Annotated in this window: 251 protein-coding genes, 2 tRNA genes and 1 pseudogene (2 of these 254 cut by a window edge); 110 read left to right on the top strand and 144 right to left on the bottom strand. The window is 34.4% G+C overall.

Annotated elements, in window-relative coordinates:
* On the bottom strand, positions 1-1,063 hold the 5' portion of the coding sequence (locus D1867_RS10425) for an MFS transporter (protein WP_338078040.1). Its footprint begins 23 nt before the window's first position; only the first 1,063 of its 1,086 coding nucleotides appear in the window; it begins with the start codon at positions 1,061-1,063; its stop codon lies off the left edge, out of view.
* Between the two features lie 85 nt (positions 1,064-1,148).
* Between D1867_RS10425 and D1867_RS10420 the strand changes: the two genes are divergently transcribed.
* Together D1867_RS10420 and D1867_RS10415 are read left to right on the top strand one after the other, a co-directional pair.
* Complete coding sequence (locus tag D1867_RS10420; RefSeq protein WP_155864077.1) at positions 1,149-1,379, top strand: hypothetical protein; 231 nt, start codon at positions 1,149-1,151, stop codon at positions 1,377-1,379.
* Entirely contained in the window at positions 1,348-1,749 is a 402-nt protein-coding gene (locus D1867_RS10415; RefSeq protein WP_155864076.1) for a type II toxin-antitoxin system VapC family toxin, read from the top strand. Before D1867_RS10420 ends, D1867_RS10415 begins: the two co-directional genes overlap by 32 nt.
* On the opposite strand, the gene D1867_RS10410 is transcribed toward D1867_RS10415, so the two are convergent.
* The 7 genes from D1867_RS10410 to D1867_RS10380 all read right to left on the bottom strand — a co-directional run bounded on the left by D1867_RS10410 (position 1,739) and on the right by D1867_RS10380 (position 9,308).
* Positions 1,739-2,470, bottom strand: coding sequence for a hypothetical protein (locus D1867_RS10410; RefSeq protein WP_155864075.1), 732 nt, complete (start codon positions 2,468-2,470; stop codon positions 1,739-1,741). The two genes, D1867_RS10415 and D1867_RS10410, sit on opposite strands and share 11 nt — an antisense overlap.
* Before the next feature lie 6 nt (positions 2,471-2,476).
* Entirely contained in the window at positions 2,477-4,372 is a 1,896-nt protein-coding gene (locus tag D1867_RS10405) for a 4Fe-4S binding protein (RefSeq protein WP_155864074.1), read from the bottom strand.
* 377 nt (positions 4,373-4,749) lie between these two features.
* On the bottom strand, positions 4,750-6,123 hold the full coding sequence (locus D1867_RS10400) for an ABC transporter permease subunit (protein WP_155864073.1): 1,374 nt from the start codon (positions 6,121-6,123) through the stop codon (positions 4,750-4,752).
* Positions 6,120-7,019, bottom strand: coding sequence for an ABC transporter ATP-binding protein (locus D1867_RS10395; RefSeq protein WP_155864072.1), 900 nt, complete (start codon positions 7,017-7,019; stop codon positions 6,120-6,122). Before D1867_RS10395 ends, D1867_RS10400 begins: the two co-directional genes overlap by 4 nt.
* A gap of 79 nt (positions 7,020-7,098) precedes the next feature.
* Positions 7,099-8,214 carry a radical SAM protein gene (locus D1867_RS10390; RefSeq protein ID WP_155864071.1) on the bottom strand — a complete coding sequence of 372 codons (1,116 nt, stop codon included), beginning with the start codon at positions 8,212-8,214 and terminating at the stop codon, positions 7,099-7,101.
* Positions 8,215-8,242: 28 nt separating this feature from the next.
* Positions 8,243-8,944 (bottom strand): hypothetical protein, encoded by a 702-nt coding sequence (locus D1867_RS10385; RefSeq protein WP_155864070.1) that lies wholly within the window; start codon positions 8,942-8,944, stop codon positions 8,243-8,245.
* A gap of 43 nt (positions 8,945-8,987) precedes the next feature.
* Positions 8,988-9,308 carry a heavy metal-binding domain-containing protein gene (locus D1867_RS10380; RefSeq protein ID WP_155864069.1) on the bottom strand — a complete coding sequence of 107 codons (321 nt, stop codon included), beginning with the start codon at positions 9,306-9,308 and terminating at the stop codon, positions 8,988-8,990.
* An 81-nt stretch (positions 9,309-9,389) separates the two neighbouring features.
* Between D1867_RS10380 and D1867_RS10375 the strand changes: the two genes are divergently transcribed.
* Complete coding sequence (locus tag D1867_RS10375) at positions 9,390-10,487, top strand: S-methyl-5-thioribose-1-phosphate isomerase (RefSeq protein ID WP_155864068.1); 1,098 nt, start codon at positions 9,390-9,392, stop codon at positions 10,485-10,487.
* Positions 10,488-10,619: 132 nt separating this feature from the next.
* Here the strand turns inward: D1867_RS10375 and D1867_RS12495 are convergent, their stop codons facing one another.
* From D1867_RS12495 to D1867_RS12260, 3 genes are read right to left on the bottom strand one after another with little or no spacing between them, the layout of a single operon-like run.
* Complete coding sequence (locus D1867_RS12495; protein ID WP_240872230.1) at positions 10,620-11,243, bottom strand: hypothetical protein; 624 nt, start codon at positions 11,241-11,243, stop codon at positions 10,620-10,622.
* Between the two features lie 16 nt (positions 11,244-11,259).
* Positions 11,260-11,688: a hypothetical protein gene (locus D1867_RS12490; protein ID WP_240872229.1), complete on the bottom strand. Its 429-nt coding sequence runs from the start codon at positions 11,686-11,688 to the stop codon at positions 11,260-11,262.
* Between the two features lies 1 nt (position 11,689).
* Positions 11,690-13,186: a hypothetical protein gene (locus tag D1867_RS12260; protein WP_205737152.1), complete on the bottom strand. Its 1,497-nt coding sequence runs from the start codon at positions 13,184-13,186 to the stop codon at positions 11,690-11,692.
* A gap of 637 nt (positions 13,187-13,823) precedes the next feature.
* Here D1867_RS12260 and D1867_RS10360 point away from each other — a divergent pair.
* Positions 13,824-14,999 carry a purine-cytosine permease family protein gene (locus tag D1867_RS10360; RefSeq protein ID WP_155864067.1) on the top strand — a complete coding sequence of 392 codons (1,176 nt, stop codon included), beginning with the start codon at positions 13,824-13,826 and terminating at the stop codon, positions 14,997-14,999.
* A 50-nt stretch (positions 15,000-15,049) separates the two neighbouring features.
* On the opposite strand, the gene D1867_RS10355 is transcribed toward D1867_RS10360, so the two are convergent.
* Genes D1867_RS10355 through D1867_RS10345 form a run of 3 tightly spaced genes read right to left on the bottom strand, consistent with a single transcriptional unit; the run spans position 15,050 to position 17,417 of the window.
* Positions 15,050-15,925, bottom strand: a complete 876-nt coding sequence (locus D1867_RS10355; RefSeq protein WP_155864066.1) for a hypothetical protein — start codon at positions 15,923-15,925, stop codon at positions 15,050-15,052.
* Positions 15,910-16,608 (bottom strand): lycopene cyclase domain-containing protein, encoded by a 699-nt coding sequence (locus D1867_RS10350; protein ID WP_155864065.1) that lies wholly within the window; start codon positions 16,606-16,608, stop codon positions 15,910-15,912. Before D1867_RS10350 ends, D1867_RS10355 begins: the two co-directional genes overlap by 16 nt.
* Positions 16,578-17,417 carry a phytoene/squalene synthase family protein gene (locus D1867_RS10345; RefSeq protein WP_155864064.1) on the bottom strand — a complete coding sequence of 280 codons (840 nt, stop codon included), beginning with the start codon at positions 17,415-17,417 and terminating at the stop codon, positions 16,578-16,580. Before D1867_RS10345 ends, D1867_RS10350 begins: the two co-directional genes overlap by 31 nt.
* A 124-nt stretch (positions 17,418-17,541) precedes the next feature.
* Between D1867_RS10345 and D1867_RS10340 the strand changes: the two genes are divergently transcribed.
* Together D1867_RS10340 and D1867_RS10335 are read left to right on the top strand one after the other, a co-directional pair.
* Entirely contained in the window at positions 17,542-18,009 is a 468-nt protein-coding gene (locus tag D1867_RS10340; RefSeq protein ID WP_155864063.1) for a sterol desaturase family protein, read from the top strand.
* The gene (locus D1867_RS10335) at positions 18,006-19,415 is read left to right on the top strand and encodes a phytoene desaturase family protein (protein WP_155864062.1); all 1,410 of its coding nucleotides are present in this window, start codon (positions 18,006-18,008) and stop codon (positions 19,413-19,415) included. Before D1867_RS10340 ends, D1867_RS10335 begins: the two co-directional genes overlap by 4 nt.
* A 132-nt stretch (positions 19,416-19,547) precedes the next feature.
* On the opposite strand, the gene D1867_RS10330 is transcribed toward D1867_RS10335, so the two are convergent.
* The 3 genes from D1867_RS10330 to vapB form a co-directional block, all read right to left on the bottom strand.
* Positions 19,548-20,198, bottom strand: coding sequence for a hypothetical protein (locus D1867_RS10330; RefSeq protein WP_205737151.1), 651 nt, complete (start codon positions 20,196-20,198; stop codon positions 19,548-19,550).
* Positions 20,199-20,599: 401 nt separating this feature from the next.
* Positions 20,600-20,962 carry a type II toxin-antitoxin system VapC family toxin gene (locus D1867_RS10325; RefSeq protein WP_338078130.1) on the bottom strand — a complete coding sequence of 121 codons (363 nt, stop codon included), beginning with the start codon at positions 20,960-20,962 and terminating at the stop codon, positions 20,600-20,602.
* 22 nt (positions 20,963-20,984) lie between these two features.
* Positions 20,985-21,197, bottom strand: coding sequence for a type II toxin-antitoxin system VapB family antitoxin (gene vapB, locus D1867_RS10320; protein WP_155864059.1), 213 nt, complete (start codon positions 21,195-21,197; stop codon positions 20,985-20,987).
* Between the two features lie 186 nt (positions 21,198-21,383).
* Here vapB and D1867_RS10315 point away from each other — a divergent pair, with 186 nt between their 5' ends.
* Genes D1867_RS10315 through D1867_RS10305 form a run of 3 tightly spaced genes read left to right on the top strand, consistent with a single transcriptional unit; the run spans position 21,384 to position 24,030 of the window.
* Positions 21,384-22,373: an ABC transporter substrate-binding protein gene (locus D1867_RS10315; RefSeq protein WP_240872227.1), complete on the top strand. Its 990-nt coding sequence runs from the start codon at positions 21,384-21,386 to the stop codon at positions 22,371-22,373.
* On the top strand, positions 22,374-23,372 hold the full coding sequence (locus D1867_RS10310) for a FecCD family ABC transporter permease (RefSeq protein WP_155864057.1): 999 nt from the start codon (positions 22,374-22,376) through the stop codon (positions 23,370-23,372).
* Complete coding sequence (locus tag D1867_RS10305; RefSeq protein WP_338078039.1) at positions 23,353-24,030, top strand: ABC transporter ATP-binding protein; 678 nt, start codon at positions 23,353-23,355, stop codon at positions 24,028-24,030. The genes D1867_RS10310 and D1867_RS10305 overlap by 20 nt, the downstream gene beginning before the upstream one ends.
* A gap of 575 nt (positions 24,031-24,605) precedes the next feature.
* On the opposite strand, the pseudogene cobM reads toward D1867_RS10305, so the two are convergent.
* From cobM to fdhF, 10 genes and pseudogenes are all read right to left on the bottom strand, one after another.
* Positions 24,606-25,367, bottom strand: a pseudogene (gene cobM, locus D1867_RS10300) (precorrin-4 C(11)-methyltransferase); the annotation flags it as partial.
* Positions 25,357-26,019 carry a cobalt-factor II C(20)-methyltransferase gene (locus tag D1867_RS10295; RefSeq protein ID WP_155864055.1) on the bottom strand — a complete coding sequence of 221 codons (663 nt, stop codon included), beginning with the start codon at positions 26,017-26,019 and terminating at the stop codon, positions 25,357-25,359. The pseudogene cobM and the gene D1867_RS10295, both read right to left, overlap by 11 nt.
* The gene (cbiT, locus tag D1867_RS10290) at positions 26,016-26,588 is read right to left on the bottom strand and encodes a precorrin-6Y C5,15-methyltransferase (decarboxylating) subunit CbiT (protein ID WP_155864054.1); all 573 of its coding nucleotides are present in this window, start codon (positions 26,586-26,588) and stop codon (positions 26,016-26,018) included. Before cbiT ends, D1867_RS10295 begins: the two co-directional genes overlap by 4 nt.
* Positions 26,588-27,631: a cobalt-precorrin-5B (C(1))-methyltransferase CbiD gene (gene cbiD, locus D1867_RS10285; protein ID WP_155864053.1), complete on the bottom strand. Its 1,044-nt coding sequence runs from the start codon at positions 27,629-27,631 to the stop codon at positions 26,588-26,590. The genes cbiT and cbiD overlap by 1 nt, the downstream gene beginning before the upstream one ends.
* Positions 27,615-28,376, bottom strand: coding sequence for a precorrin-3B C(17)-methyltransferase (locus D1867_RS10280; protein ID WP_155864052.1), 762 nt, complete (start codon positions 28,374-28,376; stop codon positions 27,615-27,617). The genes cbiD and D1867_RS10280 overlap by 17 nt, the downstream gene beginning before the upstream one ends.
* Complete coding sequence (locus D1867_RS10275; RefSeq protein WP_476691487.1) at positions 28,369-29,376, bottom strand: precorrin-8X methylmutase; 1,008 nt, start codon at positions 29,374-29,376, stop codon at positions 28,369-28,371. Before D1867_RS10275 ends, D1867_RS10280 begins: the two co-directional genes overlap by 8 nt.
* A 202-nt stretch (positions 29,377-29,578) precedes the next feature.
* Complete coding sequence (locus D1867_RS10270) at positions 29,579-30,265, bottom strand: cobalt-precorrin-7 (C(5))-methyltransferase (protein ID WP_155864050.1); 687 nt, start codon at positions 30,263-30,265, stop codon at positions 29,579-29,581.
* A 3-nt stretch (positions 30,266-30,268) separates the two neighbouring features.
* Positions 30,269-31,243, bottom strand: coding sequence for a cobalt-precorrin 5A hydrolase (cbiG, locus tag D1867_RS10265; protein ID WP_155864049.1), 975 nt, complete (start codon positions 31,241-31,243; stop codon positions 30,269-30,271).
* A 69-nt stretch (positions 31,244-31,312) separates the two neighbouring features.
* Positions 31,313-32,227, bottom strand: a complete 915-nt coding sequence (locus D1867_RS10260; RefSeq protein ID WP_155864048.1) for a zinc ribbon domain-containing protein — start codon at positions 32,225-32,227, stop codon at positions 31,313-31,315.
* Between the two features lie 93 nt (positions 32,228-32,320).
* Positions 32,321-34,270: a formate dehydrogenase subunit alpha gene (gene fdhF / locus D1867_RS10255; RefSeq protein WP_155864047.1), complete on the bottom strand. Its 1,950-nt coding sequence runs from the start codon at positions 34,268-34,270 to the stop codon at positions 32,321-32,323.
* A 539-nt stretch (positions 34,271-34,809) separates the two neighbouring features.
* Between fdhF and D1867_RS10250 the strand changes: the two genes are divergently transcribed.
* Positions 34,810-35,343, top strand: coding sequence for a DUF3093 domain-containing protein (locus tag D1867_RS10250; RefSeq protein ID WP_240872226.1), 534 nt, complete (start codon positions 34,810-34,812; stop codon positions 35,341-35,343).
* A gap of 478 nt (positions 35,344-35,821) precedes the next feature.
* On the opposite strand, the gene D1867_RS10245 is transcribed toward D1867_RS10250, so the two are convergent.
* Entirely contained in the window at positions 35,822-36,031 is a 210-nt protein-coding gene (locus D1867_RS10245; protein WP_240872223.1) for a HEPN domain-containing protein, read from the bottom strand.
* Between the two features lie 10 nt (positions 36,032-36,041).
* Positions 36,042-36,806 carry a DUF973 family protein gene (locus D1867_RS10240; protein WP_155864046.1) on the bottom strand — a complete coding sequence of 255 codons (765 nt, stop codon included), beginning with the start codon at positions 36,804-36,806 and terminating at the stop codon, positions 36,042-36,044.
* A gap of 75 nt (positions 36,807-36,881) precedes the next feature.
* Here D1867_RS10240 and D1867_RS10235 point away from each other — a divergent pair, with 75 nt between their 5' ends.
* From D1867_RS10235 to D1867_RS12640, 3 genes are all read left to right on the top strand, one after another.
* Positions 36,882-37,097 carry a hypothetical protein gene (locus tag D1867_RS10235; protein WP_155864045.1) on the top strand — a complete coding sequence of 72 codons (216 nt, stop codon included), beginning with the start codon at positions 36,882-36,884 and terminating at the stop codon, positions 37,095-37,097.
* Positions 37,098-37,105: 8 nt separating this feature from the next.
* A complete protein-coding gene (locus D1867_RS10230; protein ID WP_155864044.1) occupies positions 37,106-37,237 on the top strand; it encodes a hypothetical protein in 132 nt (43 codons plus the stop codon).
* A gap of 288 nt (positions 37,238-37,525) precedes the next feature.
* On the top strand, positions 37,526-37,660 hold the full coding sequence (locus D1867_RS12640) for a hypothetical protein (RefSeq protein ID WP_276608437.1): 135 nt from the start codon (positions 37,526-37,528) through the stop codon (positions 37,658-37,660).
* A gap of 208 nt (positions 37,661-37,868) precedes the next feature.
* Here the strand turns inward: D1867_RS12640 and D1867_RS10225 are convergent, their stop codons facing one another.
* From D1867_RS10225 to D1867_RS10210, 4 genes are all read right to left on the bottom strand, one after another.
* Positions 37,869-39,056 (bottom strand): pyridoxal-phosphate-dependent aminotransferase family protein, encoded by a 1,188-nt coding sequence (locus tag D1867_RS10225; protein ID WP_155864043.1) that lies wholly within the window; start codon positions 39,054-39,056, stop codon positions 37,869-37,871.
* 108 nt (positions 39,057-39,164) lie between these two features.
* Complete coding sequence (locus D1867_RS10220; RefSeq protein WP_240872221.1) at positions 39,165-39,512, bottom strand: DsrE family protein; 348 nt, start codon at positions 39,510-39,512, stop codon at positions 39,165-39,167.
* 47 nt (positions 39,513-39,559) lie between these two features.
* The gene (locus D1867_RS10215) at positions 39,560-39,916 is read right to left on the bottom strand and encodes a NifB/NifX family molybdenum-iron cluster-binding protein (protein ID WP_155864041.1); all 357 of its coding nucleotides are present in this window, start codon (positions 39,914-39,916) and stop codon (positions 39,560-39,562) included.
* Positions 39,917-39,948: 32 nt separating this feature from the next.
* Positions 39,949-40,692: an exodeoxyribonuclease III gene (locus D1867_RS10210; RefSeq protein ID WP_155864040.1), complete on the bottom strand. Its 744-nt coding sequence runs from the start codon at positions 40,690-40,692 to the stop codon at positions 39,949-39,951.
* Positions 40,693-40,812: 120 nt separating this feature from the next.
* On the opposite strand from D1867_RS10210, the gene D1867_RS10205 reads away from it, so the two are divergent.
* Both D1867_RS10205 and D1867_RS10200 read left to right on the top strand, forming a co-directional pair.
* The gene (locus D1867_RS10205; RefSeq protein ID WP_155864039.1) at positions 40,813-44,745 is read left to right on the top strand and encodes a S53 family peptidase; all 3,933 of its coding nucleotides are present in this window, start codon (positions 40,813-40,815) and stop codon (positions 44,743-44,745) included.
* Positions 44,742-46,610: a peptide-N4-asparagine amidase gene (locus D1867_RS10200; RefSeq protein WP_155864038.1), complete on the top strand. Its 1,869-nt coding sequence runs from the start codon at positions 44,742-44,744 to the stop codon at positions 46,608-46,610. Before D1867_RS10205 ends, D1867_RS10200 begins: the two co-directional genes overlap by 4 nt.
* Before the next feature lie 50 nt (positions 46,611-46,660).
* On the opposite strand, the gene D1867_RS10195 is transcribed toward D1867_RS10200, so the two are convergent.
* The gene (locus D1867_RS10195; protein WP_155864037.1) at positions 46,661-46,996 is read right to left on the bottom strand and encodes a hypothetical protein; all 336 of its coding nucleotides are present in this window, start codon (positions 46,994-46,996) and stop codon (positions 46,661-46,663) included.
* 13 nt (positions 46,997-47,009) lie between these two features.
* Between D1867_RS10195 and D1867_RS10190 the strand changes: the two genes are divergently transcribed.
* From D1867_RS10190 to bluB, 4 genes are all read left to right on the top strand, one after another.
* Complete coding sequence (locus D1867_RS10190) at positions 47,010-47,390, top strand: GIY-YIG nuclease family protein (protein WP_155864036.1); 381 nt, start codon at positions 47,010-47,012, stop codon at positions 47,388-47,390.
* 18 nt (positions 47,391-47,408) lie between these two features.
* Positions 47,409-48,416 carry an AIR synthase family protein gene (locus D1867_RS10185; RefSeq protein ID WP_155864035.1) on the top strand — a complete coding sequence of 336 codons (1,008 nt, stop codon included), beginning with the start codon at positions 47,409-47,411 and terminating at the stop codon, positions 48,414-48,416.
* Between the two features lie 452 nt (positions 48,417-48,868).
* Positions 48,869-49,024 (top strand): hypothetical protein, encoded by a 156-nt coding sequence (locus D1867_RS10180; RefSeq protein ID WP_162309167.1) that lies wholly within the window; start codon positions 48,869-48,871, stop codon positions 49,022-49,024.
* Positions 49,025-49,150: 126 nt separating this feature from the next.
* A complete protein-coding gene (gene bluB, locus D1867_RS10175; protein WP_155864033.1) occupies positions 49,151-49,816 on the top strand; it encodes a 5,6-dimethylbenzimidazole synthase in 666 nt (221 codons plus the stop codon).
* Here the strand turns inward: bluB and D1867_RS10170 are convergent.
* From D1867_RS10170 to D1867_RS12225, 3 genes are read right to left on the bottom strand one after another with little or no spacing between them, the layout of a single operon-like run.
* Positions 49,813-50,298 carry a 3-isopropylmalate dehydratase small subunit gene (locus D1867_RS10170; RefSeq protein WP_155864032.1) on the bottom strand — a complete coding sequence of 162 codons (486 nt, stop codon included), beginning with the start codon at positions 50,296-50,298 and terminating at the stop codon, positions 49,813-49,815. The genes bluB and D1867_RS10170 overlap by 4 nt on opposite strands.
* Positions 50,295-51,542 carry a 3-isopropylmalate dehydratase large subunit gene (locus D1867_RS10165; protein WP_155864031.1) on the bottom strand — a complete coding sequence of 416 codons (1,248 nt, stop codon included), beginning with the start codon at positions 51,540-51,542 and terminating at the stop codon, positions 50,295-50,297. Before D1867_RS10165 ends, D1867_RS10170 begins: the two co-directional genes overlap by 4 nt.
* A 39-nt stretch (positions 51,543-51,581) precedes the next feature.
* Positions 51,582-51,758, bottom strand: coding sequence for a hypothetical protein (locus D1867_RS12225; protein WP_170283912.1), 177 nt, complete (start codon positions 51,756-51,758; stop codon positions 51,582-51,584).
* A 122-nt stretch (positions 51,759-51,880) separates the two neighbouring features.
* On the opposite strand from D1867_RS12225, the gene D1867_RS10160 reads away from it, so the two are divergent.
* Positions 51,881-52,648 (top strand): Lrp/AsnC family transcriptional regulator, encoded by a 768-nt coding sequence (locus D1867_RS10160; RefSeq protein WP_155864030.1) that lies wholly within the window; start codon positions 51,881-51,883, stop codon positions 52,646-52,648.
* On the opposite strand, the gene hjc is transcribed toward D1867_RS10160, so the two are convergent.
* The 6 genes from hjc to D1867_RS10130 are packed head-to-tail and all read right to left on the bottom strand — an operon-like array spanning position 52,590 to position 56,472.
* Positions 52,590-53,012, bottom strand: a complete 423-nt coding sequence (gene hjc / locus D1867_RS10155) for a Holliday junction resolvase Hjc (protein WP_338078037.1) — start codon at positions 53,010-53,012, stop codon at positions 52,590-52,592. The genes D1867_RS10160 and hjc overlap by 59 nt on opposite strands.
* 24 nt (positions 53,013-53,036) lie before the next feature.
* On the bottom strand, positions 53,037-54,158 hold the full coding sequence (locus tag D1867_RS10150) for an ATP-binding cassette domain-containing protein (RefSeq protein WP_420809297.1): 1,122 nt from the start codon (positions 54,156-54,158) through the stop codon (positions 53,037-53,039).
* Positions 54,159-54,207: 49 nt separating this feature from the next.
* Positions 54,208-54,786 carry a hypothetical protein gene (locus D1867_RS10145; protein ID WP_240872219.1) on the bottom strand — a complete coding sequence of 193 codons (579 nt, stop codon included), beginning with the start codon at positions 54,784-54,786 and terminating at the stop codon, positions 54,208-54,210.
* Positions 54,783-55,322, bottom strand: a complete 540-nt coding sequence (locus tag D1867_RS10140) for a hypothetical protein (protein WP_155864028.1) — start codon at positions 55,320-55,322, stop codon at positions 54,783-54,785. Before D1867_RS10140 ends, D1867_RS10145 begins: the two co-directional genes overlap by 4 nt.
* A 36-nt stretch (positions 55,323-55,358) precedes the next feature.
* Entirely contained in the window at positions 55,359-55,580 is a 222-nt protein-coding gene (locus D1867_RS10135; protein WP_240872217.1) for a hypothetical protein, read from the bottom strand.
* On the bottom strand, positions 55,567-56,472 hold the full coding sequence (locus tag D1867_RS10130) for an NAD-dependent epimerase/dehydratase family protein (RefSeq protein ID WP_155864026.1): 906 nt from the start codon (positions 56,470-56,472) through the stop codon (positions 55,567-55,569). Before D1867_RS10130 ends, D1867_RS10135 begins: the two co-directional genes overlap by 14 nt.
* Positions 56,473-56,646: 174 nt before the next feature.
* Here D1867_RS10130 and D1867_RS10125 point away from each other — a divergent pair, with 174 nt between their 5' ends.
* From D1867_RS10125 to D1867_RS10110, 4 genes are all read left to right on the top strand, one after another.
* Positions 56,647-58,212, top strand: coding sequence for a hypothetical protein (locus D1867_RS10125; RefSeq protein WP_155864025.1), 1,566 nt, complete (start codon positions 56,647-56,649; stop codon positions 58,210-58,212).
* A gap of 101 nt (positions 58,213-58,313) precedes the next feature.
* On the top strand, positions 58,314-59,393 hold the full coding sequence (locus D1867_RS10120) for a glucose 1-dehydrogenase (protein ID WP_155864024.1): 1,080 nt from the start codon (positions 58,314-58,316) through the stop codon (positions 59,391-59,393).
* A gap of 40 nt (positions 59,394-59,433) precedes the next feature.
* Positions 59,434-61,401 (top strand): acetate--CoA ligase, encoded by a 1,968-nt coding sequence (gene acs, locus D1867_RS10115; RefSeq protein ID WP_155864023.1) that lies wholly within the window; start codon positions 59,434-59,436, stop codon positions 61,399-61,401.
* 202 nt (positions 61,402-61,603) lie between these two features.
* Positions 61,604-63,493, top strand: coding sequence for an APC family permease (locus D1867_RS10110; RefSeq protein ID WP_155864022.1), 1,890 nt, complete (start codon positions 61,604-61,606; stop codon positions 63,491-63,493).
* Positions 63,494-63,547: 54 nt separating this feature from the next.
* On the opposite strand, the gene D1867_RS10105 is transcribed toward D1867_RS10110, so the two are convergent.
* The 3 genes from D1867_RS10105 to D1867_RS10095 are packed head-to-tail and all read right to left on the bottom strand — an operon-like array spanning position 63,548 to position 64,798.
* A complete protein-coding gene (locus D1867_RS10105; RefSeq protein ID WP_155864021.1) occupies positions 63,548-64,339 on the bottom strand; it encodes an MBL fold metallo-hydrolase in 792 nt (263 codons plus the stop codon).
* Positions 64,340-64,347: 8 nt separating this feature from the next.
* On the bottom strand, positions 64,348-64,497 hold the full coding sequence (locus D1867_RS10100; RefSeq protein ID WP_155864020.1) for a hypothetical protein: 150 nt from the start codon (positions 64,495-64,497) through the stop codon (positions 64,348-64,350).
* Positions 64,475-64,798 (bottom strand): ribbon-helix-helix domain-containing protein, encoded by a 324-nt coding sequence (locus D1867_RS10095; protein ID WP_155864019.1) that lies wholly within the window; start codon positions 64,796-64,798, stop codon positions 64,475-64,477. The genes D1867_RS10100 and D1867_RS10095 overlap by 23 nt, the downstream gene beginning before the upstream one ends.
* Positions 64,799-64,913: 115 nt before the next feature.
* Here D1867_RS10095 and D1867_RS10090 point away from each other — a divergent pair, with 115 nt between their 5' ends.
* Genes D1867_RS10090 through D1867_RS10080 form a run of 3 tightly spaced genes read left to right on the top strand, consistent with a single transcriptional unit; the run spans position 64,914 to position 67,634 of the window.
* On the top strand, positions 64,914-66,896 hold the full coding sequence (locus tag D1867_RS10090) for an acetate--CoA ligase family protein (protein ID WP_155864018.1): 1,983 nt from the start codon (positions 64,914-64,916) through the stop codon (positions 66,894-66,896).
* Between the two features lie 17 nt (positions 66,897-66,913).
* On the top strand, positions 66,914-67,177 hold the full coding sequence (locus D1867_RS10085; protein ID WP_205737150.1) for a hypothetical protein: 264 nt from the start codon (positions 66,914-66,916) through the stop codon (positions 67,175-67,177).
* Positions 67,164-67,634 carry a hypothetical protein gene (locus D1867_RS10080; protein WP_240872216.1) on the top strand — a complete coding sequence of 157 codons (471 nt, stop codon included), beginning with the start codon at positions 67,164-67,166 and terminating at the stop codon, positions 67,632-67,634. Before D1867_RS10085 ends, D1867_RS10080 begins: the two co-directional genes overlap by 14 nt.
* Before the next feature lie 190 nt (positions 67,635-67,824).
* On the opposite strand, the gene D1867_RS10075 is transcribed toward D1867_RS10080, so the two are convergent.
* The 3 genes from D1867_RS10075 to D1867_RS10065 form a co-directional block, all read right to left on the bottom strand.
* Positions 67,825-69,561, bottom strand: a complete 1,737-nt coding sequence (locus D1867_RS10075) for a chloride channel protein (RefSeq protein WP_155864017.1) — start codon at positions 69,559-69,561, stop codon at positions 67,825-67,827.
* A 231-nt stretch (positions 69,562-69,792) separates the two neighbouring features.
* Entirely contained in the window at positions 69,793-70,953 is a 1,161-nt protein-coding gene (locus D1867_RS10070; RefSeq protein WP_338078129.1) for an LUD domain-containing protein, read from the bottom strand.
* Positions 70,947-71,831: a heterodisulfide reductase-related iron-sulfur binding cluster gene (locus D1867_RS10065; protein WP_420809296.1), complete on the bottom strand. Its 885-nt coding sequence runs from the start codon at positions 71,829-71,831 to the stop codon at positions 70,947-70,949. Before D1867_RS10065 ends, D1867_RS10070 begins: the two co-directional genes overlap by 7 nt.
* Before the next feature lie 40 nt (positions 71,832-71,871).
* On the opposite strand from D1867_RS10065, the gene D1867_RS10060 reads away from it, so the two are divergent.
* Together D1867_RS10060 and D1867_RS10055 are read left to right on the top strand one after the other, a co-directional pair.
* Positions 71,872-72,831 (top strand): BadF/BadG/BcrA/BcrD ATPase family protein, encoded by a 960-nt coding sequence (locus D1867_RS10060; RefSeq protein WP_155864015.1) that lies wholly within the window; start codon positions 71,872-71,874, stop codon positions 72,829-72,831.
* 26 nt (positions 72,832-72,857) lie between these two features.
* Positions 72,858-75,182 (top strand): serine/threonine-protein kinase, encoded by a 2,325-nt coding sequence (locus tag D1867_RS10055; protein ID WP_155864014.1) that lies wholly within the window; start codon positions 72,858-72,860, stop codon positions 75,180-75,182.
* Here the strand turns inward: D1867_RS10055 and D1867_RS10050 are convergent.
* On the bottom strand, positions 75,179-75,994 hold the full coding sequence (locus D1867_RS10050; RefSeq protein ID WP_155864013.1) for a tetratricopeptide repeat protein: 816 nt from the start codon (positions 75,992-75,994) through the stop codon (positions 75,179-75,181). The two genes, D1867_RS10055 and D1867_RS10050, sit on opposite strands and share 4 nt — an antisense overlap.
* Positions 75,995-76,032: 38 nt before the next feature.
* Positions 76,033-76,620 carry a hypothetical protein gene (locus D1867_RS10045; protein WP_155864012.1) on the bottom strand — a complete coding sequence of 196 codons (588 nt, stop codon included), beginning with the start codon at positions 76,618-76,620 and terminating at the stop codon, positions 76,033-76,035.
* A gap of 36 nt (positions 76,621-76,656) precedes the next feature.
* On the opposite strand from D1867_RS10045, the gene D1867_RS10040 reads away from it, so the two are divergent.
* Positions 76,657-77,460, top strand: coding sequence for a DMT family transporter (locus D1867_RS10040; protein ID WP_155864011.1), 804 nt, complete (start codon positions 76,657-76,659; stop codon positions 77,458-77,460).
* A 44-nt stretch (positions 77,461-77,504) separates the two neighbouring features.
* Here the strand turns inward: D1867_RS10040 and D1867_RS10035 are convergent, their stop codons facing one another.
* On the bottom strand, positions 77,505-78,125 hold the full coding sequence (locus D1867_RS10035) for a trimeric intracellular cation channel family protein (RefSeq protein WP_155864010.1): 621 nt from the start codon (positions 78,123-78,125) through the stop codon (positions 77,505-77,507).
* Between the two features lie 614 nt (positions 78,126-78,739).
* On the opposite strand from D1867_RS10035, the gene D1867_RS10030 reads away from it, so the two are divergent.
* Positions 78,740-79,129, top strand: a complete 390-nt coding sequence (locus tag D1867_RS10030) for a hypothetical protein (RefSeq protein WP_155864009.1) — start codon at positions 78,740-78,742, stop codon at positions 79,127-79,129.
* A complete protein-coding gene (locus D1867_RS10025; RefSeq protein WP_155864008.1) occupies positions 79,126-79,644 on the top strand; it encodes a hypothetical protein in 519 nt (172 codons plus the stop codon). Before D1867_RS10030 ends, D1867_RS10025 begins: the two co-directional genes overlap by 4 nt.
* A 497-nt stretch (positions 79,645-80,141) precedes the next feature.
* Here D1867_RS10025 and D1867_RS10020 read toward each other — a convergent pair whose 3' ends face one another.
* The 4 genes from D1867_RS10020 to D1867_RS10005 all read right to left on the bottom strand — a co-directional run bounded on the left by D1867_RS10020 (position 80,142) and on the right by D1867_RS10005 (position 84,440).
* Positions 80,142-81,401 carry a phytoene desaturase family protein gene (locus tag D1867_RS10020; RefSeq protein ID WP_155864007.1) on the bottom strand — a complete coding sequence of 420 codons (1,260 nt, stop codon included), beginning with the start codon at positions 81,399-81,401 and terminating at the stop codon, positions 80,142-80,144.
* Between the two features lie 78 nt (positions 81,402-81,479).
* Positions 81,480-83,093 (bottom strand): cbb3-type cytochrome c oxidase subunit I, encoded by a 1,614-nt coding sequence (locus tag D1867_RS10015; protein ID WP_155864006.1) that lies wholly within the window; start codon positions 83,091-83,093, stop codon positions 81,480-81,482.
* Between the two features lie 209 nt (positions 83,094-83,302).
* Positions 83,303-83,725 carry a hypothetical protein gene (locus tag D1867_RS10010; RefSeq protein WP_155864005.1) on the bottom strand — a complete coding sequence of 141 codons (423 nt, stop codon included), beginning with the start codon at positions 83,723-83,725 and terminating at the stop codon, positions 83,303-83,305.
* Positions 83,726-83,759: 34 nt separating this feature from the next.
* Complete coding sequence (locus tag D1867_RS10005; protein WP_155864004.1) at positions 83,760-84,440, bottom strand: maleate cis-trans isomerase family protein; 681 nt, start codon at positions 84,438-84,440, stop codon at positions 83,760-83,762.
* Between the two features lie 37 nt (positions 84,441-84,477).
* Here D1867_RS10005 and D1867_RS10000 point away from each other — a divergent pair, with 37 nt between their 5' ends.
* On the top strand, positions 84,478-85,176 hold the full coding sequence (locus tag D1867_RS10000; RefSeq protein ID WP_240872215.1) for a hypothetical protein: 699 nt from the start codon (positions 84,478-84,480) through the stop codon (positions 85,174-85,176).
* Between the two features lie 392 nt (positions 85,177-85,568).
* Here D1867_RS10000 and D1867_RS09995 read toward each other — a convergent pair whose 3' ends face one another.
* From D1867_RS09995 to D1867_RS09975, 5 genes are all read right to left on the bottom strand, one after another.
* Positions 85,569-87,113 (bottom strand): 4-hydroxyphenylacetate 3-hydroxylase family protein, encoded by a 1,545-nt coding sequence (locus D1867_RS09995; protein ID WP_155864003.1) that lies wholly within the window; start codon positions 87,111-87,113, stop codon positions 85,569-85,571.
* Between the two features lie 481 nt (positions 87,114-87,594).
* A tRNA-Lys gene (locus D1867_RS09990) sits at positions 87,595-87,671 on the bottom strand.
* 56 nt (positions 87,672-87,727) lie between these two features.
* The gene (locus D1867_RS09985) at positions 87,728-88,627 is read right to left on the bottom strand and encodes an ABC transporter substrate-binding protein (RefSeq protein WP_155864002.1); all 900 of its coding nucleotides are present in this window, start codon (positions 88,625-88,627) and stop codon (positions 87,728-87,730) included.
* 30 nt (positions 88,628-88,657) lie between these two features.
* On the bottom strand, positions 88,658-89,647 hold the full coding sequence (locus D1867_RS09980) for a zinc ribbon domain-containing protein (RefSeq protein WP_162309166.1): 990 nt from the start codon (positions 89,645-89,647) through the stop codon (positions 88,658-88,660).
* A 79-nt stretch (positions 89,648-89,726) separates the two neighbouring features.
* The gene (locus D1867_RS09975) at positions 89,727-92,204 is read right to left on the bottom strand and encodes a thermopsin family protease (RefSeq protein ID WP_155864000.1); all 2,478 of its coding nucleotides are present in this window, start codon (positions 92,202-92,204) and stop codon (positions 89,727-89,729) included.
* A 154-nt stretch (positions 92,205-92,358) separates the two neighbouring features.
* On the opposite strand from D1867_RS09975, the gene D1867_RS09970 reads away from it, so the two are divergent.
* Positions 92,359-93,495: an OFA family MFS transporter gene (locus D1867_RS09970; RefSeq protein WP_338078035.1), complete on the top strand. Its 1,137-nt coding sequence runs from the start codon at positions 92,359-92,361 to the stop codon at positions 93,493-93,495.
* 30 nt (positions 93,496-93,525) lie between these two features.
* Here the strand turns inward: D1867_RS09970 and D1867_RS09965 are convergent, their stop codons facing one another.
* Positions 93,526-93,804: a hypothetical protein gene (locus D1867_RS09965; RefSeq protein ID WP_155863999.1), complete on the bottom strand. Its 279-nt coding sequence runs from the start codon at positions 93,802-93,804 to the stop codon at positions 93,526-93,528.
* A gap of 74 nt (positions 93,805-93,878) precedes the next feature.
* Here D1867_RS09965 and D1867_RS09960 point away from each other — a divergent pair, with 74 nt between their 5' ends.
* Positions 93,879-95,339: an ABC1 kinase family protein gene (locus tag D1867_RS09960; RefSeq protein WP_155863998.1), complete on the top strand. Its 1,461-nt coding sequence runs from the start codon at positions 93,879-93,881 to the stop codon at positions 95,337-95,339.
* Between the two features lie 23 nt (positions 95,340-95,362).
* Here D1867_RS09960 and hsp14 read toward each other — a convergent pair whose 3' ends face one another.
* From hsp14 to D1867_RS09940, 4 genes are all read right to left on the bottom strand, one after another.
* Positions 95,363-95,743: an archaeal heat shock protein Hsp14 gene (gene hsp14 / locus D1867_RS09955; protein WP_338078034.1), complete on the bottom strand. Its 381-nt coding sequence runs from the start codon at positions 95,741-95,743 to the stop codon at positions 95,363-95,365.
* A gap of 91 nt (positions 95,744-95,834) precedes the next feature.
* The gene (locus tag D1867_RS09950; protein ID WP_155863997.1) at positions 95,835-96,350 is read right to left on the bottom strand and encodes a hypothetical protein; all 516 of its coding nucleotides are present in this window, start codon (positions 96,348-96,350) and stop codon (positions 95,835-95,837) included.
* Positions 96,347-97,084, bottom strand: coding sequence for a hypothetical protein (locus tag D1867_RS09945; RefSeq protein WP_155863996.1), 738 nt, complete (start codon positions 97,082-97,084; stop codon positions 96,347-96,349). Before D1867_RS09945 ends, D1867_RS09950 begins: the two co-directional genes overlap by 4 nt.
* Positions 97,053-97,898: an ABC transporter ATP-binding protein gene (locus D1867_RS09940; RefSeq protein ID WP_155863995.1), complete on the bottom strand. Its 846-nt coding sequence runs from the start codon at positions 97,896-97,898 to the stop codon at positions 97,053-97,055. The genes D1867_RS09945 and D1867_RS09940 overlap by 32 nt, the downstream gene beginning before the upstream one ends.
* 91 nt (positions 97,899-97,989) lie before the next feature.
* Between D1867_RS09940 and D1867_RS09935 the strand changes: the two genes are divergently transcribed.
* Positions 97,990-98,406 carry a hypothetical protein gene (locus tag D1867_RS09935; protein WP_155863994.1) on the top strand — a complete coding sequence of 139 codons (417 nt, stop codon included), beginning with the start codon at positions 97,990-97,992 and terminating at the stop codon, positions 98,404-98,406.
* Positions 98,407-98,573: 167 nt separating this feature from the next.
* Here D1867_RS09935 and D1867_RS09930 read toward each other — a convergent pair whose 3' ends face one another.
* Positions 98,574-99,785: an MFS transporter gene (locus D1867_RS09930; protein ID WP_155863993.1), complete on the bottom strand. Its 1,212-nt coding sequence runs from the start codon at positions 99,783-99,785 to the stop codon at positions 98,574-98,576.
* 92 nt (positions 99,786-99,877) lie between these two features.
* Between D1867_RS09930 and D1867_RS09925 the strand changes: the two genes are divergently transcribed.
* Positions 99,878-100,408 (top strand): zinc ribbon domain-containing protein, encoded by a 531-nt coding sequence (locus tag D1867_RS09925; RefSeq protein ID WP_155863992.1) that lies wholly within the window; start codon positions 99,878-99,880, stop codon positions 100,406-100,408.
* Here the strand turns inward: D1867_RS09925 and D1867_RS09920 are convergent.
* Complete coding sequence (locus D1867_RS09920) at positions 100,405-101,559, bottom strand: hypothetical protein (protein WP_155863991.1); 1,155 nt, start codon at positions 101,557-101,559, stop codon at positions 100,405-100,407. The genes D1867_RS09925 and D1867_RS09920 overlap by 4 nt on opposite strands.
* 75 nt (positions 101,560-101,634) lie before the next feature.
* On the opposite strand from D1867_RS09920, the gene D1867_RS09915 reads away from it, so the two are divergent.
* The 3 genes from D1867_RS09915 (at position 101,635) to D1867_RS09905 (ending at position 105,105) form a co-directional block, all read left to right on the top strand.
* Positions 101,635-103,743, top strand: a complete 2,109-nt coding sequence (locus D1867_RS09915) for a hypothetical protein (RefSeq protein WP_155863990.1) — start codon at positions 101,635-101,637, stop codon at positions 103,741-103,743.
* Between the two features lie 199 nt (positions 103,744-103,942).
* Positions 103,943-104,494: a hypothetical protein gene (locus D1867_RS09910; protein ID WP_155863989.1), complete on the top strand. Its 552-nt coding sequence runs from the start codon at positions 103,943-103,945 to the stop codon at positions 104,492-104,494.
* A 17-nt stretch (positions 104,495-104,511) separates the two neighbouring features.
* Positions 104,512-105,105, top strand: a complete 594-nt coding sequence (locus D1867_RS09905) for a YkgJ family cysteine cluster protein (protein WP_155863988.1) — start codon at positions 104,512-104,514, stop codon at positions 105,103-105,105.
* A 425-nt stretch (positions 105,106-105,530) separates the two neighbouring features.
* Here the strand turns inward: D1867_RS09905 and nadC are convergent, their stop codons facing one another.
* The 6 genes from nadC to D1867_RS09875 all read right to left on the bottom strand — a co-directional run bounded on the left by nadC (position 105,531) and on the right by D1867_RS09875 (position 110,265).
* Positions 105,531-106,370: a carboxylating nicotinate-nucleotide diphosphorylase gene (nadC, locus tag D1867_RS09900; RefSeq protein ID WP_155863987.1), complete on the bottom strand. Its 840-nt coding sequence runs from the start codon at positions 106,368-106,370 to the stop codon at positions 105,531-105,533.
* Complete coding sequence (locus D1867_RS09895; protein WP_338078033.1) at positions 106,371-106,937, bottom strand: GMP synthase subunit A; 567 nt, start codon at positions 106,935-106,937, stop codon at positions 106,371-106,373.
* 24 nt (positions 106,938-106,961) lie between these two features.
* Positions 106,962-107,585, bottom strand: a complete 624-nt coding sequence (locus tag D1867_RS09890; RefSeq protein WP_155863986.1) for a DUF3834 domain-containing protein — start codon at positions 107,583-107,585, stop codon at positions 106,962-106,964.
* Positions 107,586-107,607: 22 nt separating this feature from the next.
* Positions 107,608-108,273 carry a thiaminase II gene (gene tenA, locus D1867_RS09885; protein ID WP_205737149.1) on the bottom strand — a complete coding sequence of 222 codons (666 nt, stop codon included), beginning with the start codon at positions 108,271-108,273 and terminating at the stop codon, positions 107,608-107,610.
* A 9-nt stretch (positions 108,274-108,282) separates the two neighbouring features.
* On the bottom strand, positions 108,283-108,819 hold the full coding sequence (gene crn1, locus D1867_RS09880) for a CRISPR-associated ring nuclease Crn1 (RefSeq protein WP_155863984.1): 537 nt from the start codon (positions 108,817-108,819) through the stop codon (positions 108,283-108,285).
* A gap of 666 nt (positions 108,820-109,485) precedes the next feature.
* Entirely contained in the window at positions 109,486-110,265 is a 780-nt protein-coding gene (locus tag D1867_RS09875; protein WP_155863983.1) for a KaiC domain-containing protein, read from the bottom strand.
* Between the two features lie 110 nt (positions 110,266-110,375).
* Between D1867_RS09875 and D1867_RS09870 the strand changes: the two genes are divergently transcribed.
* From D1867_RS09870 to D1867_RS09850, 5 genes are all read left to right on the top strand, one after another.
* Positions 110,376-110,849, top strand: a complete 474-nt coding sequence (locus tag D1867_RS09870) for a protein-tyrosine phosphatase family protein (protein WP_155863982.1) — start codon at positions 110,376-110,378, stop codon at positions 110,847-110,849.
* Positions 110,821-111,447 carry an endonuclease V gene (locus tag D1867_RS09865; RefSeq protein ID WP_155863981.1) on the top strand — a complete coding sequence of 209 codons (627 nt, stop codon included), beginning with the start codon at positions 110,821-110,823 and terminating at the stop codon, positions 111,445-111,447. Before D1867_RS09870 ends, D1867_RS09865 begins: the two co-directional genes overlap by 29 nt.
* The gene (locus D1867_RS09860) at positions 111,441-112,037 is read left to right on the top strand and encodes a cysteine hydrolase family protein (protein WP_155863980.1); all 597 of its coding nucleotides are present in this window, start codon (positions 111,441-111,443) and stop codon (positions 112,035-112,037) included. Before D1867_RS09865 ends, D1867_RS09860 begins: the two co-directional genes overlap by 7 nt.
* A 16-nt stretch (positions 112,038-112,053) precedes the next feature.
* Positions 112,054-113,031 carry a DHH family phosphoesterase gene (locus tag D1867_RS09855; RefSeq protein WP_155863979.1) on the top strand — a complete coding sequence of 326 codons (978 nt, stop codon included), beginning with the start codon at positions 112,054-112,056 and terminating at the stop codon, positions 113,029-113,031.
* Positions 113,032-113,111: 80 nt separating this feature from the next.
* Positions 113,112-113,759: a peroxiredoxin gene (locus D1867_RS09850; protein ID WP_155863978.1), complete on the top strand. Its 648-nt coding sequence runs from the start codon at positions 113,112-113,114 to the stop codon at positions 113,757-113,759.
* 30 nt (positions 113,760-113,789) lie between these two features.
* On the opposite strand, the gene D1867_RS09845 is transcribed toward D1867_RS09850, so the two are convergent.
* Complete coding sequence (locus D1867_RS09845; protein WP_155863977.1) at positions 113,790-114,434, bottom strand: metallophosphoesterase family protein; 645 nt, start codon at positions 114,432-114,434, stop codon at positions 113,790-113,792.
* Between the two features lie 35 nt (positions 114,435-114,469).
* On the opposite strand from D1867_RS09845, the gene D1867_RS09840 reads away from it, so the two are divergent.
* Genes D1867_RS09840 through D1867_RS09830 form a run of 3 tightly spaced genes read left to right on the top strand, consistent with a single transcriptional unit; the run spans position 114,470 to position 117,397 of the window.
* Positions 114,470-115,612, top strand: coding sequence for a DUF763 domain-containing protein (locus D1867_RS09840; protein WP_155863976.1), 1,143 nt, complete (start codon positions 114,470-114,472; stop codon positions 115,610-115,612).
* A complete protein-coding gene (locus D1867_RS09835; protein WP_155863975.1) occupies positions 115,590-116,705 on the top strand; it encodes a citrate synthase/methylcitrate synthase in 1,116 nt (371 codons plus the stop codon). The genes D1867_RS09840 and D1867_RS09835 overlap by 23 nt, the downstream gene beginning before the upstream one ends.
* Positions 116,706-116,737: 32 nt before the next feature.
* Positions 116,738-117,397 (top strand): DUF47 domain-containing protein, encoded by a 660-nt coding sequence (locus D1867_RS09830; protein WP_155863974.1) that lies wholly within the window; start codon positions 116,738-116,740, stop codon positions 117,395-117,397.
* On the opposite strand, the gene D1867_RS09825 is transcribed toward D1867_RS09830, so the two are convergent.
* Together D1867_RS09825 and D1867_RS09820 are read right to left on the bottom strand one after the other, a co-directional pair.
* The gene (locus D1867_RS09825) at positions 117,386-118,351 is read right to left on the bottom strand and encodes an inorganic phosphate transporter (RefSeq protein WP_155863973.1); all 966 of its coding nucleotides are present in this window, start codon (positions 118,349-118,351) and stop codon (positions 117,386-117,388) included. The two genes, D1867_RS09830 and D1867_RS09825, sit on opposite strands and share 12 nt — an antisense overlap.
* Positions 118,338-118,547, bottom strand: coding sequence for a ribbon-helix-helix domain-containing protein (locus D1867_RS09820; RefSeq protein ID WP_155863972.1), 210 nt, complete (start codon positions 118,545-118,547; stop codon positions 118,338-118,340). Before D1867_RS09820 ends, D1867_RS09825 begins: the two co-directional genes overlap by 14 nt.
* A 104-nt stretch (positions 118,548-118,651) precedes the next feature.
* Between D1867_RS09820 and hel308 the strand changes: the two genes are divergently transcribed.
* Together hel308 and D1867_RS09810 are read left to right on the top strand one after the other, a co-directional pair.
* Positions 118,652-120,766: an ATP-dependent DNA helicase Hel308 gene (hel308, locus tag D1867_RS09815; RefSeq protein WP_155863971.1), complete on the top strand. Its 2,115-nt coding sequence runs from the start codon at positions 118,652-118,654 to the stop codon at positions 120,764-120,766.
* Positions 120,726-120,902: a hypothetical protein gene (locus tag D1867_RS09810; RefSeq protein WP_155863970.1), complete on the top strand. Its 177-nt coding sequence runs from the start codon at positions 120,726-120,728 to the stop codon at positions 120,900-120,902. The genes hel308 and D1867_RS09810 overlap by 41 nt, the downstream gene beginning before the upstream one ends.
* Here D1867_RS09810 and D1867_RS09805 read toward each other — a convergent pair.
* From D1867_RS09805 to D1867_RS09785, 5 genes are all read right to left on the bottom strand, one after another.
* Complete coding sequence (locus D1867_RS09805; protein WP_155863969.1) at positions 120,899-122,467, bottom strand: acyl-CoA carboxylase subunit beta; 1,569 nt, start codon at positions 122,465-122,467, stop codon at positions 120,899-120,901. The genes D1867_RS09810 and D1867_RS09805 overlap by 4 nt on opposite strands.
* A gap of 41 nt (positions 122,468-122,508) precedes the next feature.
* Positions 122,509-123,012, bottom strand: a complete 504-nt coding sequence (locus tag D1867_RS09800) for a biotin/lipoyl-containing protein (RefSeq protein ID WP_155863968.1) — start codon at positions 123,010-123,012, stop codon at positions 122,509-122,511.
* Positions 123,012-124,544: an acetyl-CoA carboxylase biotin carboxylase subunit gene (locus D1867_RS09795; protein ID WP_155864466.1), complete on the bottom strand. Its 1,533-nt coding sequence runs from the start codon at positions 124,542-124,544 to the stop codon at positions 123,012-123,014. Before D1867_RS09795 ends, D1867_RS09800 begins: the two co-directional genes overlap by 1 nt.
* 196 nt (positions 124,545-124,740) lie before the next feature.
* Positions 124,741-126,375: an ABC transporter permease subunit gene (locus D1867_RS09790; protein WP_155863967.1), complete on the bottom strand. Its 1,635-nt coding sequence runs from the start codon at positions 126,373-126,375 to the stop codon at positions 124,741-124,743.
* Entirely contained in the window at positions 126,368-127,084 is a 717-nt protein-coding gene (locus D1867_RS09785; protein ID WP_338078128.1) for an ABC transporter ATP-binding protein, read from the bottom strand. The genes D1867_RS09790 and D1867_RS09785 overlap by 8 nt, the downstream gene beginning before the upstream one ends.
* A 138-nt stretch (positions 127,085-127,222) precedes the next feature.
* Between D1867_RS09785 and D1867_RS09780 the strand changes: the two genes are divergently transcribed.
* Positions 127,223-127,585: a thioesterase family protein gene (locus D1867_RS09780; RefSeq protein ID WP_155863965.1), complete on the top strand. Its 363-nt coding sequence runs from the start codon at positions 127,223-127,225 to the stop codon at positions 127,583-127,585.
* Here the strand turns inward: D1867_RS09780 and D1867_RS09775 are convergent.
* The 8 genes from D1867_RS09775 to D1867_RS09740 all read right to left on the bottom strand — a co-directional run bounded on the left by D1867_RS09775 (position 127,566) and on the right by D1867_RS09740 (position 137,010).
* Positions 127,566-129,542, bottom strand: coding sequence for a DEAD/DEAH box helicase (locus D1867_RS09775; RefSeq protein ID WP_338078032.1), 1,977 nt, complete (start codon positions 129,540-129,542; stop codon positions 127,566-127,568). The genes D1867_RS09780 and D1867_RS09775 overlap by 20 nt on opposite strands.
* A gap of 28 nt (positions 129,543-129,570) precedes the next feature.
* Positions 129,571-129,903: a DsrE family protein gene (locus D1867_RS09770; RefSeq protein ID WP_155863964.1), complete on the bottom strand. Its 333-nt coding sequence runs from the start codon at positions 129,901-129,903 to the stop codon at positions 129,571-129,573.
* Between the two features lie 23 nt (positions 129,904-129,926).
* Positions 129,927-130,766, bottom strand: coding sequence for an ABC transporter ATP-binding protein (locus tag D1867_RS09765; RefSeq protein ID WP_155863963.1), 840 nt, complete (start codon positions 130,764-130,766; stop codon positions 129,927-129,929).
* Positions 130,763-131,602, bottom strand: a complete 840-nt coding sequence (locus D1867_RS09760; RefSeq protein WP_155863962.1) for an ATP-binding cassette domain-containing protein — start codon at positions 131,600-131,602, stop codon at positions 130,763-130,765. Before D1867_RS09760 ends, D1867_RS09765 begins: the two co-directional genes overlap by 4 nt.
* A 5-nt stretch (positions 131,603-131,607) precedes the next feature.
* Complete coding sequence (locus D1867_RS09755) at positions 131,608-132,369, bottom strand: ABC transporter permease family protein (protein ID WP_155863961.1); 762 nt, start codon at positions 132,367-132,369, stop codon at positions 131,608-131,610.
* Positions 132,366-133,601, bottom strand: a complete 1,236-nt coding sequence (locus tag D1867_RS09750; RefSeq protein ID WP_155863960.1) for an ABC transporter permease subunit — start codon at positions 133,599-133,601, stop codon at positions 132,366-132,368. Before D1867_RS09750 ends, D1867_RS09755 begins: the two co-directional genes overlap by 4 nt.
* Before the next feature lie 62 nt (positions 133,602-133,663).
* Positions 133,664-136,048: a plasma-membrane proton-efflux P-type ATPase gene (locus tag D1867_RS09745; RefSeq protein ID WP_155863959.1), complete on the bottom strand. Its 2,385-nt coding sequence runs from the start codon at positions 136,046-136,048 to the stop codon at positions 133,664-133,666.
* Positions 136,049-136,110: 62 nt separating this feature from the next.
* Complete coding sequence (locus tag D1867_RS09740; protein WP_338078031.1) at positions 136,111-137,010, bottom strand: tetratricopeptide repeat protein; 900 nt, start codon at positions 137,008-137,010, stop codon at positions 136,111-136,113.
* Positions 137,011-137,041: 31 nt separating this feature from the next.
* On the opposite strand from D1867_RS09740, the gene dcd reads away from it, so the two are divergent.
* Genes dcd through D1867_RS09725 form a run of 3 tightly spaced genes read left to right on the top strand, consistent with a single transcriptional unit; the run spans position 137,042 to position 139,053 of the window.
* Positions 137,042-137,524 (top strand): dCTP deaminase, encoded by a 483-nt coding sequence (gene dcd, locus D1867_RS09735; protein WP_155863958.1) that lies wholly within the window; start codon positions 137,042-137,044, stop codon positions 137,522-137,524.
* The gene (locus tag D1867_RS09730; protein ID WP_155863957.1) at positions 137,521-138,084 is read left to right on the top strand and encodes a hypothetical protein; all 564 of its coding nucleotides are present in this window, start codon (positions 137,521-137,523) and stop codon (positions 138,082-138,084) included. The genes dcd and D1867_RS09730 overlap by 4 nt, the downstream gene beginning before the upstream one ends.
* A gap of 36 nt (positions 138,085-138,120) precedes the next feature.
* A complete protein-coding gene (locus tag D1867_RS09725) occupies positions 138,121-139,053 on the top strand; it encodes an alpha/beta hydrolase-fold protein (protein WP_155863956.1) in 933 nt (310 codons plus the stop codon).
* On the opposite strand, the gene D1867_RS09720 is transcribed toward D1867_RS09725, so the two are convergent.
* The 3 genes from D1867_RS09720 to D1867_RS09710 form a co-directional block, all read right to left on the bottom strand.
* A complete protein-coding gene (locus D1867_RS09720) occupies positions 139,040-139,438 on the bottom strand; it encodes a hypothetical protein (protein ID WP_155863955.1) in 399 nt (132 codons plus the stop codon). The genes D1867_RS09725 and D1867_RS09720 overlap by 14 nt on opposite strands.
* A gap of 45 nt (positions 139,439-139,483) precedes the next feature.
* Positions 139,484-139,642: a hypothetical protein gene (locus tag D1867_RS09715; protein WP_155863954.1), complete on the bottom strand. Its 159-nt coding sequence runs from the start codon at positions 139,640-139,642 to the stop codon at positions 139,484-139,486.
* A gap of 346 nt (positions 139,643-139,988) precedes the next feature.
* A tRNA-Leu gene (locus D1867_RS09710) sits at positions 139,989-140,073 on the bottom strand.
* A 132-nt stretch (positions 140,074-140,205) separates the two neighbouring features.
* Between D1867_RS09710 and prf1 the strand changes: the two genes are divergently transcribed.
* On the top strand, positions 140,206-141,270 hold the full coding sequence (gene prf1 / locus D1867_RS09705) for a peptide chain release factor aRF-1 (RefSeq protein ID WP_155863953.1): 1,065 nt from the start codon (positions 140,206-140,208) through the stop codon (positions 141,268-141,270).
* 50 nt (positions 141,271-141,320) lie between these two features.
* Here prf1 and D1867_RS09700 read toward each other — a convergent pair whose 3' ends face one another.
* On the bottom strand, positions 141,321-141,941 hold the full coding sequence (locus D1867_RS09700) for a phosphoribosyltransferase (RefSeq protein ID WP_155863952.1): 621 nt from the start codon (positions 141,939-141,941) through the stop codon (positions 141,321-141,323).
* Between the two features lie 82 nt (positions 141,942-142,023).
* Between D1867_RS09700 and D1867_RS09695 the strand changes: the two genes are divergently transcribed.
* The 4 genes from D1867_RS09695 to D1867_RS09680 are packed head-to-tail and all read left to right on the top strand — an operon-like array spanning position 142,024 to position 145,323.
* The gene (locus D1867_RS09695) at positions 142,024-142,833 is read left to right on the top strand and encodes an S-methyl-5'-thioadenosine phosphorylase (RefSeq protein WP_155863951.1); all 810 of its coding nucleotides are present in this window, start codon (positions 142,024-142,026) and stop codon (positions 142,831-142,833) included.
* Positions 142,803-143,561 carry a hypothetical protein gene (locus D1867_RS09690; RefSeq protein WP_155863950.1) on the top strand — a complete coding sequence of 253 codons (759 nt, stop codon included), beginning with the start codon at positions 142,803-142,805 and terminating at the stop codon, positions 143,559-143,561. The genes D1867_RS09695 and D1867_RS09690 overlap by 31 nt, the downstream gene beginning before the upstream one ends.
* Before the next feature lie 5 nt (positions 143,562-143,566).
* Positions 143,567-144,415, top strand: a complete 849-nt coding sequence (gdS-2, locus tag D1867_RS09685) for a hexaprenyl pyrophosphate synthase (protein WP_338078030.1) — start codon at positions 143,567-143,569, stop codon at positions 144,413-144,415.
* A 26-nt stretch (positions 144,416-144,441) separates the two neighbouring features.
* On the top strand, positions 144,442-145,323 hold the full coding sequence (locus D1867_RS09680; RefSeq protein WP_338078127.1) for a RimK family alpha-L-glutamate ligase: 882 nt from the start codon (positions 144,442-144,444) through the stop codon (positions 145,321-145,323).
* Positions 145,324-145,370: 47 nt separating this feature from the next.
* Here D1867_RS09680 and D1867_RS09675 read toward each other — a convergent pair whose 3' ends face one another.
* The 3 genes from D1867_RS09675 to D1867_RS09665 are packed head-to-tail and all read right to left on the bottom strand — an operon-like array spanning position 145,371 to position 147,402.
* Entirely contained in the window at positions 145,371-145,829 is a 459-nt protein-coding gene (locus D1867_RS09675; protein ID WP_155863948.1) for an Lrp/AsnC family transcriptional regulator, read from the bottom strand.
* Complete coding sequence (locus D1867_RS09670; protein WP_155863947.1) at positions 145,826-146,827, bottom strand: NAD(P)/FAD-dependent oxidoreductase; 1,002 nt, start codon at positions 146,825-146,827, stop codon at positions 145,826-145,828. Before D1867_RS09670 ends, D1867_RS09675 begins: the two co-directional genes overlap by 4 nt.
* Positions 146,828-146,832: 5 nt before the next feature.
* The gene (locus D1867_RS09665) at positions 146,833-147,402 is read right to left on the bottom strand and encodes a hypothetical protein (RefSeq protein ID WP_240872214.1); all 570 of its coding nucleotides are present in this window, start codon (positions 147,400-147,402) and stop codon (positions 146,833-146,835) included.
* Here D1867_RS09665 and D1867_RS09660 point away from each other — a divergent pair.
* Together D1867_RS09660 and D1867_RS09655 are read left to right on the top strand one after the other, a co-directional pair.
* Positions 147,391-148,206 carry an isoaspartyl peptidase/L-asparaginase gene (locus tag D1867_RS09660; RefSeq protein ID WP_338078029.1) on the top strand — a complete coding sequence of 272 codons (816 nt, stop codon included), beginning with the start codon at positions 147,391-147,393 and terminating at the stop codon, positions 148,204-148,206. The two genes, D1867_RS09665 and D1867_RS09660, sit on opposite strands and share 12 nt — an antisense overlap.
* Positions 148,206-148,745 (top strand): phosphoesterase, encoded by a 540-nt coding sequence (locus D1867_RS09655; protein ID WP_155863946.1) that lies wholly within the window; start codon positions 148,206-148,208, stop codon positions 148,743-148,745. The genes D1867_RS09660 and D1867_RS09655 overlap by 1 nt, the downstream gene beginning before the upstream one ends.
* On the opposite strand, the gene D1867_RS09650 is transcribed toward D1867_RS09655, so the two are convergent.
* Positions 148,739-148,981 (bottom strand): hypothetical protein, encoded by a 243-nt coding sequence (locus tag D1867_RS09650; protein WP_155863945.1) that lies wholly within the window; start codon positions 148,979-148,981, stop codon positions 148,739-148,741. The genes D1867_RS09655 and D1867_RS09650 overlap by 7 nt on opposite strands.
* Positions 148,982-149,085: 104 nt before the next feature.
* Between D1867_RS09650 and D1867_RS09645 the strand changes: the two genes are divergently transcribed.
* Both D1867_RS09645 and D1867_RS09640 read left to right on the top strand, forming a co-directional pair.
* Positions 149,086-149,463, top strand: coding sequence for a DUF5751 family protein (locus tag D1867_RS09645; protein ID WP_155863944.1), 378 nt, complete (start codon positions 149,086-149,088; stop codon positions 149,461-149,463).
* Between the two features lie 39 nt (positions 149,464-149,502).
* Positions 149,503-150,861: a digeranylgeranylglycerophospholipid reductase gene (locus D1867_RS09640; protein WP_155863943.1), complete on the top strand. Its 1,359-nt coding sequence runs from the start codon at positions 149,503-149,505 to the stop codon at positions 150,859-150,861.
* Here D1867_RS09640 and D1867_RS09635 read toward each other — a convergent pair.
* On the bottom strand, positions 150,832-152,415 hold the full coding sequence (locus tag D1867_RS09635; RefSeq protein WP_155863942.1) for a DUF2070 family protein: 1,584 nt from the start codon (positions 152,413-152,415) through the stop codon (positions 150,832-150,834). The two genes, D1867_RS09640 and D1867_RS09635, sit on opposite strands and share 30 nt — an antisense overlap.
* A 29-nt stretch (positions 152,416-152,444) precedes the next feature.
* Between D1867_RS09635 and D1867_RS09630 the strand changes: the two genes are divergently transcribed.
* Genes D1867_RS09630 through D1867_RS09605 form a run of 6 tightly spaced genes read left to right on the top strand, consistent with a single transcriptional unit; the run spans position 152,445 to position 157,417 of the window.
* Complete coding sequence (locus D1867_RS09630) at positions 152,445-152,720, top strand: hypothetical protein (RefSeq protein ID WP_155863941.1); 276 nt, start codon at positions 152,445-152,447, stop codon at positions 152,718-152,720.
* Positions 152,707-153,492: an HAD-IIA family hydrolase gene (locus D1867_RS09625; RefSeq protein WP_338078028.1), complete on the top strand. Its 786-nt coding sequence runs from the start codon at positions 152,707-152,709 to the stop codon at positions 153,490-153,492. Before D1867_RS09630 ends, D1867_RS09625 begins: the two co-directional genes overlap by 14 nt.
* A gap of 39 nt (positions 153,493-153,531) precedes the next feature.
* Positions 153,532-155,232: a succinate dehydrogenase flavoprotein subunit gene (locus tag D1867_RS09620; RefSeq protein ID WP_155863940.1), complete on the top strand. Its 1,701-nt coding sequence runs from the start codon at positions 153,532-153,534 to the stop codon at positions 155,230-155,232.
* A gap of 1 nt (position 155,233) precedes the next feature.
* On the top strand, positions 155,234-156,181 hold the full coding sequence (locus D1867_RS09615) for a succinate dehydrogenase/fumarate reductase iron-sulfur subunit (protein WP_155863939.1): 948 nt from the start codon (positions 155,234-155,236) through the stop codon (positions 156,179-156,181).
* 1 nt (position 156,182) lies between these two features.
* Complete coding sequence (locus D1867_RS09610) at positions 156,183-157,058, top strand: CoB--CoM heterodisulfide reductase iron-sulfur subunit B family protein (protein ID WP_155863938.1); 876 nt, start codon at positions 156,183-156,185, stop codon at positions 157,056-157,058.
* Entirely contained in the window at positions 157,055-157,417 is a 363-nt protein-coding gene (locus D1867_RS09605) for a succinate dehydrogenase (protein WP_155863937.1), read from the top strand. Before D1867_RS09610 ends, D1867_RS09605 begins: the two co-directional genes overlap by 4 nt.
* 1 nt (position 157,418) lies before the next feature.
* On the opposite strand, the gene D1867_RS09600 is transcribed toward D1867_RS09605, so the two are convergent.
* A complete protein-coding gene (locus D1867_RS09600; protein WP_155863936.1) occupies positions 157,419-158,777 on the bottom strand; it encodes a vWA domain-containing protein in 1,359 nt (452 codons plus the stop codon).
* Entirely contained in the window at positions 158,774-159,925 is a 1,152-nt protein-coding gene (locus D1867_RS09595; protein ID WP_420809278.1) for an AAA family ATPase, read from the bottom strand. The genes D1867_RS09600 and D1867_RS09595 overlap by 4 nt, the downstream gene beginning before the upstream one ends.
* Before the next feature lie 265 nt (positions 159,926-160,190).
* Here D1867_RS09595 and D1867_RS09590 point away from each other — a divergent pair, with 265 nt between their 5' ends.
* Genes D1867_RS09590 through D1867_RS09570 form a run of 5 tightly spaced genes read left to right on the top strand, consistent with a single transcriptional unit; the run spans position 160,191 to position 164,627 of the window.
* A complete protein-coding gene (locus tag D1867_RS09590) occupies positions 160,191-160,619 on the top strand; it encodes an OB-fold nucleic acid binding domain-containing protein (protein WP_155863934.1) in 429 nt (142 codons plus the stop codon).
* Positions 160,616-160,897, top strand: a complete 282-nt coding sequence (locus tag D1867_RS09585) for a PqqD family protein (protein ID WP_152942085.1) — start codon at positions 160,616-160,618, stop codon at positions 160,895-160,897. Before D1867_RS09590 ends, D1867_RS09585 begins: the two co-directional genes overlap by 4 nt.
* Positions 160,898-160,920: 23 nt before the next feature.
* Positions 160,921-162,537 (top strand): molybdopterin-binding protein, encoded by a 1,617-nt coding sequence (locus D1867_RS09580; RefSeq protein ID WP_155863933.1) that lies wholly within the window; start codon positions 160,921-160,923, stop codon positions 162,535-162,537.
* Between the two features lie 49 nt (positions 162,538-162,586).
* A complete protein-coding gene (locus D1867_RS09575) occupies positions 162,587-163,516 on the top strand; it encodes a homoserine kinase (protein WP_155863932.1) in 930 nt (309 codons plus the stop codon).
* Positions 163,500-164,627 (top strand): aminotransferase class I/II-fold pyridoxal phosphate-dependent enzyme, encoded by a 1,128-nt coding sequence (locus tag D1867_RS09570; RefSeq protein WP_338078027.1) that lies wholly within the window; start codon positions 163,500-163,502, stop codon positions 164,625-164,627. Before D1867_RS09575 ends, D1867_RS09570 begins: the two co-directional genes overlap by 17 nt.
* Here D1867_RS09570 and D1867_RS09565 read toward each other — a convergent pair.
* Both D1867_RS09565 and D1867_RS09560 read right to left on the bottom strand, forming a co-directional pair.
* On the bottom strand, positions 164,624-164,938 hold the full coding sequence (locus D1867_RS09565; protein ID WP_013776955.1) for a hypothetical protein: 315 nt from the start codon (positions 164,936-164,938) through the stop codon (positions 164,624-164,626). The genes D1867_RS09570 and D1867_RS09565 overlap by 4 nt on opposite strands.
* Positions 164,917-165,447 carry a hypothetical protein gene (locus D1867_RS09560; RefSeq protein WP_338078026.1) on the bottom strand — a complete coding sequence of 177 codons (531 nt, stop codon included), beginning with the start codon at positions 165,445-165,447 and terminating at the stop codon, positions 164,917-164,919. The genes D1867_RS09565 and D1867_RS09560 overlap by 22 nt, the downstream gene beginning before the upstream one ends.
* 131 nt (positions 165,448-165,578) lie before the next feature.
* Here D1867_RS09560 and D1867_RS09555 point away from each other — a divergent pair, with 131 nt between their 5' ends.
* Together D1867_RS09555 and D1867_RS09550 are read left to right on the top strand one after the other, a co-directional pair.
* The gene (locus D1867_RS09555) at positions 165,579-166,577 is read left to right on the top strand and encodes a DUF1152 domain-containing protein (RefSeq protein ID WP_155863930.1); all 999 of its coding nucleotides are present in this window, start codon (positions 165,579-165,581) and stop codon (positions 166,575-166,577) included.
* Positions 166,578-166,592: 15 nt separating this feature from the next.
* Positions 166,593-167,132 (top strand): hypothetical protein, encoded by a 540-nt coding sequence (locus D1867_RS09550; protein WP_338078025.1) that lies wholly within the window; start codon positions 166,593-166,595, stop codon positions 167,130-167,132.
* On the opposite strand, the gene D1867_RS09545 is transcribed toward D1867_RS09550, so the two are convergent.
* The 5 genes from D1867_RS09545 to D1867_RS09525 are packed head-to-tail and all read right to left on the bottom strand — an operon-like array spanning position 167,103 to position 171,234.
* Positions 167,103-167,636 carry a KH domain-containing protein gene (locus D1867_RS09545; protein WP_155863928.1) on the bottom strand — a complete coding sequence of 178 codons (534 nt, stop codon included), beginning with the start codon at positions 167,634-167,636 and terminating at the stop codon, positions 167,103-167,105. The two genes, D1867_RS09550 and D1867_RS09545, sit on opposite strands and share 30 nt — an antisense overlap.
* A gap of 6 nt (positions 167,637-167,642) precedes the next feature.
* Positions 167,643-168,392, bottom strand: coding sequence for a serine protein kinase RIO (locus D1867_RS09540; RefSeq protein ID WP_155863927.1), 750 nt, complete (start codon positions 168,390-168,392; stop codon positions 167,643-167,645).
* A 2-nt stretch (positions 168,393-168,394) separates the two neighbouring features.
* Positions 168,395-168,715, bottom strand: coding sequence for a translation initiation factor aIF-1A (locus D1867_RS09535; protein WP_155863926.1), 321 nt, complete (start codon positions 168,713-168,715; stop codon positions 168,395-168,397).
* A gap of 43 nt (positions 168,716-168,758) precedes the next feature.
* A complete protein-coding gene (locus D1867_RS09530) occupies positions 168,759-169,946 on the bottom strand; it encodes a thiolase family protein (RefSeq protein ID WP_155863925.1) in 1,188 nt (395 codons plus the stop codon).
* 34 nt (positions 169,947-169,980) lie between these two features.
* On the bottom strand, positions 169,981-171,234 hold the full coding sequence (locus tag D1867_RS09525) for a tRNA (N(6)-L-threonylcarbamoyladenosine(37)-C(2))-methylthiotransferase (RefSeq protein WP_155863924.1): 1,254 nt from the start codon (positions 171,232-171,234) through the stop codon (positions 169,981-169,983).
* A gap of 48 nt (positions 171,235-171,282) precedes the next feature.
* Here D1867_RS09525 and D1867_RS09520 point away from each other — a divergent pair, with 48 nt between their 5' ends.
* From D1867_RS09520 to D1867_RS09490, 7 genes are read left to right on the top strand one after another with little or no spacing between them, the layout of a single operon-like run.
* Positions 171,283-171,693, top strand: a complete 411-nt coding sequence (locus D1867_RS09520; RefSeq protein WP_155863923.1) for a translation initiation factor IF-2 subunit beta — start codon at positions 171,283-171,285, stop codon at positions 171,691-171,693.
* A 4-nt stretch (positions 171,694-171,697) separates the two neighbouring features.
* On the top strand, positions 171,698-171,994 hold the full coding sequence (locus D1867_RS09515) for a DUF424 domain-containing protein (RefSeq protein WP_152942062.1): 297 nt from the start codon (positions 171,698-171,700) through the stop codon (positions 171,992-171,994).
* A 6-nt stretch (positions 171,995-172,000) separates the two neighbouring features.
* Positions 172,001-172,705, top strand: coding sequence for a 60S ribosomal export protein NMD3 (locus D1867_RS09510; RefSeq protein ID WP_155863922.1), 705 nt, complete (start codon positions 172,001-172,003; stop codon positions 172,703-172,705).
* A gap of 8 nt (positions 172,706-172,713) precedes the next feature.
* Positions 172,714-173,343 carry a ribonuclease HII gene (gene rnhB, locus D1867_RS09505; protein ID WP_338078125.1) on the top strand — a complete coding sequence of 210 codons (630 nt, stop codon included), beginning with the start codon at positions 172,714-172,716 and terminating at the stop codon, positions 173,341-173,343.
* The gene (locus tag D1867_RS09500; RefSeq protein ID WP_155863920.1) at positions 173,333-174,397 is read left to right on the top strand and encodes a TGS domain-containing protein; all 1,065 of its coding nucleotides are present in this window, start codon (positions 173,333-173,335) and stop codon (positions 174,395-174,397) included. Before rnhB ends, D1867_RS09500 begins: the two co-directional genes overlap by 11 nt.
* Before the next feature lie 41 nt (positions 174,398-174,438).
* Positions 174,439-176,277, top strand: a complete 1,839-nt coding sequence (locus D1867_RS09495) for a type II secretion system F family protein (RefSeq protein WP_155863919.1) — start codon at positions 174,439-174,441, stop codon at positions 176,275-176,277.
* 35 nt (positions 176,278-176,312) lie between these two features.
* Positions 176,313-178,034, top strand: coding sequence for a type II/IV secretion system ATPase subunit (locus D1867_RS09490; protein WP_155863918.1), 1,722 nt, complete (start codon positions 176,313-176,315; stop codon positions 178,032-178,034).
* Here the strand turns inward: D1867_RS09490 and D1867_RS09485 are convergent.
* The 5 genes from D1867_RS09485 to D1867_RS09465 are packed head-to-tail and all read right to left on the bottom strand — an operon-like array spanning position 178,021 to position 182,425.
* Positions 178,021-179,319 (bottom strand): glycosyltransferase family 2 protein, encoded by a 1,299-nt coding sequence (locus D1867_RS09485; protein WP_155863917.1) that lies wholly within the window; start codon positions 179,317-179,319, stop codon positions 178,021-178,023. The two genes, D1867_RS09490 and D1867_RS09485, sit on opposite strands and share 14 nt — an antisense overlap.
* Positions 179,319-179,834 carry an inorganic diphosphatase gene (gene ppa, locus D1867_RS09480; protein WP_152942048.1) on the bottom strand — a complete coding sequence of 172 codons (516 nt, stop codon included), beginning with the start codon at positions 179,832-179,834 and terminating at the stop codon, positions 179,319-179,321. Before ppa ends, D1867_RS09485 begins: the two co-directional genes overlap by 1 nt.
* Before the next feature lie 15 nt (positions 179,835-179,849).
* The gene (locus D1867_RS09475) at positions 179,850-180,392 is read right to left on the bottom strand and encodes an HD domain-containing protein (RefSeq protein WP_155863916.1); all 543 of its coding nucleotides are present in this window, start codon (positions 180,390-180,392) and stop codon (positions 179,850-179,852) included.
* A gap of 1 nt (position 180,393) precedes the next feature.
* Positions 180,394-181,737 (bottom strand): bifunctional hydroxymethylpyrimidine kinase/phosphomethylpyrimidine kinase, encoded by a 1,344-nt coding sequence (gene thiD / locus D1867_RS09470; protein ID WP_155863915.1) that lies wholly within the window; start codon positions 181,735-181,737, stop codon positions 180,394-180,396.
* The gene (locus D1867_RS09465) at positions 181,730-182,425 is read right to left on the bottom strand and encodes a MoaD family protein (protein ID WP_338078124.1); all 696 of its coding nucleotides are present in this window, start codon (positions 182,423-182,425) and stop codon (positions 181,730-181,732) included. The genes thiD and D1867_RS09465 overlap by 8 nt, the downstream gene beginning before the upstream one ends.
* A gap of 39 nt (positions 182,426-182,464) precedes the next feature.
* Here D1867_RS09465 and D1867_RS09460 point away from each other — a divergent pair, with 39 nt between their 5' ends.
* Positions 182,465-182,947 (top strand): hypothetical protein, encoded by a 483-nt coding sequence (locus tag D1867_RS09460; RefSeq protein WP_155863913.1) that lies wholly within the window; start codon positions 182,465-182,467, stop codon positions 182,945-182,947.
* Here D1867_RS09460 and D1867_RS09455 read toward each other — a convergent pair.
* Positions 182,934-185,204, bottom strand: a complete 2,271-nt coding sequence (locus D1867_RS09455; RefSeq protein WP_338078024.1) for an FAD-binding protein — start codon at positions 185,202-185,204, stop codon at positions 182,934-182,936. The genes D1867_RS09460 and D1867_RS09455 overlap by 14 nt on opposite strands.
* A gap of 50 nt (positions 185,205-185,254) precedes the next feature.
* Here D1867_RS09455 and D1867_RS09450 point away from each other — a divergent pair, with 50 nt between their 5' ends.
* Positions 185,255-185,992 carry a pantoate kinase gene (locus D1867_RS09450; protein ID WP_155863911.1) on the top strand — a complete coding sequence of 246 codons (738 nt, stop codon included), beginning with the start codon at positions 185,255-185,257 and terminating at the stop codon, positions 185,990-185,992.
* Positions 185,947-186,750, top strand: a complete 804-nt coding sequence (locus D1867_RS09445; protein ID WP_155863910.1) for a 4-phosphopantoate--beta-alanine ligase — start codon at positions 185,947-185,949, stop codon at positions 186,748-186,750. The genes D1867_RS09450 and D1867_RS09445 overlap by 46 nt, the downstream gene beginning before the upstream one ends.
* On the opposite strand, the gene D1867_RS09440 is transcribed toward D1867_RS09445, so the two are convergent.
* The gene (locus D1867_RS09440) at positions 186,701-187,339 is read right to left on the bottom strand and encodes a hypothetical protein (protein WP_155863909.1); all 639 of its coding nucleotides are present in this window, start codon (positions 187,337-187,339) and stop codon (positions 186,701-186,703) included. The two genes, D1867_RS09445 and D1867_RS09440, sit on opposite strands and share 50 nt — an antisense overlap.
* A gap of 53 nt (positions 187,340-187,392) precedes the next feature.
* Between D1867_RS09440 and D1867_RS09435 the strand changes: the two genes are divergently transcribed.
* From D1867_RS09435 to D1867_RS09425, 3 genes are read left to right on the top strand one after another with little or no spacing between them, the layout of a single operon-like run.
* The gene (locus tag D1867_RS09435) at positions 187,393-188,124 is read left to right on the top strand and encodes an ABC transporter ATP-binding protein (RefSeq protein ID WP_155863908.1); all 732 of its coding nucleotides are present in this window, start codon (positions 187,393-187,395) and stop codon (positions 188,122-188,124) included.
* Positions 188,121-189,296 (top strand): ABC transporter permease, encoded by a 1,176-nt coding sequence (locus tag D1867_RS09430; protein WP_170283911.1) that lies wholly within the window; start codon positions 188,121-188,123, stop codon positions 189,294-189,296. The genes D1867_RS09435 and D1867_RS09430 overlap by 4 nt, the downstream gene beginning before the upstream one ends.
* A 32-nt stretch (positions 189,297-189,328) precedes the next feature.
* Positions 189,329-189,559 carry an Lrp/AsnC ligand binding domain-containing protein gene (locus D1867_RS09425; protein ID WP_013776983.1) on the top strand — a complete coding sequence of 77 codons (231 nt, stop codon included), beginning with the start codon at positions 189,329-189,331 and terminating at the stop codon, positions 189,557-189,559.
* 153 nt (positions 189,560-189,712) lie between these two features.
* On the opposite strand, the gene D1867_RS09420 is transcribed toward D1867_RS09425, so the two are convergent.
* Positions 189,713-190,018, bottom strand: a complete 306-nt coding sequence (locus D1867_RS09420; RefSeq protein ID WP_338078123.1) for a hypothetical protein — start codon at positions 190,016-190,018, stop codon at positions 189,713-189,715.
* A gap of 144 nt (positions 190,019-190,162) precedes the next feature.
* On the opposite strand from D1867_RS09420, the gene D1867_RS09415 reads away from it, so the two are divergent.
* Complete coding sequence (locus tag D1867_RS09415) at positions 190,163-190,339, top strand: aCcr1 family cell cycle regulator (RefSeq protein ID WP_013776985.1); 177 nt, start codon at positions 190,163-190,165, stop codon at positions 190,337-190,339.
* Here D1867_RS09415 and D1867_RS09410 read toward each other — a convergent pair.
* The 6 genes from D1867_RS09410 to D1867_RS09385 are packed head-to-tail and all read right to left on the bottom strand — an operon-like array spanning position 190,329 to position 193,785.
* Positions 190,329-190,949 carry an MBL fold metallo-hydrolase gene (locus D1867_RS09410; protein WP_155863906.1) on the bottom strand — a complete coding sequence of 207 codons (621 nt, stop codon included), beginning with the start codon at positions 190,947-190,949 and terminating at the stop codon, positions 190,329-190,331. The genes D1867_RS09415 and D1867_RS09410 overlap by 11 nt on opposite strands.
* A 14-nt stretch (positions 190,950-190,963) precedes the next feature.
* Positions 190,964-192,073 (bottom strand): isopropylmalate synthase, encoded by a 1,110-nt coding sequence (locus D1867_RS09405; RefSeq protein ID WP_420809295.1) that lies wholly within the window; start codon positions 192,071-192,073, stop codon positions 190,964-190,966.
* A 57-nt stretch (positions 192,074-192,130) separates the two neighbouring features.
* A complete protein-coding gene (locus D1867_RS09400; protein WP_373468895.1) occupies positions 192,131-192,754 on the bottom strand; it encodes a 6-hydroxymethylpterin diphosphokinase MptE-like protein in 624 nt (207 codons plus the stop codon).
* Between the two features lie 5 nt (positions 192,755-192,759).
* Positions 192,760-192,957 carry a hypothetical protein gene (locus tag D1867_RS09395; protein WP_155863904.1) on the bottom strand — a complete coding sequence of 66 codons (198 nt, stop codon included), beginning with the start codon at positions 192,955-192,957 and terminating at the stop codon, positions 192,760-192,762.
* Entirely contained in the window at positions 192,941-193,357 is a 417-nt protein-coding gene (locus D1867_RS09390) for a hypothetical protein (RefSeq protein WP_155863903.1), read from the bottom strand. The genes D1867_RS09395 and D1867_RS09390 overlap by 17 nt, the downstream gene beginning before the upstream one ends.
* On the bottom strand, positions 193,354-193,785 hold the full coding sequence (locus D1867_RS09385; RefSeq protein ID WP_155863902.1) for a hypothetical protein: 432 nt from the start codon (positions 193,783-193,785) through the stop codon (positions 193,354-193,356). The genes D1867_RS09390 and D1867_RS09385 overlap by 4 nt, the downstream gene beginning before the upstream one ends.
* A 34-nt stretch (positions 193,786-193,819) precedes the next feature.
* Between D1867_RS09385 and D1867_RS09380 the strand changes: the two genes are divergently transcribed.
* Together D1867_RS09380 and D1867_RS09375 are read left to right on the top strand one after the other, a co-directional pair.
* Complete coding sequence (locus D1867_RS09380; RefSeq protein ID WP_240872213.1) at positions 193,820-194,317, top strand: hypothetical protein; 498 nt, start codon at positions 193,820-193,822, stop codon at positions 194,315-194,317.
* A complete protein-coding gene (locus tag D1867_RS09375; RefSeq protein ID WP_013776993.1) occupies positions 194,307-194,717 on the top strand; it encodes a 6-pyruvoyl trahydropterin synthase family protein in 411 nt (136 codons plus the stop codon). Before D1867_RS09380 ends, D1867_RS09375 begins: the two co-directional genes overlap by 11 nt.
* On the opposite strand, the gene D1867_RS09370 is transcribed toward D1867_RS09375, so the two are convergent.
* Complete coding sequence (locus tag D1867_RS09370) at positions 194,714-195,115, bottom strand: hypothetical protein (protein ID WP_155863901.1); 402 nt, start codon at positions 195,113-195,115, stop codon at positions 194,714-194,716. The two genes, D1867_RS09375 and D1867_RS09370, sit on opposite strands and share 4 nt — an antisense overlap.
* Positions 195,115-196,593: a dihydropteroate synthase-like protein gene (locus tag D1867_RS09365; RefSeq protein WP_420809294.1), complete on the bottom strand. Its 1,479-nt coding sequence runs from the start codon at positions 196,591-196,593 to the stop codon at positions 195,115-195,117. The genes D1867_RS09370 and D1867_RS09365 overlap by 1 nt, the downstream gene beginning before the upstream one ends.
* A gap of 51 nt (positions 196,594-196,644) precedes the next feature.
* Between D1867_RS09365 and trxB the strand changes: the two genes are divergently transcribed.
* Positions 196,645-197,616, top strand: coding sequence for a thioredoxin-disulfide reductase (gene trxB, locus D1867_RS09360; protein WP_155863899.1), 972 nt, complete (start codon positions 196,645-196,647; stop codon positions 197,614-197,616).
* 1 nt (position 197,617) lies between these two features.
* Positions 197,618-198,400, top strand: a complete 783-nt coding sequence (locus tag D1867_RS09355; protein WP_155863898.1) for an inositol monophosphatase family protein — start codon at positions 197,618-197,620, stop codon at positions 198,398-198,400.
* Here the strand turns inward: D1867_RS09355 and D1867_RS09350 are convergent.
* On the bottom strand, positions 198,354-200,171 hold the full coding sequence (locus D1867_RS09350; protein WP_155863897.1) for an AAA family ATPase: 1,818 nt from the start codon (positions 200,169-200,171) through the stop codon (positions 198,354-198,356). The genes D1867_RS09355 and D1867_RS09350 overlap by 47 nt on opposite strands.
* Before the next feature lie 56 nt (positions 200,172-200,227).
* Entirely contained in the window at positions 200,228-201,778 is a 1,551-nt protein-coding gene (locus D1867_RS09345; RefSeq protein WP_155863896.1) for a phytoene desaturase family protein, read from the bottom strand.
* A gap of 140 nt (positions 201,779-201,918) precedes the next feature.
* Here D1867_RS09345 and D1867_RS09340 point away from each other — a divergent pair, with 140 nt between their 5' ends.
* The gene (locus tag D1867_RS09340) at positions 201,919-203,019 is read left to right on the top strand and encodes an alkaline phosphatase family protein (protein WP_155863895.1); all 1,101 of its coding nucleotides are present in this window, start codon (positions 201,919-201,921) and stop codon (positions 203,017-203,019) included.
* Entirely contained in the window at positions 203,012-203,533 is a 522-nt protein-coding gene (locus D1867_RS09335) for a phosphoribosyltransferase (protein ID WP_155863894.1), read from the top strand. Before D1867_RS09340 ends, D1867_RS09335 begins: the two co-directional genes overlap by 8 nt.
* Here D1867_RS09335 and D1867_RS09330 read toward each other — a convergent pair.
* Positions 203,523-205,178 (bottom strand): acyl-CoA mutase large subunit family protein, encoded by a 1,656-nt coding sequence (locus tag D1867_RS09330; protein WP_155863893.1) that lies wholly within the window; start codon positions 205,176-205,178, stop codon positions 203,523-203,525. The genes D1867_RS09335 and D1867_RS09330 overlap by 11 nt on opposite strands.
* An 86-nt stretch (positions 205,179-205,264) precedes the next feature.
* Between D1867_RS09330 and mce the strand changes: the two genes are divergently transcribed.
* Both mce and hsp20 read left to right on the top strand, forming a co-directional pair.
* Entirely contained in the window at positions 205,265-205,687 is a 423-nt protein-coding gene (gene mce / locus D1867_RS09325; protein WP_155863892.1) for a methylmalonyl-CoA epimerase, read from the top strand.
* Positions 205,688-205,799: 112 nt separating this feature from the next.
* Complete coding sequence (gene hsp20 / locus D1867_RS09320; RefSeq protein WP_155863891.1) at positions 205,800-206,312, top strand: archaeal heat shock protein Hsp20; 513 nt, start codon at positions 205,800-205,802, stop codon at positions 206,310-206,312.
* Here hsp20 and D1867_RS09315 read toward each other — a convergent pair.
* Positions 206,275-206,793, bottom strand: a complete 519-nt coding sequence (locus D1867_RS09315) for a ZPR1 zinc finger domain-containing protein (protein ID WP_155863890.1) — start codon at positions 206,791-206,793, stop codon at positions 206,275-206,277. The two genes, hsp20 and D1867_RS09315, sit on opposite strands and share 38 nt — an antisense overlap.
* 60 nt (positions 206,794-206,853) lie before the next feature.
* Here D1867_RS09315 and D1867_RS09310 point away from each other — a divergent pair, with 60 nt between their 5' ends.
* Positions 206,854-208,425: a GTPBP1 family GTP-binding protein gene (locus tag D1867_RS09310; protein WP_155863889.1), complete on the top strand. Its 1,572-nt coding sequence runs from the start codon at positions 206,854-206,856 to the stop codon at positions 208,423-208,425.
* Here the strand turns inward: D1867_RS09310 and D1867_RS09305 are convergent.
* Together D1867_RS09305 and D1867_RS09300 are read right to left on the bottom strand one after the other, a co-directional pair.
* Complete coding sequence (locus tag D1867_RS09305; protein WP_155863888.1) at positions 208,396-208,815, bottom strand: SRPBCC domain-containing protein; 420 nt, start codon at positions 208,813-208,815, stop codon at positions 208,396-208,398. The genes D1867_RS09310 and D1867_RS09305 overlap by 30 nt on opposite strands.
* Positions 208,812-209,231: an SRPBCC domain-containing protein gene (locus D1867_RS09300; RefSeq protein ID WP_155863887.1), complete on the bottom strand. Its 420-nt coding sequence runs from the start codon at positions 209,229-209,231 to the stop codon at positions 208,812-208,814. Before D1867_RS09300 ends, D1867_RS09305 begins: the two co-directional genes overlap by 4 nt.
* Before the next feature lie 35 nt (positions 209,232-209,266).
* Between D1867_RS09300 and D1867_RS09295 the strand changes: the two genes are divergently transcribed.
* Positions 209,267-209,824 (top strand): nucleotidyltransferase family protein, encoded by a 558-nt coding sequence (locus D1867_RS09295; RefSeq protein WP_155863886.1) that lies wholly within the window; start codon positions 209,267-209,269, stop codon positions 209,822-209,824.
* Here the strand turns inward: D1867_RS09295 and cutC are convergent.
* The 7 genes from cutC to D1867_RS09260 are packed head-to-tail and all read right to left on the bottom strand — an operon-like array spanning position 209,790 to position 213,695.
* Entirely contained in the window at positions 209,790-210,281 is a 492-nt protein-coding gene (cutC, locus tag D1867_RS09290) for a glyceraldehyde dehydrogenase subunit gamma (RefSeq protein WP_155863885.1), read from the bottom strand. The two genes, D1867_RS09295 and cutC, sit on opposite strands and share 35 nt — an antisense overlap.
* Positions 210,282-210,286: 5 nt before the next feature.
* On the bottom strand, positions 210,287-211,123 hold the full coding sequence (gene cutB, locus D1867_RS09285; protein WP_155863884.1) for a glyceraldehyde dehydrogenase subunit beta: 837 nt from the start codon (positions 211,121-211,123) through the stop codon (positions 210,287-210,289).
* 31 nt (positions 211,124-211,154) lie between these two features.
* Complete coding sequence (locus D1867_RS09280; protein WP_152941985.1) at positions 211,155-211,295, bottom strand: YHS domain-containing protein; 141 nt, start codon at positions 211,293-211,295, stop codon at positions 211,155-211,157.
* A 7-nt stretch (positions 211,296-211,302) separates the two neighbouring features.
* Positions 211,303-212,028 (bottom strand): uroporphyrinogen-III C-methyltransferase, encoded by a 726-nt coding sequence (cobA, locus tag D1867_RS09275; RefSeq protein ID WP_155863883.1) that lies wholly within the window; start codon positions 212,026-212,028, stop codon positions 211,303-211,305.
* Positions 212,029-212,050: 22 nt separating this feature from the next.
* A complete protein-coding gene (locus tag D1867_RS09270) occupies positions 212,051-212,638 on the bottom strand; it encodes a DUF1404 family protein (protein WP_155863882.1) in 588 nt (195 codons plus the stop codon).
* 3 nt (positions 212,639-212,641) lie between these two features.
* Entirely contained in the window at positions 212,642-212,881 is a 240-nt protein-coding gene (locus tag D1867_RS09265) for a hypothetical protein (RefSeq protein ID WP_013777015.1), read from the bottom strand.
* Position 212,882: 1 nt separating this feature from the next.
* Positions 212,883-213,695, bottom strand: a complete 813-nt coding sequence (locus tag D1867_RS09260) for an SIS domain-containing protein (RefSeq protein ID WP_155863881.1) — start codon at positions 213,693-213,695, stop codon at positions 212,883-212,885.
* Between the two features lie 56 nt (positions 213,696-213,751).
* On the opposite strand from D1867_RS09260, the gene D1867_RS09255 reads away from it, so the two are divergent.
* The 5 genes from D1867_RS09255 to D1867_RS09235 are packed head-to-tail and all read left to right on the top strand — an operon-like array spanning position 213,752 to position 218,182.
* The gene (locus D1867_RS09255) at positions 213,752-214,876 is read left to right on the top strand and encodes an amidohydrolase family protein (RefSeq protein ID WP_155863880.1); all 1,125 of its coding nucleotides are present in this window, start codon (positions 213,752-213,754) and stop codon (positions 214,874-214,876) included.
* Positions 214,854-215,600, top strand: coding sequence for a tRNA 4-demethylwyosine(37)-methyltransferase Taw21 (taw21, locus tag D1867_RS09250; protein WP_155863879.1), 747 nt, complete (start codon positions 214,854-214,856; stop codon positions 215,598-215,600). The genes D1867_RS09255 and taw21 overlap by 23 nt, the downstream gene beginning before the upstream one ends.
* A gap of 27 nt (positions 215,601-215,627) precedes the next feature.
* Positions 215,628-215,852, top strand: coding sequence for a hypothetical protein (locus D1867_RS09245; RefSeq protein ID WP_155863878.1), 225 nt, complete (start codon positions 215,628-215,630; stop codon positions 215,850-215,852).
* 39 nt (positions 215,853-215,891) lie between these two features.
* The gene (locus D1867_RS09240; RefSeq protein WP_155863877.1) at positions 215,892-217,178 is read left to right on the top strand and encodes a glutamine synthetase family protein; all 1,287 of its coding nucleotides are present in this window, start codon (positions 215,892-215,894) and stop codon (positions 217,176-217,178) included.
* A complete protein-coding gene (locus tag D1867_RS09235) occupies positions 217,178-218,182 on the top strand; it encodes an alcohol dehydrogenase catalytic domain-containing protein (protein WP_155863876.1) in 1,005 nt (334 codons plus the stop codon). Before D1867_RS09240 ends, D1867_RS09235 begins: the two co-directional genes overlap by 1 nt.
* On the opposite strand, the gene rtcA is transcribed toward D1867_RS09235, so the two are convergent.
* Positions 218,169-219,176 carry an RNA 3'-terminal phosphate cyclase gene (gene rtcA, locus D1867_RS09230; protein WP_155863875.1) on the bottom strand — a complete coding sequence of 336 codons (1,008 nt, stop codon included), beginning with the start codon at positions 219,174-219,176 and terminating at the stop codon, positions 218,169-218,171. The genes D1867_RS09235 and rtcA overlap by 14 nt on opposite strands.
* Before the next feature lie 13 nt (positions 219,177-219,189).
* Here rtcA and D1867_RS09225 point away from each other — a divergent pair, with 13 nt between their 5' ends.
* The gene (locus tag D1867_RS09225; RefSeq protein ID WP_155863874.1) at positions 219,190-219,630 is read left to right on the top strand and encodes a hypothetical protein; all 441 of its coding nucleotides are present in this window, start codon (positions 219,190-219,192) and stop codon (positions 219,628-219,630) included.
* On the opposite strand, the gene D1867_RS09220 is transcribed toward D1867_RS09225, so the two are convergent.
* Together D1867_RS09220 and D1867_RS09215 are read right to left on the bottom strand one after the other, a co-directional pair.
* Positions 219,604-220,668: a Y-family DNA polymerase gene (locus D1867_RS09220; protein WP_155863873.1), complete on the bottom strand. Its 1,065-nt coding sequence runs from the start codon at positions 220,666-220,668 to the stop codon at positions 219,604-219,606. The two genes, D1867_RS09225 and D1867_RS09220, sit on opposite strands and share 27 nt — an antisense overlap.
* Entirely contained in the window at positions 220,665-221,513 is an 849-nt protein-coding gene (locus D1867_RS09215) for a carbohydrate kinase family protein (protein WP_155863872.1), read from the bottom strand. Before D1867_RS09215 ends, D1867_RS09220 begins: the two co-directional genes overlap by 4 nt.
* A 169-nt stretch (positions 221,514-221,682) precedes the next feature.
* Between D1867_RS09215 and D1867_RS09210 the strand changes: the two genes are divergently transcribed.
* Positions 221,683-223,032 carry a RuvB-like helicase gene (locus tag D1867_RS09210; RefSeq protein ID WP_155863871.1) on the top strand — a complete coding sequence of 450 codons (1,350 nt, stop codon included), beginning with the start codon at positions 221,683-221,685 and terminating at the stop codon, positions 223,030-223,032.
* On the opposite strand, the gene D1867_RS09205 is transcribed toward D1867_RS09210, so the two are convergent.
* Positions 223,024-223,497 carry an NUDIX hydrolase gene (locus D1867_RS09205; RefSeq protein ID WP_155863870.1) on the bottom strand — a complete coding sequence of 158 codons (474 nt, stop codon included), beginning with the start codon at positions 223,495-223,497 and terminating at the stop codon, positions 223,024-223,026. The genes D1867_RS09210 and D1867_RS09205 overlap by 9 nt on opposite strands.
* A gap of 6 nt (positions 223,498-223,503) precedes the next feature.
* Complete coding sequence (nadB, locus tag D1867_RS09200) at positions 223,504-224,937, bottom strand: L-aspartate oxidase (protein WP_155863869.1); 1,434 nt, start codon at positions 224,935-224,937, stop codon at positions 223,504-223,506.
* An 86-nt stretch (positions 224,938-225,023) separates the two neighbouring features.
* Between nadB and D1867_RS09195 the strand changes: the two genes are divergently transcribed.
* The gene (locus D1867_RS09195) at positions 225,024-225,758 is read left to right on the top strand and encodes a molybdate ABC transporter substrate-binding protein (protein WP_155863868.1); all 735 of its coding nucleotides are present in this window, start codon (positions 225,024-225,026) and stop codon (positions 225,756-225,758) included.
* Here the strand turns inward: D1867_RS09195 and D1867_RS09190 are convergent.
* Complete coding sequence (locus D1867_RS09190; RefSeq protein WP_155863867.1) at positions 225,751-226,389, bottom strand: DUF3834 domain-containing protein; 639 nt, start codon at positions 226,387-226,389, stop codon at positions 225,751-225,753. The genes D1867_RS09195 and D1867_RS09190 overlap by 8 nt on opposite strands.
* A gap of 90 nt (positions 226,390-226,479) precedes the next feature.
* On the opposite strand from D1867_RS09190, the gene D1867_RS09185 reads away from it, so the two are divergent.
* Positions 226,480-227,685, top strand: a complete 1,206-nt coding sequence (locus D1867_RS09185) for an MFS transporter (RefSeq protein WP_240872212.1) — start codon at positions 226,480-226,482, stop codon at positions 227,683-227,685.
* On the opposite strand, the gene D1867_RS09180 is transcribed toward D1867_RS09185, so the two are convergent.
* Entirely contained in the window at positions 227,632-228,222 is a 591-nt protein-coding gene (locus tag D1867_RS09180; RefSeq protein WP_155863866.1) for a hypothetical protein, read from the bottom strand. The two genes, D1867_RS09185 and D1867_RS09180, sit on opposite strands and share 54 nt — an antisense overlap.
* Positions 228,223-228,334: 112 nt before the next feature.
* Here D1867_RS09180 and D1867_RS09175 point away from each other — a divergent pair, with 112 nt between their 5' ends.
* Positions 228,335-228,893: the 5' portion of a mechanosensitive ion channel domain-containing protein gene (locus D1867_RS09175; protein WP_155863865.1), read on the top strand. The gene runs 344 nt beyond the window's last position; the window shows 559 of its 903 coding nt (coding positions 1-559); its start codon is at positions 228,335-228,337; its stop codon lies beyond the right edge, outside the window.

The following is a 228,893-nucleotide window of genomic DNA, read 5'->3' as shown; positions in this document are numbered from 1 at the left end:
ACCAAATAAAGAAAAGTATTGTAGCGAAGGAGTAAAGGAAACCCGTAATGAAGAATGGTAGAATTAAATTTCCCTCATTAAAGAAGTAACCTCCTATGCTTGGACCTATAGCTCTTGGTATGGATTCCATAAAGTTCACTATTCCATTTGCTCTTCCCCTTTCTTCCTCAGGAATTAACCTTAAGAGGAAACTTTCAAATACTGGAGAAGTCATATTCATTAATACATTTCTACTAACGAATATTAACGAAGCTATTAAAAAATCTGGCGACAAGGGTAGTAGAAAGAGGAGAACTATGGCCAAGGAATGAGTATAAACTATTGTTTTAACTCTTCCAAGCCTTTCGGCTAATAAAACAGAGCCGTAACTACTGAAGGCTAAAGTTAACTCTGATATCGCGAAAACTGGGCTCATTTCTGCTCCCGTTACTCCGAACTTTAAATAAAACCAGAGGGACATTAATGGGATTACCAACCCTGCTCCCAAACCTATTATTGCCTCTGTTGAGAACTTTGATACAACTTTAACGCTACTTATCTTTAACTTTTTACTACCCTTGAACTTTTCCCTTACTGGAAGAACTAGGAGTAAGGCTATTAGGTTTATTAAAACATCTAAGAGAAGTATTCCTTTATATTCTATAAATATTGGAAACAAACTACCTATAACTGAAAATAAGATGGTAAGGCTTTGTCTAAGGCCAAGCGATTTATCTAAATTCTCTGATTTTTCTGCTAATAGGGAGAATAGAAGTCCGCCCGCACCCCAGGTTAATGAGAATATGTATGCAATAGGAATACCTAGAAAAAGAAAGAAGAAGGATACTGTACTTGCCAACCTAGAAATTATGACAAATTTCTTCCTCCCATAAAGGTCGCCAAGAAATGATAAAATGAGAGAAATAAAAGAACCTACTAAAACTCCCAAGGAAAGTAATTCTCCAATTTCTAATGCAGATAAACCCAAAGAGAGAAGATAAAGTGAAATAATTATAGAATTACTACCCATTATCAATCCTGACAATGAAGATGAGAGTATAAGCAGGAATTCTTCCTTTCTCACGCGTATCTATTTAGCTAGACCTTTTTATTGTTAATCTTTCCAGTTTCTACTAATGCTTAAATATCTGGTGGAAAAAGTAGAAAATATGGAAAGCATAAAAGTAAAGCCAGAAACTAAGAAGAAGCTTACAGAAATTGCAGGAATGCTCGAAAAAAAGACCGGTAAGAGAGTATCCTACGACGACGTTATAAACTATTTAATTGAGAAGAAGTTTAAGGATAGGAAAACTGCTGAAAAATTATTTGGAATAGCTAAAGGAGCGAATTTATACGAGGAACTCTTAAATGGACGTAAAGAAGACGAAAATAGTTCTTGATTCTGGAGTTATATTATCGTTTCTTGAAGGGGAATTTAGAGATTATTATGAAAAGATATTGAATCAAGAGATTATACCTTATATCAACACTGTTAATCTCACAGAAGTATATTACGTTCTTTGTAGGAAAATCGGGAAAGAAAAAGCGGAAGAGATTATTAAGAGTATAATAAAATCTGGGTATTATGAAATAGTAGGTGTCAAACCTAAAATTTTAAAATATGCTGCAGAATGCAAATGTATACATTCAATTTCATTAGCAGATTGTTTTAGTATAGCTACTGCAAAATTCCTCAAAACTAGGGCATTATTTAGGAGAGAAGAAGAGCTTGCGAAGAAAAGCATAGAAGAGGTAGAATTTATTGACTGAGTAGTGAGAAATAATAAGTTATCATCGACACAGTAATTGCAACGTCGTAGATTATGTAAACCTTGAATAATAGTAATAATAAAGATAAAATTAATATTACATATATCCATCTTATAAAGCCTTTACTATTTATTACTCCTAATCCGCTTAAAGCCAAGGAAATAGCCAAGGACGAATAAAACCACTTAATGTTGTCTATAAGCGTGGGTGGGAAAGAGGTTATACCTATTAAAGGAAATAAATCTTTCCTAAACTCACCCTCGATGTAGTGAATTAAATAAATTGAAAGCATTTCGACCATCATAGGATAAAAGAACCAACCACCATTGAACGTAAAGTAAAATAAATTGTTCACCTCACAAGCAATATTAAAAGTTAGGCTCATCAAAATCTCATTTGCAACTGCGAGAAGAGATATACTTAATGAACTTATAGAGTTCATCTCAAATTTTACCTTAAACTTCTTAATGAAAGGGAATACCAAAAGAATGTAGGCAACCATCGTAAAATTATTTATTAATATTGCCTCAGCAAGAGACAGTTTACTAGGAAACAGCAAGTAAAAGCTCGCACCTAAAAACATGGTAATCATCATTACGAAGCCAAAAATAACTAGAGAAAAGCCTAACTTACTCTTTACTCTCTCAGCCTCGTGAAGTAAAAATACGATAATCGCAACCATTACTCCAGCAATTATTGAAAGTAAGAAAAAGTCTCCCATGTTCAACTACTTACTTTTACCAAATTTTTCCCTTAACCAATGTCTAACGTCGTAGAACATGATATTATCATAAGGACAAGCGTTTACACATTCTCCTATGCCTATGCATTTCATTGACTTGAACTCTCCATTCTTTATGAAGTAAGCCCTCATGTCAGTAAGCCCAACTGGGCAAGCATTTGCACAGTCCACAGTCTTACAATTTAAGCACTGTTGAGGGTCTTTCACTTTTAGCCTAAATAATCCTATTCTGCTTACTGCTTGATTAAATACTCCCCAGTAGCAATAGCCAGTAGTTACACAAGCGAAAGTTCCTAGGAAAGGAATAGATATGAAGAGAATATACCACATTATGTCAAACCAGATAAAGTATATAAGTAAGGTAATATCTACACCATATACCGTAAAATGTATGACTCCCTCGCTGTTTAGGTAAGATATAACTGCAGAAGCCAATACGAAAATCGAAACCCCTAAGGCTATTGCTTTATACCAAGGAGAAAGCTTAGAAGTTAAGGTCTTCTTTCCAAGCCTTGAAGTTCTATTATACACTTTTAACGCGTCATAAAAGTTTCCTTGATACATTAAAGGCGCAGTACAAGTGACTGCACATAAATTCCTACTACCGAACAAGAAAGAGAGTATTGCATATACCACGTAAGTACCTATTAGACCGACGAGGACGGAATTACTTACCGGAGCAATAGTTCCTATTCCCATAGACCATAAATAAGGAACGTATTGCGAAATAGAAGATATTGGAGAGAAGGTAGGTATATAAATTGAGTAAATAGCATAAGCTATTATCATTAACATCATCCTTACTCTAACTTCCCTGACGTGCATTTCCATCATTTTCTTAAAAGCTAAGAATCCCATTTCTATCCCCATCATTATTAAAAACCATACACTACCTAGCACGCTTCCAACTATATCTATGAAATCCCATATTGCACCTTGTACATTATTTAACGGCAACCAAGGTAACGATAAACTTGAAATGAAACCGCTTATTCCGGGAGAAAATACCCCTTCAACGAAATCCAGTGTCCCTCCCATAAAGAATTCCATGACGAAGGTTAGGAATATTATTCCAAAAGCTAATTTAGAATTCCTTAAATAGTTTCCTTTTATCGAATTTGGACCCGCTAGAGACCTAAAGATAAACCAAGACATGGCTATCATCATTGAAACGTCGAATACTACAAGAGTTGAATAAATAAAGTACAAGAACTCTCCTAGCATCATTAACATATATATTGCCATTAACTCCATTGTTGTAAAGGTCTCTTGATTTGCCCTTAGCCTTTGATTATAAAGCGTTTCATATATCATTATGGTTGCTCCTATCATTATTATTGCTGAAGCCCAGAAAGGTATAACAACGTTGGGGAAGAGTGCAGGGAACCAAGGCATTAATAAAAGTAGTGAAAGAAGATAGTTTCTAGTAATTTTATCTAATTTTCTGAAGGATAAATAGAAAGTAAAGGACATTTCTGCAAGCATTACGCTCACAAACCAAACGTTCTCTACGGAAGAATCTATCGTAACTGGCTTCCCTGTTTGCAGAACTACGAATAGTGAACCCATGAAGAACTCTGAAATAACCATAAATAGAGAAAAGATCGCGTAAATAACTCCTCTTCTCCTTATACTTTTAATTGAAAGGATGGAATATAAACCAAGGAATGCATAAGCCCCGTTAATTATTAGAAAATAGAATAGACAATGGTAAGCGATATAAAGGTAAGCACCAATGTTCATTGTTAACATCATTCCTTCAATGTATAAAGCTGTAAGTACTCTTCTTTCGCTCTTCCATTTCTCTACTTCATAAATTACGTAAATCATTACGACAAGCATTGAGAACGCTATTCCGAAGAGGAGAAGGAAATTGTTCATGATAAAAAATGCGTACCTATGTTTATAAATTTTTCTTACTAAATCTATATAACTTTTTTATGATTATTTCCTTTATATTTAGATTTAATTCTTATTTAGTTATTGTACAACATAATCAAGAATTAGTGAGTATATAATATTTCTTCCTCATCATCCAGAGACGATATAAGAGGAAGAGAGATAGGAATTTACGGAATGTTATCTGCATTAAGCAGAGTACTGGGTTCTTCTTATGCAGGTTTTTAATGAATGATTATCTTTAATAGCTAATCTTATTAGGATTCTTTTCAGCTTTACTTTATTATCCTTTAATAAAAAGAGACAAAATTACTAAAACTGCAACTAAGGCAAAGAAAAGCCTTTATCTTTAAGAGAAGTCAGAGATCCATCCTTCTGAACTTTAAGTACCCCAGTAATGATAGACCTATAAGCCAAGCTAACTGTGCAGCTATAGATATTCCTAAATTAAACGGTGCTCCTGCTAAAGTTAAATGAGTTGATAAGTACATTGCAACAGAGCAAATGGATGTGGGATTTACGTAATAACCTACTATATTTACTACGTTAGTCGGTAAAAATATTGGCAATAGCCCTTCAACTATTCTGATAATGAAAAATAATGCTATTGAAATACCAAGGGTTGCTGACGCAGATTTAATGAAATTGCTTAACATGAAAGAAAGTATGTAATAGAAACTGAGAATTGAAACTAATTCTATTATCATCATACTAACTACAAAGCTTGGAAAATAATGTACTAAAGCTGAAAAGGTATCACCTACTATCAAGCTAAATATAATACTAGTCACTACTCCAGTTAATAATCCGCTGGTAAGCCTGGTTAGATAAAAGTCTGCCCTAGTTAACGGTCTCGATATTATAAACTCTACTGCTCCGCCATCTATAAGCTTGGAATAAAGTACGTAAGCTAGGTATATCATTATTATTGGGAAGAATAGTTGGAATAAGGAAGAGGTTGAAATAACGCCTTGGTTAATTGCGTATTCTATATACGGTATAGGATAGTATTCAAGCATAGTTCTAAATCCAAATGCCGGGGCATTTCCACCTTCTATGGAAATAAATTGTGTTCCGGGTTTGATTTTTAATTTAGTAATAGTTATATAAGAGGAATAGTTAATAGTACAAGATCCTATGGTTTTTAATCTCTCGTTATAGAAGGTTAAATTAAGTATGCCCCTTTTAAAAATGCTGACAAGAATTAATTTTCCCACGCAACCCTTAACTCCAGTAATTATTACTAGAATATTACCACTATTCGATTTATAATTGTAAAATTCTGTTATATTATAAATTATATGAAATGGTTGTTGAGGTGTAATACTTATGGTCTTGTATGCCTCAGATGAACTTATATTAGCCTTTTCTTGATAAGTTGAATATTTAACAGCTATACAGCTTGCATTACTACCTTGAATAACGAAAAATCCTGAGGAGTTACTTTGCGTTATAGATATGACTTTGCCAGTATGACTTAACAACTCTACCGTAGCTACTAACGGGTTACCTTGATTATCGAACACGTATCCGCAAATTATAACTGTTCCATTATAATTAAAAGTTACTCCGACAAAATTCAAATCATAATATGAAGATCGAGGTAAATTTGCTATTGACGCATTATAAACTAAATAACCTATTCCTATGCCTAATACGGCAAATACTACTAAAAAGATGAGAACAGATAATCTAAAGAAGGACCTTTTAAAATCATAAATGATGGGATTCATTGATTGCCACCAATTATTTGGAAGAACAAGCTTTCAAGATCCTGCCTTACATAACCAATATCAAGTATTCCGTAAGGTTTTAACGCTCTTACAACGTCCTCTAGATCTCCCTTAAAGTTCTGTATTATTATTACTCCGTTATTTAATGTAGGCTCTCCAAAATCCTTACAAGCCTTTAGTGCTTCCTCTGACGGAGAATTGAGAATTACCCTTAAAGCGTTTGTGGAAACTAGTTTCCTTAAATCTTCCATTCTTTCTTCCTTAACTATTTTGCCTTTATGCAAAAACACTACTCTATCTGCTAAAGATTCTACTTCTGAAAGTATGTGAGAGGAAAATAGTATAGCCTTCCCTTCTTTCTTCAGCCTTAATGCTAAATTTCTAAAAAACTGTATGCCTTCCGGATCTAATCCGTTAAGTACCTCATCAAATAGGAAATTCTTTGGGTTAGAAATTAAAGAAACTGCTAAGGCAAACCTCTTCTTCATTCCTTGAGAATAGTTCTTTAATTTATCATTTTCTCTTCCTGAAAGACCTACTTCCTCAAACAGCCTTTTCCCCATGCTTCTAGCTTCGTTTGTAGGAATTTTGTAATATCCTGCAATATAAACAAAATAATCTAAAGCTTTTACGTCCTGCTCAAAAATTGGAAGTTCTGGAACCCAACCTACATTTTCTGAGGCCTTTTTCTTATCCTTAGTTATGCTATATCCGTCTATAACTACGTCACCAGAAGTAGGATAAAGAACACCAGTTGCAATCTTAATGGTCGTAGTTTTGCCTGCGCCGTTTAAACCAACAAAGCCTACTATTTCGCCATCGTTAACTGTAAAACTTTCCCCCTTCAAAGCTTGAAAATTCCCATAAAACTTAACTAGGTTTTCTACTCTTATCATAAAATCATTTTCATAAGCATAATTTAAAAGTTTACCGTATTATGATATGATTTTTAAGAATATTACAAAACTTCATTCATTAACTCTTGAGCAATAAACTGAATAACTGTAAGAGAAAAATAGGACTTCTTACGTTTAATTTTCTCAAAAATTCGCCTTTTGTCTCTTTATTCTTTAAAATGATCTTATCTACTAATGAAATTATTATTCTATTTTTAATAATTTTTCTGCTTATATTCCAAGATTTATATAATGCCTCATAATATTCATCTCTCTCATTGGGTAAAGGTATAACTAAAGCTTTGTAGCCCTCAAGCGAGGAAATAGAATCTGAAGGAATAAAAATCATTGGATAAATAAAATTATTATTTAATTCCTTAATCTCGTCTCCTTCTACTTTAACGTTACAGACTCCAGGCTCTTTGCTAAGTACTGGAGTTCTATAATTCTTCTCATTAAGATTTAATATTCTACTCACTTGCCTTAAGTCTACCTTACTAATTCCTTTCAAGCTTATTTGATTAAAGAATACCTTACCGAATTTAGACGACATTTTCAATAAGGAAATTATTTCCTCCTCATCGCCGTAGGAGAAAAGGTCAGGAGAAATCAAATTTACTTTACCTTGGATAGACTGAATTTTCATCTCACTCAGTATTACTTCCCTGGGAATTTTCCTATTTCCTCTCATAACTTCAACTTCAGCCATTGCTGATGGAGCTTTAATTGGGTAAAATTTTTCAGCAGGAGTTCCTATAATTATACCATCCTCTGCTATAGCCTTGTGAATAACGTTTTCTGCCTCGCCAACTACTATAGTATCAATCCAATCTTCCTTCTTTTCCACTAATTCCCATGCCCCTGGACCTCCAACGATCACTTTAAATTTAAATCTTGATTTAAGTTCTCTTATTTTTGCAGAAAATTTTTGGAAAGAATAATAGAACCTCGGATTTTCGCCGAAAGCCTCTTTTATTGCTAAGGAAGGCTGAGTTAACGCTAACGGGTCATTAACATAAATCCCGAGAATATCTGGTTTTCTAATTTTTGACGGTGGTAGTATTATAGAATTTGTAATCGCCTCTATTTTTCTCAAACCGTAGGGAGGATATCTATTCTTTCTTGCAATTGGTAGAATTCTTTCTGGTAATGGCGAGAGAGAATAAAATGTTGCTTCATCTGCTGTAAGTATCATATGCATTTTCTTTTTCTTAAACGCATTATTATGTGTTAACAGTAGAGTACATGGTATTACATAGAGCCTTATAACATAAGGTAATTGATGCACAGACTAACTTACATATTAACGTACAATATCTATAAATTTTGCCCGGATTCAACCAATTATATATATTTATATTATAGTCTTTGTATACATACTTTGTCACGGTCTTATTTCCTTCTTTTACATATTCTTCACAAATTATATGAACATACAGTTTTAATAAATATATTGGAACATTACCGCAATTTGTTACAATGTATTTCAAAATCGAATCGCAATTTAGTATCTCTCCCTTAAGTTTTATTATCGCATTTTCTATTCTAGGCTTTACACACTTGAATTCTGAATAATTGCCTATCAATATTTTTAAATACGTTACATTAGCTATTCCGGGAATTCTCTTGAAACATCGTAAACAGCCGTAAACTAACTTACATATTTTAACAATTTCTTTAAAACCACAATTTAAAATTCCTTCAACGTATACTAATTTACTAGCATTTATAGAGTAGCAGAGAAATACTGAGCCGTTATATAAGAATTCTGTGGCATTATACTTAACATATTTATATGTAAACTCATTAAATTGAATTATTTTAGCATAACATAACGAGGAATATAAGCTGGAAAGAGTAAAGTAAATTACTCCTAAGCCTATTAGTGTTATGAGTACTGATGATACAAGTATTCTACCTATCATTACGAGTTCTATTCATTTATAAAGGAAAGTGGAACCCGAAAGTTTAATGTATATTTTTAATAACCTTAACTGCAGTACCATAAGCTATTATTTCATCATACTCATCGTTAATTCTATGGGAATCGAATCTAACTGAAATTATAGCATTAGAATTAAACTCCTTCGCTTTTTTTATCATTTCGTTCATAGCTACAATTCTAGCCTTCTCAGATAATTCTAAGAACTTCTTAGCTTCTTCTTCTTTATTTAAATCAAATTTTTTATAAAGTAGAGAAGTTCCGACAACTATTCCCAATATTTGTATAACCATATATCCAGGAATTTCATCAGCTGTCGTGGCAAAAATTTCTTGTTGCTGAGACATATAATTTATTTTACATTGATAGATTATAAAAATTACGTTTATCTACGCTAAAAATTTAATCCCACGTTAAATAGTATATTCATGAAAGTCTCATTAAAGGAACTAAAAGAGAACTTTAACCCTAAACTAAAGCCAATTATATGGAATGATGATAAGAATACTTTAACCCTCCTAGACCAATCTGCCTTACCTTTTGAAACTACTTATATAGAATTAAAAGATCCAGAAGGAATTTCTTCTGCAATAAAACTCATGAAAGTTAGAGGAGCTCCTGCAATAGGAATTACTGCAGCATACGGAATGGTGACAGCATTAACTTCAGATACTCCTTCAACGTTAGAAGAAGCAATAGAAAAATTAACTAAAGCTAAAAAAGTTCTGGATCAAGCAAGGCCTACAGCAGTCAATTTAACGTGGGCTACTTCAAATATGCTAAACAACGCAAATAGGTACATAGAACAAGGAGAAGCTAAGAGCGTTAATGAGCTAATATTACTCCTAAAAAGAGATGCTAAAAAGGTCTTCGATGACGAACTGGAGGCAGAATTACAGATGGGAATATATGGCTTAGAAAAAATAAACGACGGAGATACGATACTTACGCAATGTAATGCTGGAGGCTTAGCTACTGGAACTGGATTAGGAACTGCTTTAGCGCCAGTTAAGGTTGCACACATGCTCGGAATTAAGGTTTCGGTAATTGCACCAGAAACAAGACCTTGGCTACAAGGAAGCAGACTTACAGTCTATGAATTAATGACTGACGGCATTCCAGTAACATTAATTGCCGACACTGCTGTAGGACTTGTTATGTATAAAGGAATGGTGAATAGCGTTATGGTAGGGGCAGATAGGATATTATCTGATGGTCATGTTTTTAATAAAATAGGCACTTTCAAAGAGGCAGTAATTGCTCATGAGCTGGGAATTCCGTTCTATGCTTTAGCACCTATCTCTACTTTTGACTTAAAGAGCAGGGTTGATGACGTTAAAATAGAAGAAAGAGATCCTGACGAAGTTAGGACAATTAGAGGTATACCTATTGCTCCTGAAGGAGTTAAGGTTTATAATCCAGTCTTTGATGTAACTCCACCAAAGTATGTTACTGCAATAATAACTGAGAAAGGAATAATATATCCTCCATTTGATAAAAATATAAGAAAAATTGTTGAAAAATAAAATTTGTATTTCTATTATATTTTTAAAATTAAAGTTTTAAATTATATACTTATTGTAGCTTTATGCATTCATGATTGGAGAATATAACAAAATATAATAATATTGTAACTTGTTCTATAGTAATATAGCTAATTAATACAGATTAGAATTAAGTTTCTTAAATTTCTCCCTTCTATACTCAACTTCCTCTATTTCCTCCCATTTTATCTTTCTCTTATTTCTTACATCTTCATAAAGAACAATCATCTTTGGAAAATCGTTTATTTCATTAACCTTAACTTCCGCTAAGCCAGTTAACACTTTTAATACGTTTACCAACTCAGGAGACTTAAAAGGAATTTTCCTTCTTAAAAATTCCTTAACCACTCTGTAAAACTCCTCATAATAGTCCCCTGGAGATAAAACATACCTGCCGCCTTCTGGAGGATATAAATGAATTCCATAAGTAATTAATCCGCCTCTAACAACTTCAAAAGGATGACCTCCACAAGAGGATTCACTGCTTAACCATTTCTTAAACGCTATTACATCATCTAGAGGTAATTCCATCATTCCACAGTCCCTTCCATCAGCGTAACGCCTATATAGGTCTTTCAATTCACCTCTGATATCAAAACCTAGTACCTCATAAATAACTTTTACTGTTCTGAGGTAATCTCCTAGACTTATATCTCTTTCAATTCTCCTGCTTAAATTATCCTTATATTCCTTCAGCAATTTCTTGGCTTCTTCAATAGTTATTGTAGGATCTTTCACGTACTTTAGCTTGACTTTACCTTTCTATATAATCAGTCGTTATTATTAATCCCCTATTAATTTGAAACTTAGAAAAAGATATCGCTCTTAATAATAAATTCTTAATAAATTTATCAGCTTCTTTATTTCCTCTTTTTATCTCTATTTTACCCCTAGTATTTATGAATATTTCGTAAGTATCGTATTTTTTAAGATAAGCTAAACCTATAGGTATAAATCTTATTATAGAGTTCTTTAACTTGACGGGACAGAAGAAGTTATAGTAAATTTTTGCATAGTCGTTTTCTCTAGTGGGATAAGCTAAATCTTCTAACTCCTTTGCTAAATTATAAAGCTCGTCGCTTTCATAAGTAGGAGGATTAATATAGTTTGCATCTATTTTATATATAACTAACGGATAAGATTTTATTATCCCTAAAATTTCCTTTACGTCTTCATCAAGCATATTACAAAATCTGGCTTAAAATTGGGGACGTAATTGAAACTATCTTAAGAACTAGTACAGAGATTACGGCTTCAGTTACTAAAATTATGCATAGATTGAGCTTACCTTTAAGAAGAATGAAAAATCCAGAAATAAAGGACAGAGGAAATGATGCAAAATATAAAGCTAAAATTTCTGAAATATTTAGATTACGTCTAAATAACAATATTAAAACTGCAGATACTAGGCTGAAGGCAATATAAATATAATTCCTCAGCAGGACATCATCTAGAGTTAATAATAATGCAAATATAACGAATACTATGTTTCTCCCTATGTTAAAATCTCTTACACTAAAAACCATTCCTAGAAAAGCTCCAATAATATAAAATATTACAGAGTATACAGAATAATGCATCTCAATATAAAAGAAAAGAGGTATAAATACAAATAATGAAGAAAGCTTTTGTACTGCAGAAAGACCAACGAAAGGATTAACTAACGACATTATTGAAGCAAAAAACGGATATATACTAGTCTTCAATTTAGGTAAAGATATTATAATTGATGATAAAACGATTATTAAGAAAATTTCTAAATTAAATAGGAAGAATTTGTATGCAATGAAATCCAGCGCTAGGGAGATAATAAACTGTGAATATTTATCAATAAATGAAATTATCAACTTATAATATCCACGTAATATATTTAGAATAAAAAGGAAAATTATTGAAATAGAGATTATTTCTTCTTGAATATATTCGCCTTTCATAATAAAATATATCGATGAGAATAAAGGTAAAAGAATGTAAAGGAAAATCTCTCTCTTCATAATAGCATCGTATAACGAAGAAAATGAAAGAAAAGGATTAATAAAGGATAAAGCTGAAGGTACATAATTTAGGAACTTTAGTCTTCTGAATTTACTCACATATTTTATTGATATAATAGCAAAATATGGATAAAAAGGAGAAAATAATAATGAGACTAAAGGAGAGAAAGAAACTATGGCAGGTATAAAGAATGATAATTTAAAGTAAAAAGCCAATGCTGACAAGTAAATTACTGCAGAAGTCCTCAAGGAAATCTTGCCTTCAATTATTGCAGAAATTACTCCCGCTATTAAGAGGAAATATGCAATGTTACTATATCCCTCATTCATCGTTAATGCGCCTAATATCAAGAACATAATCCCGGAAATTATCAGTCCTCTTTTTTCCAATGCTCCAGCTAGAAATAATATAAGATAATTTTGGGTTAAAAGGGAAAATAAAGTAGCTAAGGAAAAAGAGATTGAGAATTTTCTATCTATATAGAGAAGAGGAAATGCGAGCAAAGTTATTAGAGCATGAAATGGAGAAAAAAGTAGCAAAACTGAGGAAACGAAAGGCGGGAAATACTTTAATCTTAGAAGAATTCCGAATGAAATTATTGTAAGCAAATATAAACAATAATGAGGAAAGAAAGATGATATAAATAATAACGCACTTAGAATAATTTCCAATCTTAGCTTGTCCACATAAAAATAATGTTAGTAAGTATTTAAAAACTATCGACAGGTTTCCAACCCATCATGAGGCATTTCAAGTACGAAGCACAGAAGAGAGTTCTTAGTCTATGCTTCAATGTGAAGAATAAAGGTACTTAGAACACATTTTATTATTCTTTTATTAAGATTTTAATTGATATACAATAATATTACTTCTTTACTTACAATTTAAACCATTATTGCATTAAATATTCCTCGTCTCTAACTTCCTTTTTCTTAAACTTCCCTACGACTTATATCTCTAGCAGCCGCTCCCCCACCTCATTGGATTGACTCGCGTGTTGGTGCTCTACTCCTTGCATATTCAAGGAGATGATGGGGAGGGAAGAGTTTAGACTATTGCTCATTCTCTTGTTCTCAAGTGACATATTCACAGAGAATTTTCCATCTGGTAGAAACGCTTATTTACACTAAGGAGGTGATTTTGGGTCTACCGTTTAGGGCGTGCAGGAGGTCAGATATATTCCGCTTTGCATAAAAACTTCCTTGATTAAAAATAAGAAAGAACTGAAAGTAACATTACTTCCTCATTATTATTTATACATATAGGCTATAAATCAATTTTAGCCTAGAATAATTTTAATATATATGTGGAACACATGTTCGTATGTCTGTAAAACCACGTTCGATCTTAACGCTTTGGTTCTCATCCAATACTGCAGTAGCAAAGTATGCAATTGGTTTAATACCGGCAGTATTAGGCCTTTCACCTCTTTTAACAATAATTTCACTCTTGTTAGGAAACCTCTCAGCTTCTATAGTCTTAGGAATAGCAACTTCTATGGGGCCTAAATTCAATAAAGAACAAATAAGGATATCTGAGGACGTGTTTAACAAGGGTTGGAAGACGTTCTCATTTCTTAACTTCCTCAATACTTTAGGCTGGTTTATAGTCAACGTAACCTTAGGAGGATTCGCTCTTTCAGTACTTACAAATAATATAGTATTAGGAGGTATAATAATAGTAATAACTGATATATTTGTAGTAATTTTTGGATCTTCATTCATTCATAAATTTGAGAGTTACGCTAGCGTTCTGTTAATTCTTTTAGGAATTTTCGTAACACTTGATGTTACAGCAAAGAGTATACATACTCCTACAGGAAGCTCAATTTCATCTTTTTGGTTAGTTTTCCTAACTTCCTTCGGTGCAATATTAAGCTGGTCACCTTATGCAAGTGATTATAGTAAAGGAATCAACTTAAATCTAAAGAAATCTTTACTTTACACATCCTTTGGAGTAACTATTCCGAGCGTTTGGTTAAGTTATATTGGTTATCTTAGCGCATTAGCAATAGGAAAGGCTTCGCCAATTGCTGACGTTTTAGGAGTTTTAGGTAAATATTCCATTGCAGGAGTAGCAATAATGATTTTAGGAATTGTATCAGCAGATGCGTTAAACCTCTATACAAATACAGTAGCATTAACGTCTATAGTTAAGACGAATAAGAGGATAGCAACTTTAATAGCAGGAGTTTTAGGGTTCGTGATTTTTTACTTCATTTATCAAGATTTTCTAAACTTTCTGATAAATTTCCTCAGTAGTCTAGGTTATTGGATTTCTCCTTGGATAGGCATATTAATAGCATACACAATGAAGAAAAAAGATTGGAAAATAGCATGGTTATCTTTTGCCACTGCTATAATTTTAGGTTTACCTTTCATGAACCTTAAACAGTATGGAATACCTTATGAAGGGCCAATATCAAGTATTTTAGGAGGAATAGATGTTTCTCAAATAATTATGCTCATAGTCTCAATTATAATGTATATAATTCTCTGAGAATGTGGAAGATATTGCAAAATAAAATTCTTAAATTATCCATCATTATACTATCCCCAAAGGAGATAGTTAAGATATATTTCGTTAACGAAGGATCTATAAAATCTCAACTTACCGAAACCTAGGCTAGCTCCCCTTTCCTCGTCTATTCTAAAGTTCACGATTTCCATATCATTTCTCATCTTCATTGAAAGGTAAACGTCTTCATAACCATTTATGAAGGTTTCATCGAAAACTTTACCGTTTATCACCCTTCTATTTAAAACCATGAAGCTTCCTGCGTTAATGAATGAATCTTTCACTTCTCCAGCAAAGTTCTTCATTAATCCTATCATTGAATCTATTATAGTAAGGGTTTTGACTCCCAGCTTCGCACCGTATTTCATTTGAAGGTAGCCGTAAACTTCTGCAGGGGGTATTCTCATAAACTTTCCAATAAAGTACATTCCCTTCAAGAAGTATGGTTTCACCTCAATCAAAGAAACCTTATAAGAATGGTATCTAGAAGGTTTAGCTAAAACCATTCCCTTGTTTGACGTTGAAAGTTCGTCCTTCAATTTCTTAAAGCTGTCTATACCGTGAACATCATCGTTAGATATCACGACCCAACGAGGTGAGCTCTCTAAAGCTACCGACACCCCTTTGTTAACGCTCCTAGCGTAGTTAAAGAAATTCCCTTTACTTTCAACCATTACAATCTTAGCTCCGGAGAATATTCTCATTGATTCCTTAGCGCGTTGACTTTCAACGTCAGCCGTAGGTATCACTACAGCTACATCATCATTACCCGTTTGAAACACTTTCATCTGTGCTGTTTCTCTTTTTCTCATCCATTCTATTATAGAATTCCTATCTAGGGAATATATTTTCTCCACAACTGAAGGATCTTCGCTTGAAAACATGTTCTCGATCATGCGGAATTCCAAAGCTTTACACCCCTTCTATAAAATAGAGTATAGAAATTTATCATCGAAAATGAGTATATTGCATCCTCAATTGGGATTGTGAATATTCTTATCCCTAAAATTGAATGAGGACCGTAAATGACCACCGGTAGTGAAGTCAAGAAATAGTCGAAGATTAAGAAAGGAATATATGTTAATCCAAGGAATATCCAATAGTTCCTGGATCTGAACATTTCAGGATCAAGGAATTCAACAAGCAGAATTGACAATGACGCATAAATCAATACTATGAAAGTATATGAGAAGCGTGTCAAAAATAAGTCTATTACGAGAAGAAGCGAAGCTATTAATATCATCAATTTTCTTGTAATCCAATTAAGTTCCCTGTCGCTTACCTTAGCCATTACAAAATCGTATATTAAAAGGGTAGCAAATGGCGTAACAATGAAGAAAAGGACCTCCTCTATGGGGAGATCAATAATTCGAATACCTAAGATCCACTTAGGATTGAAACTCCAAGAGCCCTTAAGAGTAGCTAAGAAGTCCCATACTATGTAAAGAGGGGCAACTATCCCTATAGAGAATGCCAATGATTTATAGTATCTTTTGACCTTGAAAAGGATTGATATTAGCAAGGCAGGGAAAAATATCATTGAATCAATTTCAACATATGCTAAATGCGGTAGAAATATGTTAATTTCCAAATTGGCACACCTATAAAATTAAACAAACCCCTAATTAGAACTCTTCTCCTTTTGGGTTTTACCTTTATTCTATTTACCACGCAAGGGTCTGCCATTATTTTCATTCCAGTCCACTTATACATATCCGCGGCGGTCTTAATTGGAATCAAATATCTAACGGGTATCATTTGGTATCCTATTTCAGCTTCCTTTTGAAAGGAGAAATACCTCTTTAAGTTAAATCTAATGAATTCCTTGAATGCTTCGTTGCACTCCCCTAGACTTGAAACCTTAAATTCCTTCATTTCATTAACAGGTAAGTATTGCCTTCCCATTTCCATGTCCTCTTTCACGTCTCTAATGAAGTTTAGATATTGCATTGCTCTACCTAACATTCTAGCATAGTATGCAGCTTCGTCCCTTAAGTTAAGTATTTTCATCATCATAAGGCCCACTACCTCCGCAGAGCCATACATGTAACTTAACGTCTCGTCTATCGTATAGTATACTTTCTTCTTCAAGTCACTCTCCATAGAGTTTAAGAATGCCTCAACCCATTCCTCTTTAAATCCTTTTCTCCTCATTAACTCAACGAAGTTTGATATTACTACATTTGCACCAGAGCCTTTATCAAGTTCCTTATAATATAACTCTCTTAATGCGTAAAATTCTTCTACCTTCTGTGGAACAGAGTCGACTAGATCATCAAAAACCCGGACGAAGGCATAAAGTTTTGTAACATCGCTCCTAATCTCTCGAGGGAATAGGAGCGTGCTATTGTAGTAAGTTGTGCTGGACTTCTTGAAAATGGTGTTAAGTATATTCTCCATGGCTATATTTATCTAAATATCCAGATTAAGTAATAGCGTAAAGAAATTTCTTACGGTTGTTTAAAAGGGAGAATTAAAATTCAACTAATAAATCCTTTTATACTATCTTTCTCCTCTTTAATATATGTTAGAAACGTTAGAGCTCACTTTGATTGGAGTCCTCTCCTTCTTAGGAATGGAATTCTTAGCTAGGCTCCTTCATAAGTACGTAATGCACGGAGCTCTTTGGTTCCTACACGAGGATCATCATAGGGAGAAACAAGCTGAACTTGAAAAGAACGATGCATTTGGAATAATTTTCGCTGGTATTGCAATACTCTTGTTTGTTGAGTGGTTGAGAACTGGAAATCCGCTTCCTTTTGCAGTTGCTTTAGGAATGACAGCTTACGGTGCAGCTTACGTTTTCGTGCATGACATGATAATACATGATAGACATCTACATCTACGTTCTTGGGGTTTAAAACATCAACCTTTTAGGGAGTTAATACTTGTTCACGACGTACATCATCGCGAAGGTAGAGGAAATTGGGGTTTCCTTCTGGTAATAAGAGGAATAGATAAGATACCGGAAGAAGCGAGGCAGAAAGCATGAAAGTAGTAATAGTAGGAGCTGGAATAGGAGGACTTTCAACTGCACTTTATTTGAGCAAGAAGGGAGAGGAAGTAACTGTAATAGAAAAGTTAGATCAGCCTGGCGGAAGGGCTAGAAGTTTCTCATATGAGGAATTCTCATTTGACATGGGACCTTCATGGTATCTAATGCCTGAAGTCTTCGAAAAATTCTTCCATGAGGTAGGAGAGGAACCTCCTCAAATAATGAAACTTAACCCTTTATTTTCTTTATATACAGGGAAGTTGAATGTTCTAGAGAGAAAAGAGGAATTTTATGATGACCTTTCTCAGTTTAAGGACTTTGAAAGTTACTTGGAAGACACTCAATTCATGTATAATCTAGCCATGGAGAAATTTCTATTTAAGGAGGTAAAATTTTCAGATTTCCTTGATCCAACAATAATAAAAAACTTAAAGAGGTTCCCAATATTTACCAGCTTGGATTCGTTTAACAGGAAATATTTCTCCGACGATTTCTTATTGAAGGCTTTAGATTTCTCCTCAGTTTTTCTTGGCGGATCTCCATTTAATATTCCAGCATTTTATGCAATGGTAAATTACGCAATATACGGAAAGGGAGTTTACTATCCTAAAGGAGGATTTGCAGGATACGTAAAGAAGCTATTTGAAGCTTGTAAGAGATCCGGAGTTCAATTCAAGTTCAATCGCGAGGTTAATAAGATAGACGTGGACAACGATAAGGTAATTTCTGTTAGGTCAGGAGAATACGTGGAAAGAGGGGATGTGTTCATATTTAATATGGATTATCATTACGCTGATACCCTGCTCCCTATAGAATACACAATGAGAGGAGAGTCCTACTGGGAGAGAAGAAAACTCTCTCCGTCTGCGATCTTAGCTTATGTTGGAGTTGAAGGAGAAATTAATGCTACACATCACGGAATCTTTATCAACGGAGATTGGAAACTACACTTTGATTCAATTTCCAAGGGAAAAGAACTTGACCCTGAAAATATGTCTTATTATGTAAGTTATAGGAAGGCCACCGACAGCTCTTTGAAGGGAAAGGACTTAGTATTTCTTATACCAACTCCCGCCGGGCTTTCACTTCCAAATTATCAAGTCTATGTCAGGAAAGTAATTGATGACTTCAAGGCAAAGACTAGAAGCAACTTCCAAATAAAATACGAAAAAATATATACAGCTGTGAATTTCGAAGAGGACTATAACGCGTATAAGGGATCTGCCTTCGGATTAGCTCACACTTTAGATCAGACAGGTCCGTTTAGGCTTCCCATGAAAAACAGAAAACTAAAGAATCTTTTCTATGTTGGTCAATATACACAGCCCGGAATAGGAGTTCCGATGGTAACTATATCTGCCATGATCGTGGGAGATAAAGTATTAAACTGGTCTAAAAAATAGAACGCTCATACACTATAGATTTATTTTCATGGAGATGATTTTGGGTCTACCGTAAGGGGCGAGGCTTTCCGCCCCATCTCTATAGGAAGCTTGTTTTAAGTTGATTCTTTTTCCTTCCTTCTCAATTTTTAGTTATATCAAATTGATTATTTCTTCCACGTCATTTATTTCAAAGGCCTCTGGAGTAAAACTTCCTTGAGTTATCGGAACGTATTCTATCGAATCCCTAGTCTTTACTTCCACGTCCTTAAGTTTAAAAAGTAACTGAGGATCTTCTAAATCCTCCTTCCAAAAGTGGATATGAAAACCCCTTTTAGTAGTTATAACAAGCCTAGGCTTTAATCCCTTCATCTGCTCTAACACTTTAGGGTCTTTAGAGTCCACGTCTATCATGAAAATCTTAAAATCTATGTGCCTAGGAAGCTCAGAGTATAATATCATGGAAATATCAGGCTTTCTTTCGCACTCATGCATATACCTTATTACTGTCTCCTTTGATACTTTAGAAATATTGACAGGATTAAGTACATGCATTATTTTTATCCATTCTTTCCTTATTTTTATTCCCCTAACTTCAAACTCAACGTTATCCCTTATTGCTGATAATATTTTGACAGCTTTTAAGGGCTCGACACCCCATAACCTGTAAAGCACTTTATCTATCTTTAGCCCCTGTTCTTTAGCCTCCCTACACCTAGAAATTAAATAAAAGAGATAAGTCTCCTTCTCGTTTGGCTTTGGTAAGTATGAGTTAAAATACTCCTCAACTGTTAGTTTCCTCATCAAAAGAAAGTAAATTAAACCCGGTAAAATTCTCAACTACGTGCATGAGATTAATAATAAGCAATATATTTTTCAATTAAAAGGTATTTATATAAGTACCAAAACAAATGGAAGATCTCCTTAAAAAAGATGAGGGGGTATTACTCATTCCCTATGTCTCTGCCCTGAAGTTAAAGTAAATCTATATAAAGAGAAATAAACAGAACTACTAGGAGAGAAATATCTTGAAAAGAAAGATTCAAGCGTCGGAAAAAGTAATTTGTGCCTCAAGGCTTATACTGAAAAGAGGTTTAGAGTACTATATCTGATAATGAGCAATGTAATATTCGCATAAGGTTAAGGCTCCAGCGCAAGCTAGAGGAAGTTGAAAGGTTCGTAAAAACGTGATGAAGGTACTATGGTTATTTGATGTTAATTACTTCTATTCCCATTTTCCCTGCTACTTTGGCTTGCTTTACGTCTAAGGTTGCAAGACTCAAATTTAAGTCCTCGGCTAAGGCTAAGTATAATGCGGAGTAAGTATTTATTCCGTATTTTATAGCTAGCTTAAAGGCTTTCTCGAGATAATATTTACTCTCGTAAATCTTCATTGAGTTTGCAAATTCATTTAATGCTTCAAAAAGCTTATTTGCCACTTCCTCGTCTATTACTTTCCTCTTCCTAGCATTAGTTATTGCGTTTAACGTTTCCATGACTGCAATATCTAGGGTTGAAGAATTAGGAATTAATTCTGCAAGTTTCTCCCAATCGCTTTGTTTTAATATAACAGCAGAAAGGAGGGTCCCATCAATTACTATTCCTATTTTTCACCACCTCTTTAGCTCCTTCATAAGAGAAATTTAACGACTTGAGTATTTCCATGGCTTTCCTTGCGTGCTCTTGTCTTTCTAACTCCTCTATTTTCTCGGAAACGAATTCCCTTATGATGGAATTCCAATTAACATTATACTTAACCATTTTTTCCTTAAGATCTTTTGGTAGCTTTATCAGTTGACTCATACAAGAAATTGTGACGTACAATTTTTAAGGGTTATAGGTTTCAATAAAAGTATTATCTTCTATGAATTTTAAGTAAATAATACGTTAGGTTAAACTTCATTAAAGATAAATTTCCAGTGAAAGTTGATTAAACAAGGTTTTATTTTTAGTTAACTTTATAATATGGATAGGCTATACAAGTATCTCATGAATCTAAAAATTGTTGGTTTGGCAATCGTAATCCTTGTAGTAATTGGGGGAATTGCGGTTTACGAAGTAATGAAGAAGACAACAACTGCTAATGAAACATACCCCACCACTAGTGGAACCTCCTCAGTAAAACTTAGAATAGTATCATTAACCCCTAGCGATACACAAGATCTAATAGCCTTAGGTTTAGGGAAGTACATTGTAGGACTTGATCGGTATTCATACACAATACTACAATTGGTGAATAAGACCTCTTGCATACCTAGTAATGTTACTGTATTTCCGCAAATTTATCCAGTAAACATTTCCGGACTCATTGAGCTTAATCCTACAGTAATTGTAGGAGAAAAAGATTTACTTTATGAGTGCATAAACTCTTTGCAAAAGGCCGGCTTAAAAACATACTTGACAAACGCAGACTACGCATCTAACTTCTATCAAATTGAAAGTTGCATATGCTCCTTAGGTAAATACTTTAATGAGACTAACGCTTCAAAAGAGCTCGTAAACTGGATGAACTCTAAGTTACAAGAATTCTCGTCCTCTGGTAATAAAACTGTAGCTTACATTGACTGGATTTGTCCTAATTATTATTTCTGGACTGCAGGAGGTAACGTTTTCATAAATTCCCTAATACAATTAGGAGGAGGAATTAACGCCTTTGGAGAATGTGTAAATTACGAAGAACTTTGCCCAGGGAAACTTATCGAAGCAAACCCAGATATTCTAGTAGTAAATGTCGTATACAATATTTCATATACTAAGTACTTATTATCTCACATTCCAGGGATTCAAAACGTAACAGCATATAAGGATGGAAACATATACTTCCTTTGTTGCTACTCTTCCTACTTAACAAACGAACCTGGACCTCTGGCTGTTTACGCAGTACTCTTGTTCCACGATATAATTAACGGCACTGCCCCTCACCAAATTACTTGGTCTTGGATATACAACTGCATTAAACCAGAATTGCCGGTGTTTTAAATGAGAAAGAATTACTTCACTCTCTTTTTTATAATAATAACGATTTTTTCATTTCCAATATCGTTCATTCTATCATTAATTTACGGGCAAATTTATATTCCGTTCAAAGAGATTATTTCTCCTCACGGATTTTATTACACTATTCTCTTTAAAATAAGGTTGCCTACTGTTATTGCATCAGCCCTAATAGGGGCTTCCTTGTCCATTGCTGGAGCAATAATGCAACTCCTGCTTAGGAACCCATTAATGGACCCATACGTAAGCGGGACAGCCTCTGGCGGAGCGTTTGGTGCAGTCTTAGCTTACTTTCTCTTAGCTTTTAATCTTCCCTTTAGTTGGTTGGTTTATATTTCTCCTTTGATTGCTTTCTTTTTCTCTCTTTTGGCCACCTTGATTACTTTAGCCATAGGAAAGAAAACCGGAGTATATGGAATAATAATTGGAGGAGTAGTAGTTTCTTATTTGTTCTCATCAATGCTTACAATGTTATTGGAGGCAATAGAATACAAATATCCGCAAGTTCCTCCTCCACTATTCTGGCTATTAGGAGAAATACAAATTGTTGGCTACGAGTTCGATGAGGTTTTAGGCGCTCTGGTTTTCTTATTAATTATCTTGTCAATAATTGAAAGCAGAAAATTAGATTTAGTACACATAAGTGATGAGCTTTCCTTTGCAAAGAAAGTAAATCCTAGTAGATATAGAATGTTGTGGATAATATTCCTAAGTATAATAGTAGGTTTAATAGTGTCTCAAGTTGGAATAATAGGTTTCATAGGAATCATTGTACCTCACATAGTTAGAAGAACTATTGGTGGAAATTCATCAACTCTAATTCCTTTTTCTGCAATTTTAGGTTCATCAATTATGATGTTAAGTAATATAATAGCCAGTGGTGCCTTAGGATTCGTAATCCCAGTAACTGCAATAACCTCAGTTTTGGCATCTCCCATCATTATTTACATCTTGGTGAAGGGTCGTGTTAGTGAAGGGTATTAAAGTAAAGCTAGAAGATAAGGAGATCCTACACGGAATATCTTTTTCAACTGAGGGTGGAATAAACGTTATACTTGGCCCTAACGGCTCTGGAAAGACTACTTTATTGAGAACTTTAATAGGAATGATAAAACCTACTGAGGGTGAAATTCAAATTAATAAGAGAATATCTTACGTGCCGTCTGAGTTCTTCCCTGCACAGATGAGAGTTAAAGACGTGTTGCTTTCTGGGGAAAAGAGAAGAAAAATTGATGATTACATCGAAAATGCTAAGATTTTAGGTGTTGAAGATTTCCTAGATAGAGAATTTTATTCTTTAAGTAGTGGGGAAAAGAGACTAGTTTTAATCTGCAAAGCTTTAACCGAGGGAGACCTAGTAATAATGGACGAACCATTATCTAACCTTGATCTTGCAAACAAAACTAGGATAATGAATATAATGAAGGAAGTTAGCAAAACGAAGGAATTCTTAATAACTTCTCACGAGCTAGACGTCATTAATATTTCCAATAAGGTTATTATAATAAAGAACGGAGAAGTTGTATACCAAGGTAAACCTTCCGATGTAACTGAAGAAGTATTAAGCGAAGTTTATGGAGTAAGGATAAAGAAGTACGAGATAGACGGAAATATAATTTTCGTAGTAAAGAGTTCTTTCTAGGTAGAATTCATTTTAATCTCTATAAATAGACGTTACGGATAGACGTAAAACAAATCTAAATTTTTATCATTTCTAATTAAGAGAAAGTTGAATAATATTTATAAAAAGCGAATTATAGATTACATTAATGTAAAGAGATTAAGGAGATTATAATGAAAAGAATGTTCCATTTCTCCTTAGTACTTATCATTAGTATTTAACAAAATCAATGTTAATAATATTTATAAACTTCTTTCTTCACAACATTTATTCAGACCATAAATGGCAAAGAAAGGAAAGAAATCAAAGGGACAGTCACAGGGCGGAGAAAGCAAACAATAATAACCTAAGGTAATTCTTTCTTATTGTTAAGCTAATCCTCTTTTCTTTTCCGCTATTATTTCCTCAGCTTCTAACCTTAGTTTAGGATTGATCTTACCTTCGGATAATACTTTCTCCATTTTACTTATTAGCTCTTTTTCATTTCCTCTACCTTCTTTTACGGCGTTGATTAATTCCTTTAAGTACTCCTCTGCAAATATTTTATCTACGGAATACCTAGCCTCAAAATACTTTAGTTTATCCTGATTAGCTACCCTAAAGCCGGTATAATGATTTTCATCATATGCACTTGATTTGAACTCAAACTTCTCCGGAGTTAATATCTTTCCTACTATTATTATTGCATCCCTAGTAATTTTCTCCTTTTTAACTTTCTCTGCAATATCCTTTAATGTGCCTTTTATGATCTTTTCTTCTCCTTTCCAAGTAGCCTTATAAACTACTGCTATAGGAGAATCCTCAGAAAGTCCTCCTTCCTTCAGTTCTTTAACAACCTTATCGATTATGTGAACTCCAGTATAAATCACCATTGATGCGCCTTTATTTAAGAATGGGGCATAATCTTTTATCGAACCTTCCATGGGAACCGAGGCTGATGCTCTGGTAATAATTAAAGTCTGAGAAACTCTCGGGAGAGTAAGTTCTATACCTAAAGAGCTTGCTGCAGCAATTGCAGCAGTTATTCCAGGGATTAATTCATAATCAATTCCCTCTTTCTTTATCGCTTGTAACTCTTCGTTTAATGCTCCATAAATTGAAAAGTCTCCAGATTTTAACCTTGCAACTAATTTGCCTTCTTTAGCTTTCTTTATCATTATATTAACAATTTCCTCATGCGTTAGTTCTGCAGTATTTATTATCTCAGCGTCCCTCTTAGCCCAATTTAATATTTCAGGATTTACTAAAGATCCAGCGTAAAGTATTACGTCTGCTTCCTCTATATATTTCTTTGCTTTTACAGTAATTAACTCTGGATCTCCTGGGCCTGAACCTATAAAAGCTACCTTACCTTTCATTTTCTTTCACCTTACATATTAATGTTGAGAAATAATCTTTGTCTTCGTCACCTTTTAACTCATGAATATCCTCTCCTTCCATGTAACATCTCTTAGCATAAATTATATTATAATAAGGAGATAGTAATTCCTTAATTTCCTCAAGGTTCTCATTGGCTTTCATTACCAGTATTGTCTCGAATTTTCCTTTTGCTAACTTAATTAAGTCTAATCTATCTGCAGGAATGATAGCTATAGCCTCGTTTTTTAACGCAAGCGGAATTTTAACTTTTGATGGACAAGCAGTAATAGAACTTATTCCTGGAATTATTTCAATTTTCTGACAGTTAAGGAAGTTAAATAATCTGAAAAACGTACTATAAAGAGTTGCATCTCCTAAAGTTACGAAAGCCGAGACTTTTCTTCCATTTGATTTTTCGCAAATAATTTTTGCTATTTCTTTCAACTCTTCATCTTTAACATCTTTCTTCATTGGAAAACCTAACATGACTATCTCGCCTTTAGTAAATTTCTCAACTATTCTTAAGGCCAAACTTCTATTGGTTCCAGTAGAGTAAGGAACGAATATTACTTCAGCCTCTGATAATATTCTTTGAGCTTTCACGGTAATCAATTCAGGATCTCCTGGGCCTAAACCTATAACGTAAATCAAGGCTTCTCACCGTAAACAATGAAAATAGGATTTCTAGACAACATTGCATATCCCTTCGACGTTTTCATTCCTTTAGCAATAATTACTTCAATTATCTGAGGATTATAATTCATTGAATTAAGAACCTCCATGGCTTTGACTGCAGTCTCTAGAAGTATTGCATCAATGACTATTCTACCTTTCTTCTTCAGAATTTCATTAGAAGCAACCAGACTGTCCTCAAGTCTCTCAGATCCGCCCACAAATATTGCATCAACTTCTTCCCTTATTTCTTTTAATACATCAGGAGATTCTCCTTGTATAATAGTCACATTATGTAAATCAAATTTTTCTACATTTTTCCTAGTTAATTCTACAGCGTTAGGATCTTTCTCTATGGCGTAAACTTTACCTTTGCTTCCAACATATAATCCTGCCTCAACTGTAACACTCCCTGTTCCGCTGCCAATGTCTACAAATTTTGCACCGTGGAAAAGCTTAGCTTTCGATAAAGCTAATACCCTAATTTCCTCCTTAGTCATAGGAATTTTTTCATTTCTTATAAACATTTCATCCGGAATTCCTAACATTATAACTCACCTTCCTTAGCTAAAACTTCACCACTATCTGAAAGTATTATAACGCCAAGCTTAATTCCAAATTTAGATAAGCGGGAAAGGACTCTTTTAGCAACAATCTGCATTACTCTTCTTCTCTCCTCCAGAGTCAAGAATTCTAAGGCTTCTGATATAGTTAAAGACTCTGCAATCCTCTTTAGCTTTTCTAAAGGAACTCCTGCTACTAACGCAGAATAGACTATGCTCTCTATTCTAGCATCACCGAACTTGCTATGAGTATTTAAAAGACCTGCTGAAACTTTAGTAATTTTTCCTGGCAGACTAACTATTACCACATGAGAGAAACCTTCGTCTTTCGCTAATTTTATACTATCTCCAATTCTATCACCTACTTTTACAACAATGTCGCCGTAGATCTTCTTGGCATATTCAAAACTTGTATTACCCGGAGCAAGAACTATCTTATTATTTCCAGTAGCTTTTATTACACACATTTCAGCTTTTATATGCTCTAAATAATCCTCATCACTTACTGGGTATTCGATCCCGGTAGTACCTAATATAGATATTCCGTCCTTAATTCCAACGTCTGGATTCATTGTGTTCTTAGCCAACTCCTCGCCCTTAGGTACTATAATCGTAATTTTTATACCATTAGTAATTACTTCACTTACGGCATCAATTATCATTTGCTTAGCAATAGGACTTATTGACTTCTCACCTATTTCTAACTTTAACCCTGGTCTAGTCACTACTCCTATCCCTTTTCCTCCTAGAATTTGTATTCCAGAAGAAGAAAATTCACTACAAGAAATTATTTCTAGGCCATCAAGAATATCTGGATTATCGCCAGAAAATTTCTTCACTTCAGCACACTTCTTACCTTCTTCCTCAAGATACTTTTCAACTGGAATTTCGATCCTTATTCCTATTGGAGTAGGAACTACTACACTATCCGGTTTTTCTCCTCTTACAAGGTAAATTACTGAAGCCTTTGATGCAGCCGCTGCGGCTGCTCCAGTGGTTATTCCAAATCGTTTAAGAGTTTGAATCAATGACGTGCAGATCGTACCTCCTTTCGTATCCTCTTGGTGTTATTATTTTATTATTGCAAATATAAGACTTTGAATTTCCTACAATAATTGTTGTAATCATGTTTATTTTATTCAAAAACTTTTCCCAAGTAGATAAAGTTGCTATCATAATTTCCTCATCTTCCCTATAAGCTGATTTTACTATACCTACTGGAACATCGGTTCCTTTAACTTCCTTTATAATTCTCATCGCTTCCAATAATAACGGCTTATTTATAGGATTGTACAAGACTATAACAAAGTCCCCTTCTGCAGCCTTCCTCACTCTATTAAGGATTTCCTCTGAAGGAATTAGCAAGTCACTTAGACTAATCACCGCAAAATCCATTGATAATGGCGAGCCCAATTTAGCTGCAACAGCGTTTGCTGCAGTTATTCCAGGAATTATCTGAATCTCTACATTAATATTATTTTTACAAGCCATATCAAAGATTAAACCGGCCATGCCGTAAACTTGTGGGTCCCCGCTAGATACTACCGCAACAGTGTGACCTTGTAAAGCCTTTTCTATTGCAACTTTTGCCCTAAATACTTCTTCCTTCATTTTTGCAGTTATTACTTCCTTACCGTCAGTCAAGTCTTGAATTAACCTAGCGTAAGTAGTATAAGCAACTATAACGTCGCTTTCCTTTATAGCCTTTAGCATTTCTAACGTCCTTGTTTCCTTTCCTCCTGGACCTATACCTACAACGTAAATTTTACCCATTTTTACCACGCGCATAACGAATTATTTCATTCATTATTGATACTGCAATATTACTTCCTCCGTAATTGCCTCTAAGTACTATACAAGGAATATCAGTAGAGATTAACCTCTCCTTTGCCTCAACGGCATTAGTAAATCCAGGGGGAGTCGCAACTATTAAAGGAATTTCAACTCCTTCTTCCTCATGCATTTTTATTGCCTCAACTAATGCGGTTGGAGAATTACCTATAACTACTATCTTAGGTTCCTTTGAAAGTCCTATCCTTATTCCTGCAGCAGTTCTAGTTATCTTTAATTTTTTAGCAAGCTCTACTGCATCGTCTAAATAATTTTCAGCGTTCCACCTCAATCCTGCCTTAACCATCTTAACGTCAGTTAATATTCCTATACCGGACTTTAATGCTGAAACTCCCATCTCTATTGCGTCTTTGCTTATGTAAATATGCCTAGCAATCTCCAAGTTTCCACTTGCATAAACAGCTCTACTTATTATTTCTAGCTCTTCCCCATCCTTTCCAGTTATTTCCCTTACTTTCTGCCTTGATAATTCCATTGAATTCTCTTCTATTTCCTCAGGGTCTTCCAAAAAATTGAAGGAGTTGTCTTTTCTTAATGCTGAAGATATTCTGTAAAGTAACGACAACTTAACTAACGGAGAATCTGCCAAAGGTCTTGTGAAATAAACTTTAAGTTTCTTACCTTCATACTGGGCTTCCACCCATTTGTAAAATTCGTTAACTCCAAAGGAACCCATTATGTCTTTAGCGACGTGATTCCCTCTACCTAAAAAAGCTAGAGCGAATATGAAGTTGTTAATTCCTTTTTCCAGTAAAGATGAAACTAAATTCCTCCAATTTGGTTCAGTAAATTCGTTATGAGATAAATAAACTGGAATTCGTAGCTTGTCTTCAATATATTTTGTTACTCCTTCCATATCTTCAACAAATGTATTCCTTCTTGAGCCGTGAGTTATGATTATAATTGCTGTATCCACATTAATGGATAGCTTATCCAGAATATAAATATGTCTTTTATAAATATTATTCTTTGAACGACTGACTTCCTCCTGAAGGGTTCCCTCCCAAGCGGTTCATCGATTCGGGTAGCTCAGAGCATTAGAAGAGTGAGGACTTTCATTCACCTAGTCCCTTATTGTTAGTTGCTCATACTTGAGCTGGGGAGGAGCGCATTAACGTCTTGGGCTATCCATCCCCTTTCATCCCCTTAACCCCCATCTCTGTAACTGAAGGAACATAAACTATAGTTAAATCCCCAAATTTAATATCCCCTTTTATTATTTCACTACACTTAAATTTCCAGACCTTCTCGTCAGGATATGTTAATTTCTCCATAATTGTTAAAGTTGGGTCTTCTTTCTCAAACTGAAGGGCTATTCTCTTGACGCCATCGGGATAAGGTTCTGGAATAATTAGTAAATCCCTTCCTGTTTTTATCAAGTCCTTAAGCTTTGAATAATTAATTTCTCCCCTTACATGTAACGTTACCACTATAACTTGCGTTAAGTCCCTTTCAACTATTTGTAAAGCTCTAATTATTGATGAAACACCTGGAATTATTTCAAGACTAACCCCATATTCTTTAGCTAACTTTTTCAATTTATCCAAAAGTTGATAGTCAGAAACTGCTGGATCCCCATGATTTAAAAATGCAACCTCTTTATCCTTAGCTAAATTCATAACTTCGCCAAGTAGTTTAGACTCTTCCTTATAATTTAATGGAATCACTTTTTTGCCTTCAGTGTATTTTGAGAACCTTTCTATTACACTTCCCCAACCAGTTACTACTTCAGCATTCTTTATTTTCTCAATGCCCTTTAGGGTTATTAGCTCTGGATCTCCCGGACCTACGCCTATAACGTAAAGAGTCATCTTCTACTCACCAATTGACGCAATAGAAACTGTTACTTCTCCTTTATAAGGGATTTTCCTCAAAATTAACTTGGCGTTCTTACCAGCAGAAATTAACGCACAAGCCTCAGCCACGTTCTTTATGCCTAGCTCCTTCAACTTTTGGCTTTGAGGGGAGAGGCACTCGTCGTTAAAGGAGTTGACTTCCTCCAGCGAAATTAACCTAAATTTAACACCTAGCCTTTCTGCGACTTTCCCCACTTTTTCTCTAACTGAAGAAATCACCTCCACTTGGGATATATCCGCGTTTATCTTATTCAACGCAAACAGAATTGCCTCTTCTATTGTCTTCTCGTCCGCCTCGATCTTACTTCCTACCCCTATGGAGAGTTTTAACGGTTTTAAGTAGACCACATTGTCTGCCTCTTCTCTATCCTCTTCCCCCACCACGATGAAGTACTTACAGTTGTCGCCAATTTTGTATTTGCCCTTAACGTTGGGTAACTTCTTTAGACCTTTTACGCATACCTCTTCTCCCCTTAAAAGGGCTGAAGTCACTTTAACCACGTTCTCCACGTTAAGTATTTTACAGTTGACTAGCCTAGCGAATTCCTCCACGCTTGTAACGTTAGATAGTTCGCTCGCAGTAGTAATTACTGGAATTGATCCCAATAACTTAGCGATTTCCTCTGCGTACTCGTTAGCCCCCCAGTGTGCCCCCAATATTGGTATGACGAACTTCCCTTCATCGTCTATCGCTAGGACTGGTGGGTCTTTATCTTTACTTTGTGCGTACTTGCATATTGTCCTAACTGCCCCGCTTAGCGCCATGGCGAATATTATCCCGTCGTAACACTTCCAAATATTTTTAAAGTTTGCCTCTTTGTAGGAGAAGAGTGAGCAGGGGGTTTCCCTCTTCTTTATTTCCTCGCAAAGCCTCTCCGCAATTTCTTTTTTGCTTGCGTAAATAATGGCGAAACCTCTCCAAGCTCTTTCCATTACTATAGATTTTCAATCAAGGATAAATAAAATGTAGTGAGAAAAGAGACGAATTAAAAAAGAGTTCCTTTATAAACAACCTTCAACTTGGCTTGCTAGTGGTATCATTTGAGACTCGCTAGGAGCCATGTTAATAACAATTACACCAATTTCTTCGTTAGCATTTAATTCTTCCAAAACTCCTAGAGCAGTAACAGAAGTTAAGTTTAGCTGTGAAGCTAAAGTTGAATCCGGATTTTGTGATATCAGAGACCTGGCGAAAGTAGAGTTGGATGTAGACATATAAAGATAAACCATGCCATTATGAATCGACACATTGACGCATATTCCCTCAGCTTTGAAAAACGCTTTTGCAGATAAAATTAGACCGCTATTATTGGATAACTCTGATTTTATTTGATTGTAAGAGTCGTAGATTGGGTTTGGTGTGGTGTTCCAATAAGCTCCTATAACAAGTATGTAAGCCTTATTACCATTAATTGTACCATTAATTAGGGCAAAAACTGCCTTAGAAAAAGTAACATTGCAAGTGGCAGTTAAAGAACTAGTACTTGAGAAAGAATTCGAAATGAAGGGTATATTAGAAATATTTTTAACAGTAATTGTTGTTCCATTTAAGTAACTTACTTTGTATTCTCCGTTTCCCACATATGTTACTGTGCCAGATTGGCATCTGGCAGTAACCCAACTACCGCCAAAGTTGCTCTGTGCAGTAGAAGCTAATGTGGAGATCCCATGAGGTGAAGTTAAAGGTAACACCACTATGAAAACTGCTAGCACAACTATTACAGCTACTACTAAACCTATGATAGCCTTCAGTGGTAATTCTTTTTTTGGTCGTTCCGGAGGAGTTGTAGGAATAGAGGGCGGTTGAGAGTTTGGGCTTGGTTGTTGAAGTATTGTAGGAAGTTGATATCCACACTTCATGCAGAACTTAGCGTCATCAGGGTTTGGATAGCCACACTTTGGACAGTATTTTACCATATAACATGTTACTTATTTGTGCATTTATAAATATTCCGTTGTAAATAGTTACTTAGAATTATGTATAACTGAATAAAGAAAATGAAAGGATATTTATTTCCTTATGTTAATCACAATATACTTGAACTTTGGAGTTTTTGACTCTTCATCTAGATCATTACATACTACATAATTTATTTCAGTGTTATGCATATATGCGAAAGCCACACCTCTCATTATGTCTCTCGATAGCCTAACTCTTGCCTTTGCAGAACCACATTTCGAAGAGATCTCGACTTCATCTCCTTCCTTTATTCCCAGTCTAGTAGCATCTTCTGGGTTAATAAAAACCTCTAACGGAATTTCTGGAAATCCGGATCTAACTATTAGTTCGTCAGTATTATAGTGAGTAACTTCCCTTCCAGTGATTAGTATCATGCCTTTAGAAAGCTTTGGTTGCTCAACTGGGCGGAAGTGAGCTTTACCATCTTCAGTTAGGAATTTTTCTCTATAAAGTACTTCGTCGTTTTGCGGGTACCTCGACGGTAAGGAGTAGTCAGTCATTTCTCCAAAGTTGAGATTAGAGTATATTGATACCTCTTTTAGCTCATTAAACACTTCCTTAGGATCTGATGAGAAATTAAAACCAAATTTCCTTGCCAAATCCGCTATTATTTCTAGCTCTGGCCTAGCTTCTCCTGGAGGGTTAACAGCTTTAAACCTCCACTTTACTAACCTGTCCAAACTCGTCACAGAACCTTCTTTTTCAGCCCACATTGCTGCAGGCAATATATAATGAGCAAACTTTGCGGTCTCAGTCATAAAGGAGTCTATTACGACTAACAAGTCTAGAGATGATAAGAATTTTTCAACAACTTTCCTATTAGGAAAACTCTTAGCAGGATTAAAGTTCATTAAAAAGATTGCTTTTAAATTAGAGCCATACAAGGCTTCGGTAACTGTTTTACCCGGCTGAATAGGCGGTTTAAATCCCCAAACTTCCTTTAATTGTAAAGCATGTAACTCGTCCATTTTACCATTAGGAAATACATTAGGCTTTACTAAATCTCCAGAACCTTGAACGTTAGCCTGGCCACGATATACTATTAACCCTCCCCCTTCTATTCCAACGTTCCCTGTCAGCAACGCTAAATTAACTAAAGCTCTTACTCCGTTAACTCCAGAAGACTGAGTTAATCCTAAGCCCCAAGAGAAAATAACAGGTTTCTGTGAAATTAGCTTAGCAAACTCAATTATTTTTTCTCTAGGAATTCCAGTAATTTTCTCCGCATCTTCAATGGAATACTTACTTACAACTCTCTTATAGTCTTCAAAGCCTTCCGTCCTTTGTTTAATAAAATTCTCATCAATTAATCCATTAGAAATTAAATAATTTGCAACTGCATTAAATAAGTATATATCAGTAGAAGGAGAAATCTGCAAATAAAGATCGGCAATTTTGGCAATTCCCGTTAATCTAGGATCTATAACTATTAGTTTACCTCCTTTTCTTTTGAGCTCTACAATGTATTGGGATATTACTGGATGGCTTTCTGTTATCGATTCTCCTGCTATGACCAAGACTTTAGCTTTAGGAATTTGAACAACCGAAGTCGAGGAAGCTCCTACTCCTAACATTTCCTTTAATGCTATAGCTGAAGGGTCGTGACATACTCTAGCACAAGAATCTACATTGTTAGTCCCCAACGCCCTAGCCAGTTTCATGAAAGAGTAAACTTCTTCCAAAGTGTTCTGACAACCGCCGTAAAAGCCTACGGAGAATGGGCCATATTTTTTAATAATATCGTTTAATTTGATATAAATTTCCTCAATGGCTTCTTTCCACGAAATCCTTACGAATTTCTCGCCCTCTCTCTTTAAAGGATATAAAACCCTATCTTCTGCGTAAAGAGATTTGAAAGCAACACTGCCTTTACCACATAAGTGCCCTTTACTCACGACGTGGGTTTTATCAGGCAAGACCCTTACTATCTTACCCCCTTCAACTTCTAGGTCTATTCCGCAGCCTACTCCACAAAATGGACAAATGCTCTTAACAATCATACATGATTATTTACTTTTCGAAATTTTAAGAATAATATTTCCAATTAAATATATTTCTTTTTATAACTGATGTACTAAATTTCCTTGTATACGTCTATGAATTTCTTATACTAACTCTCTTAAGTCTTCATAGTGACTACGTGAAACTCTAATAATGTTGTCTCCAATATAATTCACAAGTTCAGTGTATTTACGAGGACTGTCGTTTATTTGTCACTGTCTGGCCTAAAGTTTCCCTAACGAAACTGCCTAGCTTCTGGAGCATTTTCTATAACAGCCTCCTTAATCTCTTTCCAATACTTGTAAATATTGTCAAGCATTTCTTTCCTCAAATATTATTCCTTAAACTTACCTTTTTCTACAGCTTGAACCATCTAAATCTTAACTTAGACGTAACCCCAAGAGTCCTCAATAGAAGAATAGATACACATATGGACTACAGCTTGGTAAGGACGATTAAATACGAAAAGCATGATCTAAGGCTTAGAATAGCTGTAGAGTTAAGAAGCTTCGACTATAAAAAGTAGGGAACTGAGGTGATGATAAATAAGAGACATAGAAGGAACTTCATAACTTATATCCTCAGCATGAAGGCTGCTAATAAATCTAGAATTAAGAAAAGGGATCCTCTATATACTGTAGTTATAGTTTTATTTATGTTTTCAAAATTTTATCTCGTGAAAGCCCCACTTGCAGTGAGAGTACACACTAAGAAAGGGGATAAGTTGTTCCTCTACGGACAAGTTATCATTTGGCTCATATATGTTTTAATTAATGTTGGGCTGTTCATAAATAAATTACTCTTATTTGGTACAATAACGTTAGCTTTAGGCATAATTTTAATTACTCTAGTTATAAAGTCATACTCCTATTTAAACGTTAGAATAACACCAGAACGAGTTGAGATAGGTAAGTGGAAGATATCCCTAGACCAAGTAAGGGAGATAAAAGTATTAAGGCAGAATGGACCTACAGCTGACTTGATTATAGTTTATGAAGGAGGAGAGAGAACCATCGAGGAAGTAAAGAACTGGAAAGAAGTCTTAGAGACATTCCAAAGATATATAGTCTGAAGCACAAGGGATTGTTGAAATATTAACAGTTTGTCCCTACACTTTTATTAATCATGATAAAGTGTATCCAAGGTAGGTCATGGGAGTTCAACGGCACGGGGCTCGCATCTCTGTAATCCCTCCATCTAACCTTTCTCTCACCCTCGTAAGCAGTCATCGATTGGGAGATCATTAATAAAAATACTATATAATAAATAAATATAACTAATCAAAAATAATTTAGAATAATTAGTAGTTACGTAAAAGCATTACAGTCTGGAGATTATTAAGTAGCATTTAGTAATAGTCTTGTGAGAGGAAAAAGTTAATTCCAGAATTTGTATCTTAGTGATAACACTTTCACTACGTGAGAGAGACTTGAGTAAGCTTATCTTCTAAATATAAAAGTTTTAAAAACCTTAATGAAAAAGATGCTTTATGCCAACTAGACATTCTAAGCTTATATTAATACCTATTCTATCTCATAAAAATCATGGCATCATCTATCTTCAATAATTATGCTTAATAGTTTCCTTATTTCGCGGGTTCTAGGAACTTCTATTCCTAAATGTGTCTTTATTGCAAGTTGTGCAGAAACTCCACTAGCTAATGATGAAACATTATATGACGAATTTGAAAATAATAATCTTGAAGCATTAAGATATTCCTTTGCTTTATTTAAGTACTCTAATGCAACATCGAATGACATTGTAGTACCCTTAAGGCATATATTCGACTACTGCAGTGAACGTCTCTCCGTTACTGAATGTTATTGTTATATTATAGAGATTTCCAGCAATCATTTTTAAGGGATCAATTTGAACTCTACTTTTTACCATGTTTTTCCCTACCTTTACTGGAATTTCTGTATTAATCGTCTTATCCTCAAATTTTATGCTAAGTATTTTATCTTCTCTAGGAGAATAAAAGGAAAACTCAAAATCTCCATTGCTTGTCATCTTACCTATTCTTATTTGATAAGGAACAGGAGATGGCTTAATTTCTTCCATTTCTTTCTTTTTTTCTTCCTCTTTCTCAACTTCTTCTGGAGATTTATAATACGCATAACAAAGCGAAAATCCTATAAATGAAACAAAGGGAACTGATGCCACCCAACCTGCATTTTCTAATTTTTTATTTTTTTCTAATCTACCGATATCTCTATAAGTTATTCCTAAGAAAAAATTTCCCAGAAAGATTAAGAAAGGAATTGGTATAAATTCAAAGAGAATTATACCAGTTACATACATTAGGTAACCTATATTAAAATTTGTATTTCTTAGTCCTCTAGTCAAAAAACCTATTGGAAGTAAAGTTACTAACGATACTCCTATTGTTCCTGGAAAAATCATTTCAATGAAAAAATTATTCTTAAGAACATAAATAAAATAGAAAATTAAGGCATAAGAAATATAAAATACTCCAGTAGATATCGCAAGCAAAATTGCAACTATCTTTAGTCGACTTTCAGGCGATTTCTCCATTTATGAAACTATTTACTCTTAAGTAAAAAACGTTTAGTGTGATTTAATAATGTCTGTCAAACCAATACTACTAAAATGATGTATCCAGATTACTCAAGGAACAACCTATATAACGTAGCATGTAGTATAGAGGACGCGTTAGTTGGCGACAAGGAGTATTGTTCTAATATTACCTTATCAGATAAAATATTCCTTGTATTAATTGATGGAATGGGATATAACATTTTGAAATCTGCTGTAGAAGGAATAAAATTTACACTGTATTTCCATCAACTACGGCAACAGCTTTAACTACGCTCATGACCGCTACGAAGCCTGAAGAGCACAAAATTTTAGGTTACACCACTTATGTGGATAAGGTAGGAGTAATAAACGCTTTGAAGTATACTATGCCAGAAACGTCAGAAGTTGATTTACTTAAAAAGCTTTAGAAAAATCAATGGAGGAAGTTTTTAACGTGAAAAACATAGGCAAAAAAGCCAGGGAAAAAGTAAGAAGAGTATCTCAATCTTACCTAAATGCATTGCCGGAAGCGAATTTACTAAGATGCTCTATACTAATGTCATAGAACTCTGTGGGACGGAATATATAAAGCTAAAATTTTTGGAGAAAAAGGAGTAAATTTCATTACACTTTATATTCCTGACATAAATTTAACTGCTCACAGATATTTGCCTTACGCTGAACTAACTTTGCGTGCAGTAAAAGATGTTATTTTAATGATGTTAAGGGATATTCCTAAAGGATACGACACAATAATAACTGCGGATCACGGATTTATACAAACAGAGAATGCAATAATGCTCGATGAAGATAAGGACTTTGTTTCATCTACCGCCTTTTGGAGACGCTAGAGCAATATTTATGAAGAGACGAAAGGATTTAAAATACCTAGAAGAGAAATTCTCCAAACTTTAAGGTATTCACGATAGACAAAGTCAAAGAACTTAGATTATTAGCAGAAAAAGGAGAGAAAATTGATATCCATGCAGATTATTTAGGTATCTATAGGAAAGTTTACGTCTATAGATTTAAAAACGACTATGCTGGACATAAAGGTCATCATGGCGCAATGTTGGAAGAGGAGATGGAAATACCATTAATTAGATATTCTTGAACGGCCTTAACGCCTTCTCCAAAGTTTATTGGCTCTCCTAATTTGCTAAGTACTCTTTCAATTACTGCTATTGCTGATATTACGTCGTTAATGTTAACCCATCCCATGTGTCCTATTCTAAAATATTTTCCTGCCAAATCTGGGTGAACGCCGGGGGCGAATTCTATTCCTTCAGCTAAGGACATTGAAAGTAAATCATTAGGATTAGCTTTTTTCAGCATTACCCCGGTTACAGTATTGCTATAAGCTTCTGGAGTTTTTGCCACTATTTCTAAACCTAAAGCTTCTATCCCTTTTCTTACTGCAGAAGAGACAATTTCATGCCTTCTTATTCTATTTTCAATACCTTCAGTCTCTATTAGTTCGAATGCTTTCTTTATCATTAAAATTAAATGAACTGGTAGTGTTGAGAAATAGGAAGCCTTACCTTTCTCCATTGACTGCATGACTCCTAGCCAGTTCTTCAAGTTAAGATAATAACCCGCAACGCTATCCTCACCTAATCTTTTTGTAGCGTTCTCTGAAACTACGAGCAAGCCTGCTCCAGGCGGAGTGCCTATTGCTTTCTGGCTGGCTGTTAGAAACACGTCAACTTTCCAGTCTTCTGCTCTAACTTCTTCTCCTCCCACGCTTGCAACTCCGTCTACTACTATGAGATCTACGTAATCCCTTATTCTTTTAGTAACTTCAGCAATAGGCTCTCTAACTCCAGTACTAGTCTCTACGTGAGTCATTGTGACCATTGTATAATTATCTTTCTTAACTTCCTCTTCAATTTCCTCTGGTTTAACATAGTATCCGGCTTTTGCCTTTAACGCCTTTACATTAACCGGATATCTAGAAAAAATGTCTATCCAACGATTGCCGAAAACTCCGTTAGATACTACTAAGACCTTATCCCCTTTTCTGAGTAAAGAGGTTACACTTTCCATTGCAGAAGTTCCGCCACCTGGAATTATGAATGGCTGATAACTTTCGCTTACTCCCATTAGTTTCCTTAAGAACTTTAGGGAAAACGACATTGCATCAACGAATTCCTTAGATGTAAATCCTACATCTCCTTTAACTCCTCCTAAAAGCACGTCGTAATCTATTGTTTCAGGGCCTACATGCATTAAGATTTTTCTTGTCATGAGAGAATTATATCTAAAGGAGATTATAAATTAATAATAAGATAAGGAGGAAAAAATTAATCAGTTATTTAGCTTTCTTCATCTCTTCTGAGTGAGCTGAGCTCTTCATCAGAAGCTTACTACAGCATAACCTTCGTCAATTCTTTTTGCAGTTTCTACACCGCCCATTACTTCCCTTATTCCGTCGAATATTAAATCCTTGTTTAAACCTAAGTTTTTCAACGAAATACCGCAATAACTCACGTCAATTCCTGCATTAATCATTTCTTCTATCATCTTCTTCATTTGTGGTGCGTTTGCAGCTTCTCTTAATAAAGTTTCTACTCCTCTTCCGAGGAACATAAATGCAACTGTAGCTCCTGCATTTTTCCTCGCTCCTAGTGCAAAATTTATTGCCATCGTTGCTCTATTAATATCATCTTTTCCTGCGGTTGAAATAACGAAGATCTTTGCCATAAGATAAAACATTTTTTGAGTAAAAAAAGTTTAACGTATAAAAATTTTTAAAACCCGTGATGGTGCTCGTCGTGTGTTGGTTTATCAGTTTCTTGTAGTTCTCCTTTCTTTAGCTTCTCTAAAGCTTCTTCGACAGTTAATCCTTCTGCCAGGAAGATCTTTGCTTTACCTTTAAGTAATCTAACTCCAGGTGGGCCTATTTCAGCAACTATCACCGCGTCAACTCCTTTATCCAGTGCTGACTTTAACATATGAGCTCCTCTCGCAGCGGTAGCCTTTAGTGCGGGATTCTCATATTTTTCAACAAGTTTTACTTCATCTCCGTCAATTTCGTAGATTAGCACTTCCTCTCCTTCACCGGGACCGTCAACTCTCCCTTTAGTTACTGGGATTGCTACTCTCATTAATTATCGATTTCGATATCGGATATAAAAAGTTATTGTATTTCCAATAATATTGGAGCGTGATCAGATCCCATTACCTTTTCAAGTATGTCCGCTTTAATTACTCTGTCCTTGAGGGATTGAGAAACTACGCAGTAATCTATCCTCCAACCTATGTTCTTTTCTCTAGCATGAAATCTATAGGACCACCAGCTATAATGGCCACCTTCTTTGACAAACATTCTATAGGTATCTACGTAACCCAAAGATAAGAAATGAGAAAACCATTCTCTTTCTTGAGGCGTGAACCCTGCGTGATTTATGTTATCTTTAGGTCTGGCAATATCTATTTCTTGATGAGCTACATTAAAATCTCCGCAGATAATACAAGGTTTTTTAAGAGATGTCACAAATTTTTCAAAGTCTCTATTGAAAGATAGCTTAAAATCTAATCTCTTTAATCCTTCTCCAGCGTTAGGGAAATAAGTGTTAATTACATAATACGCTGGGTACTCTAGGATTATAACTCTTCCTTCGCTGTCATATTCTTCCTTTCCTAGCCCATAAGAAACTGAAATTGGATGAATTCTGGTCATAGACATTGTTCCGCTATATCCCTTTCTTTTGGCTGGAAAAACATAGATTTCGTATCCTAGTGATTGAAGATCTAAGGGAATTACGTCAGTTTTTATCTCTTGAAACATTAGAATATCAGCGTTAAAACTTTTTACTGTATCTATGAATCCTTTGCTCATAATAGCCTTTAATCCGTTAACGTTCCAAGATATTAACCTCATGCTGAAAGCCTTCTATTCTTAATATTAAATACCTTTTACCTTCTTTCTTTTACTTTAATTTAATGATTTATATAGAATACAAACATAATGTTTAAAAAGTTATGGTAATTTATTATTCGTATGAAAAGTGCATTAGTCTTTCTGTTAGTCTTTATAATATTTTTAAGTAGTGTAACAGGAGGTATCGAAATAGTTTATTCCCAAACCGCCAAGAATTGCTATATTGCTCCAGAAATTAATGGCACCCCTCTAGGTAAGCTTCCTTCAAATACTCCTATTTATATAAATATATTCCTACCACCAAAGAATATGAATGAATTATTACTTTTAATGCAAGAAGAATATCACGGTCAGGTACATTTAAGTAGACAACAGATAATAAATGAATTTGGAGATCAAGAAAAAATTAACGAAATTTCATCCTATTTGAAATCTAATGGATTTAACGTAGTATTTACTACGCCATTCTCCTTAATGGCAGAAGCACCAGCATTTAAGGTTAATGCGTTATTTGAAACTCAGCTTTACTTATATAAAAATGGACAAGAAATATTTTACAAACCGTATAGTAAACCTAATATTCCTCCTGCCCTCCAGAATGTTTTAATAGGTGGTTTAACTAATTATACTGCCGTAAAAACTCAGTATTTAGTCTTAGGAAAATTAGTCGACGGAGTCTTAAAGCCTACTAATTCATCTAAACAAGTTCCATTAGGCTTAAATTTTGCTTATACTATGTATTCTCCACAAGATCTTGAAGGAGCTTATAATGTTACCGGTCCAGAAGGTAAGAACGTTACTGTAGCAATCATTGATGCTTGGGGAGACCCACTAATCTGTCAAGATATTCAAGAATTTGATCAAGAATTTCACCTGCCTCCGGCTAATTTAACTATAGTTCCTATAGGTCCATATAAACCAATATTTGGATTATTTACTGGTTGGTATATAGAAACAGCATTAGATGTAGAAGCTGTTCACACAATGGCTCCGTATGCTCATATAGAACTCGTTTTATCTCATGGATGTCTCTTCTGCGATATTCTTCAAGCTATAATATACATAGTTTCCGCGGATAATGCACAAGTAGTAGACATGAGCTTTGGAGCTCCAGAGAACGAATTTACGGCTAGCGGAATGTACGCATATTATGAAGGATTTCCTATTGTCAATTATCCTTTAGTAAACTATTACTTTGAACTGGGTAGTGCAGAAGGGATAACCTTTATAGGAGCCTCTGGTGATCAAGGTGCATACGAAGGAACTTACACAACTTTTGGAGGAGTAGTATTTCCATCTTCGTCGCCTTTTGTATTATCAGTTGGTGGTACTTCATTATATCCGCAAATAACTTCTGGTTACATTGCTTCAATGAACTCTACTGCAGTTTATGGCTATGAAAACGCTTGGAGTGTATTACCGCAGTATTTAGGTGTAGGCACTTCAACTGTAGCTTCTGGCGGGGGTTATAGCACTTTCTTCCCAGCTCCTTACTGGCAGGCTTCTATTACTAAGTCAGATACTAGGGCGACTCCAGATGTATCCGCAGATGCCAATCCTTATACTGGGTTTATAACTATAGTACTGGGTAATAAAGAGGTAATTGGGGGTACTAGCTTATCTACCCAGCTATGGGGTGGCGTAATAGCGGATATTGACTCTTACATAGGGCGGCCATTAGGCCTAGTTGCCCCAATTCTTTATTCTATATATGAGAATTCTACACTTTATCAAGAGGCATTCCACGAGGTCACTCAAGGATTTAATGGGAAATATTTAGCTCATGCAGGCTATAACTTAGTTACTGGATTAGGTACGCCTAATGTAGGCGTTCTAGAAGAAGTAATAAAGGATTACCTAAGTTCTCACCCAGAATTGGAAATTTCACTAAGCACCTGCGAACCAGGCTTTACCATGCCATGGTATTGTTATTGTACTACTTTCCGTATAGTAGCTGAGATAAGTTATCCGAACGGAACAATAGTAACTAGTGGAAATTTCAATGCTTACATTTACACTCTTAAAGGCTTCTTGGCTAGTGTACCTTTAAAGTATAACGGAACGTATTGGGTAGGCAATTTCACAATAAGTAAAGGAGACCCTGCAAATTGTTGGACTATAGTAGTTAATGGGACTGCAGGAGGATTATCTGGAATATCGCAAGTAGATATAGATGTTGGATATTCTTTCAATATAATATCTCCTCCAGAGGGTATAATACCTCCAAACGCTCCTGTGAGATTTTGTGTATGTATTTATAATCCAGAAGGTCAACCTGTAATAAATACTACGGTTACTATGACAATGTTATATCATGGTAAGGTAGTTTCAGTCACTCCTTTAGTCCATACTAGGCATTACGGCGATTATCGTGGAACGTTAATATTGTTATATCCTCAACCTGAAGGGACTTACATTATTGAAGCTAATAATACTTGCGGTTTTGCCTATGAATGGGAGTATTTTGGGCTAGTTGTTTACGGTGCTGTAATACCTCCAATAAATGATGGAATGACTTCTGCTTACCCAGGAGAAAATATTACTGTAATAGGCTTCATTTTCAATCCTTGTTTTCAAGGGATATTTAATGCAACGGCTTATGCAGAATTAATTTCACTTAATGGAAAAATAATAGCAAAAGTTCCTATGACATTAGCCCCAGATAAAACAATTCTAGGAGTTTATAATCTATTTGAGTTTCATATAGCAAATATTACGATTCCTAATAATGTAACTCCAGGTTACTATAAGGTAGTAATAACTTCCTACTTACATAGCATATTTGGACCATGCTATGGTAACTTCACCACGTTCATTTATATTAGCAATTCTAGCTTATCATATCAAGTTAAGAGCGTTTCAGAGGTTTATGAAGGCCAATGCATTAAGGTATTTGCTAATATAACTTATTCTAATGGCACTGAAGTAAAGTACGGAGAATTTACAGCTGGATTTATTCCAGCAGAATTAAACTTCGAACAGCTATTGGTGGAATTTTATGCAGGAGTTCCAATGCAATATAATTCGACTTTAGGTGAATGGGAAGCAGTTTACCAAATTCCTTCTATATTAAATGAACAATGTACAATTTATAAAGGCGATCCAATTCAGAGTTTATCTGGTTTCTGGGATGTGGTAATAGAGGGAACATCAGCTAGTGGTGAGAATATAATAACTGGTTATTCATATTTTGATGTGCTACCATATACATATATAGGTAGTAAGATAATTACTCCACAAAATGTTAGTAAGGTTCCACTGCTAATATTTAATGGCACTAACTATATTTTACAAGGAATATATAGCCCTAGTATAACGATAGAATGCTTACATGGTCTCGTGGTTAAATGTTCTGAAATTGGTTTTGTGGATTCAATTAACTCTACATTAATAGTTGAGAGATCAGAGTTAGCATCCATTCATGCTATATCCTCTTCCTTATGTTTAATACAAGACACAATAGGACATGTAATTAATGCGTCTGCATTAAATTTGGTGAAGTCTAACGCGACTTTAGTTTCCACTGTGATTGAAGATTCTAAGTATGCATTTAATATTACATGCAGTAAGGTTAACCTTGAGGGAGTGTATTATAAGAACGTTATGGAAGTAACAAACTTGCCTACTCCAACAATAGTAGCCTATTCTCCAATTAATGTAACTACTTCATCATCGACAATACAATTCAATATATCTGGAAAGAATTTGAAAGTTATAGGGGCTTATATAGATGGAAAATTAGTCAGTTTTACTTCAGAAGCTACATCCAATGGTGTACTAGTTACTGTTCCGTTTAATGCTAGTATAGAACCATCTGGAGCTTATTACATTACAATAGAAGTATGCGATGGGCTCGAGTACAATTTATCAGCTGTGATATTTAATTCATATCATGAAGTAGTAGACGCTCAAATTTCGTCATCTTTATCTCATGACGTCTCTTCATTGCGTTCATCCTTAACTACTGGGGAAATATTAGGATCAATAGGTATAGTCCTTGGTATAATAGCTATATTTTTATTTATATTTAAAGGAAGAGGTGAGAAAAAATGAATAAGAAGAAAATAATTCCAATCTTATCTTCTTTATTATTTTTTGTCCTTATATTTTCAATAGTAGTCCCAAGTACAGCAGAAACTGCTCCAGAGATTTATAAGCCAGTATTTCCATTAAATATAACAATATCTAAGTCTGCAATACCATTTACACAAGATCCAGCATTTTACTCATTTGAGGCATATCATATAATTCCACCAAACGTAACTCCTATAGTAGTAACTATAGCCAAAAACCTAATATTTAACGATACAGGGCTTAAACCTTATTATGAAAGAGTTTACATACCACCGGGTAATTACAGCCTGGAAATACTTAATGTTACAATAAGAGAATTTAATGGTGCGCAGTATGATAGATGCGCTTATGTTTACGCTGACGGCATACCAATATTCTGGGGCTCAACTCAGGAAATTAATAACTCCACAGCGGAGGCCGACGTGACCTTATTCGAGAATCTGTTACAAGGGAATGTAACTTTTGAACTCGTAATCCAAAATTATTACGATGCTAAGATAGGAATTACTGGATTATATGAAATGAACGTTACGTTATACTTATATCCTGGGCAGAAACCTCAAGGCTTACCTAACGGATTCATACCAATATTTGTCAACGCTACATGCGAACATATCTGCTATAATTATTCTTACGTTATACTCTATCCAGGGATGCCTGCAAAAACCCAAGAAATTCAAATACCTAACGGTACTTACAGAATGATGGCACTAATTTATGAAAAAGGAGGAGGTAACGACGAATTCTGGTATGCTTGTGAACCTGCAACCAGGCCAATTCTAGTATACTATGATAACTTGCTTGCTGGAGTAGTTAATCCGTATGAGACAATATATACTGGTGGAATAGATTTATTCTATTGGAAGCCTTTGACCTCTATAAATACTCTGTCCTTCCATTCACCATATATAATAGATTTAACACCATTCTTAGCCCTTGGTAACAAGGCAAACATTACTGTATGTGTTTATAATTTAATTACAGCGTACGAAATAACTCAATCTATGGCCCATGATTGGGACATTGCTGGAGTAATCTTATTATGGGTAAATGAAAGCAATCCGATGATTTGCGGTAAATTAAATGTTGCAAAGCACGAATTTATTGACTCGGGCCCAATGTTCTTCCCAGTATTCTTTGGAGAATGTTACTTAGAGGATGGACATTACTATTTAGACTATTCTGCAGAACTGAAATTTGAACATGGAACGGAGAATTCTCAAGTAATTCAAAAAGGATTTTACTGTGCAAGGCAAAAGCTCAGTTTCGTTTATGAATATGCTTTCTTAGATGAGAAGTTTATGGAGAAAGCTGTTGAAAGTGGCATGTACAATGCTACGCTCTGCTATGACGTAAATTATCCTATTACTCTTAACTTTGACGCTGTGGAAGTTCCTATAACTAATCCTCACGTCATTCCATTCAATTTAACTTATGAGCAAAACGGTACAATATCATTAGGGTTAGATTATTATATGAAATGGACATTTGGAGACTATTGCCACGAAGTTAATACTATAGAAAGCCTATACAGCATAGGAGGGTTTGGAGGAATTATAGAAATAATAAATAGTTATGGAGGAGCAGTGCTCGTTAAACTGACTTCAAACTATGCTATGACAGTAAAGAACTTGACTTCAAATTGGCTCGTTAACGGTGAAGGGTTCAAAGAGACTTTCTCAGCCGAGGGACTACAGAATAGTACTGTAAACCTTAACGGTTATTATGTATACGTGAAGGAGTCCTTCAGTAGTATAGGTTCTTCAGATCCGCCCTTACAATACAACATAGCTAACGAAATAATTCAAATTATTAACTACAGGCTACTTGAGTTAGAAATTTAAAGCAAATTTCTCCCTTCTTCTTTCTTTTTTAATTTATTCTTCTCTTCTTTTTATTCTTCCTCGTTCATTAAATCTGAGAAATCTTCTTCAACTTCAGACTTTTTGCTTCCTTTCTTTTCCTCATAATTCTTTTTGCTTTTCTCTTCCATTTCTATGTACTCCTTTGAAGCCTCGTTTAATGCATAACCAAGCCTATGATAAAGTAATGAAGCCTCAGCAGTAGTTAACTGAAAGCCCACCCTATTATTTCCATCGTCAATTACTAGTAAAAATTTTGCTTCCTGTGCGAATCCTTTATCATTAATCGATGCTGAATCGACAAGTAACTCCAGAGTCTTTGGTTTACCGTCTTTTGTAAACCTAGGAATCCTTAAAATTCTTTTCATAAATTGAGATTGTATGATAAGGTATAAAGGTTATGTGGCCTTCTTTTACTGTGATAAGGACGTAAATATAATTGTGAATAGAAAGAATGAGTTTGAATTAAAGAAAGGTTACTACGCATACGTCGGATCTTGCGGCCTTCACTGCGATAAGAGAATATCGAGGCATATATCCGGAGAGGAAAAAATGAAGAAACATTGGCACGTAGATTATATTTCGTCAATTTGTATTCCTTTAGGAGTTATTGTATTACCACTTTCGGAAAAAGAAATAGTTAGTAGGTTATCATCCTTGCCTGGCATAAAAGGATTTGGAAACACTGATGACAAAACTTCACTAACTCACCTTTTCCGTTCGTCAATAGAGGAGGTTATGGAAAGAATATTTTTATCTTAATTATTCACTTTTCTTCTTATGTTAGGAAAAATAGATAGGAAAACGTTTGAGGAAGTAATTTATCCTCACCTTGGAGAAATTCACGAGGAAGTAATTATCCCACCCATGAATGGTGTTGACACTGGTGCTATAGAAATAGACGAGAAGAGGGTAATGGTTGTTAAAACCGATCCAGTATTTATTGTGCCTCAATTTGGATTTAAAAAAGCGGCATGGTTTGCAGTTCACATATTAGCAAGCGATGTAATGACCTCTGGAATTCCGCCGAGATATGCAATGATAGATCTTAACTTGCCTCCTTCAATGACAGATGAGCAATTCAAGGAAATGTGGATAGGTATGCATGAGGCTATGAAAGAAATAGGAGTTATGGTTACAGCTGGCCATACGGGGAGATATGAGGGAGTCGATTACCCAATGTTAGGCGGTTTCTCAATGATAGGCATAGGGGAGAAAGAAAAACTAGGCTCTCCTAAAAAAGTGAAGGAAGGCGATGTTGTAATAGTAACTAAAGGTCCGGCAATTGAAGCCACTGCTCTGCTAGTTAATTTATATCCTCAGTATTTTAAGGAGAGGTTGCCCTCAGAGGTTTTTAAAGAAGCTTATGACATGTATTGGAAGATGAGCTGTTGGAAGGACGGATTAATTGCAAGTAAAATAGGAATTCATTTAATGCACTATGCAACCGAGGGAGGATTATGGAATGCACTAGTTGAAGTTTCAGAAGTGACGAAGAAGAGAATAAGGATTTTTGAGGACAAGTTATTTATAAATAAGGCTGTAAAGGAAGTAACGTCTTTAGTTAATATTGATCCTTGGATATCCATAAGCGAAGGTACAATGATTATAATAACTGATAAGGCGGAAGTTAAGGACGCGCTCTTAAAGGAAGGAATTGAGGCAGAAATAATTGGGAGAGTGGAAGAAGGAGAAGAAGGAGTTTACTTAGGTAATAAAAGGATAGAAAAACCTACTGAAGACCCATTCTGGAGGGCATTCTTCGATTTGCAGAAAAAGGCTTCTTAAGATTCTTATCTAGAATTTATAAATTGAATTTTCAATATATTTAGAAATAGTGGAGTGAGAAATATAAGTAGGAAATATGATACTCTCTTAGATTAAGATGTTTAGAAAGAAGTTTATATGTTATTTGTGATGAGATATTAAGTTGAAACTGAATACGACGATATTGCATCAAATACAGTTTATCGTGAAATTCAGGGAGTCAGATAAGCCAATCTTCCTCGAAACTGCAGCTCTTATCGAATCATCTGTCCCCTAGCCATTGTTGAAGGAAAAAAGATTTTAAACTTTCTTGGGCTATCCATACTCTTTCCGCCCCCCAACCCCCATTTTGTAATATCTAGAAAGTTATGAGACTATGTTGCTAATAACACTAAAGCTCTCGGATGCAACATTTAACAATGAAATTGAAGAGGAGAGCCTTCTGAGCAAATTCTTTGATTTGTCTCTTAAGCTTGAAAAATAAATGTAATGCTAAAACTCTTGTAGATGCATATTTAAAAGAAGCTAATTTATCTAGTGGAGATTTTGTTCAAACTTGTGAGAAGCATTATAAGGCAGAGGAGGATTTCATAAAATATTTATCTAAAGGCGAATATACTAAGATGTGATTCAAAGCAATATTCGAAGCCGTGTGTTATGGAGATCTGCTTGTACTACATTGTTTTAATCTTAAACGCTAGAAAATTGGGGATATTATCAGATAACTTTTTTACCTTTTTGGATAAGCTATCCAAATGGATCTCTACGATGCAATTAAAGGTAGGAGAGATATAAGGAGTTATTATAAACCAGATCCTATTCCTGATGAAGTTCTGGCAAAGATTTTATTAGCTGCTCACTTAGCTCCATCAGTGGGTTATTCTCAGCCATGGAATTTTATTATAATTAAAGATGAGAATATAAAAAGGAAAGTTAAGGAAGAAGTTGAAAGGCAGAGGCTAAGATATAGGGAGTTACTTGACGAAGGCAGGAGAAAATTATTCGATACTATTAAAATAGAAGGAATTATGGAGGCGCCGATAAATATTGCAGTGACGTGCGACCCTTCTAGATTCGGCCCTCACGTATTGGGAAGAATAACGATGCCGGAAACCTGCAATTATAGTACAGTCTTAGCAATAGAAAATCTTTGGTTAGCAGCAAGGGCAGAAAATTTAGGAATGGGTTGGGTTAGTTTTCTGGATAAAAATAGAATAAAGGAGATTCTTGGCATTCCTTCAAATGTGGAATTTATAGCGTATCTAACGTTAGGCTATGTTATAAAATTTCCTGAAAGACCGGAGTTAGAAGAAAAAGGTTGGAATTATAGATTGCCTTTATCAGAGGTAGTATTTGAGGATAGATGGGGCAATAAACCTAACGAAAAACTCTTGGAAAAATTGAATTCTGCTAAGATTTAGAATTTTTCAGACTTTAAATATTCCATTATTCCTCCAGACTTCAGAATCTCTAGCGCCATTCCGCTTATTCCTTTTCCTTGATATTTTCTTCCATTAACTTCAATTTCTCCAGTTTCAACGTTGATTCTTACAATTTCTCCTTCGTCTATTAACTTTGTAGCGTCATTTAGTGTGATTACTGGCAATCCATTATTTATTGCATTCCTATAGAATATCCTTGCAAAGCTCTCTGCAATTATTGCCCTAACTCCTGCAGCCTTTAGTGCTATTGCCGCCTGTTCCCTAGATGAGCCCATTCCGAAAACTTTTCCTGCTACAATTACTACTCCTGAGGAAGCTTTCTTGTAAAATTCTGGATCTAGAGGCTCCATTGCGTGTTGCGCTAAGTATTGCGGGTCAGTAAACTTTAAGTATCTAGCAGGTATTATAACGTCAGTGTCTATTTTGTCTCCAAACTTCATAACTTTTCCTTCTATTATCATGCTATCGACCTCGGATCAGTTATTTTCCCTTCTAATGCAGAAGCCGCTGCAACTGCAGGATTAGCTAAGTAGACTTTAGAGTCGTTACTTCCCATTCTACCTCTAAAATTCCTATTGCTGGTTGAAACTATAGTTTCTCCTGGCCCTGCTACTCCGAAGTGACCACCTAAGCAAGGACCACATGTTCCGTAAGTTACAATACAGCCTGCATTGACCAATGTTTCTATGTAACCTAAGTCCATTGCCCTCCTGAACATTTCGTAAGATGCAGGAATAGCTATGCACCTAGTCTTTACTTTTTTATCCTTAAGTATTTTTGCAGCAATTTCTATATCGCTTAACCTACCGTTTGTGCAAGAGCCTATGAAAACTTGATCCACTTCTTTACCTTCAACCTCATTAACGGTTTTTACGTTGTCTACGCTATAAGGTACGGCAACTAATGGTTCTAATTTACTTAATTCTATCGTGTATTCGTCAGCATATTTTGCTCCGGGATCAGGAGTAACTAACGCGGGTTCGTATCCTCTCATTGTCTTTATATAATTTTTAGTCTCTTCATCAGGAATAAACATTAATGCATCTGCGTTCATTTCTATTCCCATGTTTGATACTGTTGCTCTATAATCCATTGGGAATGTAGAGGGGTTTTCTACGTAAACTTCTATCGACATTCCGTTAAAGTAATCAGCCTTGAATTCTTGTAGCAACTTCAGTGCTACGTCCTTCCCGGTAATCCATTTCCCTGGTGAACCTTTTAATTCTACTTTAAAGGGAGTAGGAACGACTAGCCACGTTTTCCCAGTAATTACTGCTGCCGCAATGTCTGAGGCTCCCATTCCTTGAGCAAAAGCTCCTACAGCACCGGATGTCGTGGTGTGACTATCTGCGGCTACTATTACTTGACCGGGCAAGGCATATTTTTCCAGCAAAACTTCGTGCATTATTCCGAAATTAATATCGTGAAAGTTAGGTAATCCCATCTTTTTTACAAATTTCCTTATCATTACTTGTATTTCTGCACTCCTTACGTCAGGAGGTGGTGCTAAATGATCAAACGCAATTACTATTTTACTTTTGTCGAATACTTTCTCAATTCCCGCTTTTTCCATGACTTCTATTACGTGATATCCTGTTAAGTCGTGAAATGCTACTATGTCAGTTTTTGCTTCTATTACGTCACCTGGCGAGACTTCTTTTCCAGAAGCTCTGCTGAGAATTTTCTCTGTAAGAGTCTGGGGCATAGTTTCCAATTAAGTGAAGGGGAAAATAAATCTTAATTATTAAACAGTTCGAGTTTCGGACAATTTTACGTTATTAAGTACTAAAACTCCCTTACCCTTCTGATAGGATATAAAAACATATCCACACTCTGGACAGACTTTTGATATTATATCTCCATCTTTTATAACCTTCTCCTCTACAACCTTTTTACATACTGGACACATTTTTCTAGCCATGATTTAAGGCTTTATCTTTTTCATTAAAAGAGTTTTTACTAAGTATTACCGAGAAAAATTGAGGAATTTTTATAAAAAATCTTCTAATGAAAGCGTATATTTAATGAGTACTATATTAAAGTATGGATCAAATAAATAAGAAAATCTTGTTCTACCTATTAAAGGACTATAGAACATCACAAAGGTCAATAGCAAAAATGATAGGAATATCTTCTCCAGCAGTGAATTATAGGATAGATAAGTTAATCCAAGATAAGGTAATTAAGAAGGTGTCACTTTACGTTAATCCAAACTTTTATGGAAAATATCATGCGTATGTTGCTTTTAAGAATATAAAGGACTGGGAAGGAGAGTACGTATTTAAGGTAAATTGTCTAGAAGAGACAAATATTTACGAAATTGAAGGTAATACCCTAGATGATTTAAAGAAGAAAATTGATATTATGAGCGAGAGTTTAGGTTACCCAAGGATGATATATATTCCTAAACAACAGCCCTATAATCCTTCTAATTTCGACCTTAAGCTTGTCTCAATAATGAAAGAAGAACCTACTTTGGATACAATGTATTTAGCAGATAAGATGAAGGTATCTACTAAGACAATTAGGAGGCATATAAGGTACCTTTATTCCAGGAATTTCATTAGGCTAATTCCGGAAATTGACTTAACTAAGGCAGGATTAGTTATGTACGCTGTATTTACGCATAACGTAGAGATCGGTAGAAAATTCTTTTCAAGGCAAATGTTCAGGGAAATAAGTGATAATACTGCTGGAATATTTGTGAATATTGGAGATTCTTTAGAGGAAGTAAAAGAGGAGTTCTTTAAATTTAGAGAATTTGATAAGGACGCTGATTTAATGATTGCAATAGATTACTCTGTAAGTTAAGCAAATAATCCTCTAATGAAATAGAGTTTTCTTCATTAACTTCCTCTTCCTTAGCTACTTCAACTTCCTTCACTCTCCATCCAATTCCTCCTTTAAATTTTACAACAATCAATGCTTTACCTTCCATTGGAAACATTTTCAGAAAGTCTAAAATTTTTCTAATTTGATTTTCTTCAACCTTAACTTTCTTTTGCCAAGTGCTTTTAACTTCTATAGAAAGTAAAATATTACCCTTAGTAGCAAATACGTCTGGTAAAGGATTAGGAGAAGAGTTTGACGTCGGAATTCTCACTGCGTTAAAACCGTAATGCATAAGAAGCTTAACTAATTCCCTTTCCGCATTTCTACCTATTGTTTTATTCACGCAAGGAGAATTGTACAAAATGTATTAAAAGCTCTTGTCCAAGTTAATTATGCTGTCGCACATGCTTATTATATCCTCGTCGTGAGTAGCTATAATTATTCCTCTCTTTTCCTCTTTTAATAGCTTAATCATTTCATAAAATGAGAGCAGAGAATTTCCATCCATTCCTACACTTGGTTCATCTAACGCAATTACCTTCCTACCGGAGGCATAAGCTGAGGCAATTAGAACCCTCATTTTTTCTCCATAACTTAAAGTGTAAGGGCTCCTATCTTCTTTATCCTTTAGATTAAAGAGCGATAATACGTCTTCTCTTCCTTTAACTTCTTCCTTTACTGTAGTGCAAAAGAATTGTAAATCAGGATTTTGAAAAATTACGTAAACTTTTCCCACTAATTGCTTTAAGGTAGTTGTCTTACCTGCTCCATTCCTTCCAATTAAACAAAGTACTTCACTTTCTCTAACTTTTATTCTAGCCTTAGTAGTTTGTACGTCAAGGATTTCTTTTCCCAGTTCACTTTCAATTTTAGAGAGTTTAAATCCCCTTAATCCGTGGGATTTTAAGAAATTTTCGTCGTAAAGCTTTTCCTTGTCAATCTCTTCTATTTTATCTTCCAGTAAGTAAACTCTATCTAGCATATCTCTTATTTCTTTAACTCTATGTTCTGCTATTAAAGTGCCCTTAGGAATTATTTCCTTTACTTCAACAGTAGAGTACTTATCTAAATTTGCGAAAGGTTCATCAAGTAGAACGTATTCTGGCATTGAAGCTAAGGTTGTTGAAATTACGAATCTCCTTTTATAACCGTCAGAGAGCTCTAGGAACTTTTTATCGTAATATTCGCCCATAATATTCTTAACGATTTTCTCGTTTACTCTGTGATACCTAGATAAAAGCTCTACTTCCTCCTTTGCCGTTTCTGCTAGAATCTGGGAGTAAGGTTCTTGTAATACGAGAGAAACTTTACTATAATCTTTTTCTTTACAAAAGTCTTTGCCATCAAGTATAACTTGGTTCTGAGAGTTGCAAAGAACGGACTTTAGCAACGTTGTTTTCCCGCTTCCGTTTCTTCCTAGTAGTCCAACAATTTCTCGTTTATCTACTTCTACACTACCTTTACTGGTTATAATTGTAAGCACGAGTATTCTTTGGCTACAAAACATTTATTAATAATGGTAATAAGTTGTACAATTTCTATAAAGGGAACATAACTGATAATGTAAATATAGCCACTCCTATAGTAAGAAGAATTAAGTCGGAAGTTCTAGGTTTTAAATTCCTTTTTCCAGAATAATTTCCAAAAAGTTTTACAGTATAAGCTACATAAAGGTTCTCAGCAACTCTGATCATTTCTACTAAAAGAGGCCTAGAGATTTTAATAGGATTGAAGCCTATCCCTCTTGCCTTTGCGTAAAATGATACCTCTGAGGAGAGTTGAAAGAAATATGGATAATAAGCCAAGGCAATGATTATTGGCACTCCTTTCTCTCCTAATGCATCAAGAACTGTTGACTTATCAACAAGCTCTGAAATTGCAAAATATAGGTTTATGTAAGTTATTGCCCTTACGGTAAATACGTAAAGGTAAGATTTACCAAAATATGATAGTACGAAATAGGAAAATACGGCTATGAGAATTTCTGTTATGAAAATTCCTTTCCTTCTGAATAACATTGCAATAGTAATAGCCATTGCATAAATGCCTAGAGATACATAAGTTGATAAAAATATTAGAACAGAAAAAATTACTGAATATAAAAAAGATGTTTTCAATGTAATACCCCGGATTTTATTAGGAAATTACCTAAGTAGTAAGAGACTACACCCATTATTGCTGACTCTACAAAATATATTCCTGTAAAGGCTAACATAAGATCTAAAGCGAATTGTGACGCTGTTGAAGGTACAAATAGTACTCCGAATACTACGCTGAAGACTCCTACTAGACCACCAGCTAATGTAGTATTTATCATTACAGCCTTAAATGATCTATATCCCACAATTCTTGACACACCTTCCACTACAAGTCCTGCTATTACGAAGGTTGGAACTAGAAATATTAAACCAGATATAGCATAAAGTATTGCGCTAATTATTAAGATGAGGAGCGGTCCGTTCTTTGCGTTTATTGCTTGAATTCCTATTGCTACTATTATTAAGGGAACAGTAAGCGTTACAACTGGATCAGTGAATATGCTAAGAGCATAAGCCGCAGTTCCTAAAGCTAATCCTGCAGCCACTGCGTATGAAGCTACTGAAAACACTATTGCGTAAATTAACTTTCTCTTATCATCTTTAGAGAGTGGCATGTGTAAAAATTTATTCTTAAGTTTAAGAAATTTTCCCTATTTTTCTTGAGCATGGAAAATCATAATATATCCTACGTATGCTAGATAAATGAAAACTAGGAAGATTATTGTAAAATTTATTATTTTTATTATTATTGGAGAAATATCTAATCCTCCAAGTTTTATTCGTAAATTTAAGAAGAAAATTGAAAAAGACACGTATATTACTAAGGCAGAAAGCAAAATTAATCCTATTCCCATTAGCTTATACTTTATCAAGGGCATCCCTCACTGCAAGTCTTACTGCCTGAGCTGAAGAATATTTTGGTAACCAACCAAAAGATTTTATCTTCGATGTGTCAAGTAACATAAACCTAACATCACCTTTCCAACCTCTACCTTCTCCAGCATCAACATAAACATGCTTTGGGGATAATCCCATTTCCTCTTCAACTATTCTAGCTATTTCGTCCACGGTCACCCAATCGTCGTTCCCTATATTAAATGTATCATATAATCCTTTAAAGTACTTAACTATAACGTCAACAGCTGAAAGTAAATCGGTAATGTAAAGGTAGCTTTTACTCTGCTTTCCATTGCCTAAGATTTCTAGTACTTCCTTATTTTTCCTTAATTTTTTTATGAAATCTATAACTACTCCATGAGAAATTCTACCTCCAGTAATATTTGCTAGCCTTAAAGATATACCTCTTATTCCATAATTTCTAGTATAAAACTTCAATATCTCTTCTCCTAGAACTTTAAACAGACCATAATTAGAAATAGGTTTAATTTCATCAAATTCAGTAGTAGGTATTTTTCCCTCACCGTAAACAGTTGAAGAAGAAAAGAATATCACCATTTTAGCGTCATATTTTCTAGCCATTTCCATTACATTCAATGTTACTTTAACGTCGCGTTCGAAGTGTTCATAAATATTTTCCATTGACGTCTTAACGTCTGGATTTGCAGCTAAATGATAGATTATTGCTTCTTTAGGGATTGTAGGGTATGCTATCCTTAAATCCAATTTTATATTCTGAGCTTTTTCGTTAACATAACTTCCAGAAGAGTAATCGTCTATGCTGATTACGTCTTCTCCGTTCTCTATTAGATGGTCAACAAGGTGTCCTCCTATGTATCCTGCCCCTCCTGTAACTACAGATGTCATAACAGAAATTATGTGTATAAATTAAAGAGATTGACTATTTTATGACATAAATGTCCGTCTACATAAATATAATCTTATTAATGGAAAAAATTTATAGTGAAATTATTTCGTTTCAATCATTTTATCCTACTGCGGAAAGCTTATTTTTAATAGTGGAATGTAGGAGTTTGACTCATGAGATTAATTCCAATAGGAATAATAGCATTATTAATTGTCCCAATATTTTTTATGTCAGTAGTGAATTCATCTGCATCAAGTAATAATACCTACTATACTTTAGAGTATAGTAAGTACTCCAGTTGCTTATATATTAGTAAGGGAATTTTATCTATAGAAATATATAAAGTTAGCAATTCTACATATTATGGGAATTTAAGCTGTAATGACAAAGATATATACGTTAATCGTTATACTACAATTTACACTTTAGTAACCGGAAGTGCTGAAACAATAAATGGAAAAATATGTGTTAATTCCTCTGCAAGTGGTAACTTATATGTTAGAACTACTATACCTCAATTAGCTAGAATAATAGTCATTTCTGCTGGTATGGAGGAAATAGTGTGGGCAGGATTTAACGAGACTTATGTTCACACTTATTCCTATATAAATGGATCTGGCGAAGTAGTCTTACAATTCATTAACGGTACTTCAATCTCTAACATCTCAATAGGAATTAAACAAAACTCCTCAGTAATTCAATATATAAATCTCACATTAACTAAGGTTGCTATTTCGAGCGAATCTGAATATAGCTCGTCTTTTATATTACACGTCCAAATGCCAAGAAAATACTCGCCATTAATTGAATGCTTCCTTGTTAATGGCTCTAGTTTCTCGTCTGGTGCTGAAGGCTATACTGTTACCACCGCATACTTCTGTGGTAAATTAATGCCAGCTATAGAATGGAAAGGATTAGGAATAGGAAACTTAAATTTAGGATTGCATGCCCCAATGAGCGGTAGAGTTAACTTCACTACTTTAGAATTTTACGGAATTAATGGAACTACAGTTGGTTATGTTCATTCAGCTTATATAAATGCAGAATATCATGGAATTTTTGATTCCTCCTTTATAGCAGGAGAACTACTCATAGTTCATATAACTAATGCACCTGCGTTGGTAAAGCCTTCTTTAATTTCTGTAATTTATCATCAAGGAGTACCAGTAATTCTAGGCGTATGCGAGAATAACACTGTAGAAACTACAGCTAACGTTATTATACAACACGAGGTTTACATAAACCACGCTAAAGGTCTACTTTTAATGCTGTCCTTAAACTCTTCAGTGTTTTATGTAGGCGTTGTGCATTCTATTATCGTTAATGTAACTATTGTAAAGCCTACTGCAGTGGTAGTAAGTAATGTTACTATACAAGGTAAAAGTTACTTAGCACAGATTGTGAATATTTCCGCCAGCGGATATGTTACTTTTAACGTTAGTAAAGTAAGTAATGAGAACTTCGTAATATTCGAACAAGAGAGCAATGGCTCTTTAGTAGAGTTGAATTCTTGTAACTATTTTGTAGTAAACAACACTATCGTAGTGTTCACTGATCCTGCAAGTACTTACTTAATAGTTTATGGATATACTTCAACTATCTCAACTTCGTCAACAAGTAGCTCTTCATCAACAATAACCTCACCTTCATTTAGCAATACTGAAATTTTAGGAATAGCGATAGTAGTAGTCATTATACTAATTATAGCTGTAATTATGGTAATTGCAAGAAAGAAATAAGGAATTTCTTTACTTTCCTTTTTTATTATTCAAAAGAGATTTTTTGTTCTATATGGTATTTTAGAATTTTCCTTTATTACCCTCCTTTATGAGTATATATTATGAAAGCAATAGTAGTTAAACCTCACCAGGCTGGAATGGAAGTAAAAGATGTAAATATAGAAGAAAAAGTAGGCAAAGGTCAAGTGCTAGTTAAAACTCTCTATACTGGAGTCTGCGGTACTGATAGAGGTATTGTAGGAAACAAATTATCATTCACAAGACCTCAGGAAGGTTGGAGCGAATTAATTCTAGGTCATGAGGCGTTTGGGCAAGTTGAGGAAGTGGGAGAAGGAGTGAAAGAATTGAAAAAAGGGGATTATGTAGTTCCAGTTGTTAGAAGAGGTTGCGGAGTTTGCCTAAATTGTAAAATAGGTAAACAAGACTTTTGTGAGACTGGAAATTTTGTTGAGGCAGGAATAAGAGGTAAAAACGGGTTTATGAGAGAAGAATTTGTTGATGACGAAGTTTATCTAGTAAAAGTTCCTGAAGCAATAAAAGATATAGCTGTACTAACTGAGCCATTATCAAACGTAGTTAAAGCAATAGAGGAAGTGATGTATATACAACAAAGAATGATATGGAATTGTGAAGACGGTGCTTACGATTGCAGGAATGCTTATGTAGTTGGGACTGGTCCGATAGGGACTTTCTTCTCTTTACTTTTAAGAACATACGGCTTTAATGTTTACATGTTAAATAAGAGGGATCCTTCGCCTGCAGAAGAATACGTTTCTACCAGAATTGAGGCAGAATTCGTTAATACTACTAAGGGAGTTGATCATCTTCCTAAGGCAGATATTATTGTCGATACAAGCGGTTTTCCTTCAGCTTTTGTTCCTTTAATGCATAAAATGAACAAGAATTCTATCTTGGTTTTATTTGGTACTCAAACTGGGGATAAAGTGCAAATTGATGCTGATCTTGTAACTTTCATGGTTGAGAATAATATAGCTGTTGTAGGCAGTGTTAACGCAAATAAGTGGCACTTCAAATCTGCGGTGAATTATCTTACCATGTGGAAGGAAAAATACGGAGATTTACTTAATAGGATGATAACTACTGTAGTTCCACCGGAAGATGCGAAGGAAATTCTGGAAAATAAACCTAAAGGTGAGATAAAGTCAGTCATAAAATGGTAATGTTTTTTAAGAAAGTATAAGTATATTTATACGATATAATATGGTTGAAACACAAGAGATTAGCGAACAAAAACTTGAGGAAAAAGCAGATTATAACATGAGATATTATTATTATTTGTTTAAGCTTAGTAAAGAGAATCCTGCAAAATTCTGGGGCGATTTGGCTCAAGAATTAATAACTTGGTTCGAACCTTGGAAGGAAACAATGAAGCAGGAAGATCCTTTAACAAGGTGGTTTATAGGAGGAAAGCTTAATGCGTCTTATAATGCCGTAGATAGACATTTAAATTCACCGAGGAAATTCAAGGCCGCAATAATATGGGAAAGTGAAAGAGGAGAGAGGAGAATAGTAACTTACCAAGACCTCTTTTATGAAGTAAATAGATGGGCTAACGCACTTAGAGAACTAGGAGTAAAGAAAGGAGACAGAGTAACAATCTACATGCCATTAACTCCTGAAGGAATATTTGCGAAGCTAGCTTGTGCAAGGCTTGGTGCAATACATAGCGTAGTTTTTGCAGGCTTCGGTTCTCAAGCTCTTGCTGATAGAATTGATGATGCAAAGTCAAAGGTAGTAATAACTGCAGATGCGTATTATAGGACTGGAAAACTAGTAGAATTAAAGAAGATAGTCGACGAGGCATTAGATAGGTTAGGAGATAAATCTCCAGTATCTAAGGTTCTAGTTTATAGAAGAACTGGAGTAGAAATTCCATTTAAGGAAGGAAGAGACGTGTACTTTGATGAGGTGGGCAAGTATAAGTATATAGAGCCAGAACGTATGGACTCTAACGATCCCCTCTTTATCTTATATACCTCAGGAACTACTGGAAAGCCTAAAGGAATAGTTCACTCCACTGGAGGGTATCTAGTAGGAACTGCAACAATGCTTTTATGGAGTTACGGTCTAAGTCAAGAGAACGATGTATTATTTAATACCTCAGATATAGGTTGGATTGTAGGCCATTCTTACATAACTTATGCCCCGTTAGTTATGGGAAGGACAGTAGTAATATACGAAAGTGCTCCTTACTATCCCTATCCTGATAAGTGGGCAGAGATTATAGAAAGATATAAGGCAACAACATTTGGGACTTCAGCTACAGCTTTGAGAGCTTTCATGAAGTATGGAGATGACTACGTTAAAGCTCACGATCTCTCTTCTTTAAGGATAATAGTAACTAATGGTGAAGTATTGAATTATTCTCCATGGAAGTGGGGATTAGAAGTTGTAGGAGGAGGCAAAGTCTTTATGTCTCACCAATGGTGGCAGACGGAAACTGGAGCACCAAACTTAGGTTATTTGCCTGGTTTAGTTTACATGCCAATGAAATCTGGTCCGGCTTCCGGCTATCCATTACCTGGTAACTTTATAGAAGTTTTAGACGACCAAGGAAATCCGACTAAGCCTAGGGAAAGAGGTTATTTAGTAATGAAACCTCCGTTCCCACCATATATGATGATGGGTATGTGGAATGATCCAGGGAATGAAAGACTTAAGAAAACTTACTTCTCCAAATTCCCTGGAATTTATTACCCAGGAGATTATGCAATGATTGACGAAGATGGCTATGTCTGGGTATTGGGTAGGGCTGATGAGACAATAAAGGTTGCAGCACATAGAATAGGTGCAGGAGAAGTAGAATCCGCAATAACTTCTCATCAAGCAGTAGCAGAGGCTGCAGTTATAGGCCTTCCAGACCCAGTAAAAGGAGAAGAGGTTCATGCATTCATAGTCCTTAAGGAAGGATATACCCCTTCGGATGAGTTGGCTAAAAATATTCAAAATCACGTTAGGGAAGTTATGGGACCTATAGTTACTCCTAAGATTCACTTTGTAGATAAATTACCTAAGACTAGGTCAGGTAAAGTAATGAGGAGGGTGATCAAGGCCGTAATGATGGGATCTCCAATAGGAGATATTTCGACTATGGAAGACGAGGCGTCAATGGAAGAAATAAGGAAAGCTGCAGAGGAATTTAAGAAGGAAATTTCGAAACAGCAATGAGCTTTTTCTTCTTTCATTTTATAAAAGGTTGATAATGTTAACTTAGTTTAAAAATTGTTTATTTTAAGTCTGTCATTTTCGCCATCAATCTATATTTTTAATAAAATATGAATAAAAGTAACTCTTATTTGCATTAACACTGAATATATCTATGTGCGAAATATAGATAAATTTTTAAGAAAGTTCATTTTGAAAGTTTAATATGTCTAGTAGTAAAGTAGGTGGAGCGAAAGATTATGGAACGACTTCAGATAAGCTCTTAAGGAGGAGCTTAAATAAATGGGAATTACTATTTTTATCAGTAGGAGGAGTAATAGGTTCTGGATGGTTATTTGGTGCATTGTATACTGCAGCTTATGCAGGTGGTGCAGGAATACTCTCATGGATAATTGCGGGAGTTTTAGTAATGTTTGTTGGATTAGCGTATGGCGAATTAGGTGCAGCAATACCAAAATCTGGAGGAATTGTAAGATATCCGCACTATACTCATGGTGGAGTTACAGGATATATAATAACATGGGCATACTTCTTATCTGCATCTTCCGTCCCTGCAATAGAAGCGACAGCAACAATTACTTATTTATCTGCACTTGTTCCAGGCTTAATATATCCAAATGGAGTATTAACTCCTCTAGGAATTTTATCCGCGTACATAATATTAATATTATTCTTCCTCCTTCAGTACGCAGGAGTTGGAATACTTGGTAAAGTTACTCATGGAGTAGGCTGGTGGAAATTAATTGTTCCAGTACTTACAGTCATATTTTTAATGGCATTTTATTTCCATCCTGCTAACTTTACAATGGGTGGAGGCTTTTTCCCTAGCGCGTCAATGAACGCCTCAGGGTTTTCTGGCTTTGCACCAGTACTTTATGCAATACCTACTACTGGAGTTATATTCTCGTACCTAGGATTTAGGCAAGCAATAGAATATGGTGGTGAAGGAAAGAATCCTCAGAAAGACATCCCATTTGCTGTAATTGGAGCTTTAGTAATAGGACTAATAATTTATACCTTACTTCAAGTAGCATTTACGGGGGCAATAGATTGGTCTTCTGTAACTGTTCAAGCAGGTAATAAAACAGAACCAGTAACTCCAGGCAATTGGACTGCATTAACGCATTCTAACTTAGTTAGTGGCCCGTATTATGCAATATTTACTACTGCAAATGTTTTTGGTCCTATAGCAACACTATTTGCAGTATGGAGCTATATTCTATTAATCGATGCAGTACTCTCTCCAAGCGGAACTGGTTGGATTTATATAGGAACTGCTGGAAGGACAGTTTACGGCTTTGCTACTAATGGGTATTTACCCGGGCTCTTCTTAAAGATTGGCAGAACGAAGGTTCCAGTTATAGCTTTAATTACTGCAACAATAATTGCAGCTATATTCATGTTACCATTCCCATCTTGGGAATCCTTAGTAGGCTTCATCTCTTCTGCAACAGTCTTTACTTATATAATGGGTGGAATTGGACTAGAGACTTTAAGAAAAACAGCCCCAGACTTAAAGAGGAATTTTAAATTACCTGCGGCGAAAGTAATTGCTCCAATAGCTACATTAGCTTCTGGACTAATAGTATATTGGTCAGGGTTTGCAACACTATTTTATGTAGTAACCGCAATATTCTTAGGTTTTCCTTTATTCTTCGGATATTATGCTGTAAGGTTAGGAGTCCCCAAGAAATTAGCTTATTCATTAGGAATTATAGACTTGGCGGTAATTTTACTAACAGCTTATGACTTTGATTTGGCAACTTCTGGACTTTCTGCGGGTAATACTATTGCTTTAATACTTTATACTCTCATAATGATAGGAGTTTCATTATCGAATGTTGTAGTACTATGGAGCTTCAGCAATGATGATGTAAAGAAAGAGATTAAAGCGAGCTATTGGATTTTCGCATTTATATTTGCAATATTCTTATTATCTTATTTCGGAGCACTAGGATTAGATCCAATAATACCCTTCCCGACTGATGTTATAATAGCTGCTATAGTAGTTTTAATATTCCATTATATAGCAGTAAAATCTGGATTTAGAACGGAAGCTATAGATGAGATACTTGAAGAGACTAGAGAACCATAAAACTTTTTTTCCTCAAATTAAAATTTTTCTTTAGCCGCGGGGCTAGAGTGCCTATTAAGGCTTCTGTGAAAGCCCTTTGTTCCCTACGGCTTTTAACCTAGCTTCTTCTAATCCCTTATAATTAATCTCCAAATGTCTTCTTAGAATTTCTCCTTGAGTACCTCCAAGGTTTATATCTACATGTTGGTTATTCTTTATTTGCTCTAAATGCTCTAAGAGGTGAGATGACGAAGTAAACCCTCCATGAGATAAGCCAATTAATCTAGGTTTCAGTGAAATTTGGAACTCTAGGCTAGAAATATACTTCTCTAAATCTAAGGGCGGAGGAGTAGTAGGGAAAGGAATTCCGTTATATCTTCCTCCTGCAGAATCTCCGGTATAAAGCATATCTCCAATCATTACTGAAATATGATGTCTAGCGTGACCGGGAGTGTAAAATATCTTCATCGTGTTTTTCCCTATCTTTATCTCTTCTCCTCCTTTAACTTCTAGTATATCTCCATTAATCGGTTTAACTTCTCCGTAAATGTCCACCAGTTCTCCTAAAACTTGCCTTGCTGTCTTATTTATCTTATCTGGATTCTCAAGGTATTTCTTGTAACCTTCATAAACTAGTATTTTAGGCTTATAGGTTGAAACTATATCCGGAATTAAACCTATATGATCAATGTGAAGGTGTGTGATTACTAGATAATCAAGTTTATCGAGAAAACTAACGTCCATTATGCTATTTGCAACTCCTCCGTCTATCATTACTACCTTCTCGTCGCATACAATAAAAGAGTAGACTAGCTCTGGAAATTCTATAGGCCCAGAGGGTACTGCATGAATTCCTGTACATGGCATTTGCATCACTATCCTATTTTCCTAATTTTAACGTTACCTTTCTCGTCTTGATGAACGTAAAACTTTACGTTCTTCATCTTCCTATAGCTCCATGAAGGTATAATCTTACCTTCACAAGGCTTTAGCTCTTCAGAATTAACTTCTAATATTATTTCCACCTTCCACAGCTTTATTTTCAACTTCCAATACCTCATAAAGTCTAATTTTATTATCAGAAGTCACTTGGATTGCGTACTTTTCACCCTCATAATCTACAAGGTATAACTTATCCTTCTCTAAGTCTTTCAGATTAAATTGGATCTCGTCATCCCTTACAGTAATTTTGTGTCTCGATATGTATTCCTTTATGGATTCCTCAACTACCTTACTTAACTTACCCTTCTTATAACCGCCAAGGGCAACGAAAGTCCTAAGTTCCCTCTCCACTTCATCTGAGATCTCGATTGTAAGTTTTCCCATATTTACTTATATACTCTTTTACATATTTAAGTATTATTGGCTTTTAACAAGGTTAATTAGAAATCTATAAATGAATATACATAGGAAATTTTAATCTCGGTTCCAAAAGTAATGTATGTCATTAGACCCTCTTTTTAGACCAAAATCGATAGCGGTAGTAGGAGCTTCAAGAAATAGAGAAAAGATAGGTAACATAATTTTAAGGAACTTGCTATCAACTTACAGAGGGAAAATTTATCCAGTAAATAATAAGGCTGAAGAAATAGAAGGAATGAAATCTTATAAAACATTGAAGGAAATTCCCGGAGACGTGGATTTAGCCATCATTTCGGTACCAAGGCAGTTTGCTGTAGAGGTTATGGAAGACGCCGTTGAGAAAGGAGTAAAAGCCTCAATCGTTATAACTTCTGGCTTCAGAGAAGTAGGAGAAGAAGGAGCTAAGCTTGAGGAGGAATTAATTTCTACAGCCAGAAAGGGCGGAATAAGAGTTTTAGGACCAAATACAATGGGTTTAATTTCTCCAGACTTTAACGGTACCTTTGCTTATGCTAATGTTCAAAGGGGAGAAATAGCTTTAGTTGTTCAAAGCGGTGGAATAGGAGCTTACATGCTGGATTGGGCTCAAAGGACAAGAACCGGAATAAGCTTCCTAGTTAGCATGGGCAATCAGGCAGACGTAAAAGAATATGAAGTAATTGATTACTTATCCAGAGATCCAGAAACTAGAGCGATATTTGTTTACCTTGAAGGGGTTTCAGACGGTGAGAAGTTCCTAGACGTAGTACCTGACGCGGCCTCAAGAAAGCCTGTAGTTTTTATAAAAGGAGGGGCTACAGCAAAAGGTGCTGAAGCAGTTAAAACTCACACTGGTAGTTTAGCAGGCTCATATGAAGTATTTAAGGCCGCAATAAAGACTGTCGGAGGAATATTTGTAGAAGACTTAAGTGACTTCCTTAATCTAACAAGGTTTGTAACTTCTCCTGAGCCAATAAAAGGAGATATTCTAGTAGTAACGAACAGCGGGGGTCACGGAGTATTAACTTCTGATGCGATTTCAAGGAGCGGGTTAAATATGGTTGATATACCGGATAGAATAAAGGACGAACTTAGGAAAATACTACCTGTAACTAGTTTGCCAAAGAATCCTTTGGATTTATCAGGTGATGCAGGAAGAGATAGATATGCAGAGGCAATGAAAATAGTGCAAGATCTCGATTGTACAAAACTTGTAATTGTTCAATCTTTACCAGTAGTAAGCTGTAGTGAAGTTGCCAAGGTTTTGTTGAATTATAAAGGTAAAGGAGTAGTAGGAGTAATGATGGGTGTTGATGAGGATTCTGCATTAAGAATCCTAGAGTCTGCATCAATTCCGGCTTTTAATTTTCCAGAGGCCGCAGTTAGAGCAATAAGGTATTTAACCTCAAAGCCTAATCCTAGAAAGAAAATAAGGATTGCACAGCCAATTTCCTCTGCAGTAGAACTTACTAAAGGTAAAGAGTATTTAGCAGACTATGAGGCACTGAAGTTAATGGAAATATACGGAATAAAAACTCCTAAATGGGGTATTGCACAGTCGGAAGAAGAGGCGCAAAGAGTTGCTGACAGTATTGGTTATCCTGTTGTAATGAAGATTTCCGCAGATAAGCCCTTGCATAAGACTGAAATGAAAGGCGTTGTAATGAACGTTGAGAAGGATATGGTAAAGAGCGTGTATAAACAACTTTCACAAATAACTAAGAGGGTTATGATTCAAGAGCAATTAACAGGGTTGGAAGTGTTTGTAGGAGGTTTAAAGGATCCAGTATTTGGTCATACAGTTCTTGTAGGTAGTGGAGGAATTTACGTTGAGGTTTTAAAGAACGTTAGTTACGGAATTTCTCCGGTCTATGAGGACGAGGCTTTAGAAATGCTTAAGGAAAGTAAGGTTCATGATATGTTAACTGCAAGGAAAAGAGGATATGATGAAGGTTCGTTAATAAGGACAATAGTTACTGTATCTAGAATGATAGTAGACCTCAATATCAAGGAAATGGATATTAACCCATTAATTGTTAACGAGAAAGGGGCCTTTGCAGTTGATGTAAGAATTTTATTTTAATAATCTCTCTTTTTATATTGATGTACTCATTAAATTTTACGAGAGAGTGGGATTCTGCCCTTTTCGAGTTTACAAAATCTTTGAAAGAAAGGTTAGGAAATAACCTCGTTATGATCATTGGTTTAGATGAGAACGAGAAAGTTTACGATAGTAATGTTCTTGTTGTTGTTAAGAATAAGACTGACGACGTTATTATGAGTATTGCCGACGTAGCTTTAGATGTTAATTCTAAGTACAACTGTTCAATAAACTTTTACGTAATCCAGAATGGACAAAGTTGATATACTATTAAAGGAAGCAGAAATAGATATAAAAAACGGGTGTTATAATAAAGCCGTTTCAGCTTCATATTTTGCAGTGAGGATGGAAATTGAGAAATTAGCTAGAAAGCTTAGAACAACTATTCCTAAAAGAGATGATAAATTAATTAACATTTTAAAGCATATGGGTAAAGACGAATTAGCAAGGGAATGCTTATATTTATATGAGAGAAGAAAGGACGCAGATTATGGTTATGAAAGCTTAAAAGAAGATCTCGCAATAAAATGCTTAGAACTTTCTAAATATTTAGTTCAGGAAATTACTGACTTCCTCCCCGCCCTGGAAGAGCGAGGGTTCCCTCCCAAGGGGTTCATAGTTCCCACCATTGATTCGGGATTACATCTCTCATCTGGTGGGCAGTCGGGTGGCTCAGAGAACCACCCCCATTGGAAGAGTGAGGGACTTTCATTCATCTAGTCCCTTAGAGAGGAATTCTGGTTGCCCCTCTCACAGTCCCATTGAGCCCTCAGTCGAGCTGGGGAGGAGCGTCATTAACGTCACTAAAAGAAAAAATAGTTTGACAGTTTTAAAAACTTTCTATAAGGGGGCTATCCATCCCCGCCTGCGAGGCTTTCCGCCCCCTTAACCCCCAGTTTTGTAAATTAACTCAATCTTTATGAACCTTCTTAAGCTCTTTTTCATATACATTAAACAGATCTTCCAAAGTTACTACTCCTATTAGTTTACCTTTTTCTACAACTGCAACCCACCTAGATTTTGTTCTCGTTATTATTTCCCATGCATTTTCAATATTAGAGTTTGGAGTAACATAAGGTATTCCTCTTATAGTGTATTCGATAACTTTCCCCTTCTTATTAGCAACGTCTTTATAAAATACTGCTCCTACAAAGTTCCCTTCATTATCAACTACTGGAAGAGAAAAATAACCCTCTTCCTCCATTAGCTTTCTTGCGCTCATTACGTCTTCATTTTCATTTATCCTTAGCTCAGTAAACGGTACTTCACTAATTTTTATGTTCTCCAATATCGGAACCTCGTACTCGCTCCTATGAGCTGGAGACTCTCTCCTAGTCGGGTATTGCGCAGGATATAAAGTATACTTCCCAGAAATTACGTAAGCTAATGCAACAGCTATCATTTCTCCAGGCAATAATTGGAGAGATGAAGTCATTTCAGTTATTATTATCATTACAGATAGTGGAGCCTTTGCGGAAGCGCCGAACATTGTAAGCATTCCTATTACTACAAATGGAGCTATTACTGGGACAACTTTGGGAAACAGATCATGTAATATTAAACCGTAAGATGCACCTATGAATGCGCCTATTTCAAAAGCGGGAGCCTCTATTCCCCCTGAACCACCGCTACCTATAGTAAGCGAGGATGCAAGCATTTTAACTAAACCTACTAAAAGGAGGAAAATACAAGGCAAAGAAGAGAAAGGTATAACGCCGAATTCAAGTAGGTTATCCCATCCATATCCCGTGCCCATTACTTCTGGGAAGATCAGAATTAGTAAGCCTGCTAGAACTCCACCTATTGCGGGCTTTATTTCATCTCTTATTTTCATTTTCTTAAATGCCAACGTAATCGTAGAATAAATTTTTACAAATAATATTGAAAATAACCCTATTATGACTCCTAATAAAGCATAAAATGGCAAACGAAGGGGTGAAAATTGGAAAGGATAAAGTCCAAATATAGGTTGAAAGCCCACATATGAACCGTAAATCGAATAAGCAATTGCTGAGGAAATCATTGAAGGCAAGATAACCTCCGGCTCTAGGTCTCGTCTGTAGAGTATCTCGGCAGATAATAATGCTCCTCCTATAGGTGCTTTGAATATTGCTCCTACTCCAGAGCCTATTCCTACAGCTACTGCTCTTCTCATATCCTCGGGAGTTAGGTCAAAAAGTTGGGCAATAGTTGAGGCCAAAGATCCACCTATTAGCCCCATAGGGCCTAAATCTCCTGCGCTACCTCCAGAGCCTAAAATAATTGTTGACGTAAAAAGCTCTACAAGGGCTACTCTTTTTCTCATTTTACCTTGTAATTTATGATAAACAGTTATTGCAAAATCGACTCCGCCACCTGCGGTCTCTGGAGAGATTCTGTATATGATAATGCCAGCTATCAAGCCTCCGAGTCCAAGTATTGCAGGAATTAGAAAGTTAGGATGAAAAGGAGGTATTCTTAAATTTCCCCCTTCTCCTAGAGGTTTAGGGTAACTTACGTGTAAAATAATATGAATAAAGAGTAATTGAAAAAAATCTAGGAGAATTGTAAAGGCTATAGAAAATAACCCTACAGCAATACCTATTAAAGTTCCTAAGATTATCCATTTCTCGAAATAAGGTAATTTGCCGACGCTAAATTTAACCATACGTTAAATCATTTAATTTAAGTCTAAAAAGTTCACACAAGGTGTGCCATGTTCAATTCTCTCATTCACGTAATTGTAATATTACTATTGATCATATATTCAACATATCTAATATATCTTAGCGTGCTAGAATGACTTCTTCGGTATTCTATTATTAGTGGAATGTATTGTCTAATATTTTAAGTGAAATATTATTAACATGATTGTTATAAAGCATAAGATTGGAAAATATTATTTATAATCTAATTTATCTTTGCCTTGTGAATGTAAACCTAAATTCTTAATATGTTCTAATACTCTTGGAATGTTTATCCGCATAGGACAAACTTCCTTACAGTTGCCCGAATGAGCACAATACATTGCAGGCTTTGTATCGCCCTTGACTATATAAGACCACATTGCACCCATTGGCCCACTATAAGGTGGATCTCCCCAAATATTTCCAATGGCTCTATATATTGGACAATGAAAGTGACATCTTCCACATCTAATGCAAAGTAAAGCTTCTCTTAACACGTTATCTTTATTAGCCTTCACCCTCCCGTTATCCACCAATATTAAGTGAAATTCTTTAGGGCCGTGAGCAGGCCTTACTCTATTGTGTTCTATATCTGCTGTAGAACTAGGCCCAGAAGTTAAATTAACGTATGTTGGCGGATAAAGTCCTGCATAAGCTGACTGAACTAAAGGTTCTATCATTGCATCAGCCAAAGTAGGTAGAATTTTTTCGACACCGGCTATTGCTATATGAATCTGAGGAGCTACAGTTGTGAACCTTATGTTCCCCTCATTTTCAACCAGCAATACTGAGCCAGTATCTGCAGCTATTGCGTTTGCCCCAGTTATTCCTACATCTGCTTTAACAAATTTATCTCTCAAGAATTTCCTCACAACTGCTACCATGTCCTCAACTTTAGAATTCTCATCTACTCCTCCTAGTTTCTCCTTTAAGAGCTTACCTACACTTTCCTTAGTCATGTGAATTGCCGGAGCTATTATATGGGAAGGCGGTTCGTTAGCTTGTTGTATTAAGAATTCTCCTAAGTCAGTTTCCCAAACTTCATTTCCCAAACTTTCCAAGTACTTCCTTATTCCTAATTCATAAGCAACCATTGATTTGCCCATTACAACAATCTTGCCTTTTCCTACAATTTTCCCAACAATTTCTTGAGCTTCTTTCTCGTCGTGAACGTAGTAAGCATTTCCGCCATTGTTCTTAACTGATTGTAAAGTCTCTTCCACATATTTCTCCAGATTGTTTAGAACTTCAAGCTTAGCTTCTCTAAGCCTCTTAGCTAATTCCTCAATGTAAGGATGCTCCCTTAAAACCTTATATACCTTTGGGACAGCGTTATTTATAGCTCTATTTACTGCAATGTCCCAGCTCAAAATATCACCTCAGCAATGTCCATTATTTCTCCTTTAAAGTGAGGCGATAAAGTGACGTAGCATATTGGACAAACTACTAGAAGTCTTTTACTTAGTTTCTCCAAATCCTTAGCCCTATTTTCAGCGATTTTCTCACTGACTTTCAGATCAACGGGTCCTAATGGACCGCCGCAACAAGAGGAAGTATCCTTTCCTGTTATCATCTCATCTTCCACTAGCTTTATTCCTGATTTTTCTATTAGCCCTCTGTATTTTTCCCTTAAACCTAGGAACCTAGAATAAAGGCACGAGTCGTGAATTGTAAATTCTCCTTCAACTTTTTTGGTATAATTTACTAGCTCTAGATAATTTACTATCTCTAAGTCGTGTTTAACAAACTCTTGATACCTAGTCAGAGCGTTGTGAGTGTGAGGATCAACGGTTATTATCTTTTTAACTCCCTTCTCTCTAAAGAGAGATACAATCTTCTTTGCGTATTCTCCAAACTCCTCTAGAAAGCCCATTTCAAGTAATATTGCTCCGCTATAAGGTTCTTCCTCATAAAGGTAGCCAGGTTTTATTCCCGATTTTTCCAAAGCTTCCACGATGTTATTTAAGATTTTGTAAGCTCTATCCAGCTGAGACTTTGAAGGCTTAACTAATCTTGCAAGTGGCATTAGTACTTTAAATGACGAAATTGAGGGAAGAAATTTAAGGAACATTCCTACTGCCGGTTCTATTTGGTACATGCATGAGGTGTAAATAATTGTATCCCCTCCTCTATGTAAATCCTTTGCCCAACCGCTACAAACTTTTTTATCTACTGGAAAAGGCATATAATATCTATTTAGGTTATCTACTAGGATTTTCCCTATTTCAGAAAGGTTATTCACATGATAGATTATGGAAACTCATTAATAACTTAGTATCCAAACAAAGAATGTGATATTGGCAGTAGACGGCGGTGCAACTAAGACAGTAGCTTTACTTTTTGATGAGAACAAATTTAAAATTAAAGGAATAGGACTAGCAGGATCTTCTAATTTTACAATAATAGGAGCAAGTAAAGCGGAAGAAAACTTAAGAAAAGCAATAAAGGAGGCGGAAGGAGATAAGGCAGATAAGGCAGTTTTTTGTTTAGCAGGAATAGGAGACTCTGCTGAAGATACTAAAAGAGGAGAAGAAATGGTAAGAAGAATTTTCCCTAATGCTCAAGTCTATAATGATGGCGTAGGAGCTTATAGGGCTACCAATTTATTTGAAGATGGCGGAGTTTTTGCTCCGGGTACAGGAAGTGTAGCTTTCTATCAAAAGAACGGTGTATTGCATAGAGTTGGTGGTTGGAGCTGGATTTTTGGTGACGAAGGTTCTGCCTCTTGGATAGCTAAGACCGCTATAACTTATGCAACAAGGGTAGTTGACGGAATTGAGGAAAAAAGTGAACTTCCTCATGCAGTGGAGGAATATTTTAAATTACCTTTTAGGGAGGCAGTAATAAAGCTTTCAAAGGAGCAGGATAAGAGGCTTATTGCTAGTTTTGCAGTAATAGTTGATGAACTTGCTCAGAGAGGAGATCCTTTAGCTTTAAGAGTAATGAAGGAGGCAAGCGAATATATCGTGAGGATGATTAATAGATTAAAGAAAGAAGGCGGAAGAGTTTCGGTGATAGGCGGTGTAATGAACTCTAGAATTATTAGGGACGAAATTTCTTCTTTAGGCGTAAGTATTTTTTATAGTTATCAAGCAGTAATTGGAGGATTGATATTGGCTGGAGTAAAGATGAGTTTTGAGGAGAGAGATATGTTAGCTAAAGAGCTTACGCAAAAGATTTACAATTTACCAGAAGAAGAATTAAAAAACTATTTATTTATAAATATCAAATCAAAATATAGTGAAACTTAAATTATGCTAAGCCTATTTATCTCCAAATGAGAATTAACGAAAAAATCGTCAATACTATTAGACTTTCATTTATAGCATCTTCAATACTCGTGGGCTTCATAATTTTATATCCAATGATTAATGATATTTCCCTATTCTCATCAAATTCAATTATATTTATTGTTACTGAAAGCTTAATAATATATGCTCTAGCGATGTCAATAAAGCCTTGCCTTAAGTCGATAGGAATAGCGCTTGTTTTATCAAATTTATTAATACCGTCATTACTACAGCAGACTTTTAGTTCTATGCTATCTAACATTTCAATTTCTATATTTTTCTATATAACTTTCATAATCTTAACCTTAATAATGCTATTAATTGCATTATTATTTGGAGGAACTAAATTGCAAATAATATATTTAATTATTACAGCATTTATACTATTGCCTATTTTACAGTATTCTATCTTTAATATAAGATGCTACTCATGTATTTTCAAATGTTTGCCTTACTCAATATTATTTTATAATCATATGTTTCTGTTCTATACAGTTTCAGGAATACTAGGATTTGTATTATCAGCTAGCAAAAAAGCAGAAAGATTAGTATTTGACGCAGTAAATAATGTTGCATTGCCTTATTTTCTTTCAGCGCTATTACCATTGATATTTTTACTTTTAATATTAAATAATGTTTCTACACTAAAGGAAATAATATATTATTATATTGTAAATCATTTTGCAACATATTTGATTCTAGTAATGATAGCAGTTTCTGTATTTGGAAGTATAATTTTCAGAGGACAAAGAGATACGGAGTTCGCAATAGTAATATCCTTGGCATCATTGGGCCTAGCTTGGTTCTCCTTTATTTATTCACCTTATTATACATTAGTTTTCTTAATTCTTGGTGCTTCAGTAATTCCGATTAGTTTACCTAATCCTCAGCTCATAGAGAATAAACTATTTAGTGCAATAAATTCAAATTCATATAATAAGGCGGAAAAGTATTTGGATACTTTACTAAAGTTAAATTATACATATACTAAGATCTTCTGTGATGCTGCAGGTAAATTTGAATGTAATTCAATGTCCTGGATTTACTCGAAATTTGCGGGAAAAATAATCTACAATAACTGTAATAATCTTTCAAATGTGGTAAATTGTATAATATCTAAGAATATTATTCCATCAGATGCTAATGTTTTACTTGATGTATTAGTGTTGAAAGATAAGGATTCTGCAGAGAAATTTGCAAGTTATTTGCTCACAAAAAACTTGCCACAACCTATTAAGGAAAAAGCAAAATTAACCCTAGCCTCAATTATGGGTATAGCATCAACTACAAATCCTAAACAACTCCCTCCCTTAGAATCTTGGGATCCCAATATTTGGATAGGTAGCAATTTATACGGCTATAAAATTACTAAGGTTTTAGGGAGTGGAGGAAGTTCATATGTATTAGTTGGAGAAAGAAATAGTCAACAATACGCAATAAAAGTTGCTAAAATTTCCAAATCAAATGTTAATGATATACTTAATGTATTTGGAAACATATCAAAAGAGTCATCTAACTTACAGAGTATTTCTGAGAAGTCACCTAATATTGTTAGAATATTTGGATTTTTTGCGGATTTAAATAGTATAATGGATATAGTAAATGGAAAGTCAGAAGTATATTATTTTACGCCTCCTGCAATAGTTATGGAACTAATGGAAGGGGGTACAGTGGAAGATTTACTAAAAAATAAAGCAATAGTACTCTCAAACTATTGGAAGAAAGTTGTAGCTTTAATCTCGCTTAATATTGCTAACGCTTTAAAAATAGTCCACCAAGAAGGATATGTTCATCTTGATGTAAAGCCTTCTAACATATTCTTTAACAAATATCCAGGGAAAACGGCTGAGGAAATTTACGAGAACATAAGAAATGGAGTAATTTCAGTTAAATTAGGAGATTTAGGTTCTGCAAGAAAGATAGGAGAAAGAGTGCTAGAGTATACTCCACAATACTGTTCAATAGATCAAGTAGAAGCTATGCTCACTAATAAAGGTGCTGACGTAAGAATGGATGTATACGCTTTAGGAGCAACAATTTATAAAATGCTTACTCAAACGCAATTTAATCCTCCTAAGGTGTCAGAACTCATGGACAAGGCTGTTCAAGCCTATGTAAAGAATCAGCCTTATGCTATTTATTTGGAAGAAGCCAGGAAAGAATTAGAGATATTTCACCAAAGGTTTTCTTTACCTGCAGAGTATGCTGAATTTGATCCATTAATAAAAACAATGACTTCTCCAGATATCTTAAAAAGACCTAACATAGATTATGTTATTATGGAATTAAATAAGCTAAATATAACAAGTTAACCATCATTTTCCTTATCGATGTCTATTCTCGCTATATTCTCCTTCTTTTCTTTTAATTCTTTAACAACTTTAATGTCTTCAAACGCTTCTTTCTCCATTCCGCTCTTCATGTAAGATTTAGCTCTTCTTACGTATGCCTCTACATATTCTGGATTAATTTCTATTGATTTGGAATAATAGGCAATTGCTTCTTCATATTTTCCTTTCTTTTCCTTAAGTAAGCCTTTACTGAAGTAAGCCTCGGCATAATAAGGGTTCAAGTTTATTGCAGTATTTATATCACTTTCCGCTTCTTTATCTTCATTTAATGAAATTTTCACTAGTGCTCTATAATAATAGAGTTCGGAATCTAATGGATAAAGCTCGATGCCTCTAGTTAAATCCCTAAGTGCATCGTAATAATTTCCTAAATAGTACTCGGCTATTCCTTTTATTTTATAGTAAAGGGGATTAGAAGAAAGCTCGTCATTTATTTCGTTTAACTCTTCAATAACTTTCTTGTAATCCTCTTTCCTCAAATATATAGTAGCCTTAATTATCTTAGCTTCAGTAGAATTAACGTCTTTTAATTCGTCCAAGGCATCAGAATACATTCCTCTAGATAGTAGTATTCTTGCTTTCTCTACCTTATTTCCAGCCTTCTCAAAATATTCTAATGCTTCATCATCTTTTCCCATTTCAAGGAGGATTTTTGCCATTAGCTCGTAAGCTTCTTTTGTGGGATTTTTACTAACTAATTCTTCCAATTTTCTTAATGCTAAATTCAAGTTACCGCTATTATATTGTTTGATAATATCATCTATCTGTGACATTAATTATTATTGGATAAGAAGAAATTAAAAACCTTTGACTATGAAATTATGCCATATTTCTTTAAGATGTCATTATACGATAAGGAAACTCCAGTTGAAAATCCTAATAATTTAATATAAAGCTCTAAGTGAGTTAAGTAAGAATTTTTAATATTTTCTAGGTATTTTATATCTATAGCCCAGAATGAATTCAAAACTTCCTTAAAGTCTTCCCTTATTTTCTCGTTAGTTAGCTGGTTATAAATGGCTGAATAGTAATGAGTAAGCGATGATAGAAATTTTGTTATTCCTTTTTCTTTCATTTTAATCGAAAAATAAAGAGGAACAAAAGATATTGAAGATATTGCCTGAATATCGCTTTCAACAATAGGTTTCTCTTCTCTAAATAAGGAAAGGTAGGCCAAAGCCCTAAGTTTATCTGCCCCTCTAGAGTAAATTCTAGGAAAATTATTTACAATTACAAATCCAGGCTTTCCTTCTATCTGTACTCCGTTGCAATGGAAGTGAATTATGCAGTTTTTCTCGTAAAAGTTCGAGATATAAATGAATATTGAAAAGAAATTCTGAATTTCTTTTCTAGTTTTTTCGTCCTCTATATCGATTTTTACATCTTCAAACTCCAACATTAATTAAATAATGTAATACACTTTTATTAGTATCAAATGAGAACAAGCGGTCACATAGATTTAACTCTAGCAGCTTTCTTCTGGGGCACAATTGGGATAGTAGTTAATTACTTTTACTTACTTGGCGGGAACCAGTTTGCGATGGTAATAATAAGGAGTGTAGTCTCCGCAGTCGTTTCCCTGTTTATTGTGAAAAAAATAGTAGTAAATAAATATGCTATAGGTATGGGTTTTGTTTCTTCGCTCTTTTATTTAACATATATTTATACAATTCCAGTTGACGGTCCCTCACTTTCTGCAGTATTACTTTACACTGCTCCCCTCTGGGTTTCAATATTTTCCTACTTTCTGGTTAAAGAGAAGACTACTTTAGGAAAGATTATCTCGTCAATAATGATTTTAGCCGGTTTATATATCATGTACTTAGGAGTTCCTACTCTCCAGCAGTTCCTTTTGGGCTTAGCTTCGGGCTTAACTTACGCAGGTTTAATATCCTTTTCTCGACTCCTACAAAAAAAAGGTATGAACGATTGGGAAATAATATTTTCACAGTCCCTCTGGTCAATACCTTTCTCTTTACCTTTTGTTAGAGTCCTAAATTTACCTTCAGTTTACGCCGGTATTTATCTTGCAATTTTTGCCACCGTAATTCCTTATTTCTTCTTTTACAGGGGAATGAAGAAGACCGACTCAATAACCGCATCAATAATTACCGCATTAGAGCCTGTATTTACAATAATACTTTCAATGATTATTTTTAAAGAGTTCCTTAACATTTATGAGACAATAGGGACAATAATCATTTTATCAGCAATATTCCTTAGCGTTAAGATACATTAGGATTTGGGCTTAATTAGTTTTACAGAAAATAAATTATATGAACTTCACGATTTATCGAAAACTGCTGATGAAGGCAACTTCCACTTCATCCTAATAGCAAGAAGTCTTAGAGTAAACGTTAAAAGTAGAACTAAAGTAGTAAGGAATCCAGTCTGCACGCCTAACTCCGCTAAACCGTAATATATTGTAGAACCTATAATTGACGCTGAGGCATAGAACTCCTTAGTTAAAACTAGGGGTATCTCATTAGCCAATATATCCCTAAGTACTCCTCCGCCTACAGCGGTTATAGTTCCTACCATTATAACCAGCAGGGGATCTGGTCTTAAACTAAATGCCAAAGAAGCTCCAGAAGCAGTAAATGCTCCTAGACCTAGAGCATCTGCATATATTAAAGGCTTACTTACGTGAGTAAATTTCTTGTAGAACGCAAAAGTAACTATGCTAGTAATAAAGGATGCTGTGGGGTAAGGTATGTAAATTAAGTTTGTGGGTGGAGTAATTCCTAGCAGTAAGTCAGCTAAGATTCCTCCAGCCAATGAAGTTGAAAAACCTAGTGTTATAACACCAAGTAAATCCATTTTCTTTTCAATAGCCTTCATAGAACCTGATATTGAAAATGCAATAATTCCTATGTAATTAGTTATTAAAAGTATTAAACTCATCAACCTAGGCTAGAAGCTGGAGTAAAAATGTTTTTCCACAATCAATTTCTCTCTATCTTAACGTTCCTCCCTAGATAAGACGAAGTGAGGCTTAGGATATCCATTACAGAGATGGGGGTTAAGGGATGAAAGGGGATGAATATCCCAAGACGTTAATGGCGCTCCTCCCCAGCTCAAGTATGAGCAACCAGCAATAGTGGACTAGGTGAATGAAAGTCCCTCACTCTTCCAATGCTCTGAGCCACCCGAATCGATGAACCACTTGGGAGGGAACCCTTTAGGAGGAAGTCAGCTAATTTATCTAGATACTAATGCACTGATAACGGTCTTCCATTTGTGCTGAATTCCTTCCTTAAGCATCTCAAGGGCAATTCTTAATTCAACCAAAGTAACAAAGGAAATGGAAGGAGATAAGAGAGGTAAACTATAGAAGGAGAATCTAAAAATTATCTTTAAGTAATACCATAAATTACTGTTATTTAAGTTGAAGGGCACTTGTAGGGAATATGCAGATATAATAAACATAACGATAAAATTTGTTAACTGTTAGCATATTCTTGAATCAGTAGTTCTAACTGCAAAAAGTTTTTTACTAGAGAGGTTAAGAGGATGATGTGAAAACTGTAGGACTTATAGCATTTATTGCAGTTCTTTCAATTGAATTAATTTTTATGAACGCCTTGAACTCATTAAATCAAGGGGTCTCACAACTCTCTAACATCAATATTTTCAGCCAACCAAAGATGTCTTTCTTTGCAGAAGGTAATAAATTAGAAGTGTGCATAAATAATCCTGAGAATTTCCCTGTAATAGTTTGCAGTATAAATGGAAAAGAAATAAGTTTACCTAGTTCAGCAGTTATTCCAGCACAGACGGCAGAGAATATTACGTTACATGTTAATAATTATCATGAATTTTACAATAATATCAAAAATGATAATTGCATCATTTTTATTAAATTACATTTTCTTAATGTTACTGTTTGTACAAGTGAGAGAATATGATAAAATATCCATTATCTACATTGGCTTTAATACTAAACGTTATTGTAGCACTCTTACCTTATTGTTGGTGGACATATTCTGTAGGAGGAATTGTTAGGATTAATGATTCCTTATTTCTATTGAATATCTACTTTGAAGGCCAGTATTTGTATATTTCCAATTTTATTAATATGATACTTTTTGCATTTAGATTTTATGTCATAGCAGTTTCCTTGTATTTTCTTTATCTTATGCTTAGAAAAGGTGAGAAAAGAAGTTACTTGCTAGTAGCATGGGCTTCACTATTCTATATCCTAGATCCAGTGATAATTTACATAATATTTAATTATGTAATTTCACACTTCGTTCAAGGCGTTACTTATCCATTTTTCATTATAGGACAGGAAAGCGTAGAATTCGTAGACTCAGGATATCAAATAACAATGCTTATACAAAGTTATCCGACGTTTACGTACTGGTTTTCATTAGCTGTAGGAATAATAAACTTGATTTCTAGATTTCTCAAGAAATATTAAAAGACTTTAATAATCTACGATGATTCTTACTCCTTTGCAAGGAGGAACTTACGGATAGCACTACAAAAGCTAATATGCCATAAAATATGCTTATAATTTATAAATAAACCTTATTATTAAAGGAATTATTATAAACATCGCATAGTGAAAAGGTATGTTTAACGAATTAGCTAAGTTCTTATCTTTCTCATCTTTAGTTATAACTAAATTGGACTAAGTCAATAATAATCCGTTCGGAAATACCAAAAAGTAGAAAGAGCTATTCACAATCAACAAAAATAGAGCCTAAATCACGGCACTAGAAATTCTCATTTTCTTCTAACGCAATAAGAACGGGACTTTCATCTATAAATTCTGGTTACCTCTCCTACAGTCGAGCTGGGGAGAAGCGTCATTAACGCCACTATGATAGTACTGACGGGGAAAGCATTTTAATAAAAGAAGGCTATCCATTCGTCCCTTAATCCCTCATTCATAAAATCGTGTTGACTAAGAAATTAAATATCTTCTATTTCCTTTCCCAGCTTTTCCTTAACTATTAGTCTCGCTGAATTGTAACCTGGAATGCCGGAGACCTGACCTCCAGGGTAAGTTCCTGCTCCTCCTAAGTATAAGTCCTTTATGGGAGTTTTATACCCCCAACCTTTCTCTGGCCTTCCATCAAATAAGTACGGTTCCTTCATAGGTAAATGGTTTAAATTACCCGCAGGCAAATTATATATCTCTTCCGCAATTCTGGCATCTAATTTATCAACGTAAACTATTTCGCCTTTAAACCTTTCAATTACTTCTTCATAATTACCCATGAATTCCATTATTATTCCTCCCCTGTCGTCAACTGTTGAAGGAATTACAACTTCTCCGCCTTCGAAGTCTATTATTGAATTGACGAAATTCTTTATCCTCTCATTTACCTTAGGAAATTCCTTTAATATTACATTATATTTAACCCACCTATTTTTACCTAGAGTAAACTTATGCTCATATTCGGCCAATTTCATAGTTTCTGCAGGACTTGCGGTAGACAAAATAACATCTGCCTTGTAAACCTTATCCCCAACCTTAACTCCTACTGCCCTATCATGTTCAACAAGAATTTTATCCACCTTTTCTCTCACGAAATTAACTCCTAGCTTATTGGCCTTCTCAAAGATCTTCTCGGCAACTGTTCCCATACCGCCTTTTACGAAAGACCAATCGTCGTAAAAGTAAGCCACTAGGTAAGCAGGAGAATCTTCCATTCCTGGATAAATGAAGAAATCGTGCAGATCTCTCGAAAGGTACTTTGACAGGAACTCTTTTGAAGGTCTCATAACTTCTTCTATTCCGGCATTTTTAGCTTCTTCTATAACCTCTTTTTCTGAAGGCGGAGTGATTACGAAAGTAAACTTTTCCTCTAAAAGTTTCTTAAATTTGAATATCTTCTCTTCAAATTCCGGAAACTTATCTTCTCCTGCCTTTATTAATTCCTTTATTCTCTTTTCCCTATTCCTCCAGAATGGGATTATCCTATCTTCTAACCATATTGTTTGTATTGGGTCTTGTTCAATTACTGGTATTTCAAATTCATCTATGAATTTTTTGGGCATTAAACCTAGGACGTAGGACGCTCTACTTACTTTAACTCCTTTTATTACCGTAGTATCAGTCATTCCTCCGAATTTATTATCAAAAATTAACACTTCAAAACCTGCCTTTCTTAAATAGTAAGATGCGATAAGTCCGTTATGTCCAGCACCGATTATTATTGCTCTCATGCAGTATATAATTAATTTAAGGAAAAAAGAAGCTTTCATAATAAGAAAGAAGAGAAAAAATTATGAAATATTGAGGCGTTATTTCTTTTCAAATGCTCTTATTAATGCCGACTTTAAGCTCTGTAAAGGTACTTCTATCTTATCTAATCTTGGCGCTTCTAACGTTGAAGCTATGAATGATACTGCGTTATCCAAGCTTACTCCTTCAAAGTTTTGAGTCTTTCCTTTTAATAGTGTTAATACTAGGTTTCCTAGCCATATTAATGTTGCAAAGTCTGCTATCATTGCTCCTACGCTGGCTACAACTTCTGGAGTAACGTAAGCAGGAATCAATGGATAAATTTCAGCCTTTCTTACCAAACCTGATAGTCCTAATGCGTCAAATCCTACTATTATCATTGCTGTTCCTATCATGTAGCCTACCATGTGAATCCAGCCTAGCTTAGTTGAGTACCACATTCTACCGGTCAACATTGGTATCATATAATAAAGGGTTGCAAATCCCGCTGGAACAATTGACCAGAATATCATTGCGTGGAAGTGCCCAACTACCCACATGCTATCATGAATTATTGCGTCAAAGCTTATATCACCGTTAGCAATTCCAGTTACTCCAGCTGCAATTGCTCCTGCAAAGCTAATTGATATCCATGCTGTGATCAAGTTCATCTTTACTTGTGCTCCTTTAACTGTAGCCCATAAGTTGAAGAACGTCATCATTGATGGTACAACAACACCGTATGTTAATACTTCTTGTAAGATTTTCAAGTATACTGGTAAGTCTACCATGTATAAGTGGTGTATTGGTACGTTGTTGGAGAAGACAAGGTAAAGAAGTGCTGCAATTCTTCCCATTTTATCGCTGTATAATGGTTTTCCTGCTAAGAGCGGTATTAAGTAGTACATTGCTCCAACAGCGGGCATCCAGACTATGTATACAATAGAGTGCCATAATATTCCGAAGGCAATTTGGTTAGATATTACGTTTAGTCCTACAAGTCCGTAGTAGTTTAATATATCCCAGGTATTAGCCGCAACTTCTCCGCTCCAACCTATTGCTATCATTAGTGAAGTCATTAATGCAAAGACTCCAAATATTGGTAGTTTTTCTTTATACGTCTTAGTTGCAAGGTAGTAATGGTAAATTAGCCATATAACATATATGTAAACACCTATATCCATTAATTCCCAGCCAAAAAACCATAGCGGAGATACTACATCTTGTGAATATGCAGGTAATCCATAAGGTGACAAGTAATACCAGCTTTCAGCTGGGAAGTAATTATCGTTGAACGTTGGATACGCAACTATTGGTCCTTCAAGTAACATGAATGCTATGTTGAATAGTATGAATCCAATGTTAAGGAACCACTTTGCCCTTGGTTGGAAGTTCAAGATCTTATAAGATAAAAATACAAAGATAGCAATTTCCAACTGTACTGCAAAGCCGAATAAGTCTCTCATTGCGTGTAATCCTATTCCTGCATAGTACTCTTGTGAAGTAAAAACTAAGGTTTGAGAGACTCCCCAGCTTAGTTCTTGAATTCTCACCATTAACGCATCAATAATTCCTAGGATTCCCCAAATTAGACTCATTACTATCATTGCCATTGATATTCTGCTTACCCAGTCCTTATCCAATTGGAATACAGCATTAACTAGGTTAATTAAACCTTTTGAAACTGAACTCATAGGTGTTAATGAACTTTTAGGGAATATATTTTTTACATTGTCTGAAGTATATACGTTTTCTAACTTTTTAATAAATCTTTTTAGAGATCTATCTAAATTAAGTTTACATTGTTAACATTGTCCGTAATGAATAAATAAAATCTAGAATAAATGTATTTTTAATGAAGTAAGTATAATAAACCAAAATACAGAGTGATTAAAGTAAGTAATTATTTTCTTCCTTTTCTTATTTCAACTAGAACTACTCCTGCTCCTATTATGAACAAGAGAACAGAGAAAAGGAATTCATAGAATTTACTATCGCATAAGGCCTCTACAGTGTACTTTATTATACTTATGCTTTGATTATCGTTATTCAAAAATACCAGCAAGCTGCCTTTCCCATTATTTTTAACCAAAGCAATGTACTTACCGTCTGCTCCATAAGTATTTATTATAGATCCATTAACAATTCTTAGGCTAACATTTCCTCCGCATATTTTGTAATAAATGAAGGTTATTGGCGAATTAATTCTCATTGTGTATCCATCATTTGGGTTCAATCTTATCTCTTTATAATGATCTTGTGAATAAAATACTAATGCCGAAATGGATATCAGCATCAGCAGTATTCCTATTATTATTCTATTCACAGACATAACTACATTCTATCATTATAAAAGTTTTCTATCTTAATTCAAACCCTGGCGTAATGCCCTTAACTTTAATCTTTTGCAAAGCCTTCCACATCGCTGCAACGTTTTCTGTTACAATAGGCATTCCCAAATCCTCGTGCAGGTATTGCGATGCCTCAAAAGTTGATAATGCGGTACAAGCAATGTAAACAGCATCTGCCTTAAGTACGTCTTCCAAATTCCTTTTTACTAATCTATAGATTGTAAAAACCGGAGTGTTAGAAATATCAACACCCTTAATCTTACCTAGACCATCAAAGCCTGTTACCTCAAATCCTTGAGACCGTATCCAAGATACTTCCTCCAAAGTTCTCTCCTTTATATAAGGAGTACCGACCCAAACCTTCTTAACTCCTAACTTTCTTAGTATTTCAACTACAGCTTCTTCTGGTATTACGACATCCTTAATTATTTCCTTAATAATGTTACCGTGCTTATGAGTCCCATAAGTTCTACCGTAAATTATTACGTCAGAAACTTCGTGGAGTAAGTAGTAAGTTTCCTTAATTTCCTGTCTAAAAGCCTCAACGTCAGTAGGCTCACAACCCTTTGTAGGCTTCATTCTGGTAACGTGTATTGTAACCCCTTCTGGAGCCATTTTCCACAAGTCATATTCCATTGCTGCGTTATTTGCTGGGATAATTACTCCTATTCTACCTCTTCCTCCAGGCATGGATAAGATTATAATGCCAATTTAGATAAAACTATTTGTGTTAAAGAAAAAAATTATCAGAGCAATTGACGATTTCTTCCAGTATAAGAAATCTGGAGATGACGAAATCCTTAATGAAGTTTTAGATAAAATTGAATATAAGAATAAGTATGTAATAATAGATGGAGAAGAGAGGATAAAAGTTGAGAAAAAGAAGGACGTGGTAGGAGTATTTTTAGCAAATATTCCTTATATAATTCTAGGTCCAGGAGAAATACATGACGATCTACCGGAAAAGGTTAGAAAAATACAATCTGGAGCAATCAAACTCTTAGAAATAGGGGGATTTAACGAAATAGCTACTTTAGAAATTTACCTAGTTATGGAAATGTCTTTGAGGGCCTTGTATAGTGAATGGTTAAAGAAGGCTGAATACATAAAATATGGTAAAACTAAGGTTAAGGTAAAGAATCTGGATTATCGCAGGCTCAAATTACTCTTAAAAAGGAAGGGCTGGAGTAAATATAAGGTAAAAGTTAACGGGGAAGTATTTCCTTATTCCCAGGGTTCTCTCTTAGCATGGGCTGAGAGGTTCATGGATGATAAGACTAGCTTAGCTTTTAGGCTAGCAATTAACGTAAGGAATTTATTAGCTCATGGAGAATTTGAATGGAACCTTTATCCTACAATGAAGTCGTTAGAGTCTGCCTCACAAGCCTCCTGGTTGTTGTTCGAGAAATTAAGGAGAGCTAGTTAAATAGAAAAGCGTTAAACTTGCTCCGGAATTTTTCTTTTTAGAAAAGGAAATAGCGTATTGGAGATGCCATAATAAGCCGATAATTTTCATAACGAAGACATTGAATATAAGTTGCGATGAAGTGAGGTAATTAACTCGTGGAAAGAAGAAACCAAGGATTTTATATTCTCCCTTGAGGAACAAGATCTAGGGTTCTTTAATCCAGATATTACTGGATTATTAAAGTCCTCAGACCTAAGTTTTGAGTATGCAAGAAAAATACTCTCAAACAAGTTCGTAATTAATTACATAGTGCTAAATAGAGAAAGAAAACATGACAGGTACATGGATTGTATAAGATATCACGTAAAGATATTACTTCAAGGAAAATTCTGATGTTTTTATAACCCCTTTTATTTTCCACCACTAGCAGTTACTGTATTCTTCTCAGCTTCTTTAGCTAATTTTTCAGTTTCAGATTCTTTCCAAGGTTCAACCTTCTTTGTAAACTTGACGTTTGATTTCATCCCTGCCAATCTCTTAGCAACTTCCTCTGCATAGCTTAAATTATACAACCTGCTGAACATTATACGTTGAGCTGCTGGACTCCCAGCACCGTGAACTGACTCTATCTGGAAAGCAACTCCTAAAGCTACGTTTTCCAGTAGTCTAACCATCCTTATCCTATCTTCTGCGGTATATCCATCAACTCCTTGTAAGTACTTTGCTAATAATTCCTTAATCTTAGGATTCTTCAAATCCCATTCACTCGGCGCAGTTCCTAATATTCCTCCGGCAATATCAATTGCTAATTGAGCTATCTGTGAAGGGAATCTAGTAACTAAATGCTTTGTAACGTTAGCCTGCATCGGGTTAACCCACCAACAGCCTGGACAAACCTCAATCCCGTTTAAGCTTGCTGCAATTCCCGCAGCATACATAGTCTCAGTTAGGAAGATTTCCTCATTAATCTTGTCTTGAACGTGGGGAGCTTTCTCGACTCCTATTTGCTTAGCTAAATTGTAAGTAGCACCAATTATTACGTCTCCTAACCCTGCTTTACATCCTCCGTATCCTTGCCTATGATAGGCTGAGAATATTTCAACTAATTGGCTTGTGTATTGCCAATCCTTCATTAGAAACACTCTTTCCATGGGTACGAACACATTATCAAATATAACTAATCCCTCGTGGTTGTAAAAATAGGGCAATGCATCTATTTCTCCGCCTTCAAGCCTTCTTGCATCGTTTAATTGCCTTCCAACTATTATTTTTATTCCTTCAGTATCGGTAGGAATTGAGAAAGCAACTGCATAATCTTGATCTTCAGGTCCCATTGCCCTTGTAGGCAAAACTACAATCTCTTCGCTAGCGGCAACTCCGGTAATGTTTGCCTTTGCTCCTGAAACGTAAATACCGTCTTTCGTAACTTCAGTAATCCTTACGTAAGCGTTCTTATTGGGCTGTTCGTGAGGTTTCAGAGTCCTTACTCCTTTTGCGTCAGTCATTGCTCCTGCTAAAGCTAAATCCTTCTTTTGTACGGTCTTTAAGTATTCTATGAACTTCTCTTTGGGTTCAGTTTTTCCGTGCTGTGCCATTAATTCCGTTATTATATAAAGAGTGTTTAAAGCGTCGTATCCTACACATCTTTGGAAACACGCTCCAACCTTGTGGCTTATTTTTCTCAGAAGTTTTACTTTTGCCGCTAGATCCTCTGGTGATCTATGAATGTGGTTAAACCTATTAACTTCCTCGTTAATGAAAGGGCTCCAAACTCTAGCCAAGTCCTTTGTATCTTCGTCCCAGGCTGAATCAAATGTTGCCTTAAAAGCTAAAACTGAGGGCTTTAGGAAGGGATTAGTTGTTACGTCTTTAACTTCCTTACCCATTACGTAAATTTCTACCTTATTTCTTACCTTAATTGAATCTAAATATTCCTGTCCTGTTCTAATTCCCATGAGCTATATTGGGATTTAAAGTTTTTAAACTTTAGTATAAGCTTTTCTTAAATGAAAAAAACTTATGTTTCTGACCTCCTCCCCGCCCTGAAGGGCGAGGTTTGTCGTTCATTTTATCATCTTTAGAAAACCTTATTTACAGAAAACGGAGTTAAGGGGCGGAAAGCTTTACTGACGGATAGCCCAGAAAGTTTAAAAACTTATCCATTTAGTGATGGTAACAACACTATTCTCCACTGTGGGAGGGGCAACCAGCATTCATAGATGAAAGTCCCCCACTCTTCCAATGCTCTGAGCTACCGAATCGATGAGTCCCTTGGGAGGTAACCCTTCCAGGAAGAAGTCAGAAGAGCTTCTGCTGATGGTAACTTTAATATCGTTACAAACTTAATTCAATAAAGTTCATAGTGGACTTGAGTAAATGTATAAGGGTAATAAAAACAAAGACTAGGCATAAACTTTACCAACTCACGAATAGGTGTGGCGGGCCCGCCGGGATTCGAACCCGGGACCTACGGGTTAAAAGCCCGCCGCTCTACCTAGCTGAGCTACGGGCCCAGCTAAAAAATTCTGTTCACGCATTGCTTAAAAAATTTCCGTAATTATTTTAAAGATTAAAGTCTTATCCCATATTTTCTTTCAACTTCTCCTGTAGTATATATTTCCTTTAAGGCATTTAGGAATTCTAGCGTCCTTTGAGATGCCCTAGCATAAAGAGGTTCTAAAACGTAAACGTGGCCTTCCTTTACAGCATTTAAATCGCTGTAACCGGGTAAAGTAGTAATCTTTTCAATTTCCATTAAAGACCTGCTGACGGAGAAACTGCAGGGCGATATTATAAGGTAATCTGGATTGAACTCTCTTATTATTTCCCAATCGAACGTTCCTCCTTGTCCTCCTGGTCTTGCTAATGGTTTAGAACCCATTAAACTCACCATGTCGGAAACCCATTTGCCTATTAAGTGGATTGGTTTTATCCATTCAATTACAACGGTCTTAGTACCCTTTGCAATTCCCTTAGTTTCTTCAATACTTTTCTCAAATTGTTCTTTAAGTTCTTCAGCCTTTCTTTCTCTACCAATAGCCTTTGCAATCTTCATAGTTTCTTTTGGTATATCCATGAACGTGTAAGGATTGTAGACTTCCATTCGCGAAATCCTGAAGTTTTTAGGCGTAGAAAACTTTACCCTTCCTCCCAAAGTTGTTATTGAAGGTAGGGCGCAAACTTCACAAATTCCCTGACCTACTATTAAATCTGGCTGCAACTCGTAAATCTCGTCCCATAAAGCCTCGTGTAAGGGTTTCCTTTCTTTGATGTGTCTCCTTACTATTTCATCAATTACTTCTGACGGTAAGGAGTTATCGATGTTCACGAGCTTTCTAGTTACCTTTACTTTATGTTTAACTTCCTCTGGATAATCTGCATCTTCTGGGACTCCCACAATCCTAGATGTTCCGTCTAGAAATGACACTATTTCCGTAGTTGCTGGGTCGAGTGTTACAATTCTTTTCATATGAATAGAGTATCCATACGTGTTAAAAAATTACATTGGTGGGGATGACTTCATTGTTATTGCGTAGATTAACATAAATATAGAGTCAAGAATTCCAAGCGCTCCTGCTAATATCCCTAAAACTCCAGCTGTAAGATATGTACCGTACATTGCATGCAGTAATGCTGAAGAATAAGATGATGGTGCTCCTGCAGATACTTGTGAAATACCCGTAATTAATGTCCCTATTGTAAATATTAGTATGCCTATACTATAACCTATCGATACAATCATTTTTGCGTATTCTCCTTTATAGAAATATGGAATTAAGTTGAATATGATTACTATGCTAACCGCTACCCCCCAAAGGAACGATTCAAAGTTGAAGTTATTGTAATACGTATATGCATAGATTAGAATTATTCCTACAACTTGGATTATAGAGTTCACTAGTTGCCCTAAGTCCATGAAAATGCTTAGTATTATAAATATGACGCCTATTAAGATAATTATTCCAGCAGTAATGTTATCACATAATGGAACTCCGTAAATTGTTAATCCTCTCACTACAATTGATGATGAACTTGTTTCTTTTGCTATGAGTATATATGAAATTGCTAGCAACAAAAATGCAAATATTCCCAATATTATAGTCAATTTCTTAACTTCTAATCCCTTAACTGGAAATGAAAAGATGGGAGCTATTAGGTAAAATATTGCCGAGATCATTAAAAGCGAATCTATTGCTATTGTTGTTGCACTGCCGGAATATTTAGCTGAGGATGTAAGCGCATCCACCGTAAATAATATAGTTGTTAGTCCTTCAAATATAATAGCCAAGATTACCAATAATTTACCATACTTTGTTAGAGTCGGTATATATCTAGATACTCTTGTAGCGGTATCGATTAATGGTTGAATTTGCGGTTGAGTTGGCTGTTGTGATGGTTGCTGTAGTGTGGAAAAATCAAATCCGCATTTAGGACAGAACCTTGCATCATCTGGTACCTGGGTTCCGCATCTTGGACAGTATTTAACCATAGTATCATTTATATTATTCATACTTATAAATTTTGTTAGATAATAAACAATTAAATATTGTTACAATATTAAAATAGAATCACTTGGATTTATGTCTAATTACATTAGTAATAGCAAGTGCTATTATAGTTATTATACCGGCTATACCAAGGTATTCAAATAATGGGTTTATCAGTATTTCTGCTTTAAGGTCTAACGGTCCATTAATGGTTATTATCTCTCCGTTAGTTACTTTTATAGATCCTACCCATTTTACTATAAAGAACGGTGTAGTTACTATTTTAATAAGTAACTTAGTCCCCTCATTGTACCAATAGGATACACCATTAATTTTAACTAAATATTGTTTAATATATACTGGTTTTACCAGTGTTGGAGAATGTATTATAATGAATTGTGTGGAATTTAATACATATCTTTCACAATTTGATATGTAAATATATTGTGGAAAAGTTATTACGCATCCGTCTTTTACCCATTTTTCTATAGTTTCGTTTGGTAATATAATTTTAACATAATACTGTAAAATATACATTGGCTTTATTATAATTGGGCTATCTATTATAAACAAGTTTGTAGTTGAATTCAAATAGTATCTTGTTGTTGAGTTTATGTATATTACCTTTGGAATCTGTATTATAGTTCCATTATTTACCCATTCTTCAATTTTCGTACCATTAAGAAGGTACTTTGTCACTAGATATTGTAGTTCATATTTTAAGGAAATATTCATAGGCTTTAAGACTACTATTTTATTTGTAGTTGAATTCAAATAGTATCTTGTTGTTGAGTTTATGTATATTACCTTTGGAATCTGTATTATAGTTCCATTATTTACCCATTCTTCAATTTTCGTACCATTGTTAACATAATTAATATTAACTAGATATTGTAGTTCATATTTTGGACTAATTACCTGCGGCTCTGTTATTATAATGGTCGTATTTTGTTCTGGGAGTAAGAGATATCTAGCTAGGTCACATAACTGAATTATTCTGGGTAAACATATTTTTGAGCCTTGTAAAATCCAAGCGCAAAGAGTTCCATTGGGGTACAAGATCTTTACGAAGTAATAAGTATTATAAAATGCAGATATATTGATCGTATTAAAATAACATTTAGGATATATTATATAACCATTCTCTATTGGCTGTCTAAATCCATTAATACATATACAGATTTTGCAAAGGCATTCTTTTGTATATTTACATATATAAATTGTTTTAGGAAAACTTATATTCAACGGTTTCTGAATATAAATTGCTTTACCATTATAATCAACGAAAGTAAATGGGACGCTGACATGGGGCATATCAATAATTAAGTTGTTAGAGCATTGTAAGTTAGTTGAAACAAATATTTCACATTTGCCTGCCTTAAAATCTAAGTTACAAGCACTTTCCAAGCTATTCACGCAATAAGATAAAAAGGAGGGTACTGGTTTCCATCCTTGATTACAATAAAGTAACGCTAGTGTAGAATTTAAATTGTTAAACTCGACTGTAGAAAGTTGCTCATATGATCCGAAAACTAAACCTGCAGAAAACGCGTTTAAGCTCTTAGTAAAGGCAGGCTTTATTACAATGCATGCTGAATTAACGTTAGGGCAACTTATGAATACTTTATCGTAGTAAGTAAATACGGGTGGGAGTATTTTTTGCCCATTTTGAATGTTAGAAAAACCGAACGTTACATATACTCCTTTTCCTTGAACTGTAGTCACGTTAATTATTAAGTAGCCAGCAAGGGGTAAGCTATATTTAATATCATAAAGGCATGGCGGAGAATAACAATAGTATTTTCTATCACAATAACTGTTTATTATACCTTTTCCTTCTACGTGATAGATGTTTGCTCTGTACGAACTGAAATTCCATATATTATCTTCTAAGTAAAACCAGTGGAAGCAGTTCTCAAATTTAATAATATTTTGAAGGAAGTATTCATAGTCATTACTACCATTAATTAAAAGAACTGCATTTAATTGTAAACTTGCCAAGCATCCTTTAGGCTCAAAACAAGAAATATTAAAATAACCCAAAATTGACTTAGTTCTTATACAATAATTCTGTAATTCTCCAGCATAATCATAAATCCCATAAGAAACAATACCTTTAGGAGAAGCTAATCTATTAGACATTATATAGGAGCAAAAAGATCTAGCTTCAACATTTACATTAATGTTACTATCCTTACCTAAGAAATGGTTTATTACTACAACGTAATTGCCTTTATTTAATGGAATAACGTATGTGCCTTTAGTTATTTGAGTTGAAAAAATTGCATTTTCAGAATGACCTAAACTCCATAAGCAATATGTTTGAGGAGTGAAAACATATAAACAATAAATGCCAGGACAATTGTCTTGAACAACAATCTCTTGACAACAATTATTTAAGGACACATATTTTTCAAAAATAGGATAAGCTACAGCGTAAGTTTTTATTACAGGTGGAGGTTCTCCCGGCATTCGCTGGAGCACATGAAAATTGCAGATGCTCAAGGGTGTAATAACTGTAAGAATAATAAGTGCCAAAAAGAAGATCTCTCTTGACATACAGAGATTTATATAAAAATGATATTTAAGTCTTGTATCTAAAAATGTAATAAACTATGTTAAATATAAAGTAGAAAGTAAAATTGAGAAATTTATATTGTATATTCATGAATAAAGAGTAAAAGCATTTATATTATTGACTTAAATTATTCCTGTGAGAAAGGAGAAATTTATTATAATAGGTTTCATAATAATGTCTTTTAATTCATTATACCAATACTCGTGGAATGCTTTAGAGCCTTTATTACGGGAAGGATTTAACGTCAGTATAGTTGAAATTTCCCTTGGGTTCTCCTTATTTACAATATTTTCTTCCGGCTTTCAACCATTAGGAGGAAATTTTGCAGATAAAATCGGACCTAGAAAAGTTGCGTTGCTTTCATCAATACTCTCTGCTTTAGGATTCTTAGGAACTTCTTTCTCTCCAAGCGTTTACATTTTTTTCATATTTTGGTCTTTAGGTAGTATAGGCGAAGGAATACTTTATGGGATAGCTTCAAATCTGGCAGTGAAATGGTTTAAAAAGAGAATGGCTTTTGCTACCGGTTTAGTCTCTTTAGGTTTTGGATTAGGTTCGGCTTTCGCCAATCCTTTTATACTGATGTCTGGAAATTTTAGATTAGTAACTCTTATTATAGGATTAACAGAATTGATAATTCTCCCAATACTTTCCTTGCTTATTGAATATCCCAAATTAGAGAGCGGAAAATCACCTAAAGAGGCAGTATTAAGCAGAACTTTTTGGTTTATTTATTTATCCTTTGTTACTGCAACTATTCCTTTACTCGTTATTTCTTCTTCATTATCAATAATTGGTAAAGCCTTGCCTTTTCAAGAACTGTCAATATTGATTTCAATTTTTCCGATATTAAGCGGCTCAGGAAGGCCAATATTTGGTCATATTGCTGATAAATTAGGAGTAATAAAAACTACTGTAATCGTGGATACAATCATCATATTGGGAGGAGCTTCTCTTTTATTTAGTCAAATAATTCCTGCAGTTGTAATAATAGGCTTAGCCGGAGGTGCCGTAATAACTTTGTATTTTAATGTGTCTGGAATAGTTTTTGGGACTAGATATTCTACTGTAAATAATGGAATATTATATACTGGAAAAGCTGTAGCAGGCTTTCTAGGTAGCGTAATATTTAACTACATATTTCTGTTAAGCCCATTCTTAGCTTATTTATTCATAATCATTTCTTCAACAGTGGGCGCAGTGACTTTATATGGAATATTTCATCACGCTCAGCCCGCTGAAGGTTCGTCACAGATCAGACGGGGCCTCTAAACAAGAAGTGTATTGAAAATAATTAAAATTTTATTGAAGGGAAAGAGAAGAGGAAGCTTGCCTCTTAACTTCATCAACTATTTCCCTAGGCATTGAGAATTTTTCTATTATCTCTTCCTCAGTATTTTTCTTTTCTTTAAAAACTTTTATTAGGAATTGTGAGATAAATTCATGAATAATATTTTCTGGTATATTGTATTTTTTACTTAGTTCCTTTATTTTCTCTGAATTTGCTATATCATCTACTAGACAAGAGTAATCTTTTTTATTGTCGACTTCGAGTTTTTTACTTGTTATTTTCCACTCCATAATACAATTTTACTTTAGCGGTTAATAAAAGAAGGAGAGTGCATATTTAATATCTTTTGGGAATAATAAAATTCATGTTTAGAACGCTTTACGTAGGTTTTAAGCTGTTTCCACGGGTACTAATGCTTAGGCACTATAGGAGATTAACTTTAGAAAATAAAAAAGTTAATGAAAAAGATATTGAAAAAGAAGCAGAAAAAATGCTAAATACTTTAGTTTCTCTTGGTCCTGCATTCATTAAACTCGGACAGATTTTATCAGTTCATTCTGACTTACTTCCAGAGGCTTACTTAAAGGTCTTATCTAGACTGCAAGATAACGTACCTCCTGCACCCTGGGAGGAAGTTTATGAAGAGATTAAGGAAGATTTAGGAGATGAATTTCTAAAGAGGTTAAATATTAATCCAAATCCAATAGCTTCAGCTAGCATTGCTCAAGTTTACTTAGCAGACCTTGACGGTAAAAAGGTAGTATTAAAGGTTAATAGACCTAATATAAGGAAGGAAGTTGAGGAAGACATAAAGGCAATGAAAACTTTAGTACCTTTTCTTAAGTACATTTTTGATGAATCCTTCTACGAGAGTGCTAAGGCAATAATTGATGATTTTTCATCCAGAATTTTTGATGAAATGGACTTTACTAAGGAGGAATTCTACATGAGGAAAATAAAAGAGGAATTAAATTTTCCTGACGTTAAAATTCCTCAACCTATTTACGCAACAAAAAGAGTTTTAATAATGGAGTATGTTAAATCATATAAGGTAACTTCTGAAGAGGCAAAGAAAATCATACCGCCAGAGACTTTATCTTATAAGGTATTTAGGACATTTATGGTAATGTTACTTGAAAAGGAGTATTTTCACGCTGATCCTCACCCTGGAAATATAGGAGTTGATGATGAAGGCAATTTAGTTCTTTACGATTTCGGAATGGTAGGTAAAATGGATAAAGATACTAGAAATAAATTAATTAGGGCTTACGTGGCTTTAACTAGGCTGGACGGAATAGAACTAGTCAAGGTTTTAGATGAACTTGGTGCAATTCAGCCAGAGGCAAATAGAGAGCTACTAGCTAAGGGTATAGAACTTTTCCTTAAAACGTTTCAAGGAGTTACGCCAGAAACGTTAAAAGTTGAAGATTTTATAAGTGCTGCAAACGAGGTGTTTTACAGATTTCCACTCAGATTACCCCAAAAGCTTGTACTTTATATTAGGACTACTTCAACACTAGGTGGTACATGCATTACTATTTACCCAGAATTCAATTTCTTTTCAAATCTAGTTAAGTTAATAGAAGATGAAGATCTAGTAATACCAGCCTTAATTGACCAGGTTAAAGATACGCTATCTTCTTTAGCTAGGAAGTTTAGAACTTCGTTGCTTGAGAGACCAGTGATAGAGAGAAAGAATAATACTGGAGGCGAATATTATTTAAGTTTAGGAATTGCGATACTATCTATATTATCCTACATTTTTACAAAGAATATTACTTTAGCCTTACTATTGATAATATTTGCGTTAATAATAAAAAGATAGGAAAATAAAAGTAATAAAAAGATTTATTCTATCTTTATAGTAGTAGTTCCTTCTACCGGAATTGATATATGAAGAACTCCGTTCTCATATTTTGCAGTAACTTGCGTGTCTTTTTTTACCGCAACTGGTAATCTAATAACCCTAGATATCCTTTTAGGTCTTTGAGTTAAGTATTTTACACCACCTTCTGGAAGTTCTCTTTCTGCTTCAATTATCATTTCATTAGATGAGGTTAACCTTAAGTGAATTTTATCCTTTTGAAAACCAGGTAAATCAACGTCAATGTTTAAATATCCTCCCTCTTCGTAGATGTCAACAGGAGGTAGAACGTTCTCATAAAAGCTTCTACTTAACTCCTCTATCTTTTTAGATATTTCTTTTTTAACGTAACTTGTTAGACTCACTTCTTTCCACCTCTTCTAATGAAGAATGCCAAGATTTTATAAATTAAATACCATCTAAGTAGTCTCATATGATTAAAAATTCCATTCATGGTTATAAACGTTTTCTTAAATACAAAAAGACGCTCGAAATGATCATAATTATACCTAGTATTTCAGAGAGCTCCTGAAATTTTAGTATTTTCATACATTTAATACATAGCCTAACATAAATAGGATACGTTGCATTATTTGTTGTCACTATATTTGTACAATTTACTGTTTTCTGTATAATAATGGTTATATTCTTCTCTATTATTGTTTCGTTTATACTTCGGTAGGAAATTTTTGGGTAAGTTTCGTTGTAAACTTCGAATATCCATTTTCCATGAGTTAACATGATAGTACAAGGTGGTCTAATTATTTTAGTAAAATTGTCATGAATTACCTTAACGTAAACAGTTACGTTAGTTGAATTCTCGTATATTGATGCAATAACTTTTGCTGTTGAAGGAATCGATATGCAATATGGTTTAGTTACTACTATCGTATTAGATATTGGTGATGTTATAGAAAGCAGTGACAAGGAAATTAAAGTAATTCCAATAGATAATAATATTCCTCTTATCATATTTCTAACCTCTTAAATTTATTTAATGAAAAGAAGAATGTAAATGTAGCAATTATGAGCTCTATTGTTATCCCTTCATATATACAAGGCAAAGTCTTTCTGTTTACAGCCTCGTATAGGAGGAGGACATAAGGATTTAGTGAGGAAGTTATTCCTAACACGTTAGAGCCTTGAATTAGCTCATAATAATTTAACATTCCTCCAAATATGAAGAGCAAGCCTATTATAAAGCTGGAAAGCAATGTAGCAATGCCTGCACTTTTGAACGTTAAAGCTATACTCAGTATTATGTTTTCGGTAAAGAAATATCCTATAGTATAAATTAATATTAGAAATTGAGGGACAGGAATTCCAGACAGTAATATATATGCTTCAGTTGTAGATAACCATATTATATAAGGAGTTATTACATCTGAAAAATACATCATGAGAAAAAGACTGGTTCTCTTTATAGGAAAGGTTAAAAATGAAATTATTGAACCCCTATAAATATGATCTCCGGTTACGAATATTATATTACGTAAAGCTAAGGCAAAGGCTATGGTTTCTGAAACGCTAATTAAAGGAATAAAAGCTAATATTATACCATAAATTGTAAAATTTCCTCTTTCATAGAATGCATTAATAAATACATTAGAGGAGAACATTAGCGGTATTGTGAATTCTAAAGTAGGCTCCCTAAATCTTTCTTTAAAAATTACGCTAAATATTTGATAATTTCTTGAACGCATCATCTAAGGACGACCTTCTTAAGCTTATTATTTCAATCCCTGCGTCATCTAATCTATCAACTATATCTCTAACTTTTCCTTTAACCTTTATATAAGAGCCTTCAATTTTTCCTCCTATTATTTTTATTGCCTTTTCAGGATCGTTGACTACCAGCAGTATCTCTTCTTCTTCAGCTTCCTTCAGAGCTTTCTCGATTTTACCTTGGAAGGTGATTTTACCTTCGTTTATGAACACTACGTCAGTAATTATTTTCTCCAATTCTGACAAGATGTGGGATGAAATAAAGAACGTAACTCCTCGTTTATTTAGCTTCTTGACTTCTTCATAGAATTCTATCCTAGCAGGTGGATCTAGATTTGCAGTAGGTTCATCAGCAATGATTAACTCAGGGTTTTTTATAAGTGAAGCAACTAGTTGAACTCTCTGAGCCAAGCCGGAAGATAGTTGCGAAAGCTTTTTCTTAAGATGATCCTTAAGTTTGAATTCGTCAACAAAGTCAGTAATATCAGCACCGTAAATCCTACATATGTCTTTTAAATATTCTTCCACGGTATTTTCTTGAGGATAAACTAGGTTAGTGAAGATCACCGACATCTTCTCATGAACTTTTGGGTTATCCCAAGGGTCTTCTCCTAAAACCTCAACTTTTCCTCCAGATTTTCTTATTAATCCTGCAATGATCTTTATTGTAGTAGTTTTTCCGGCACCGTTTGGACCTATAAAGCCAGTTATAGAACCCTTCTTTACTTCAAAGGAAACCCCTTTAAGAACTTCTTTCCCATCAAAAGTTTTCATCAAATTTTCTATAAATATCATACCATTAATAACGTGAGAAGGATTATTAATTTATTCAAAGCAAGTAAAATGGATCTCAACATTTTTAAGCTTATTTAACAAAAGTATTTTAATGACTGTTAACAGTAGAAGCATTCTTAAAGATGAAAAGGAAAGGGTTATTAACATAGCCTTCTTTCTTAAGAAATTTATGACTGGAAAGGAAAAATTCTCGTCATTAGACGACTTAGTCAAGTTCATAGACTCTCTAGCTAAAAAATTTGAATTCTTGTCAACTGTTAAAAATTGGGAAAAGTGGAAATTAGAATTACTTCTTAAAAAAGTCAACTTTGTGGCAAGGTCTATAAGAAAAGAGAAGAAACTAAAGGTAAGTTTAGAGAGGAAATTCAAAGGAATAAAAATTCAGAAAGTTGAGGAATACGATGCAGACAAGTTTACTGTATTTTATGTGTATGAGGGAAAAAGCAAAGCAGTTTCCGGTAGTGCGAGGGAGATAAAACAGAAACTTTTGAAAGAGATAAAGAAATAACATTTCCCCTTTTATCATGACGAATTACAAAAAGCAGGGATTAAGGTGGCGGAAAGGGGATGGATAGCCCCTTAACTCCCCATTATCTATCCAGATGAAATAACAGCTTTTATAGATATTTTATATTTAATAAGGAAAATTATGAAATTATAGATAAAATGTGAGAATTATTGAACAGTTTTTGTTTCAGCGTCAATTGACCTTTCTTCCACATCTTTTCTGAATAATTTTAAGTATATTATTCCGCTTATTGCTTGAAGTAGTCCTCCTATTTCCAAAGGTAATGGAAGATTTATTTCCATTAAATATCCTCCAATACTTGAACTCATTTGTGAAAACCTTGTAGCTAGTCCTTGAAGACTTGAGGCTGTTCCGTAATCTTCTGGAGAAATTCCTTTTATATTCACTGCAGTCCTATTAGGTGCACCAAAGCCTGCATTTAATCCTCTAAGGATGTACATTAGTCCTGCAAGAAATAGGTAAGGTGATAACGCCATAACAATTAAGAATACTCCATTCATTATTCTGGTAAGTGACGCAAGCCTAAGGATGTTTCCCTTTATCCTGGTAGCTAAAAATGAACCTAGAGACATAAATACATAATTCAATGTAAAAATCTCTCCTATTTCAGAATCTGTAGCATGATAGAATAATGAAAACCATAGAGAAAGTAAAGGAATGCTCATTCCTATACCTACTGCTCCAATAGAATTCGATAATATGACTTTAGAAACGTATTTTAGACTACTCTTTTTCATTATTTTTTCTTTCTTTATTCTTCTCTTTTCCCTATTTTCCTTAACAAATAAAAGAAAAGTAAATGATAAAATTAGAGATATAAAAGATATAAAGAATAGAAATTTGTAATTTCCTATTTTACCAAAAGGTAAATAATCCATGAAAGTTAACATTAAACTTCCTCCTATTGACGATAAAGATGCTACAGAAGACAGAAGGCCTATCTTTCTTACCCTTTCGAAATCCTCTTTCCAGTTAGTTGCAACCAATGCGGTTAAACCTGGAGAGAAAAGCCCCCTCATTCCAGTAGCGCTTCCAGTTATTCCAGCTAACATTAACGACAAGGCAAGTAACGTGAAAGACGATGTAGGAGTTATTACTAATAAGAGAACTCCTAGAGTAGATATTCCTTCAGCTATCATTAGAGATTTCTTATAACCTTTCCTATCTCCTAAAAACCCTAGGGAAAGCGAAAGAATTGCGGTAAATCCTACAACTGCTGAAAAAACTAAACCTATGAGGAGTGGAGAATATCCTAAAGCCTTTAAGTACAGAGGAGAAGATATGGTAACGAAAATTAATCCTATACTTCTAAATATTCTAGAAATAAGTAAATATTTGAAACCAAAGTCATCTGGCATAATAAAACATGATTTGTTCGGAATCTAACTTTTTAAGCTTATTCTAAATACTTTATGAAAAAGTTTTTAATCTTATTTTAAGTTCTCGATTTATGAATAAGACCTTTCAAGGAGTATATGTAAACCCTTACCAGTTAGGAATGCAGTTAGAAGCTTGGCTAGCAGGAAAAGGATATAAGACTCAAATTTTACAAACAGGCAATTACGTAGTTGTTCAAGCTAAAAAGGAAGGAGTATTAAGGACAATTTTTGGTGCAGATAGGGCTTTTACTGTAAGGCTTTATGGGGGTCAAGGATTTTTACAAGTTGACGTAGGAATGTCTAATTGGTTAAAGGCAGGAGAAATTACAGAAGACGTTGTAGCAGCAATGGTTTTTATGCCCTTAGCTGCAGTAGAAGGTGTTGAGGAAATTTATAACGTAAAGATAGAACATGATATAATGAAGGAGATAGAAAGGCTAGTTAATCAATCTACCTTTCAGCCTACATTTAATCAACCTATGTTTCAGCCAATTATACAACAACCAGTAATGCTTCCAATGCAAGAGAAAATTTGTAAGGCATGCGGATATAGAAATCCTCTAAACGCTAGGTTCTGTATGAATTGTGGAAATCCTCTCTAACGCGAAATTTTCTTCATCCTTATTCCATCCTTTGATATAAATTTTATAGGATTAAGTTTGTTCTCTTTTTTAAATCCAAGCGTTGTATAAATTAATACTTTACCTCTTCCTGATGGCAGGATTTCAGAGGCTATAATATCAAAATTTTTTGCATCTATATTTTTCACGTTTTCATTTAGTTTGAAAAAAGTAGGTTTTCCATCTTTTAATTTTATAGTAAATCCGTAATCATAACTATAAATGTTAAGGTTGCCATATACGAAATATCCTTTGCCTAGATTTGATACATCTTTTAAAAGATTTAAATCGTCTACGGAATAATCAAACTGGGTATGAGGAATTTGGACTTGCGAAGTAGTTATTTCATGGCCTTTAAACCAGCTAAAGGAATGCTTTGAAATTTCTGCTGAAAATTCTCCCGCTATTTTCCTTAGCTCTTCTATATCACTTTCTTTTCCGTCTATATAGAATTTCTTTAATACGATTCCGTCTATTAATGTTGTACCGTAATCTTTAGTAAAATGGAAAATTTTTCCTTTGTATTTCTTTATAGTTTCTATATCCTCTTTTTTTAGCATTCTTTCTATGATTACTGAAAAGTTGTCAAAGAAATATTCCTTATATCCTTTTCTACTTTTAACCATTAATAAATTTCCGAGCTCGGAAATCTTAAATCCTCTATCATAGCTATTAAACATGATTTCTACTTTTAACGCATTAATTTTCTTAGCAATTTCATAATATTTTTCCTTAACTATTATGCTTTTATTTCCCATTATTTCATAAATTTTGTCCTTTACCTTAAACTTTCTCTTTCTTCCATTAATTCTTCCTTCTTCATCAAATTCAGATAATACTATATCATCTGCGGAAAAGAAGTCTATTGAATTAAATAAGTTAGGATACCTTCTTAAGATGAGAAGGACCTTGTCCAGCTCTTCACTACTTATTCTGCTCAGTTTAGTAAAAGGGCTTTTATCCACGGCCTCTATAATCTCGTCCATTCTTTCTTTCATTGAGTAAGGAATATAAAGCCTAGAAATTCTAGATGAGTCAAAGGTATAACTAAGTCTCTCGTCAGTTCTCCTTATTATCCTTACTTTAGCTTCATCTTTACTTCCTATTTCCTTTTCTATTAAGTAAGTGACCATCTAGATAACATTGAACAGAGAAAAAATAAACAATCTTCAACAAGGTTATTTATACCCATCTACTAGATTTATTTAATGTACAAGATTTCTAATGTTACTGGAGATGGTAACATAATAAATTTAACATTGCCTACTTCACTTAGAGGACATAACGAACCTTTATCAGTAGAAGTTAACTTGGAACTGTTTAATCCTTTAAAGGATGAAGGAAAATATATACTACTAGTTAGAGACGTAACTTCGAACGTAATTCATCTTGCAATAGTTTTTAGTCAAAAGGATAAGAAGGTAATTTCTATATCTTCCTCAGATTTTATCCTAGGTAAACTATATAAAAGGAGAGAAGTCGAATTTATAATACCTTGGGTGGAAGAGCTAATTGCTCAAGAAGGTAGAAGCTTTAATTTCTCTATAGATATATATTCAGCATCTAGAGAAGTGGAATTATCTAAACTCTCTGAGATAGTTAGGAAAGCTATTGTAAACTCGGAAGATTTACAAAATTTGAGATTTACTTTATGTAGAAAGATTAATTTCACCCTTTCTTGGGATAAGATAGGTAAAAGGAAACTCCTTTCTTATCCTTTACCACCAATTTTTAACGATTTCAGTAAGGTCGAAATAACTTCCTTTGCTAATGTTGCAGGAGAAGTTGAGATGTATGAGTGCGAAAGGAATAAAGTGATTTTTACGTGTAGAAAGATCAAAAATAGGATTAATTCACTTAATGTGCCCAAAGAAATTTCTTCATTAAAGTTAGAGGAAGGAAAGCTTTACGCTTTCTTCTCCTTAAATACCCCTAAGATAGTAGAGACTAAGGGTTACGACTACTTTACGTCCATTTCTTTTCCAATAAATTTTTATAACGTGCCCATCCTAATTATAGGCTTAAATGGACTTAATAAGAGTGAGAAAGAAGGTGCTTTCGCCAACGTAATCTATCCGATGCCCAAAAAGCAGAATGTGATTTTACCTAAATTTTTAAGGAATAATTCTTGGGTCTCTTCTTTGCCTAAGTACATTGGAGAAGAGAAAGGAGATGAAGAAATAAGTGATTTAACTCCTAACTTCAATAGGAAAAGGATCCTGGAAAGAATACTGAACAAATTCTATTCTTCTACAATTACTCCGGTTAACGGAATTAAGGAAATGGAATTAAACGAAGGAAAGGCATTTTCAGGAGATTTTAATTTCAAAATAATTCCTGCTAACGATAAAATCTTAAGGAGAGAGTTTAGAAAATTTATTAATGGATTAGGTAAAATACTTTACTTGTCGGCCTCTTCTGGTAGATTTTCAGAGAATCCTAGAAAACCTTCTTTTACATTAAAGTATTCCGTAATTGAAAGACTCTCAAAGAAGTATAATTTTGAGGTAAATAACGGTATAATGAGCGGAAATATTCCTCATATGCTAGTTCCGCTTTTAATAAAGCTTTACGCTGGAGCAGAAGTTAAGGATGAATTTCACGATAGCTTTAAAGGTTATGCTGGAAAAATAAAGGAGAGAGTTGATTTAATTTTACAAGAGATTTCTTCATTATCCTCTTTACATTCTACAAATTTGGAAACTATAATAAAGTATTATTCTGAAAGCGATGAATTATATGAGGAAATTAAGAGAGTTTTAGAATCCTCAAATAGTATGACGCAGGTATATTATAATCTTCTAGCTTCCTTGCTCTTCTTAACATCAAGAATAAAAGACGATAGAAAAAGAAAGAAAGTAGAAAGTGACGAAATAACTAATTTAATGGGTTCGAATCATGTACTGAGGTTATCTAACGTTGAGGCTTATCTAATTAATTCATTTTCGCCTTATAGCAGAGTTTATATTCCAGTATTGAATTCAAGTTTCGTCAGGGTTAGAATAAATACTATGAATAGTAAATTTGCTTTTTTAATAGACTCTGCAGTTGAAAAACTCTTTTCAGTCGTAACATATAATTTAAAATTACTATTAACTCCAAAAGGTGAAAATTCTGAAGTAATAATAGACCATCCAGAGCATACAACCTTCAGGATAAGAGTTGAAAAGCCCATTATCTTATCCATAGAACCTAAACCAATAGTTCAAGTTATTAATACTGATGCAATATTCTTTGATTTTGACGTTTCAAAGGTTTTCTTCGTAAGCCAATACTTATGGGAAAGGCACATAAGCAGGGATTTTGAGGTACTTTAACAAAATCTTTTTTAATGTTAACTCTACAATATAATTATGCAAACGCAGTTAGAAAAGGAAGAGGTACAAGTAAAGTTAGCTTCAAAATTGTTTAATAGATTCACCGCTGAAAAACAACCAATTCTATATAAGGAAATTTTAATGGATTAGGGAGATCTTTTTACTGAAAAGATATTAAGTTTTATCCATACTAATTTTTATGATACTAATACTTGCAGAGAATGAAATTCCTGAAGCAGAATATGTAACGTACTTTTCTAAAGATGATATATCATTTATCTTCCTCCATTATAAGGAGGGATTCTATAGATACATAGGATTATATAAGAAAAATAAGGGAGTTATAAGTAGAGTAAGGAATATACCATTCTATTTACCATTTAAGTACGTGAAGAAACTTCACGATAATTACTTACTTCTCTATTTAAAAGACGATAAAGAAAAACAAGTTATTATTCCTGCAGTAAAGGCAGAGGCTTATGAATATTTATATTCACAACTGGCATATACGATAGAATATATGATGGATAAATTAAAAATTGAAGTTTCTCCAGAACAAGGTAAGGAAATAATTGATATTCTTAAGAGGAGCGATTCTATAGGCGAAGAGAAGGGAGAAGCAATTTACTCTCTTAAGGTCTATAGATTACCTGAGACCGTACAAAACAGTATGGAGGTTTTTTCAGATTATCCTTTATATCCTCCTCTTGAAGTTTTCAAAGAAGGTTTTGAAGATAATAATTTATTTTAATATAAAAATAAGTAAGTATGAACGCTGATGAAGTAAATATTCTTACAAAGAGAGCCTTAAGAGCTGACATTGAGAGTTTAAGAAAAGTTGTGAATTTTCTTAGTCAGTACGACGCACCTATAGCTAAGTTTGCGATTTATTCAATAATTTACCAATTTGCTATGAACAACGTAATAGATCTAGGAAAGGAGTGTGAGACATGCGGTGGAAAATGTTGTAAAGCAGGTTATCCGGTTCCAGTTTACGATTTTGACTTTAAGGAAATGAAGAGAAAGATAAAGGACTTGCGTTTAGAAAAGAAGGACGGTTTCTATTTGCTACCTAGACCTTGCCAGTTTCAGAAAGGCTGGATTTGCACTATAAATTCTTTTAAACCTTATGCGTGCTTATCTTACCCCTTTGCCACAGAGGACGAACAGGAAGAATTGCTAAAGAGTTATGATGGTAATGGTATTCCAGACTTTAAAGTTCCAGAATTTTGTATTGCAGGTAAAAAAGTAAAGGAATTTATGAACAAACTCGTGGAAGAACTGAGAAAGGAAAAAGGTAGAGAACCTACACCAACAGAACTCCTAGAAAGGGTTATAAGCCTTTATGAGAGGCGACGCTAACTGGAGCAGGCTAGGTTCTCGATGGAGAGTTTCTATAATCTAGTTGTTAAACAGAGCATCCAACTCAATCTTCCTTCTCTGCTCTTTCACTGGAGATTTTCCCCAAACTCATAAGATCTCAGAACTTTTTAAATACTCCTTAATTTAACTACTTCCTCTCTGCCTTAATTAGTAGATCAAAAAATCTTTTTGAAAAAATAATTCTGACTGGTAATATAACATTCATAGAAAATGTATGGAATTTATAGCTGTGTTACGAATTCAATCAAATAACAATAAAATAGTAAAAACATTTATTTCGTCTTGTTAAGGATATTTTATATCCATTATCTAGGTAATACTAATTCTTAAAGTCTACATTGAATGTTATAGAGGATAATTAAAATTGAAATCTTATTAGTAGATATTGGCATTTTTATAAAACGTTATTGTGGAGAAGTTACCTCAACGTCCATTGAAAAATCTAAAGATCTAGATGAATGAGTAATATAACCGCTCGAAATTATATCAACTCCAGTTTTAGCATAACTTTTAACGTTTTCCGGAGTTATTCTGCCAGAAGCCTCTAGGATTACTTTTCCTTTAAGCTCAGAAACCACTTCCTCAATCTCATTAACGCTCATATTATCCAACAATATTGCGTCAACTCCTGCTCTATACGCCTTTATCGCATCTTCATAGCTTGATACTTCAATTTCTATCTTTTTAGTAAAACTAGCTATTTGTCTTGCCATTTTTACTGCCTTCTCAATATTACCTATAATTGCAAGGTGATTGTCTTTAATCAATACAGCATCTGATAAATTAAACCTATGAGGGTCTCCTCCACCAACCTCTATTGCATACTTCTCAAAAACTCTTAAACCCGGAGTAGTTTTCCTAGTGCCTGCAATCCTGACAGTCGGGTTAACTTCTCTAGCGAGTTTAACCATTGTATAAGTTGCAGTGGCTATTCCTGACAACTTGCCTAAAAGGTTAAGTACGAGTCTTTCTACAGATAAAGACTTGTCAGCATCCCCTTCAAACACTAGTAAATTATCTCCTTTTTTAACTTCAACACCGTCAACCATTGATGATTTAACGTGGAAACCTAAATAATTAAGGAAAGGAATTATGAACTTATTACCTGCAAGAATTCCTTCATCCTTAGATCTTACATAGGATCTTATTTTATATCCTTCAACTATCCTGCTGGTTAGATCTTCAGGATAATAGTCTTCCTCCAAGAACTGCATTAGCTTTGAAATGAAGATTTGCTCTATCATTTACTTTTTACATACGGTTAAGAAGTTCTTAAATATCTCTATTCCGTCCTCTGTATGCTTAACTTCAGGGTGGAACTGAACTCCAAAGATCGACGAATCTTTATTAACCATTGCCTCAACTTTAGTATTCTCACTATGTGCAATAGCAAAAAAGCCAGGAGGAACTTCTTTGACTTCGTCATTATGGCTCTCCCACGCATTGAATTCCTTCTTTAAACCTTGTAGAATTGTGTCGTGATCGTCAATAGTTATCCTAGCAAGTCCAAATTCTGGATTATTAGCCTTGCCAACTTTGCCTCCTAAAACATAAGCTAAAAGTTGATGTCCTAAGCAAATGCCTAATTTTGGTACACTAAGTTCCTTAACAAATAAAGGAGAATTACCCATCTTATTAATCTCCTGTTCCACGGAATAAGGGCCACCGCTAAATATCATACAATCAAATTTCTTAGTATATTCCAAATCAGCGTTAATATTAACCACTTCTACCTCTACTCCTAAGTATTTTAAATTCTTCAGTATGAGGTGATTGTATTGACCACCGTAATAAACTAGTCCTACTTTCACGTGCTATTTTAAAATTTCCCATAATTAAGCTTTTCTAAATACATAAGGTTTATCCAATCTTCTGAGGTTATACTCGGAGTTTTTGAATATACTTTCAATGAATGTTGAAGGCCTATAGATAGGTAAGTTATCTGCTACATATTCTGACGTGCCTTCTGGGTCTTCCTTAAACAGATCTATGCCCTCTAGATAAGCAGTTTCAAAATCCTCATTTAAACCTTCTGCACCACAAATCCCTGGTAAATAAAAGCCTTTTGCTGAAAGTAAATCTTCAAAGTAAAGCCCATCTTTAGTTACCGCAGTTGTCACCACAGCAGAGTCGGCTTTACCTTCTTTATAAAGCTTGTACACTTCTGCAGGATCGTCTGTAAAAACGACTTCTGCATTATGGCTATAAAGCTTAAGAACAGTATCCAGTAGAATATGATTTGCACTTCCTTTTTTCCAGACAGCAATTTTCTTACCTAATCCTGGAGTTATTACAAGCATTCTAGCGACTAAAACGTAATTTACCTCGTTAAGTAGAGGTATCGCATTAAGTTTTACTTCAGCATTTCCTTCAAAAACTACCTTAACGTCTCTCCTCTTCATAGTTGAGGCAATTATTGGGTAAGCAACTGGGCCGGGAGGAGTTAAAACGGTTACCATTATTTAATTTAAAAAAGAAAGTTTAAAAATTAAATGGAAACTTTTCCAGTTTATAAGCTGAGTCCCAAAACATGTATTCCATAATGGAGGCTATCCTAAAAGTTCTTACAGCCCTAGCCTCTTCTTCTTGAGTTAATTTGAAAGAATTAACGACGTCCAAAACTGCTCTAACTCCTTTCTCGTATTCCTCCCCTCCATAAGTTTTGATCCACCTATCGTAAAGAGGATTAGGAGAACCCTTCTTTAATAATTCCTTTCCTACCTCCATGTAAATCCAATAGCAAGGCAAAACAGCACTTACTGCCTCAAAGTACGGTTTATAAAGTACTGTTGATAAAAGGAATGAAGTATAGAGAAGATTAGTAGGAGACGGAATTAGCTTAGCCTTTTCCTCTTCGGTTATATTCCAAGCGTTCATGAAGAAGTTATGTAACTCGTTTTCAACTCTCATTATACTCTGTAGGTGAGAAGAGAAAAGCATTGCTTCATTCTGCTTTTCAGCCTTTGCCGAAATAATTGCTAAAGCCTTAGAAAATTCCCTTAAATATAGGTAATCTTGAAGAATATAATACTTGAATTTCTCTTCTGCTAAAGAGCCTTCAACTAACCCTTTAATAAAAGGATGAGAAAGGATAGCGTTATAGATGTCCTGTATGGCGTTCCACATTTTTTCGGTTAGCATTAGCAATTCCTCCACTCATGCTAATAATATAGTTCTTGCTTCTTTAGATATCAGTTCGCAGAATTTTCCCTTATTGTCGCATTTACCTTTTCCTGCTTCCTCTATTTCTTCTTCATTAAATTGTTTTATTAAATTCTGTATTCTATTGTATTCACTTTGAGAAATAATAGTTGTAACAACATAGGCGGAATTTCTTATTGCAGTTATTGCAGCGGCAACGCTCATAGCTTTCCTTCCTCCAGTGAAATCAACATAGTCACCTTTTGATATTTTACCTTGCAACCCTTTTCTGAAAATCTCGTAATCCTCCTTTGTTGTAATATCGTTTATAGGAAGAGGAATATCAACAATTTCAACTTCATTACCACCACAACAAACGAATATTGCCTTGACTAATTTCCAAGCTAGTTCGACGGCCTTATCTGAAGTTCTTATTATATAAACTTCCTTTATGTTTACTGGCTCACCACCGTAATTTCCTGACTTTAAATTCATGTAAGTTTCAAAAACTCCTCCAGGGGAAGTTCCCAATGTTGCTACTAACTTTACCATAGGATAGAATGATGAGAAGAGCAATAAAAATTATAGTAGTATAGTGGTAGGGATAGTGAGAAGACTTAATAGTGGAGTAAAGAGAGCTGACAATAAGGGTAGGGTTCTTATATCTAGTTTTAAAGGAAAAAACGTCTTTTAGATTTAGGTTCTGGATATTTTATAACAGCAAAGAAGTTGCTGTATCCAGACATGCTTCTAAAGCTTTCAGTGACGAGTTTCTAAAACTGGCGGAAGAACTTCTGAAGAAGTTGAGGAGATCGTAGAAAAGGAGGTCGTAAACAAGGTTGAGTAGCGAGAAAGAAAAAGAGGATAAGAATGAGAAAATATCTCTTATCGATACTGATATTCTATTTTATAAGAAATATTTAAATTCAGAAAAAAGAACTATAGAATAACATGATGTATAACTTTATTATATGAATTTATAGTAGTTAAGAAATAAATATATGGAAACGATGAAGAAGGGCTACAAAGATGGAGCTAAAGATTAACTAAATTTTCTAAAACTATCAAAGAATAAAATAAGAAATTATGTTAATAAGAAATGGTACTTTGAAAGCTATTGACATAATATTTGAGAAAGAAATTAATATAAGAGATGTGATAAATGTTGTAATTACTAGAAAAATGAATGCTGTAAATGACAAGATCTAGTATAAGACCTTAGCTTTGAAACTCGTCCTTGTTTGCTTCTTTTATCTTCTCCATAACCTTCTTCGGTAATGCATAGTCTTCTTTTCTCTCTTGGACTTTTCCTAGTAAAACTATTCCTTTTCCGGGGACTATATCTATTTCCCAGACGTACTTATCGTGATTAGTTTGTCTCATTTTCTCAATCAAAACATAACGGTGAAGCATACCGTCTTTTACTACCCTTCTAAACCTTATTATCCCGTCAGCTACGTGTTCAACTCCGAAACCAAAGGCTTGTGAGGTAGTTATTGCATATTGTGAAGTAGCTATTATTGTAAACTTCCACTTGTAAAGTACTCTCTTTAAATAGTAACTTATCTTCCTAGCCATCGCAGGTTTATCTAAGAAGAATGCGGAAACTGAGTCTATTACTAGCCTCGCCCTACCATAACCTAGCTTTTGCTTAGCTGCAATAACTTTTTTCACCATTTCTTCCGGTGTAACTTCTTCCAAAGACCACTCGTCTTCCTTTTCTTTCATTAAGGCGTCAATAATTATTAATTTCTTATCTAGGTAACTTTCTAAATCCCAATTAAACTGCTTTGCCTGCCTTAGTATGGAATCCCTACTTTCCTCGGTAGTTACATATATGCCTATATCTCCTTCTTTCAGTCCCTCATTGATAAAACTCAATGAAAAGATAGTTTTGCCAGTTCCAGGCTCTCCAGTTGCTGCTACAAAGAAGCCTTGAGGTATTCCTCCTTCTATCAATTTGTCAAAATCTGGTATTCCCGTTGATAATCTTGCCATAAGTTAAATTTGATTTTTGAAAATAAAACTTTAGAAGACCGCGAGCGTTTTATATTAGAAAATCAATTTCATTTTTAGATGAAGAACAGCGGATCTTCTGAGTGGTATAAATGTATTGGGTGAGGAAAGGCATCATAGGCGGATCTTGCTTGCCTTATACTGTAGACGAGATAAAGAAGTGGAAAGCTAGCGGAGTAAAGAAAGTCGTAGTTTTACCAGAAGAATGGGAAATAGAAGAGGCTTGGGGAAGTGCAGATTATTATTTTTCTGTACTTGAAGAGAATGGACTAAAGTTTATTCACGTACCTATCCCTGACGGTTATCCTCCAACTTTAAGTCAATTCGAGGAAATTATGGATTGGCTAGAAGGTAGAGGTAACTTAGTTCATTGTGTAGGAGGGATCGGAAGAACCGGCACTGTTCTTGCAGGATATTTAATGGTAACTGAAGGTCTAAGCGCTAATGAAGCCGTAGAGGAAGTAAGGAAATATAGAAGTGGCGCAGTTCAAACCTTGCAACAATTTGAATTTTTACTTTCTTTAGAAGGTAAGAATAATGTGGGAAAAAGAAGATTATCTACTTAACTTTCTCATACTCTTCCAGAGGTTAATAGCTAAAAACGTGAAATTAACACATTTAGGTTTAGAAAATGTAAAGACATTGTGTGCAGTAGATGTTGCTTACGACAAGGAAGAAGGTTATGCTGTTGCAGTTAAGCAAGAAGGTAATAAAATCGAATACAAAGTGACTAGAGGAAAAGTAACTTTCCCTTATATTCCAGGTTTTTTATTCATGAGGGAAGCTCCAATAATGATCAAGGCTATAGAAGGGTATCAATGTGATTTATTATTAGTTGATGGTCACGGATTGGCTCATCCCAGAAAGAGTGGTATAGCTACAGTAATTGGAGTTTTACTGGATATTCCTACTATGGGCATTGCAAAATCAAAGCTCGCTGGTGAAGTGGTAGAAGAAAATGGAATCCTCTACGTGGTTATTAACGGAGAGAAGGTAGGAGTAAAAGCTGGGAAGTACTTCTACAGCCCCGGGAATAAAACTGACCTACAAGATGTCATAGAAATGTCTAAAAGAGGATATCCTGAGATTCTTAAAATTGCTGATAAACTCTCTAAGCAGGCAAAAAAGGATAAAAACATGAGTTCGGATTATAAAATATGGTAGAAGTACCTAAAATTCCAGAAGAAAAAGAAATTGAACTTAACCCTCGCGATACTGCACTCATTATAGTTGATATGCAAAACGATTTTGTTAGGAAAGAAGGAAAGCTTCCAGTTCCTACAGCTGAGAGTACAATAAAGCCGATAAAGGATCTGCTCAAGAAAGCTAGGGATTCCTCTGCTCTAGTTATCTATACTCAAGATTGGCACATGAAGGATGATCCGGAATTTAAAATATGGGGGGAGCACGCACTAGCAGGTACTTGGGGCGCAGAAATAATAGACGAATTAAAGCCAGAAAAAGACGATTTCATCATTAAAAAATATAGATATGATGCGTTCTTTGAGACTCCCTTAGATTATATTCTAAGGGTAAAAGGCATAAAGAACTTAATAATAACTGGGACTGTGGCAAATATTTGCGTTTTACACACTGCAGGAAGTGCTGCACTGAGATGGTATAATGTAATAATGCCAAAGGATGGGATTTCTGCTATAACAGATTTTGACTATTATGCAACTCTTAGGCAAGTGGATTTTCTCTATAAAGGAAAAATAACAACTTCTGCCGGAATAAAGTTTAATACTAAATAAAAGTAATTTTAAGCAAATGGATTACTATGCAATAGTTCATAACGACTTCGATGGTACAGCGTCAGTAGCAGTTTATGCAAGGGCAGTAAAATCTTTACCAAAAAACGTTTGGTTTACTGAACCTACAAAAGTTCATAATATATTGAGCAAATTAGAGCCAAGAGGAGTATATAACGTAATGATAGCCGACTTAGGTTTAAATGAGAGTACTTTTGATAAAATAGTTGAGAGCTGTAAAAAATTGATAGACCAAGGTGTAAAGATACAGTGGTTTGACCATCATGTTTGGAAAGAAGAATGGAAATCAAAGCTTTCTGAAATAGGAGTTGAAGTACATCACGATACTTCGACTTGCGGTGCAGGAGTTGTACATAAAGTAATGAATCCAGACGATGAATTCTCGTCGAAACTTGCCTCGGCTGATTGTTCAGTAGATATTTGGTTACATAACGACCCAATGGGCGAAAAATTAAGGAGAATCGTTGAAAGCAACAAAGATTATGGATGGAAGAAGAAATTAATAGAAACATTTTACAATGGAATTCTTTGGAACGAAGAATTCCAAAAAATTTTGGAAGATCAAGTAGACCAAGAGTTGAAAGGTTATCAAAAACTTCCTAAGTACTACCGAGTAATAGAAATAAACGGTGTAAAAGTTGTAGTTGCAATAAGATGGAAAGGCCCTCCAGACATAAGTTACGCAGCTCAATATTTAATGACGAGGACTGGAGCAAAAGTATTTGTATCTGCAAATGGTAAGGCTATCTCTTTCAGAAGTTCTACAATAAATGTAAGGTTATTTGCGGCAAAATTGGGTGGAGGAGGACATCCGTTAGCTGCAGGAGCTTCTTTAAAGATTCCATTAATCTATAGAATCTTAAGGAGAATTGGAATAATTTCTCCAGCAAATAAGTGGGTTTGTAATGTTGTTACTAAGGTAATAAGCGATGTTGGATTTAAAGAATACCAACAAAAGGATATTACTCAACACTGAAGTTAAAAAATCTTTATACTCAAATCTGAAAAAGAAGTGTTTTAAAATAGTTATAACTACTATTTTATAGTGAATCTAAAATGGTAAAGGTTTACCAAAAGTTCCCAGATACTCAAGTATTAACTACAAAAGGACCGATAGACTTCTATAAGGACATATTTGGCAAAGGAAAGTGGTTATTCCTATATGCACATCCAGCAGACTTCACACCGGTATGCACAACAGAGTTTGTAGCATTTGCGCAAGCACAACCAGAATTTGAAAAACTAGGAGTACAATTGATGGGACTAAGCGTTGATAGTGTATACTCTCACATAGCTTGGTTAAATGATATTGAGCAAAGATACGGAGTTAAAATAAACTTCCCAGTAATAGCTGACCCAGATAAGAAATTATCAAGAATGTTAGACTTAGTTGAAGAGAATTCTGGAGTAACAGTTAGAGGAGTTTTCATTGTAGATCCAGAAGGCACAATAAGGTTCATGGCTCAGTATCCAATAGAGGCAGGAAGAAAGATTGACGAGATGTTAAGAATAACTAAAGCAATAATAGTAGCGTATAAGGCAAAAGTTGCAACACCTGCAAACTGGGAGCCAGGTCAAGACGTAGTATTAGGAGCACCTACAACCTTAGACGAAGCAGAATTAAGGATGAAGATGCCAAATGCAAAGGCATGGTACCTAGTGTTCAAGAAGTACAATGAATTACCTGCAAATCAAAAAGTATAAACTTTTTTGATTGATTCTTTCATTTTCATCTTATATTTCTATAATTACAAATTTTTTATTTGCTGGTAACGCTACATTATATACTTTAGTATCATCTATCTTAGCAAAAGTTACCTTAGCGTAGTGGGCATGGCCATGAACTGCTAAATTAGGCTTACACTGAAGTTCTTCTATTAATTCATCTCCAAGCCCTGGATACGCTGAAGGTCTTTCTCCGTAGACTGTTTTATAAGTAGGGGCATAATGAGTAAGCAAAATTTTGAAGCCAGAGGAGGAGCAAAGCATTTCTTCAATTTTCTTCTTTCTTTCCGTATAGAATTTCTCGTCTATTCCTTTCATTTTTTGCCAAATTGTAGGCTTCTTTATCACCCCTTCACTACCTATGATTGTTACGTCACCGAGTTGCTTCTTCTCATCATCTAGCCATATTACATCTGGGAATTTTTCCTTATATTTTTCCCTTTCCTCTCTGAAATCCTCGTTACCAAAAACTGCTACTATTTGAAACCTTCTCAATGCGTTATAAACTGGATCAAAATGCATGAATTTTCCTCTATCTGTAAGATCTCCTGCTAACAGCACTAGGTCAACGTGTTGTGGAAGATATCTTAAGGCTATAAAGAAGTCGTTAAGATACCTAGGGGAATGAATGTCTGAAGTAGCAGCTATGAGCATGTTTAAATAATTGACTTTAACAATTTTAATAATATATGGAAATAGAAGGCATAGCAGACTTACCTTTACATACCGGACACGTACCACCTTGGTTAATTCCTATAATGAGAAGGCTTTCTAGGGCAATCTTAGATATAATGCTAATAGAGTGGGGACCACAAAAGGTAGTAGAGAGACTTTCAAACCCACTTTGGTTTCAAGCTTTTAATAATGTAATTGGCATGGACTGGGACTCTTCGGGATCAACAACAGTTACTTTAGGAATATTAAAGGAGGTCGTTAATCCTAAGGAGGATGGACTTGCCGTTTTAGGAGGAAAAGGCAAAAACGCTCTAAAAGTTCCGGAAGAACTTCATTCTTTAAACTTTGATATTGATGCTGATAAGCTGGCTAACATAAGCAGACTAGTCGCAAAAGTTGATACAACATTAGTTCAAGATGGACACCAACTTTATCATCATTCTATGTTAGTAACAGAGAAAGGATATTGGGGAATAATACAACAAGGAATGAATGAAGAAACTAAGTTTGCAAGAAGATATCACTGGAAAAACACTGAAAATTTCACTGTAGATCCTCACGAGGCAATAGCAGGAAAGAAAGGAATTGCAGTAAATATAATAGAAAAACAGAAGGAAAACACTAGAAAGCTAGTTTTAGATTTACTTAGGCAAGATCCTAGAAAGATTATAAATGAATTGCAGCAAGCTAAGGCAATTTTAAAAGGTCAAGCTACAATAGAGAGCTGGATTAATGGAGCCTCATTTGTTGGAATATCAAAAGAAGCTAAGATTATCTACATGAGACCTTTGGATGAAAGGAAAATAAAACCTATTTTAGAAAAATTATATGAATCAAATCCTGAAAATCTAGAGGGGGCATTACTTGAGGGTTTAGGACCTTCTACAGCTAGGGCATTATATTTAATCTCTGACTTAATTTACAGAGAGCCACCTTCTTACAATGATCCAGTGAATATGCCTTATGATCCTTTCAAGTACGCATATGCTATTGGAGGAAAAGACGGTATTCCTTATCCAGTAAATAGAAGAGTGGCTGAGGAGGTAATTATTACACTTGAGGATATAATACAGAAAGCTAAATTAGAGAGTAATGAAAAGAAATTCTCATTAAATAAACTAAGGGGTTTGAGCATTGGAATTAAGGAAGGGTCTTGAAGATATTGCTATAAAAGAAACTGAAATAACTTATATTGATGGAGTTCTAGGCAGATTATATTACAGAGGGTATTCAATTTATGATTTAGCAGAATTCTCAAATTTTGAAGAAACTGCATACTTAATATGGTTTGGGAAATTGCCAAATAAAAAGGAACTTCAAGAGATAAAGGAAACTTTAGCTGAGGAGAGAGAAATCCCTGAATATATTACTGAATTTATAAAAAATGTGAGAAAAGATGCAAATCCAATGGACGTATTAAGAACTGCAGTAAGTATGTTAGGAATTGAGGATAAAAGTAACGAAGAACTTTGGAAGAAAGCTGTGAAATTAACTGCAAAAATTCCTACAATTATTTCATATTTTGACAGAGTTAGAAAAGGATTAGACATAGTTCATCCAGATCCTTCGTTGTCTCACGCGGAGAATTTCCTTTATATGATGCGAGGAGAAAAGCCAAACCCTATTGATTCTAGGACTATGGATGTAGCAATGATCTTACATATGGACCACGAAATGAACGCTTCAACTTTCGCTTGTTTAGTAGTTGCATCTACTTTATCTGACCTTTATTCGGCAATAACTGCTGGAATATCTGCATTAAAAGGTCCTTTACACGGAGGCGCTAACGCAGAAGCCTTAAAGCAATTCATGGAAATAGGAAGTAAGGATAAGGTTGAGGAATATATTCTCAAAAAATTAGAGACTGGGCAAAGAATCATGGGCTTTGGACATAGAATCTACAAGACCTATGACCCTAGGGCTAAGATACTAAAGGAATATGCAAGGAACTTAGCAAAAGAAAAGGGAAAAATGGAACTATTTGAGATTGCAGAAAAAGTAGATGAAATAGGCTGTAAAATCCTTGGAAAGAAGAATATTTATCCGAATGTAGATTTCTATGCGGGATTAGTGTTCTACTTCCTAGGTTTCGATCCTGATCTCTTTCCCACAGTTTTTGCTTCAGCTAGAATAGTTGGCTGGACAGCTCATGTAATGGAGTACTTGAAGGATAATAAATTAATTAGACCAAAGGCGATCTATAAAGGAGAAATAGGCAGAAAATACATTAATGTTGAGAACAGAGAATAGCCTTTTTAACTTATTTTAACAGATTTTATGAGATGCTTAAATTCAGTATAAATAAAGAGGAATTACTCTTCTCAAAACTTCTAGAAATAGCAGAAAATATAAAAGATTCTACTTCTCTTCTTAACTCTCTCTATCTAGATATCTTTAATACAAATTATCAAAATGCGACAGCAAAAATGGTAAAAATCAAAGGAATATATGAAAGAATAGCCTTAATAAGGGAAGATATAATTTCAATGCTTTACGGAGAGGCGTTCTTACCTGATTTTAAGGAATCAATGCTTACATTAACTCAATCATTATACGAAATAATGAAATCAATAAAGGATGCAGGAAGAGCTATAACTTCGAGAAAACCTGATGAAAAGCTCTGTGCCACTTTACAATCTAACTTCGTCTCGTATTTATCATTAATACAAGACGGAGCAGAAAAGCTTGTTTTAATGATTTCTTTACTTAAAAAAGATATAAAAGAGGCAATAAGAATAGGTAAGGAAATTCAGCTCATTGAGAGAAATGGGGATGAAATAAAAGATTTAATGATACAAAGGCTTTATGAGAATGAAAAAGAGTCGGACATTATTAGTATACTACAGTTAAAGGACGTAATAACATTTCTTGACGATATTTTGGACGGAATGGAAGACTCAACACTGAGCGTTGAAACTTTATATGCAACTCTAAAATCCTAAGACACTTTTTATTACTCCAAATGCTGCAAGTGAAGAAATTATTGCTACCAATGGAGAAATTCCCCAGCCCCTAGCTACTTGGGAAAGTTGCTTCTTTACGTCGTAACCAAAGCTCCTAAAGCTTAGACCTATTATGCCTCCCATTGTAGTTTGAGTTATAGAAATAGGAACTCCAAGCAACGTGAATATTTCAGATATAATGTCACTCCCTACAAGAGCAGAGGTTGCACTTATATATCCAAGTCTAGTAACTCTAAAGCCTACAACTATTGAGGCTTTCTTAGAACTTAAGTATATTCCTAGAGCTGAAGCTATTCCATATGCGGGGGCAACTAAGTAGAAAGGCGCAGATAATAATCCTGCGGAGACAATTATTCCTATAGCATTGGCTCCAGTTACAAATGTAGTAAAGGCTGAGGAAAAGACTATAAGAAATTTATAAATCTTCATTTGAGAAAATAGATCATTTCTCTTTAGCGCTAATCTTCTAATTACCAAATAAAGAGTTATGGAAGAGACAATAGCCAAAAGTGGAGAAAACCCCCAAGAACTTACTGTAAACCAAAACTTTACCCAATCAAATCCAAGGTTTCCCCTAGAAATTAAAACTAGAACGGCCATTGAAGGGTAAAGCATTTGGCTTAAAGATGAAGGAATGCCAAGTTTGTTTAAATAGTAAAAGGCGATAATTGATGCAAAAAGCACAGAAAATACTGCTGATTCTAACATGTCTAAATTCCTAGAATACATTGTACCATAGATGCTACTTTGCATAGAATAACTTCCTAAGGAGACTCCAACAAATATTGTCAGTGCGCTTAATAAGTAGGAGTACTTTCTCTTTAACGCTTTAGTGGAAATTAATATTCCTAATGAGGTTGCAGAATTATTGCCGCCCACAATAAAAGAAGAGATTAATCCTAAAAGAAATATACTATATTCAAGAATTTCCATTCTTTTTACCTTCCAAATAAGAAATATATTCCAGTATTGCGTCCCTTATTAGTTCACTCCTATTAGCATAACCTAAACTTTTTACTGCCTCATCTACTTGTTTTAAAAATTCTTCCTCCAATTTAAACGATATTGTTAACGTTTCATTCATTTCTACTTCATACACACCATCGCCAACTTTTTTAACTTGTTCCATCGGCATTACCAAAATTAATTAGTATGATAATTGATAAAGCTTTCTTATTCGTCTTTTCTAGTCCTAATTCTTTTAAACCTTAAAATGTAAGTTACATAAGATTCATGGAATTCACACCGATAGACAAGCTTAACGTAGATGAGAGGATAATAAAGATTCTAAAGAAGAAAGGAATAGAAAAGTTAAATCCCGTACAGACGGATGCAGTTAATAGCGGGTTACTAGAAGGAAAAAGGCTCTTAGTTACTTCACCTACTGGATCTGGAAAAACTTTGATAGCAGAACTTGGGATAATATCTCATCTACTTTCCAAAGGAGGAAAAGCAGTTTATATTACACCATTAAAAGCGTTGACTGCTGAAAAATATAACGAGCTAAAAGATTGGGAAGAATTAGGATTTAAAGTAGGGATGACGTCAGGAGACTACGACAGTGACGACGCTTGGTTAGAAAATTATGATATAATAGTCTCGACGTACGAGAAAATTGATTCATTATGGAGACATAACCCATCTTGGCTAAGCGAAGTAGATTACTTTGTCTTAGATGAATTTCACTATTTAAATGATGAAGAAAGAGGACCAGTAGTTGAAAGCGTTGCAATAAGGGCAAAAAGGAAAAATTTGTTAGCGTTAAGTGCTACAATAAGTAACTATGAAAAGATAGCCAACTGGCTGAATGCTATACCGGTAACAACAAACTGGAGACCAGTTCCTTTAAGAGAAGGAGTTATTGTTGAAGGAAAAAAGAGTTACCAGCTAATTTTTCCTGACGAGACAATAGAAATTAAAGGAAACGACCCAATAATTGCTTATACACTTTACGTATTAGAGCACGGAGGACAAGTTTTAGTATTTAGAAATTCTAGAAAAATGGCAGAAAGTACTGCAAAAAAGATTTCCTCATCAATGGGGTTATTATCCTTACCAGATAAGGAATTACTTAAGGTCGGTGAAGAAATAAAGAACGTAGAAGATGCTGGTAGTGACGAAAAGGAGGAGCTTTACGAACTAGTAGTTAGAGGAGTTGCTTTCCATCACGCTGGACTTTCTAAAGGACTTAGAGAAATAATAGAAAGAGCTTTTAGAGAAAGGAAAATTAAGGTCATAGTTGCAACGCCAACTTTAGCTGCAGGAGTTAATTTACCTGCAAGGGCAGTAATAATTGGGGACTTTCATAGATACAATAGGAAAATACTTGGATATCAAGAGGAAATCCCAATAATGGAATATAAACAAATGGCGGGAAGAGCCGGAAGGCCAGGCTTTGACAAGGAAGGAGAAGCAGTAATTGTAGTAAGGAATAAAAAAGAGGCAGAAAAAGTGTTTAAAAAATATATTTTATCTCCACCTGAGCCCATAGAGTCAAGACTTGGCAATGAATCTGCATTTTATTCTTTCTTACTAGGAATAATTTCTTCAGAGAAGAAAATTTCTGAGGACGATTTAGAAGATTACGCAATGGATACATTGCTTGATAAAGACGTTGCAGAAAAGTATGTAAAGAGAGGTATAACTTGGTTAAGAGATAATGAATTCATTGCAGGCGATGATGAGTTAGTATTAACAAAATTCGGCAAAAGAGTTGCAGATCTTTATATCAATCCTTTCACGGCCAAGGTCTTTAAAGACTATTTGACAAAGAGTGATAAAAGTTGTAACATTGCTTATTTGCATTTAGTTGCTTACACTCCAGACGGACCTACAGTTTCGGTAACAAGAAGTGAACTTGAAGAACTTGTTGACGAAGCTCCTTGCCCGTTATTTGTAGAAGAACCGGAAGACGAAGACGAATTTTACAATTACGTTTCTGCCCTTAAAGTTGCAATGATAATTAACGATTGGATAGAAGAAGTAGATGAAGACGTAATTTTAAGCAGATACGGAATAGGTTCTGGTGACCTCAGAAGTATTATTGACACAATGGATTGGCTAACTTACAGTGGTTATAATGTAGCAAAAGTTCTTGACCTTAAGGAGCACTATGAATCCCTCTATACGCTTAATCTGAGGGTAAAGGATGGAGTCAAGGAAGAATTACTTGACCTAGTTAAGATTCAAGGCGTTGGAAGGAAGAGGGCAAGGATTCTTTATAATCACGGAATAAAGAAGCCAGAGGACGTGGTAATGAATGTAGAGAAAGTCAAATCACTATTGGGCCAGAAAATAGGTGAGAAAATTGCAAAAGAAGCTGCAAGAATTATTGCTGGAAATGCTTAACGCAGAAGACGGAAAAGAAATTGAAGTTACTGGAGATGAAGATCTTTTAAAGAAATTTAAACTCTTACTTTTATCTCTAAATCAAGAAATTGTAGTGGAAGAGAAAAATAGAATAGTATATAGAAAAAGAGCTTAGAGCGGTATATTACCATGCTTCTTTGGATATCTATATTCCCTCTTATTTCTTAACATCTCTAATGCCGAAGCTATTATCCTCCTAGTATCCTTGGGTTCTATAACGTCGTCTATTAATCCCTTCTCTGCAGCCCAGTAAGGATTAGCAAATAATTTCCTATATTCCGCGATCTTTTGCTTTATGAACTCATCTGGGTTGCTCGACGCCTGGATTTCCTTCCTATATAATATCCTTACAGCACCTTCGGGACCAGTTACGGCAATTTCAGCTGTAGGCCAAGCATAAACTAGATCTGCTCCTAAACTCTTTATGCTCATTGCAATATGTGCCCCTCCGTAGGATTTCCTTATTATAACTGTTATCTTAGGTACTGTAGCCTCTGCAAACGCATAAAGCATTTTTGCACCGTGCCTTATTATTCCCTTATATTCTTGGTCTGTACCAGGAATATATCCTGGAGTATCTACAAGGCTTATTAAAGGAATGTTAAATGCATCACAGAACCTTATGAATCTTGCTGCTTTATCTGCAGCATCGATGTCTATAGCTGCTCCTAAGTACTGAGAGTTATTTGCAACTATTCCTACAACGTTTCCCGCAATTCTTGCAAATCCTACTACAATATTCTGTGCCCAATGCTTATGAACCTCTAGGAATTCTCCGTTATCTACTATCCTATATATGATTTCCTTCATATCAAAAGGTTTTGCAGAATCTGTAGGAACTATTTGCTCAACGTCTTTAACATCTCTATCGGCAGGATCTCCTGTGTCCATAAACGGTGGCTCTTCCATATTATTTGAAGGCAAATAGGAAAGTAATCTCTTGGCAATGTTAATTGCGTCTTGTTCATTCTCTGCTAGGAAATGAACTACTCCAGACTTTGTAGCATGAATAACTGCTCCTCCTAAGTCTTGGAAGCTTACCTCTTCTCCTAACACTACTTTAGTTATTTCGGGACCGGTGACGAACATGTAATAAGCGTCGCCTTTAATCATAATAATGAAATCTGTTAAAGCTGGAGAATATACTGCTCCACCTGCTGCGGGCCCTGCCATTATAGTAATTTGCGGAATTACTCCGGAAGCCATCACGTTCATCTTGAATACTTGACCATAACCTTCAAGCGCTACTGCACCTTCTTGAATTCTCGCTCCTCCAGAGTCATTTATTCCTACAACTGGTGCTCCGACTTTCAATGCAAGCTCGTAAATTCTTGCTATTTTATTTGCATGCATTTCCCCTAAAGTTCCGCCTAACTCAGTAAAGTCTTGGGAGTATGCAAAAACAGTCCTGCCATCTACCTTGCCCCAGCCTGTTACTACACCGTCGCCGTACATTTTCATTTTATCTAATCCAAATTCTGTAGCCCTAGTAGTAGCAAAACTCATTATTTCGTTAAAAGTTCCTTCATCGAAAAGTAGAGCTAACCTTTCTCTGGCAGTTAACTTGCCTTTGCTATGTTGAGCTTTTATCTTATCTTCTCCTCCGCCTTGATATGCCTTTTCTTTCATATTTTTTAATTCCTGTATTAATTTATCCATAGTTTTTTCTTCTTTGGACATACATATATCACCTTACATATGTAATTGAAGAAAGAAAACCTTCACTTAATGATAACAAGCGTATCTCCCTTCTTTACTCCTTGACCTTGCTTAACTAGGATTTTCTCTACAACTCCTGCAACTGGAGCCGAAATTATAGTTTCAGATTTCATTGCCTCAATAGACAACAAAGGTTGACCTTTGTTCACGGCATCGCCTTCTTTAACTCTTATGCTAACAACCCTTCCTTGTAATGGTGAAATAACCTCTCCTTCTCTTCCTTTAATCATTTCCTCAACCGATTCGCCTTCCTTAGTAGGCAACTCTATGGCTCTCTCTAACTTAAATACGCTAGCGTTGTCAACAAAGACATATCCATTATCTACAAATACATGATGGATTTCGCCATTGACCTTAAACAAGTACTCGTTCTCTCTAGTACCTTTTCCTAAATACTCTATCTCAAATTCGTTAGCTTCAGTTTTTATCTTATCAACGTTACCTTTACTTTCAACCGCCATTAAGTAAGTATCCCCAGTCTCGGAATAGACTCTATATAATTTCATTACCACATCACCCTCGAAGAGGCTTGAGATACCAAACCGTAAGTCTTCCATGCAGATTTAGGTTGCCTTTGCGAAGTTGTAACTGAAGTTGCCCCTTGCCTATTTAATCCCCTACTCTGGATTTCTAATGCTAATGCAGCCTTCAACTCCTCTTGTTGTCTCAAATACTTTGTAAATTGTTCAGTTTTTTGTGAAATATATGATGTAGAGAACCTTCCTTCTTGAAAGTCAGGATCCATCATAATCCATTTGTAAAGCTCAATGGTTGTCTTTACGCCGCCTATCTTATAATCATTCAAAGCTCTTATTCCAGTTTGAATAGCGTAAGCTCTATTTTCGCCGTATACTATTAATTTAGATATAAGGGAATCATAAAAGGGCGGAACCCAGCTTCCTGCTTCAACTCCGCTATCTACTCTAACTCCCGGACCAGTAGGTTCCTTGTAATAAGTAATATAACCAGAGCTACCTGTGAAATTATTTAAAGGATCTTCTGCATTTATTCTATATTCTATTGCCGCACCTCTTGCTCTCTTATTAAGTTCCTCTTGTGTAAAAGGTAAATGTTCTCCTGCAGCAAGGAGTATTTGAAGCTTAACTAAATCTATTCTAAAAATTAACTCAGTGGTAGGATGCTCTACTTGCAATCTCTTGTTTAACTCTAAGAAATAGAACTCCCTAGTAACGTCAGAAAATGCTGTTTCAAATGTACCCAATGTAAAGTAGTGAATTATTTGACCGAACTTTATTATTGGTTCAAACATTTTTTCCCTTTCTTCCATTTTTAATGCAGGAGAAGGTGCCTCCTCTATCAATTTCTGGTTTCTCCTCTGGATCGTACATTCTCTCTCCCAAGCTACTACATAATCACCATATTTATCTCCTATTAACTGAAATTCTATATGTCTTGGATTAACTGCATATTTTTCTATATAAAGATCTGCTTTTCCAAAAGCTTGAAAAGCCAATCTTTTGTTTCTTTCCCACACTTCAACTAGTTGGTCAGGATTATCTACTCTAGTTATTCCGACTCCTCCACCGCCGCTTGCAGCCTTTACCATTATTGGGTAACCAATTTTTTCTGCAATCTTTAGTGCCTCATCTAATGAACTAACCGGACCATCGGATCCAGGAGCTATAGGTACTCCGGCCATTTTTGCAACTCTTTTTCCGTCAAGTTTGTCCTTTATCTTATTCATAACATCTGAGGAGGGACCTATGAAAGTCATTCCAGCTTTTTCCACTGCAGCAGCAAAGTCTGCATTCTCCGAAAGAAAACCGTAACCAGGATGTACTGCATCTACATGAGCTTTCTCTGCTGCATCGATAATATGATCGATATTTAAATAACTATCAAGGGCTGGAGCTTTACCTATGTAATAAGCTTCATCGGCGTATTTAACATGTAAAGCGTACTTGTCGGCTTCGGAGTAAACAGCAACTGCTTTCATCCCCATTTCTTTTATTGCTTTCATTACTCTGACTGCAATCTCTCCTCTATTCGCAACGAGAACTTTTCCAAAAGGAGGCATTTTAACCATATAATAATGTTTATACGGGTTTAAAAGGTTTTTATTTTAGAAAAATAAACGACTATCTAATATAAAATATAATGATAAATAAGGAGTATAAAGTTGATTTTATTAAGAAATATAAGAAAAAAGAGAAAGATAAAAAATTCAGAGTTCGCGCGTATCTTCACCAATCTGTTCCCGGATTCCACATCATCTATGCAGCATATATTCCTTCTTCTGCTACATATTTCTTTCTAGCTAAATCCATCATTTTTCTCGTGAATAGTACTGAGTATATTACTACTATAATAGCAAATATTAAAGAAAGCCACCCAACTAATGCAAGATTTCCTTGATTATCAGCTATAGCTAACGCCTTCATTAATCCTGTTCTTACTTCAAGAGTATGCGATTGGTAAATATCTGGCCAATATTCGCCTATTGCTAACCCTCCCCAGGCACTATTTATTGTACTACTCATTCCAGATATTATATAAGGAAATGTTGCAGGCAATATTATTTTCCTCATTTTAGTCCAGAATCCTAACTTAAGGTTGTCCATTAATTCCCAGTATTCTGATGGTAAATTCTTAACTCCTATCCAGAAACTGTAAAATACATAGTAAAAAGTGGAGATGAAACCTAAAAGTAGAACGTAAAACTCGTTAGTAAATGGGCCAAATATTGAACTTACGTAGGTATATGTAAATCCGTAAAGTAGAGGAAAGTAAGCTGGAGCAGGAAAAGCAGAGAAAGTTTGTATTATAGGTACAATTACTCTATCAGCATTTGTATGTCTGGCAAGGTAATATCCTACAAATACTGCAAAGATAAAAGACATTAAAGCAATCACCGCAACTCTTAGGTAATCGACTCCTAAGTCTGTTAAATCTTGAGGCAGAGTTGAAATTAAATAACTCCATGTTGATGGCTTAACAGAAATTATTACTGAATATGCACCATAGAGAATTATTATTAGAAGCAATATTCCTATTCCAGCTGAAATCATATTAATTGGAATTTTCCTCTTTTTAGCTTCTTCTTCCTCTTCCATAAGTCTATTTTGCCTTGTAAAGTAAGGTGGTTTAGTCAAATATTTTCCTAGCTTAGCAAAAACTCCTTTAGAATTACTTAATCTAGCAGAGTACCTTATCCTAAATCTTCCTCTCTTAAAAGATTTTAATGAAGCTTCAGTATCAAGTCCGTATTTTTTAACAGAATATTCTGCAAATTCTCTTAATAAAAGTGTTATTGTAGTAGTAAAAATTCCTAGAACTATTAATGCATAGATAGCATCAGTATAGTCGCCTTCTGCAGTATATTGAGCTATTAAACTACCAATACCGGGAACCTCATAACACTTAGTACCTATGCTGAAAACTTCACTTACCGTAATGTAAAATAACGCATCAGCAAAGCTAGGAATTAAATTTGCAGCAATTCTAGGCATGGAGAAAGGAATATAAAGTCGAAGCATTTTCCCTACGAAACCGAATCTATAATTCCTTATTACTTCCTCCATTTCTGACGGGACCGTCTTAAAGGCTTGATATATCCCCATCCAAATATTCCAAACAACTGCCGTAAAAACTAAAAACAGCACAGCTAGCTCTATTCCTAAACTACCACCTATACTAAAAACGAAGAAAATTAAGACTACGGGGAAGAAGGAAATTACTGGTACAGACTCGAAAATCTCTGATAAAGAGATATATATGTTTTCAAATGTTTTACTTTTTAAAGACGCATAAGCTAAAAGCCAGCCTGTTATTATTGCAAAAGCTATATCTATAAATACTCTACCTAAGGTTAGGAGAGTATCATATATAGCAAGCCAAATATCAAACATCTTCTTTACCCCTATCCTTCTGTTCTACGTTCTTCTCAACTGGGGTTAGGAGAGAATAAAGTTGATCTAGATATGCTTGAAACCTGTCATCTTTAGGCTTTCTGGGTCTATCTAATTCTATCTTAACTTCTCCTACGACGCTAGCTGGTCTTCCATTTAATACGTAAACTCTGTCGGCTAATTCTACTACCTCATTTAAGTTATGTGAAACTAGAACTGCTGACCTTAAAGAAGTATCCTCATTGAATAATATAGAGTAAATCTCTCTCCTAAGACCTTCCGCTGTTAATTCGTCTAAGTGAGCAAAGGGCTCATCCATTAATAAAACCACTGGATCTGCAGCTAAAGCCCTTGCTATTGCAATCCTTTGTCTCATACCACCGCTCATTTGCTTAGGATAGAAATCCTCAAAGCCCGATAAACCTACAAGCTCTAACATCTTTCTCGCTATTTCATCTTCTTTTTCCTTAGGCAATTTCTTATACTTTAACCCTATTTTAACGTTCTCTAATGCGGTAAACCAAGGGAATGTCACAATTGATTGGTGGATCAAAGCTATCTTCGGAGTAGGTTGAGTTATTTTCTTTCCTAATAATCTAACTTCTCCATGATCAGGTTTAACAAACCCTCCAAGGATTCTCAATAAGGTTGATTTTCCTATACCGGAAGGTCCTATAATTGCTATTAGTTCGTTTTCGTAAGTTTCAATGTTAACATGGTCAAAGACTTTATAACCGTTTGGATAAGTATAACCTAAGTCTATTCCCTCTAAGATTCTTCCAACTGTATTCCCTCCAGACTGAAATAAACGCAAATTCTTATAAGCTTTTCCTTAATTATTTTCCTTATGGAATTTTTGGAGAAAAAATTCACAGTAAAACCTGAGCATTCTGCAGTAAAGGTATCTAGCGGTGCAGTTGATGTGCTATCTACGCCTTGCTTAATAGCCTTTATGGAAGATGCTTCCTTTACTTTACTTCAAGAAAAACTAGGTAAAGGATTAACAAGCGTTGGGTATCACGTTGATGTAAAACACCTTGCTCCTGCACCTATAGGTGCAGAAATATTAGTTAGATCTACAATACTAAAAGAAGAAGGTAAAAGAGTTACTTTCAAAGTCGAGGCATTTTACAAGGATAAAAAGATAGCCGAAGGAATTCACGAGAGAGTAATAGTAAACGAGGAGGAATTCATGAAAAAGGTTGAATGAAATATACTACCTTTTCATTTCCATCTTTTTCTTTCCTAATTCTTTTCTCTACTATACCTAGGGAAATCAGCTTTTCTAGGATTTCTTTATCTATCTTCTTTCCTTCAAACTCTTTTCCGTAATATTTAGTAACTACTCTAGCCATTTCGTAAACATCTAGATCTTTACTGTACACTTCTCTGCATACTCCTGCAGGATCGTAACCCCTTTCCTTGATCAGTACTTTTAAGGGTGGAGTAAATATTTTTATGCAAAGATCCTTCTCGTCCTTTATTTTCTTATCCACTAACAGCTTCATTACAGTGCCTCTGTCTAAGCCCAACTTTGCTAACCTTACTCCCTCAAAAGGAACCCCGTACTTTATTTGATAGTATAACCTTAATGCTTCCTTAGCCTCATCGTTTTTACCTAAAGCTTTCAGTACTCTATATAGGGCAAATGAAATCCACCTAGCATTGCTTATTACTTCATTTATATCCTTTGCCGATAAATTCTTACATAGAGAAGAGAAGTCCTCACCATTACTCCACCTCTTTAATAATTCTCTTCCGCATTTACAACCCCTTAGTTCTTGCGCAACCGCGTTTGAGGAGACAACTGTGGTTAAAAGATCGGAAGAAATTATTTGAAAACCCTTTAAAAGCGAGATATCAATATAGCTCAAGGAAACCGCTTTACCCAAAGGCGTTAAAAATATTCCTCCTCCATCCTCTTCAATTAAATTAACCTCCCTTAATGTGTTTAAACTCTTCAAGAATTCTTCTTCAGTTATTTTATTATACTTTAAACTGCACTTTAAAATCGATTGGAGGTCTTCCTTACTATAACCTTCCCTCCATGATATTACGCCTAATGACAAATCATCAAGCGTGTAAGTATTCTTTTCCTCTTCATAAGTTGAGGAAAAATATTTCCTTCTAAACTCTTCAGCTTTCCTCATAGACGTTGAAATAATTATACTCATTCCCTCCTTGTCAAAGCTCGGCCTTCCAGCCCTTCCTGCCATCTGCTTGAATTCCATTAAGCTCAGATCTCTCCAACCCTTTAGATTACCTTTTTCGTCTGATTCCGGCAATACAGTATCATAGAAAATTGTAGCATAAACTGGCAAATTAACACCTTGGCCTAATGCCGTGGTTGAAACTACTACGTTAATTTCTCCTTTCTTTAACATATCAACTATTTGTCTTCTTTCCTCTAAAGGAACTCCACTATGGTAATGTGAAGCGTTAAAGCCGAATTTTCTTAAAGTCTCAGAAAGGCTTTCTGCTGATTTCCTACTTCTTACGAAAACTAGTGCGTTCTTACCTTGTTTTATAATGTACCTCAATGTTGGAATGAGGATTTCTAACTTTTCACTTCTTATTCCGTTTAAAGGCTCTAAAGGTATTGTAAAATCGTTATCATAGCACCTAATTACGTAAGGATATGCTACGCACTCGTGAAGAGGGACTGTCCTTTTATTATATTCTATCACCTCCGCCTTTAGCCAATTAGCGTAGTTTTTAACGCTAGGTAATGTAGCACTTAAGCCTATAATTTGTACACCGTTTTTCTTAGCCCATAATACTATATTTTCTATCGCTAGCCCTCTATTGCTTTCTACGTTATGTATTTCGTCTATGACTATTACTTCAACTTTCCTTAACCAAGCGTATCTATGCCTTATTGAACTATCAAACTTTTCATAAGTTGAAAGTAGCGTTTTACTCTTAAAGTTCCTAAGGTCGTCTTCATAAACGTCCGAATCTACATATTTCGTATCCCTCTTATCTCTTATGTCCTCGTAAACTTCCCTCGATAAAGCTTTTAAAGGTGAAACATAAACGGAAATTCCTTTTGCCTTCAATAGAATTTCCTTTGCTAAGTAAGTTTTTCCAGATCCAGTAGGTGCAGAGATAAGGAAGTTCTTTCCTTCCTCATATTTCTCCTCGAATAATTTCTGTAACTCGTTCACTTCACTACGTATATTAAGTGGGAAAAAATTAAAGGCTTAGGTATATCCAGCCTTCAGCTTGTTTTCTTACAATCTCACCAACTCCTGCTTGAACTATTGAAATCCCTTTAATCAGAGATTCAACGTTAAGATTTAGAGCATTAATACTATTCATGCAACCCACAACGTTAATCCCGGAGGATAATAGCTTCTTTACATAATCTTCATTGGGATTTCCTTTAACTAGAGCCTTAATTGCGGACTGATGAAAAACTACCTCTATTTCCGCATCTCCTTTCAGATCATTATATAGATTTATTACGGATCTTATCGCTTGAGGAACTCTTTCCTCGTCCTTTATTTGCACTATAACTTTGTACATAGTTTAATGTTGTTAAAAATAGTTTAAACGTATTTTTCATAATACCAGCAGGACACCCTATTTCCTTTAACAATGAACATTGGGGGATCTTGTAATCTACACTTTATTGAAAGCGGTTTCTCTTTTTGCATTAGATCGCAGTAATCGTGAAATGGACACCCATGATCTGAAGGGCTGCCTATTTCTCTTACCGGGATTTTTTCCTTTTTATTTCCTATGGTTATTTTAGAATTTAGTAAGGTTAAAGAATATGGGTGAAGAAGTTCTTTACCATAACTTTCTTCTATAAGTTTACCTCCATAAATGACGTAAATTCTTTTACAAACTTCAAGATTTTTAGTTGAGCTAGAAAACAATAGCAGGTCTCCGTTGATTATGCTAACAATTTTTATTAAATTTTTTAAAGCTTTATACTTTAATTGTTCTTCCATTAATTCAAGAAAATCTTCTGCAATAACAAAGTAGGCTTTACCAATAAGTAGTGAGGACAAGTAGAGGTTAAATACTTCATATTCCGATAAATTTGAAATTTTATCATTCCTTATATTTAGAATGCTTAAGATACTTTCTGGGTTTACATTTCCTCCATAATTTTTTAACAAAACCTTAATGAAAGTTATAGAATCTATTTTAGGTTTTTCCAATTCTCTAGGTATAACTCTGATAAAATTTTTAGCTTGATTTTTATCAATTTCCTTATCTTTGTAAAATTTTATTTCCCCGACATATTTTGACTTTCCAAGCAATGAAGAAATTAAGGATTTCTTGTCTTCACCCCAATCACCTAAGACGCAAGTTACTCCATCAACTATTAAACTAATGCCCTTCAATTGATCAGTATATAAATTGTTTATAACTATCATTTTAACCACGAATAAAGCAGGCATTTTACGTAATTGTTGCCTACCTTTATTTCTTCTGGTTCTTTCTCCTTACATTTTAATGAAGAATATCTACAATTGTCACTATATGGACAACCTATTCCAAGATAGTTAATTGAAATTTCCCCTCTTAGCAAATCTAAGGTATAAGGATGATATACCTCGCTTACATTACTTCCTCTTTCAATTATTTTACCTTTATAGAGCACTACAAACTCGTCTGAAACTCTTGAAATTACCGCAGGATCGTTATCTAAAACTATGAATTTTGACGACAAAATACTTTCTAAGTCTATTATAGAGTTAATTACTACGGCTCTCCCATTATCGTTTATGCCAAATTCTATATCATCTATCAAAACATACTTAGGTTCTAGAAATGTTGCAAGTGCCAATGACACTTTCTTAGCCTCTAAAGGAGTTAGCTGATAAGAAAATTTTTCTAAAACTGAAGAATCTAAACCCAGAATTTTTATAAATTCTTTAGCAATATCTACTGCAAAATTATAATCCCCTATATCGTGAGACATTACTATTTCAGCAAAATGAGATGCAATATTGTAAATCGGATTAAACATTGAATAAGGATTGTAGAAAACCGCAGAAATTTCCTTCCATCTTATGCCATTAACGTTGTCCTCTTTTATTTCATTTCCATTAAGTAATATTTTTCCTTTTTTAGGTTTTTTCAACAATAAAGTATAAAATATTATTTCCTCCTTACCGCTATCCCTCTGACCCAATATTCCTAGGTTACTTTCTACTTTTAAAGAAAAATTGTTCAAAGTATCTCCATAAATGTTAATGTATTCTAACATGAAAATCACTTCAAATTATCTGAAATTAAATAAAGTAAAACAATAACTATTGCCCTAAACAATGCAGGCGGTAAATAAAGCCACCAATAAGGTAAATATCTCGATGCCACAGTTAATAGTGTAGTCAAAGTCGGGAATCTTGGATCACCAACACCTGCTATTACCCCCATAGCAGTATATGTTGAAATGCCGTCTATCATTGCAGGAATAATAAATTTCTTTGAGAGATTATATATCTCTTCCTTATTTGAAAAGAAAAGCAAAGAGAAAGGAGTTTTAGGTACAATTCTGCTTAAGGTAGAAGAAGAGGAAGTGAATAAGTATTCACTAACTTGCCTAGAGTAATTAGCCCAGCCCGTTAGACCTACTATTATCGCAGTAATAAAGAAATTAGCCTTTAATGAAGTCCCAGTAGGAATACCATAGATTAAGGCTATGGATAAGAGTAATAAGATTCTAGGTACCGTATTTATTGAATCGGAAATTCTTACCATGATAATTCTAATTTTACCACCCATTAGACCAGAAACCGATCCATATATTACTGCAATAAAAGTTTCGACTATTCCTACTACAACTCCGAAAATTAGAGTATTAATTATCGCTTCAGCATTCATATTAATCATGTTATCTCCATTAATATACGTTCCTAAAGGGTATGAGGGACAAGGGCAATGTAAAGGCTTCCCTTTAGGTAATTCATAAAAGGTAAAAAATAATGATAATGCGATTATTAAAGATAGTAAAATGACGTAAACCTTTATCATCTAGTCACCCTAGGATCTATTATTCCGTAAATTACATCAGCAATAAAATTAGAGAAAATAACGATGCTAGAGTAAATCATCAAAACTCCTTCTACTATTTTAAAATCATCGTAATCTACTCCTATTCTTATTAAATAACCTAGACCTGGCCATGCAAATATTGCCTCAACTAAAAATTCTGCTATTAACATTTCCACGAATGCTGCTGAAATGCTTGAAAGAGTTACTACTGTTAAATTACCTAGAATATGTCTAAATACTAAAACGTCCCTGCTTAAGCCTTTGGCGACGAATTCTTGCGGAACCTTGCTTACGCTTAGCAAGATCCTATTTGCAAAAATTCCTATAAATGGAAAGAACAATGAAACTAAAGGTAAAATAAGATAATATATTAGATGACCCCTAGGTGAGCCTATTGGTAAAACGTTTAAATATACATGGAATAAGTAAATTAATCCTATGGCTATAACCCAAGAAGCTAAAGCGTTACCAATATATTTCCATCTCCTGAGAAGAGAATTTATTAATGAAGAACCTAAAATTGCCTTCATAACTAAGAAAGGACTTAAATATACAGTTAAAGCAAAGGCTATTCCAGTCAACAAACTTGTGAAAGCTAAGGAAGTTAGAAGCAGAGAAGTTACAGAAATTCCGTAGTGTCTACTATAACCCATGCTAAACGTTATCAACTCTGATATAGACTTTGTTATACAAACACCATGTATAGCCTCTAGAATTATTACAACAGAAGAGACTATCGTCATAGAAATTACGAAGCTAGCTAGCCTCTTAATTACGTACTTATAAATTGATCCACCTACAGCGTAACCCTTAGATAATTCTCCTAAAGCTCTTTCTTGAATTAAAAGTATCATTCCCCTAAAACCCGTAGCCGTCCCTAAAAAGATTAAGAGTAAACCAATTGGAGATAAGTAAGCATAAGGTTGAATATATCCCTTAATCACGTAAACGTAAAAATAAGAAGAATTAAGTGATACGGAAGAAATGTTACTCAAGTTAACAGTTCTCGTTCCGTTTAATATAATATATGCGGAAGGCATTCCCTTATTTAATACGCTCCATAATTCTTCACGCCAATATTGTGGAGGATTGGCAACACTACCGTAACCGTAGCTTATCAACTCACATTGCTTTGTAATAGTTGAAACTGCAGAAATTATTATACCGGAAGAAAGAAGGATGATTGAAAATAGTAATATACCTATTTTCATTGAGTCGAAATTACATCTTCTTTTTTTAAAATTTTTGATAAAAATCGTCTATAGATTTTACCTTAAATTCCTACTGTCTTGAAGGATATGTTCTTTATGTGGTCGAAAATTACAGTAAATCCGAAGGAAATTCCTAATATCAGCAAAACGTACTGAAGAGGAATTGGATAAACTAGAATTCCTAATGCTGAAATTGTTGAAATAAAGATTATGTCGAAAATGCTACTTATCAGTAAGAAATTACTTGGCCTAGAAGACCACATACTTCTTCTTTCTCTAACCATATATACTGTAAATTGACCTGTAAATACTAACATATCAAATATGAAAGTGTGTATCTCGTCTATTGACATACGTAAATATAACGCCAACCATAAGGAGAAGAATGATTCTGCTACAATTAGGAAAGCTAGAATTAATGACGCCTTAACTATTTTTCCTGCGTCAAGCCTTTCAGGTTTTTGTGAATATCTTACGTTATCAGTTGCTATAGACATAGTAACGAAATCGTTGGCAAATAACAGTAGTATTACGTCAAAAGGAGTAGTAACGAAAAATCTAACAATAAAGAAGGAAATCGTTAGAAATAATACAACTTGTAAAGTTTTAATTATTTTATTTATAGTGTAAGTTAACATCCTTTGGTAAATTTTTCTACCAGTCTTTATAGCCTCAACTATATCAATTAATCCCTCATGAGTTAAAACCATACTTGCGGAAGCCTTTGCCACATCGGTAGCGTTTGCGACCGCTATTCCTACTTCAGCTTGTTTTAAAGCAGGCGCATCGTTTACTCCATCTCCTGTCATTCCAACATAATGTCCTCCTTCCTGCAGAGTCTTTACAATGAAATACTTATCTTCAGGAAAGACCTCTGCAAATACGTCACATTCCTCGACTTTTTTAATTCTTTCCTTTCCTTCAAGCTTCTTTATTTCATTAATATTACAAATAACGTCACCTATACCTACTTGCCTTGCAATTTCTCTTGCGATTAATTCGTTATCCCCAGTAACCATCTTAGGCTTAACGTTAAGTCGTTTAATTTCCTCTATAAATTCCCTACTATCTTTTCTAGGTCTGTCGTAAAGCGGTAAAATTCCGACAAGCTTAAGTTTACCTTCTTTATCTCCTATAGCTACAGATATTGTCCTATATCCTCTCTTTGAAAGATCCTCAAGAGTAGAATAATAACTCTTCAAGTCTGGAACCTCTGCCAATTCCGCAATTACTTGAGGAGCTCCTTTAACAACTCTGAACACATTATTTTCAGTTTTAACTAATGCCTCAGTCCTTTTAGTGGAAGGATCAAAGGGTTTAAACTCAAGCCTCTCGTAATTACCCGGTTCAATGTTATTTTCCCTTAAGCATGCAATTACTGCAGTATCTATAGGATCTTGACTTGCCTCATCAGAGGCCATGTAAGCATATTTAACAACTTCTTCTTTGGTAAAGCCTTCTGCGGGTATTGGATCCCCCACCCTCATTCTGTTTTCCGTTATAGTCCCAGTTTTATCGAGATTTAATACGTCCATTGAAGCAGCATCTTCAGAAGCTGTAAGCCTTGTTACTAGAATTCCTTTTCTTGCTAACTCTTGGCTACCTAAAGCCATGGCTATAGTAAAAGTTGCAGGTAAAGCTACAGGGACTGAAGCAATTAATACTATCAAAGAAAATGGAAGCACGTCAGACAATTTTACTCCAACAGCCAATGAAAATACGAATAGAGCGATAACTAGAGCAACGTCTACAATTATCAAGTATTTTACTATATTCATTATTAATTTCTCTAGGTGAGATTCGGCCCTTGCGGTCTGAACAAGCTCTGTAGTCTTACCAAAATAGGTTTTTGCTCCTGTTGCAATTACAATTCCAGATGCTTCTCCTCGTCTAATAATTGATCCAGAATAAACCACGTTGCCTTTTCCTTTTTCTACCGGAACAGATTCTCCAGTTAGAGCTGATTGGTCGACTAGTACTTCTCCTTCAAACAGTTTAATATCTGCAGGAACTATATCTCCTAACCTTATGTGCACTATATCTCCCGGTACTAAGAGTCTTGCAGGAACAACCTTCCATTGGCCGTCTCTTAGAACTCTGGCTTTTACGTTAAGCTTTTGCTTAAGTAGTTCCACCGCGTTTTCTGCCCTTCTTTCCTGGATAAAACTTACTATAGAATTAAACACAAGTAAAAAGAGAATTATATACATATCTAGATATTTTCCTAAGATATATGTAATAACAATAGTAACTTCGAGCATCCAAGGAACTGGTGCCCAGAATTTTTTGAGGAACTTTACGACGGGGCTTTCTTTCTTTTCCTTAACTTCATTGTAACCATATTTTTTAATCCTCTCCTCAGCTTCTTTTTCTGTTAAGCCTTTCAAAGAAGTGTTTAACTGTGTTAATGTTTCTTCTATGCTCATTTTTTCAAAGTTACTTGCCATACGATAAATTACTTCTAACCCTATTTAATCGTATCCTACATTAAGTCTAGAATTATCGAAATTTATAAACTTTCTATGTATCTTTCATAAAATAATACTGCTTTTCTAAGGTTTTCTAACTCATTCTCTCTCTTAGAAAGTTCAACATAAGACCTCGCTAAAAATAGGTAGTCATTATACTTTTCCGCAATTTTTATTGCCTCTTTTAGAAAATTAAGAATTCCCGTCCTTTTATATAATTCATAAAGTAAAGTTTGCCTTTCCCTACTTTCTCCGCTTTCCTCTAACCTTTGAATTGCCTCATAAAGCAATTCTGGCTTTTTAAGAGAAAGCTTATAGAGAACTTTAGCTTCACCGTTTACGTCGTTTAACTTCCTAAATATTTCCAGAGCTTCTTCTAGCTCCTTTTCGTCATCCGAAGAAAGTAAGGCCTCTGCTAACAACCTCTCGTTCTTAATACTTTTTGCTATTTCCACAGCCTTCTTATATAGAGATTTATCCTTAAGCCTTGAAAGTAAAATATAAGTTACTGCCAAATCCTCGTTTGGTATGTCAAAACTTTCTAAAATTTGTCTAGCTTCTTCTAAATGTCTTAAATCGCCCTTCTTTATGCACACTTGAGCCAAAAACCTCCTAGAATGAGCATAAACTGAAGTCCTAGGGGGTATTGATTTGAGAATTTCGTATGAAGAATCTAAATCACCTTTCCTGAAAAGCGCTAACGCCTTATTAAAAAGCAAAGTTGCCTTATCTTCTTCATCTCTAACTTTCTTTAGTGCTATATCCAACGCGTTGATAGCATCATCATATTTACCTTTCTCGATATAGACCAACGCTAGCAAATTTAACCCTTGAATGGATGAATCTCCTTTAATTAGTTCTTCAATTTTACTCAGAAGTTCCTTGTTTCCTGTCTTCTTATAATCATTGTAAAGCTTATATGCCTTTTCTATGTCTAACACGTTATTAATCTTTCTTACAGAGGTTTTATTTATGATCCTAAGTCATCAGTCAATTAAGGAGATAATTACTAAAGGAGTTATAGGAAACTATTCGGAGGAAAGTATAAGAGAAAATGGTTACGATTTAAGGATTTGCGGAGAAAAATACTACGAAGTAGAAGGTAATGCCGAATTACCAATCAAAAAGAGCGAAATAAAGGAAATCGAATTCAAAGAATTCGCATTTTTTTATCCCGGGAAAACTTACCTTTTTGAGACCTGCGAAGAATTTAACATGCCAAACGATTTGGCGGCGTTGATTACCTTAAGGAGCACTTTAGCTAGAAACGGATTTATTTTACCTCCTACAGTAATAGATGCAGGTTATAAAGGAAAGATAACTTTAGCCCTGTCCTCTTTTTACCATAACAGAATAGCAAAAGGAACTAGGACTGCACATATAATTTTCCTTAAGCTTGATAAACCAACTGAAAAATCTTATAATGGAAAATATCAAGGTGGAGTAGTAATATGAAAATAGAAGACGCTTACAAGGAATTCATACCTAGGCTCCAGCTAATCCTGGCAGTAATAGTAATAACAATTGTGGGTTATGTAATATCCATATTTGTTGACACAACTCCTTTTTCGCTTTTCTCAAATTTTATAGTTGGGTTAACACTATCATACAGCCTTGTAGCTTCACTCGCAGGGTATTTATATTCGCCAAGGTTTATTGACCAGATAGATAAAATAAGGGAGTACTTCCCGCAATCTACAGCTCTAGGAATAATTTTGGGCTTCTTTTTCCTCCTTTTTTCTTATCTTTCAACATATATAGGCTTCCTCACGTTTTTCCTAGATGGTTTAGCTTTAGCCTTTGATGTACTATTAACTCCTTTAATTTTTAGGGGTATTTCGTTTCCAAAACTTATGAAGGAAATAAAAGTCGGAATAAAAAGTGATTTTATTTCTTTCTTAATACTTTACGTCTTAGCTTTACTTTCATTATTTCCATTAATAGATATAATTGCAATACCTTTGAACGCTATTCTTTCATATCTATTATTAAAAGAGTTTTATCCTTTTATTTGAAGTTTACTTTATTAATTGCTTAAAAGAGTTGTCGTTATGAAATACGAGATAATAAAGATAGAAAGCCAAGAACTTAAGGATAATTATTTGAAAGACCCCTACGTGAGAGAAGTCTTAGTTTATACTCCAGACGAGATTGAAGAAGGACTTCCGTTATTCATTGAACTTGCTGGAATAAACTGGTCTCCTAATGTTAACAATAGGTTTCACCAAATAATGACTCGCCTACTGAAGAAAATAAAAGCTGTAGTTGTTAATCCAAACTTTAGGACAAAATATTATCTAAACCAATATATTAACTCACCCGCAGTAGGTAATTACGAAAATTTCATCATAAAGGAGCTAATACCGGAATTAAAGGAAAGGTATAAGGTAGGAAACGTAGCCTTATTTGGAAAATCTTCTGGAGGATTTGGAGCTTATACTCTAGCAGTAAGGCATCCGGACGTAGTTCAAGGATTTGCCGACCACTTCGGAGATAGTTGTTTCTATTATCTTTATGCTAACGACTTCGTTTACACAATTAAAGACTTAGAAGGAAAGAAACCTAAAGATTTACTTAAAGAACTAATGGCAAAGACTCCGAGCGAAGACGATATGAAAATCTTAAACGTTTTCGGGAGCTCAGCGTTCTATTCACCTAATTTAAACAGTGAAACCGGTTTTGATTTACCATTTGATGAAACCGGAGAAATAATTGATAAAGTCTGGAAAAAGTGGCTTTCTTTTGACCCAGTAAAAAACGTAGAGAATTACGTTGATTCTTTGAGGAAATTAAAGGCAATCTACCTAGACGTAGGGAAGTGTGATGAATATAATTTATTCATAGGCATGAGGTCTCTCCACAAGAAATTGCAAAAATTAGGAATCCAACACTACTATGAGGAGTTTAAAGGAGGGCACTTCGGAAACTCGAGCAGATATTGCACATCCTTACCTTACCTTTACGAAAGGCTTAAATTAAGCTAATTTCTTCTACGAAATTGCAAGCAAGCTCATTGCCTTGCTTACACATGTCAAGCAGGTCTTCCTCATGATTATCCTTTATTATATTTCTAAATATAGAATGAAGAAGGATTAAGTAGTTCTCTCTTAAAGGAATTTCAATTCTTCCAGAATAATAGGTTGATAAATAACAATTTATCTCGTCTTTCTTGGAGTTTAACTCTCCACACTGATAAATCATACTTGTTACAACTTGTGCAAGGAAGATTCTCTTACCTACGAATTTTTCCACATAACTCTCCATAATCCTCTTCTTAGTATCTTCTTCAAAAGGTAGGGAAGAGATTATACTGGACGCACAGTTCCAGTCTTTCTTACACTTATTATATATCTCCTCTTCTATCATCATTTAAAATTAGAACTTATTTTCTTGGTTTTTAACACTTTCCGCCAATTAAGTATTTTCCTTGCTTTTCTCTCTGTAAAACTCAATTAGAAACTCTATTACGGAATTTATTGTAACATCTCTTTTTCCTCCTTTCTTGTCTTGTAACTCGTTAGCTAACTTAAGTAGTTCTTCTTTCACGTCCTCTGATACCTTTAAGATTGCCATAAATGTGTTTCCACTTTCTAAAATAAAAACTCTTTAGCAATTGAGAAAAATATATCTTTAATTCGTAGTTAACTAGGACTCAATATGATAATATAAAGTCGCTACAAGTTATAACAACACTTCAAGTACAAGCCTACTTCCTCTCCGCCCTGGAAGTGTTCCCTTCCAAGTGGACTCATCGATTCGGTGGCCCAGAGAACCATTTAAGGGGACTTTCATGCTGTTTGCCTCTCACTCGAGCTGGGGAGGAGCGTCATTAACGTCTTGGGCTTTCCATCACCTTTCATCCCTTAACCTCCATTTGCTGTAATCGAAACATACTTAAAAATTGGGGTATCCCCCACAGTGCGGGGAGCGGGATTTGAACCCGCGAGGGCCTACGCCAGCGGAGCCTCAGTCCGCCCCCTTGGTCCTAGCTCGGGCATCCCCGCAATCTAAAATATCTTGTAAAAAACTAAAAACGTTTTCGATTGGCCATGCTATATAACTTTTTAAGGAAAGAACACAATTAGATATTCGATCAGGGATGAGTCTTTGACAAGTACGTTCTAAGTAAGCAGGAATTGAAAGTTTTATTAAAAGAATTAAAGAAATGGTCTGCGCCAGCTACAGTCTTACTTTCATTATATATTCCTCCAGGTAGACCTATAGCTGATGTGTTGAATAATCTGCGACAAGAGGCATCAATATCACAAAACATTAAGTTAAAGAGGACTAGAGATGCTGTAGAATCTGCAATAAGTGCAGCGATAGATAGGCTAACTTCAATTCCTAAAGTCCCAGATAATGGACTTGTTCTGTTCTGCGGAGAAAATTTCGAAACTGAGGAGTTTAAATGCTACATGTTCTCTCCACCAGAAAAGATCACGGTCTATTTCTATAGGACTGATAAGTTCTTCCACTTAGAATTTCTTGAAGACATGGTGGAGGAGAACGAAGTTTACGGATTGATTATAGTTGAGAGAGATACTGCAACTATAGGAATACTAAGAGGAACAAGGATAGAAGAACTAGAGGAAATTGAAGGTTATGTGCCGGGAAAGCATATGATGGGAGGACAGTCTCAGAGGAGAATTGATAGAATAATAGAAGAGCTTTACCACGACTTTCTCAAGGAAGTAGGAGAGAAGGTTAACAGTTACTTCTTACCCTACTTAGAGGAGAAGAAATTGAAAGGCATACTATTAGGAGGTCCAGGTTACGCTAAAAACGACTTTTACGAAGGGGATTACATGGAATATAGGCTGAAGAAGCTAGTACTTGAACCGCTTATTGATGTTGGAGATCAAGGAGAGGCAGGATTAAGGGAAATGGTTATGAAAGCTAAGGATTTACTGAGAAACCAGAAGTACGTTGAAGTTGAGAATTTACTGGATGAAATTAAATATCATTTGGCAAAAGACGACGGTCTAGTTGTTTACGGTAAGGAGGAAATAAAGAAGGCTATGGATATGGGAGCGTTAGAAGCACTTATAGTTCACGAGGATAACGAGGAGGATTCTCTGACTAAAGAGGCTGAAAAATTCGGCACAAAGGTTTACGTAATAAATGACGAAGTACCAGAGGCAGAATGGATTAAGAAGACTTTTGGAGGAAGTATAGGTAAGCTTAGATTTAGGATTGAGTGATTTTCCACGACCTTATTTTATAAAGAAATACAAGCCACGTACTTTCATCATTAAATTATTTTTCTTCTTTTCATTTCTTCCATAATTTTTTCTAGCGGTATTGGAGGATCTATATTATAACTCTCCTTGAAACCTTCCTTTAGTTTTGCAATATCAGTTGTTCCCATTTCATCCATTACTTTCTTTAATAGGTTAATTTCATCCTCCCAATAGTTCCAAGGATACATGAACCACGTCCAATCCGTTATTATATCAGCGTAAAAGTTTGGTACGTATTTCGAGCCTTTAATGTATTGAAGTGTAGCAGTCTTTATTTCTCCTGCGTTAAAGTTTTCTTTAACATGCTTTTCAGCTAAAATAAGACTATCTCCAGTGTCTGTTATGTCATCAATGATTAAGACTTTCCTGCCTTGCAAGTCTACTTTATACGGGTATTTTATTTTTGCCTCAGGAGTATGAGAGGCAGTCACTATCCAATGCTCCACTTTAAGAGAGAGAACGTCGTAAACTCCCATTGCGTCTGCAACTAGCCTTGCGGGGACTAATCCTCCCCTTGCTATTGCAATTATTACGTCAGGATTAAAATTTTCCTTTTTTAAAATATCTGCAAGTCTAAAAGATAGGTCAACTATTTCTTCCCATTTAACTACTTTCACGGGAATTTTTGGCAATATTCATTCCCATACCTTCTTTGCTTAATACTTAATCAAATTTTTGGTTTTGATTTATAAGGTAGTTATGTGAAAATTCTTTATGCTTGAATACGAAAAAGTACCGATCGCGATAATAGGTGGATCTGGTTTATACGATCCAAAAATTTTTTCTGAATCTAAAGAAATAAAAGTTTATACTCCTTATGGAGAAACTAGCGATTTAATAACTATTGGTACTGTAGAGGGTAAAAAAGTCGCATTCTTACCTAGGCACGGGAGGAGACATAGGATCCCTCCTCATAAAATTAATTATAGGGCAAATATATGGGCTTTACACGAGTTAGGGGTTAAATGGGTAATTTCAGTTTCTGCAGTAGGAAGCTTAAGAATGGATTATAAACCGGGAGATTTTGTTGTACCAGACCAATTTATAGATATGACTAAGAAGAGAGAATACACTTTCTTTGACGGCCCAGTAGTTGCACACGTATCAATGGCTGATCCTTTCTGTAACCATTTAAGGAAGATTATCATTTCTGCGGCTAAGGACCTAGGAATTACGACACACGAGAGTGGGACTTACATATGCATCGAAGGACCTAGGTTTTCTACAAGGGCAGAAAGTAGGGTATGGAAGGAAGTTTTTAAGGCTGATATAATAGGGATGACTTTAGTTCCTGAAGTAAACTTAGCTTGTGAAATGCAAATGTGTTATGCAACTATTGCAACTATAACTGACTACGATGTTTTCGCCGAGGTTCCCGTAACTGCAGAGGAAGTAACTAGGGTATTGAATGAAAATACTGAGAAATCTAGGAAGCTTTTATACGAAGTAATTAAGAGAATCCCAGATAAGCCAGATGAGAGAGAGTGTTCGTGTTGCAACTCATTAAAAACCGCATTAGTGTAAATAGTATAAGTATTCCTAAGGATTTTTCAGTAATAGCTTATGGTAAGGGAATGGAACTTCCCGCATATACATTAGAAAGGAGTATAATAAACCTTGAAGGAAAAATAGTAAAAACTGTGCCTATTCATGAACTTGCACTAGTAGAAGACGCTTACGCGGAACCGGGAAAAGTGATTTTCTTTATTAACGACCAGAACGAAAGTAGAGAAATACTTGATAATGCATGGGCGTTAAACCTTGAAGGTTATTTGTTTTCATGTAATGAGATTAAACCTAAGGGAAGAATTGAGGTAATGAGCTTTAAGGGAGAAATGTGTGAGGTTAATTTATCTCTTTCTATACTTTATAGTGAAGTATCGTCGATTAAAGGAGTGAGATCAAATAGGATTCTTAAAGAATTGGACTTTTCTGACATTGATGATTTTTTAGCTGAAAAAAGTAAGGAGATCGACCTTTCATTACCTCAAATTATTCTGTCTCCTATTCTTTTACCTTCGCGATATTTTGTAGAGAAAAATCTAAATAAAGATGTTAAAGATTATTATAGTATGAATTTCTTGAATGATGCTAATATTATTTATACTGGTGTTGATTCTATTCCTATGAGAAGAATTTCCTTTGAGTTAAGGAAGAAAGGAAAGAAAGTTAAGGAAATATTACTTGATGTTGAACCCCTTTTAGCACCTATTTATTTAAGTTTAATGACATATTATATGATGGAAGGCTGAGAACTGTGGATTTAATAGAGTTCTGGGAGAGGAGCAAAATTATCATTGATTCCTTAGTTACAAAGTTTGTTGATGACGTTAAGGATTGGGAAATTATGGAAATGAGCAAATACATCATGAAAGATGGAAAAAGGTTTAGAGGAACTCTTGTGTTCCTCTTTAACGACGCTTTAGGTGGGGAAGAGAAAAACGCATATCAAGGTGCTTTAGCTACGGAAATACTTCACTCGGCGTCTTTAGCTTTGGATGACATTGTTGATTATGATTTGACTAGGCGAGGAATGGCATCTGCATGGGCAGTTTATACAAATAGGAGAGTAATATTCGTATCTAATTTTCTTATTCCTACTGCTTTGAAAATTATTTCTTCATATGGAAAGGAAGCATTGAACATAAGCATAGAACTTTGGAAGGATACTGCAATAGGAGCATTGAAAGACATGTATGGGGATAAAAGAGAATATTTTAAGACAATAGAATTAAAAACTGCTAGTCTATTTAAACTTCCAGCTATGTTGGCTTCCTTCTCTTCTGGGAAAAAGGAATTGGTGGATAAACTTTTAGAGGCAGGAAGAGTTCTGGGTATTATTTATCAACTTATAGACGATTACGTTGATTGTGTAAAATTGGAGCCCGAAAAACTAGTTGGTAGCGCTAAGCAACTCTTTGAATTAACCAACGGTAAGGTTGATCCTTTCGTTTCAAATAAATATGCAGAATTAAAAAGTGAGTATTTAAGAATCGTATCCTCAATACCATTCTTTAACGAATATAACGAGTTAATAATGGCACTGCCAGATTTTCTAACAATGGGTTTATTGGCGGAATCAGGAATAAAAAATAAATTGTTTTAAATTGGGTTTTCACTTGGTGAAAGCTTATAAAGATCGGTGTAATTCACGAATCGCAGAAGGTAACTGAGCCTTCTAAAGAGCTTTTAGTTGAAATAAGAGATAGAGGTCATACTGCTTATTATATTAGACCGTCAAAACTTAATGGAATAATAGACGAGGAAATAGAATTCACGTATGCAGGGAAAACAATTTCCCTTGATGGCGGAATAATAAGGAACTTAGGATTTCTACTTACGACAGAACAGTTGGCAAAGAGAATAGATATTCTAATCGAGATGGAAAAAAGCGGAGTAGTTTTCATTAATAATCCTCAGTCAGTACTTTTAGCTAGAGATAAGTTTGAGAGTTTAATGAAATTAAAAAGAGCCGGAATTCCGGTACCACCTACTGCAATGGTAGAAGATCCTTTTGAAGTAATGAGACTAGTGGAAAAATGGGGGGAAGTTGTTATTAAACCAGTAATAGGAAGTCTTGGATTAGGTTCTGTTAGAGCCAGTGATCCAGATATAGCCTTTAGGATAGCTAAGGCAATTCTTTCAGTTAATCAGCCAGTTTACGTTCAAAAATACGTTAAAAAGCCTGATAGAGATATAAGAGCTTTTGTAGTTGGAGATAGACTTCTAGGAAGTATATATAGGATTTCTCAAGGTAGTTGGAAAACTAATGTCGCTCAAGGCGCTTTAGTCCAAGTATTTAAACCTTCCAGCGAAATAGAAGAACTCAGCCTAAAGGCTACAAAAGTTCTAGGTTTAGATTATGCCGGAATTGATATTGTAGAAGATTTGGAAGGAGGATTAAAGATTCTTGAAGTTAATGCAGCTCCGTTGTGGAAAGGATTTAGCTCAGCAACTCACATAAACCCAGCAAAATATATTGTTGAGTACTTAATACAGAAAATTAAGAAATGAGGAAATAAGCAAACCGTCTGAGTAGTGAGGAGGAGCTCTCGCCCTGATCATTCAAATGCGTTTTTCTTCTCTTTTATTACCCTTAACACGAACATTGTATAAGTTGAGGTAACTCCCTCCATGTTGCCTATCTTATCTAGAACTTTTGCTAATTCCTCCTTATCTGAAACTCTTACCTTAAGTAAAGCATAATATTCTCCAGTAACATCATATATTTCGAAAACTTCCTTAATTTCTGCAAGTTTTCTAAGAATATCTTCGTACTTTTTTGGATCAGCCTTTAGTAGTACAAAAGCTAGTACGTTCATTCCAACTTTATCTAAATCTACGTCTATACAAAATCCTCTTATTACCCCAGCTTCTTTAAGCCTTTTTATCCTCATATGTATTGTGGATTCGCTTAAATTTAACATTTTTGCTAATCTTGAGAAAGATATTCTAGAATCTTGTTGAAGTATTGAAATTATTTTCTTATCTACGTCGTCCAAATAATAATGTTCGCTCATATTATCATTCTTCCAAATATTTTTAATAAATCAATCTTTGTAAAGTCTCCTAAAGCAAACTTAAGAACAAGCTCTGGCGGAGTCTTGAGTAATACTCTTTCTAATCCCTTAATGCTCTGTGCACCTTTCTTTTTAGAATCTCTTATAACCTTAGCGTGTATTTGTAAACTCCAATAAAGCTTGCTCTTCTTAAATTCCTTTGAAAAGTCTTTGTTATTTAACAAAGAATCAGCCATTATTTTTGCTGATATTATAGAAGGCCTAATTCCTTCACCAGTTACAGCGTAAACTGTGCCTAAAGCCTCACCTATATAATTACCTTTTGATAACCTATCTTCTATTACTCCATAATCTGCTACCTTAGCCCCTTGAAAAGCTTTTATTTTGCCCTTAACTAGACTCTTTAACCTTTCTTTAAGGAAGTTTACGTCAGCATAACCGCCAATGCCTATTTTTGAGCCATCTTCTTCAGGGAATATCCAACCATAGCCTAAAAGGTCTGAAAAGAAATACATTTCTACTATTTCTGGATCTATTTTATAATCTGTAATATATTGTATTGCAGGAATTGCGTAATCTCCTTTAAAAGAGTAATGACCATTAGCGTAAATTACTTTGTCAGCTTCAATTTCCTTATCATTCACTAGGATTTTCCCATCCTTTTCAACTACTTTAGAATTTAATCTCAGATCAACTTTTTCTCCAAGAATTCTCAAGAATTTCGGTTTATTGACAATATAACCTAAAATTTCCCTACCTTTTATATCATACAAAAGTTTGCCGTCAAGATAAATCCTAAATCCTTTAATTTCACTTATAATAGCTTCTTTAGGAATTGGAAGATAATCCTCAATTCCCTTCATAACTCCCCATGCGCAGGGTTTTAATCCAACGTCTGAAAGACCTTCATAAACTGTGGCATTTATCTTACTTCCTCTTAGAAAGTAAGCTAATGAAATTCCAGCAGGCCCTCCTCCGGCTATTGCTAATTCCATCATATCACCTATTCTTTAAAATACAGGTAAGCTATAATGCCTAATGCAATAAATCCTGAATAAAGTATTATAAGCTCGTAAAAGTTATGCAAAAATCTTCCTATAAGACCACCGATTATTATAACCAACAGCATAGCAAAGTATCCGTTACCTACTTTTAATAAGTCTTTACTAATCGCCTTGGCTAGAATAAACTTCATTAAATATGCGAAGCTAATAAAGAATGGAATTGACTCCACTAATGCTACTAATGCAAATTCTCTAGGCTTTATAGGCAAGGCAAAAAATACTCCTAATGCTAAACCTAATGAGAATACCCCAGTGAAATAGACTGCGACTATTGCTTGTTTTACTCCCTTCCAAGGTAAGTTAGATGTAAAATAATAAGTTACAATTGCTAAACCTACTATAGATGCTCCAACGAAAGCATAAAAATTAAAGAGGAAACCGGGTATTACTGGCAATAGGATTAATATTATCGAAACTAGTAACGTGCTTGGTTCTCTCATTTTACTCCAGAAGTATAGAGTTGTAAAGATAAAAATATCTAATGCCAATATTTCCTTGTGAAATATCAAAAGCCCATACTTCTAATCCATGGTGGTGCTGGAAACTGGAAGGAAAGAGACTCAGAAAAAGCAGTAAAGGAGATTAATAACGCCTTAGACAGGGGATTTGAGGAATTTAAAAGAGGCAGTTCCTTAGAGGCAGTAGTAGAGGCAATTTCCTACATGGAAGACTCAGGAGTTTTTGATGCAGGAAGAGGTAGCGTAAAAAATTCTAAAGGAGAAATTGAAATGGACGCTGGATTAATGTATGGAAATAAATTGAGCATTGGCGCAGTAGCTGCAGTGAAAGTTAAAAATCCGATAAGACTTGCGTTACAAGTAATGAAAGATGGAAGACATGTATTACTAGTAGGGAAAGAGGCTGAAGAAATCTTTCCTTCGACTCCTTTAAGCGTTGAAGATACTGTAGGTGCTGTTGCACTAGATATTGATGGAAACTTAGTAGCTGGTACAAGTACTGGAGGCATAGCAAATAAATTGCCGGGTAGGGTAGGAGATTCACCTATACCTGGAGCAGGATATTATGCTACATCTAGAGTTGCAGTTTCATCAACTGGAATAGGTGAAATAATCCTAAAGATCTTGCCTGCTAAAGAGGTTGATATTCTAGTTTCAATGGGATTATCAATTTGTGACGCCGTAAGAAGCGTGATAAATAAGGTTACTAACATATTTGGAAAGGGTAATATAGGAATGATTGGTATAGATAATAATGGAAATGCAACAGCTTACTATAACACAGTTGGTATGGCAAGGGGGATCAAATACGGTAACGGTGAAAGAAGATCATTCGTATTCGAAGGTGAAATATAATGAAAATCCTAGTCATGAGTAATATAAGGTTCCCAGAACCACATATAGAGAGTACATTGTCTTCCATCATAAAGAAAGAAGAGCCAGAAACAATAGTCTTAGATGGAGATACCACACAATGTTATTGGGATTACGAATGCCCTAGAGTTATAGATGTACTTTATGTAATAAGAAGTATTGCACCTTGGGCTCAAATAATATATGTCCAAGGTGATATGGATCCTCATGCAATTAAATGCATAATGGCAGAGCCTAGATATAGGGAAGAAATAATTGGAACAACTATGTATATTGCAGACGTTTCTTCAGTTAAATATTATATTTTACATGGGCATCAAGGTGATATAGATCAACTTAGGAGAAGCGTTGGAGCAGGACCTTGGGATTGGATAATAGTTGGACAATATAAAAGGTTAGAGATGGATAAGCTTGCTAGAGTTATTTACATTGGTGGAATAACTAGGGAATTTCCTCCTGAAGCTAGAGGATACCTTGTAATAACTGATTCCAATCATTATTTAAGATCATTATCTCAATAAACTGAAGGTAATTTACCAATTTGCTTAACAAGTTCTATAATTTTTGCGTCATAAATTTCTTCTAATGGGTCTTTATTTTCGTCATTTTCCTCCCAGATTTTCATATTGTCAGCTATGATAACGTTCTTTTTTCCTTTATAAAATATTATTTCAGAGGCTAGCGATTTTCTCCTTATTTTTCTTATTATTTCTAGCATTTCTGTGGTAATATTATTGTAAATAACCTCTATTATCATATTATATATCTTCCTAGGAGAAGATATAAGGTAAATAAGATAATATTCAGTATAACTGCCTGCTTTTCAGTCATTAATATTAACTTCAAGGAGAGCTTAATTTCATGCAACCAGACTATAGACCAATAATTGCCCTAATTTATGTAAAAGATGAAGAATTAACTGAAACTTTTAGAAAAATGTTTAAAGATGTGAGACTTCTTGGCGGGAAAAAGATCGTAGCTAACGTAATTTCTAACTCAGAGTATTGGAACTTTTTTGCTAATGCTAGAGAGGCAATATTAGATAATCTAGACTTAGGTTTAGAAATCTTTACTTGGAAACCTAACGAGGTCGATAAAATGATAAAGAAGATTCAACAATATAATTATAAGGGATTTATAACTTACTGTAGTGATGAAAATAAATATCATATGAGAAAAATTCTGGATAATCTTCCTACATCAATGAAGGCTAACATGCTGAGAGATTACTGCAAGTAATTTTTTATCCCTTTAAAGATAGTAAACTTTGGGATCTTTTTGAAAAATAATTATGACGTATTAATTATAGGCGGTGGATTCGCAGGAGCTACAACCGCATGGCACTTGGCAAATCAAGGACTGAAAGTTCTTCTAATAGACAGCAAGCCTTGGAATAGAATTGGAGATAAACCTTGCGGAGATGCAGTAAGTAAGGAGCACTTTGATAACCTAGGAATGCCGTACCCAGAAGGAGAACAATTAGAACAAAAAATAGAAGGAATAAAACTTTACAGCCCAGATATGAAAACTGAATGGACAGTAAAAGGAGAAGGATTTGAAATAAATGCTCCAGCATATACTCAAAGACTGTTGAAGGAGGCATCAAATAGAGGAGTAGAAGTTTTAGACATGACCACAGCAATGAAGCCAATATTCGAAGATGGATTCGTAAAGGGAGCTATTCTTTTTGATAGAAGACATAATCAGCAAATTGAGGTTAGAGCTAAAGTTGTAGTAGAAGCTACTGGATATTCTATGAGTTTTAGGAGCAAATTACCACAAGGCTTACCAGTTACTGAAAGTTTAGATGATAAAGATGCAGACATAGCTTATAGAGAAGTAGCCTACACAAAGGACGATATAGATGAGCCACAATATCTCAAGATTTTCGTTAATCAAAAAGCTTCTCCAGGGGGATACTGGTGGTATTTCCCTAAAGGAAAGAACAAAGTTAACATAGGTCTAGGAATTCAAGGAGGAATGGGTTATCCTAGTATTTACACGTTTTATGACAAATACTTAAACGAATTTGGTAGTGATGTTGACAGAAATAGATTAATAGTTAAAGGTGGAGCTTTAGTTCCTACAAGAAGACCTATAAGTACTTTAGCCTGGAACGGAATTTTAGTTGTAGGAGATTCGGCATTTACAGCAAATCCTGTACATGGGGGAGGAAAAGGTTCAGCAATGATTTCTGGATATTGTGCGGCAAAAGCTATACTTAATGCCTTCGAAGTAGGAGATTTCTCTGCAAAGACACTATGGTCTGCAAATTTATGCTATATTGAAAGATATGGTGCAAAACAGGCAAGCTTAGAATTATTTAGAAGATTCCTGCAAAAGCTTTCAGACGACGATATAAATTATGGTATGAGAAAAAAGGTAATCAAAGAAGAGGACTTACTTGAAGCTAGCGCAAAAGGAGATTTACAATTATCAGTAGCAGAAAAAGCAATGAGGATAATAGCTGGACTAGGTAGACCATCACTTTTAATGAAATTAAAGGTTGTAGCAGAATACATGCAGAAAGCTAAAGACTTATATAGGGAGTACCCAAGTGATCCTAATAATTTAGAACATTGGAAGAGCGAAGTTAATAAATTATTGCTAGATTTTGAAAATCTCATGAATAAATAGGAAAACAACTAATATTACATAAGGAATGATTATAGGTATCCAGAAAGTTTTCATTGCAAAGCCTCCCACTTTTTCCAATCCATCTACCATAGACGAAATTATTTTGCCTATTACCCTTGTCTTAACTTTTATTATTCCAAATTCTATGTTCTTTACATCCTCCATTTTTTCTAAACTTTCTTTCACGAGCTCTCTGGATGCAATAATTAGTTGCTCACATAACGTAGCTGGTTGATAAAGGTTACCAAAGCTCATGGCAGTACAAGAGTGATCATCTGGAGTAACAAGAATTGGATTAGTCAAATCAGATAGACTTTGCTCTATTTTTTCTCTTAGCCCATGGCAAGCATTATTTGCATATAAGTAAATTATTGATACTTTCTTATTCTCCTCAGGAGAATAAAAAGATAAGACTCTTACCTTATTCTTGCAAAGTCCTTCGCAGTTTACTTCACCTTCTGCATAACCTATTTTAAGTTTCCTATTTCCTAGATATCTTTCCTTACCGTAAACAAAATTCTTAAGAGTAACATATTCTTTCCTTCCTATTTCATCCACTAAGGTTTCGTTATGACAATCGACTAGAAAATTATTAGTAGAAATCATATCCCTCCATAGTGCTCCTGGCAAATCGTCTATACCTTTCAATGGCCTTTCAACGAATGATAGCGTAAATTTATCAAAATTCAAAGTAGTTATCTTGAAATCTCCTAGCATTTCCTGAGTAATTCCAGTAAAGTTTGCCTTTTCAAAACGGGTATTAAGTATCTCCTGAGCTATTCTTCTTGATTCCTTACTTGAAGTAAGGTCTATCTCATGACTACCGGGTCCATGGAAAACAAAAGAATTAGGAATAACTTCCTCAACATGATAGGGAAACTTTGAACTACCTATTTCTCCATACATGCCAAAGTGAATTTGAGGAAGTACTAAATAGGTCTCGTTTATTTTTACAGTAAGAATATTAAGCATACTTGGTATTGATATTTTATCTAAAAACTCTTCAAGTTCTGCGTTTTTATTGTAGTTTAACGCTCTTAAAAAAGGCCTTACTATCTTTAGAGAAGATATGCCGACTATTTTATTCCCTTTTCTATTTATCAAGGCTACATAGACATAGGACGAAATTCCTACTGCAATAACGTAAACTATCCCAAGTATGGTTAAGTCTGCCAATATTATTGATGGTATTAAAGAGGCTATTGAAGCTAACGTAACTGAGATTTTTTCATTATAATCAACTAAAAGGGAATAGTTAACCAAGGGAATAAAAGTGCCAAAAATGAAGACGTAAGGGATAGGAAATAGTGATAAAATCAGATATAATGCAGAAAATACTGAAATTAACGTAAGCGTTGTCCTAATCCTTTTGCCTAGAATAGCTAGAAGAGAAACCGAATATGCTAAGAAAGAATAAAAGAATAAAATTCCTATTTCTAAACCTCTAAAGGCTATTATTCCACCTTCAATAAAATCTATAGATAATAGGATTCTAGCGCTAGGCAAAGATATTAGCTTAGAATAATATTTCCTAGTAAGTTTTTCAGAATCCACGATTAATAGATTGGTGAGGGGATAATAAATTGATTGACAAAGAAAAGTTAGGAGTAAATAAATTAGTGCATAATACGTTATCTGATTGCGATCTTTATGTAATTGAAGATAAAGAAGGTAAAACGTACTTATTATTCGTTTTTAATAATAATTATTTTAAAATAATGCCTGCTTATCCAGGAAAATGGGACTGCGAAGAATCACTTTATAGACCTTTCGGTCTTTTCGGTTTTGTGTTCGAGGGTGAAGATATTAATGAAAAAATAAAGAAAAAATTGGAGGAGTTAAAAAGTGCTGGACTATGATTTAATAATTTCCGATGTTGATGGCGTTATAGTTAGAGAAGGAGAACCAATTTGGGAAAATATTTTCGCTATTAGAAAATTAAAGGAAGAAGGTAAAAAGATAATCCTTGTTACTAACAATTCTGGCTTCAGCAGAGTACTTTTATCTAGGCAATTGAATTACCTAGGATTAGAGATAACTCCTAACGATATAATAACTAGCGGTCTTTCCGCTGCTATCTATATGAAGAGAAATACAAAAGTTAAAAGCGTTTACGTAATAGGAGAAGAAGGCCTTGTTGAAGAAATGAAGAACTTTAACTTTAGAGTCCTATCAACTGAAGAAGTTGAGGAAAATAATCCCGACGCAGTAGTTTTAGGCTTAGATAGGCTAGCTACTTACGATAAGTTATCAACAGGAATGAGATGCGTAGCTAGAGGATCAATGTTCATAGTGACTAATATGGATAGATTATGGCCATCAAAGGATGGATTAAAACTTGGAGCTGGAGCTCTTGCTTCTTCCATAATTTATGCTCTCAAAAGAGAACCTGATTTTATTGCGGGAAAGCCAAATAAGTGGATAATACAAGTTGCAATGGAATTAACTGGAATAAGGGACTTGTCAAAAGTTTTAGTAATTGGAGATCAGCTGGAGACTGATATAAAGATGGGTAACGATATAGGGGCAGATACTGTATTAGTTTTAACCGGAATATCAAGGAAGGAAGACGTAGAGAAAAGTAATATAAAACCAAAAATCGTTGTAGAAAACCTGTCATTGTTAATTTAAGATTAAACGCTTTTTAATCCTTTTAAAAAATTTAGAGACATGGAAAAACTTTCTTATGACGCGGTAGTCATAGGCGGCGGACTAGCTGGTTTGATGGCCGCTCATGAGATTGCCGTTTCTGGATATAAAGTTGCAGTAATATCGAAAGTCTTTCCTACAAGGTCTCATTCATCATCTGCAGAAGGAGGAATAGCTGCATATATTGAGGGAAATTCTGACCCTAATGATAACCCAGATTATATGACTTATGATACTATAAAAGGAGGAGATTTTTTAGTTGACCAAGATGCAGCAGAATTACTATCTCAAAAATCTGGAGAAATAGTAAGAATAATGGAAAGCTGGGGTACTTTATTTAATAGACAACCAGACGGAAGAGTTGCAGTAAGATATTTTGGAGGTCAAACTTATCCAAGAACTAGATTCGTAGGAGATAAAACTGGAATGGCGTTACTTCATACTTTGTTCCAAAGAGTTTCGGGTTTAGATATAGACTTTTACAATGAGTGGTTTGCTCTAGATCTGATTAGAGATGACAAGAGAGTTGTAGGAGTAGTAGCAATGGAAATGAAATCCATGACGCCAGCATTCTTCAAAGCTAGGGCAATAGTCATGGCTACTGGAGGCATGGGAATGCTTTACGCTCACTCTACTAATGCATACATTAACACCGGAGACGGGTACGCAATGGCTCTAAGGGCAGGGGCGGCATTAAAAGATCCAGAATTCGTTCAATTTCATCCCACCGCTCTTTATCCATCGGATATACTAATTAGCGAAGCAGCTAGAGGAGAAGGAGCAATACTAATTAATAACAAAGGAGAAAGGTTCATGGCAAGATATGCACCAAGAAAATTGGACTTAGCTCCTAGAGATATAACTTCTAGAGCAATAATAACTGAGATCAGAGAAGGTAGAGGTTTTCCCGGCGGTTATGTAGGTTTGGATTTAAGACATTTGGGAGAAGATTACATTAAAGAAAGATTAGCCTTAGCTTATGAAGCAGCAAAAAACTTTGCAGGAGTTGACGCAACACAGGAACCCATTCCAGTAAGGCCTGCACAACATTATTATATGGGTGGAATAGACGTTGATATTACTGGTCAAAATCCGGATTTAATAGGATTATTTGCTGCAGGCGAAGCTGCCTGCGTTTCAGTTCACGGTGCAAATAGATTAGGTTCCAACTCTTTACTTGAAACATTGGTTTTTGGAAGAGAAACAGGTAGAGCAGTAGCTAAATTCTTATCTGAACATAAAGAGGAAGATAGTAACAGCCTAGATAAAGAGGCTGAAAAAGTTGTAGATGATGCTTATAAATTTGTAAAAAGCGAGAGTGGAGTTCACTTTGGTGAAATTCTCAATAAACTCAGGAATGTTATGTGGGAAAAGGTAGGTATATTTAGAGACGAAGATGGGATGAAGGATGCTTTGTCTCAAATTATTGAATTAAGGAAGATGACTTCATCTATGTATGTGTTGGATAAAAGCAATACGTATAACACTGAATTCTTCAACGCCCTAGAACTTAGGAATATGCTAGATCTAGCAATAGTTATAGCAAGAACCGCACTTGAGAGGAAAGAATCTAGAGGTGCTCATTATAGGACTGACTATCCTGAAAGGGATGACACAAACTGGTTAAAACACACAATAGCTTATCTAAAAGGAGAAACGGTAGAAATTACTTACAAGCCCGTTAGGATTACTAGATGGAAACCGGAACCCAGGGTGTATTAAAATGAGCGAAGAAGAAAAGGAAATTGTTGTAAAAATAAAAAGATTTTCAAAAGAAAAGGGAAGTTGGTGGCAAGAATACAAACTAAAGGTGGATAGATTTACGCAAATGACTGAAGTATTAAGGAGAATAAAGACGGAACAAGATCCTACTTTAGCATATAGAGCCTCTTGCCATATGGCCGTCTGCGGAAGTTGTGGTATGAAAATCAACGGCGAACCTAGGTTAGCTTGCAAAACCTTAGCCTTAGATATGGTAAAGAAATATGGTAAAAACGAGATTACAATAGAACCAATGGATTACTTCCCAGTAATAAAGGACTTGATAGTAGATTGGACCGACTTTTACAATAGAATGTTTAAAGTAAAGCCAAGGCTCTATCCTTCAAAGGAAGTATTAGAAGGTAAAGCTGAACATAGATTAAAACCAGAAGATCAGAGAGAACTATGGAAATTTGAACAATGTATATGGTGCGGATTATGTGTGTCAGCCTGTCCATCTGTAAAGAACGATCCAGAATTTTTAGGTCCAGCCGCTCACGCTAAAGGCTATAGATTCCTTGCAGATCCTAGAGATACAATATTTGATGAGAGATTAAAGATATTAATTGACAGTGCTTGGAGGTGTACCTATTGCTATCAATGTTTCAACGTTTGTCCAAGAGATATCGAGCCTGTTACTACTATAAAGAAAACAAGAGCTTACACTAAGTTCTTAAGTGAAAAAACGCCGGTAGCTTTAACTGGCGAAAAACATGCAGAGGCGATAGCTAAAAGTATAGAAGAAACTGGAAAAATTGAAGAGGCAAAAGTGTATATTTCAACTTACGGATTATTAACAGCGATAACAGATATGATTTATGCAATGCAGAATGGGAAGTTAAAATACGCGTTAGTTATGGAAAAGAAAGTGAAAAACATAGAACAGATTAGGAAAATAATGGGTGAGTAAGATGAAGGTAGCATATTATCCTGGATGTGCAACTCACGGATTATCTAAAGACGTTGATGTGGCTACAAAAAAAGTTGCCGAAGTTTTAGGCCTAGAACTTGTAGAAGTAGAGGATTGGAACTGCTGCGGTGGCGGATTCTTAGACGAGTATAACGAAAAAGCTCACGTTGCGCTCAATTTAAGGAATCTTTCCACTGTAGAAAGAATGGGCATGGATAAAATGGTCACTCCTTGCAGTGTTTGCTTACAAAGCCATAGACTTGCTGCATATAAATACAATGAAAATAAGGATTTAAGAAAAGAAGTAGATAAAAAATTGAAGGAAGCAAATATAAACTACTCAGGAAAAGCGACTGCAGAGCATATAGTTTGGGTTTTAGTAAGAGATGTAGGATTAGAAAAAATAAAGAAGGCGGTAAAGAAACCATTAACCGGATTAAGAGTTGGAGCGTATTATGGTTGTCAAATGTTAAGACCAGAACAAATAATGGGATTTGAACCATCCTTTAACCCCCACAGTATGGAAGATTTGATAGCTGCTACCGGAGCAACTCCAGTAAAGTTCCCAATGGCTACGGCTTGTTGCGGATTCCCACTAATGGGTAGTAATCCCAAAGTTGGATTAAAGCTAGCGTATAATGTGTTAAACTCAGCAAAATCTCAGAATGCAGACATATTAGTTCACCCTTGTAGCCTGTGCCATTTACAGCTAGATGTCACGCAACTAAAGGTTAAAAATGAATTCAACTTATCTTGGACTTTGCCAGCAATCTATATAACACAACTCTTGGGATTGGCATTTGGATTTTCTGCTGAGGAATTAGGAATAAGTAAATTAGCACAAGAGGTATTAAGAAAGAAGGGGATAATACAATGAGTGAAGAGGATAAAATAGTTGAAGCGCTAAAGAAACTTGGAGCCACGATAGGTAATTGGTACGAAGTTTCTGAGAGACCCGGAAGACCGCCATTTGGGAAAGAAGTTGAATATAAGGTAGGAGATATAATGTGGGGAAAGGTTCACTTGAGATTAAATGGTGATCTTTACGTTCATATTATATCAAAGATTCCATTTAACTGGAAGGATAGAGTAAAAGATCTAAAAATAAAAGGGTCCATCGAAGACGCAGCTGGAGGCCTAATGTGGATAAAGACAACTCCAGAATATATGTACTCAGATTTGGAATTTATAAAAAATTACTTAGAAAAAATTAAGAACGAGAGTCTCAAAAAGTGATTTAGGCTTCAACTACTTTAAGTAAATCGTTTTGATCTAATTTATATACTACTAGGTAAGTGTCGGATATTCTCCTTAAGTCAGCATTATCTCCTCTAATCATTACACTTATTAATGTAGCGTTGGCATCTTTCAAAGACCTCCTTACTGTAGTCTCGGCTATCTTGTCTTCTCCGTCAGTTAAGATAATTACTTCGCTAACGCCTTTAACATGTCCTTCCTTAATATCTTCACAGGCAGAAATTACTGACCTACTTATATCAGTGCCTCCTCCACCCCTTATTTTTCCTATATATTCGATCATCTTTATTACGTCCTTACTTTTAGCATTCTTTATAACCTTTATTAGAGGATAAGGAATATTATCGAAGAATCTTAAATAGAAGTCCCTGTTTTCTCTCCTTGCTCTACTATATAAGGCTAAAGCTACAGCCTTTGCCCACAATATCTTTTCTCCATCCATGCTACCCGATTTGTCAAGCAATAAGTAAATTGGACCTAAGCTTTCCTTAATTTGCTTTTGGTAAAGCAATAATTGACTTTCAGCTAGCCTAACGTAAAATAGGTCTTCTGGCATGGCTAATTCTGATGGCACTATTCTTTCTAAGTCTGAACCTTCTTCATAGCCGTATAATTCTCCTTTTGAATACCTAGTAGTCTTCTTTTTAGTTAAGCTTCCTAATTTAGGTATTCCACTTAAGAACTCAAGGATTTTCTTTATTTCAGTGTTCCTAGCTAGCCTCAATACTTCATGAACATCACCTTCAAAGTTAAGCACACTTCCAGTTCCTGCTCCGTTTCCTCCTATTATCCTTTGCATACTTCTAACTGCATTTGCATCTTCTGCTGCCTTAGAAAGGGCCTTCTCATGAACTTGCTTTAAAAGCTTCTTTGTGGCATCATTTGTTTGACCTTGTTGCTCTTTTTGTTCTCCGCCTTCTTTTCCTTGTGAGCCTTTCATTAAACCGTTAAGTATTTGTTCTGCTGCTTCTCTTTCTTCTGCAGACTGAGAAGTTCTCCTTATTCTTTCTAATTCCTCTATTAAATTCTGAATATAACTTACTGATAATGCCATGCTTACTGCTGAGTTAGCTATAGAGTAATTTCTGTTCTTTAATACAAGATCTGAAGATAAAGTCATATCAAGTAAGGCATATTTTATTGCATCTCCTTGCGAAATTTCTGATTTTGACTTTAAAATTGGCAAAGGTAAATAATGCACGTAATACGTATCAACTAGAAAATCTGGATCTATATTAGAGTCTTTTCCCGATATTTTCTTCAATGTATAAAGAATTCTATCTCCCCTATATTTAACTATGGGGTCATCATAATCTATTCCTATTAGAAAACCAGTCATGTGTAAATCCCCAACTTTCTACCAACTTTTTCTAATAATTTATCAATTTCTGCACTTACTTCTTTAGAAAACTCTTCTACTTTCTCATCGCCGCTTTCTTTACCTAAGGCTATTACTCTATCTCTAGTTGCCTTTAATGACCTTATTAAATCTATTAATCTTGGATCAGACTCACTTGCAGCATCGACGTATTTACCTGCCTCTTTTATATTATTGTAAATTTCGTTCAATTCTCTCATGTACTTTATTGGAGTCTTTAATTCTTCAGAGAGTAATGCAGAGACTTTCTCAAAGTCATCTATTTCTTTTGGCGCTATATACTTCAAGACTATTAAGTCTTCTTCTGTTGCCTTTAGTCTACCGTTTAGTAAGGCATGAGCTGAAATAATTTTTAGGACTTTTCCTTTTCTTCTATCGCTTAAATGAATTCCTTTTTCTTCCAGCATTGCGTAAAGTTTCAACAATTTACTTTTTACTGGGCTTAAGTCGACTTCTGTTAGATAGGAATATATCTTATCAAGATCTTCTATGGTCATTAATGGCGATTCGACCTTCCATTTTGTTGTAAACTCTAATTCCCAAGCCGACTCTATTAGATTCTTCCACATCTCTTCTCCTACTGGTTTAGCATAATGCCTTAATAGCAACCTATCATAAAGAGCCTCTAATTCTGGCTCATCGGGAACCCTATTGCTTGCACTTATTAAAGTCCTTAAAGGTACTTTAATTATGTTATAACCGTCATAAATTACTCTTTCGTTTAGTAATGATAATAATGCATTTAATATTGCACTATTTGCATTAAATATTTCATCTAGAAACGCAATTTCGCTTTCTGGTAATCTATCTTTAGTTATTCTTTTGTATACTCCTTGCTTTAATGCATTTATATCTAATGCTCCAAATAATTCTGCTGGTTCTGTGTACTTCGTCAGCAAATACATGAAGAACTTTGCATTTAATAATTCTGCAGCTCTTCTGGCTAATGCAGATTTTGCAGTTCCAGGCTCTCCAATTAATACGACGTGCTCTTTGGAGAGTAACGCTAGAGTGATAACTTTAGCTTCCTCTTCTCTGCCCACAAAAGGGCTCCATAAAGCTTCCAAAAATTTCTTGGGAAGTTCAAGCACTTTGTTATCCACTTGCATTCCCATATACATGAATTGCATTTCATAGCTTATAAAGAAAGGTTAAGAAAATGCCCTCAAATTATTATTACATTAAGAGACTCCTTTAACTGTTGTATTTAAAATAAACTATTAGTAAAGAGGCAAAAGAATTTAAAAGTAAAATTTTCTCATTTAAACTGAATTTTTTGAAAAGAACATTAGTATCCAACTAAAATAAGGTCTACACAAGATTTAAATATTGCTACAATAAGGATATATTAACAAATCTCGTGAGTCGGGACACATGGAAGAAAAAATAGGTAACCTAAAAGGTGGAATGGAAAACGTAAACGTAACCGGAAGAGTTCTCCAAGTTGGAGAACAAAAAGTCGTGCAAACAAGAAACGGTCAACGTACAATTAGAGAAGTAATGATTGGAGACGAAACAGGAAGAATAAAACTAACTCTTTGGGGAAATCAAGGAGATAACATAAAAGAAGGACAAGTAATAAAAGTCGAAAATGGTTGGACAACTGTTTTTAAAGGTCAAGTTCAATTAAATGCAGGAAGCAGATCAAAGATTTCTGAGAGCCAAGAAGAAGTACCAGAGGCAGATCAAATTCCAGAAACTACACCAACAGATAACTCTCCACCGAGAAGAAACTTTAGAGGAGGAAGAAGGAATTTTAGAGGAAGAAGACCACCGCAAAGAGGCGGAGATGAAGAAGAATGAATTTCGACGAAATTAAGGATAAAAAACCTCAAAAAGTAGGAGAATTTATAGACAAAGCAGAAGACGGAGATAATTATATAATAAAAGTTTCTGACGACAAAATATTCGAAGTTGCTCCGATAGCTTATTACATATGGGCAATGTGTGACGGAAGTAAGACTGTAACTCAAATAGTTGATGAGATTAGTAAAGAAGCGAACATAGAGTTTGATCAATTAAAAGATCCCGTAACTGCCGTATTAGAACAGTTACAGCAAGCTTCTCTCATAACGTTATAAGTTATTTTTTCATTATATTTTTTATGAGAGCTATTTTACCTGAAGATTCTCTTTTATCAGCACAAGAAGCAATTTCCTTATTCATATCTAAAGTTCCTCCAGAAAGGAAAATAAAGGAAATTGAAATAACAGATGCTCTTAATAAAATTTCTGCCGAGGACGTTTATTCTCCTATAGACTTACCTCCGTTTTCTAGATCAACTGTGGACGGTTTCGCTGTAAAATCTTCTTCTACTCCTGGAAAATTCAAGATAATAGGAAAAATAAATATTGGAGAATATAAGGAAATCGAAATTTCCGATAACGAAGCAGTTGAAGTTGATACTGGAGCTATGATCCCAAAAGGTGCAGACGCTGTTATAAAAATTGAAGAAACCAGAATTGAAGGAGAATACGTTGAAATTACTAAAAAGCTAAACTTTGGAACAAATATAGCATGGATAGGTAGTGATGTACCAAGAGGCACGCAGATACTTTATAAAGGAGAAAAAATTACTCCAGAAAAAATTGCATTCCTTGCATCTGCAGGCATAAGCAAGGTAAAGGTTTATGAAGCACCTTCAGTTTACGTAATCTCAACCGGAGATGAGCTAGTAGAGCCAGGTAAGGAGTTGAAGCCAGGAAAAATATACGAGAGTAATCTTCATTTCCTTATTTCAAGGCTTAAAAATGATGGATATAATGTAGTGGGCCACAAACTCGTAGGGGATAATAAAGATAAAATTGAGGAAGCAATAGAAGAGGCAAGTAAGATTGCAGATGTAATAATTATAACTGGTGGTACAAGCGCAGGAGAAAAAGACCTTGTTCACCAAATAATTAGAGAGAAAGGGGAAATAATAGTTCATGGACTAAAATTTAAGCCCGGCAAACCTACATTATTAGGAAAATTTAATGGAAAGCCAGTCTTTGGACTGCCTGGTAATATTGTATCTACGATCATGATTTATGATAGAGTAATTAAAAATTACTTACTGCTAATGAAGGGAGAAGAAAATATCACGGAAGAAACTGAATATGCACAATTATTACTTCCAGTTAAGGCAGATAAAAAGAGGTTTACATACATTCCAGTATACTTAGTACAAGGATTTGCAATACCTATTCCTTTTGACAGTTATATGGTTGGTAGTTTTTCTTTAGCAGACGGCTTCATTGGACTTGAACCAGGAATAGAGCTTAAAGAGGGAGATAAAGTTGAAGTTATAATAAAGAGAAAGGACATGAGAATTACATTAATAGGAGAAGAAGATAAAAGATTTGATAACTTGAACGTAAGAAAAATTTATTTAGGCTCACAAGTTTCTTGCAAGGCTTTAGAGAAGGGCATAGGAGATATAGTAGTTGTTAGCTCATTATTCTGTACTCCGAATAATTACGACTATTCAATAGAAAGAAGAATTCTAGAACAAGGAGATGGAGACGAAATTGGATATTTTGATTGGCTAGGATTAAGCAAATTTAATAGAAACCCATCAGTAAAATTGAAGTCTCCTTCGACTGTGTTGAACTTTCTAGGTAAGGCAAAAGTGTTTGCACCTGAAGGATATCTTAAAGAAGGAAAGGAATTAGGCAAGGAAAAGTTATTCATAATCGTAAGGAATAAGGAAGCTTTCAAATTCCTAAATGGAATTTTTTAAGAATACACAAATCTGAAAAACCTTAAATGTAATGTACATATTTTTAGCTATGTCAGCAAAAGCAGAGGCTTACTCAAGTTCTGCTAATTTAGGCCCTGGGTTTGATATTTTATCTATGGCTCACAATGCTTTCAAGGACATAGTAATTGCGAGGACTATCGAAGAGAAGGGAAAAATAGTAATCAAGAGTAATAATCCCAAGATTCCTTTAGATCCGGAAAAAAATTCTGCAGGATTGGCTACGAAAATTCTTCTTCAAGAAAAGGGAATAGACGAAGGAATAGAAATCGAGATAAATAAGGGAATACCCTTTGGCTTGGGTTTAGGCAGTAGTGGTGCCTCTTCTGTCGCTGCAATAGCAGCTGTTAACGAGCTTTTTGAGCTTAAGTTGACCCAAGAAGAGATGGTAAAATATTCAATGTTCGGAGAACAGGCTTCTTCTGGCTCTCCTCATCCAGATAATGTGGCAGCTAGCGTATATGGAGGAATAATTGCTGTAACCTCAGTTTCTCCTGTAAAAGTAGTCAAAATTCCTGTTAATATTGATTTTAAGATCCTATTAATTTCCCCCCAAGGTGAGAGAGAAGGCAAAACAAAAAAAGCTAGAGAAATGTTACCTAGCAAGGTAGACCTTTCGCTTTATGTTAAAAATTCCAGGTATCTATCGTCGCTAATTTTAGGCTTTATTAAAGGAGATAAAGAATTGATAAAACAAGGGTTAAACGATGAAATAGTTGAAGTTGCAAGGGAACCTCTTTATCCACACTATAAGAAAATTAAAGAAATTGCATTGAAGAATGATGCTATAGGTAGTTGTGTTAGCGGTGCAGGACCTACAGTCTTGGTGCTCTATGACGATCACACTAATGTTGATAAAATAAAGGTTGAGAGCCTTGAAGTTTGCAAAGTATTTGGGCTTACATGCAATTTTATTTCTGCTCAAATAGCTGGAGGTGTAAAAAGTGAAAGACTCAACTAAGGCTGTGAAAGAAGATATTGAAGATTCAACTAAAGCAATTACTACACCAATTTACCAGACAGTAGCTTTTATGTTCCCAGAAGGAGAGAAATTTAGGTATTCAAGGGAGGCAAATCCTACAACCCTAGAGCTAGGCAAAAAGATAGCCGAACTTGAAGGGGCAGAAATGGGTATTGCGTTCTCTTCTGGAATGGGGGCCATTACTACAACTCTTTTTACTTTGCTTACTCCAGGAAAGTCGTTATTAGTAACTATGGACATGTTTGGTAGGAGCCTACGTTTTTGTAAAGATTTCTTGGTAAACTGGGGAGTTAAAGTAACTATTAGTAAACCTGGAAATGAAAACTTACTAGAGATTGCCAAAAGATCACATTTTGACGTGATATTTGTAGAGAGTATAACTAATCCTTTACTTCGAGTTATCAACTTACCAGAATTGTCAAAGATTGCCAAAGAAAATAACAGCATACTAGTTGTAGATTCGACTTTTGCTACCCCAATAAATCAAAAGCCAATAGAGCTTGGAGCAGATATAGTTATACATAGCGCGTCCAAATTTATTGCAGGACATAACGACGTTATAGCAGGACTTGCTGCAGGTAAAGAAGAGCTTATGAAGAACGTTGACTTAATGAGGAGAACTCTGGGAACTTCCTTAGAACCTTTTCCAGCTTATTTAGTAATAAGGGGGATGAAAACTCTAAAGATTAGAATGGACGTTATAAATAGGAATGCTGAGCAGATAGCTGAATTTCTAGAAGATCATCCAAAAGTTACTAAAGTATATTATCCAGGATTAAAGTCTCATCCAGATTATGAAATAGCTAGAAAAGTTCTTAAAGGCTTTGGCGGGGTAGTAAGCTTTGAAGTTAGAGGAGGTAAGGATGAAGCTCTTAAGGTTATGAGATCAACTAAGGTAATAATTCCTGCACAGAGCTTAGGTGGAGTTAATTCATTAATTTCCCATCCACCTACAATGAGTCATAGAACCTTAACTTTAGAGGAGAGGAAGATAATAGGAATTAACGATTCTTTACTAAGATTGTCTGTGGGAATAGAAGACGTTGAAGATCTGATAGAAGATTTAGCTCAAGCTTTAAGTAAAATTTAAATGAGGGCTTTTATTTCTCTCTTTAATTCGTCTTCTAACATCGCCTTTATTTCCATTCTATGAACTCTTGTTAGATGTAGAAATAAGCCTCTTTTAGTAAAAGGACCTTTATTACATAATTTACAGTAAAGTAAATGATTTTGTTCATAAGACAGCCAAAATGATACTTTATCAATTACTCTCTCTGCCATGTCTTTTGATGAATAACCTACTGCTCTTACAATTTCATCTTCTTTTACACTTATCAAAGAGGCCTTCTTAACAGTTAGTTCTATTAGCTTTTCAGCAGTTATTGAGATTCCGCTATCCATTTTGTCCTCACTGAGGATATTCCTATTGCAACTACTAGTATTGCTAATAATCTTCTTAGCTTTAAATAAAAGTCTGGCGTATCTAAAACTGAAGCAAAATCGTTAATTTCTACGCCAAGCGCTCTCAAAAGCCTTTCTATTCTGACCTCCATGTCAGCATAATTATAAACTATTTCGCCATTATCTAATGCTCTTTTTAACTCTATCGCATCATCAAGTGTTGTAGCCAGCTCATCTTCTGTTATTTCGTCAAACACTTGCGTTAGTTTCTTTTTTATCCTACAACCCAGCATTTCAGCTAGGCCAGGATAATAATCTATTGGCGCCATTTCCATTATCCAGGCGTCTGCGTATTTTCTTACAGTATCATTTACTTCTGGCAATTCTCCTTCTATTTCTTCAACTATTGAGGCTGCTGCAACTATATGAGCCAAAGCGTGACCTACTTTTATTTCCTCTGTTGGGCTAACATTATTACTATAATTGGATTCAATGCTCAACTCAACCACTCAATCGTAAAATTATGACCTTTAGGTTTAAAGTAAGGACTCAAATAATACGTGAAAAGTCTAGAGCTTATTATTTAAGCTTAGCATATAGTTGTAAAAAGTATAAAGTGCCAAAAAGTATTTTAAGTAATATGAAGGCTTTCATTTTTGGAATTGGTGGAGGCGGAGATGTTTTATCAGCTCTTTTGCCTTACGTGTATTACAAAAGGTTAGGTTATGAAGTCAAATTAGGGGCAGTAGTTTGGGAGAGATACGTAGAAGATCCATTACCTGGACCAATCTGTAAGGAAGACTTGGTTAATTTTGAAGAAATAAATGATTATGTTTACAAAGTATGCTCTAACTCTTATGCAATAAGGGGAGGTCTAAAAGTAGTACCTCAATTAATGAGAGTTTTAAAAGTAGTCAATGATTACGGCTTTGCAATATGTAATAAAGGCGGAGACATAGGAATGTCAGAAGCCTTAAACGACCTTATAGATAAAGAGAAATTTGACCTCGTTATAGGAGTCGATGCCGGAGGAGACGTTTTAGCTAATGGGGACGAAAAAGGATTAGGAAGTCCGTTAATAGACTCAATTTCCCTTGCGTCATTAGTTTCATTGAAAGTAAAATCAATTCTGGGAATTATTGGTGCTGGGAGTGATGGAGAGCTTGAGCACGAATACGTATTAAGAAGAATTTCTGAAGTTGCAAAAATTGGTGGACTACTGGATTCTAAAGGAATAGACAATGATGTTGCAAATTTAATGGGCGAGGCGTTAAAGATAGTAAACACTGAAGCTTCTAGAATACCTTTTGAAGCATTTAATGGCTTATACGGCGAAGTTAAAATAAGAAATGGAACTAGGAAAGTTTACGTTACTCCTGTATCATCCGTCATGTTTTTCTTAGATCCTAAGAAATTAGCCCAAATATCTGGAATTTATAAAATTGTTGCAGGATCAAGAAGTTTAGACGAGGCTAACGAAAAGTTTCATAGGCATGGAATATATACAGAGTATGATTTTGAAAAAGATTTATTTGAGAAATTTGGATTCAACTCCAGAAACGCTACGCATGATGAATTGCAAAAAATAAGGGAAGAGGGTATTTCAAGAGTAAAATCTGGAAATCTTTTTAATTCTTAACGTTATAAAATGCATGTGAATAGTTTAGAAGAGTTAATAAACGAGTACGGATTTACGGATGAAGAAATCAATTTTGCCCTTGAAAGAGCTAAGGGCATAATATTTGGTTTCGCAATGGAGTATAGGGCTAGGAAAGTTTTGGAAAATTATAATTTTACAAATATTAAATCTGTAAATCTTCCTACACATGACATTGAAGCAGAAAAAGATGGAGAAAAATATTATATTGAAGTAAAAGCCAGCAAGAAATCTCCAACTAAGGAATACAGCGCATATAAAATTGCAATGATTGCCCAATTACACGGAATTCATTTAACATTAGTTATGTTGCCCTCTCCCAGACTTTACCTTACAGAAGAAATTTTAAGCGAGCCTAAGAAAGTGCTCTTTGAATTCTTTAAAATGTTATTTAACAACGAAAATGATAAGTTAAAGGCATTCTTAGCAAATGATAAGAACAGGAAAATTGTAGAGTCATACAATAAAATTATAATTCACTACTTCCCTGAAATAAAAGATTTAACATCACTTGAGATTATAAGGCCTATTCTTTGAAAGGTAAACTAGTTCAGCCTCTGCCTTATCTAAGTACTTGTAAACCGTAGAATGCTCCTTACCTTCTATTAGCAATTCTATAGCTTTTCTTGCAATTTGTACTTGGTCATAAATTCCTATTATAGCCACGAAATGATCAGTTATCGATATTGAAACTCCAGTATACTCCTGGATTATTTTCTTTGCCTTACCATTTTCGCCTATTATTCTCCCTTTTATTCTCCTCAAAGTTTCTGGATTACTTCCAACCGATTGTTTTAAATCTATGACGTCAAGCATGTAATCGTCAGAAAGTAATTTTAACGATTCATCCACAGAAAATCCTAAGCCTATTGCCCTTATGACGGATATTACTTTCATTGCCTCATAAGGGTTTTGCGAGGAGTCTACGTTAAAGGTCTTAGTGTTCTCATCGTACGTAATTTCTACTCCACTTAACTCTTTCAATTTTGGTATAAGAGACTTTACTATATTTATTTTCTCATCTGGTACGCTAATGAACATTGCTACTCATTTAGTTATATTTAATCTCTTTAAAATATCTTCAGTTGGGTAAACTTCAATACCCTTGGAGGAGAAAAACCTGTTCACGTTCTCAATATCCCTAATTAGTAGATCAGTGGCGTTTTCACTCTCTATGGAAATTGCTTGACTTACATCAATTATGTAAACTTTATCCCATACCATTATGTTATACTCGCTTAAATCTCCATGAACCAATTTTGCTTTATTAACCATAATTTCCAACTGGTTAATAACTTCGTCATATAGATCTTTAGTTATCTCCTCTTCTGGAAGCTCTTTTAAAAGAGGGGCTCTCTTTCCGTTTTCTCCAATAAAATCCATAACTAGAATATTTTCTTCAACTAGAATTGGTTTAGGTACATTTACTCCTGCTTCGTACATTATGCTTAAATTCTTGAATTCCTTCCTAGCCCAAGTAATTATAAGCTTTCTTGTATTTGTAGCTTTTATATCTTCGAACCTTTTATCACCAAACGTATACTTTTGAATTGCTCTTTTTGAAGCCGAAGTGGAAACATAATAAATCTTTACCGCATAATATTTTCCATCCATCGTTTTTGCTGGATAAACTTTAGCCTCTTTTCCAGAGGAAATTGCTCCCAAATAATAATCAATATTAAGCTTACTTGCTATTTCCTCTAATAGCACGTAAGTTCTGGGACTTAAAGTAGAATCAACTACTTTAAAAAGATCCTCATCTTTTATTCTTTTTTCAACTTTTTTCTTCTCAAACAATTTTATCCTCTTAGCTGATCTAATATTTCTTTATCGACTATTCCTTCATCAATTAACTTCTTTATCTCATCATGCATATACTTATGGATGATATCTGCCTTATCTGGCTGGAAATCCCAAGGAGCAACTAATACAACGTCCCCTTCTTTTATCCAAGTTTTCTTTCTCATTCTACCCGGTATTCTTGCAGTTCTTTGCTTACCATCCACACAAAGAACAACTATATGCTCTGCCCCAAGCATTTTCTTAACTACGCAAATAACTTCTCCTTCTGCCGGTTTCATTACTTCTCTAACTGGTGCTTCTGGATCTTTTTTTGGCAACTATTTGACCACCTATATACTATTTTCTATTCATCTTAAAAAATTATAGAGGTCTTAAAAGTTCAATAGCCATTGCAGTAGAACCTCCAGTACCATGACAAATGCTAGCAATCCCTCTTTCTCCTTTCATTTTAGATAAAACGTTAATTAAGGTGGTTACAATTCTCGCTCCGCTAGCGCCAATTGGATGACCCAAAGCTATCGCTCCGCCAAAAACGTTAAGTTTATCATAAGGAATTCCTAAATATCTATTTGCTAAAACACTATTAACTGCAAAAGCTTCATTATTCTCAAAATAATCAAATTTAGATATATCCATATTTAATTTCTGTAAGAGTTTCTTAACTGCAAATATAGGAGCTTCTGTAAATCTCCAGCTTTCAATTCCAGCCCAAGAGAAGCCTAAAACTTTAGCTATGGGATCAATGCCTAATTCTTTTACTGCTTTTTCGCTCACTAAAACAAGCGCAGAAGCGCCATCAGATAATTGAGAAGAGTTACCTGCTGTATGAAAACCGTCTTTACTAAAGGCTGGCTTTAGTTTCGCCAATTTTTCTATTGAAGTATCAGCTCTTATGCCTTCATCTTTTGTTATCAACGTTCCATTAACTTCTACTGGAACTATTTCACTGGCAAACAAGCCTTTCTCCGTAGCTTCAGCTGCTCTCTTATGACTTTGATAAGCTACTTCATCTAACTCTTGTCTAGTAAAATTATGAGCTTTAGCTACCATATCAGCTTCTTCTCCCATTAGCTTCATATTAAATGGATCAGTTAAGCCATCCATTAACATTGTATCTACGAATTCCAACTGCTTGCCCATCAGCATTTTTACACCCCATCTAACGTGAGATCTTACTGCTAACGCGGCTTGGCTCATGCTTTCCATTCCTCCTGCTACTACAATATCAGCATCTCCGGTCTTTATCAATTCTACTGCATTAGTTATGCTCATCATCCCAGAAGAACAAACCATATCAACAGAATATCCGTCAATCTCATATGGAATTCCAGCCTTAACTGCAGCTTGTCTTGCCAAGTCTTGACCAAAGGCGGCTCTTAATATATTACCCATAATTACTATATCAACTCTTTTAGGATCAACATTTGCCCTCTTTAATGCCTCTTTTATCGCTATAGCACCTAAATCTACTGGACTAATATCCTTAAATACTCCTCCAAATTTTCCTATTGGAGTCCTAACGGCTGAGGCAATATAAACTTCTGTCATAACATTATATCAGTATTAAAACAATTTAAATTTTTTAAACAACGGCACCTCTTAGGTCAAAGAACGAGTAGTCTGTAATCTCTACATCATACCATTTACCTATTTCTACTCCATTTAAAATTACTGGTATATAATTGAGAGTTCTGCCAATTATTGACCCTTTTTTGCCTTTTTCAGTAGTAATTACTTTTGTTCTCTTATTTAAATACTCTTTATGTATTGAGAGAGAGATATCTTCATATAACTTATATGCAATTTTCATTCTCTCTTTCTTAACAGCGTCTGGAACTTGCTTCATTAATGCGCTTCTAGTATTAGGTCTTATGGAATACATTGCTAAATGAACTCTTTCAAATTTTATTTCTTTCATAAGTTCTAAAGTGTTTTCAAAGGCATTCTCATCTTCTCCTGGATGGCCTATAATTATATCTGTAGTAATGTTAATATTGGGTATTTTACTCCTAGCTTCCTTAACAAGCTCCTTATATTCGTCCACTGTATATTTTCTATTCATTAACTTAAGCACATTATCGTCTCCGCTTTGAACTGGTAAATGCAAAAATTTAAACAGCTTAGGATCTCTCATAGCTTCAAGTATCCCATCGATATCCCTTGCAAATTGCTCTGGGGTCATCATGCCTATTCTTATCATGAAATCACCTTCAATGCTCAGAACCTCGTTAAGTAAATCTGAAAGCTTAATTTTACCGCCAAGATCTAATCCGTAAGCTGCTGCATCTTGTCCAGTTAATTCTATCTCAACTGCGCCATTCTTTACAGCTTCTTTAACTGCTTCAACTATACTTCTCATCGAATAACTTCTTAACGTCCTCCTAGCTAGTTTAGTAATGCAAAAACTGCAATCTCCTGCACAACCGTCTGCTATTGGTATTATTGCTATTTTACCTTCGAAAACTCTTGGAGTTATCTCACTTCTTTCAGCATTTATTGAAAATACCTTTTCTCCTTCAACTGCATCAACTATTTTTGTGAGAGCTTGAGGACCTATTATTGAAGCTTCTGGAGCTAACGTTTTTACTACTCCAGGTTCTGCACCAGAAAAACAACCTGCTACTACAAGTTTTTTACCAAATTTTCTTAGTTCTTTTATTCTAGATTTCATTCTTTCCCCAGTCTCAAGCCTAACGTCACATGTATTTAGCACTATTACGTCAGCCTCGTTAGGATTATTAACTATTTCGTGGTTTCTCTGTTTTAGCAAAGTCATCATTATGTAAGTATCCCCCTTATTTAACGCACAACCGTAAGTTTCGAAGTATACCTTCATCTCAACACATATATAAACCTCTATTGCTTTTATAGTCTTTGTGGGAAAATGGAAGATTATGAATATCTCTTAGATAGAGTTTACTCTAAGTTGCCTAAGAAATCTCAAGTAAGTGAAACACAGACATTACCTTCTCTCATAATTTTTAACGTTGGAAATTCTACAATCATAAAGAATTTTAGCGAATATTGTGACAGAATACGTAGAGAAGATAAACTTTGCATGAGGTATTTACTCAAAGAGTTGGCCGCAGCAGGTTCAATAAATGAATCTGGACAATTATATATTCAAGGAAAATTCTCGTCATCAGTAATAAATACGTTAATGGAAAGGTTCTTAAAGACTTATGTTCAGTGTAGTACCTGTAAGAGCTTGGATACCGTTCTAGTTAAAGAAGGTAAAATATGGTATATACAGTGCCTAGCCTGCGGTGCAAAGAATCCAGTGAAACCACTGTGAGACTATGAAAGTAATCCTAAACGTAATTAGACAAAACGAGCATGTATTTGTTAATGTATGCGAAAAAGAATTACTTGGAAAAGAATTTAAGAATGATAAAGTTATACTTAATGTAAACAAGGAATTCTATGGAGGAGATGAAGTAGATATGGAATACGCTTTTTCATTATTTAATGAAGCAACTGTTGTTAGCATAGTAGGAAATTATCTAGTAGAAGAGGCAATAAGAAGAGGATATGTCCATAAGAATGCTATACTTGAAGTTGCGGGAGTTAAATTTGCGCAAGTTTATAATTTGTGACCTAAAATGCCTAAAAAATTCTGCATAGTTTGTGGTAGGGAAGACGTTGAGCTCATAGATAGAATGTGCCCTTCTTGTTATATTAAAACTAAGAGATTAGTAGAATTTCCACCAGTAATCTTAGGTAAAATATGTAAAATATGTAATGCTGAGTGGATAGACGGTAAGTGGGTAAGATTGGCAGAAACTGAATATGACGCAGTAAGAGACGTAGTATTAAGATACTTAGCTAAGGAAATGATAATCGATAGAAATGTAAAGGATTATAGAATAGATATGATTAAAAAATGGAAGGAGAGAGGTGGAAGGAGCTTTGCTGAGATTGTAGCCGAAGGAAAAGTTGGTAATCAAGCATTCAGATTGAAGAAAAAAGTAGAGTTAAGGTTAACGTACTCCATTTGTGACGATTGTTTAAAAAGAAAATCTGGATATTATGAAGCTATTATCCAGCTCAGAGGAAGAAAAGAATTCTCTGAAGAGAAAAGAGCATTATTTGAATCATTTTTTACAAACGAAATTGTGCATTCTATATCAGACGTTAAAATAAGTAAGGATGGAATAGATTATTATTTCATAAATAAGACTGCAGCAAAGAGACTAGTTTCTACTATAACATCCATAGTTAACGCAGAAATTACAGAAAGCTATGAAAATGAAACAATTAAAAATGGTAAAAGGGAGGCAAAACTTGTCATTTCGGTAAGAATTTAAAGCTAGGTATAGACGAAGCAGGAAGAGGTTGCATAATAGGTCCCATGGTTATAGCAGGGGTTATAATAGACGAGAAAATTGAAGGAATACTGAAAGAAGTTGGAGTTAAGGATAGTAAAATGTTAAGTAGAGAAAAGAGGGAGAAACTATATGATATAATATCAGAGTTTGCAGAAGCCTACATCGTAAATAAAGCGTACCCTAATGAAATAGACTCTAATAACCTTAATGAACTTACTTATACGAAAGTAATTCAAATAATCTATGCTTCATTACCATTACGTCCTAAAATAGTAACCATAGATAAAGTAGGTAATGAAGATATCGTAATAATGAAGATTAGAGAACTTGGTCTAAAGGATAACGTGGTATTCAATGCTGATGTAAAATATATAGAAGCTAGCGCAGCAAGTATAATCGCTAAAGTAACTAGGGATAGGATAATAGATTCATTAAAAAAGATTTATGGTGATTTTGGTAGTGGATATCCTTCTGATCCTAAAACTAGGAAATGGATTATTGAAATGTACGAAAAAGATAAAAATAATCCTCCTCCCATAATAAGAAGGACGTGGAAAACTTTACTTAAGATAGCTCCAAATTATTATATTAATAAGGGTGGGCTTTATGGTTACTAACCTTCCTGCTGAAGCTAAGGCTAAATGGCTAAAAGTAATGGATGCTAAAACGCCAGAAGAGAAGATTAAGGCTATACAAGACTTTCTAAGCTCTGTTCCTAAGCACAAAGGTACAGAAAACTTAGTGTATTGGGCCCGAAGAAGATTAGCCGAACTTAGAGAAGAATCTGAAAGACAGAGAAAGAAAAAGTCTGGTAGTTTTTCCTTTTTTGTAGAAAAAGAAGGAGCTGGACAAATTATCGTCCTAGGAAGAGAAGAATTAAAGAATCCATTAGTTAGGAAAATAACAAATGTAAAGCAAGATCCAAAGGATTTTCCTATCCCGGCAATGACTTACTACGAAGATGTAGGTATTCAGTTAGTTAATCCACCTCCAGTAATCTTGGACTCAAAGCTCATTGTGAGCAAAATAATTGGATTAATAAGAAACACTGACGGTCTCTTGTTTGTAGTAGAAGATAAAAACGAGTTCTTAAAATTTAAAGAATTCCTAGAAAGTAATAATATAATTCTAGGAAAACCTAAAGGAAAAGTAATAATTGAAAAATTAAGAAGTGGCAAAGAGGGTATAAGAATAATACTTCTAGGAAAACTTGTAAACACTGACGAGAACGAAATAAGGAAATATTTGCAAGACTTTGGTTTAAAGTCCGCAATAGTTAAAATAATAGGAGAGGTTAGCCTAGATGATGTGGAAAAATCAATATTTGAGACTATAACCTACAAACCTGCAGTAGTAGTCTCGTTAAACCCATTCGATTATCCTGGAATACCAGTAATAACTAAAATTGATAATCTTCCTAAGTATTTATTTGATAGTCTCGATATAATTAGAGTTTACACTAAGGAACCGGGAGAGGAACCTAGTAAAGATCCTCTTATTCTTAAACGGGGTTCAACAGTACTAGATGTTGCTAAAAAACTTCACTCGTCCCTATATGAGAATTTCAAGTATGCAAGAATTTGGGGTAAATCTGCTAAGTTTCCAGGGCAAAAGGTAGGGGAAGATCACGTTTTAGAAGATAAAGATATAGTAGAAATTCACACAAAATAGGAAATGTAAAGATTTAAATTCTGACATTTCAATTTATTAATATGGCAGTTGGGCTTAAAAAGAAGAATAATGACGCAATTACATTGCCCAAACAATATCAACTACCTATTTATGCATCATTAGTAAAGCTAGGGATAGTAAAATCTATGGCAAAATCTTATGAACAAAAATTACTAATGTCTGGAAGTAGTGAAGATCCGCAACTATTTGCAGCAAAAATTTTCTTTTATTTACTCTTATCTTCAGTGCTTTCTGTAGTTTTAATAGGATTTGGATTATTCATCATCATAAAATTTTATTTAGTGTTTAGATTAGCTAAATACTTAGCATTATCTTTTATGATGATAATTTTTGGTCTTATAATCCCTCCAGTTACTTATCTGGCTAATATAGCAACATTATCTCAAAAGATAGAATCAAGAAGAATAGGGGTTGATGCAGAGCTTTCTGCTTTTACATCCGTTTTCACAATATTTTTAAGATCTGGTTTAACTCCTAGGCTAATGTTTGATAAGCTTTCTTCTTCATCAGCGTTTCATTATATAAATAGCATAACTCTATATGTAAGCAAAAGAATTAGATATTTAGGAGAAAGCGTAGAAGACGCAATGTTACACGCGTCACAAATCTCTCCTTCTAAGCTTTTAAAGGATTTCTTCTTGGCATACGTAACTGCTGTAAGAACTGGAGCTCCAGTTATTAATACAATTGAGGCAAAAGCAAAAGACATCTTAGATCAACTGCAATTAAGAGCATCAATAGCAGCGGATAGATTATCTGGTATTGCGGAATCATATGTAATTTGGTTATCTTCAGGATATATAATGTTCTTCCTAATGATGGTTCTAGAAGCTATTTTTCCAGTAGGAGGAACTTCGATAATACCAATACTAGGTGCAATAGCTGTTACTGTAATACCTTTAGTTAATATTATATTTATCTACGGTGTAGAACAAACTCAGTTAAGATTTCCAGAAAAGAAGCTGAATTATAATCTATTCGTTATATTTCTAACAATAGGAATGATAGTAATGTTTGTATTATTAGTTTTAGAAAAACAAATATTTTACTTCCTTACACTATCTGGCGGAACAGATAATATTACTCCAACAGTAATCGCAATGACCATAGGTTTATTAATAGCCTCCGTTCCTCCTGCAATAATTCTAACTAAGGAACTAAAAGAGGGTACTGGCTATGATCCTTACGTTGTAGGTTTTATGAGAGCCATAGCTGAAGGATTGAGAGCAGGTTTACCTCCAGAGACAATTATCAAAAATATCAAGGATTCGAAAGAAATGGGAAAATTTGGGAAAGTCTTGAATGAAATTTATGCTTATATTACTTTAGGTTATCCATTAAAAGATGCATTTAGAAAAGGAGCAGAAAGAATAATGGATTTCACTTCTAAGATATCTTTAGTTTCGCTGGCAGATATGATGGAAATTGGTAGCATGACTCCAGAAACTATAGAAAGTATAGCAAGACAAATAGAGTCGCAAATAAAAATTAAAAGAGATTACGAAAGCAAAGTGAAAATTTTACTAGTAACTCCATATATGGGGGTTATACTTTCTCTTATAGCTTCAGTACTTTTAGGATCAGCAATTCTTAGTCTCTTATTAGGACAAAAAATCAGTTATGCAGTAGGGCCTCTTATTGAAGCGTCAGTCTTACTACCAAGAGCAATATACATAACAGCAATTTCTAGCATATTTAATTCTTTTATGGCGGGCTTATTGGTAGGAAAACTTGGATCTGGAAAAATAGCCACTGGTTTAATTCATTCTGCAATACTAGTTATTATTACTGCAGTAATGCTGTTAGTTTTATTACATGTGCACTTTGCCTTCTATAAACCTTCAACCCCTACTATATAAAAATTTAAATATGGAAAATACAATATGTTTTTTTAATGAAGTTTAGTTTTCCCAAACTATCTTTTAAGAATAATCAGAATAAAATTACGGTTATAAAGAAAATTGACTTACCTGCTCCTTTGATGCCTATTTCTGCTCAACCAGAGGAGTTAACGGAAATTATATCAGATTATGAAATTAATCTACTTAATATTATTCCTAATGACATAAAAAAGACAATAAATGATGCAAATATTGAACTTAGTATTGCTAATCCACACGTTTTTATAACATATGACCAAGAAAAAGGAATATACAAGTATGTGCTTTTAGAGCCTCCGATGGATTACCCTGCATTTGATATTTATACATTTTTAATTTCAGAAATAGAAAGAAGATTAGTAGAAGAATCTTCTACTATCGATTTAGGAGGAATATTATTAGCTTCTGCAGCAAAAAGACCGGATCTAAAAATAATTCAAGGTGAGAGAGCGGGTTTAAAATTACTTAGTACTAGAGCTAAGGTTGCATTATATTACTTGCTTAGAAATATGTTCGGTTATAATGTTTTAACTCCGCTCCTTGGAGATTTTAGAATAGAAGACATATCTTGTAGTGGATTAGATTTACCTGTTTTCGTTTATCATAGAGAATTTGAATATATTCCAACTAACATAACTTTCCAGGAAAAAATGAAAGTTCTGGATATGGAAGTTGATGGAAAAGAATTATTAGACGAAATGGTATTAAGACTAGTTTCTATATCAGGGAAAACCATTTCGATTGCCGATCCAATTTCAGACGGCATTTTACCTAAAGGAGACAGAATTGCCGCAACTTTTAGATCAGAAGTTAGTGCTAGAGGTTCCTCATTCGTAATAAGAAGATTTAGCGAGAGACCTATTACAATTCTTGATTTAATAAATTCTGGAGTTATTTCACCAGATGTAGCAGCATATTTATGGTATGCAATAGACATGAGAATGTCATTCATGGTAATAGGAGTTACCGGTGCAGGAAAAACTACAGTAATGTCTTCTATATTAAATCTAGCTAAAGACTCGATGAAAATTGTATCAATAGAAGATATACCAGAAATCAGGCTAGCTCAAGATAACTGGGTACAATTATATGCAAGAGCAGCATACGGAGGAAGCGGAAAAGAAATCTCATTAATGGACTTGTTAAAACTTTCTTTAAGGTATAGGCCGGATATTATAGTTGTAGGAGAAATCAGAGGAGCAGAAGCTTACGTGTTATTTCAAGCTTTATCCACCGGACATGGAGGTGCAACAACATTTCACGCATATGACACAGATTCAGCAATAAAGAGGTTAATGAATGCTCCATTAAATATTCCACAAGAATGGATACCAATGATGAATATAGTTATTAACGTTAGGAGATTACCTGTTTATGTAGGAGATAAAATTTTACTTAAGAGAAGAGTTGTTGGAGTTGACGAAATAGTAAACTGGAACGACTTTAGGAGAGTAGTAAACTGGGATGCTAAATCAGATACTCATATTTTAGATATAGAAAATGCAAAGGTTATGAGGAGTAGATTAGAGGAGTCCGGAAGAACACTACAAGAATTAAAAGAAGAATTAGAGAGAAGAGCTCTCTACTTGAAAATGCTAGCTTCTGCTAGGGATATAGTTCAAGATCCAGAGAGTTATAAATTAGTAAAGAAATATATAATTAAATATAGCATAAGGCCAGAAGAGGCATTAGCAGAAGTTAGTAGAATTGCGTCTGTTAAGCCTACTGTACAATAGCTATACTTAAGAATAGAGAAAATAGAATTAGAGACTCAAATATTAATCCTTTTGATAACTCTAAGAATGATATGATAAATAACAGAATTCCGAAGATTCTAATGCATATAGGTAATTCGTCTTTGCTTTTATTCGTTTTTGGAGTAACTCTCCATTTAGTTCCTATATGCAAAAAACCTTGTATAAATCCGAGTAGTGAAGACCATAAAACTACTGAAGAGATCTTATGCAGATTGTAAGAATTTACCTTAAAATTTATTGAATAGACTAGTATAGAAATGAAATAAATTAGTATAGAAATGAAATAAAAGTAAGGTGAAATACTAACTATAAATCCCAAGGCTGAGATCAACATTAGGAAAAATATGAATACAGAATAAATTCCCCACTGAATAACATATAAAAATCCCTCTAATCCTCTTAACCCTTTTCTCAATAGTAATAAACCTTCAAAAAATAATTCTCCAGAGCCATAGGCCCACCTCTTTATTTGAAAATAAAGATCAGATAAAGTAAATGGAGAAAGAGTATATACCACTATATTGTTTATAAATTTCACTTTTACATTAGATAGTGCAAGTCTAATCCCCATTTCTAAGTCTTCAGTGATAGCTCCATCTTTCCACCCTCCTATTCTTTCAAATATTCGTCTTTTTATAGCAAAGGCTGAACCATTAGGAAATATTATAAAGTTCTTTCTATCCCGTGCAAGAAATAGTGCATTCATGGAATGCTCTGTCATTTGATAATAAGCGTTTTCTACGCAATTTCCCTTATTCCTTACTCTTAATCTCATTGCTATTGCATCAAATTGAGTTAAATATTTTGAAATCCTAATAAGAAAGTCATTTTCGACTCTTGCTTCAACGTCTAAAAATACTAAATATTCTCCGGAACTTATATTTACTCCGTAATTCAATGCACCGGCTTTTCTTCCTTTATTCTCACTTCTTCTAATAATTTTTACATTTTCTGGTATTTTGCTTATATTAGATAATATTTCTCTAAACTTCTCTGGTGGATCGTCCGATATTATTATAACTTCATAGTTATCATAATCTATATTTCGCAAATTTTGTATTAATTCGTTAATTGTATCAGCTTCTTCATTCCTTATTGCTATAATAATTGAGATTTTATGTTTATTTTGAGATTGAAGATCAATTCTATTTTCTATTCCTTCTCCCTTAATGGATTTAATATAATACACTTGTAGAAATAACCACGACGACGAGAGTAAGCTCGAAAAAACAAGAAGAAACCCTAAAAAAATCGATACTTGCATTATTTATGATTCCTCTCTATTGCCTTCTTAATTTCCTCCTTAGCTTCTTGTGCAGTACCCCAACCCGAAATCTTAACCCATTTACCTGGTTCTAACTCTTTATAATGCTCAAAGAAGTGGACTAGTTTATTTTTTATTGCATCCGGAATATCTGTAACATCTTTTATGTTAGAAAAAGTAGGATCTACTTTGTCCTTTGGAACGGCGATTATCTTTTTATCAACACCTTCTTCATCAGTCATATAAATTAAACCAACTGGCCTAGCTTCCACTACTGTCCCTGGGTTGAATGGATAATTACTTATAACCAATATATCAAGTGGGTCTCCGTCTTCACTCATTGTTCCAGGTATAAATCCGTAATTAAATGGATAGAACATTGAAGTGTATAATATTCTATCGACCTTTAGCACTTCCTCTTCCTCATCATACTCATATTTTATATTAGAACCCATAGGTATTTCTATAAAAGCATTTACTAATTCTGGAGCTTTAGAACCTGGAGTTACTTTCATAAGTATGTTAAATACTCATTCTTTAAATGCTTTACTTCTTATAACATTCTCTATAAAATCCTTTATTAGCGAGATGGGATAGGCAGAAATCATATTCTCTATTTCTGGTAGATAGCTTTCCGCTATTTCTTTAACTTCATAGCCTTGCTTCATATATCTTTCGCTCTGTAAGTAAGTTGACAGTCTATCGGAAATTTTAGCAATTTTTGACTCTATTGTTTTCTGCTCTTTAAATTCTACAAATAGTTCCTTACCAAATCCAAATTCATCAAAAGCTTCCTTTTCTGCATCCTTCTTATTTATTCTTTCAGTTGTCCATTTAGGCAAATCTCCTAATATACTCTCTCCAGCGTCGTGAAATAAAGCCAATACTGCTGCATGATCAGGATTTATATTTATACCTTTTTCATTCAATTTTCTCGCTAAATAATATGCTATTACTGCTGCCTCAAAACTATGGTCAGCAACAGTTTCACCTATAGCTGGAGGAATACCTTTTTGCATCCATCCAGTTCTTACAAGATTTTTTGACGCGACAATCATTCTTTCTAAATCCATGCTAAAGACTTTTGCATACTAACCTTAAAGATTCTATCATTTCATCAGCACTATTTGTCCAAAATCTTATCATAGCCTCTTTTCCTTTCATGCCTTTATCGAAGATAACATTAGGCAGATTATTCTTTATTCCGTATTGTGTTTTTATATATTCTATTATCCATTGCATGGTTTTGCCTTCTCCGAGCTGAGGTTCTAATTCTCTGTTAATCTCAATAATCTCGTATCCCAAGGATTTAAATGCAGACAAAATTTTCTCATCATATCTAATATTTATCAAAGTGTTTCCAATTCTGTAATTGAGTATTATAGCTAATAAAAGTCTTGCAGTATGAGTCGGATTACCGAAAACTGCAGGATATCCTACTATGACTTTTCTATCCCATCGTCTAATTATTCTCCCTCTAAATGTGGCTATATCATTTAAATCTTCTACATATTGAGGCGAAATACTATGTGCGACATTAGATTGAACTTCTGGTATTAATTTCCAGAATTTTTCTTCGTTTTCTATAAAATCACCAATTTTCGTCATATCTTCAATAACTTGATATTTCTGCGATTTTTTCTCGTTATATACTAGCGGATCAATAGGACCTATGCCATGTCCTATTTCTAGGCCATAATCAATTGCATCTTGCAAAATTTTTCTGGCTTCTCTAAAAGCATTAATTACTTCTTCTCCTTTAGCAATTTTACCAGCTATTACTGATGCAAAAACGCTTCCTGTTCCATGAGTGTCCTTCTTGTTTAACCTAGGATAGCCTATCTCATAAAATTCTTTACCATCAAATAATATATCAAAACTATATTCGCCTTTCATATGACCTCCTTTTATTATTACAAAAGGAACTCCGTATTCTTCGTAAAGTTTTTTTATAGCTTCTTCGGCGTCCTTTATTGTATCTATTTTAATTCCAGAAAGTATCGATGCTTCTACTGCATTAGGAGTTATAATTGTCGATATTTTCAAAATCAATTTCTTATACTCATCAACATCATTAATTAGTTGAGTTCCGTCCTTTGCATAAATTACTGGATCGGTAATAATTTTATATCCAGATAATTCCTCGTTTACCACCTTAAATTGATCCTTATTATAAATCATTCCTATTTTTACTGACTTGATATCAAAATCATTCTTAATGACTTTTATTTGCTTTCTTAAGAAATCGGGTTTCATAACTTCTATGTCCGAAATTCCTTTTGTATTCTGTGCAGTTATGGCAGTTATTGCCATGACTCCATGAACGCCAAGCATTTCAAAGACTCTTATATCAGTTTCTGCTCCAGCTCCATTTCCAGTGTCTATACCAGCTACTGTTAAAGCTACATTCTTAATCATTTATTCTCTTCACCCTAGTATTTCCGGCAACTACCCAAAATTCTCCATCATCTCTTATCTCTAATTTCCAGATACCAGTAGTATTTTTTACGAGTTCTACTGCTTCTTCTACCGCCCTTATTGTATCTTTTCTACCACGTCCCATGCACATAATTAGTAAAACATCGTCTCCAGGTTTCATATTTGATATAACATGAATAATCTTAATTTTTACTATATCATGATATTTTTTCATAAGTTCATCTTCTATTTCCTTTAATCGTCTAATTGTGTAATCTTCATACGCTTCATATCTTAATTCATAAACTCTATGGCCATCAACCAAGCCTTTAACAAAACCCAGATATACTACTAGCGAACCCGCTTCAGGAGGAGCATTTTCCCTAAACTTCCTAATTTCTTCTAATAGATCAAATTTGTTTTTAACCAACTCTCCGCCTGCAGGTGGTGGAAATATTGCTACTTCGTCTCCATCCGCTATTATATTTGAAATTTTTCCATTAACCAAAATTGTGACCTTAACACCATTTATTCCATTCTTTAGTATTTCTTCCATTTTTCTACCATATTTCTCAGATAAAAATTTAATGACGCAATCTACTGTATTACAATTAAGATCTAGAGTTTCCTCATCTTTCCCCGTTATATCTTTAATAAACGCAAAGTACTTTATTTTTATCATTTTTATTTACCTCTCTAACATTCATATTTCTCTTAAAAATTATAAATGTCGTCAAGAGAACTTCAAGAGGATAAATGGCCAGGAAAGTTCGAAATAACAGACGATGATATTAAAGAAGTTGAGGATTTTATGCTCAAAATAATAAATGGGGATTCGTATTATGAGGATCGTAATAACAATAATGAAAACTTACATACGTTAACTTATAATGTAAAGGAACAATTTAAGAAATCATTAACTGATGAAATTCTAGATAAAGGATACGTAATAATGAATAATCAAAATATTTCAATTAATGCACATCCCAATTTAGTAAAGATACCTTTTGATGACGAAAGATCTATAGTAACATTTAAGGATACAATTGAGCTGCTATTATCATTATTTTCTATATATAAGGAAGAAGAAAATATAGAAGATAAAATTCCTAAAAGATTAGTACCTCTATTTATTCTTCTTAAAAGATCTGGACTAATATATTTTGACTGGAAAGACAAAAAATATAAGCTGACAACTAACTATAGATGACTTCTTGTATAATATCTTCTAGTACTCTATCTACAATTACTTTCTTTATCACTTCTTCTAACGCTTTTTTATAATCTTCCGACTCTATGATTTTCTTAGCTTCGTATTCCAGTCTAGGAGAATTAGATATCTTTACTATTAAATCGCTAACAAGCTCAGTAAAATTATATGAATTAACTATATCTACAACTTTCCTAATTTTATCCTCCATTAGTAATTTATTTTCAGATAAAGTTTTCAAAGAATTTACAAGTTCCTTATTTTCTGATAATGATGAGACTAAAAGAGAAGAAAACCTTTTTCTAATTATAGGTATTATCAGAAGTATAAAGTAATTCTTACCACCCATAATCCAATTTATTGTCTTATCAGCGATATCGTCAACAGACGCTAAAACGCCATTCTTCAAAGATGAAATTACATAATCAGTAAATAATTGATCGGAAAATTCGAAGATGGTTTTATCCTCCGCCTTTAAATTCTCCCCTTTTTTAAATAGAGAATATACGGATTGGGTAGAAAATTTCCACGTTGAGAATGGACAAATTGTTATTATATTCTTTTTAAATAAAGGTAGTTGAGCACCCTTATACGACGTAAATAATAAGCCAGCGCATTCATGTTCTTCACCTTCAAAACCTAATTTCTTTGCCCAACAACCTAGATACACTTTCTCTTTAACGTAAGGCTTAATGACCTCATATGCCAAAATTCCTTTCTCACCAGATAAAGAATTATAAACATACAAACCTTCCGGGCAAAGAAAATACACCTTTTGTGCACCTAGCTTATTTTTTATGTCAACAATTTTAGAAACGTCACTCTTAGCTCCTTCTATATCGCCTGTTATATATTTGTCAAAACCGCAGCATTCATTATCAAGAAGCTTTACTCTAGGAGAGAAATCTTTCAATTCCTCTCCTTTCTCTAAAAGAAAATTCATAAAGCCTTCTAAACCTAAAGGATCATATTTTGCTGCACAGCCTACAAACAATAAGTATACTGGATAACTCTTATATTTGGAATCAAGTCGAGCCTCTAACTCCTTTAATCTACTCGGTACTCTATCTATAGGTATAGAAATCTTATCTTTATACCTGCTTAATTGTGGTAAAACCTCAGTTAGTTCAGAAATCTTAATTCCTACAGGACAATAATCATCTTCGTTCTTACATCCAAAGCAATATTCAAAATCCGTAACTCCTGTTAATAGTCTATTTATTTTTCCTACTGGTGAGTAAATAATATTTTTAGTAGTGTTATATGCTAGGCATTTATCAAGACATAGCCCGCAATTAACGCATTGTACGGCATCCAAATATTGCGACTTGATTTTTTCCAAGTTTTTTGGAACTTTTATCTCTTTTTTATATTTTGATAAGATAAACTTATGAATCTCCTTATATTCTTGTAACGAAGGAAAAGGGTATACGGAAGGATTCTTCTTCAAAAAATCAAATAATTTATCTAAATTATCTCTCTTTATATTACCACATATTACATAAAATTTTGAAGGAGAATTATAATTAATTATATACCCTAACTTGCTTTCAATGGGAGATTGGATCAATATAGAATACTCAGAGGCCCTTAAGCAGACTGGAATATAGTCTCTTTTTAAGATAGATTTAACACCGCTATATATATCATTAATTACCTTTTCTAAAGATACTACTTTACCTTTTCCCGTGACAGAAGAATAAAAAGATGGAACGTAATATTTGACAATATTTTCTGTTGGAAAAATTACAGCTGACCAGGCAAAAGGACTTTCTTGATCTAATTCTATTAACTCAGAATAATTAACTAAACCAACTACTGCAGTATCCTTATCTTTTAGCTCATAAACTGGAATTTTATACTTTACAAAACCATATTTATAACTTCCAAATCCAGACCCATTAGTAGATATAAATCCGCCTATAGTCCCTTTCAAATAAAGGGGAAATATAGCTGGAAATAAATTTTCTAACTTCAATCTTTCTATTAATTCTTCAAAGGTGAGTCCAGCTGGAACTTCAGCATAAGTCATCCCGTATTTTTTTCCTATTATCTTATAATAAGATCCATCAGGTAATTTAGTTGCAGCTTTTATTGGTTTTGGATTTAGGTAGCTCAAAATCTCTCCAGACATTGAAGTCAAATTACCAACTACAACTTCTTTTTCATCTGTAGTCATAAATTTTTTCAATGATGAGATATCAAATGTAATAATTGCTCGACTAAATATTGATGAATCTAATAGCAATTTTATCACCTATACTTACTAATCAAAGATATATATTACTTATTCCAAAAAAGTCCAATATGCTAGAAGTTATGGTTCCATTAAGTATTTCTGGAGTATGGTATCCAGTTTTTTCAAATAATCCAGATAAATCTGGATCTATAGGCTTAACCATGGTACTCGAACCTTATTCTAGAGTAGAAATAAAGAGAGGGAATGCAGAAATTATACTTAATGGGAAAAAGATTGACTTCCCGAACTTAGATTTTCTTAAGAATAATCTAGGAAATTTACATTTAGAAATCAAATCAGAGGTTCCTTTAGGCTTTGGATATGGATTAAGTGGAAGCATAAGTCTAGCTTATGCTTTAGGAGCCTCAGAAATTTTTGGCATTATAGAAAGAGAAGCAATAAAAATAGCTCATGAAAGCGAAGTAATAAATAAAAACGGCCTAGGAGACGTAATTTCACAATATGTTGGAGGAGGTTTAGTTTACAGAAAGACTCCTGGTATTTATGGTGAAGTTGAAACAATAAAAATAGATTGGAGACCAGTGTGCAGCAAGCCTCTAGAAAAATTACCTACTACCTCATTACTTAAAAATTCAGAAAGTGCGCTATTTTATATTCAACAATTCCTTAAAGAGAGAACAATAGACAAGTTCTTTGAAGTAGCAAGAAAATTTACTGAAGAATTAGGGTTTCATTCTCCTTATAAAAAATCATTTAGAAAGAAAGGTATAATAGTTAGACTTGACGAGTGTGAAGAAGGATGGACAATACACAAGCCCGCAATGAAAGGGGCATACGTAATTTAATACCCCTTAATCATCCAAGAAGAGAATCTCTTCTAGTTAGGGAAAAATTAGTGGAAGCACTTGAAAATGACATACTTGTACCTCAAGGATTAATTGCTCATGGGAGAGGAGAATGCTTCGATTACCTAATAGGGGAGAAAACACAAGTTTTCGCTGAAAACGCGATAAACGCCGCAGCGGCTACTCTTTTACTAGCTAAATACCCAGTTATTTCAGTTAATGGAAATATGGCAGCTCTCGTAGCTAAGGATATTGTAGATCTGTCAAATGAGATAAATTGTAAAATTGAGATAAATTTGTTTTATAGAGATGAAAAAAGAGTAAAGGCGATAAAGAAAGCTCTAGAGAATGCTGGAGCTAAAGAAGTATTAGGAGATGACGATTTAACGACTATTCCAGAGCTTTTTAGTGAGAGAAGAAAAGTCAGCAAGAAAGGAATTTATATAGCAGACGTAGTACTCTTGGGTTTAGAGGATGGAGATAGAACTGAAGCATTAGTAAGAATGAATAAGAAGGTTATAGCAATAGATCTAAATCCTTTATCAAGAACTTCAATGGCCGCTTCTATTACTATTGTTGATAATATTACTAGAGCTATTCCACTTTTAGTAAAGAAAGTAAAGGAACTTAGGTCTAAAGATAAGGTAGAATTAGAAGAGATTGTTAAGAATTTCGATAATAAGAAGAACTTAGCAGAGGCAATTAAATTCATTTCAAGTAGGCTTGAGGCTCTTTCTGAGGATCTACTAGGTCATTAACCCTATTTTGTACATAGTTTTTACCAATTTTCATTGATACTTTAGTAGCTAAAGCCAATATAGTCTTAATCTTTTCTGCAATATCGTAAGTTTCCTCATACATTGAAGCTTTCCTATATACTTCCATAACGTAATTTAATTCATCAAAGGCAATTTTTTTAAATAATGCCCTATCAACTTCAGATAAAACTGGTTTATTAAGCATAAATCTTAATTTTCTTTCTAACTCTGCCAAATTTAAGCTATTTGCTTGAATTTTGATTAACTGAATCTCTGGGTCCTCTATTTCGTCTCCTATAGCTTCTTTCACTTCCTCAATGTTAATAAACCTCCACCAATGCTGATTTGCTGATTTATAGGTAGTTTCAATTATACCATAATCTCTTTCTAAAGCTCGTAATATCATTTTAGGATCTTTATCTAATCCTACTTCTTGCAACTTCTCTACAAGAGTTTTATAATCAAAATCCCCAAGCTCTTTTTTATCATTACTTTCGGCAATAGATATAGCAGCCTTTAGAATGAGTTTGCATCTCTCTCCGAACCTCAATAAAGCTTCAGTAGTTCTGTCTCTTACTCCTCCAATCATTCATTGATATTCGGTAAAGAAATATATTATCAGTTTAGAAGAATGTAAACAGTATGACGATGGAAGAAATAGCAGTAAGTGTTACTAACCTTAGGAAGAGTTTTGGCAATAAAGAGATTCTTAAAGGATTAACGTTCAGAGTGCCTAAAAATATTATATTTGGGATAATTGGACCGAATGGTGCAGGAAAAACTACAACATTAAGAGTATTAGCAGGAATAATAAGGCATTACCAAGGAGAAGTTAATATATTAGGATTGCCCCCAACAAAAGCTAGAGAAAAAGGTTACATTTCATATATGCCAGAAGACGCATTTCCTTATGATAGATTAACAGGCTTAGAGAATCTAGAATTTTATGCTAAGATTTATGCCAAAAATAAAGATGAATTTGAAGAATTCCTAGAAAAAGGAATACAAATTGCTGATTTAGGAGATAGAATTTATGATAAAACTCAGGAGTATAGTAGAGGAATGAAAAGGAGACTAATGATAGCCAGAACATTAATGGTCATGCCAAAAGTAGCTATTTTAGATGAACCAACTTCAGCCTTAGACGTAGAATCGTCAGTAAAGATTAGAAAATTAATAAGAGAAATGAAAGGGGAAACAACTATAATACTTTCGTCACATAATATGCTAGAAGTAGAGTACCTTTGCGACGAGATAGTATTGCTTAATCATGGGGAAATAATAGCCAGTGGAACTCCAAAGGAGATTGTAAATAAACTTGGAGTAAAAAATCTAGAGGAAGCTTTCCTTGTAGCAACGGGTGGTAAAATTTGATGAAAGATTTAATAAAAAAGGAATGGACTGATGTAAAGAGAGATAGGAAACTTCTACTTGGCTCTATACTATTGCCCTTAATATTATTACCTTTAATTGGAGTAATTCTATTTGCAGCAATAGTTTCCCAACCGCCTATTATAGATATAATAAACGATAATTACGATAATATAAAATATGTAAAGGAATTATGTAGTTATATCCAAAGTAATGGTGGAATAGTCTACATAAATTCTACGCAACCTGCAGATGTAGAAGTTATATTTCCATCCTGCTTTTATGAAAATATATCAAACATAAATAGAACAGCCATAGTTTATATATCGTACGTAATATCTTCGAGGTCATCTGCCTTACAACTTGTTGAGAATGGGTTATATAATATTCTATATAATACTTCAATTCAGAGAATAAAGTACCTAGAGAATATATCTCATACTGAAGTATCCCCTTCAATAATTAGAGATCCTTTAGAAGTTGCACTACTTTATAAATTGCCTACTGGCGAGCAGGCATCTTACCAACAAAGTCAATTCTCTCAACTAGCAAGAATAGTTGCAATTATTTTATTCCCTGCTGCTACACCGGTAATATTCTTTGTTAGCGATAGTATTATGGGCGAAAAAGAGAGAAAAACTCTAGAGTCTCTTCTTGCATCACCCATTTCTTCTAGAGCCTTTATTTTCTCAAAACTAATAATCTCAATAATATTAGGCTTAATATCGTCTATAGGGGATTTAATAGGTTTAGTTGTATTCTCTCTATTTGCTCCCTATATAATAGGGGAAAGTATAACTTTTAGTGCAACTTTTGCTATCCTAGTGATAATAGTCTATCTTACTATGATATTACTTACAGCTTCAATGAGCATTATAGTGCTTTTATTACTAGGCGGGTCGAGTAGGAACGTCCAAATTATAAACTTTATAATAACTAGCTTTGGAATGATAGCCTCGTTCTCTTCATTATTCTTAAACTTTGGAGACTTATCTTATCCTTTATCATTAATTCTTGGAATTCCTTACGTTCAATTAGTTGCCTCAATAATGTTCTATGTATTTGGTTTGATAGAAGAATCCATATTCTCTATATCAATAACATTGCTAGCATCAATATTCTTATTATTACTAGCATCCAGATTTCTTGACTCTGAAAGGCTATTATTAAAATAAGATTTTTTATTATCGCTTACTAAATATATATTATGGGAAATGTAAAAGCATATATTTTATTAATAACAAGTATAGGAAAAGAATTGGATGTAGTAAATGACGTTAAAAAACTAAACGGAGTAAAAGATGCTACGCCAGTATATGGAGAATATGATGTTGTAGTAGAAGTAGAAGCACCTGACTTAAATGAATTAAATAAGACAATTAACCAAATACGAAGAAATTCTTCCATAATTAGAACAGTAACGTTAATTTCGATGTAATTTTCAGTTTTTTAGTTTTTCTTCATTCTTCAGTTCGTCCCTGCTACATCACAAAATAAGTATAAAGGGGGACCCATCCATGTTCATAAGTCCCCGGTACACGAGGACATTATCCCATGGACCCTTCTCAATATGATAAATGTAAGATAAGCTTTAATTATTTTCCTCTCTTTCCTTAAGTTCAACTTCCTCTTCTCCAATATCTTCGTCTTCTATGTTCTTTAATTTTCTCACAAGTTCTCCAACTATTGCATCAAGCTGTGCCACTTTAGCTTCAAGAAATGCTATATTTTCCTCGCACTCAGTATTTTTCTCTACATTTTCTCCTTCTTCCTCCTTCTCCATACCTTGTCTAATGTAAAACTTTACTAAATCAGTTATCTGTATTCCCATATCTTCAGCTCTCTTTCTAAGCTCTTCGTACATTCCTTCTGGAATCGATAAATGTATAGTTGGCACTGTACTTTTCACTCAATAAAAATATATGACAAACTTATATATTAATCTTCCTCATGAAATACTCCTCTTGAAATATTAAGAGAGTCTTATCGCTCCAGAAAATACTTAAACCATAGTACTAAGAAGATATATATTGGATATACGATGAGAGTTGTAACATTTAAGGCAGAAGAAGACTTGTTAGAACTACTAGACAGATATGCTATAAAATATGGATTAAATAGAAGTGAAGCAATAAGGAAAGCAATAGAAAATCTAGTTAAAGACGAAGTAAATAAAGAGACAGTTCCCGTGGCTAGAGTAGAGAAGATTAGACTGTAAGAAGATAAATTGCTTCTTTATCTTCTATTTTCTCAATACCTTTTTTACCTTCTACTACCTTCCATCCTAATTCCTTTATAAAATTATCTACAGGATCCAATGGCATCAAATGGCCCCTAACCCAATAATGCATTGGAATTACTACTTGTGGCTTAAGATCCTTTACTAGAGATGCTGCTTCTTTATAATCAATAGTTATTAAACCGCCTACTGGAATCATTAAAACTGTAGGAGATGAAATCTCTTTAATAAGATCTTCTTTAAGAGGATATTCACCTAAATCGCCTAAGTGTACAATTACATTGCCTTCAGAATCTTCTATCTTATAAATTGCAGTCTCTCCTCTTCTTCTTCCTTTTTCTTTATCATGATAAGCCTTATAGCTGGTTATCTTATAATTTTGATAGCTTATGTAACCATAATATTTCATTTTCATATCATTATAGGATAATATCTCGTAAGCATTATGATCGTAATGATCGTGAGTAATTAAAACTAGATCAACTTTGTCAATACTAGGTTTAGGTAAGCCTATACTACCCCCATCATGAGGATCTATGACAATTTTTCTATCAATGAGAAACATTGAATGACCAAAATATTCAATCATAAAAAGAAATTATTTTACGAGTTCAAAAGCTTAATTGCTATGTTCCTTGCATCTTCTGCACTTATTTTCTCTCCAGATTCGGCCTTCTTTTTAATCTCCATTAAAACTATTCTTAATTTATTATCATCTAGGTGAATTCCTTGATCTTCTAAGATTTTCTTTAATCCGTGAATTCCGCTGTGTTTTCCTAATGCTAATCTTCTAAAATTACCAACTTCTTCTGGAGATATTGGCTCATAAGTTGCGGGATTTTCTATAACTCCATGCACGTGAATCCCTGCCTCATGACCAAATGCATTTTCACCTACTATAGCTTTAAAGTAAGGTATAGGAATTCCACTTAATTCTGAGACCAGTTTGCTAGTTTCATATAATAGCCAAGTTTTTATATTTAAATCATAATGCATTAACTTCTTTAATGCCATGACTACTTCTTCTAATGAAGCATTTCCTGCCCTTTCGCCTATACCATTCACAGTAACGTGCACTTGTCTTGCGCCAGCTGCCACACCAGCTATAGAGTTTGCTGTAGCAAGACCAAAGTCGTTATGACAATGAACACTAACAATCTTATCCCCAACTACGTTAACAACTTTTTTAATTAAATCATAAAAAGTGAAAGGCGTCATTACGCCTACTGTGTCTGGAATATTTATTCTGTCAGCTCCTGCTTGTATGGCAGTCTTTATTGCAGTTAGTAAGAAATCCTCATCAGACCTGGTAGCGTCTTCTGGGCTAAATTCTACAATTAGGCCGTGAGATTTTGCATAGCTTACACTTTCATAAATTCTATCTAAAACTTCTTCTCTTGTCATTTTTAATTTATACTTCATATGTATCTCTGAAGTGGCTATGAATACATGAATACTAGAGAGTCCTGCTTCTATTACCTTATCTATATCATTTCTATTCGCCCTAGCTAGACCAATAACCTCAGTTTTATCTCCTACTTCTTCCAAAATTTTCTTAGTTGCAATAAAATCTCCTTCAGAAGAAGCAGGAAATCCGGCTTCTATTACATCTACACCCAGTTTAACTAATTGATTTGCTATTCTTACCTTTTGTTCAACAGTGAAATCTATTCCTGGAGCTTGCTCACCATCTCTTAACGTAGTATCTAGTATCCTTACCTTATTCGAGAATACGCATCCCTTGCACCACTCTATAAATCTACTTAAATTTTATAAACTTTGCTGTAAAGCCTCTTTTACAATATTTTTTGCGATTTTTAATTTCTCTCTCTTTATCCATGAAATGGGTACATCTGTATCGTACCAAGGTTTAGAAAATTTTCCGATATAGTTAGAGTCAAAATCCATAGCATAAAGTAAAATTTTTTTAGCACCATATATTTTTGCTAAAATAACTGCTCTATCTCCGTCAGTAAATCCGCCAAACATCTTTAACCTACCAAAAGGCATAACTTGACATGTACCTATCACATACTTCATTTTCTTAACTTTTTGTATTTTATCAATATTGTCACCATGTGCTAAAACTACATAAACACTTTTCTCAGGAAATATTTCAATCCCATCCAGGTCTGTAACTACAATATCTGGAATTATACCTTTTTTAACCAAATAGTTAGTTGCCCCATCGGCTGAGATTATTATATCTGCGTCTATTTCCTTAATAGAAGTTAAGCTAGGGCCTGCGCCTACTATTGCGACTTCCTTACCTTTTATTTCCTCTAGTAAATAAGTATAGTCTTCTACTATTAATTGATTAAGTAAAGATGCCGAATAATAATCCTTAGCATATGAAAACCTTAACCATTCCCTAATTTTAGAATAAAAGGATATCCACTTCATTGAATCTTGAAGTATATTATCTCACCATCAACCTTTATTATTTGTAGAACATATTTTCTCTTTATATCTCGGAGAAAAGGATTATTCATAGAAATCTTGAAAATAACATATTCTTTCTTATCTTTAAGATACTCTATCGCTTCTAAAGGATCAAATGAACATTGATCTGAGTCTAAATCAACTATGGAATTCATCAAAAACTTCTTGTACTTTATCAAATATTTTAGTTATCCTATCTAAAGTTGTCTTCACTTCTGCATTTCTTACTACTACACTTGGAGATTTTAACGAGGATTCGTCAATAAAGTTAGTAATACTAAGTTGCCTATCTAGATCTTGAATCTCTTTAATTAAAGATTTTAATGATGGGTCTAAATCTCTGGTCTCTTCTAAATATGATAGAGCATTAACGGAGTCTCCATCCACTGAATATACTCCATATAAGGATAAAATTACACTGGCCAAATTATTAAGGGTTTCATCTAATCTAACTAAAGTATAGTACAGATCGCCTTCATTATAAGCTTCAGTAGCTTCTTTTAACGTCCTAGTACCGCGTAATAAAAACTCTGAAGCTAATGCACTAGAGTTCATATTTCTATCACTTCACCTTTCTTTACTTTACCAAAATCTAAAATTTTCTTATCATAATCTTCTACAATTTTTACATTAGCTTTACGAATATTAGAAATTAATCCCTTAGGATCATAAAGAATATAACCTTTATGAATAATGTAAATCAACTTCGGTATATTATAAGATAATTCCTTAGGTGAAAGGATTATACCATATAATCTAGGCGATTTATGATTTTCTAATACAAATTTTTTGAATTCATCCAATTTTCTAAGTCTGTTATAAAAGAAATTATATATCTCTCCTCTGGCAAATAGAGAAATTTTATCCACATCTTCCAATATTACCAAAATCGCATTATAGTTAGGTTCATAAATTATGCCCTTTAACTTATCGCCGTACCAGTTAAGGATATCTAAGGAAATATTCTCAACTAACTTTAGCATACCAGTTTAATACTAAGCAAATATAAATAAAGTTGTGGATGTTGTAAAAGAATACCTCAATCTTAAACCTAGTAAAAAAATTAAGATTTTAGATATTGAAATACCATGCGATACTGAGTGTTTAAGGAATTCAAATTTTAAGGAACTATTAAATAATGAAAATTTCAAGGAACAGTTAGAAATCCTGGATAGTTTAGAAAATTTAATAGACGATAATATAAATACATTACTTCAAGAACTAGAATTTAGGTTCTCCAAATATCGTATTAATTTGGAAAATCTTGCCTATACTATATATAAAATTGTAGAAGAAGGAGGTAACGTTATAGTAGGCAATAATAGTATAATCTTTGAAGATAAAGTGATAGCTAAAGGTGATGAATTCAACTCGCTTTATGAGATAGCTAAATTAATAGACGAGATTAAAAATGATGAGAATATAAGATCTCTGTGCGATGAAATTAAATATCTAGCAGATTCATTATGGGAGCATTTCAATAAAAACCTCAGGAGGGCCTTAAATGAAAGTTAAGATTGGGATTGAAGGATTTACAATAGATTCCGCTCATTACACTTTATCTTCTCCAGGAGATTCCCAATTACATGGACACACATATATAATAAATGTTGAAGTTGAAGGAAACATAAATCCAGCTAATGGATTTGTAATAGATTTTAATAAATTAAAAGATGAAATAGGAAAAATCATTAAGGAATGGGATCATAAATTGATAGTACCAAAGAAGGATTTGGAAAAAATCTCAATATCTGGTCCTTTCAGGAATGAGATTAAAATTATTGAAGAAGATTATCCAACAGCAGAATATATAGGCTTTGAATTAGCTAAAGAAATATATAATAGAATAAATATGCCAATAAAAATAAAAATATATGAAGGAAAAGATTCTTATGCAATAATAGAATATCCTTAATATACAATGAATCTTAAGCCTATATTATCTATTGGTTTACATCCTTTATCTTTTCTCACTTTAGAAAAACAGTAAATCTTACCATTATCAAACTTAAAACAAGAGAACTCATTCTTTAGACTTTCATGAAATTTATTCACATCGAATAGCTCTCCCTCTTTCCCTTGACATAAATATCCGTCAAATTCAATTCTAGATAAGATTGACTTTCTCAAGAATATGAAAATTCCGCCAAAAATACGTGGGTAACATAAAAGCTTATCTTTACACTCGCTAATTTTCATGCTAGATTTTAAAATTTCTATGACTTCTCCTTCAGTCTTTGTAGGTAAAACTGATATCGAGATAGTATATTCACCACTGTGCAAATAAATTACGTCTGGAACCGAAATGATCATTAATGAATCTTCTTAAATAAGGGAATATCTTGAATATAATTTTTATCTAGATTTCTAGCTATTTCAGCTTTAGCTAATTCGTATCCTATATAAACAGCGTGCTGTTTACTTATATTTACTCTCTTTACTAATTCTCTCCCTATGGATAAGGCTTCGTCTCCCACCAGAGTAATTTTGTCCTTACCATAAAAGGTTAAAGCTATCTTACCGTTAACTAAGGAAATTTTTGCAAAACCTGCGCTATCCATTTCTGGTTCGTTATGCTCTACAGTAATAAAGTCCTTTAGCTCTTCTTCCTCTTCCTTATATCTAACTTTATCCTTTAAAATAAGCAAATCTATTCCTAAATCCTTAGGTACTCTTTTTTGGATTAGAGAAATACTAACCATCTTAGATGCCTCTTTTATTTCCCAAGAACTCCACTTAGTTTTACCTTTTTCCATAGTTAAAAGACAAGAAATGCCCAATTCTCCAGCAATAGCTGTAAGTAACGCATTCATGCCATGGCTATCAGCGTCAAATAGCTCAGTAACATTTAAGGTACCCATTAATATTGGGTATTGAGGTAAAGCTTCCCTTATTCTTTTATATTCTATGAAGCTATCAACCATACCTTGAAGAGGTGGAGATAAAACTGCGTCCAAAATTAGCTTAGTAAAACCTTTACTTGAAAGTATTTTAGTAAGTTTAATTACTATTTCAGATTTATTCTCAACATTAAAAGGAGCTATAACAAAGGCTGCATTGTTCTTAACTTCCTCAAGTTTCTCATAGTTTACTTCATTTATATTAAAAACAAAATCTGCACCTTCTTTTATTCCTTCTATCATTTCCCTTGGTGAATCACTGTCTATTCCTACTATAACTCCCGTATCCTTAGCTTTTCTAATCTTATTTCTTACATCGTCTAGGTCATTGTGACCTACCGGAAATCCTATAACATATACATCAACAAATTCCCTAGTTCTCTCAATTTCTTCCAAAATTCTCTCAATAGACCATGTAGGGTCTAGTTCTAAAAATACTCTAAAAGGAGGTGGTCTCAATGGAATTTTTATGCCTTGCTCAAACGCTACTTCCTGTTTTTCTTCAATCTCTTCTAATGTTTTCAATACTTTTTCTGCCCTTATTTTACCTAAAATTTTGTCTGCAGGATAAACTGTAGATAATTCTATACCTTGGTTTAATGCCTCAAAAACTAGCGGAAGATCCCACGCGTTTTCAGTCCCTTTTACCGTTTTAATTCCAGTTTCTTCTTCTATTATCCTAGCGTCGCCAAAAACTAAACCAGGCAGAATAATTATATCAAAATCTTTTAGATTTTCATTTTTTATATTTTCAAGAATATATTGTACGCTCATCAAAGAGGCCACCGGATAGTTTAAAGCTTTAACCTCAGCTTTAACGTTCTTAATCTTCTTTGCCACTTCCTCGACTATAGGATAAGCTAACTTGCCAGTAATAAGTAATGCCTTCACATTATTCCAAGAGTAATTAACCTTTAAATCTATATATTCTAAATACAATTAATGAGCCTACTTCCCAAAACTGCGGATATAAAACCTGGCGAAAAATTTGACGTAATAATAATTGGAATGGGACCAGCAGCCTACGGTGCAGCCTTATATGCAGGAAGATACATGCTAAAAACGCTAGTGATAGGAGAAACTCCAGGAGGCCAATTAACTGAAGCGGGTGAAGTTGATGATTATCTAGGGTTAATAGGAATACAAGCCCAGGATATGATAAAAACTTTTAATGCACATATCGAAAAATATAATATTCCAGTAATTTTAGATACTGTAGAAAGTTTTAGAAGAGAAGGAGATGAATACGTTGTAAAAACTAAAAGAAAAGGAGAATTTAGAGCAACCACATTAATTGTTGCTGTAGGAGTAAAAAGAAGGAAATTAAATGTCCCTGGAGAGGCAGAGTTCACTGGTAGAGGAGTATCTTATTGTTCAATTTGTGACGCGCCATTATTTAAGAAAAAGGTTGTTGCAGTAGTAGGTGGAGGAGACTCTGCTTTAGAAGGAGCAGAATTATTATCAAGATATGCCACTAAAGTATATTTAATACATAGGAGAGACCAATTCAGAGCACAACCATATTATGTAGAATTAGTAAAGCAAAAGCAAAATGTAGAATTTATCTTAAACTCTGTAGTGAAAGAAATAAAGGGAGAAAAAATAGTAAAGAGCATTGTTGTTGAAAACCTTGTCACAAAGGAGGTAAAAGAGATTCCAGTTAATGGCGTTTTCGTTGAAATAGGGTTTGAGCCTCCAACCGATTTTGCAAGAGCTAATAATCTAGAAGTGGATAGTCATGGCTATATAAAGGTTGATGAATGGATGAGAACCAACCTGCCTGGAGTATTTGCAGCGGGAGATTGCACTGGAATGTGGCTAGGTTTTAGACAAGTAGTTACTGCTACCGCACAAGGAGCAGTAGCTGCTCATAGCGTGTTCACTTACCTAAACGAAAAGAAGGGGAAAAAGTGAATTGATTAACACATTAAGAAAAATTGGAGAGGAAGCTACAAAATACTTGAGAGAATTACACGAAAAGAAAGGTATTGACGAAATAATAGGATACCATCAAGGAGATACTACTAGGAGAGTTGATAAATTTTCAGAGCAGTACATTTTTGATCTTCTAGATCATTCTGGCTATAAATTCTCCTTTGTTTCCGAAGAATCTGGGAGTATATTTAGGGAAAACTATGAATATATAGCGATAATTGACCCATTAGATGGAAGCACTAACTACATAACTGGAATACCTTGGTCATCAGTTTCAATAGCTGTATATAAAAAAATTGAAGAAGGAAAATTTTTACCTTATGCTGGAATAGTTGCAGAAGTTTTTGGTAACAATATTTACTCATATGATGAAAACGGAGCATATATAAACAATGTGAAGGTAGATAAGAGAAAACCTACTGACAAGATAGTACTACCCTATTATAATAAAGACAAAATAAATGAGGCATATTCGATCATTTCAAAAGTAGGTAACGGAATAAAAATAAGGACATTAGGCTCTGCTTCACTCGATATGATACTTGTCTGTACTGGAAGAGCGTATCTCTATTTTGATATAAGGGGCAAACTAAGAAACGTTGATATTGCTTCGTCAAAAGGATTTTGCGAAAAACTTGGAATAAGATCTCTAGATTTAAAAGGAAGAGAAGTAACATTTAGTTTAAAATACGTCGACGTCATTCCAGAAATAATAGTTACTTCTGATTCTGAGTTCCAGAACTCTTTTTCTTCCTATTCTTAATTGAAGGCTTTATTTTATTTAATGCAATTTCTATATCCTCTTTGGTTATTACTCTATCCTTATTTCCTCTTATAATGTCCTTCAAAACCCTTATCTTAGCTTCTCTAGCCACTGCTGCTAAATCTGCTCCAGTATATCCCTCAGTACGTTTTGCAATTTCTCTGCAATCAACTCTGTCGCAAACGTCTTTTCCAAGATATTTTTGTAAGATGTCTAGCCTTTCTTCCTCATTTGGCAAATCCATGTGAACTATTATATCAAATCTTCCTGGCCTAAGTAAAGCCGGATCTATAGTTTTTACTCTATTAGTAGTTCCTATAACTACTACTTCTTTCAAATTCCTTATTCCGTCCATTTCAGTTAACAATTGATTAACGATCTTTGAGGAATCATTACCGTCTTTTTGAGACCTTTTTGAAGCTATTGCGTCCAATTCATCCAATAATATAATAGAAGGCTTATTTTCTCTAGCTCTATTAAATACCTCCTTTAATATTGATACGGCGCCTTCATATCCCTTATACATGATTTCTGCAACACTAACAGAAATTAATTTAACATCTAGCGTCTTAGCTAATGCCTTTGCCATCATTGTTTTTCCTACTCCAGGGGGGCCATAAAGTAAGATTCCTCTTATTGGCGGTACTCTCATTTGCTCCATTAATTTTGAATATTTTAATTGTAATTCTAGTAATTCCTTCAGTTCAGTTTTAACTTTTGTATATCCTCCAATATCGTCTAAGGTTATCTTATCTTCTATTTCAGACTCTAAATCTTCTCCTTTTCTAGATCTTCTCTCAAAATCTAATCTAAACTTTTCAAAATCTTCAATCATTTGTAATGTTATACTTGGCTTGTACCTCTGAATTATTTCCATGAAATCTTTCATGGTTATTTTAACATCTTTACCAGTTTGCATTGCTTCTATAGCTGCCTTCCTAGCTGCTTCTTGACATATGTTTGCTAAGTCGGCACCGCTGTATCTTTCTGTCATATCCGCTATCTTATCTAAATCCACGTCCTCTGCTAGCGGCTTATTCTTGCAATGTATCTTCAAAATTTCTTTTCTAGCTTCTTTATTTGGAGGACCAACGTAGATTAATTTGTCAAATCTTCCAGCCCTCAATAACGCCTTATCTAGAAGTTGAGGAACGTTAGTTGATCCAACAATTATTACTCCATCTTCACTATTCAGCCCATCAATTTCTGAGAGCATTAATGAAAGTAATCTAGGCGTAACAGAATCTCCGGTATGGCTTTCTCTTTTAGTTCCTATTGTATCTATCTCATCAAAGAAGAGTAAACAGGGAGCATTCTTTCTTGCATTTGCAAATAACTCCCTTAATCTGGCTTCGCTTTCGCCGTACCACTTGCTCATTATATCGCTGACATTAACATATATGAAATTTAACTTTGCATCGCTGGCCAAAGCTCTCATCATTAAAGTTTTTCCACAGCCAGGAGGTCCAAATAATAATATACCTTTTGGAGGTCTTAATCCATATTTCAAAGCTAATTCTTTATTTTTCAATGGAAATTCTACATATTCTATTATCTCTTTCTTAACGTCTTCATATCCTCCAATATCATCCCAACTAATTTTCCTTTCTTCATCTTCCCCTTTCTTCTTACCTTTAAGTTGTAACTGCGTAGCTTTCTCGCTTGTCATGAAGTTAGTAGTAAATCTTTTAAATATCCCCATAAGTATGATACCAATTATAGAAAGTAATATAAAAAGTATGATGATGTCATAAGTGTAGCTTAAGTTCATGAGCTATCAATAAAATACTTCTCTTCGCATCTATTTAAGATTACATTAGATTAATTTTACTTTCTTTTCTTTAGGTCTGACAAAATTTTCATGGCAGCATTATATCCTGGAGCGCCAGTAACACCTCCACCAGGATGGGTTCCCGAACCGCACAAATACAATCCATTGATAGGAGTAGAATAATTACTTAAGCCTATTGTTGGTCTAAATACATAAAGCTGGTCTGGAGTCATGTCTAAATGAAATATATTACCTTCCCATATTCCAAATCTCCTTTCAATATCTAAAGGAGTTAGAACCTCATACTTAACTAGTTTAAAGTTAGGAGCGAATTCCCTAATTTTATCAAAAGTTATCTCAGCTATTTTATCTTTAATTTCATCCAATTTTTTATTATATGGAAGATATTGCCCGAAAATTGAAATAGAAAACTTTCCCGGAGGGGCGACAGTAGGATCTACAGAAGATTGTATATTTATTGAAAGCCATGGTTCTCTGGAGTACCCTAATACTTTAGCATCTAAGTAACTTTTCTCTATATATTCAGTACTAGGCATTATTAATTCTGAAGCTATATGCTCTGGCGATAAGGATTTTCCATTTCCAAAGTCAGGTAATTCCTCGGAATAGCCAACTATTTTAAAAGAAACTCCAGTAGTTTTCAAAGACCTTATTCTTCTAATTAATTCATCATCAACTTCAGCATTCTTAAGCAATTTAAGGAACGTAGTCTTAGGATCTGCATTCGAAACAACAATTTTAGATTCAATTACTTTTCCAGAGCTTAATTTTACGCCTTTAACTTCTCCCTTCTCGACTAGTATTTCATCCACTGGAGAAGATTCAAAAATATCTACTCCAACACTTTCTGCAGATTTTTTCAAAGCTTGAGTAACTCCGCCCATTCCCCCCTCAACGTATCCCCATGCGCCTTTTATTCCATTAACTTCGCCTATAACATGATGAGCTAGTACGTACGCAGTTCCAGGCATAGAAGGTGATGCATAAGTTCCAACTACTGCGTCTTCTATTAAAGCAGAAATTACTTCATCTGATTCGAAAAATTCTGAAAGCAGACTTTTGCCATCAGTTACAAATGTTCTAGCAATAGATAATGCTGTATCTTCATCTATCTTAACGCTCTTTAAAAGGCTTAAAAGCTCATCAATATTTGATAAATTCACCGGTGGAGAAAGCATAAGTAAATCAGCTAGATCGTAAAGTGGATCCCAAAATTTTACCCATTTTTCATAATTTTTTGCATCATTTTTAGAGAATTTTTCTATTTCCTTCTGCGTCTTTTTTATATCAGACCATATATATAGTTTTTTACCATTCTCAAAAGGCACGAATAATCCTGGATCTTTAGTATAAACTTTTAGTCCAAATTTTTTTAACTGTAAATCTTCAATAATTTTGGGCCTAAGTAGACTAAGAACATAAGCTCCAGTAGATACCTTTATTCCTGGCCACAGTTCTTCAGTTACCGATGCACCGCCTACTATTTCTCTTCTTTCAAACACGGCTACTTTTAATCCTTCTCTAGCTAGGTAATTTGCTGTTACTAAACCGTTATGTCCTCCACCAACTATTATAACATCATACATGATACTTTCTTCTTATAAACCAGGTTAATATTGATAATCCCGCTCCAATGCCTGCCAATATTATTGCAATTATAGCCCCATATAATAGAATCTCTTCCATTTACCAGTTATTTTATAAGGATATTATTAAGATTATGCATATGAGTTTAGAACTACCAAACTATGAGAAGAACATTTATTCGCTAGCTTGCGGAATAGCCGACTTTCTGGGAGTAAAGAGGAACTGCCTAAACAAGCTTAATATCACTGGAAAAAGGTTAGCTTTGGTTCTTCTTGACGGATTCGGATGGAATATAATGAACAGAGCAGGAGTAGTAAAGAAAGAGGCTGAAAAAATCCAAACAGTTTTTCCTTCAACAACTTCAACTGTTTTAACTACACTATTTACTGCATTAACTCCTGGAGAGCACGGAATTTTAGGGTATAATACTTTCGTTAAAAGGCTTGGAGGAATAATAAATACGCTAAAATATACGCATCCATCAATAGATGAAAGAGATTCCATTCAAGAAGCTGTGCCCTTTGAGAAAGCTTTTCCTGAAGTAAAAAGCTATTTAGGTGAAGTTAAAGATAGAAAGACCATAGAAATAGTACCCAAGGGAATAAGTAATACTCAATTTAGTAATGCTACTCACGGCAAAACTTCTGAAACAAAAGAATATGCGGACATATGGGATGCTGTATACACTTTCACTCAAGTTCTCCAACAGAACTCTTATGATTTTATTTACCTTTACATTCCAGACGTAGATACTTTAGCGCATAAATATGGGCCCTATGCAGAACCGACCTTAAATGCCGCAAAAGAAATATTTGAAAGCGTTTATAATGTTTCAACAAAATTAGCTAACGTAGGAAATTATACTATAGTAATAACCGCAGATCATGGGCATGTTGAAGTTACAAATAACGTTAATGTTAACGATGATAAAGAATTCCTTAGTATGCTAGAAATTCCTCCTTATGGAGATTCTAGAGCACTATTCTTAAAAAGTAGATATGACATGAAAACATACTTATACCATAGGTTTAATCTTAGAGTATTTACTAAAGATGAGTTTCCAACTCTCTTAGGAAGAATAGGCAATGTAGAGCTACCAGATTATATTGCAGTTCCTCTTGATAATACTGCTTATATTTTTGACTATAAGGAGAACGGAGAATATGGCAAATTAAAGGGGCATCACGGGGGTCTTCTACAAGAAGAATTTGAAATTCCTCTGGTGATGATTAATGGTTGAGTATTTTATTCCATCTTGGGATGATATAGAAGATAGTATATTTAATGTGAGTGAAAAAATTATCAAAGATTACAATCCTGATGTTATTATAGCTATATTAACTGGAGGAGTAATTCCAGCAAAGCTAATTTCAGATATAATTGGAATAAAAAATATAAAATATATAGAAATAAAATTTTACAAAGAAGTAGGAAAAACTCAACCTAAACCTACTTTAAAAGCAATTTACGTTGATAATCTAGAGAATAAAAATGTCCTAATAGTAGACGATGTTTCGGATACTGGAGAAACTCTGTCTGCTGTATCTAGAGTTATAGAACTATTTAACCCACAAAATATAAAGTCTGCAACTATTTACGTTAAACCTTGGTCTAGAAAATATCCAGATTATTACGATAAGGTAGTAGACAAATGGATTGTATTTCCTTGGGATAAATGGGAAGCTGTAAGAGAGCATAATGAGATTCCAGTAAAAAATAAGGATAGATTTCTCAAGAGCTTTATTAGAAAATAATTGGCTCTTTATATTCTCCCCATACTTCTCTAAGCACAGAACTTATCTCGCCTACAGTAGCTCCGGCTTTTATCGCATCTAAAACATATGGGAACAAGTTACCATTTCCTTCGGCAGCTTTCCTTAGCTTCTCTAGCCTATCCTTCCATTTAATATTGTCTCTATTTTCCCTGTATTGCTTTAATCTAGTAATTACTCTCTCTCTAACGGCAGGATTTACTCTAAATATTTCAGTAGTTCCTATCCAATCTGGCTCATAAGCAAAGTTAACCCCAACTTTTATTATATCTCCTTCTTCTATCCTCTTCTGAAGTCTGTAAGAACTTTCAGCTATTTCAGCTTGAGGATATCCTTTTTCAATAGCCTTAAGCATTCCGCCCATCTTTTCAATATTATCAATAACTTTCCAAGCTCTTTCTTCTATCTCATCTGTTAGCCATTCAATATAATAGGATCCAGCTAACGGATCTACAGTTTCCGTAGCTCCACTCTCGTAAGCTATTATTTGTTGAACCCTAATTGCTATCTTAGCTGCCTTCTCACTCGGTAAAGCTAAAGCTTCATCGTATGAATTCACGTGCAGACTTTGAGTACCACCTAAAACTGCTGCTAAAGCTTGAAGAGTAGTTCTAATAATATTAATTTCTGGCTGTTGTGCTGTTAGCTCTGCACCTCCTGTTTGTGTATGAAACTTTAATGTCATAGAATCTGGTTTTTTGGCATTGAACCATTCTTTCATAATTTTAGCCCACATTCTTCTGGCAGCTCTAAATTTTGCAACTTCTTCAAAAATGTTAGTATAACCTGCAAAGAAGAAAGACAAAGTAGGAGCAAAGTCATCTACATTTATTCCTCTCTCTAAAGTTTTTCTAACATACTCAATTCCATCAGCTAAAGTAAATGCTACTTCTAGTATCGCGTCCGCTCCAGCTTCTCTAATGTGATACCCACTAATACTAATTGGATGCCATTTTGGAATATTTTTATAAGAATACTCAATTAAGTCTATAGCATACCTTAAGGAAGGCTCTGGCGGATAAATGAAATTCTTTCTGGCTATGTACTCTTTCAATATATCATTCTGTACTGTTCCGTCTAGGACTTTTTTATCGATTCCCCTACTTTCTGCTGTTGCTATATACATGGACATTAATTCCATTGCAGTAGCGTTTATTGTCATTGAAGTAGTTACTTTATCCATAGGAATTTGGTTCATTACTAAATCCATTTCCTTCCAATGAAACATTGAAACACCTACTACACCTACTTCCGTGAAGGCTAATTCTTGATCTGGATCCAAGCCTAATTGAGTAGGTAAATCGAAAGCCATGCTAAGTCCTGTTTGCCCAGCTTCCAAAAGTTTCCTAAACCTTAAATTAGTGTCTTCTGCAGAACCAAAACCAGCATATTGTCGTATAGTCCATATTCTTCCTCTGTACATATTAGGATAAATTCCCCTAGTGAAAGGATACATTCCCGGGAAGCCTATCTTGTCCACGTAATTACCTTTTAAATCTAGGGGTGTATAAAGAGGCTTTACTTCTATTCCAGAAGGTGTTATAAATTTTTGCTTTCTTTCCTTTCTTTTTGCTATCCAGCTAGTATAAAGATTGTTCCATTCCTTAATTTTCTCGTCTATATCCATGATAATACCCAATATCTAATTGTTTAAACACTATAAAACCTTTGCTTTTTAATCAAATTTATAAATTAAAATGAGTATAATAGAGCATGGAAACTCAAACTATAGACCATATAGGCATAGTGGTTGAAAACATAGATAAAGCAATAGATTTTTATGAGAAAAATTTAGGAATGAGATTAATAGATAAGGAAGAATTGAAAGATAGAGGAATAAAGGTAGCTTTTATGGTTGGTAAAATTGGAGAATCTGCAGTAGAGCTTTTAGAGCCAATAAACCACGATGATATGAATAATACTGTAGCAAAATTTCTAAAAACAAAAGGCCCTGGATTACACCATTTAGCAATAAGAGTCGAAGATATAAATAAAGCATTAGAAGATTTATCTGCAAAAGGTTTACAGCTAGTGGATAAGCAACCTAGACCTGGTGCAAGAGGTCACTTAGTGGCGTTTATCCATCCTAAAAGCGTAATGGGGGTATTGCTTGAACTAGTGCAAGAGAAGCATTAAGTTAAGAGCACTGTCTAGTCAAATTATTTCGAATTCTTTTACTCAATTAAAATCTCAGATTTACCTAGTAAATTTTAAATCTTCACGTGGAGAATATATATTTGGATCAAAAATGCCCTCAAAGAAAAAAGGTGACATATTTGATTATTTTGACGAAATAATAAGGCAGATGGAAGAGGAATTTGAAGAATTAGAGAAGGAGTTCTTTAAAGCAGCAGGTAAAGGAGAAGTAAAGACTTTCGGTCCTTACGTTTACGGTTTTAGTATGACAATAGGACCAGACGGAAAGCCAATAATAGAAGAATTCGGTAATGTAAAGAGACTAGGAAGTAAACCGATATTAAGTGAAGAAAGAGAGCCTTTAGTTGATGTTATAGAAAAAGGCGATGAAATTAGAGTAGTAGCAGAAGTTCCAGGAGTAGATAAAAACAATATTAAGGTAAGACTTAATGGCAAGACTTTGATATTATCAGCACAAGAAGGAGATAAGAAGTACTATAAAGAAATAGAATTACCAACAGAGGTAGACGAAAATTCTGTAAAGGCTACCTATAAGAATGGAGTCTTAGAAGTTGTATTTAAGAAAGCTAAGGTTGAGTCTGGGAAAGAGATAAAGATCGAGTAATTTTTACTTTCTCACTTTTTATAAAGCTTAAACCAGATGAGTCTTCTATAATTAAGGTAAACTTTCTTTTACCTTCTTTTGCCTCATAAACGTCATGACAGTCGTTTTCTTGACATAAAGATCCTAGGTTCTCTAAGAAGTCTTCTAATATTCCTTCAACTGTAGATAAAATTCCTTGTGAAGCATCTGCGGGATAAATTTCTATTCCTAATTCTGGAATTTTAACTATAGCAAAAGGCGATCTATAAACCATTACGTTTAAATCCTCTTCTTTTTCTACCACAAATTCCAAAGTCTTAGGTCCCCTAGTTTCGTAAGGTTTAACGTCTCTAAATTTATAGTTGCAACTGGTGCATTCCCAATTTGATAAAACTAACTTACCTACTTCTCCTGCATCGTAAAGATAATCTCTAGCAATCAGCGTTTCGTTCCCACAAACTGGGCACTTAAGTTTTGCCTCAAATATTAACTTAGGTTCCATAATCTCAACCAAAGCTTATTTGGTAGTATTTACATATATTATACTGAGTAAAGTGGTGAAATGAAGCTTCCACGAGAAAATGATATAGGAAAAATAGAATATAAACTTATTCTATCAGACGTATCAGAAGAGCGACTGCAAGAATTAGCTACACAAATGAAATATAGAATTGAAGAAGGCGGAGGAGAAGCAATTTATGTTATAGGAGTAAGCGATGATGGAGATGTAATAGGATTAAATAAGGAGGATTTAGAACGCACAATAGATGTATTGGAAAAAATAGCAAAAATGATAAATTCTAAGATAGTACATAAAAGAATTGTAGAAATAAGAAAAGATAAATATGTAGCGGAATTACTAATAAGATTACATAAAAGCGATTTGCCTATCCAAGTTAATGTTGCAGTAATGGGCCATGTAAATGCAGGAAAAAGTACTATAACGGGTACTCTAATTCTAGGGAAGCTTGATGACGGTAATGGAGCATTACGTGCAATGATAGCTAGATACCTTCATGAAGTTATAAGTGGAAGAACTTCATCAATAACTTTAAGGATCTTAGGTTTTGATGACGAAGGAAGTATTGTAAATCACAGTTGTAGAGATCCGCTAGATGAGGCAGAAGTTACCATTAAAAGTTCTAAAATAGTAAGACTAATAGATCTTGGTGGTCATGAAAGATACTTGAGAACCACATTAAAAGGACTAATGGGTTACGAAACAGATTACGTAATGCTAGTGGTTGGTAGTGATGATGGCTTAAGCATAATGGGAAAAGAACACCTAGCAGTTGCTTCTGTACTTAAATATCCTGTATTTATTGTAATAACTAAAATAGATAAATTCCCTAAAGAGAGAGTAAACCAAATAATAAATGATATAAGGAATGTGCTTAGGATTCCGGGTATAAATAGGTTTGTCATGGAAGTTAATGACGAGGATGATTTATTAAACGCGATAATAGGTGTAAAAACTGGAAGAGTTGTCCCAATATTTAAAGTTTCTAATGTAAGCGGAGAAGGAATAGGATTGCTCACAAGGTTCCTTTACTTGTTACCGCCAAGAAAGATAATAACACAATCTAACGATACATTAGTTTATATTGATGAGATATATAATGTATCTGGAGTAGGACCAGTAGTTCTAGGTTCAGTAGTAAGAGGGAAAGTTCATCCTAACGATACCGTATATATTGGGCCAGTAGATGGCGGAGAATTCTTACAAGCTAAAGTAAAGAGTATTCAAATCAATAGAGTATTCGTAGACGAAGCCAGTCAAGGTAGCATAGCAACTTTTGCCATACAAGGTGTAAATAGGGAAATCTTAAGGAAGGGTATGATATTAGCTGAGAATAATAAGCCAAAAGCTACACAAAGTTTTACAGCAAAAGTCATAGTACTTCATCATCCTACCACAATAAAAGAAGGCTACGTTGCAACTTTACACTTATACACAATAAGGCAAGCGGTAAAATTTGAAAAAATAGCTAGAGGATTGTTAAGAACTGGCGAATCATCTGAAGTTGAGCTAAAATTCCTTTACAGACCAGAATATATCGAAAAAGGACAAATTTTCATATTTAGAGAAGGTAGAACAAGAGGATTAGGAATTGTTACTGGAATTAATAGCTGAGACTGAACAAGAAATTATTTGCTTTGTTAATTCTTTAGCTTGTTTTGCTATTGTATTCCCTAAAGCTTTTGCAAGACTTCCTGATAACTCATATTCGGCTTCCCAAGATAATTTGTGATCTTCTATTGTAACCACAGTAATTATAGTAACTATTATTCCAGGACCTTTGACTTCTATTTTATCAAAGACCTTATTGTCCTCAACTTTGTGCTCAACTATAGTCCCTTGGACTTCAACAGTGAGCGGACCTACTTTTACCGATGCAGAAAATTCTTTATCGTTAATCTTACTTATTCCAGGAGTGCACTTCAAAAGATTCTCATAATTACTAAGAAATTGTATAGCTTTATCTTTATTAATTATTTTTTCTTCCCCAGTTATAATACTCATGAGATCTCTACCTTTTTCTTAATACAATCAAAAAGTTGATTCAGTATCTTATTTAATGCAGGTTCCATTAGCCTAGCTCCTGCAGAAGCTAATATTCCACTAACGTTCACATCTGCTGTATAATTAATTCTACCATCTTCAACTACAATTTTTGCATTTATATTAACATTACTATTCATCCCAGTGCCTTGAGCCTCAAGATCAAATCCCTCGTTAGTTCTCTGCATTTTTACCTTTGCCGTATAGTCTCCTTTTATAAATCCTATTCCAGCAGTACCTTTTACAATATACGCATCCCCATCTTTCTTTACATCTTTAATTCCAGGGAAACAAGAAGCTACTAATTCTATATTCCCTAGAAAATTTAAAATAACTTCCTTTTTGGCATTAACTTCAATACTTCCTTGATAGCGCATAAACTACTTTACTGTTAATAAGTTATATATCTTTAATGAAAATCGGTGCAGTAATTCTAGCTGCTGGCGAAAGTAAGAGATTCGGTAAAAATAAATTACTTGAGAAAATCAACGGAAAGAGTATTATAGAGAATGTCTTGGAAAATGTTGACATAGAAAGAGTTATTGTTGTAGGAAAATATGCAGAAGAGTTACTACCATATTTAAAAAATGAGATAGTAATATATAATCCTAAATGGAAGGAAGGTATCTCAAGCAGTATAAAACTAGGACTCAGATTTTTCCAAAATTATGATGGAGTACTTATAGTTTTGGGAGACATGCCCTTTGTAAAGAGAGAGGATATACATAAAATAATAAACACATTTAATCTAGACTGCAATGCTGTAATTCCTACTTATAAGGGAAATTGGGGGAACCCGGTATTATTAAATAGAAAAATTTTCGACAAAGTTATGGAAATAACTGGAGACGAGGGTGCTAAAAAAATCTTAAAAACTACAGAAAACTTATGCTTCGTCGAATGTGACTACGGAGTTATTGTAGATATAGATACAGTTAATGACCTTTTAACTTTTGAGAAGCTTCCTTAACTGCTTCTATGATATTTTGATATCCAGTACATCTACACAAATTCCCAGCTAAGCCTTCTCTAATTTCGTCTTCTGAAGGAGATGGATTCTCGGACAGTAACCAATAACTCTGCATTATCATCCCTGGAGTACAGTAACCACACTGAAGAGCATGCTTATCCCAGAAGGCTTCTTGAATAGGATGCAATTTACCATCTTTTGATAATCCTTCAACAGTAAGAATTTCACTACCATCCGCTTGTACAGCCAAAACTGTACACGATTTTACTGATTTGCCATTAATTATAACAGTGCATGCTCCGCAATTGCTTGTATCACAACCTACGTGAACGCTGGTAAATCCTAAATCTCTGAGAACGTGAACTAACAATTTCCTTGGCTCTACTTCAGTTTCGTAATCTTTTCCATTAATTTTAAGGTGAATTTTTACTTTTTCGTCCTTCTCTATTATTTTCATTCCAATCACCTCTTTAAAGCATCTAAAATTGCCCTTTTTGCCATAATTTTAGTGGCTTTCCTTTTATATTCTGCACTTCCTCTAATATCTGATGTAGGGTTGGATTCATTAGCTACTTCTTGAGCAACTTTATCAATTATCTCATCATTAATTTTCTTACCCTTAATCATATCCTCAGCTATTTGAGATCTGTAAGCTTTATTATTGACTCCAGTAACTCCTATCCTAAAATCTTCTATTTCGTCACCATTGGTTTTTATTAAGACTGCTACACCTACTATAGCAAAATCTCCTGCTTTTCTCTCTAACTTCTGATAAGAATATTTATATCCAGATACGGTAGGAATGGAAATCTCAGTAACTATTTCTCCTTGGGATAAATCTGGAGTAAACATGTCTTTATCAAATGAAGAGAATTCCTCTAATCTTTCTCCAGAAGGTCCTTTAATCTTTACTTTAGCATCTAAAACTAAAAGAGCTGCTGGATAATCTGCTGATGGATCCAAGTGAGAAATACTACCACCAATTGTTCCCATATTTCTAACTTGAGGATCTCCAATTTTAGATGCTACTTCGCTTAACAAAGGAATTTGCGCCTTTGATATCTCATAATGGGTAATTGTTGCTCCTAATTTGTATTCCTTTTCTTCTTTATTCAGATAATGAAGCTCTTTAAGTTTAGTTATATCAATCAAATAGGAAGGTCTAATTATCCTAAGTTTTAACATTGGAATTAGGCTATGTCCACCAGCAAGAACCTTTGCGTCGTCATGAGTCTTTAGAAAGTCTATTGCCTCATTTATATTGTCAGGAATCACGTAGCCTATTTTTGGAGGATACATATCATCTTTTCTCCAAGTTATTATTTATCTTTTACTTATTCTTTACGAACTTTTCAGGATTCTTTTTAAACTCGGCCATGCACATAGGACTGCAGAAGTAATATGTTATACCTTTGTAAACATATTTATAACTAGTATTTTTAACCTCCTCTCCGCATACAGGGTCTTTCATAATTAAATCATGAGAGCTTCCATAATTTATTTCTTAATTTCACTACTTCTCCTACTATTATGATTGCTGGAGACGAAATATTCTCTTTTCTTACTGCCTCCTTCAACTTACTTAAGGAAGTTATAACTACTCTCTGTGAAGGAAGAGTCCCATTTTGTATTATAGCCACTGGGCATTCTGGACTTCTCACCTTTTCTAGGCTTTCTTGTAACTCATCGATTTTATTTATTCCCATTAGTATTACTATAGTTCCTTTTTTTGGAATATAATCTAAGTCAATAATTTTATCACCTGCTCTAGTTCCAGTAATTACTGTAAAGCCTGAAGAATACCATCTACTAGTTACTGGAATTCCGGCGTAGGCAGGAACTCCTATAGCGCTACTAATTCCCGGTATAACTTCACATGGAATACCTTGTTCCATCACAAACGCGCATTCTTCCTCTCCTCTGCCAAATACGTATGGATCTCCTCCTTTCAACCTTACTACTATCTTACCCTCTTTTGCCTTCTCAACTAATGTAGAATTTATTTTATCTTGTAGTTCGGCCTCCCCTAAACTTTTACCTAAGTAAATCAATTCCGAATTGGGTTTGCATTCTTTTAAGAGCTCTTTAGAGACTAGCCTATCATATATTACAACGTCTGCCTGTTTAAGTATTTTTAAAGCTTTGAGAGTTATTAAGTCAGGATCTCCAGGACCTGCACCAACTAGGTAAACTTTACCTATCATTTTAAAAAATTGAGATAAGGAACTAAATAGCGTTTACCTTTTTAATAATGTACACAGCGAATAAAATTCCTTCAGAAAATTTTACAATATAAACGAAGCCCAGTACATGATCTAAGAGACTATTTTGTGAAATATTATACATTACCGAATAAATATATAGAAGCATTACATAAAATATGTCTGCTGCAAAACCCAAACTATAAATTATTACTTTCTCCATAAATTTCAACGAGGGAATTAGATAGCCTGCTATAAAACCTCCAATAAAATCTGAAATAAATGCAGCAAAATATAATTCTGGATATTCTTGTGCAATCTTAAATATAAAAGGAGTTAGCCAAAAAGCTATTAGGAATGCAGATATTGTGAAACCTATCCATGATTTATTCCTTATTAAAATTGAAGTTACTGGAACTAGAGAGTCCTCAAATTCTACAAATTTATCTTTAGGAGTATATTTATTTATTACGTACCATCCTAATAATGCACCGGAAAATACTGGACCTTGATACGAGAGTAATTTATCTAAGGGATCTCCAATAACATAAATAATTCCAGAGATTCCTGCAAAAATGATAGCAAGATACTTTGTTAAATCTAATTTATCCATAAGTTATGGTAAGTAAACAGTATATATAACCTTATCTTCACTGAATTCTTTATTTAGTATTTTAACTCCTTTCTCTTGCATTGCCATAGCCCACATTTCAACTTGATCTGCTTGAACTCCTTGCAGTGCAATTATCTTGACTTCTTGATTGCCTCCAGTTTCTAGCCAGAATTTCATTAATGATACAGAAGGAGTATTTGCTCCGCAACCCCCAGATTGTTTTGTTAAATCTAACTCCTTCATCTTAATATATCATTGCAGAACTGATATTTAATATTTCCTTGTCCTCAAGGAAGTATATTTTATTCCAATTTTTGATTCTCATTGTAAAGATTAACGACTTTAAGAATGTTCGTAAATTACAAAACGCGCCTCTGCATTCAGTTAAATTAACATTCATTAACTTCCTAGCTTCCTTTTCTCTTTCATCGCCAGAAGAGAAGATAATTACTTGCCTTGTCCTTGACGAAAATATTGGAGAATGAAAGAATTGTTCTAGCCTTTCAAAATTTGAACTCCAACCGAATATTTCAGCAAGTTTTAAGTATGCAAAATACGCAATACCATAATTCTCTCCTTTACCGATAAAGAAGGCTCTGTCTTCAATTGGAATTTCTTTTCCACACCCTTTATCTTCTTCCACGTTAGCAATATCGTATAATGCACTTAACGACATCATAAAAGATAGAGTTCCAGGCAAAACACGCTTAGTCTTATAAGGCAAGTAAACTATTTCATCTGCTAGTTTTGCCAATTCCGATTCTGGATTTGCAGTTATTACGTAAATTTTAGTTTTACCTTTAAATTTCCTTGCAAGGTTAATATTGGACTTAGGTTTGCCGGAGACTGAAACTATAATCAATGGCTTATCCATATTCATGCATAAAGCATCATAAGGGTCAATCGCTCTAAATCTTCCATTTGTCTTGCCTTCTATAACTAAAGACGCAGCAAACGAGTCTCCTGCTCCAGTAACATATGCTTCATCTAATTTTATGCCAGAATTTATCTTGTAATTCTGTTTAATCTCTTCTTCAATATCTTCTATGATTCCCATTTTATCTTCGAATAATAGACAGTTATAAATTATATTTAACTGATAATTTACATGAGTTGAAGATCCTTATAAAAGCTGGAATAGCTTTTCTAAAAGACTCTGCTCCAGTTACTAATGCGTACATAGGTGTAAATGACGGTAAAATAGAGGCAATATCAAAAAGAGAATTAGAAGAATATGATGATGCAGAACTAATAGTAGGAGGCTTTGATAGACTCGTTTCTCCAGGGTTTGTAACAACTCAGAGTTTCATACAATTATACCCATTTAGATATAGAATATTTTCTGGAAAGACGAACCCAAACGATTTAATCTCAACTATGACTAGCAAGGATGCTTACTATTTTTCACTCTTAGGAGCATATCACTTGCTAAGGTCTGGAATAACAACAGTTGTAGTAACTGAGCCGTTTGTAGAACAAGCAGCTAGAGCTGTAAAGACTGTGGGATTGAGGCCAATAGTTTCTGCAGAAATAGGTTGCAACTGGATAAAAGGGGACTGGAAAAAGAACTTTGAGAGTTTATATAGTAAATGGATATCTAAAGATGAGAGCGGGATAGTATTAAAACTCTGCGATGAAGATGAGGCTGAAGAAGCGATGGCTATTTCCAATGAATATAAACTACCTATATTAGTTGATAGAAATGTTAATCTAGAAAAAATTAATAACATCTCACCTTACACAATAGCGCTAGGAGGCGGAAGTAGGAAGGATCTAGAAAAAATAAGGAAGAATAATCTAAATTTGGCATTTACTCCGAGCTTAGAAGTTTGTAAATTCACTCTAGGCGCTTATAAGCCTTCTATATCAATTGATTTAACGCCTAAATTTGATATTAGGAATGAGATGGGTATTGCTGCATCACGCTTGTTATTGACTGCAGAAGAAGCTTTTAAAGCAGTAACAGATTGGGGTTATTCTCAATTAAAAATGAACGGAGGGATCTCAGTAGGAAACACTACTGACATTATTATCTTTGAAGTTAACGAGCCTCCTTCATATCCTATAGATAAAGAAGCGCCGTATGAAAGTTTGATCTATTCTTCATACTCTTTAGAGACCGTTATAATTAATGGAGAAGCAGTATTAGATGGAGGAGTTCCACTAAACGTTGGAACTAAAGATATTGAGGAGGCAAATAGAAAGGTAGAAGAAATTGGAAAAGTGGAAAAGAATTGAGATTGTAGGAGATATAGCAATAATAGGAATTCCATTTGATAAAAAACCTGAAGACTTGAAGGATTATGCAAAGGAAATTATGAGTAAACATCCTTACATAAAATCGGTGTGGGGAAGATATAGGGATACTAAAGGAGACTTTAGGTTGCCTACTTACTATCATATATTAGGAGAAGAGAGAAGTGAGACCGTTTATAAAGAACATGGATGTAGGTACTATCTAGATTTTACTAAAGTATTTTTCTCTTCTAAACTCTCATTTGAGCACCTAAGAATTGCGAAAGAAGTAAAAAAGGGAGAAATAATAATAAACATGTTTGCAGGATATGGGCCTTTTTCTATTCTATCAGCTAAACTAGGTAAGCCCAAATTAGTTTATTCTATAGATATAAATCCTTATGCATATTATTACATGATGGCTAATATCGATTTAAACAAAACTTATAATGTAATACCGATATATGGTGATGCTTTTAAAAAAATATATTACCTAGAGAACGCTGATAGAATTATATCTCCATTACCAGAGAAGGCAAAAGAAGCTTATGAAGTTGCATTACAAAAAATTAAACCTGGAGGGATAATTCACCTATTTGTAGAAATAGAAACTAAAGAAAATCCAGTTAAAGAAGCCATGAAACTTTACCCTAAAGCATTTTTCGGTAGAATAGTAAGAAGTGTAAAGCCTTTTAAGTACCATGTTATATTGGACATCAAAGCTTAAAATAGTCTAAATATAACTTATTTTTTAATGATTGATTTAGAAATAATGAGATTAGGTTATATAGCGTCCCAAAAGAAAAAAATAGAGATAGGGAATTATATAATAAAATTTCATAGAAGGAAGGTTAAGGAAAAGGATTATATGTACTCTATTGAAGTTTATTTTAGAGGAGAATTAAAACATAGAGGTTTTTTCACAGAATATCAAAATGCCGTAATGTATGCAGGGAAAATAATGTACGCTTTACTTTAATATTTATATTTTACAAATCCTTTTTTCAGTCGATAGGATTTGATTAAGGACGAATTGCTTGAAATTTTAAAATCGGGAAGAGTTGATTACGTAAGAGTAGAATTCATTGACTTATTAGGTAACGTCAGGGGAAGATCTTTAAGAAGAGCTGAGTTTGAAAATTTAATATTAAAAGACTCTGGCTTACCATATCCAGAAAGCTTACTTATGTTAGACTATACAGATACTCCAATAAAATCACGCTACGGAGACGTTCTGGCACTACCGGATCCGTCAACCTTTATTATTTTGCCTTATCTAGAGAGAACGGCAAGAGTTCTCTCATACATTACTTTACCAGATTTGACTCCTTCACCGTTTTGTAGCAGAGGGCTATTAAAGAGAGCGATAGATAAATTGGAAGAAAAAGGGCTTTCAATTCAGGTCTCATTCGAACCTACTTTTTATTTAGTAAAGGAAAATGGTAATGGCATCTCACCTGCAGATGAAGCTAAAGCATTTTCTCCGGAAGGATTAATGGAAGAACAATCTTTTCTTAGAGATGTTATCAAATATTTAGAAAGTGTAGGAGTTCAAGTTGAAACAATAAATAAACACTATGGTCCTGCACAATATGAAATAAGATTTGCGGAAAAAGACGCTTTATCTGCTGCAGACTCATTAGTTACTGCGAGAGAAGTAATAAGAGATTCGGCAAGAATATACAAATTGTTCTCTACATTTATGCCTAAGCCTTTCTCAAATTACCCGAGTAGTAGTATGGACGTATATATTAAACTTATATCAAACGATGGAAAAGATATCATGAGTAATGTAAATGATCCCAAGGGTTTGGGATTAAGTGATATAGCGTATAATTTCTTAGCAGGAATAATAGAGCATATTGGAAGCATAATGGCCTTCGCTTCGCCAACGATAAATTCTTATAAAAGATTTAGAGAAACAGTGACTCCAAGTTTACTAGGTTTAGGAACAGAAAGACATTTCATAATTAGGATGCCAAGTAATTTCAGAGATTCAAAGTCAGTAGAATTTCGATTAGCAGATCCTTTAGCAAACTCTTACCTCTTATTATCTGCTATCATATATGCAGGATTAGATGGAATAGAAAGAAAATTGGACGTTGAGCCTAATATAGAATTGGGATCTTTACCTAGTAATTTAGAAGACGCCTTACGCAAACTTAATAATGATAATTATATTAAATATTCAATTGGAGCAGAACTTATTTCATCATATATTGAACTTAAAAATAGAGAAATAGAGAGTTATAATAATTATATAACAGATTGGGAAGTTAAGGCATATCTGAAGGCAGGTTGGTAATGAGAGCAGCAGTGTTTACAGAAATAGGTAGGCCTTTAAGCATAGAGGATGTCAAAAAACCTGAAGTTAAAGGTAAAGAGGTTCTTTTAAAAGTATTGGCAACAGGCTTATGTCATGGAGATTTACACATAATTTTCGGCGAATGGAAAGACGATATACCGGTTAGTCCTCCCAGAATTTTAGGTCATGAGATTGTAGGCGAAATAACTGAAGATACTGAGCATTTTAAGGAAGGTGATAAAGTACTTGTCTACAATGCCTTTGGTTGCGGTACTTGCAAATACTGTAAAAGGGGATACCCCCAATTTTGTGAAAAAGTAAAAATTTTAGGAGTTCAAGAAGATGGAGGATTTGCAGAATACGTTAAAGTACCTTCAGAAGATAATTTAATAAAAATCGATAATAACGAAAATCCAATTAAAATTGCGCCTCTTGCTGATGCCGGAGTTACCGCATATAATTCTGTAAAAGGAATTGAGGAAGATAGTAACGTAGCATTAATAGGAACTGGAGCAGTAAGCTTAATAGCTCTACAAATTTTGAAATCAAGAGGAATTAAAGTAACAGTAGTTGGAAGAAATCAAATAAAATTAAATAAGGCATTAGAACTTGGAGCAGATAGAATAATTCAAGTAAAACAATCTTATTCTGAAGATTTTTCAGCTAGAATAGGGAGAGAAAAATTTGATTACATAATTGATTATATAGGAAGTGATGAGACTTTAAGGGACATCGTCTGGGCTCTAGATAGAATGGGAGAATTGAGAATAGTAGGGGAATTTGGAGGAAGAATGGAAATATGGGAGCAACTCCTTGTTCTTAGGGGATTAAGAATAAGAGGAATTTTATATGGGAGTAAGGAAGATATGATAAATGTAGTAAAATTATATAATGAAGGAAAAATAAAAACGCTGGCTGTCCCTTATAAATTAGAAGAAATAAATCAAGCAATAGACGATTTAATGAGCGGAAGAATAATAGGAAGAGCAGTCATAATACCTTAAAAGTGAAAGGCTTACCTTCTATAACCTCTATTTTCCTATCCTGTATGAACTTTCTTATAATTTCAGCATTAGTTCTAGCATGCATAGTTAGCATTGCTCCAGTGAATTTACCTTTATAAAGCGAAGCATAAAGCATAAGCATATCTGACATATGCCTATCAACTCCAGCATTTGTCTTTAAATCTTCTATTAACTTACTTGCAGCTTCTTCTCCTACTTTTTCAGCCCTTTTTCCTTTCTCGCCTAAAGAATCGGAACCCATCACACTTTTACCGTATGCTGCTAAAGTAATTCCAGTGCCTTCACTTTCTCCTTGTCTAATATCCAAAGATATACTAACGTTTACACTAAGAAACTTTTTTATAAACTCCTCTGCAGACTTTGCTTGCCTTTCAGCTATATGAGAAGGCAGAGACGACACGTGAGATATACCCTTAATTTCTTCAATTTTTCCCATTTCAACTATTTCAAATTCATCTCCTTTTCCCTTGAAGTTACTAAGCTCTATTATTCCTCCTCCTCTAGGATAATGGCCCCTTTTTATTAATTTAATCTCGCCCTGTATGCCTATTTTCTTTAAAATCTCAAGGTAAACTAATCTCATATAATCTATTGTAGGACTTTTCGGAACGTCTGTTCCTCCTATTAAACGTATTTTTATATTTCTATTAATAATAAGCGGAATTACTGCTACAGCTATTAGAGTAACACTTCCAGCAGTTGTTACGTCTAATGTAAAGTCTCCCTCATTCTTTATCTCGTGAGGAATAAAAACTAATTCTTGAGAACCTAAATAGTCCCCTTTACTTTCTGCGTTACATAGTTCTTTTACAAGTTTTACTGCAGATAAATGTTGTCTTTGCAAGCCAGGATTTTTCCTCTTAGCTCTTATATTGTATATTCTAAAAGGTTTACCAGTAAGTGCAGATAACGTTAGTGAAGTTCTCAATATTTCTCCTCCGCCTTCACCGAAAGATCCATCTATTTCAATCATAATTCCTAATTATATGAAGGTTAAAATAAAATCGATACTTAACGTTATAGGACACGAAGAGCTTTACGTCATACCAATAGCATGCAATGGAAAATACGTCCTTGGTCTAAATTTTTTTGAAGATGTAGAAGGTGGAAGAGTTGCAAGGTTTGTGTTAATAATGGATAGATACGGTGAAATTAATTCAATTAAAGTTGTCGAAGGAGATAAGGGAATAGTAATTGCAGAAGGCGTCAGAGATGACATGGACGCAATATCTAAAGTAATTAAGATTGACAGAAAGATGGTTACGAACAGAATCCCGCTTTTTATAAATATTAAAGTTAAGAGCTCTCCTGAAACCCAAGATAGAGGAATAAGGGGATATGAAAATTATATTAAAAGGTACGGTGAGATAGATCCTTCAAAGCTAAAAGGGATAATAAAGCTAGACGTTATTGAAGAAGTTGTCTAGTGTAGTCGATTTGTATATCTTACCCAATCTTACGCCCACTCTTCTTAATCTTCTTTTATCAGATTTTATGATTTCTTCCAAGAGTTTTTCAGCTTCTAAATACGCCCTGTCCTTACTTATGCCAAAGTTAAAAGTTTTTTCCCTACTTACAATATCAAGATCTTCCATTATCGCAACAACCGCTAAGGTCTTTGGTATACCTCCGTTGGTCTTAGAATAAGCTTCGTCTATTGCCCTCTTCAAGTATGGAAGTATCTCTTTAATATCTCTTGAGTTCTTTTTCATTGTAACATATCTTCCAATATGCTTCCTTACTTTTTCCTTTACCGGTTCAGCATAGGTATTGTTTGCTAAAGAATACAAGTAACTAGCTTTAGATTTTCCTATTTCTTTTTTTAATTTTTCAAAATCCACTTTTAGAACATCATATAAATATTTGATCTCCATTTCCTTTAGCTTAGAATAAATAGAATCTCCTACACCTGGCACTTCCTCTATCGGTAATGATCTTATAAATCCTTCCACTTCCTCTGGCTTTAAAATTCCTAAACCGTTGGGTTTATTCATTTCGGCTATTATCTTAGCAAAAACCTTATTTGGAGCAATTCCAATAGTAACTGTAATTTTTTCTTTCTGATAAATTTCGTCCTTTATTTTTTTACCTAGTTGGTAAGCCTCGTAATAATCTTTCACTCTATCAGTAATATCAAGGTAAGCTTCATCTATACTTGCAATTTCAATTTTACTTGAATATTTAGAGAGTATTCCGTACATTATTCTATCTGACACTTGTTTATATAAATCCTTTCTAATAGGTAAATATATCGCGTTAGGAGCGATTTCCTTTGCCTTAGGAATTGGCATGCCAGATTTTATTCCTAGTTTTCTTGCCTCATAATTAGCTGTAGCTATTGCACCACTATCTTTAAACCTACCAGAAAATACGCAAACAGCTACAGGCTTACCTTTAAGTTCTGGGTTAAGGACTTCCTCAACTTGAGCAAAGAAGTAATCAAAATCAACGAAAAGTACAATCATCTACATTTAACATTAATATTAACATCTTTTAACATTTTTACCACTTCCTCTAGCTTTGGAGAGCTGACTCCCCCAAGCTTAGTAACTTTCAGCCCTGCCGCAACAGTAGCAAACCGTAAAGAATCTTCTATTGATCCAGTATTAATATAAGAGACGTTAAAAGCAGCGTCAAATACATCACCAGCACCAGTAGTGTCAACTACATTAACTTTTAAAGCCTCTACTCTGCATTCTTCACTACCTATTAATTCTGCTCCTTCTTTGCCTTTCTTAATTACGACAATTTTTGCGTTAGCTTTAGTCTTTAAACTTTCATATTCTTTTTCATTAACATAGAGAATATCTACTTCCTCACCTTCATATTCCGAGGCATAAGGGCCCGGGTCGTAACTTACAATCTTAGCTGACGGATCTTTATATATGACATCATGAGAGATAGAAGCGTAGTGTATTACGTCAAACATTCCAGAGTATTTTTTTATATCATCTAAACTAGGTAATAATGAGGGATCAGTTCTTCTTACTATTGAGATGGACCCATCATCTCTTAAAAGTATTAAAGCCATATTAGGTTTCTTCTCGCATTCAATCAAAAAATCCAATCCTAATCCTTCTTCGGCTAAAGGAGTAAGTAAAGCTGAAACTAAAGGACTTTTACCTATTTTTGCTAATAATTTTGCGCTATGTCCTAACCTATTTACTGCTACTGAGTAATTTGTTGCAGAGCCTCCTGGCATGATTTCCATGACGTCAGTATTTACCTTACTATCTACTAGCGGAAGAGCATTAAGCTTTACTATAATATCAATGTTAAACTTGCCAACTGCTAGGTGAATTGGTCTCATGGTGTATTAGAATACTTTACACAAGTTAAAATCAGTTAGCCGCCACGTCTTCATAAATCCGACCCAAAAGTCTTCATCATCTATATATTTTTCTAACGCGTAGTAACTATTATTTTTACTTAGTACTATGTTAGTTAATTTCAAAAGGTTATTAGAGAAATTTTGACTTATGGTAGAGATTAAAGAGATTAAAAAGGCTCCAGAAATAGAGAAAGCCAGCATTCATAGTCACATAACCGGCTTAGGTTTGGATGAACACGGAAAAGCCATATTTAAAGCTGATGGAATGGTTGGTCAAGAGGAAGCTAGAGAAGCTGCAGGTTTAGTTGTGCAACTAGTAAAACAAGGTAAGATGGCTGGAAAAGGAATTCTTCTAGTAGGGCCTTCTGGAACTGGAAAAACCGCACTAGCGGTAGCAATAGCGAAAGAGCTAGGAGAAGATACTCCTTTTACTGCAATAAACGCTTCAGAACTCTATTCTACAGAATTAAAAAAGACTGAAGTACTAATGCAGGCTATAAGAAAATCTATAGGCGTAAGAGTAAGAGAGAAGAGGCTTGTCTACGAAGGGGAAGTAAAAGAACTTAGAATAAAAGTGGCTAAAAGTAGGTTAAATCCATATGTTCAAGTGCCTAGAGAAGCTGAAATTACCTTAAAAACCAAAGACGACGAAATGAAATTAACTGCTGGAGAATCCATAGCTGAACAGCTAGTAAGATTGGGAGTTAGAAAAGGTGATGTAATATGGATAGACGCAGAAACTGGGCAGGTGGTAAAAACTGGAAGATCTAAGGAAGTTGCGAAATATGACATAGGAGGCGGAGGAGTTGAAGTTCCCTCAGGACCAGTTAAAAAAGAAAAAGAATTAACCAGTACTTTCACGCTTCATGACCTAGATCTAAACTTAGCCGCACGTCAAATTTCGTTTACTGCTATATTTTCATTATTCTCAGAGAGAGAAATAAGCGATGATATAAGAAAAGAAGTAGATAAACTAGTGAAAGATATGATAAATAAGGGAAACGCAGAGCTAATCCCTGGAGTACTTTTCATAGACGATGCACATATGTTGGACATAGAAGCTTTCTCCTTCTTAACAAAAGCACTCGAATCAGAATTATCACCAATACTCATACTTGCCACTAATAGAGGTATGACAAAAATAAGAGGAACAGATATAGAATCTCCTCACGGAATTCCATTAGACTTACTTGATAGGCTCTTAATTATACCAACTAAACCTTATAATGAAAAAGAAATAAGAGAAATAATATCTATTAGAGCAGAAGAACTGAATATAGAACTAGATCCGCAAGCCCTGGACGAGTTAGCTAAAATAGGAAGTCAGGAGAGTTTAAGGTATGCTGTACAACTACTTGAACCTGCTAATTTGATAGCAATTAGGAACGGAAGAAACGTGATAAAACCAGAGGATATTAAGGAAGTCTATAGATATTTCGCTGACGTTAAGAGGAGCGTAAATTATGTAAAGGAGTACGAGAATTTATTATTAAAGTGATGAATGGTCGACGGAACGGAAGGATGAAGTATCAGTTGCCGGACTGAATTTTTCCATATAATCTCTAATAATCCTATAAGTCATTCCCCATATCCTATACTTTTTGTAATAAAAGCATTCCTCGCCTTTCTTTAGATCTGAGAAACTTACCCAAAAATACTTTGCAACTTCCTTTTTATCTCTCTTAATTTTTGAAAAACACGTTCTACCTAAAAAAGCTGCAACAGTGATGTTAGCATTATGAGGTGAATAATAACCGAGAAAAGCTATTATTTCTGGCTCAATTCCAGTTTCTTCTTTACATTCTCTTTTAGCTGTCGTCTCACAGTCTTCATTTCCTTCTCTATGCCCGCCGGGTAATGCCATATTTCCGCTCCAAGGATCTTTAGGATTAGTAGATCTTTTTATCAATAAAAATTTGTTTTCACAATTAAGTAATAAAACTACGGCAGCATCACATGTCATATTATTTTATTTTGAGATCTGAAAATATATTCTCTTCTTCCATTTATCATCCTTATAAGGATAATCTTCCCTATAATGATTACCTCTACTTTCAGTTCTCTTGTAAGCTGCAAGTGCAGTTAAATACGACACTAAAGCGGAATTTGATTTTTCATTTGCACTTAGCATATCTATTGAGGAGTAAATTGAAATCGCCTTATTTAATTTTTCAGCATTTCTTACTATTCCTACATTTTCCCAATTTATTTCCCTAATTTCATCTAAAGATAAATTATTTCCTGCATGTAGTTTTACATTTTCTATTTCCCCATCATCAACGTACAGACCCTCCCACTTATCTATATATAGTGAGAGGTTAACTCCATAAACCAGACCTTCAGCTAAGGAATTACTTGCTAATCTATTAGCCCCATGAAGGCCTGTATCACTAACTTCTCCTATAGCATATAAGCCTTTAATGTTGCTCTCTCCTCTGAGATTAACTCTAATTCCTCCGTCTACAAAATGTGCTCCTGGAAATACTGGGATTTTGAAACTCTTATCCTTTCCGTGCCTTTTTAGATATGCAGTCAAGACTGGAAACTTATTCTCAAAGTCCTCTATCTTAGTTAGATCCATGAATACTTTTCTTCCTTTTAAATACTCAGTATATATTGCTCTAGATAGCACATCTCTAGGTGCTAGTTCTCCCTTTTCATGGTATTTAAATGCAAACCTCTCTCCTTTGTCATTTAATAAAATTGCTCCTTCTCCTCTTAAAGTCTCAGTTAAGAGGAAAGTTTCACCATCTAAATTAGTTACAGTAGGATGAAATTGAACAAACTCCATATCAGCAACTAACGCACCAGACCTAAAAGCTATTGCAATTCCATCTCCAGTATTTGTAGATTGATTTGAAGTATATTTCCAAAGATAGGCATAACCTCCTGTTGCTAAAACTATTTTATCAGCTTCGACTTCACCCCTATTCCTTGTTATAAAGCCCTTAACTTCATTATTTTCCGTTTTTATTGCTAATAATTCATCCTCCACGACTGGAATATTTAGCTCTTTAGCTTTCTTCATTAAGAAGTCGTATATATCTCTTCCAGTTTCGTCCGTTTTGTGTAAAACTCTCCTTCTAGAGTGACCTCCTTCTAATCTTAAATCTGTTGCAAATTCAAAACCCCATTCTTCTAATGTTTTAACAGCTTTCGGAGCCTCAGAAGTAACATAATTTACTGCCTTTTCATCAGATAACCCATCCCCAACTCTTAAAGTGTCTTTTGCATGGATTTCAGGAGAGTCGTCACTGCCTACTGCTGCGGCAATCCCTCCTTTGGCTATATACGTTGACCCTCCAGTTATTTTCTTTGTTATTACAGTCACTTTATATCCTGATTTAGTTAAAGAAACCGCTGCAGAAAGTCCTGCTATTCCGTTACCAAAAATATATATCATACGAACACATGTTCGGAGAAATAAAAAAACTTTATTGCTAAAAATTTCACTAAAGAATTTAAAGTGACTACACGTAAAGATGATTTATGGATCTTACACTCCAGTTATTTGACGTTCTAGAAGATATTTGGGGAGATACTTCAGGGGTAAAAATGTCGTTTGCAGGAAATCAATGGTTTGCAGCGAAAGATGTCCTAGAATTACTTAAAAGTAAAGGATACAAAGTCTATTTAGAAACTATTCCTCCAGGAATGGTTAGGAAAAGGGCTGAGGGAGAATCTCTAAAAGTTGGAAACTTATACATATCGTTCATTCCAGAAATAGTCTCATTGCCTCCTTCGCTACTTGAAGGATTAAAAATAAGGAAAAAAGTAGAGTATGCAGAAAACGATATTGTAATAGTTTATAGAGGAGCCGAAATAAATAATTTATGCGAATTAAAAGGAAGAAGAGTAGCAATACCTAACCCTAGCATTGAAGGAATAGGTCAATTATTTAAGGAATTATACGAGGAAGAGTGCGGAGATTATGAAGAGCTAATTAATTATGGTGGAGTTTACATAACTAAAGTTCACCATAGAGAGATCCCGCATATGTTAAAGTTAGGAGACATAGATGCCGGAATAATGTGGAGAACTGAAGCAATATATTGGACATTTAAATACACCGTACCGCAACACAATAAAAAGGGAAAATTAGCATTTGCATTATTAGATAACGCTTCAGAAAAAGCAGAAGAAGTATTCAACTTACTTATTTCACCAGAAGTTAAACAAATTTATGAAAAATACGGATTTAAATGGATAGCCAACATTAATTAATAAATTTCTTTACTAATTCAGCAAAATCTTTATCGTCATTTAGTTTTTCTACTTTTAATACTGAGTTTTTCATTGTATTTATAACAAATTCCTTATCAACCTTTAACGTGCTAGATACTGCATTGGCAAATCCTTCTGGATCGCTCTTAAACATATCGATTCCTTCATTATATGCAGATACGAATTCATCTTCATTAGAAATTACATGTGCACCACAATTTCCTGGAATTCCTAAAGAACTTTCGAAAGTTATCCCTTTCCCAAAAGCCGAAGCTACTACTGCACTATCTATTTCCTTATTTTTAAACATCTCCAAAATTTTTCTCATATCATCTGCATATACTAATTCCGCGTTTATCCCTTTTGTAGCAAGTAAAGCTCTTATCAAAACGTCAGCTGCACTACCTTTTCTCCACACTCCTATCTTTTTCCCTACATTAGGATACACGCTTAGCAACTCCTTGATAGTTATATAATTTATTCTCAAGCCTCTCTTAACTAGTGATACTGTAGAATCTAGAATCACATCTGCTTTACCTTCTTTCGAAAAAATTATTTTTATATCTTTATTTTTGGTAGAGGCTGCTATTATAGGATATGATACAGGTCCGGGTGCAGCTATTATTTGCATAGGTTAATTTGATACCCAACAAATTTATTTCTTTCTTAGATAAACCTTATTATGAAACATTTAAATAGGTAACTTTGTTACCTATATCTCATGGATAGAAACAAGCTAATGTTCATTCAAATGTTAACAGTCATAGTTTCTATGACTTTTGCAATAAGAGCTTCAAATAACATGATAGCAACGACTTTACCTTTATTTTCAAAATACTATTTCCATTTTACGCAGAGTGAAGTAGGAATTTTATCTGCACTATTATCTCTTGGTACATTCATAACTAGTGGTATAATAAACTCTAGACTGCAGTCTAATACTAGGAGAAAGTTCTTTATCATCTCTTCTGTCGCATATGCAGTAATCTTACCGATATTTTATTTTGCAAATTCCTTAACAATATGGATAGTGTCCCTGCTAGCAGGATTATCGTTAGGATCAATTATGCCAAATATAATTACTTACGCAGGATTACTAGATGATAGAAAAGCTAGAGAAAGATTATTATCAATTTATACATTAGCCCTAAGTGCAAGTCTTGTAGCCGGACCTGCAATTGAGACGGCTGTTTTAACTCATTTTGCAATACCGTATGTTTTCCTATTTTTCGAGCCATTCGCAATACTTTCAGCTATATTATCTTTCTTTATAAAGTTCCCAGAAGAAAATAGTAATTCAGCAAGAGTTAGCGTATTTAATAATCCAGGGTTCAAGACTGCAGTAATAAATATTTTAACTTATAATATACCATTTTCAGTAATTTTAACATTTGGAGGAATATACGCTGTAGATTATTTACATGTAAGTTTTGCAGAAGTTACCGCTTTATTCTCATTATTCTTTACCACGTCGTTCTTAGCTAGAATATACTTATCCATAAGACCTCCACAAAGTGTAAGACTCCATGCAATAGCTGCAATTTCAATGACAACAATAGGATTATTAGCTATTTTATTCTCAAATAATTTAATAATATTTAGCATAGCCTTACTTATCTTAGGTTTTCCCCACGGGTTAACTTATCCACTTTCAGTGATTTCTATAAGTAGAACATTCAAACCTTATGAAAGAAATGCTGCCAATAGTATCTTCTTTGCCATAATGATGATTATAGGAATTATAACTCCTACGATATCAGGATTTGTAGCAGAACTAATAGGGATAAAATACTTATTTGGAACGTTAATTCCTGTTATATTAATTTTATTAGCTTTACTAAATAGATATGTAGGATATGTAGATAAGGTAATTTTAGAAGAGACTAGGAAGAATTCTCTTTCTATATCTAAAGATTCTAAAGCTTAAGTCAATAGTTTCTTCCATAGCCTTTCTATCAAATAGCTTACAAAAATTATATTGATAAACTTCCTCTGCAGTATCCCTAAGTATCTCAAGGATATTTTTATCGTCTACCGAGTTTATTATTTCTACTCCTTCCATGAATTTTTCTCTATTAGACCAAAGATTAAATCTTGAGACCTTTTTATCTATAATTTCCTGGATGTAATACAATGGTTTCCAAGCATTAAATGAGTGCCCATGATCAATTATATATGCAATCCTTTCTTTAGATAGTACATGCTCTTCCTTAAGGTCAATATTTAATATAACCTCCTCAAAAGCCAAAGCGGATCTAATTTTGTCGATATTTATAACGCTTTCATTAGCTTTCTCTGGCAAATGATCCATTAGCAATCCAATTTTACCTTCTTTTTCTGTAATTTTTAAGTCTAAGAGAGGAAAACCCATAATTTTAGAGAGTCTCGACGCAGATAATTCAGCAAAGATCTCTATAGCCACGTTAACATCTTTGAAAGACTTTACCGGCTTAAAGAACTTCATCAAGCTATGCAATACTAAATATATTTAAATTAAGCTAATACATGGTTTCATAGATAGTTATTAATACATGACTGAAAGCGAACTTTAAATTCCCTATTTATAAATGTTTAACATGCTCAATTTGCAAATAAGCTGGAAAAGACAAGTAGTGAAGTTACTTTCAATAATAGTGGTTTTAGCAATTATCGCAGTTTTAATTCATTTCGCGATAAAATTTGCATCAATACATTTTCCTGTAATTGTACCTTATTTGGATTATATATATTTAGCGACAGATGCTGCAATAGTAGGTATAGGAGGATATTTTATAATAGGTGTATTAAAGAAAGTCATTAACGTATACTTCTTAGGTAAAATGGAAGCTAGTACTGCTAGAACGATCTCATTTTTTATAGATATAGCACTTTATTCAATTTTAATCTTAGTAATATTGGCCGCATTAGGAGTAAATCTAACTGGAGCAGCAATAGGTGGCGCTATTGGAGGTATAGCAATAGGTTTAGCTGCTCAAACTGTACTTTCGAATATATTATCTGGAGCTTTGGTTACTGGAAGCAAAACTTTAAAGGCTGGCGATGCAGTATTACTAATTTCGTGGATTTGGGGTTCTCCAATAATTGGAGAAACTATTAAAGTTGGCGTCTTATTTACTGAAGTCAAAACTATTAATG

The sequence above is a fragment of the Acidianus infernus genome (assembly GCF_009729545.1).
Lineage (GTDB): Archaea > Thermoproteota > Thermoprotei_A > Sulfolobales > Sulfolobaceae > Acidianus > Acidianus infernus.
Note: the sequence above shows the minus strand (reverse complement) of the source record. Positions and strands in the feature narration are given on the sequence as shown.

What these genes read in the sequence shown, in the direction of transcription:
- D1867_RS10195 (WP_155864037.1), bottom strand. Translation starts at nt 46,996, where the DNA reads ATGAAAAGAATTTTAAGGATTCCTAGGTTTACAAAAGACGGTAAACCA.
- D1867_RS09795 (WP_155864466.1), bottom strand. Translation starts at nt 124,544, where the DNA reads ATGCCTCCTTTTGGAAAAGTTCTCGTTGCGAATAGAGGAGAGATTGCA.
- D1867_RS09185 (WP_240872212.1), top strand. Translation starts at nt 226,480, where the DNA reads ATGGATAGAAACAAGCTAATGTTCATTCAAATGTTAACAGTCATAGTT.
- D1867_RS09650 (WP_155863945.1), bottom strand. Translation starts at nt 148,981, where the DNA reads ATGATAATAGAGGTTATTTACAATAATATTACCACAGAAATGCTAGAA.
- D1867_RS09485 (WP_155863917.1), bottom strand. Translation starts at nt 179,319, where the DNA reads ATGCAAGTATCGATTTTTTTAGGGTTTCTTCTTGTTTTTTCGAGCTTA.
- D1867_RS10270 (WP_155864050.1), bottom strand. Translation starts at nt 30,265, where the DNA reads ATGACTCTTTACGTTATAGGCGTAGGTCCGGGAGATCCAGAGCTAATA.
- D1867_RS09985 (WP_155864002.1), bottom strand. Translation starts at nt 88,627, where the DNA reads ATGAAAAGAATTGTAACACTCGACCCAGCAACTACGGAAATAGTGTCA.
- D1867_RS09345 (WP_155863896.1), bottom strand. Translation starts at nt 201,778, where the DNA reads ATGTATGATGTTATAATAGTTGGTGGAGGACATAACGGTTTAGTAACA.
- trxB (WP_155863899.1), top strand. Translation starts at nt 196,645, where the DNA reads ATGAGCCTACTTCCCAAAACTGCGGATATAAAACCTGGCGAAAAATTT.
- D1867_RS10225 (WP_155864043.1), bottom strand. Translation starts at nt 39,056, where the DNA reads ATGACAAGAAAAATCTTAATGCATGTAGGCCCTGAAACAATAGATTAC.
- D1867_RS09195 (WP_155863868.1), top strand. Translation starts at nt 225,024, where the DNA reads ATGGATCTTACACTCCAGTTATTTGACGTTCTAGAAGATATTTGGGGA.
- D1867_RS10260 (WP_155864048.1), bottom strand. Translation starts at nt 32,227, where the DNA reads ATGGTAAAATACTGTCCAAAGTGTGGCTATCCAAACCCTGATGACGCT.
- D1867_RS09190 (WP_155863867.1), bottom strand. Translation starts at nt 226,389, where the DNA reads ATGCAAATAATAGCTGCACCCGGACCTGTATCATATCCTATAATAGCA.
- D1867_RS09310 (WP_155863889.1), top strand. Translation starts at nt 206,854, where the DNA reads ATGAAGCTTCCACGAGAAAATGATATAGGAAAAATAGAATATAAACTT.
- D1867_RS09645 (WP_155863944.1), top strand. Translation starts at nt 149,086, where the DNA reads ATGCAACCAGACTATAGACCAATAATTGCCCTAATTTATGTAAAAGAT.
- D1867_RS09440 (WP_155863909.1), bottom strand. Translation starts at nt 187,339, where the DNA reads ATGATTGGAGGAGTAAGAGACAGAACTACTGAAGCTTTATTGAGGTTC.
- D1867_RS09595 (WP_420809278.1), bottom strand. Translation starts at nt 159,925, where the DNA reads ATGCAAGTGGATAACAAAGTGCTTGAACTTCCCAAGAAATTTTTGGAA.
- D1867_RS10190 (WP_155864036.1), top strand. Translation starts at nt 47,010, where the DNA reads ATGATAAGGTATAAAGGTTATGTGGCCTTCTTTTACTGTGATAAGGAC.
- D1867_RS10395 (WP_155864072.1), bottom strand. Translation starts at nt 7,019, where the DNA reads ATGATAAGAGTAGAAAACCTAGTTAAGTTTTATGGGAATTTTCAAGCT.
- D1867_RS09920 (WP_155863991.1), bottom strand. Translation starts at nt 101,559, where the DNA reads ATGGTCACTTACTTAATAGAAAAGGAAATAGGAAGTAAAGATGAAGCT.
- D1867_RS10035 (WP_155864010.1), bottom strand. Translation starts at nt 78,125, where the DNA reads ATGAGTTTAATACTTTTAATAACTAATTACATAGGAATTATTGCATTT.
- D1867_RS09490 (WP_155863918.1), top strand. Translation starts at nt 176,313, where the DNA reads ATGAAGTTTAGTTTTCCCAAACTATCTTTTAAGAATAATCAGAATAAA.
- D1867_RS09960 (WP_155863998.1), top strand. Translation starts at nt 93,879, where the DNA reads ATGTTTAGAACGCTTTACGTAGGTTTTAAGCTGTTTCCACGGGTACTA.
- D1867_RS09525 (WP_155863924.1), bottom strand. Translation starts at nt 171,234, where the DNA reads ATGAAGGTATACTTCGAAACTTACGGTTGTGCGTTAAATAAGGGGGAT.
- D1867_RS09995 (WP_155864003.1), bottom strand. Translation starts at nt 87,113, where the DNA reads ATGGGAATTAGAACAGGACAGGAATATTTAGATTCAATTAAGGTAAGA.
- D1867_RS09800 (WP_155863968.1), bottom strand. Translation starts at nt 123,012, where the DNA reads ATGAAATTATATAGAGTCTATTCCGAGACTGGGGATACTTACTTAATG.
- D1867_RS09720 (WP_155863955.1), bottom strand. Translation starts at nt 139,438, where the DNA reads ATGATGATAGAAGAGGAGATATATAATAAGTGTAAGAAAGACTGGAAC.
- D1867_RS10160 (WP_155864030.1), top strand. Translation starts at nt 51,881, where the DNA reads ATGGATCAAATAAATAAGAAAATCTTGTTCTACCTATTAAAGGACTAT.
- D1867_RS09315 (WP_155863890.1), bottom strand. Translation starts at nt 206,793, where the DNA reads ATGGAACCTAAGTTAATATTTGAGGCAAAACTTAAGTGCCCAGTTTGT.
- D1867_RS10040 (WP_155864011.1), top strand. Translation starts at nt 76,657, where the DNA reads ATGAGAACAAGCGGTCACATAGATTTAACTCTAGCAGCTTTCTTCTGG.
- D1867_RS09340 (WP_155863895.1), top strand. Translation starts at nt 201,919, where the DNA reads ATGAGTTTAGAACTACCAAACTATGAGAAGAACATTTATTCGCTAGCT.
- D1867_RS09865 (WP_155863981.1), top strand. Translation starts at nt 110,821, where the DNA reads ATGTGGGAAAAAGAAGATTATCTACTTAACTTTCTCATACTCTTCCAG.
- D1867_RS09790 (WP_155863967.1), bottom strand. Translation starts at nt 126,375, where the DNA reads ATGTTTGATATTTGGCTTGCTATATATGATACTCTCCTAACCTTAGGT.
- D1867_RS10410 (WP_155864075.1), bottom strand. Translation starts at nt 2,470, where the DNA reads ATGGGAGACTTTTTCTTACTTTCAATAATTGCTGGAGTAATGGTTGCG.
- D1867_RS10095 (WP_155864019.1), bottom strand. Translation starts at nt 64,798, where the DNA reads ATGGGAAAACTTACAATCGAGATCTCAGATGAAGTGGAGAGGGAACTT.
- D1867_RS09905 (WP_155863988.1), top strand. Translation starts at nt 104,512, where the DNA reads ATGAACGCTGATGAAGTAAATATTCTTACAAAGAGAGCCTTAAGAGCT.
- D1867_RS09475 (WP_155863916.1), bottom strand. Translation starts at nt 180,392, where the DNA reads ATGGATTTAGAAAGAATGATTGTCGCGTCAAAAAATCTTGTAAGAACT.
- D1867_RS09950 (WP_155863997.1), bottom strand. Translation starts at nt 96,350, where the DNA reads ATGATAAGAGGAATATTATTATCTATTGGAATTACTTTAATTTCCTTG.
- cbiG (WP_155864049.1), bottom strand. Translation starts at nt 31,243, where the DNA reads ATGGAAAGAGCTTGGAGAGGTTTCGCCATTATTTACGCAAGCAAAAAA.
- D1867_RS10080 (WP_240872216.1), top strand. Translation starts at nt 67,164, where the DNA reads ATGGACAAAGTTGATATACTATTAAAGGAAGCAGAAATAGATATAAAA.
- D1867_RS10005 (WP_155864004.1), bottom strand. Translation starts at nt 84,440, where the DNA reads ATGCCTGGAGGAAGAGGTAGAATAGGAGTAATTATCCCAGCAAATAAC.
- acs (WP_155864023.1), top strand. Translation starts at nt 59,434, where the DNA reads ATGGTTGAAACACAAGAGATTAGCGAACAAAAACTTGAGGAAAAAGCA.
- cutC (WP_155863885.1), bottom strand. Translation starts at nt 210,281, where the DNA reads ATGAAAATAATAGAGAAGGACGAAAAAGTAAAAATTCACCTTAAAATT.
- D1867_RS10185 (WP_155864035.1), top strand. Translation starts at nt 47,409, where the DNA reads ATGTTAGGAAAAATAGATAGGAAAACGTTTGAGGAAGTAATTTATCCT.
- D1867_RS10235 (WP_155864045.1), top strand. Translation starts at nt 36,882, where the DNA reads ATGATGTATCCAGATTACTCAAGGAACAACCTATATAACGTAGCATGT.
- D1867_RS09220 (WP_155863873.1), bottom strand. Translation starts at nt 220,668, where the DNA reads ATGATTGTACTTTTCGTTGATTTTGATTACTTCTTTGCTCAAGTTGAG.
- D1867_RS10215 (WP_155864041.1), bottom strand. Translation starts at nt 39,916, where the DNA reads ATGAGAGTAGCAATCCCAGTAACTAAAGGGAGAGTTGACGGTCCCGGT.
- D1867_RS09555 (WP_155863930.1), top strand. Translation starts at nt 165,579, where the DNA reads ATGAAGGCTTTCATTTTTGGAATTGGTGGAGGCGGAGATGTTTTATCA.
- D1867_RS09260 (WP_155863881.1), bottom strand. Translation starts at nt 213,695, where the DNA reads ATGGGAATCATAGAAGATATTGAAGAAGAGATTAAACAGAATTACAAG.
- D1867_RS09410 (WP_155863906.1), bottom strand. Translation starts at nt 190,949, where the DNA reads ATGATTGAATATTTTGGTCATTCAATGTTTCTCATTGATAGAAAAATT.
- D1867_RS09205 (WP_155863870.1), bottom strand. Translation starts at nt 223,497, where the DNA reads ATGACATGTGATGCTGCCGTAGTTTTATTACTTAATTGTGAAAACAAA.
- D1867_RS09860 (WP_155863980.1), top strand. Translation starts at nt 111,441, where the DNA reads ATGGTAGAAGTACCTAAAATTCCAGAAGAAAAAGAAATTGAACTTAAC.
- D1867_RS09265 (WP_013777015.1), bottom strand. Translation starts at nt 212,881, where the DNA reads ATGAAGGAGTTAGATTTAACAAAACAATCTGGGGGTTGCGGAGCAAAT.
- D1867_RS10245 (WP_240872223.1), bottom strand. Translation starts at nt 36,031, where the DNA reads ATGTCATTCGATGTTGCATTAGAGTACTTAAATAAAGCAAAGGAATAT.
- D1867_RS09460 (WP_155863913.1), top strand. Translation starts at nt 182,465, where the DNA reads ATGTCGTCAAGAGAACTTCAAGAGGATAAATGGCCAGGAAAGTTCGAA.
- D1867_RS10415 (WP_155864076.1), top strand. Translation starts at nt 1,348, where the DNA reads ATGGACGTAAAGAAGACGAAAATAGTTCTTGATTCTGGAGTTATATTA.
- D1867_RS09620 (WP_155863940.1), top strand. Translation starts at nt 153,532, where the DNA reads ATGGAAAAACTTTCTTATGACGCGGTAGTCATAGGCGGCGGACTAGCT.
- D1867_RS09235 (WP_155863876.1), top strand. Translation starts at nt 217,178, where the DNA reads ATGAGAGCAGCAGTGTTTACAGAAATAGGTAGGCCTTTAAGCATAGAG.
- nadB (WP_155863869.1), bottom strand. Translation starts at nt 224,937, where the DNA reads ATGATATATATTTTTGGTAACGGAATAGCAGGACTTTCTGCAGCGGTT.
- D1867_RS09715 (WP_155863954.1), bottom strand. Translation starts at nt 139,642, where the DNA reads ATGGCAATCTTAAAGGTATCAGAGGACGTGAAAGAAGAACTACTTAAG.
- D1867_RS10330 (WP_205737151.1), bottom strand. Translation starts at nt 20,198, where the DNA reads ATGAGGAAACTAACAGTTGAGGAGTATTTTAACTCATACTTACCAAAG.
- D1867_RS09210 (WP_155863871.1), top strand. Translation starts at nt 221,683, where the DNA reads ATGGTAGAGATTAAAGAGATTAAAAAGGCTCCAGAAATAGAGAAAGCC.
- D1867_RS10200 (WP_155864038.1), top strand. Translation starts at nt 44,742, where the DNA reads ATGAATAAGAAGAAAATAATTCCAATCTTATCTTCTTTATTATTTTTT.
- D1867_RS09925 (WP_155863992.1), top strand. Translation starts at nt 99,878, where the DNA reads ATGAATAAGACCTTTCAAGGAGTATATGTAAACCCTTACCAGTTAGGA.
- D1867_RS09615 (WP_155863939.1), top strand. Translation starts at nt 155,234, where the DNA reads ATGAGCGAAGAAGAAAAGGAAATTGTTGTAAAAATAAAAAGATTTTCA.
- D1867_RS09825 (WP_155863973.1), bottom strand. Translation starts at nt 118,351, where the DNA reads ATGGAAATTCTTGAATATAGTATATTTCTTTTAGGATTAATCTCTTCT.
- D1867_RS09875 (WP_155863983.1), bottom strand. Translation starts at nt 110,265, where the DNA reads ATGGCAAGATTATCAACGGGAATACCAGATTTTGACAAATTGATAGAA.
- hsp20 (WP_155863891.1), top strand. Translation starts at nt 205,800, where the DNA reads ATGCCCTCAAAGAAAAAAGGTGACATATTTGATTATTTTGACGAAATA.
- D1867_RS09610 (WP_155863938.1), top strand. Translation starts at nt 156,183, where the DNA reads ATGAAGGTAGCATATTATCCTGGATGTGCAACTCACGGATTATCTAAA.
- D1867_RS09930 (WP_155863993.1), bottom strand. Translation starts at nt 99,785, where the DNA reads ATGCCAGATGACTTTGGTTTCAAATATTTACTTATTTCTAGAATATTT.
- D1867_RS09870 (WP_155863982.1), top strand. Translation starts at nt 110,376, where the DNA reads ATGTATTGGGTGAGGAAAGGCATCATAGGCGGATCTTGCTTGCCTTAT.
- D1867_RS10310 (WP_155864057.1), top strand. Translation starts at nt 22,374, where the DNA reads ATGAGAAAGAATTACTTCACTCTCTTTTTTATAATAATAACGATTTTT.
- D1867_RS09215 (WP_155863872.1), bottom strand. Translation starts at nt 221,513, where the DNA reads ATGAGACCAATTCACCTAGCAGTTGGCAAGTTTAACATTGATATTATA.
- D1867_RS10015 (WP_155864006.1), bottom strand. Translation starts at nt 83,093, where the DNA reads ATGAGTTCAGTTTCAAAAGGTTTAATTAACCTAGTTAATGCTGTATTC.
- D1867_RS10315 (WP_240872227.1), top strand. Translation starts at nt 21,384, where the DNA reads ATGAATCTAAAAATTGTTGGTTTGGCAATCGTAATCCTTGTAGTAATT.
- D1867_RS09935 (WP_155863994.1), top strand. Translation starts at nt 97,990, where the DNA reads ATGACTGTTAACAGTAGAAGCATTCTTAAAGATGAAAAGGAAAGGGTT.
- D1867_RS12490 (WP_240872229.1), bottom strand. Translation starts at nt 11,688, where the DNA reads ATGCTTGATGAAGACGTAAAGGAAATTTTAGGGATAATAAAATCTTAT.
- D1867_RS09500 (WP_155863920.1), top strand. Translation starts at nt 173,333, where the DNA reads ATGGTTACTAACCTTCCTGCTGAAGCTAAGGCTAAATGGCTAAAAGTA.
- D1867_RS09730 (WP_155863957.1), top strand. Translation starts at nt 137,521, where the DNA reads ATGAAAATAGAAGACGCTTACAAGGAATTCATACCTAGGCTCCAGCTA.
- D1867_RS09975 (WP_155864000.1), bottom strand. Translation starts at nt 92,204, where the DNA reads ATGTCAAGAGAGATCTTCTTTTTGGCACTTATTATTCTTACAGTTATT.
- D1867_RS09445 (WP_155863910.1), top strand. Translation starts at nt 185,947, where the DNA reads ATGGACAATACACAAGCCCGCAATGAAAGGGGCATACGTAATTTAATA.
- D1867_RS10075 (WP_155864017.1), bottom strand. Translation starts at nt 69,561, where the DNA reads ATGGTTAAATTTAGCGTCGGCAAATTACCTTATTTCGAGAAATGGATA.
- D1867_RS09750 (WP_155863960.1), bottom strand. Translation starts at nt 133,601, where the DNA reads ATGAAAATAGGTATATTACTATTTTCAATCATCCTTCTTTCTTCCGGT.
- D1867_RS10090 (WP_155864018.1), top strand. Translation starts at nt 64,914, where the DNA reads ATGTCATTAGACCCTCTTTTTAGACCAAAATCGATAGCGGTAGTAGGA.
- D1867_RS09545 (WP_155863928.1), bottom strand. Translation starts at nt 167,636, where the DNA reads ATGTTCATTAGCGTACCAGATGAGAAAATAAATATAGTAAAGTCTCTT.
- D1867_RS12640 (WP_276608437.1), top strand. Translation starts at nt 37,526, where the DNA reads ATGATGTTAAGGGATATTCCTAAAGGATACGACACAATAATAACTGCG.
- dcd (WP_155863958.1), top strand. Translation starts at nt 137,042, where the DNA reads ATGATCCTAAGTCATCAGTCAATTAAGGAGATAATTACTAAAGGAGTT.
- D1867_RS09840 (WP_155863976.1), top strand. Translation starts at nt 114,470, where the DNA reads ATGGAAATAGAAGGCATAGCAGACTTACCTTTACATACCGGACACGTA.
- D1867_RS09225 (WP_155863874.1), top strand. Translation starts at nt 219,190, where the DNA reads ATGAAGGTTAAAATAAAATCGATACTTAACGTTATAGGACACGAAGAG.
- D1867_RS10420 (WP_155864077.1), top strand. Translation starts at nt 1,149, where the DNA reads ATGGAAAGCATAAAAGTAAAGCCAGAAACTAAGAAGAAGCTTACAGAA.
- D1867_RS09300 (WP_155863887.1), bottom strand. Translation starts at nt 209,231, where the DNA reads ATGCGCTATCAAGGAAGTATTGAAGTTAATGCCAAAAAGGAAGTTATT.
- D1867_RS10020 (WP_155864007.1), bottom strand. Translation starts at nt 81,401, where the DNA reads ATGAGAGCAATAATAATCGGTGCTGGACATAACGGACTTATCGCATCT.
- D1867_RS10335 (WP_155864062.1), top strand. Translation starts at nt 18,006, where the DNA reads ATGAAAGTAGTAATAGTAGGAGCTGGAATAGGAGGACTTTCAACTGCA.
- D1867_RS09385 (WP_155863902.1), bottom strand. Translation starts at nt 193,785, where the DNA reads ATGCTAAAGTTAGTTGAGAATATTTCCTTAGATATCCTTAACTGGTAC.
- D1867_RS09435 (WP_155863908.1), top strand. Translation starts at nt 187,393, where the DNA reads ATGACGATGGAAGAAATAGCAGTAAGTGTTACTAACCTTAGGAAGAGT.
- D1867_RS09760 (WP_155863962.1), bottom strand. Translation starts at nt 131,602, where the DNA reads ATGTTAGAATACATTAACATTTATGGAGATACTTTGAACAATTTTTCT.
- D1867_RS09245 (WP_155863878.1), top strand. Translation starts at nt 215,628, where the DNA reads ATGATTGATTTAGAAATAATGAGATTAGGTTATATAGCGTCCCAAAAG.
- D1867_RS10250 (WP_240872226.1), top strand. Translation starts at nt 34,810, where the DNA reads ATGATAAATAAGAGACATAGAAGGAACTTCATAACTTATATCCTCAGC.
- D1867_RS09370 (WP_155863901.1), bottom strand. Translation starts at nt 195,115, where the DNA reads ATGATCATTTCGGTTCCAGACGTAATTTATTTGCACAGTGGTGAATAT.
- cobA (WP_155863883.1), bottom strand. Translation starts at nt 212,028, where the DNA reads ATGATAGGTAAAGTTTACCTAGTTGGTGCAGGTCCTGGAGATCCTGAC.
- D1867_RS10375 (WP_155864068.1), top strand. Translation starts at nt 9,390, where the DNA reads ATGAAAGTCTCATTAAAGGAACTAAAAGAGAACTTTAACCCTAAACTA.
- D1867_RS09890 (WP_155863986.1), bottom strand. Translation starts at nt 107,585, where the DNA reads ATGGTAACCGTTTTAACTCCTCCCGGCCCAGTTGCTTACCCAATAATT.
- D1867_RS10120 (WP_155864024.1), top strand. Translation starts at nt 58,314, where the DNA reads ATGAAAGCAATAGTAGTTAAACCTCACCAGGCTGGAATGGAAGTAAAA.
- D1867_RS09765 (WP_155863963.1), bottom strand. Translation starts at nt 130,766, where the DNA reads ATGATAGTTATAAACAATTTATATACTGATCAATTGAAGGGCATTAGT.
- D1867_RS09350 (WP_155863897.1), bottom strand. Translation starts at nt 200,171, where the DNA reads ATGAACTTAAGCTACACTTATGACATCATCATACTTTTTATATTACTT.
- D1867_RS10340 (WP_155864063.1), top strand. Translation starts at nt 17,542, where the DNA reads ATGTTAGAAACGTTAGAGCTCACTTTGATTGGAGTCCTCTCCTTCTTA.
- D1867_RS09510 (WP_155863922.1), top strand. Translation starts at nt 172,001, where the DNA reads ATGCCTAAAAAATTCTGCATAGTTTGTGGTAGGGAAGACGTTGAGCTC.
- D1867_RS09755 (WP_155863961.1), bottom strand. Translation starts at nt 132,369, where the DNA reads ATGATAAAGGTTTACGTCATTTTACTATCTTTAATAATCGCATTATCA.
- hel308 (WP_155863971.1), top strand. Translation starts at nt 118,652, where the DNA reads ATGGAATTCACACCGATAGACAAGCTTAACGTAGATGAGAGGATAATA.
- D1867_RS09945 (WP_155863996.1), bottom strand. Translation starts at nt 97,084, where the DNA reads ATGATGCGTTCAAGAAATTATCAAATATTTAGCGTAATTTTTAAAGAA.
- D1867_RS10240 (WP_155864046.1), bottom strand. Translation starts at nt 36,806, where the DNA reads ATGGAGAAATCGCCTGAAAGTCGACTAAAGATAGTTGCAATTTTGCTT.
- fdhF (WP_155864047.1), bottom strand. Translation starts at nt 34,270, where the DNA reads ATGATTGTTAAGAGCATTTGTCCATTTTGTGGAGTAGGCTGCGGAATA.
- D1867_RS09585 (WP_152942085.1), top strand. Translation starts at nt 160,616, where the DNA reads ATGAATTTCGACGAAATTAAGGATAAAAAACCTCAAAAAGTAGGAGAA.
- D1867_RS09805 (WP_155863969.1), bottom strand. Translation starts at nt 122,467, where the DNA reads ATGTCCAAAGAAGAAAAAACTATGGATAAATTAATACAGGAATTAAAA.
- D1867_RS09980 (WP_162309166.1), bottom strand. Translation starts at nt 89,647, where the DNA reads ATGGTTAAATACTGTCCAAGATGCGGAACCCAGGTACCAGATGATGCA.
- D1867_RS09280 (WP_152941985.1), bottom strand. Translation starts at nt 211,295, where the DNA reads ATGAAAGACCCTGTATGCGGAGAGGAGGTTAAAAATACTAGTTATAAA.
- vapB (WP_155864059.1), bottom strand. Translation starts at nt 21,197, where the DNA reads ATGAGTCAACTGATAAAGCTACCAAAAGATCTTAAGGAAAAAATGGTT.
- D1867_RS10230 (WP_155864044.1), top strand. Translation starts at nt 37,106, where the DNA reads ATGACCGCTACGAAGCCTGAAGAGCACAAAATTTTAGGTTACACCACT.
- D1867_RS09600 (WP_155863936.1), bottom strand. Translation starts at nt 158,777, where the DNA reads ATGACTGGTTTTCTAATAGGAATAGATTATGATGACCCCATAGTTAAA.
- thiD (WP_155863915.1), bottom strand. Translation starts at nt 181,737, where the DNA reads ATGATTAAGAATGTAGCTTTAACAGTAGCTGGTATAGACACTGGAAAT.
- D1867_RS10205 (WP_155864039.1), top strand. Translation starts at nt 40,813, where the DNA reads ATGAAAAGTGCATTAGTCTTTCTGTTAGTCTTTATAATATTTTTAAGT.
- D1867_RS09850 (WP_155863978.1), top strand. Translation starts at nt 113,112, where the DNA reads ATGGTAAAGGTTTACCAAAAGTTCCCAGATACTCAAGTATTAACTACA.
- D1867_RS09565 (WP_013776955.1), bottom strand. Translation starts at nt 164,938, where the DNA reads ATGGATAGCGGAATCTCAATAACTGCTGAAAAGCTAATAGAACTAACT.
- D1867_RS10165 (WP_155864031.1), bottom strand. Translation starts at nt 51,542, where the DNA reads ATGCCCCAGACTCTTACAGAGAAAATTCTCAGCAGAGCTTCTGGAAAA.
- D1867_RS10025 (WP_155864008.1), top strand. Translation starts at nt 79,126, where the DNA reads ATGATAAAATATCCATTATCTACATTGGCTTTAATACTAAACGTTATT.
- D1867_RS10110 (WP_155864022.1), top strand. Translation starts at nt 61,604, where the DNA reads ATGTCTAGTAGTAAAGTAGGTGGAGCGAAAGATTATGGAACGACTTCA.
- bluB (WP_155864033.1), top strand. Translation starts at nt 49,151, where the DNA reads ATGGATCTCTACGATGCAATTAAAGGTAGGAGAGATATAAGGAGTTAT.
- D1867_RS10055 (WP_155864014.1), top strand. Translation starts at nt 72,858, where the DNA reads ATGAGAATTAACGAAAAAATCGTCAATACTATTAGACTTTCATTTATA.
- D1867_RS09910 (WP_155863989.1), top strand. Translation starts at nt 103,943, where the DNA reads ATGATACTAATACTTGCAGAGAATGAAATTCCTGAAGCAGAATATGTA.
- D1867_RS09330 (WP_155863893.1), bottom strand. Translation starts at nt 205,178, where the DNA reads ATGGATATAGACGAGAAAATTAAGGAATGGAACAATCTTTATACTAGC.
- D1867_RS09655 (WP_155863946.1), top strand. Translation starts at nt 148,206, where the DNA reads ATGAAAATCCTAGTCATGAGTAATATAAGGTTCCCAGAACCACATATA.
- D1867_RS10380 (WP_155864069.1), bottom strand. Translation starts at nt 9,308, where the DNA reads ATGTCTCAGCAACAAGAAATTTTTGCCACGACAGCTGATGAAATTCCT.
- D1867_RS09855 (WP_155863979.1), top strand. Translation starts at nt 112,054, where the DNA reads ATGGATTACTATGCAATAGTTCATAACGACTTCGATGGTACAGCGTCA.
- D1867_RS10280 (WP_155864052.1), bottom strand. Translation starts at nt 28,376, where the DNA reads ATGGGTAAAATTTACGTTGTAGGTATAGGTCCAGGAGGAAAGGAAACA.
- cbiT (WP_155864054.1), bottom strand. Translation starts at nt 26,588, where the DNA reads ATGTTAGGAATTCCGGATGAAATGTTTATAAGAAATGAAAAAATTCCT.
- D1867_RS09520 (WP_155863923.1), top strand. Translation starts at nt 171,283, where the DNA reads ATGGAAGATTATGAATATCTCTTAGATAGAGTTTACTCTAAGTTGCCT.
- D1867_RS09830 (WP_155863974.1), top strand. Translation starts at nt 116,738, where the DNA reads ATGCTTAAATTCAGTATAAATAAAGAGGAATTACTCTTCTCAAAACTT.
- D1867_RS10220 (WP_240872221.1), bottom strand. Translation starts at nt 39,512, where the DNA reads ATGGCAAAGATCTTCGTTATTTCAACCGCAGGAAAAGATGATATTAAT.
- D1867_RS10140 (WP_155864028.1), bottom strand. Translation starts at nt 55,322, where the DNA reads ATGCCACTCTCTAAAGATGATAAGAGAAAGTTAATTTACGCAATAGTG.
- D1867_RS10385 (WP_155864070.1), bottom strand. Translation starts at nt 8,944, where the DNA reads ATGATAGGTAGAATACTTGTATCATCAGTACTCATAACACTAATAGGC.
- mce (WP_155863892.1), top strand. Translation starts at nt 205,265, where the DNA reads ATGGAAACTCAAACTATAGACCATATAGGCATAGTGGTTGAAAACATA.
- D1867_RS09495 (WP_155863919.1), top strand. Translation starts at nt 174,439, where the DNA reads ATGGCAGTTGGGCTTAAAAAGAAGAATAATGACGCAATTACATTGCCC.
- D1867_RS09745 (WP_155863959.1), bottom strand. Translation starts at nt 136,048, where the DNA reads ATGGCAAGTAACTTTGAAAAAATGAGCATAGAAGAAACATTAACACAG.
- D1867_RS09335 (WP_155863894.1), top strand. Translation starts at nt 203,012, where the DNA reads ATGGTTGAGTATTTTATTCCATCTTGGGATGATATAGAAGATAGTATA.
- D1867_RS10405 (WP_155864074.1), bottom strand. Translation starts at nt 4,372, where the DNA reads ATGAACAATTTCCTTCTCCTCTTCGGAATAGCGTTCTCAATGCTTGTC.
- D1867_RS10360 (WP_155864067.1), top strand. Translation starts at nt 13,824, where the DNA reads ATGTCTGTAAAACCACGTTCGATCTTAACGCTTTGGTTCTCATCCAAT.
- D1867_RS09845 (WP_155863977.1), bottom strand. Translation starts at nt 114,434, where the DNA reads ATGCTCATAGCTGCTACTTCAGACATTCATTCCCCTAGGTATCTTAAC.
- D1867_RS09915 (WP_155863990.1), top strand. Translation starts at nt 101,635, where the DNA reads ATGTACAAGATTTCTAATGTTACTGGAGATGGTAACATAATAAATTTA.
- D1867_RS09820 (WP_155863972.1), bottom strand. Translation starts at nt 118,547, where the DNA reads ATGGAACAAGTTAAAAAAGTTGGCGATGGTGTGTATGAAGTAGAAATG.
- D1867_RS09590 (WP_155863934.1), top strand. Translation starts at nt 160,191, where the DNA reads ATGGAAGAAAAAATAGGTAACCTAAAAGGTGGAATGGAAAACGTAAAC.
- D1867_RS09770 (WP_155863964.1), bottom strand. Translation starts at nt 129,903, where the DNA reads ATGTACAAAGTTATAGTGCAAATAAAGGACGAGGAAAGAGTTCCTCAA.
- ppa (WP_152942048.1), bottom strand. Translation starts at nt 179,834, where the DNA reads ATGAAAGTAACTCCAGGTTCTAAAGCTCCAGAATTAGTAAATGCTTTT.
- D1867_RS09295 (WP_155863886.1), top strand. Translation starts at nt 209,267, where the DNA reads ATGAAAATCGGTGCAGTAATTCTAGCTGCTGGCGAAAGTAAGAGATTC.
- cutB (WP_155863884.1), bottom strand. Translation starts at nt 211,123, where the DNA reads ATGTATCCTCCAAAAATAGGCTACGTGATTCCTGACAATATAAATGAG.
- D1867_RS09580 (WP_155863933.1), top strand. Translation starts at nt 160,921, where the DNA reads ATGAGAGCTATTTTACCTGAAGATTCTCTTTTATCAGCACAAGAAGCA.
- D1867_RS10130 (WP_155864026.1), bottom strand. Translation starts at nt 56,472, where the DNA reads ATGACATCTGTAGTTACAGGAGGGGCAGGATACATAGGAGGACACCTT.
- D1867_RS09940 (WP_155863995.1), bottom strand. Translation starts at nt 97,898, where the DNA reads ATGATATTTATAGAAAATTTGATGAAAACTTTTGATGGGAAAGAAGTT.
- D1867_RS09605 (WP_155863937.1), top strand. Translation starts at nt 157,055, where the DNA reads ATGAGTGAAGAGGATAAAATAGTTGAAGCGCTAAAGAAACTTGGAGCC.
- D1867_RS12225 (WP_170283912.1), bottom strand. Translation starts at nt 51,758, where the DNA reads ATGGCTAGAAAAATGTGTCCAGTATGTAAAAAGGTTGTAGAGGAGAAG.
- D1867_RS09965 (WP_155863999.1), bottom strand. Translation starts at nt 93,804, where the DNA reads ATGGAGTGGAAAATAACAAGTAAAAAACTCGAAGTCGACAATAAAAAA.
- D1867_RS09530 (WP_155863925.1), bottom strand. Translation starts at nt 169,946, where the DNA reads ATGACAGAAGTTTATATTGCCTCAGCCGTTAGGACTCCAATAGGAAAA.
- D1867_RS09180 (WP_155863866.1), bottom strand. Translation starts at nt 228,222, where the DNA reads ATGAAGTTCTTTAAGCCGGTAAAGTCTTTCAAAGATGTTAACGTGGCT.
- D1867_RS09670 (WP_155863947.1), bottom strand. Translation starts at nt 146,827, where the DNA reads ATGATGGAATTAGCAATAGCCGGAGGAGGGCCTGCTGGAATTTCATTA.
- D1867_RS10210 (WP_155864040.1), bottom strand. Translation starts at nt 40,692, where the DNA reads ATGAGGTTAATATCTTGGAACGTTAACGGATTAAAGGCTATTATGAGC.
- crn1 (WP_155863984.1), bottom strand. Translation starts at nt 108,819, where the DNA reads ATGGTAAAGTTAGTAGCAACATTGGGAACTTCCCCTGGAGGAGTTTTT.
- D1867_RS09675 (WP_155863948.1), bottom strand. Translation starts at nt 145,829, where the DNA reads ATGAGCGAACATTATTATTTGGACGACGTAGATAAGAAAATAATTTCA.
- rtcA (WP_155863875.1), bottom strand. Translation starts at nt 219,176, where the DNA reads ATGATTGAAATAGATGGATCTTTCGGTGAAGGCGGAGGAGAAATATTG.
- D1867_RS09450 (WP_155863911.1), top strand. Translation starts at nt 185,255, where the DNA reads ATGCTAGAAGTTATGGTTCCATTAAGTATTTCTGGAGTATGGTATCCA.
- D1867_RS09375 (WP_013776993.1), top strand. Translation starts at nt 194,307, where the DNA reads ATGAAAGTTAAGATTGGGATTGAAGGATTTACAATAGATTCCGCTCAT.
- D1867_RS09780 (WP_155863965.1), top strand. Translation starts at nt 127,223, where the DNA reads ATGGAATTTTTGGAGAAAAAATTCACAGTAAAACCTGAGCATTCTGCA.
- D1867_RS10345 (WP_155864064.1), bottom strand. Translation starts at nt 17,417, where the DNA reads ATGGAGAATATACTTAACACCATTTTCAAGAAGTCCAGCACAACTTAC.
- D1867_RS10390 (WP_155864071.1), bottom strand. Translation starts at nt 8,214, where the DNA reads ATGATACTTACAGCAGATGAAGCAACATTTTATTCTCTCTCGCCATTA.
- D1867_RS10050 (WP_155864013.1), bottom strand. Translation starts at nt 75,994, where the DNA reads ATGTCACAGATAGATGATATTATCAAACAATATAATAGCGGTAACTTG.
- D1867_RS09395 (WP_155863904.1), bottom strand. Translation starts at nt 192,957, where the DNA reads ATGAATTCCATAGTTGATTTAGACTCAGATCAATGTTCATTTGATCCT.
- D1867_RS10400 (WP_155864073.1), bottom strand. Translation starts at nt 6,123, where the DNA reads ATGAATCCCATCATTTATGATTTTAAAAGGTCCTTCTTTAGATTATCT.
- D1867_RS09415 (WP_013776985.1), top strand. Translation starts at nt 190,163, where the DNA reads ATGAGAGTTGTAACATTTAAGGCAGAAGAAGACTTGTTAGAACTACTA.
- D1867_RS09390 (WP_155863903.1), bottom strand. Translation starts at nt 193,357, where the DNA reads ATGAACTCTAGTGCATTAGCTTCAGAGTTTTTATTACGCGGTACTAGG.
- D1867_RS09725 (WP_155863956.1), top strand. Translation starts at nt 138,121, where the DNA reads ATGAAATACGAGATAATAAAGATAGAAAGCCAAGAACTTAAGGATAAT.
- D1867_RS09515 (WP_152942062.1), top strand. Translation starts at nt 171,698, where the DNA reads ATGAAAGTAATCCTAAACGTAATTAGACAAAACGAGCATGTATTTGTT.
- D1867_RS09270 (WP_155863882.1), bottom strand. Translation starts at nt 212,638, where the DNA reads ATGGATAAATTAGATTTAACAAAGTATCTTGCTATCATTTTTGCAGGA.
- D1867_RS09695 (WP_155863951.1), top strand. Translation starts at nt 142,024, where the DNA reads ATGCTTGAATACGAAAAAGTACCGATCGCGATAATAGGTGGATCTGGT.
- D1867_RS10170 (WP_155864032.1), bottom strand. Translation starts at nt 50,298, where the DNA reads ATGATAATAGAAGGAAAAGTTATGAAGTTTGGAGACAAAATAGACACT.
- D1867_RS10045 (WP_155864012.1), bottom strand. Translation starts at nt 76,620, where the DNA reads ATGTTGGAGTTTGAAGATGTAAAAATCGATATAGAGGACGAAAAAACT.
- D1867_RS09425 (WP_013776983.1), top strand. Translation starts at nt 189,329, where the DNA reads ATGGGAAATGTAAAAGCATATATTTTATTAATAACAAGTATAGGAAAA.
- D1867_RS10125 (WP_155864025.1), top strand. Translation starts at nt 56,647, where the DNA reads ATGAGATTAATTCCAATAGGAATAATAGCATTATTAATTGTCCCAATA.
- nadC (WP_155863987.1), bottom strand. Translation starts at nt 106,370, where the DNA reads ATGATAGAGCAAATCTTCATTTCAAAGCTAATGCAGTTCTTGGAGGAA.
- D1867_RS09575 (WP_155863932.1), top strand. Translation starts at nt 162,587, where the DNA reads ATGTCAGCAAAAGCAGAGGCTTACTCAAGTTCTGCTAATTTAGGCCCT.
- D1867_RS09305 (WP_155863888.1), bottom strand. Translation starts at nt 208,815, where the DNA reads ATGAGTATTATAACTGGGGAAGAAAAAATAATTAATAAAGATAAAGCT.
- D1867_RS10105 (WP_155864021.1), bottom strand. Translation starts at nt 64,339, where the DNA reads ATGCCATGTACAGGAATTCATGCAGTACCCTCTGGGCCTATAGAATTT.